The organism is Nostoc sp. (genome assembly GCF_036917575.1).
Taxonomy (GTDB): domain Bacteria; phylum Cyanobacteriota; class Cyanobacteriia; order Cyanobacteriales; family Nostocaceae; genus Nostoc.
The window spans coordinates 173,014-403,699 of the sequence record NZ_JBALDC010000050.1 but is presented as its reverse complement, the minus strand read 5'-3'; the positions used below and the strand labels follow the sequence as shown (position 1 = coordinate 403,699).

Below are 230,686 nucleotides of genomic sequence, written 5' to 3'. Positions count from 1 at the left end.
AAGTTATTCATAAAGAGACACCCGCCTGGATTTTCTTACTCCTGCTGCAAAAGGAACTATTCGATTTGATTCAGTGGTATCGCAAACAAGGTTATCAAGCCGATGTCCAGTATTTACGAGAACAGGAATTTCCTGGACTTTTGACCACATTTAGGGAATTTCTGGCGGAAACCAACTGGGCAAACGCAGAACTCACCTACGAGAGTCTACGATTGGACTAGTACACTGTGGCGAAAGTTTGCCTTAAGAGTGAAGCTTGGAGTTCACAAAAGGAAGTTTCAAACTTTTTTCTTGGATGTTGTAACTAAGTAGGTGAAAAAAACACAACTATGTTAAGAATCAATGAGGCTAAAACCCTTTTGCCTCCTGCCTCCTGCCTCCTGCCTCCTGCCTCATCCCAACTACAAATATTTACACGGTTCTACTTAGTATTAATAGAAAATCCTCGACGCGTAGGTTTAATATTAGCTAACTCCACCTGAAAACTTACTTTGTCGCTCATTTCCCCGCTTCTCGCTTCCAAAGTCCACTTACCAGGACGTAAATTCCAAAATAAAGAATTAGCTGAGTTTGTATCTAACTTCTCGCCATTTAACCACCACTCCACTGGTGCAGATTTATTTCCCGCTAGCTTAAATTCGAGTTTTTGCTTTGCTTCTTCACCAGGATAAAGTAAAAATAAATCGCCATGATGCGGAGATAAAATTCTCAAATTGGTAGAAGTAAAATTTGACTGCTGTTGTTTTGCCAACCATTCATCATACTCTGGTGGCAAATTGAATTGATTCTCACGTTCGTAATTACTTTTATCTTCAGGATAGAAATATTCCTGCACCACTGAGGTACAATCTGGTGTGGGTCGTAATCCAGAAATTGCACAGACAGGTAATTGCACTAAACCTTCTGGAGATGGAAAACCTGCTGGTTCTTGATGTTCGTGCAGATGTAACATAATTCGATTCCATAAGGGTGCTGCGCCTGTCACACCTGAAACCTGTCGCATCGGTTCGCCAGTGAAATTGCCTACCCAAGTAGCGACGGTGTAATCTGTAGTGAAGCCAACTGTCCAAGTATCCCGAAAATTGGAAGAAGTGCCAGTTTTAACAGCAACAGGAAAGGGTAAATTTAACACCGAGTTTACACCAAATGCTGTTGCACGAGCATAACTGTCACTGAGTATATTGGTGATTAATTGCCATATTGTCAGATTTTGAATTTGAGGTTTGGGATTTGGGATTGGGGAATCGGAAAATGTGCTTACTAAAGGGGTAGCATTTCCTTGTCGTGCTATGGTTAAGTATGCACGGGCTAATTCCCAGAGGCTGACTTCGCCACTACCTAGAGTCAAACCCAAACCATAATATTCTGGAGTTTGATTGAGGTGTTCAAATCCCAGTTGATGCAGTCGTTCTAAAAAAGTTTCTACACCTACTTTTTCTAACACGCGCACTGCGGGTACATTTAAAGAATTTGCTAAAGCGATTCGCACCCGTACAGGGCCAAGAAACCTTTCGGTGTAATCTATAGGGCTGTAAAGTTTTGCGCCGGGAATTGCATAATGAGCGGGTACATCTGCCAAAATGGTATTTGGACGAATGACACTTTTTTCTAAAGCTAGTTCATAAACGAAAGGCTTAAGGGTAGAACCTGGTTGACGTAGTGCTTGCACTCCATCATTGCGTCCCAGTTTGGCTTGATTAAAGTAATCAGGTGAACCGACATAAGCTAAAACTTCACCAGTGTGGTTATCAATCACCAACGCAGCTGCATCATGGACATTATTAGCGGCTAAGGAAGAAATTACCTGCTGTACCTGTGCTTCGACAAACTGCTGCAAAGGGCGATTTATAGTCGTGAGAATAGGGGAATTTTGTTCTACTTGCGTCTTATCAAACTGATTGGCTAACCAAAATAAAAAGTGTGGTGCAGCGATAATTCCCCCTTGGCGAGACTGAAGCACAACCTTTTCGGTGTGTGTTCGGGCTGCGATCGCTCCACTAATATACTTTTCCTGTACCATCCGATTAAGGACGTATTTTTGTCGCTGCTTCAGCCGTTCCCAATGCTCATAAGGATTAAAATATGTGGGATTATTGGGAATAGCAGCTAATAAACTAGCTTGGGCAAGATTCAATTCACTAGCTGGGATGGAAAAATAAGTCCGCGCGGCGGCTTCCACACCATATATATTGCCTCCCATTGGTAGGCGATTGATATATGCAGAGAGAATTTCATCTTTGTTCATCCCTGCTGCTAACCGCCAAGATAGCCAAATCTCACTCAGTTTACCAGAGAAGCTGCGGGGCACAGGATCTAACATCCGCGCCAACTGCATAGTAATTGTGGAAGCACCGGAAACAATTCTTTTGGCGTGGATGGCTTCTTTGCTAGCGCGGATAACAGCTTTCACATCCAACGCCCCATGATGGTAAAAGCTGCCATCTTCAGCGGCTAAAATAGCATGAGTAAAATGAGGCGAAACCTGATTGAGTGGTACTACTGATGTATGCTCTTGGTCACGGGTGAGCAATGTTCCTAATGGTAAACCATTGCGATCGCTAAATTGCATTGCCAAGTGATTTTGGGCAATATCTGCGGCACGAATGGGCGCAAAATAAGGGAGTAAGCGTACCACCAGACAGATTAGCAGCACAGCCAGGATAACTTTACTAGTGTGCTTAACTTGAGTTAGCGATCGTAAAATTAGTTTCATCAGGGAATCCCCTGTCCAAGAAAACCTACCTTAATCTTGACGCAGCGATTACATATACATCAGTAAATATTTCAAATCCTTAATAATTAATTTTTACTAACTCAGCAGATGTAAATTAGTGTTTGCAAAATTTAAATACTTGTTTATAGTTAAAAATTGTAGTCATTTTTGGAACAATAACACTAGATTAGTTATCTATGTAAATAAACATACGTTATGTTTAACTTTAAGTATAAATAACTAGTCATATTGCGTCCTTTATTAGTCTTGGCATTGCCCATTCTATGAGAGAATGCAAATTTTTATTCGCTATAGTTCATAAACTTTTTATTTTTAATTACTAGAAAGATGATTATCAGAGTTTTACTGCGCTTCCAGCAGAAAATAATCTATCGCGTTCTTATGGTTATTAGTAGTTACTTAAAAAAAATTAGGCGTTCTTCAAGCCGAAGGAGAACAATACAGTTTCTTCTTATATTTACATTTCTATTAGGAATGGCAGGGTGTAATTTCTTTGGTATCAATTCAAGTAAAGAACAACTTCCAACAGTATCCCCACTCACACCACCAAAATTACCAGACTGGATTGAACAAATTAGTCCCATTGGAGATGCAAAACCCCTCAACCAAATCCGCATCCGTTTTAAAGAAGCTTTAATTCCAGTTGAAAATCTTGATAGTCCAGAACAGCAAAAAATATTACAAAAATTTGCTCTTTGGCCGCCTTTACCCGGTGAATTTCGCTTTTTAACACCGCGTATGGTGGGATTTCAAGCTGAGAAAGCATTACCAATAGCAACACGATTTCAAGTCACTCTCAAAGCAGGTTTAGCCGATTTAAAAAATCATCGCCTAGACAAAGATTTACCTTGGACTTTCAACACCGAATCTATTAAATTAACTAATCTACCTGGTGTTAATCCCATTGAAAAAGCTGATATTGAACCAATTGATTTACAACAAAAATTACAGTTTACTTCTAATGTCGAATTGGATTTGGCTTCTGTACAAGAACATTTACAGTTAATTCCCGCAGGTAAAAAAAAGGGTACGGGTTTTAAAGTTGAGTTAAACAAAGAAGAAAAACCATCAAAGAATGAAGAAGACCCTTTAGAAAAATTTGATCCTTCAGCCCGCAATTGGATTTATAATCTCATCCCACAGCAAAATCTCGAAAAAGCAACCAGTTATCGCCTGGTATTTTCTCCAGGAATACGTCCTGCTTATGGCAATCTTCTTACAGAGAAAGAGTTTGCAACGAAGTTAGCAACTTATTCGCCTTTGGCATTTCAGAAAATTAACTTTTACGGACAGCCAGATGCAGGGGGAACTTTTGGAAGATTTATTAAAGGTAGTCCACAGCTAGAATTTAATAACGTTTTATTGTCAGATTCAGCTAAAGAAAATATTACCATTAATCCAGCACCAAAAGAAATTTCGAGAATTTTGCAAGTTAATGATGAAGATAAAATTGTCGGCATCAATCCTTATGCGTTAGAACCTGACAAGACTTATACAATTACTATCGGCGGAAATCTCAAAGATAAATTTGAGCAGACTTTGGGTAAACCCGTCACACTTAAATATGATACTGGAGATTTAGCTGGAGATATCTGGGTACCATCAGATTTGAATATTTTTCCTACAAGTAAAGATTTACAGCTAAATATTAGTACGGGAAATCTGCCAGAATCTAAATATAAAGCCGCTTATCGAGTAGTTCAACCGACAGATTTAGTTTATTTTAATAATAGTAGTGATTTATTACCACAACCTACTGAATGGCAAAGCTTTAAGGTATCAGGTAAGAAAAATAAATCAGTTGATATTGCTGTTCCTCTCCGAGAAAAAATAAGTGTTGCTACGGGAATGTTAGCTTATGGAGTCCAAGCCCGCACTAATAAATATCAGGAGAATGGAAAGGAACTGTGGCGCGAACCTACGACTTATGGCTTAGTTGAATTGACAAATTTGGGCGTATTTACTCAGTGGTTTCCTGAGTCAGGGTTAATTCGTGTCAATCATCTTACAGATGGTTCGCCAGTTAAAAATAGCGCTATCGAAATTTATCAATCAAAATTACAAGCAAAATCTCGCCCCGAACCTTTACCTTGTACAACAGGTAAAACTGATGAAAATGGAATTTTTAGAATTGTTCGTGAAGGATTACAGCAATGTTATTCTGGGAATGAAAGTTCTAGCAAATCACCACAACTATTAGTAATTGCCCGTGAAACTCAAGATTGGGCATTCGCTAGAACTGAAGAATATAGCGGTGTTTATGGCTATGGCATTGATGCGGGTTGGCAAGATAGTAAGCCAGAATCACGCGGGGTAATTTTCTCAGATAGACAGTTATATCAACCAGGTGAAAAGGCTTGGTTAACTGGTTTTGCAGACTTTTTGCAAAATGGTGTAATTCAGCAAGATAAAAATGCTGCTTACCAATTAACTTTGGTAAACCCCGATGGACAAAAAACCAGCTTAGGTACGCAAACCACAAATGAATTTGGCAGTTTTTCTCTGGAACTGCCAATCAAAACTACTCAGCGCTTGGGCTACTATACAATCCAGGCGAAAGGTAAAAACGGGCAAGAAATTTCTGGAGAATTTCGAGTAGCTGAGTTTAAGCCACCCAATTTTAAAGTCGAACTCAACTTAGATAAAGAATTTGCATACATTGATGAGAAAGTGAATATTAATGCTACAAGCAATTATTTGTTTGGTGCGCCTGTGGAAGGTGGAGAAGCAAAATATTTTATCACTCGTCAGCAGGCTGATTTTGTTCCTAAAGGTTGGGAAGGATTTACTTTTGGTAGGCAATGGTTATGGCCAGAGGAAACGCCTACTATATCTAGTGATGTATTGCAAACTAATGCCCAACTAGATGCTAATGGTAAAAGTAGTCAAACTGTGAATGTGGCTAATGATTTACCATATCCGATGACTTACCAAGTGGATGTGCAAGTTGCAGATGTTTCTAATCTGTCTGTAGCGAATTCCAAAACTTTTACAGCTTTACCGAGTAATCGCCTCATTGGGTTAAAAAGTAATTTTATCGCTGATGCTGGTAAACCTTTTCCCATTGAAGTGATTGTTACTGATCCTACAGGAAAACCAATTACAGGTCAACGGGTGCGTCTGGAATTACAACAGATTAAATACAGCAGCGTCACGCAGTTGGTGGAAGGTAGCCGAACACCAAAAAATCAAGTTGAATATAAAACAGTAGGACAAGCAGAAATTACATCTGCGAGTAATCCGCAATCGGTAAATTTAACAGCGCCGGAATCTGCTTCATATCGGATTAGAGTTAATTTTAGCGATGCTAAAGGTGAATTAAGTGCTACAGATTTACAAATTTGGGCAACTGGAGAAAATCCAGTATTTTGGGGTTCTAGAGAAGAAGATATTTTAGAAGTTAAATTAGATAAAAAAGAATTCAAACCTGGTGAAACTGCTACTGCCCTAATTCAATCTCCTTATGCAGATGCAGAATTGTACTTTGCAGTGATTAAAGATAAACCCCTTTATCAGCAGATTATTAAAGTTCAGGGAGGTGCACCACAAATTCAGTTTCAAGTTACGCCAGAAATGCTGCCAAATGCAGCCATTGAAGCTGTCTTAGTAAGACAAGGTAAACCTATAAATCAAGTGGAAGCGGGAAGTTTAGAAAACTTGGTGAAGATTGGTTTTACACCTTTTAAAGTTAATTTAGAAGATAAGTATTTAAAACTGCAAGTTAAACCAGCGCAAGCATCATTAGAACCGGGTGTAGAGGAAACAGTACAACTAGAACTGAAAGACAATCAAGGAAACCCCACCAAAGGACAGTTTACAGTCATGGTGGTAAACGAAGCGGTGTTACAACTTTCTGGTTATCGTCCGCCAGATTTGGTAGATACAGTTTATGCAGAACAGCCAATATCTACCCGCTTTAGCGATAATCGCCCAGATGTCATATTACAAGCACAAGATGTAGCTAAACCGAAAGGTTGGGGTTATGGCGGTGGTTTCTCAACTGGTGCAGCCAATACTCGCACTCGCACCGATTTTCAAGCCTTAGCTTACTACAACGGTTCTGTCCTTACCGATGCAAATGGTAATGCACAGATAACCTTTAAACTCCCGGATGACTTAACTACATGGCGGGTGATGGCTGTCGCCACCGATGGAAATCTGCGTTTTGGGAATGGGGACGCGACGTTTATCAGCACCAAGCCACTGCTAACTAATGCCATCTTGCCACAATTTGCCCGTCCAGGCGATCGCATCCTCGCCGGTTTATCTGTAACTAACAACACTGGGAATACAGGAAATCTCTCAATTAATGGCGAACTTAGCGGTACGGTGAAGTTTGCTGATAAAAACCCCACAGCAAATTCTTTGCAAACTAAAGCTGAATCTGCAACTCATGCTTATCGCTTTCCCATGCTGGCAGATAGTGTGGGAGTTGGTAAAGTTCGCTTTACCACTCAGCTAAATGGTACAGCCGCAGATGCTTTTGAAGTACCTTTGGAAATTAAGCCAATTGAAATTACAGAACAAGTCGTTGAATCTGGTGTCACTGAAAAACAGGTGAAGATTCCCCTGAATGTTGATAAAAATACCTTCCCTGATGCGGGAGGTTTAGATATTCAGTTGGCGAGTACTTTGATTCCAGAAATTAAAGCACCAGCAAAACAAGTTTTAGAAGATGATGATTTACCATTTACAGAACCGGCGGCGAGTCAGTTAATAATCGCGGCAAATCTGCAAACTATTGCCCAAAAATATGGTCAGACATTTGCAGAATTTAATCCTAGCCAACAAGCTAATCAAGCAATTGAAAAATTACAAAAACTCCAAATAGCCGATGGTGGTTTTGCTGCTTTCCCCGGACAAGAAAAATCCGACCCTTGGGTTTCTTCATATACGGGAGAATCTTTAGCTAAAGCCAGTCAGGTATTCCCTAGTTTAGTCGATTCTGGAATGCTGTCTCGCCTGAAAGCTTATCTGCAAAAAGTTCTGGCTAATCCTGGAGAATATGAGTTTTGCAAACAACTACTCTGTAAAAGGCAACTGCAACTTAATGCTTTAATCGCTTTAGCAGAATTGGGAGATAAACGCAATACTTTCCTTACAGATATTTATGAACAGCGCAATAACTTTGATGTAGCAACTCAAATTAAACTAACACGATACTTATCTCAATTCCCAGAATGGCAAGATGAATCTCAACAATTAGTGAACAAGCTGCAACAGAATATTTATGAAACTGGCCGCACAGCAGTTGTAAGTTTACCAACTAGTTGGGGATGGATGAGTTCATCTACCACGACGCAAGCGCAAGCTTTACGTTTATTTATTGCCAAACAAAGCAAACCCGAAGTTATAGATAAGTTATTCCAAAGTCTTCTGGCATTACGACGCGATGGTACATGGCAAACTAACTATAATAATGCCCAAGCTTTAACAGCTTTGGTAGATTATAGTCAACTGCAACCCACACCACCTAATTTTGTTGCCACAGTGGAATTAGCTAGTAATAAGTTAGGAGAAAATCGGTTTAATGGCTACCAAAATCCTAGCTTACAGCTAAATGTGCCGATGAATAAATTACCTCGTGGGCGTAATGATTTAACGTTGCAAAAATCAGGTAATGGCACTTTGCACTATCTGGTTGCTTATAATTATCGCTTGCAAGGTAATCAAGCAGGCAGGTTTAACGGACTACGCATAACACGAGATATTAGTCAAGTAAATGAAGAGAAAGTTTTGCAAAAAACAGGTCTTTACGCTTTTGATAAACCCTTGACTTTAGCCTCTGGACAGGTGTTTGATATTGGTTTAGAAATCATCGCCGATCATTCTGTAGATCATCTGGTGATAAAAGATCCGTTACCATCAGGTTTTGAAGCGGTGGATGCGAGTTTTCAAACTGCTACAGCTGCATTACAAGCAAAAGCCGATAGCTGGGAACTTGGTTTTAAGAATGTGTACCGCGATCGCATTATCGCCTATGCCGACCACTTAGAACCAGGAGTTTATAGCCTCCATTATTTAGTCCGTTCTGTTACTCCTGGTACATTTTCTTGGCCTGGTGCCCAAGTTCACTTGCAATATGCGCCAGAAGAATTTGGGCGTACTGCTGAGTCTACATTAATAGTGGAGGATGGGAAGTAATTATTTATGTCATCTGAGATAAGAGAAAGCGATCGCATTATCGCCTATGCCGACCACCTAGAACCAGAAGTTTATAACCTCCATTACTTAGTCCACTGTGTTAGTCCTAGTACATTTTCGTGATCTGATTCCCAAGTACATTTGCAATATGCACCAGAAGAATTTGGGTGTACTGCTGAGTCCACAGTGGCACTGGAGTATGGAAAGTCATTATTGATACTGTATCTAGCTATAACAAATATAAAAATCTTTCCAAGTATATACGAGCCTGCTTTCAAATCTTAGCTAGGGTAGAACGCTTAACTGGCCAATTTGGTTTTTCTGGGCAAAGGAAACGCTTATATAAAACTATTTATTAACAAGCGTACTTACGTAAAAGCTGCGTATATTACATAGAGATTACACAGAGATGTTGAAGTTCAAATCAAAATCAATAACAGTAAATTAGCTGGTTACAATTTAGCATTAGCCTCAATACGATATAACACAACACATCTAAAATCCCGATGTAGATGCGAGATTTCTCGTGTCTCCAAAGACTAATTATCTACATACTCTTAACCAAACCCTATTTAAATATAACAAACTAGACATTATTTGCTATTAAAATAGTGGGTTTTGAGCTAATGACTATCAAAAAAACTCTGGGAATTGAACAACTAAAGTTTGGGCAGTAACAAAGTCGGAAAGTTACTTATGCTTCAATATTAAACATTGAAAATCGGCACAATTAAAAATGCAACAAATACTAGCATTGATTGAACAAAGAAAACAAGATTTTGCTCAATTGCCCTTGTTTAATTATATGCAAAATCAAAGTATACATCCCAGACAAAGGTTAGCTTGGGCACCATGTGCTGCTCATTTTATTATGAATTTTGGAGAACTGAATAAGTATTTTTTGCGAGTAGAACCAACAACAGATCCAATTCAGAGATTAATTAACAATCATACTTATGAAGATGACCATCACTGGCTATGGTTTTTGGAAGATTTGAAAAATCTAGAACTTGACAAATCTTTGCAATTTAGTGATGCATTAAAATTTCTTTGGAGTGAAGAAACTAAGAATGCTCGCTGGTTGAACTATCAACTCTATCGATATACTTCACAAGCTACTCCTATTCAAAAAATAATAGTCATTGAAGTTACTGAAGCAACGGGTAACATAATGTTTTCCATAGCAGCAGAGATTGGCAAAGAAATTAAAGCAATTACCCAAAAACCATGCCGATATTTTGCAGATTTCCATTTGGATGTTGAAACTGGTCACACGACAGGTTCATCTGGAATAGATCAATTGCTACAAGATATTCAACTATCAGAAGCAACCCGACAAGAAGCTTTTGAACTGATTGAGAACTTATTTACAGTTTTTACCCAATTTACAAATAGTCTTTTGGTATATGCCAAAACCCATCAAATTGAGCAACCATTGAAAGCTGTATAAGTTAAGGAACCAGCTTCTTAAAATTGACAATTAACACCTACTTAAAGCCATAAGGATGAATTTTACTATGTCACAGCAGTATGTACAAAATATTGTAATTGTTGGTGGTGGTTCAGCAGGTTGGATGACAGCAGCTTATTTGAGTAAAGCCTTGAAAAAAAATGTTCAGATTACTCTGGTAGAGTCTTCTAATATTACAAAAATTGGAGTTGGTGAAGCAACTTTTAGTAGCATCAAGTCATTTTTTGATTTTCTGGAATTAAAAGAGTATGAATGGATGCCAAAATGCAATGCTACTTATAAGATGGGGATTAAATTTGTTGATTGGAATTCAGATAGAAGACACTTTTACCACCCTTTTGAAAGATTTGATTTTATTGATGGATTCAGTATCTCTGAATGGTGGTTGAAACTTAAGAGTGCCAATGAGCCATTTGATTACTCTTGCTTCATGGCACCGACGCTGTGCGATCATCAAAGGTCTCCTAGATATCTGAACGGCAAAATCTTTGATCAAAGAGTTGAACATTTATTTTCAGAGAAACATTTTTCTGAAAAAAATCTCATAACACTTGCTGATGCTGAAGGGCAGTATCCTTACGCTTACCATTTTGATGCGAATCTAATTGCTAGGTTTTTGAAAGACTATTCAAAAAAAAGGGGCGTGAAACAAATTGTTGATGATGTGTTAGATGTAAATTTAACTGAGGATGGAAGCATAGATAGTCTCAAAACTAACGAGCATGGTATTATTAGTGGAGACCTTTTCATTGACTGTACTGGTTTCCGTGGTCTTTTAATTAACAAAGCTCTTGGTGAGCCATTCATTTCTTATTCAGAGTCGTTACTGTGCGATCGCGCGATCGCTATGCAGATACCAGCTGATATTCAGAAAAATGGCATCAACCCTTACACAACTGCAACTGCTCTTTCATCAGGTTGGGTCTGGAATATACCATTGTATGGCAGAAATGGTACAGGGTATGTTTATTCCAGCGCCTTCATCTCTGCGGATGAAGCAGAACAAGAATTTCGTCAGCATCTAGGAAATATCGCTGATAATTGCAAAGCCTCTCATATCCAGATGAGGATTGGACGTAACAGAAACTCATGGGTGAAAAACTGTGTAGCAATAGGGCTTTCCAGTGGATTTGTTGAACCATTAGAATCTACTGGGATATTTTTTATTCAGCATGGAATAGAAGAATTAGTCAATCACTTTCCGAAGAAGTCGTTCAATGAAGAATTGATCCGCAACTATAATAGAGCGATCGCTAACTGTCTAGATGGTGTTCGGGACTTTTTGGTACTCCATTACTTTGCTAGCGATCGAGCAGATACAAAGTTTTGGCAAGCAACTAAGCAAGAAATTAAAGTTCCTACGCAACTGCAAGAAAAGTTAAAGTTGTGGAGAAGCAGATTACCAAATAAAAAGAATATCAATCCATATTTTCATGGCTTCGAGACATACTCTTATTCGGTAATGTTACTTGGACTCAATCATAAGCCTGAAGGCAGTTTACCTCTGTTAGAGCATCTTGACGACGAGAAGGCCCTAGCTAAATTTAAGGCAATTAAGGAAAAAGCTAATTACCTAAGCAAAAATCTGCCCTCTCAATATGAATACTTAACTTATATAATCAAGTCTCAAGAACATTCAGAATACCTCAGCGACAATCATTTCCTGACTTCATCAGTTAGCGATAGTACATATCAAATTCCTGTACCAATTTAATATAGGACTTACGCAAACAATAATCAAAGCTTTGATTTTCAGGTAGAGGCAATTGATGAATTGCCCCTACTCTGTGTACTTTTCTGTGACTCTGGTAATAATTTAGGAGCATCCAAGATGACAGCAAAACAAATATGCGTGATTGGGACAGGAGTAAGCGGATTAGTCTCAGCCAAGACATTTCTTGAAGAAGGTTACGAAGTTACATTGTTCGAGAAGCGGCAGGGAATTGGTGGTGTGTGGGAAAGGTCGAGAAATTACCCAGGACTGTCGAGCCAAAATCCCAGAGACACCTATGCTTTCTCAGACTATCCTATGCCTGCTTCTTATCCAGAATGGCCTTCAGGAGAGCAAATATGCGCTTACCTTGAATCCTATGCCCAACACTTTGGTATCACAGAAAAAATTCAGTTCGGTGCAAAAGTAACTGAAGTAGAGCGCAAATCAAGAAATACTCCTGGATGGATTGTTAGTGTTAGCTTTCAAAAAGATGGTAAGGAAATCAAAAAACAAAATTACGAGTTCGACTTTGTAATTGTGTGTAATGGTCTTTGTGATATTCCTTACATTCCTAACTTGCCGGGAATGGAAGAGTTCATTGCCGCCGGAGGTGAGGTAATACATACTAACAACTTTAATGACGGCTCTGTAATTGAGAGCAAGCGAGTGGTTGTTGTCGGTTTTGGCAAATCAGCCACTGATTTAGCGAATTTTGCAGCTAGCAAGGCCAAGGAATGTACCCTTGTGTTCCGTCAAGCGCTGTGGAAAGTTCCTAACTTCTTTCTTGGTCTGCTGAACATCAAGTATATTTTCCTGACCCGGTTTGCAGAAACTTGGATACCCTATCATAAACTTCAAGGATGGGAAAAGTGGCTGCATAGTTTTGGCAAGCCACTAGTGTGGGCATTCTGGCGATTAAATGAGATTATCCTGCGCTTACAGTTTCCCCTTGATGCTTGTGGGATGGTACCTAAACAACCGATGAACAAATTGATCGGCTGTAGTATCGGCTTGGCACCTAAAGGCTTTTTTGAGCATGTACGTGCAGGTAAAATCCGTGCTGTGAAGACAAAGATCAACAAGTTTTTTGCTAGTGGTGTTGAGTTGGATAACGGTGAACAAATACAGGCAGATGTTGTTGTCTTTGGCACAGGTTTTCTTCAGGATATCCCCTTTTTAGAAGATAAATACCGCAGACATGTATTTGATGAAGAAGGCACTATCCATCTTTACCGCCATCTCATTCACCCTCATGTTCCACAGATGGGTTTTGTTGGTTATAACTATACTTTTTGTGCTCAGTTATCAGCAGAAATTGGTGCTAGATGGTTATTAGAGTATGTCAAAGAAAATATATCTTTACCATCTTCGCAACAGATGCTAGATGATGTCACAGCAGAGTTGGAATGGAGGAAGAAAGATAGACCTTATGCTTTCCTCAGTGGAGCATGTTTAATTCCTTTTACATTCCATTACATTGATGAGTTACTTCAGGATATGGGTTTGAGTAGCCGCCGTCAACCAGACAACTTGGTTGGAGAGTTTCTGATGCCAATAAATCCATCTGTTTACAAGCATCTGGGCAAGGAATTACAAGCAAAACAAAAACAACATCCATCTCTCAATGATGTTGCGATCGCCGCCTCCGGTAGGGCGTAGCCCATCGCAGCAAGTGTAGAAGTCAGAAAGCGTTCGTTGATATCTCGCTAATACGAGTCATTACAAAGAATATCTACCTCTAAATCTCAAAATTTACGAGCACTAACTTTTTCTCGATCCATACCTCCGTATCGTTTCTTTCATGGAGCTTTCCAAGTTGAAGGACGTTGGGGGTGTGATTTATTTTGAGGATATAAAAATTGGCTTACTTGCAGTGTCGGTGAATTATCCTCCTAACGATGCGGTTAAATATTCACGTTTTTCTGAAATGATTCAACTGTCAGCACCTAATCGCAACGATGTATACGAAGGGCTACGCCTACGCAATTGAGATTCACTCTTTAATGTATAGTCAAAGGAATTCCGTTATCTTTTGGTTTTAACTTGAGAATAAATGGCACAGCTTTCAATACCCAATCGGACACGGGTGTATAATTAGCAGCTTCTTCTCCAAAGCTAATAGAGAGCATATCTGTATGAATAATCCCTGGATTGAGAGGTATAGCTGCCATCCCACTCGGCAATTCTTGTGCCAAAGAACGAGTTAATCCTTCTATTGCCCACTTGGAAGCACAATATGGTGCAACTTGGGCTGAAGTAGAACGTCCCCAGCCAGAACTAAAGTTAACAATAATACCCCGTTTGTTTTTTACCATTGCTGGTACGAAATGGCGAATTATATTCACTACTCCTTTAATATTGACATCTATTAAATTAGAAAATTCTTCAGATGGTATTTCCCACAAAGGTGCTGGGTAATTAGTAATTGCTGCATTGTTAATCACTATATCTGGCGGTTCGTATTTTTGAAGTACGTCTCGGGCCCATTTTTTTACAACCTGTTCACTTGCCACATCTACAGATGTGAAATCGTTAGGTGCGCTAAACTTCTGGCGTATTTTATCGATAGCATCTGATGAACGAGCGCAACCAATAACAGTATGTCCCTCTTTAATAAAACCTTCGGTCATCGCATAACCTAGACCTTTGCTGATACCTGTAATTAAGATGAGCTTAGTCATATTTTTCTGCTATTCCTGCTTTCTTAGAAATAATTCGTGGAAAAAAATAACCACTACCTCTTGCTGTGACGATCAACTGTGGCATCTCAAGACGTGTCTGCAAAATCTGGCAGATGCTAGCTTCATCGTCTACTACCAGGATCTTTTCTTTATGTCCTGACAAGTTTCTCAATCCTCCTCGACTGCGAGAACTCTTAAACCTTCATTATCTGCTTATTAAGGCTCAAAAACGCAAAATAATCTTTACTTTTAGAGAATGATTGAGAAGCGATCGCTGTAAGCCATCTATTTAGTAGAATGTTCTAGTTCCGCAATGATTCATACCGTCATTATGCAACGCGAAGTTTTTCAGTAACGGTAGCTTGTCTCACTGCTGCATTGGAATCTCAATCACAAACTCAGTTCCTTCTCCCGGAGTTGATTTGCAGCTTAACTGACCTTTGTGCTTGTCTATTACCACTTGATAGCTAATTGACAACCCCAACCCCGTACCACTTCCTACTGCCTTTGTGGTAAAAAATGGATCGAATATTTTCTGCTGCACCTGTGCAGTCATACCATAACCGTTATCAGCAATCTGAATCTTCAACGTGTTTACTTCTCCTAGTTCAGTATGAATGCGAATCTGAGGATTTTTGCTGGGAGAATTTTCTCCATTGTTGTAGTCCTCTAAAGCATCGATCGCATTACTTAAAATATTCATAAACACTTGGTTGAGTTGACCAGCATAGCAAAGAATATCCGGCAGTTGTGCGTATTCTTTAAAGACCTTGATTTCTGGGCGATCGCTTTTTTCTTTGAGGCGGTGCTGCAAAATCATTAAGGTACTGTCGATGCCTTCATGAATATTTACAGGCTTCATTTCCGATTCATCTAGACGAGAGAAATTACGTAAGCTCAGAATAATATTTCGGATACGGGAACTTCCCACCTTCATGGATTCGAGCACCTTTGGAAGGTCTTCTGTCAGGAATTCTATATCCATTTCCTCAATTTTTTGCTCCACTATTGCTGAGGGCTGAGGATATTGTTGCTGATAGATATTAATCAAATCTAGCAATTTTTGAACATAATCACTGGCATGATTAATATTACCATGAATAAAATTGATCGGGTTATTAATTTCATGCGCAATTCCCGCCACCATTTGCCCTAAAGAAGACATTTTCTCACTTTGGATTAATTGACTTTGGGTACTTTGTAATTCATCTAGGGCTTCTTGCAGATGCTGATTTTTTTCGTTAAGTTCTGCTGTTCTTACTACCACCCTTTCCTCTAGTATATGACTGTATTCCTCCAATTGCTCATTCGCTCCAGCCAAATTATTGTAGAGAATGGCATTTTCTAAAGAGATTGCAGCTTGGATAGTTAAGAGTTTGAGAACTTCTAAGCGATCGCGTGTAAATGCTCCTGTAGTTAAATTATTTTCTAGATAAATCAGTCCCAGCAATTTACCTTGATTAAGCATTGGAATACATAATACGCTTTTTGGTTCCTCACGGGTAATATAATTATCTACCGCAAAATAAGCTTTATCTTTAATGTCATCAATTACTAATATTTCTTGGGTTCGTTTAACATAATTAATCAAAGAGATAGGAATAAGATCGCTGGACTCGAAAGGAATAGATAAAAACTCTGTATGAGTATCTCTAAAAGTAGAACCAGAACTAATTGCAGCAATAGTTAAGTCTAAGTTATTAGCTTCACTCAAGATCAGCACACATTTGGAAGCTCCTGCATTCTCCATCACAACTTCCATTAAAGTAGAAAGAAGTGCCTCTAATTCAATCTCTCCAGACACTGCTTGAGAAGCTTTAATAACAGTTTGCAAATCTAGCATATCGGAAATACTAGTATGAGAACCAATCACAGTTTCATTCGTTACCAGAGTAGATTTATTGCTAAGTGTAGATAGGTGTAAGCTCAGTTCGGGTAAATTATTTTCACTGTAAGAATAGCTAAGTTCTTCTTGCTGAGTTATGGAAATAAGTAATTGAGGATAGCGTTTTTGCAAGTCATAAACTTTGGCTAATGCTCCCCAGCGAACATAGCAATAGTAGGCATCAGTGAGGTATAGTTGGGCGATTCTTTGTTTGCCCCATTCCAGATAAAATTTAGCAGCTAATTCACAGGCAAGAGCTTCTTCGTTAATGTACTCATTTTCTTTGCTAAGGGAAATAGCACGTTCATAATTATCTATCGCTTCAAGGTATTCACCAAGAACTCGATGCCGTTCTGCTTCAACTAAATAAAATTTATGTAAATAATTCATTGGAGCATGATGTGCCCAATATGCTATTTTTTCCTGATTAACTATAACTTTTTGGATAGTTCTTTGTTGTCTATCTTCATCAACATCAGGGTACAAAGCAAGCTGTACTAATGAATCATAAAAATAGAATTGAGCACTGATTATCATTCCTAGACCAGCATATAAATACTGTTCTGCTTTCAGAGAATTTTCAAGTGCTTGGGAATAATCTCTAAATAGATAACATAATTGCAGCTTACAAATAAATAAGTAAATAATTGCAACTCCATCATTAGCCGCTATATGAATCGGCAACATTGTTTTCTCATTATATGCCTCACCAATTAAACAGCAAGATTTTTCTGAAGAACCTAACAAGTTCAATACCATCTGTCGATATATTTCATTCCAATGAAAAACTCGCTCTTGCTTTATTTTTTTTATAGCATTGCTATGCGTTGCCATTTCCTGCTCAAGAGAAATCAACTCTTTACCAATAAAATATGCATAATATGAGTATGTATAAAGACAATAAGCCCCAAATTCTAAATCTCCTGTTTCCAAATTATTAGAATAAACTTCTATTAAAGGTTTTAATGTATTTCTAACATGTTCTTTCCAGGGTTTTATGAGTTGATTAAATGTTTGAATTACCTTCAGCATAACTTCTTGAGTTTGGAATTTGAGCAACATACTTTCAGCCAGTTTGCCAAATCGATAGCCAGACTCAATATCTCCCACTACACTACACAATATAATCCCATAAGCAACATACACGAATGCAGATAAAGATGCATTGCCATATTTAATCGATAAGTTGATCTGATTCAGAACTATTAATGGAAACAATCTAGGAACAGATGTGTAGGCAAAAGCAGTTATATTAGATAATATACGTATCACTACTAATGACCAAGAGTCCGTCATTTGGGGTAAGTTAATTAAGTCTTCAATACTCCTGCCGCTTAAATGCGATGCTGTGTTTGCTAATGCTATTTGAACATCAGACTGTTGAGGATTAGAGGGAAAGTCTACTCCTAGTAATTTTAAAAATGCTAGTGCAAGATTAACAGCTTCTAGTGCTTGACCCTGTGCGCCATAAGCCTGAATTTTTACTTCATAGACTTTCACTTTTTCTAAGAGTGTTTTAGCTTTTACTAATACCACCTTTGCTAATTTCTCCATCTGCTCAAAGTCGCCAGCCAAGTATGCTGCTTCTGTTGCTATTTCATACAAAGCTAGAGTTAGCTCATATTTTATCTCCCAACTATCATCTGCTAGTAGCTCAATTCCAGTAGTTAAATATTTAAGTGCTGATGAGTAAGCTGTTGATACTAAAGCTTTACGTCCAGCAATTAGACTCATTTCAGCTAACTCATTACGTTTAGCTTGATGGGTGATAAATTCAGCTGCAATATTGAAATGATTGACAAGCTCAAAAATATTTTCTTCCCGTTCTATAACTGGGGTATTTTTCAAGAGAAGCAGCCCAATTTTTAAGTGCATCTGCTTGATTTCGTCTTTAGGAATTAGAGAATAAGCTGCTTGCTGAACTCTATCATGTACGAATTTATATCTAGGTATTTGGGAATTATTTGCTGAAAAATTTTCTGATTCTCTAGTTGAAAAACTTAATAGTTGTCTATTATTCTCTGGAGCAAAATTATAACCCTCTTTTTGAGGAATAATTAATCCTTCAAGTAATGCTTGCCATAAATCAAATGCAGTATCTATTACAGATTTTTCATTGATTAGTGACAATGTTTTTAAGTCAAACTCGTTACCAATACAAGCAGATATTTTTAATACATTTTGGGCATTTTGGGGCAACTTTTCTATTTGTATGCCCATAAACTTTACAACATCATCAGTAAGAGATAAAGTTTTAATTTTGGTAATATCATACTTCCAATAACCAGCATCAAAATCTAATTCAATTAATCCGTCATCATATAGTAGTTTGATAAATTGAGATGTAAAGAAAGGGTTCCCTTTTGTTTTGAAAAACACCATTTGAGTCAGAGGTACAGCAATGACTTCTGGACAACGCAGCGTATCAGCAATTAGATGATTTAAATCAATCTGATTTAAAGGCAAGAGTTTAATTGTATTAATTACTCCTCCTGTAGTGATAATTTGTTGTAGTGTTAAATGTAGCGGATGTAGATTTGAAACTTCATTATCCCTATAGGCACCAATTAGTAGTAAACTACCTTTGTTTTCAGATAGATTCTCTGTATCTTTAGCAAAGCCAGAAGAAGTTCCATCCATTAATAATTGAATAAACTTCAAGGAAGCCGTATCAGCCCATTGCAAATCATCTAGAAAGATGACCAGAGGATGACCTTTAGTAGAGAATACTTGGATAAATCTCTGGAACAATAAATTGAAGCGATTTTGAGCAGCGCTACCTGTAAGTTCAGCAGATGCAGGCTGTTTGCCAATAATTATTTCAAGTTCAGGGATTACATTAATGATTACCTGAGATTGGGTACTCAATGCCGATAAGATTTTAGTTTTCCACTGTTGAATTTGGGTATCTGTTTCGGAGAGTATTTGCTCAATTAAATCCCGCAAAGCTTGCACCAATCCTGACAAGGGGATATCACGTTGGAATTGGTCAAATTTTCCTTTAATGAAGTAACTACGCTGTTTTGCAATGGGTTTGTGGACTTCATTTACCACAGCAGTTTTACCAATCCCTGAGTAACCAGAGACTAAAATCATTTCTGTACTTCCCTTTGTCACTCGGTCAAAAGTAGCGAGGAGAATTTCAATCTCTCTTTGACGACCATAAAGTTTTTCAGGAATGGCAAAATGATTTGAGATATCTCGACTTCCTAATTCAATGGCTGTAATATTTCCTTTCTCTTGCCATTGGTTTTGACATTTCTCCAAATCATACCTGAGTCCATGAGCACTCTGATATCGGTCTTCGGCATTTTTTGCCATCAGCTTGCCGATTATATCAGATAAAATTGTGGGAATATTAGAGTTAATATAGCTGGCTTTTGGCGGTTCTTTGGCAATGTGAGAGTAGACTAACTCCATTGGCTCAGTGGTACTAAAGGGTAACTGCCCTGTCAAGAGTTGAAAGAAGGTGACACCTAAGGAATAAAAGTCAGTACGGTAGTCTATACCTCGATTCATCCGTCCTGTTTGTTCAGGGGAAATATAAGCTAGAGTTCCTTCTAAGACGTTGGGATTTGTGATAAATTGAATTTCTTTTGGTAATAGAGTAGCAATACTAAAATCGATGATTTTGGTTTTACCTGTTATCGGATGAATCAAAATATTAGCAGGTTTAATATCTTTGTGAATGATGCGATGCTGATGTAGCTGTTCTAAAGTTGCACTAATTTCAATGGCAATATCAAAAAACTCACTCAATGAAACAGAAGTTTTTCCTTGATTCTGCTCTTTTTGCTGCCAGATATTAAGGGCAATACTTCCAAAATCTTCCATTACTATAATATATCTGTTCTCATATTTTTCTAAGCTTGTTGGTTTGACTATGCCTGAAATTTCCAGATTTTTAGTAATGGTGTATTGATTATGAAACTGATTAATTTCAGCAAAATTAGGATTTTCATTCCGCATCAGTTTTAAAATAACTGATTGGCTGTCTTTTTGTCTTATAGCTTGATAAACTAAAGTTTTTTTACCTGAATACAATTGCTTAATAATGCGATAGCCAAGTATTAGAAATAGTTCGTTTGATTCTATTGACATTGCATCTAGTTATGATAATGTTCTTTCTCTTGTTTAGTATACCCAAGACATAGTTACTACTATCAGTGAACAGGGCGATTTTATAATATACTAAAGATTAAGTTTATTAATCACCAATTTATAGCAAATTATAGGTATAGCAAATATAGGAATCTGGTTTTATTCCTGAATTTACTTGCGTGGAGAAGGAACAGAGAACAGGGTACAGAGTACAGAAAAAAAGGGATAGATACGTACTTAATCTTGTTCAAAAATAAAATAGGAATCCTATATTCATTTTGCTGTGTGTATAGGTAGAGAACATACTTGTAATGCTTTCTGGTCTTGGCAAAATACATTAGACCTCTTGCATAAGTCGAATAGACCCCCCTTAATCCCACGCCACTTGCTACAACGGAGGGAACCTCCGCAACGCAGTGGCTCCCCGATATATTGGGGGGAAACTTAAAATCTTGCCCCCTCTCCAACACATCGGGGAGCCAGTGCGCCCTTGCGGTTTCCCGACTTGAAGCAAGTGGCGTGAGGGTTGGGGAAGGGTGATTCAAGGATTTTTGCAAGAGGTCTATTTTACAAACTAGATCATGTATAACAAGCAAGAATTTACGTAAGTTATAACCAAATTACAAAAACGATGTCTGCGACAAGACGAAGCATCTACGCACCCATACATTAACCATGCAATTTTTCAGACTTTGCTACTACCCATTGTGTTACAGCCGCCATTGCTCGCCAACCTAAAAATTTACCAATAGGTTCCGCCCGTTGGATGGCAATACGAGTTAAGTCGCCACCGACTCGTTCATGCCATTGAAATAAAGTCTGCTCACCTTCTACCGTGACAACATTCGCTACTAAACGCCCACCCGGCCGCAATGCTTGCCAACAAACATCAAAAAGTCCCATTGCTGTCACCCCACCACCAATAAAAATGGCGTTTGGTGTTGGTAAATCTTTCAGGGCATGGGGCGCTTTACCTGCAATGATTTGCAGATTTGGAGTTCCGAGAGTGGTGGCATTATCGGCAATGTACAGCAGTCTAGAAGAGTTTTGTTCGATCGCGATCGCCCGACATCGAGGATCGCTCCGCATCCATTCAATTGAAATTGAGCCGCAACCCGCACCTACATCCCACAATAATTCTCCCGGTGTAGGTGCTAAAGCTGCAAGCGTGATTGCCCTAACTTCACGCTTCGTTAATTGGCCATCGTGGTGGTAGGCTTTATCTGGTAATCCCGGTAATCTTGGTAATGGCATAACCCCAGCATCAGCAATACAATCCACTGCGATCGCATTCAACACTGCAACTTCAGTTTCACTCCAAGATGCAGCCATACCTTCCACAATTCTTTCATCAGCGCCGCCCATACGCTCCAATACGGTAATTTTACTGCCACCATAGCCGCGATTTGTCAAAATTTGAGCAACGAGCGCTGGTGTGTCTTTCCCCTGGCTCAAAATCAACAGCCGCGCTCCCGGATAAATGTAAGACTGGATTAGGGAAGATGGACGACCATTCAAACTCAAAGTTTCTACCTCAGTTAAAGACCATCCCACCCTGGCACAGGCGAGGCTGAAGGCTGAAGGTGCGGGGATAATCGTCATTTCAGAGACGGGAATTCGCCGGATTAAGGTGACACCAATGCCGTAACACATCGGATCGCCGCTTGCGAGTACGCAGATTGACTCACCCCGACGTTGGATGATTTCTTCTACTGAATCACTAATGGGAGATGTCCAGACTAGTTTTTCACGTCGATCGTCTGTAGGGAGCATTGCTAAATGGCGATCGCCTCCCACAATTACTTTGGCTTGATCGAGTAAAGAAAGAGCGATCGCACTTAACCCCTGTAATCCATCTTCCCCAATACCAACAATAGAAAGCCATTTCATGATTAATTAAGTAGGTTGGTGTGAATATTTATCGTTGGGATGAGGCAGAAGGCAGGAGGCAGGAGGGAAGAGGGTTTGAGTCTATTTAATTTTTATTAACATAGTTTGGTTTTTCCACATCCTTCTACTTACTTCATAAAATTGTTGGCAGAAACTTTTAACTGACAATTCCGAGATTGTTGTAGATTTCGATGAGATTACCATCAGGATCGCGCAAATGAGCTGTGCGGATTCCCCAGCTTGGGCGATCTTGTGGTGGAGTCACAACGACTGCATTTTGAGCCTTTACTTGCTCGTAGACTTCATCCACATTATCGACTGCGAAAATCAACATAATTTTATCTCGATTGGCAACGTATGAAGGCTGTTCAATTCTTGGGACTACTTCAGCCATTAATTCTTTTTTGAACAAACCCAGCTTGAGATATCCAGCATTAAATTCAGCATATCCGCTATCTTCATCGCCCCAATCAACATCAAATTTCAGCAGATCCCGGTAGAACAGAAAAGAATCTTTGTAGTTGGAGACAAGCAGTCTCAGGTGTGTTAGCTGAAGCTTCATATCTGTTGCGTTAGTCTACTAACTGTGAATTCTAGGTTCTGGGTGCAAAGTTGCCAGCAACTCGCTTTCGACAATTGCTAATTCATCAAGCCGTTGCATGACAATTTCTTTGTCGAAATAAGTAGCAGCTAAAACCCAATATATACCGTAGTGACGCGCTTCGGATGCCATTAGCCCACGATAAAATTTTGCTAACTCTGGCTCTGGACAGTGAGCAGCTAATAGTCCTAAGCGTTCGTGAGAGCGAGCTTCAATTAAACCAGTAACTAGTAAAGAATCCAGAAATCGCTGAGGTTCTTTGGGGCGGACAGCAGCTTTTAAAAGAGCGCCGTAAGGAGGTGGTGGTAAGGGGGCTAGGGGAATATGCCGACGTTCTAACCATTGGTTAACTAACTCAAAGTGTTCTAATTCTTCACGGGCGATCGCAGTTAACTCCCGAACCATTTTAGTATTGGAAGGGTAGCGAAACATCATATTCAAAGCCACGCCTGCTGCTTTGCGTTCACAGTGGGAGTGGTCGAGTAAGATAATGTCTAAATTAGCGATCGCTTGTTCAACCCAAGCAGAACTAGTAGGCTGTTTCAGGGCGTTGATAATCGGTAACTGAATAAGCACAGAGTCACAAAACTCCAGAATTTAAATTTGGCTGAGTATTATAGCAAATTGATTTTAACGGAATATTTTGCAAATAAAGTTAAATAACTGCTTTGCACTAAAAAACCTTGGATAAGCTAATGCGCCTGTATATAGCCGTAGTCACATAGGTTAGGACATAATGACAAGCGTCAATGCTAGTAATCTGCCAACCCAAAGATGCGCTTTTTCGGGCTGGGGAAAGGGGAAAGGGAAAAGGGTAAGGGATTTAAAACCTTTCCCCCTGCCCCTTATCCCCAAAGGGGGCCCCACCTTCCCCCTTACCCTTTACCCCGCCAAGTCACGAAAGCGAACTACTAGGAATAGTAATAGTTCTACCTCCAGCCTCCTGCCCCCTGCCCCCTGCCCCCTTCATTCCTGCTGCTGCCGTTTCTCGATTTCTTGAGTAGAAATCATACTGCTGGCTTTCTCTACATCTACCATCATCAAAACTGCTCCTTGCATTTCCATGCCAAGCAGCGGAGTAATTGTCACATAACATTCTATTTGCCTACCCCGACGATTGGTAGCATTGAGGATCATTTCTTGAAACTGCTTTTTCCCGGATAGGCATTCCCGAATCGGCGATCGCAATTGCTCGACGGGTAGCCCAATATCTAAGCTGAAGATAGATTTGCCGGTCACTTCATCAGTTCGCAAGCCCCATAAATCTTCTAATATGTAATTCCAAATAGAAATATTAAAGTTGTTGTCAATTACCACTATTCCCGTTTGCAGACTTTTGAGAATAGAGGTGAGGAAAATATTTGTGCGATTGAGTTCTGTGGTGCGTTTGTTCAGTTCGTGATTAATTGTTTGTAATTCTTCATTAGTAGATTGGAGTTCTTCATTCATCGTCTCCAATTCTTCATTGGTAGATTGGAGTTCTTCGTTGGTAGTTTCTAATTCTTCATTAGTAGATTGTAATTCTTCGTTGGTAGTTTCTAATTCTTCATTGGTAGATTGGAGTTCTTCGTTAGCAGTTTCTAATTCTTCTTGGGAACGTTGCAGGGCATCTTGGAGTTTAATATAACGAGTGACATCATGAAAGGAGATACTGACTCCTAAAAAGCTAGTGTCTGTTTCTTGTAAAGGCGTAATTTGTACATTTAGATATTGGATTTCTGTGTTAGACAAATAGCGCTCTACATTTGTTACGCTCACAGGGCGGCGTTCGGTATAAGCCCGTTCAATTAGCGATCGCAATTCAACAGGCCGATAGGAAAGTTCTAGATCGTGGAAGGGACGAGTTAAATCTTTGGGTAAAAGGGAGAACAAAATCCGCGCTTGCTCGTTCACCATTACCAGAGTGCCATTGATATCAATGACTATTTGGGCGATTGGGGCTGTGTCAAAACCTATATCTCGCAATCGCAGATTTGGATCTATACGACTGCTTGATTCGTCATCTGCGGAATTTGTCATAACTAAAAGGCGATCGCGTAAATTAGCCGTCGATATTTTAGTAAATATCCGGTTTTTCAAGTTCAACGGTGTAAACAAACTAGAATGCATCAATAGCATCTCTGCTTTTCCCAATAACAGATAGCCATTATTATTAAGTGCAAAATGAAACCGGGTCAGAATTCGCCCTTGAGTCTCAGAATTAAAATACATTAATGTATTGCGGCTGACTAATAAATCTAAGCGTGAAATGGGCGCATCCTGAAGCAAATCGTGGCGACCAAAAATCACTGAGCGGCGCAAGTCTTGGCGGAAAACATAGCGGTTTCTGACAATTTCAAAATATTTCTGCCGCAGTTCTTCTGGCACAGATTCGACATCTTTTGCTGAATAAACGGCTTGCCTAGCTTGGTTGAGAGCATCTTCATCTACATCTGTGGCGTAGATTTTCACTCGTCGGCGAAATTCCTCTGCTCCCAATACTTGGGCCATCAATATTGCCAAAGTATAAGCTTCTTCCCCAGAAGCACAGCCAGCGCTCCAGATGCGGATTTGCTCTCCTTCTTTTTTATTCTTAATCAGATTAGGCAGTATTTGCTCTGCTATCTCTTCCCAAGCTAATGAATCTCGAAAAAAAGCAGTGACGTTAATTAAAATGGTATTGAAAAGATGATTGAATTCTTCTGGATAAACTTCTAGATAGTCTTGATAGTCTTCAAAATTTTCTATGGTTAATGACTGCATCCGCTTGAGTACCCGACGTATCAAAGTCGAGCGCTTATAGCCTGTAAAATCAAATCCCCGGCTTTGTCTGAGATAAACCAGTAGATTTTCAAATTTAGGATCTTTTTCTGCGGAAGTCATAGTTTAGGAGAGCAGGGGGAGCAGGGGAGGCAGGGGGAGCAGGGGGAGCAGGGGGAGCAGGGGGAGCAGGGGAAGCAGGGGAGGCAGGGGAGCAGGGGGCAGGGAGCAGGGAGCAGGGGGAGCAGGGGAGGCAGGGGCTAGTAAGTCAAAAGCTAAAAGTAAAAAGTGAGCTACTGCTCGACTAGGGTTCACCGGCAGAAAGGAGCTAGCCGCACAGCAAGGGTCTCCCGACTTGAGTGGACTGGCGTCAAGTGGCGTTAGCGACGTAGGAGTGTCACCTGTAAGGGTAAAAAGAAAATAATTAAGAGTTCATTAGCTCTTTTTTGCCCTTTAACTCTTGACTTTTAACTTCATCTTGGGCGCAGTGAGCAAAGGAGTGGAGTTCTGATTTGCGTCCACAAGTATCAAAGACTCATTCACGAGTATCAAAGCCTCATTAATGGAGTTCTGAGCTTCATTAACGGAGTTCTGAGCTTCATTAATGGAGTTCAAAGCCTCATTAACGGAGTTCTGAGCTTCATTAATGGAGTTCAAAGCCTCATTAAATTATATTGACACTAAGTTGGTTGCACTCTGATACATACAGCAGCTTACAAGTTAATAAAGTATAAAAATACCCCACCCTAACCCTCCCCTTAGAAAGGGGAGGGAACTAGATTATAAATTTCCCCCAAATAGCCGTAGTCACATAGGTTAGGACATAAGGATGGGGTAAATGCTAGAGTTAGCAATGGTTTTACCTCCTGCCTCCTGCCCTCTGCCTCCTGCCTCCTGCTATACATCGGAGGATTAAGGGGGGTAAGAATGTACTTCATTTAGATGCAAAATGCTGTATCTCCTCTGCTTTTTTGTCCCTATGCCTCTCAGTTTAGTTAAATTTTCCTAAGACTAAACTTACCAAAGTGGTAGAAATTTCATCAATAGGAAGAATAAAATCTACATTGCCAGTTTGAATTGCGGCGGAGGGCATTCCAGGAAACTCGGCGGTTTTTACGTCTTGGACAATCACAGTACCGCCCACTTTTTTAATTGCTTTTACTCCCATTGCGCCGTCGCTACCCGTTCCAGTTAGCACAAGAGCGATGACTCTGTCTTTGTAACTAGCTGCAACTGATTCAAATAATAAATCAGCCGAAGGACGTAAAAAATGTACTAATTCCGACTGTGATAAGGAAACTGTACCGTCACGGTTAACCAGCAAATGACGATTGGGTGGAGCAACGTAAGCCGTTCCTGGAGTAAGGGAATCTCCTTCTTTTGCTTGTTTGACGATAATATCTGTATGGCGATTAATAATTTCTGCCATGAATGACGGATGTTTGGGAGCCAGGTGTTGCACAATAACGATCGCGGCTGGAAATTCTGCTTTTAGAGTTGATAGCACTTTGACTATAGCAGTCAGTCCGCCTGCTGAGGCTGCGATCGCCACTATATCAAAGGCAACATTCTTAAAGTGAGGTGGATGATTTTTGGCATTTTCTGCCATCTCAATCATGATTTTGTGCCTATGACTGTCTGTGTAACTTCTTTAATTACAATAATATTAATAAAGTTAAAATTTTTTCTTTTTATTTATACTTTACATTGTACTCTAAACTACTTCAGCATTTTTTTGCCTTTACCAATCAAATTCACAAGTTAATCTTCCTGCTCTAGAATACGTTTCGCCTCCAGAAGTTGCTGCTTATGTTCCTCACTAACTGTTGGGTATTGCAGATTAAGTTCTTCTAATTTTGTGCAGATGATATTGGCAACACTCAGGCGGGTAAACCATTTGCGATCGGCAGGAATAATATACCACGGCGCCCATTTAGTACTAGTATTATTAAAAACATCTTCATAAGCATTCATATAATCATCCCAAAAAGCTCGTTCTCGGACATCGTTATCTGAAAACTTCCAATTTTTTTCAGGAGAGTTAATCCGTTCTAAAAAGCGCTTTTTCTGCTCTGACTTAGAGACATTTAGAAAAAACTTCAGAATGATTACACCATTATCAACCAAATATTTTTCAAAGTTATTGATTTCTTCAAAACGCTGTTTCCATATCTTTTTTCCATCAGGGAAGTGAGGAAGTTGTTGTTTTTGCAACATTTCTGGATGGACGCGAACCACTAGCACTTCTTCATAGTATGAACGGTTGAATATGCCAATTCTTCCTCTTTCTGGCAGAGCTTTCATTGAGCGCCACAAGTAATCATGGTCTAATTCTTCCGCACTGGGGCCCTTAAAACTAAACACCTGAAATCCCTGCGGATTAACGCCAGAAGTCACGTGTTTAATAGTACTGTCTTTCCCAGCAGCATCCAATGCCTGAAAAATAATCAATAGAGCATAGGTATTTTGAGCATAGAGAATATTTTGGTAATTAGCTAATCGTTCAATATCTACCTGTAATTTAGTGGCAGCATCAGTTTTTTTATGAAAATCAGTCTTATAAGCTGGGTCATAGTTTTTTTTCAGATAAATCTTTGAACCTGGCGGAACAATGAAAGCATCATGATTCATGTATAAAATCTCCTAGCAGCTAATTAATACACAAGCATATTTTGCAGCATTAATTCTTGAAAGTTATAATTTATTAATAATAATACCGATTTGAAAAAAAATGAGACAAACACACCATTTGTAGAGACGCGATGAATCGCGTCTTTACTCAAAAATGTGTTGCAATCATTAATTGAATTGGTATAAGAATTCAGTACCCAAGATTCAAGAGTCAGAATTGAGCGATGATTTAGAATAATCGGAAAAACCAGGATAAGTAGGTCAGCAGAATAAAACCAAACTATATTAACAAAAATGAATGAGGCTAAAATCCTCTTCCCTCCTGCCTTCTGCCTTATCCCAACGATAAATATTTACGCCCACCTACTTATACATAGCCTAGCGAATCAAAAGACAAATGCGTGAAAATAATTCGTAATTTGTAATTAATTGATTTATAGGAAAAAATATATTCTTTACTCAAAGTAAGCGAATTTTGGCGTTGAATAATTATAAATTACTCGTCCATCTCTTTTAATGTAGCTAATGCCGATGGAGATAACCGACTGAGATAGCGGAATATCCAGTATTTAAAGATAGTGTTTAAAATTACCGGAAATGTCGCAATAAAGAAAAAGATTACATTTCTATCGTCTGGTAAACCTAAATGATCTGCGAATCCTGAAAGAAGGACTTCCCAGCCATCTGGCGAGTGAAATCCGACAAATATATCTGTAAACAGAATAATTAAAAAAGCCTTAGCACTATCGCTGAGACCATAGACAATATTATCCATAAAAGACTTAAGAATCAATATTTCTCTTTTGTTCATAGCGATAACAATACCAAAAGAAAATAGTGATATTAAATCAGCAAAAACATTACCAAGATTACCATTACTTTTTCTCTGAAATTCTTCAGATATTTCAACTGCTTTGCTTTTGATTTTATCTTGTACTATCTCTGAAGAAAGGGATGGTGCATGATCGAGCAAATATTCAAATCTCAGTGCTTCTTGAAAATTATGTAATTCATGGAGCGCTTCTTTCTCCATATCAGAATTAAGGAAAATTTTAGTGATGTTATCTCCTCTAACTCTTTCTAATATTGGAGATACTATAAATTCTTTAGATAAAAATTGAGTTAAAAGCGGTACAGTAATTAGAAGTACCAAAAGTTTCAAAGCAATTATTGTTCTATTTTTGGAAATACGATAATTTTTGATAAACTCTTCTTCTGTTTGCGGTGTTAAATCAGTTTGGATTTTATTAATATTTCTGCCAATAGAGCTTGGAATTTTCCCAGTTTTTTCAATTTGAGGTTTAACTTTAATTTCATCTATATTAGGTATTTTTAACCTTTTTTTAACTTCTTTTTCATTGATGTTTAAAGGCTGATAATTTGAAGATAATGGAAGCTCGTTAATTGTTTCATATTTCATGGCGTATTTTTCTATTACTTCATCAATCACCTTCAATTTTTCTAACAAGACAGGATTAGAGATATTAATAATTCCACGACTAAGTTGGAATTCTGCAAGCCTGAATTTAATAATAGTTAGGTTTTTATTCAGATATACTTGCCAATAAGACATTACATTTTCAGTATAATTGACTGATTGTAAAGATATTTTTTTGTTATCAAAATGTTCGCTCTCAATATTTTTAATTCTCTGAGCTGCTTGATAAGCTTCTAAAAGTGCCCTTTCTGGTGTATCTGACAGCCATCGACTAAGCGATCGCAAATATTTTTGGAGATTTTTGCGGAGTAATTTTGCTGTTCTGCTAAGTGAGTTTTTCATTACATATATGACTATTTAGATAATGTGTATTATAGTTATATAATCAAAAAAAATGGGTAATAACAGCTAAACAGTTAGTCCAAACAAGATTCAGGTAATACTTCTTGATGCGATATCTAAGGGCGGGCTACGCTTACGCTAGCAATTTTATATTACCTGTAAACTCAGATGGATTAGCATAAATTGACACTGGTTATTTATATTGATAGTTTATCGATTACAATGTCATCATTAATACCATTTGTCAGTGTTTCTGCCTCACATAAAAGCCTTGATTGTAACATTTCACAATTGAGGCAAATCTTCTACTATGCAGAGTTTATCACTCTCAAAGAAAATAAAAAGTAGAGATATTGCTTTCTCATCTCCCTTATCCCCCTCATTTCCCTGATCCCCACTCCCAATTTTTAAATTATGAGTTTGAGTCTATGCATGATTGTGAAAAACGAAGCAGCAACACTGCCTAAATGTCTGAGCAGTGTGAGAAAGGTAGTGGATGAAATGATAGTCTTGGATACAGGCTCAATCGATCGCACTCCCAATATTGCCCAACAACTCGGTGCAAAAGTCCATCATTTTAAATGGTGTAATGACTTCAGTGCTGCCCGCAATGCAGCTCTCAAATATGTCACTAGTGATTGGATTTTGGTATTAGATGCTGATGAAACTCTGACTCCAGCAATTGTACCGCAGTTACGAGAGGCGATCGCTACAGATGAATATTTGCTCATCAACCTCGTGCGTCAGGAAGTTGGTGCAGAACAATCTCCCTATTCTATGGTTTCCAGGCTATTCCGCAATCATCCAGATATTCATTTTGACCGTCCTTACCATGCCTTGGTAGATGATAGTGTCTCAAAAATTTTAACCAGAGAACCCCATTGGCAAATAGGTTATTTACCTGGCGTTGCCCTTGTACACACAGGATATCAAAAAAGTGCGATCGCTCAAAATAACAAATATGCCAAAGCCGCGACAGCGATGGAAGGGTTTTTTGCAACTCATCCCCACGATCCCTATGTTTGCAGTAAATTAGGAGCGTTGTATGTGCAAACCGGGAAAATTTCTCAAGGTATGGATTTGCTCAGACATGGAATCACCGTTGCTGAAGACAACTATGATATTTTATATGAACTCCACTATCATTTAGGAATAGCTTACAGTCGGTTACAAAAATCCCCACAGGCGATTTCTCACTATCAAGCTGCGATCAAATTGCCAATTTATCCGATGCTCAAACTAGGAGCATACAACAACTTGGGTAACTTACTCAAAGCAGCAGGAGATTTCAACGGTGCGAAAACTGCTTATATCACAGCTTTAAAAATCGATCCCACTTTTGTTTTTGGACATTATAATTTGGCGATGACATTTAAAGCTTTGGGTTTATTTGCAGATGCGATCGTATATTATCAACACGCAATCACCTTAAATCCTAACTATGCCGAAGCATATCAAAATTTAGGGGTAGTGTTGCTGAAAATTGGTAATCATCAAGATAGTTTAACAGCTTTTCAAAAAGCGATCGCCCTTCACGAAAAGTATAATCCCGAAGAGGCGAAAAGGCTACGCCAGGGATTGCAGGAGATGAAATTGATGTAGAGGTGAAGGGGCATGAAGGAGAATAACAAATGACAAATGACATTAAGATATTATTATCAATATTTCAGAGGTTTCAATGAGCCAAACCATTGATGAACGGATACGTTGGACAAGTGCAGACTTAGAGTTATTGCCAGATAACGGTAATCGCTACGAAATTATCGATGGAGAATTATTTGTGACTAGGGCACCGCATTGGGGACATCAAAAAGCTATTGGTAATATTTATGCAGAATTAAGAACTTGGTCACTCTCAACAGGTCTTGGTGAAGCTGTTCCTAATCCAGGAATTATTTTTACTGATGCAGATAATGTTATTCCTGATGTAGTTTGGATAAGTAAAGAACGCCTCGTTATTTTACTTGATAATGAAGGACATTTAACAGGAGCGCCAGAACTGGTTGTAGAAGTACTTTCCCCTGGAGTCCAAAACGAGCGACGCGATCGCGAAATCAAGCTAAAATTATATGCTTCTAGAGGAGTTCAAGAATATTGGATTTTGAACTGGCAATTACAACAAGTTGAAGTCTATCGCCGAGAAAAAGCAGTCCTGAAATTAGTGGCAACATTATTCGCAACAGATGACCTCTCTTCACCTCTTTTACCAAATTTTGTTTGCACTGTGGGGCAATTGTTTGTATAGAATGTGCAGAACTTCAACCTTGAAAATCAACTCCACCTATTCTGAGTCGAAAAGGTGGAGTTAAAAAGTTGGAGAGTTGATAAATTCTCCTTACAAATGACAAATGACAACTAACTAAATACGCGACTTGACAAATTTCTCTAATCTATCCATTCCCTTTTCAATCGTCGCCATATCTGTGGCGTAGGAAAGGCGAATGTTGTCATCAGCGCCAAAAGCAATTCCGGGAATAACTGCAACTTGATGTTTTTCCAACAAAGCGTCACAAAATTCTAAGGATTTTAAACCAGTTTTGCTGATATCAGGAAACAGATAAAAAGCGCCAGATGGTGAGGCGGTACTCAATCCGGGAATGGCGTTGAGTCTTTCTAACATTACCTGTCGGCGTTTGGCGAAGGCTTGGCGCATTTCTTCGACACAATCTTGAGGACTTTGTAGCGCTGCGATCGCACCATATTGGGCAAAGGTACACACGTTAGATGTACTATGCCCTTGGATGGTACTGGCTGCTTTAATAATTTCCACAGGCCCCGCTAAATAACCAAGTCTCCACCCAGTCATGGAATAAGCCTTCGCAAACCCATTACTAATCAAAGCGCGGTCAAAAATTTCCTTCCCCAAAGAACCGATGCTGATATGTTCTGCACCGTCGTAGAGAATCTTTTCGTAAATCTCATCAGAGACAACAAAGATATCTGCATCAACTACTACCTGCGCCAGTGCTTTGATTTCATCTGGTGTGTAAACCATCCCTGTAGGATTAGATGGGGAGTTGAGGATAAATAACTTTGTCTTTGGCGTGATTGCTTTACGGAGTTGTTCGGGAGTAATTTTATAACCTGTCGTTGCATCTGTAGGGACAATTACTGAAATCCCACCAACCAAAGTCACCATTTCAGGATAACTTAGCCAGTAGGGAGCAGGGATAATTACTTCATCACCTGGATCGATTAATGCCACTATTAAATTGTACAGAGAATGCTTACCGCCATTGGTGACGATGACATTCTCTGACTTGTAATCAAGACCGTTATCAATTTTAAGCTTGTGGGCGATCGCTTCCCTTAACTTTGGTTCTCCGGCGGCGGCACCGTACTTGGTTTTGCCTTCATCCAAAGCTTTGACTGCTGCGGCTTTAATATGCGCCGGGGTATCAAAATCTGGTTCTCCAGCGCTAAAACTACAAACATCTATTCCCTCTACCTTCAATGCCTTAGCCTTGGCTGCGATCGCTAAGGTTAATGAAGGTGTTACCTGACTTACTCTTGCTGCCAGCTTCATTCTTACTATTTTTGGCAAATCTTTCACTTATTTAAGGATATCCTAGAATCCCTACCAAGATTTGCTTTTTCTGAATTCATTGATAATCGAAGATTGGGGAGATGAAGAAGTAAGGGAGCAAATGACTAATGACAAATGATTAATGACTCCGCAAAACAGTTTGATTATTGACTCTTGATAATGTATCGTATATAACTTGAATTTTAGTGGAAACTAACTGTTTTTATGCAGATTAAGAAACTTTTGATTGCATCTTCTCTGCTAATTACTGGTCTTTTTATACCTAATGCTGCCATTGCTCAAAATCGCGGTACTCCAGGTAAATTTGATTTTTATGTCCTGACACTCTCTTGGTCGCCGGATTATTGTGTGACAAATGGTAATCGTGACCAGCAGCAGTGCGGTTCTGGAAGGAAACTTGGTTTTGTATTACATGGTTTGTGGCCGCAATATCAAACTGGTTATCCTGCTAATTGTTCCACGCAAAAACTACCGCCGGAAGTAAAGCGGCGGTTTCCCAATTTGTATCCTAGTAATAAACTTTACGATCATGAGTGGGAAAAACATGGTACTTGTTCGGGGAAAACTCCTGCGGAATATTTGGGATTGAGTAAACAATTAAAAGATGCGATCGCTATTCCCGCAACTTATAATCGTCTTAATAAACCCGTGCGTACCACAATTGCAAATTTTAAAAATTCATTTGTGAGTGCGAATAATCAAATTACTGCTGATGGTGTAGCACCTTTTTGTTCAGGTTCGGGAAGATTTTTGCAAGAAGTCTTCTTTTGTTATTCCAAAAACGGTGAACCTGGTATTTGTAGCGCCGAGATTTTGAAGCGATCGCAAAAAAGTTGTGGTCAGCCAGATTTCTTACTGAGAAACGTTAGATAACAATAGGGCATTGGGCATTGGGCATTAAGGAAATAATTGTTGTAACTCCCCAGTCCCCAGTCCCCAATCCCCAATCCCTAATCCCCAATCCCTAAGCTATCGTCACATCTGGCGACAAGTAAACATCCTGAATCGTATGAAACAGTTTTACACCTTCCTCAAAGGGGCGTTGGAAAGTTTTTCGCCCAGAAATTAATCCTGAACCACCAGCGCGTTTGTTGATTACGGCGGTGCGTATTGCTTCGGCGAAATCATTTTTACCAGTCGCGCCACCAGAATTAATCAACCCCACACGCCCAGAGTAACAATTTAGTACTTGGTAACGAGTTAAATCAATTGGGTGATCGGTTGTCAGTTCTGTGTAAACGCGCTCATCAGTTTTGCCGTAACTTTTGCCAGTGGCTTTGGCAACAGCACCGTAACCATTGTTATTTTCGGGTAACTTTTGTTTAATGATATCGGCTTCAATCGTCACACCCAAATGATTCGCCTGTCCGGTGAGGTCAGCCGCAAGGTGGTAATCTTTATCTTGTTTAAAAGCGTTATTCCGCAGATAACACCAGAGTATAGTCACTAAACCGAGTTCATGGGCGCGTTTAAAAGCTCGGCTAATTTCTTGAATTTGCCTGGTAGACTGCTCTGAACCAAAGTAAATTGTCGCACCGACGGCGGTGGCCCCTAAATTCCAAGCTTGTTCCACATCAGCAAACAATACCTGGTCAAATTGGTTGGGGAAAGTCAGTAATTCGTTGTGATTGATTTTGGCAATAAAGGGAATTTTGTGGGCATACTTGCGCGAAACTATACCTAATGTCCCCAAGGTGGTAGCAACCGCATTGCAACCTGCGGCGATCGCTAATTTGACAATATTTTCTGGATCGAAGTAAATCGGATTGGGTGCAAAAGATGCGCCAGCCGAGTGTTCAATCCCTTGGTCTACCGGTAGAATCGAGAGATAACCTGTGTTTGCCAGACGACCAGTAGAATAAAGTAACTGGAGATTACGCAATACTTGAGGATTGCGATCGCTGTTAAGCCAGATTCGATCTACAAAATCTGGGCCCGGCAAATGTATTAAATCACGAGAAACTTTTGCTTTATGGGTAAGCAGGTCTTCAGCCTCTTTACCTAGCAATGACTCAATAGAATTAGCCTCTTTGAGCGTTGTAGTCATAGTATTATCTTCAATAACTGAGCAAATGACCTTGCTTTTAAGATAGCATTTCTAATATTGCTAACTTGGTTGTACGGAGATTAGTAATATGTCTTCTTTCTGAAGATATAGCAATTTTATTGTAGAAGTGAAAATTAAAAGGCTCCAATTACTCACTTACTTTTAAGAAGTTGGGAATCTTGTTGTGAATAATTAGGTAGAGCTATACTACCGTAAGTATAAGTTGTTGATTAACATTGAATCGTGATTTTTCTAACATTCTTCGCGTCAGTTTATGGTCTTTCATATAATCACAAGCCTGACGATGATTACCATTAAAAAATATCGCCGCAACCAGTACCGTAGTGAAAAGTTCCTGCATCACTCATCTTTCGATGAATATCTTCACAGTATTCAATAGCTTTCAGTAGGGTTATCGATGATAGCATAGATTGCAATTGTTTCATTTAATATATGCCCCTCCGAATTTACTGACTGGAGGGGATTTTATTGCTTGAGTGGTCACGTGTGTTAGCAAAGCTTACCGTAGGTATCGCACTCCCGCACAACTAGCAACTTGGATTAGTAATAGTTAAGTACAGTTTTGCGTAAAAGCGTAGCGTTTTTAATGCAGGGGAACGCATTAACAATGCAAGCCGACGCATTGGCATTGGAGGGTATTGCCTTCTTTAATTCGCAGAGTTCTTTTGCCACGCTAACGCTTTATCTCACTACCTCTCGATCGCTACATTAGGCAAGCGACTCCATTCATTCCAAGAACCATCATAATTCCGAACATTCGGATAGCCCAATAAATATTTCAAGACAAACCAGGTATATCCAGAACGTCCACCGATGGCACAGTAGGGAAATACTTCTTTATCAGGTGTAATGCCCTTACTATCATAAAGACTTTTTAATTCGTTGAATGATTTAAAAGTTCCATCCTCGTTGAGAGTTAAGATATGCTCCAGATGCACTGCACCGGGAATATGTCCAGTACGTTCGCCTGCTTTTGGTGGCTGATCGAAAAACCACTCACCGCAGTATTCTTGCAGTGTTCGGACATCCAACAACACGCAATTGCTTTTACCTATCGATGCCTGAACTTCATTGTGTAATACTCGCAGATGAGCATCAGTACCTCTGGCATGGTAATCAGTAGAAGCAAACGTAGATAATTCAGTTGCTAGTGGACGACCTTCTGATTTCCATTTCTGGTAGCCGCCATTGAGAACTCGTATATTCTCATGACCAAAGACTTTAAACAACCAAAAAATCCAGGCTCCTGTTCCCGGATAACTGCCATAAGCAATCACTGTGGTATCATTTGTGATGCCTGAACGTGCCATCAGCTTTTCAAAAGCGATCGCATCCAAATTCATCTTCAAATCGGGCAATAGTAAGTCTGTAAAGATGTTCCAAAAGACAGCACCAGGTATGTGAGCATTTTTGTACGGTTCTGGACTCATATCCACTTCAATAATGCGGATATTTGGATCGTTGAGATGATTTGCAAGCCACTGGGTATCAACGATAACAGATGGATTGGCGTATTGAGACACTTGTATTTCTCCTGTAATAGCGTGAAAAGAATTGAAAGTTGTGTTTCCTCAACGATTTAGTTGTGGTTGGTAAATACGATGTGTGATGTCCGATGCACTAAAGTTGTGGAAATAGAGAATAAAGAAAAGCCAATCAGTGGGTGGAATACTGCTAAAGGCAAAAAATGCAAGTGAATTGTGAGAAATTGCAGTCCCAGCAGCACAGGCAAACTTGCTGTCAGGTTTCGGACTCTTCGAGGAAACGGAATTAAAAACACCCATATCAACAAAATTAATGAGAGTCCGCCATATCCTCGCACGATCCAAATATGAAGATTCCACCAATCAGAGTTGTAAAAGTAAGCCAGTCCAACACTGAGTACTTGGGTTATTAAACAGAGATTGAAAAGCACTGCTGCGATCAAAAAACTGATTTGAATCCAGCGTCCGGATATTTGTGTATCATCAATGCCAGAATTTACAGTCATCTGAAGTAATTCCAAAAACCAAACAAATTAGTCATTGGTCATTAGTCATTAATAAAGAGTTTTTTGGTACATACCTCACAACAAAGTGGGCAAAAAAACTAAAAACTAAAGACTAATAACTAATGACTCCGCGAAGCGGTTTGATGTGACTAAAGCTAAGATAGGTTTAGTTGCGATACTGCGCCTAGACCTCGAACGAGTACACTTTGCAAATCATGGTTGCCTTACAAGCTCTAATTCATGGAATTGCTCAAGCTGAAGATGAACAGACTTTGCGATCGCACATATCCGCTCAAATGAGTGAGTATTTTTCAGCTACACGATGTGGACTGTTTTTCTTTGCCCAAATTTCTTTAGTTGACAGTAAGATTCAAAAAGCACTGCAAATGGCCTTATCACCTCAACACAATCCAGTTACACGCTACTTGCTAGAACGCCATGCCCCTGTTCATGAAGCTTTGGTAGTAGAACCGAAAACATGGAAGTTGATTTGTCCTCGTGCTGATCACTGGCACGTTATGGCAGGGCCAATTGTCAACAATGGTGAATTAGTGGGTGTGGTAGGTTTGACGCGTCAGCAAGGAATGCCTGCATTTGATTCACAAAATCTTACAGATTTGAGTGCGCTTTGTCTACACATTTCTACTTGGGTAGCAATGGCGCAATTGCAACAACCACTATTACAGAGAAAGCGTTTAACACCTCGTGAAATGCAAATTGCTGACTTGGTGGCTCAAGGACAAACCAATGCCGAAATTAGCGCTGAACTTTGGATTACTGAAAACTCTGTCAAGCAAGCCTTAAAAAGGATGTTTCGCAAGCTTGAGGTTTCATCTCGTGCTCACATGGTTGCAAAACTTTCCACAGTTTCAAAATAAATGACCTTTTATTAGCTTCATTAATCTTGGATTTCTCTACTCATGTCATTGAAAAAAGGCAGGAGCCAAAATTGTCTGAGAGTACCTAAATTTATTTATTAAAAACAAAAAATATGTATTTTATTAAGTAATACCAATTTGAAAAAAGAATGCGACAAATAGATCATTTGTAGAGACGCGATGAATCGCGTCTTTATCTAAAGATGTGTTGTAATCATTAATTGAATTGGTATAAGTGCAAGAAATACAGCATCCTTGTTAAATCTCTGTTCGCCTGACGCTCACGGCGAAAGCCTAAATTTATTTATGGCAATTTCTTCAGTATAGCTGCCCCCTGATAACCATTTCTAGCAAATATTCAAGTGAAACGTTATCAGGGGTGTATTTTCTGATTGAGGCATCCACTTATGCTGCAATTGTCTCCATCTGCTGAGAGGTTTTCTGCAACATCGGGGTAATTAGATCGGTGGGCACAGGACAACTGAAGTAATAACCCTGACCTTCATCACATCCCTGCATTTTCAGGTAGTCAAGCTGTTCTTGGGTTTCCACACCCTCTGCTGTGATGTTCAATCGGAGATTTTTTGCCAGGGCAATAATCGCATTTGTGACGGCAGCACTATCAGGATTCGACGTGACATCCTGTACAAATGACCGATCAATCTTGAGCATATTCACAGGAAAGCGCTTCAAGTAATTGAGGGAGGAATAACCAGTACCGAAGTCATCTAGAGCCAACAATATACCCAGTTCTCGTAATTGTTTTAAGGTTTTAACCGATCGCTCCATATCAGCCATCAAGAAGCTTTCTGTCACTTCCAATTCTAGGTAAGATACATCAAGTCCAGTTTCCTTAAGAATTTGACTGACGACCTCAACCAGATTCGGTAGTTCAAACTGTCGAGCTGACAGATTTACAGATATCCGAATTGGATTAAATCCAGCAAGCTGCCAAGCATGATTTTGGGCACAAGCAGTTCGTAAGACCCATTCACCAATTGGTAGGATTAAACCATTGGCTTCTGCAATGGGAATAAACTTTGTTGGAGAAATTAAACCTAATGTAGGATGCTGCCAGCGAATCAACGCTTCCACAGCTATAATTTGTCCACTGTGTAAATCAATCAGAGGTTGATAATAAACCACCAGTTCATTGCGCTCAAGCGCTCTACGTAATTCGTTTTCTAAAGTTATTCGCTCCTGCAACTGAGCATTAATTTCCGGTGAATAGAATTCGTATTTGCTACGCCCTTGCAGCTTCGCCTGGTACAGTGCGATATGAGCATGCTGCAAAAGTTGATCGATGTTATTACGCTCATTTATTCCATTAATGGTGATACCGATGCTGGCGGTGATATGAATCAAGTTACCCTCTATAGAAAAGGGTTTACTCAGGGTGCTTAATAGCATCTGAGATAGCTTAATCACACTTTCAAAAGAAGCAATGTTTATGCGGGCAATGGCAAATTCATCTCCACTCAAATGGGCAAGAATATCTGTTTGTGCCATGCAGAGTGATAACCTCTGAGCAACTGCTCTTAACAACAAATTTATTGTTTGATGCTTCAACCCATGACTCATCGCAGTGAAATCATCAATACTTAGTAAAAACACGGCTACAAAGCGCTGGTTGTTTTCAGATTGAGATAAAATCTGATAGAGGCGATCGCACAAGAAATCACGATTGGGCAATCCAGTTAGATCGTCATAATTACTGATGTAGTGAATTAATTCATCTAATTTGTGAAGAGTTTGTGAGGTATCCGCCATCAATGTACCGGCTTCGTCAGCAAATTCTGTGGGCAATTCAGGTAAGGTTTTGGTATTTAGATAATTTTGCAATGCCGCAGAAGTCAAAATCACCGGTTTGAGGAGGTGGTGTAGCGCGTAGAGGGTGGCTGCTGTACCCGCTAAGGTAGCCAACAGAGCAACAAGCATAACTCGAATCGCCATCTCTAAGGAATAGGAGTTTGAGATGACGAAACTTAAGAGTAAGCTAAGAAGCGGTATGTGAGTACCCAAAAATGCCACGAACAAAATTTTAGCGGTGTAACTTTTTTTGAGTAGTGGAAAACGAGCTAAAAATGAGTATAAATAGAGCTTGTGACTGAGCTTCATAAATTCTATTCGATAGTTGGTAAATTAGTTCCGAGCTATTCTGGTAAAAAAGTATTTATGATTTGCAATCCAGTGCAATTAGCTCTTATGGAACCCAACCCTGATCAGGTCATATATTATGCTTCCCAATATTGGTTTATGTTTTATATGTCTAATGATAAAGTTTCTGTAAAACTTCTTTCTAAGCAATTTCGTAATAAATACTTAAATTATGTTGATTGTTATTAGTTTGTTTTCAAGTGATATAAAAGCAGAAATTATCTAATACTCTTATTTAATTGGCGACAAATAATTTCTTCTAACTAATGGTAGAGACGCAACAGATTATTTATTGTTTTGTACTGAAAAGAGTAGATTTGTAACTTGCTCTAATACCTTTAATGCTGTTAATGAACCTCGAATCAAGCGAGTAGCAGCAAGTGGTTGTCGAAGCATGGCGATCGCTAATCGCAAAGGGTTTAGAGAACCATCAGAGTTAATTGCTGGTGTCAAATCGGGGATATTATGCTGACAATCGTCGCTGACTACTCGCAGCATTGCCACAGACACCCCAACCGCATTGAAAAATTCTAAAGCGGTAAATCCTTCCATATCAACAACATCAGCCGCCAAAGTCTCACCTAAACGGCGTTTTTCGGGCGCAGACCAAATTACGCGATCGCTCGTTAGTGACTTGACTAAAGATACTTTATCTGATATTAAAGAGTGCAATTGTGCGATAAAAGTGCGATCGCATTCTTGCTGTTTCCCCTGATAAACACAATCTTGATACAGCACAATATCACCAACTGTATAGCGATCGCTCAAGCTGCCACATATACCCATAATCAGCACTCTGGATTTTGGAGTTAGAAATTCTCCTTGTTGCAGGTATTTGAGTAAAGGCTTCATCCCAACAGGTATAGCTACTACCGTTGGGATGGAAGTAGTAACGCCGCTTAATCCGCGACACACAGCTTTATATTCTGCTCCCTGAGGCACCAAAATTGTGTTGATGGGTAAAAAATTAGACACTAGCTCTCTCAATAGTTTCAAATTTTAACAGTTAAATTAATATCGGGAGTATACGGGCGTGGTGCGATTTTTCTTTATCTTAGAGAGCGATTACCACGAGCTACGTCTACGCAGTTTGTCAAATAGGATTGCTCGCTATTGCTGCGTAGCCACTAAAGAAAGCTTTGGCTTGTCGCTCTGTATCCAAAGCTTTCTCCTAAAAGGATGATACTGGATAGGAAACTCAAGGCTGTATGTCCAAATCTGTTTATGGAAGATTTTCAAGCTTTTATTCCTTGTAGCTTTCCATAAAGCTCTGGCAAAATAATCTAGTTTGCTCTTTGAAGTTTCCTTTTGCATTCAAGATTGGGTAATATCTGAGTCACAATAAGTAATATTGCCGTTTGGTATAGCAGGAGGCAGGAGGCAGAGGGCAGGAGGCAGGAGGTAAAACTATTGCTAACTCTCTTCTTTCACCCCATCCTTATGTCCTAAAGAGTGTGACTAAGGCTATAGTAACCAAAATTCGCAAACCGAAGATGATTGCTGTAGCATGACTAAATAATTGTGTCACCCACACGATAATTTTCCAAGATGGTAAAGCTTCATAACTCAAAATCCGCACGAGAACTCTTCAATATTTCTAAATTGGCGATTCAATTTTCGTGGCTGACGGTGAGTTTTTGGATTGCTGTAACGGTAGCTGGTGTGCTGGCTTTCAGTTCCCTTAAATATGCCTTGTTTCCAGATATTACTTTTCCAGTGGTGGTTGTAAATGCTACAGTTCCCCTGACAACTGCCCTGGATACAGAAGCCAGGCTCACCAAACCCCTAGAAGAACGCCTCCGTTCCCTTCAAGGACTGGAGGTTATCCGCTCATCCACCTATCCTAGTCAAACAGCCGTTAGCCTCTCTTTTGCCGTTGGGACGAATTTAGAAACATCGACCAAAAAGGTTGAAACTGCCCTGAAGCAGCTAACTTTGCCTCAAGGAGCGACTTCTAAAATTATTCCCCTGAATCTAAACGAGTCAGCCGCCATTAGCTATGCCATAGAGAGTTCCACGCGGAATCTCAAAGATTTGACGAAATTAGCACAAGATGAGATTGTTAGTGCGATCGCTAAATTACCAGGAGTATTAAAAGTCTCACTGCTAGGTGCTGCTACCGCAACTCCTCCGGTAAATCCAGGGAATGCAAGTGCAACGGTTCCCCAAGGTGGGGCGACATTAGTCAGATTTAACGGTGAAGATGCACTTGCATTTCAGGTAATCAAACGCGGTAGTGCTAATACTTTGGAAGTAGTAAGTCGAGTTGAGAAAGAAGTTCAAAGGCTACGCTCTACCCTCAAGGATGTTAACCTCACTTTAGCTGCGACCCAAGCAGAATATATCCGCCAAGCCACCCAGTCAACAATCGATGCTTTGCTGGAAGCAGTCTTGTTGTCAATAGTAGTAATTTTTCCTTTTTTGTGGAATTGGCGGGCAACTCTGATTTCTGCCTTGGCGATTCCTACGTCTTTGTTGGCGACATTTATCGTTATGGCGATTTTCGGCTTCAACCTGGAAACAATCACCCTGCTGGCTTTAGCTTTGGTGATTGGTAGCATTGTCGATGATGCGATCGTCGATGTGGAAAACATCATGCGACACGTTGAAGATGGGGAAACTCCTCGCCAAGCAGCGCTTTTAGCTACAAATGAGATTGGGTTGACAGTTACCGCCGCCACTTTAACAGCAGTAGCAGTTTTTCTACCCATAGGTTTGATGGGTGGGGTAATTGGTCAGTTCTTCAAGCCTTTCGGTATTACTGTATCAGCCGCGATGCTTGCTTCTATGCTAGTTGCTCGGACTTTATCTCCAGTTCTGGCTATCTACTGGTTGAAACCTAAATCATCCCTCTCCCCGCGTCGGGAAGCAAAAATCTGGGTAGCGTTTACCCAATCTTACAGAAACTTGCTGAGTTGGTCTTTAAATCACCGCAAGATAGTTATCGGGTTAGCTGCACTCAGTTTCATTGCAGGAATAGCACTGATTCCACTAATTCCTAAAGGGTTTATTCCCAAACTTGATCGCGGCGAATTTAATATTGTTTATACGGCTCCTTTGCCGAGTATTCCTAGTGGAGCAGAAGGGCAAGGGGGCAGAGGAGCAGGGCAACAAGGGATAAATCTCAGTCCCCAGTCCCCAATCCCTAATTCCCAATCCCCAATTCCCAACCCTTTAAATGATTCTCTTGAGGTTGCGAAGAAATTAGAAAATGTAGTTAGAAAATCACCGCCAGTTGAAACGGTATTTACAACTGTAGGCTCTCGTGAAGGTGAACCAAATAAAGGGACACTATATGTAAAGTTAAAGAAAAACCGCACAATCACAACTGCGGAATTACAAGACCAATTACGCTCCTCATTGCCTACTCTTTCTGGGGTAACTACCAGTGTTGAAGATATTCAATTTGTTGATTCCGGCGGTCAAAAACCCCTACAAATAGCATTACAAGGTGATAACCTTCAAGCTTTGAGCAAAGCAGTCAAAGCAATTAAAGAAAGGATTCAAAGGCTACCGGGATTCGCTGATGTTACAGTTACAGGTGAAACAAATCCACAGGGCACAGTTTTTCAGATTGAGCGTCTGAATAATCAGCGCGTAGCCTACATCAGTGCTAATCTTGGCAAGGATCTGTCTTTGGGTAATGCCACCGACAAAGTGGTAGCTGAAGCAAATGCGGTGTTACCATCTAATGTTTCTTTAAATTTAGGGGGAGACTCTGCTAACCAAAGTAAGGTTTTTAGCAGTTTCGGCAGTACTTTAGCTCTATCTGCCCTATGTATTGTTGTGGTACTAATTTTACTATTCAAAAGCTGGGTAGACCCTCTAGTTATTGGTGTCTCTTTGCCTTTAGCACTAGTGGGGGCAATGTTGGCGCTACTAATTACCAAGAGCGACTTTGGCATGATCTCATTGATCGGTTTCGTCTTTTTGCTAGGGCTGGCAAATAAAAATGCAATTTTGCTTGTAGATTACATCAATCAGTTACGCAACGCTGGCTTAGAGCGCACCGAGGCGATTCTTAAGACCGGACTAGTGCGCCTCAGACCAATTATGATGACCACAGCTTCCACTATTTTAGGGATGCTACCGATCGCTTTAGGTTTGGGTGCTGGTTCCGAATTGCGATCGCCGATGGCTGTAGCGATCGCAGGTGGACTAGTAACTTCAACTATCCTCAGTTTGATTGTTGTGCCAGTAGTCTACACTATTTTGGATGATTGGTTTCCCCGTTTTGAAAACAGAGGGAGCAGAGAAGCAGGGGAGCAGGGGGGAAGTTGATGCAGGTTTTTGTCACGGGGGGTACGGGTTTTATTGGTGCTCATTTAGTACGGTTGTTGCTGCAACAGAGATATGCAGTCAAAGTGCTGGTACGCTCAAGCAGCAATTTGGAGAATTTACGCGGTTTAGAGGTAGAAATTGTCAAAGGCGATTTGAACGATCCAAATCTCTGGCAACAGATGGTAGGTTGTCAATATCTATTTCATGTCGCAGCCCATTATTCCCTCTGGCAGACAGACCGGGAGTTACTGCATCGTTACAATGTCCTGGGTACACGCAATGTGTTGGCAGCAGCTCGCAAAGCTAACATTGAGCGCACCGTCTACACAAGTTCAGTGGCAGCGATTGGGGTAGGATCGTCAGGGGAAGTTGTAGATGAAACACATCAGAGTCCCTTAGAAAAGTTGGTAGGTAACTACAAAAAGTCTAAATTTTTGGCTGAACAAGAAGCTATACAAGCTGCTGCTAAAGGTCAAGAAGTAATTATAGTCAATCCCACCAGCCCCATTGGCTCGTTGGATATCAAACCTACCCCGACAGGTGATATAATACTGCGGTTTTTACGACGGCAAATGCCTTTTTACTTGGATACTGGTCTAAATTTTATCGATGTGCAAGATGTGGCGTGGGGGCATTTACTGGCTTTGCAGCGAGGTAAATCAGGCGATCGCTATATCTTAGGTCATCAAAATCTCAGTCTCAAAGAACTACTCGAACAACTTGCCGATATCACCGGGTTGAGCGCACCTCAACAAAAAGTACCCGCTTGGCTACCCCTAAGTGTTGCCTGGGTTGATGAAAAGATTCTCGCACCATTAGGGAAATCGCCCTCAGTGCCATTGGATGGCGTTCGGATGGCGAAACAACCGATGTATTACAATGCTGCCAAGGCTGTACGAGAATTGGGTCTACCCCAATCTTCGCTAAACGCCGCACTCAAAGATGCTGTGGATTGGTTTGTTGCTCAGGGATATGTTAACCCCTTTGGGGAATTCCAAATTCAAAATTCACGCATTCAAAATTGAAGACCTCATAGATAAATCTAGGGGTTGAGAAAGAGGTGTATTTATCTTTAAAAGAGGAGCGATCGCAACAATGGCAGTTAATCTACAACAAGCTATAGATATTGGGAAGTATCTTGTTACTCAGCGTTTGAAAGGACGTAAACGCTTTCCCTTAGTATTAATGTTGGAACCTCTTTTTCGGTGTAATCTCGCTTGTAATGGTTGTGGTAAAATCCAACATCCAAAGGAAATATTAAAGCAAAATCTCACCCCAGAACAGTGTTTTACCGCAGTGGAAGAGTGCGGCGCACCAGTTGTCTCAATTCCTGGAGGAGAACCTCTGCTGCATCCGCAGATTGATCAGATTGTTCAGGGATTAATTGAGCGCAAGAAATATATTTACTTGTGTACCAATGGTTTGTTGTTAGAAAAGAGCCTGCATAAGTTTCACCCTTCCCCTTACCTGACTTTCAGTGTGCATTTAGATGGAATGCGGGAATTACACGATCGCTGCGTCGATCGCCAAGGTGTTTTTGATATTGCTGTCAAAGCTATTCGTGCCGCTAAAGCTAAAGGCTTTCGTGTCACCACTAACACCACTATCTTTGAAGGTACTAAACCTAAAGATATGCAAGAGTTCTTCAACTTTCTGGAAACACTAAATACTGACGGGATGATGATTTCTCCCGGTTACAGTTACGAGTGGGCGCCAGATCAAGATCATTTTCTCCACCGCGAACAAACCCGCGCCCTCTTCCGAGAAATTCTGGCTCCATACAAAAGTGGTGCAAAAAACTGGAACTTCAATCATAATCCGTTGTTTCTAGATTTTCTCACTGGTGAGAAGGACTACGAATGTACGCCTTGGGGTAGCCCTAGTTATAGCGTTCTCGGTTGGCAAAAACCTTGCTATCTGCTGAACGAAGGTTATTACTCCACCTTTAAGGAATTACTTGCACAAACTGACTGGAGTCAATACGGCCAGAAGAGTGGTAATCCCAAGTGTGCCGATTGTATGGTTCACTGCGGCTACGAACCTACCGCCGCAATGGATGCAATGCAGCCGCAAAATATGGCACGTGCCCTTAGCAGTGTGTTTGGTAAAAATTAGAAAGTAGTAAATACTACATAATAAGGGTGCGATGCTTACGCACCCTTTAAGGATTCTGATTGCACTGGAATATGCCTAATAACATACGATATTCAAAAGAGAATGCTTATATGAACTACCCCTGGCTAACTTCGTTTGAGCCAGGGGTTTCTACATCCCCTGGCATAGCCTGAGATTTTTGACGCTTCGCACGATCGATTTGCTTCATACTTCCGGCAGTTTTACGGGTGTGTGAAGTAGAGATACAGCCATCCACATCTGAGAAGCTAGTTCCTAGCTCCTGTAGATTATTCGAGTACCAAGCAAGCATAACTTCAGCAGCAGCAATGTCGCGCTGCTGAGTATATCCGCAGTTTAAGCAAAGATGAACTCTTTGGTCTAAAGTCTTCTTTTCTTGATGTCCACATTTAGGGCAAGTTTGAGATGGTTTTACCTTACGTGTCGGTACTTCAAAATACTTCCCGCCAACATCATCTAACTTAGCTTTTAGGACATCTTTTATCATGCCCATACCGACATCAAGTATCGATTTATTCAGCCCAGATTTTTGCTTTTTGTATTTGCCAATATAAGCTTTAGCACTCATATTTTTAACTTCTAGTTTCTCTGTGACTACCGTGCTGTTACCGCTAATTATCCGTGTAGTCTCATGATGCACCCAATTTTGGCGCTGATTGGCAACTTTTCTATTCAGTCTACTAACCTGCTTTTGGGCTTTTTTCCATCGTCTAGAAGCCTTAATCTTTTTCTTGAAATTAGGTGAACGTTTCCGATGTTTAGCCTTACTCAAGCGTTTGTTTTCAGCGTCTACTTTCCTCAAAAATCGAGGTGCTGGGACTAATCCATTTTCCACGCCATTAGTCCAAGCAATAGCATCGTTACATCCTAGATCAATAGCGATTATTCCTGTATCAGTTTCGCGGCTATTTTTCAACAAGTCTTGATCAATCTCTAGAACAATGCTTGCATACCACTTACCATTACGGTAAAGAATATCCATTGCTTTAGGGTGTCCCCAAAGTCTAGCTTTGCCCCGCATCTGTATCTGACCAATCTTCGCTAATTCTAAATAGCCATTATCGCCAGTACTGTGTGCTTTCCATCCCGTAAATGATGGGTAACTCCACCCTGAATAATGCCTAATTGATTTGAATCTTGGATACTTGTTTAATCCTTTGAAGAAACGTTGAAACGCAAAATCAACACGCTTTAGAGTCGCCTGTAGTGTTTGAGAATTACACTCTTTATATTCTACCCAGACTTCTTTGAAATCTGGTAAACAGTTCTGTTGCTCAAAGTATGAAACAGATTTACCAAATCTTTTATAAGAGTTGATTCTATTGTGCAATGCAGCGTTGTAGATTTCCTTGTGCAACTTTCGATGATAATGCAATATTGCATTCACCTCATTGGTTGGATATAGCCTAAAAGTTGCTCTACGTAACGCCACCTTGAATTACCTCCTGTTGGGTTTATTGACTTATGATATAATTTCATAGTCTTATTCAGTTGTCAAGATGGAAACTCAATTCAGAAAAGCTGCTCATGCTGTTTTTAACATTCAGTTTTACATAGTATTTGTCACCAAATATCGTAAAAGTGTTATCAATGAAGCGATTTTCTCTAAACTGCAAGAAGTGTTTAATCGAGTGTGCGAAAAAAGAAAGTGTGAATTGATAGAGTTCAATGGTGAAGATGATCATGTACATTTATTGGTAGATGCACATCCAGACAATAATATTTCGCAGTTAGTTAGTTCCCTGAAGTCTGCATCAAGTCGTATTATTAGGAAAGAGTTTGAAATTTATCTAAAACAGTTTTATTGGAAAAAGGAAGATCCTAGTTTTTGGACAGATGCTTACTGCGTTGTTTCGACTGGTGGCGCACCACTAGAAGTAGTCATTGAATATATCAAAGCACAGCAAAAACCTAAAATGTAGTAATTGTCAAAAACTCAACTGCCCCATCACTTCTTTTACCTGCGGTAAAATTCAGCAATAGGGCGTTTCATTTTTGACTCGCTTACATCCCCTCCCTGCCTTTGGCGCTAGGTTGGGGAATTACGTGATACAGTTAAAGATATTGCGATCGCTCCCTCAGCCAAATTCGCCGAAAATAATCAGGGAAAACACTCATGCCATTTGTATCTGTTCGTGACCTGCAAATGTATTATGAGATTCGGGGCACAGATCAACGCTTGCTCAGTATTAGTGGTACTGGAGGTGACTTGCGCCGCTTACCCACTATTTTTGACTCACCGCTTGGTCAACACTTTGAAATCCTAGCTTACGATCAGCGTGGTCTTGGCCAAACCTCGAAACCCGATATTCCCTATACCGTAGCAGATTACGCCGCTGATGCTGACTCTTTGCTGAATGCAGTAGGGTGGGAGAACTGCGATGTCATAGGGATTTCCTTTGGAGGTATGGTAGCCCAAGAGTTGACACTACGCTATCCGCACCGCGTTAAACGTCTTGTTTTGGCGTGTAGTAGCAGTGGCGGTGCTGGTGGGTTGTCATATCCATTGCATGAACTTGTGAACCTCCCTGGTGAAGAACTGGCTCGTCGGCAGATAACAGTTGCTGATACCCGTTGGCAAGACCAGGCTTGGCTTTCTAGCCGAACTACACAATTTGAGGAACTAGTGAAGCTGACACTAGCGGCTTCTCAAGAGGGTGCAGACGAACTAAGTCGTCAAGTTGGGCGTCTTCGGCAGCTTGAGGCTCGTGCTGCTCACGATACCTATAATCGACTTTCTCAGCTGGATATTCCTGTTTATATCTGCGGCGGTCTTTATGATGGCATATCTCCTCCTGCCAATCTTGAGGCAATGCACAAACAGATACCAGGTGCTTATTTAGAGTTTTTCAAAGGTGGTCATCGCTTCCTTTACCAAGACCCCCAAGCATTCAAGCGGATCATAGCGTTTCTGCAAGATAAATTCGTAAGAATTCAGCACCCAGTAGTCAGAAGTCAGAATTTCTAAGGAGTTTAGTATAACTAGGAGATTCATTTACCAAATATGACTCTGATTCTTTAACTATTCTGACGAATGTATTCTGACTCCTGAATTCTTACATAAATTCGATTAGGGAATTGCATTAACAATGCAAAAAATTACATTTAGCTTATGCCTCTTCAAACTATTTTTGGCTAATTGTTGGAGGAGTAATTGCCGCATATTGTTCAGGTGTTAGTACAGCTTCCTGAATATTGACTTGTTTAGGAATCACACCATATTTATAGAAGTAATCTGCAACTCGTTGTTGTTCCTTGATTAACTCTGGAGAAATAGCTCTCAATCCATAGGGGCGGCGGTTAACTACCGTTTGCATAATGTCGGGAGGTAGTTTTTGGTATGGTGCGATTAGCTTTGCTGTTTCTTGGGGATGTACCTCAGCCCAGCGCTGGATTTTATCAATCTCCTCAATCACTATCCGCAATACTCCAGGATTGTCAACCGCAAATTGCCTCCTACCAATATAGTATCCACCAGGGGTGTCAAGTCCTTGGGCAGTCTTGATCACTCGGATCTTACCTGCTTTTTCAGCCAGAGCCAAATAAGGATCGCCAGCCACCCAAACGGGAATTTTTCCTTCTAGAAAAGCACTACTAGCTTCTACGGTGGGTATACTCAAAATTTGAAGATCACTAGGTTTCAAACCTGCATCTTCCAAAGCTCTGAAGACGAAATAGTGAGATGCAGAAGCTTTTTGAAAGACTATTTTTTGTCCTTTGAGATCCTTGACGGTCTTAATGGGAGAATTCGGTGGGACAGCGATTACACTTGATATGCCCGTTTTTTCAGTGCGTCGGGAACCAACAACATAAACGATTTGAGCGCCAGCAGCTTGGGCGAAGATGGGCGGTGTTTCCCCAACGGAACCCAAATCGATTTTACCGACATTCATCGCTTCCATCAGTTGTGGCCCTTGGACAAATTGTGCCCACTCCACCTTTACTCCTAGAGGTTCCAGACGCTTTTCTAATACTTTAGTTGTTCTAATCAAATCGCCTGCTGATTGATACCCCATGCGAAGTACTTTGGTCTTGATTCCAGATGAATTGGTTTCAGATACATTTGTAGCAGAAGACGGGGTTTGAGCTTTTTGCCCTTCGGCTGTGCAACTAACTAATGTTAACGAAGTTGCCAAGGTTAACAACCCAGGTGCTAAAAGCAGCGTGAAACGGCGAAAGATGTTTATATACTGAGGTTTAACTGTAGCGGTCATAAGCTTTTTGTCACAAAAGTTTTAGAGGCATTATTTACCTGGCTTTACTTGGAACACCGGTAAACGCGAACAACTGTTGCTCTTTGGGTGCAGCCAAACTTTCACCCAAGTAACGATGAATACCTACTCCCATGTCTCCTGTCGCAGTAAGTTTGAAGTTCACTTCTTCAAATCCATATTCACGGAAAAATTTACGAACAGTCTCAGAGTGGGCAATACCCTTAGAGTGTCCACGAGTCCAAATCACAAAAGCACCTTGTTTGCTCAGAAAACTCAGGTTTGCCAGCAAGCGATTGAGTTCAGCTTCGTCTGCAAGATTGCCGAATACACCGCATACAATCACAATGTCTGCTGGTACTGCTCCTACATAGTTAGAGGAAATAGTTGCATCACCATTAATGAACTCAATTTGTTTTGTCAAACCCAACGATTCTATTGTTTCTTGTCCACGTTCAACTAGTTGGGGATTTAGCTCCACCAGTCGGGCATAAACATCTTTTGCCCGTTGGTGATTTGATAGCGTTCCTAGCAAATCTCGTCCATCCCCCGCGCAAACACTAACCACACGGATTAACCCTGGTTGGGACAAATTCAAGCTGTAGGAAATGTATTCCTGCACAATTTGCAGGCGTTGTTGCAATTTCGGTTCGTTTTTGTAGAGGTCGTGCCATTCAAACCAGTCTTTTACCATAAGAGGTGATTTCCATTAACTATGAGGAAAGCAAAGTGATCAACACACCGTGCAATCTTAATCTACGGCAAACATATCGATTAACCGTATATTTAGGTTAAACGCAGACTAGCATGGAAATTAATTTAAAATCAAGTCTTTTTTCTTTGGTTTGTGAATCCTGCAATTTAACAATTGAAAGCTCTTTTAACAGCTTTATATTCCAATCTCGGAAAACTCCTAGAAATACCGGACTGGAGTTGATGCGACAAAATCAACATTGAACTAAGTCAAGTCGGCAAGAAAAATTCAATTTATATGAATAAATATAAATTGTCCGTAGGGTATGTTATGCCGTTGGCTAACGCAGCTTGAATCCTTGATAGTTAGGTTGTGCCGCGCGACAATACAACGCCAGTCTTTTAATATGAAGAGATGTCAATACAGTTAGGTTAGCTTGTAGAGCACTAGAATATACCTGTATCAATATATATTTAGTTGTATAAAATACAAGTAAATTGCCTATCTCATCAGCTTTTTAGCTGTTTTTTACTAGATAGTTATCTCCGTGCCGATCTGCTAACCTCTGATAACTAAAGACATAATAATATTAAGTTATGTAACAGAAATTAACAAACATAACAATAATTTGTAATAAATAATGGTACGGCAGCATTGTATAAAGAGAACTTGGAAGTAAAAAACAACATCTTAATCAGGTTTTCCAGTCATTCATAGAAGTTTGAAGTTTTTTAACAAAAGTTTTAATATGAGAGCCTGGAGATCGTAAACTTATTTCTGGTGATGTCTGTTTTAAACCTTTCGTAACTCGTCAGGCAGTGCTGACATCAAAAATCAACTGAACCATTCAGTTTGAGTCTGATTATTCTTAACTAAGCAAATTAGGAGATTTCACGCAATGGTTTTAGATGCATTTGCCAAAGTAGTTTCCCAAGCTGATACACGCGGCGAATATCTATCCGATGCACAATTGGATGCATTGAGCGAACTAGTCAAAGAAGGTAACAAGCGTACAGATGCAGTTAACCGCATTACCAGCAATGCATCTGCTCTTGTTGCTGCTGCGGCTCGTGATTTGTGGGCAGAACAACCCCAATTGATCACTCCTGGTGGTAATGCTTACACCAGCCGCCGTGCAGCTGCTTGCATCAGAGACTTAGACATCATTCTTCGCTATATCACCTACGCTATCTTTGCTGGCGATTCCAGTGTACTAGATGACCGTGCCCTCAATGGTTTGCGGGAAACCTATTTAGCATTGGGAACTCCAGGAGCATCAGTTGCCGTTGGTATTCAGAAGCTGAAACAAGCTTCGCTGGCCATTGTCAACGATCCAAATAACATCACCAGAGGAGATTGCAGCGCTTTATCATCTGAAATAGCTAGCTATTTCGATCGTGCTGCTGCTGCTGTGGCTTAAGCCAAGCATTGCTGATGTTGACTAAATAATTGTCTGTCTATAGGACAAAACAAAACAAAATTTCAATCAAATAGTTTCTGAAAGGGAAATAGCAAAATGTCAAAAACACCTCTAACTGAAGCAATTGCATCGGCTGATTCTCAAGGTCGCTATCTCAGCAGCACTGAAATTCAAGTAGCTTTTGGTCGGTTCCGCCAAGCGCCGGCTAGCTTACAAGCAGCAAAAGCATTGAGCGGCAATGCTCAACGCTTGACCGAAGGTGCAGCTCAAGCGGTGTATAACAAATACCCTTACACCACTCAACAGCAAGGCCCTAACTTCGCAGCTGATTCACGCGGCAAAGCCAAATGTGTACGTGATATCGGTTACTACTTGCGGATTATCACATACGCTTTAGTTGTTGGTGGTACAGGCCCCTTGGATGATTTCTTGATTTCTGGCTTGGCTGAAATCAACCGCACTTTTGAACTGTCTCCTAGCTGGTACATTGAAGCTCTCAAGTACATCAAAGCTAACCACGGTTTAAGCGGCGATCCAGGTGTTGAAGCAAATTCCTACATCGACTATGTAATCAATACTCTAAGCTAGAGTGTTTCTTTAGCCCGGAGAGGAAATCAGCTCTTATGACAAGTAAGTTCTATGAGTTGTTTACCTCTCCGGGCAGTTTTTTGAGAAAAGCTAGCTGAAAACCCTGGAGAAAGAGGAACGTAGTTCTGTATTTTTTGCTTTAGAACAGGGATGGAAGCTACCGACGTAGCACGGTACTTGCTACAACTTTAAGAAAGTTCGCAATTCAGTGCCCCTTTTTAAGCCACCGTCAATCGGCACAATATTTTTATCAGTACAAGATTTAAAAACCTACCCTCGGACTGGGGGAAAGTATACGCCCGAAATAACGTAAGGAGATATCACTACCCTCTGTGGTAAATGTGGTAGAAGCAGCGATCGCAATCTTCTTCCTTGACGCTAGCGCAAGTTAGCGAGTTCGCGTCCACTACAGGGAAGGAAGCTACGCGCAGTGTCTGGCAGAAAAAGTTTGGAGGTTTATTTCTACCCCATGAGTAACTGCCAAACCCGTAGGGTGAGCCTGGGAACCTGTGGAAACAGAATATTAAGGCAGCAATGTCTTAAAGATCGCCTTACTTTCGGTAAGGTGAGTGTCAATTTAAAAAAAACTGTTAAAAAACTAGAAAAATTTTTTCAAAAAAGTTTTCAGTTTTGCAGTTAAAACTGAGGAGGTTAAAGATGGCAGCTTTAGGACAAGCAGCAAGGTTAGGGATTGGAGCATTTGAAAATTCAGCACCAGTAGAACTACGTCCAGATAGAACAGAAGCGGATGTTGCGGTGGTAATCCGGGCGGCTTACCGTCAGGTTTTGGGTAATGCATATCTACTAGAAGGAGAGCGTCTAGAGAGTGCAGAATCACTGTTGCAGCAAGGTGAAATCACCGTTAGGGGATTTGTACAAGCCATTGCTCAATCGGAACTGTATCGGGATAAGTTTTTCCACTCCAACTCCCAAAATCGGTTTATCGAGTTGAATTATAAGCATTTATTGGGGCGTGCCCCGGAAGATGAGTCAGAGATTTCGTTCCATGTTGAGCTTTACAACTCAGAAGGTTACGAAGCTGAAATTAATTCCTACATTGACTCATTAGAATATCAAGATAGTTTTGGTGAAAATATTGTGCCCTACTATCGAGGCTTTAAAAGTCAAGTAGGACAAAAAAACGTTGGCTATAGCCGACTGTTCCAACTGTATCGGGGTTATGCCAATAGCGATCGCGCTCAAGGACAAAAACAAGGACGGCTAACCTGGGAAGTGGCTAAAAATCTAGCTTCACCCATTTACCCAGTCTCTGCTGGAGCTTTAACAGGTCTCTCTACAGGTGGTCGCGGCGAAACATACCGCATCAGAGTGCTACAAGCAGCTTCCCCATACTCTGCTGTAGTACGGCGCAGTACTGCGGAATTAATTGTACCCTACGAACAACTTTCTAGCAAATTGCAGCAGTTGAATCGTAAGGGCAGTAAGGTTATTAGCATTACAGCCGTATAAATAAGGACTGGGGACTGGGGACTGGGGACTGGGGACTAGGGACTAGGAGTTGGGGACTGAGCAAAGAAAGGGGATAATCAATACCCAATACTCAGTACCCAATCCCCGATTCCTAATCCCCAGTCCCCAATTATTAATTACAAAAGGAAAATTACCAATGGCCGTTACAACAGCAGCTTCCCGTCTGGGAACAGAACCGTTTACCGATCAATCCCCTGTGGAATTGCGTCCGAATGCAACCAAAGAAGACATAGAAAGAGTAATTGCTGCCGTCTATCGTCAAGTCTTGGGCAACAACTACATATTGGCATCTGACCGCTTGATCAGTGCTGAATCTATCCTGCGTGATGGCAAAAGTACAGTGCAAGAGTTTGTGCGTCAAGTAGCTAAATCAGAACTATACAAATCCAAATTTTTCTACGACAACTTCCAAACTCGTGTCATCGAACTGAACTACAAACATTTGTTGGGTCGTGCCCCTTATGATGAGTCTGATGTCGTTTTTCACTTAGACTTGTATCAAACCAAGGGATATGAAGCCGACATTGATTCTTATATCGATTCTCCAGAGTATCAATCTAACTTTGGTGAAAATATAGTGCCTTACTATCGCGGCTTTGAAACCCAAACAGGACAAAAAACTGTCGGATTTACCCGGATATTTCAACTTTATCGCGGCTATGCCAGTAGCGATACCTCCCAACTCAAAGGCAAAGACTCCCGGCTTGCTAGCGAACTAGGTCGCAATAGTGCATCCGTCATTGTTCCTCCCTCTGGTGCTTCCTCAGGCTTTTCATACGTTGCTTCTGAAAAAGGCGTTACCCCCAGCAGTACTTTTGGTGGTGCGGGAACCTTTGGTAAAGAAGGCAGACTTTACCGCATTGAAGTAGCAGGTGTTTTTGGATCTGGATATCCTAGCACACGCCGCGTCAATCAAGCGGTGGTTATACCTTATGAAGAACTATCTAGTTACTTCCAGAGAGTGTTAAAACAAGGTGGTAAAATAGCTAGTGTGAAACCTCTTTAGTGTCAATAGTCATTAGTCAATAGTCATTAATTAAAGGCAAATGACTAATGACGATCTAGAATTAGGAATTAATTTTATGATTGGAGCAATTAGTAGTACATCAACGAGTAATCGCTACTTTCGGTATGAAGTAGTGGGTCTACGCCAAGTTGAAGAAAATGAAAAAACCAACTATCCGATTCGTTCTAGTGCTACTGTGTTTTTCACAGTACCTGAGAACCGGATGAATCAAGAAATGCAGCGAATTAGTCGTTTGGGTGGCAAAATAGTCAGCATTCAGCCATTGAACGCTGTACCTCAAACAAACAGCGAAGAAAGCGCTCCTTCTTGATAAATGAATTCTAGTTCGCAGAAATTTGAAGATTTATCACCGACAGGTAACTCTGGCGATGGTGAATCTTTAACAGTAGAGCAAGCGATCGCTAATCTTGAGAGTGCAGATTTAGGTCTGCGCTTTTATGCTGCCTGGTGGTTAGGTAGGTTTCGGATATGTGAAGCAGGTGCGGTTATAGGATTGATTAAAGCGTTAGAGGATGAAGCTGACAGAACACCAGAAGGCGGATATCCTCTACGACGGAACGCAGCTAGAGCTTTAGGGAAACTAGGCGATCGCCAGGCAGTCTCACCTTTAATTGCGTGTTTAGACTGCTCAGATTTTTATGTCCGGGAAGCAGCGGTACAATCTTTAGAAATGCTGGGCGATTGTATTTGTATTCCCGCCCTGAGCAAGCTATTACAAGTAGGTTTGCAGGGAGAGCAGCTAATATCAAAACAGCCTGATTTATCTCAACCCTATGAAGCCATTTTAGAAGCCTTGGGAGCCTTGAGAGCGACTGAGTGCATCCCTTTGGTAAAACCATTTTTAGAGCATCCAATTGAATTGGTGCAATATGCAGCTGCACGAGCGATGTATCAATTAACCCAAGAACCAATTTATGGAGAACGGTTAGTAAAAGCTCTCGCAGGAGAGAAATTGCAATTGCGTCGAGCAGTGTTAGCAGACTTGGGAGCGATTGGCTATTTAGCCGCAGCAGATGCGATCGCTGAAACTCTTGCTGAAAACAGCTTGAAGTTAATTTCTCTGAAAGGATTACTAGAACATCAAGTTAATCACACAGCAACAAACACTTTGTCAGCAGGTGCAATTAAAGTTATAAATTTGATGGACTCACTGTTATAGTCATAATTTTTTAGAAATTAGTTGTTATTAATACGTTTAAATCAAATGTTTACTACAGATAAACCCCCAAGCTAACTGTAAAATCAGGGCTAGGGGGTTTATGTATGATGTCAAATACGGAGAACTTAAGCTACAATTGGCAGATCCTTAATGACTCATGAAAAATTATTATGAACAACAGTGACCTTGCCCAAATATTAATCCGTGCTGTGGAAGAAGCAGACTCCTCGGATCGCTTATTAGACGCAGTTCAGGAGTTAGCGGCAGCTGGTATCGAGGAATCTGTTCCCACTTTGATTGCAGCTTTGGGATACAACAATCCAGGGGCGGCAGTGGCGGCAGTAGATGGACTAATTGCGATCGGGGAAGCCGCAGTGCCATCACTATTGGAACTAATTGATGATTACAACTATAGTGCTAGAGCCTGGGCGATTCGTGCCTTAGCGGGAATTGGCGATGTTAGGGCACTGGATACCTTATTAGAGGCAGCAAAAAACGATTTTTCCTTAAGTGTGCGGCGGGCAGCTGCCAGAGGATTAGGCACTTTGCGCTGGCATCAACTACCTGCTGAAAAAGTGGAATCTGTTCAGACTCAGGTATTAGAGGCGTTATTACTAATTTCTCAAGATCCAGAATGGATAGTGCGCTATGCAGCAGTGACGAGTTTAGAAACATTAGCGATCGCTATAGCACTCACTTTACCCGATCAAGCGTCGCGGATTACAAATCAACTTCAGCAAATGCTTGATACCGATGCTGATGTGGGAGTTCACACCCGTGTAAAGTTTGCCCTGCAAAAAATTCAGCCGCAACAACATCAAGAAGTATTTGCACCGAAAAGAAAGCTAGAAGATACTGAAGTGTCTGAAATACCTCATCGTGGTGCTGGCAGACAGTAAATTACTATACACCAACCGTGCTTGCGGTATGGTGTTAGGTATTCTAATTTATCAGGGATAGCCTTCAGAACTCCGTAGGTTTCCAAATCTTTCTCGTGCGACGTGTACCTTTTACCTTGGTTTTTGTAAAACTAATTAGGCGATAAAGATTGAATTTCTGCTTGGATATTGCCACGAGCAGATGGTTCAGCGAACTCTGACATTAAAGGCGTAAAATAGATATGCGATCGCTGTAAAAATCTTTCTAAAATCTGTTGACGACCTGTGATATAATCTGTCTCTGCTACCCACCCATATTCCTGACGAATGGCATAGGCGTATTCTTGATAATCAACTGAGTTAGTAGCCAAAATCGCTAAATCTGCGTCAAGTAGGACTTGGCTATCATAGTCATTTACCGCCGCTTGGTGGTCTTTAGTGTTCAGAATCAGACGCATGACATTAGTTATCGTACTTTCTGGAATACCCAAGTTACTCAGCAACTCAAAAGCATAGTCTGCACTTCGTTCTTCGTTATCTTTAGCTTCAGTGTCATACACTACATCATGAAACCAGGCAGCTAGTTGAACAGTAGCTAGGTTATTCGTGTAGCCTTGCAAAATCTGAATTGTGCTGAGGACGCGATCGATGTGTTTCAGTGTATGGTAATAACGACCAGGGGTAGAATAAGCTTCAACCAAGAGATTGAAGACTTTCTCAGCCGCTACTTGGTCAACGCCAAAGGGTTTGAGTGTGTGTTGCCAGTTATAAAATAAAATATCCATAAAGTTTTCTGTAGGCATAGAGGCAGTATACCCATTCTGAGTATTAGAAAAAATAAGTACATACTGAGAAAACAGCAGTAAAAGACTTTAACTTTGCTATGAGAATTGGAATTTAAATGCACCTTATGCACACCTCTCCTTCCTCAATCATGGTTTTATAGCAGGAGGCAGGAGGCAGCTATGCTGGAGGCAGATCGCTTTTAGCGTCTCCCCTTGGGAGAAGGCAGGAGGTAAAACTATTGCTATTCCTAGCTTTCACTCTTTTAAAATGTCCTAACCTATGTGACTACGGCTATATCTGGGGTTGTGGGTGTTTTCTTTGCCATCAAGATATGTAATTAGTATTCAACCCAATCTAATCTCAGAGACTTTGCGGAATATAACTTAATTATGAGTATTATATAATACAAAAATGTTAATTCTTAGACATTAATTTTTTATTGTTCAGATGCTAGCTAAAATCATCCTTACCGTTATCCAAGGACAATTATTAAGACAGTAATATTATTTTGACTGCCGTACTATCTACATCATCGGTAAAAGATGGAATATTTTTTAATTGCCAGTCCCTAGAAAGCACGGCGTAAGTACATGATTCAAAATCAATGGAATCCTTGCGCTATGTAAATTACGAATTCTGAATAATGGTGACAGCTAAATGAAAGCGTCAAAATAGAAGACACAGGCTTTGTAGAAAAAGCCTTGCCTTAATTAACGGAGTTTATTATCAGTGGTATTACAAGTACAGACAAGCACCTACGAAGTTAAAACCCAAGAAATTGCTAAACAACTTCTATCCGCAACGCAGGAAAATCGTTCGTTTTTTTCTTCCCTGCGGGATCAAATGCGTTGGGATGATAAATTACTAGCTTGGGCGATGAGTAATCCTGGCTTGCGGGTGCAACTATTTCGCTTTATAGATACGCTACCTGCTTTGCACAGTAAATCAGAAATTGCCTCACATTTACAAGAATATTTAGGTGATGAGTCGGTAGAATTACCGTCAGCTTTGAAGGGAATGCTAAACTTTGCTAACTCCGACTCAATGCCTGGACAAGTTGCTGCTACAACTGTTGGGACAGCAGTTGAGACTCTTGCCCATAAATATATTTCTGGGGAAAATATTAAACAAGTCATCAAAACAGTTGAACGACTGCGAAAAGAGAAAATGGCTTTCACTATCGATTTACTTGGTGAAGCCGTAATTACCGAAGCGGAAGCGCAGTCTTATCTAGAACGCTATCTAGAATTAATCCAACAATTGGTAGAAGCATCAAAGAATTGGGCAGTTATCCCGGCGATTGATGAGGCTGATGGCGAAGCAATCCCAAAAGTTCAGGTTTCTGTGAAGTTAACGGCGTTTTATTCGCAATTTGACCCATTAGATGCTAAAGGTAGTGAGGATAAAGTTAGCGATCGCATTCGTATTCTCTTGCGTCGTGCTAAAGAATTAGGTGCAGCTGTGCATTTTGATATGGAACAGTATGCCTATAAAGACATAACTCTCAGCATCTTGAAAAAACTATTATTAGAAGAAGAATTTCGGCAACGCACAGATATTGGCATAACAATTCAAGCATATCTGCGTGATAGCGAACAAGATACTGTAGACTTAATTTCATGGTTGAAAGGACGTGGTTATCCTCTGACAATTCGTTTGGTAAAAGGCGCATATTGGGATCAAGAAACCATCAAAGCAGCGCAGAAGCATTGGAAACAGCCAGTTTACAACGACAAAGCCGCAACTGATGCTAACTTTGAAACTATCACTCAGTTGTTGTTAGAAAATCATCAATATGTTTATTCTGCCATTGGTAGCCATAATGTGCGATCGCACTCTCGCGCTATTGCCATAGCTGAAAGTTTAAATGTCCCTCGCCGTCGTTTTGAATTACAAGTCCTCTACGGTATGGGTGATAAAGTTGCCAAGGCGTTGGTTGATAAAGGTTATCGGGTAAGAGTTTACTGTCCCTACGGTGAATTATTGCCTGGGATGGCGTATTTAATTCGGCGGTTGTTGGAAAATACAGCTAATAGTTCTTTTTTACGGCAAAATCTCGAAAATCGTCCGATTGAGGAATTATTAGCGCCGCCGATTATCAAAGAGGAGAAGAAGTCTTTAACTCCTCACTCTCATTTCCTCGGTGCTGCTGATACCGATTATGCGGTGGATGAGGTGAGAAGGAAAGGTGTGCAAGCTTTCCAAAGCGTTCGTCAACAATTGGGTAAAACTTATCTACCGCTAATTAATGGCGAGTATGTTAATCCACCAGAATTTGTTGATTCTCTCAATCCTTCTAAGTTCAGTGAGGTAATTGGTAAAGTTGGGTTGATTAGCGTTGAACAAGCAGAACAGGCGATGCAAGCTGCCAAAGCAGCCTTTCCTGGGTGGAAGAAAACACCAGCTAAACAACGCGCTGATATTTTGCGCAAAGCGGGTGATTTGATGGAAGAACGCCGCGCTGAACTTTCTGTTTGGATAGTTTTGGAAGTTGGGAAACCAGTTAAGGAAGCTGATGGAGAGGTTTCGGAAGCGATAGATTTCTGTCGGTACTACGCTGACGAGATTGAGCGGTTAGATAAAGGTGTGAATTATGACATACCTGGTGAAACAAATCATTATATTTACCAGCCACGGGGTATTGCTGTAGTAATTTCCCCCTGGAATTTTCCGCTAGCGATCGCTTGTGGAATGACTGTTGCAGCTTTGGTTTCCGGCAATTGCACTCTCCTTAAACCTGCGGAAACATCTTCTGTGATTGCCGCAAAACTCACAGAAATCTTAGTAGATGCTGGGTTTCCCAAAGGTGTATTTCAATACGTACCTGGCAAGGGTTCGCAAGTCGGCGCTCATTTGGTAAATCATCCAGATACTCATGTAATTGCTTTTACGGGTTCCCAGGAAGTAGGTTGTAAAATTTATGCAGAAGCGGCAATTTTGAAACCCGGACAAAAGCACATGAAACGGGTGATTGCGGAAATGGGTGGTAAGAATGCCATTATTGTCGATGAAAGTGCTGATTTAGACCAAGCTGTTGTGGGAGTAGTACAGTCAGCATTTGGTTATAGCGGCCAAAAATGTTCTGCTGCTTCCAGAGTAATTGTGCTGCAACCGATTTACGATGCCTTTGTGCAACGGTTGGTAGAAGCAACAAAATCTTTGAACATTGGGGAAGCAGAGTTACCGAGTACACAAGTTGGGCCAGTAATTGATGCTAATGCCCGCGATCGCATCCGCGAGTATATTGAGAAGGGTAAGGCAGAAGCAGAAGTGGCGTTGGAATTACCAGCACCCGAACAAGGATATTTTATCGGCCCAGTTATTTTTAGTGAAGTATCGCCAAATGCGGTAATTTCACAGGAAGAAATTTTTGGCCCTGTGCTGGCGATAATTCGGGTGAAAGATTTTCAAGAAGCGTTGGCAGTCGCCAACGGTACAAACTACGCCTTAACTGGCGGACTTTATTCTCGAACGCCTTCGCACATTCAGCAGGCGCAGACAGAGTTTGAAGTCGGGAATTTGTACATTAATCGCAATATTACCGGAGCGATCGTTGGACGGCAACCCTTTGGTGGATTCAAACTTTCGGGAGTAGGTTCTAAAGCTGGCGGGCCTGATTACTTGCTGCAATTTTTAGAACCACGCGCAGTGACAGAAAATATTCAACGTCAAGGTTTTGCACCAATTGAAGGAGCAGATTAAACTAATGTGAATTCCACGGCTCATATAGTGTCTGTCTAATTAGCCAAATTAAAACACCTCTCCCTGATTTTACTATGTAAAACCCTCTTTCTTTGACTTACAGAGGGTTAAAGTAGGGAGAGGTGCATTAAACTCCAATACGCTTGGGTTAAGGCTAAAACTCTTTATCAAAGTCAACTTTTTTTAATGAACCGCAGAGGCGCAGAGGAAACAGAGAGAAGAGAGAAAATGCTTAACCCAAGCGGATTGTATAAAACTCACTTTAAACTACAATAGGTAATAACATCATAGAGAGTTTAATGAGTAATTTAGTTATAAAAGTTGCTGAATTACCTGAAGATTTTCCGGTAATTAAAGCAATTAGAAAATCAGTTTTTCAAGAAGAACAAGGGGTAGATCCTGCTTTAGAATTTGATGGAAAAGATGAAATATCCGATCATCTAATTGCTTATTTAAATCTGGAAGCTGTGGGTACAGCCAGAATTAGATATTTAGATGATAAAACTGCCAAAATAGAAAGGTTAGCTGTTTTAGCAAAAGTTAGAGGACAGGGTATTGGTAAGAAAATTATGGAAAATGCCTTACAGGTGATAGCTAACCAAAATATTCCAGAAGTCGTGATTCATGCTCAAGAATATGTAAAGAATTTATACAAAAAACTTGATTTTTTAGAAGAAGGAGAAATATTTGAAGAAGCTAGTATTCCTCATGTTAAAATGAGAAAAAGTTTACATAGTAAAAGTAAAAATGTATAGTAATTTTTTTCACTAATTGTTCCTAAAAAAATGCATTTTTAGGAGCAATTAACTCAAATATTTCATCAGGATTGACTCTAGCTGGACTATCCGAACTGGCTTAACGAGGTATTCATTAAAACTACCTGGTAGCATGGCAATTTCCTCCTCTAAAGGTTCGCTAGAGGTCATCATTACAATCGGTAAATGTTTCCGATAAGGCTCTTGTCTAAGGATATTCAGCAAATTCCAGATATGAACATCCTTTGCTAACTGTAAATCAAAAAAAACTAAATTCGGTTGGAAGCTTTCTACCTGTTTTAAAAAGTCGTTACCATTATCTATCCACTTAACTTGGTAGCCAATTGTGTGGAGATAATCTTGCAACACTGTTGCTATATTTTCCTCTTCTTCTACAAGCAAAATAGTTTTATTTGTGGGGATGACTCGAGAAGAAGAGAATAAAGAGGAGGAGGTAAAATTTGCTTCCTCTTCTGTATCATCTATCTCATTTGTATCATTTCCCGGATGCTCTGGATTTGGTAGAAACAGAGTGAACTGACTGCCTTTTCCTAAAGTTGATGTAAAAGTCACATCTCCACCATGTAAACGCGCTAATTTACGCGTCAAGGCTAAACCCAAACCAGTACCTTCATACTGCCGATTTAATTGGCTGTCAAGCTGTTTAAACGGTTCAAAAAGAAATTCAAACTGACTTGAGTCTATACCAATGCCAGTATCTGAAACTGTAAATGTTATCCCTTGTGGTACTTTTTTAATTACCAGCGATACTTCACCTGCTGGAGTGAATTTAATCGCATTGGTTAGCAGGTTGAGTAGCATTTGCTTGATGCGCCGCTCATCAGCAACGCAAATATCAGCTTTTCGGTCAATTTTATGTGTAAGTTGCAATCCCTTTTCTGAGGCGCGATCGCGCACTGTCCAGATGGCATAATTACATATATCTGCCACTGATAAAGATGATAGTAACAATTCTTCTTTACCTGCTTCTACCTTAGATAAGTCAAGGATATCGTTAATCACTGCCAGCAGGTGTTCGCCACTACTATATATACAACTTATATATTCGTTCTGCTTTTCATTCAGAGAACCAACTATTTCTTGTTGTAGTAATTGTGACAAACCCATAATCGTATTCAGAGGCGTCCGCAACTCATGGCTCATGGTTGCTAAAAATTCACTTTTTGCACGATTGGCAGCTTCTGCTGCTTCTTGAGAAGCACGTAGTTTCAATTCTGTTTGCTTACGTTCAGTAATATCCTCAATCATCGCTAGAAAAAACTCAGGTTTACCATTGCTGCCTGGTATAACAGAAACAGAGATATGAGTCCAAACTAAGTTACCATTTTTATGTAGGCAGCGTCTTTCTATCTCAATTCGATGTCTTTCGGCAAGTTGTTCCTGATGTTTAGAAGGTTGTAAAGCGTCTCTGGAAGTTCTTTTTAAGTCCGTGCGAATTCCTGACATCAATTGTTTGTAAAGTTTTAAATCCTCTTTTTTTATAGAAATGTAATCTGTAAAGCACTTGCCGTATAACTCTTCTCGGCTGTATCCTAAAATATCGCACAGTGCCAGATTAGTATCGACTATCTGCGCTTTCATATCTATAAGTCCAATGCCGATAGAGGAACGCTCAAAAATCGCCCGAAATTGTGCCTCACTTTGTCGCAGTGCTTCCTGTACGACGTTTCGCTCCTTCGCTTCTATTGCCAGCGTCACAAAATCTGCAATTGAGCCAGCAAAACTCTCTTCTTCTAAAGTCCATTGGCGACCTTCGCCGATGTGTTCGTGACACACTACGCCTACCAAATGACCCTCTAGCCAAATTGGTGCATCTAGTAGAGATGTGATACCCGAAACTGAAAGATAAGACTCTGATAATTCTTGGGTTCTGATGTCGTTTCTGGCATCATCTGCGGCAATGGTACGTTCCTCTTCTAAAGCCTGAAAATAAGCAGGAAAATTTGTTTTTAAAAGCGAGTTACCAAAGGTATGCTCCTTAGTCTTCACATTATATAAATTGATACATTCAATTTTTGAACGTTCTTCATTATATAACCATACTCCCACTCGCTCTACTAACAGTGTCTGAGCAGCAGTTTCTGTGATTTCCCTCAACACCGCATCGAGATTACCTTGCTGAAATGTCTTGCTTCTTGCCAGTTGCACCAGTGTCTGGCTTTGTTTTCGCCGACTATTTTCTCTAGTTCGTAAAGCCTCTTGGGCCTGGTTGTGCTTTGTAATATCTATAGCTGACACCACCTGCATTACTTGCCCTCAAGAAGAAATAATTTGGACTTGCAGTTCTACTGAAAAAGTAGAACTATCTTTGTATAACTACAATTACTTGATATGGTTTTTCATAACCGGAATGTATAACTTTTTTAATCAAATTTTATGATTCTGGCTAATAAGTTCTAAACTAGATTTTGCTCATTAGTTCTATTACTTCATACCAGCGATTTTTGCCAGGGGATAATTAGCATTTAAAGTAATTCTACTATCAAGTAATTTTACTATCAAGTAATATAAGTAGTATATTACTTTTAGCTTAGGAGTGAGGAGTGGTAAAGACTCTTTCCAATATCCAATCTCCAGTTCAATTTCTTGCTTAGTACTGACTAGCAAAATACCCTTGATTCTCCTATAGAAAGATATATAATGTCTCAAATTCTGCCAAAATTAAGGCAACGGCAGCTATTGCAAAGGTGGAGTGATGACAGATACTGATATAAGAATTGTTTCTCTGATTCCCGGTGGAACAGAGATTTTAGCGACACTAGGGTTGGTTGATGCGATTGTGGGGCGATCGCACGAATGCGATTACCCTCCAGAAATCCTCAATCGCCCCATTTGTACCCAAGCGCGTTTAGACAGTGATACCTCCAGCAGCCAAATTCACGACGACGTGAACAGTTTATTGCAATCTGCTCTTAGCATTTATGAAATCAAAACAGATGTTTTAGAGCAATTGCAGCCTACCCACATTATCACTCAAGACCAGTGCGACGTTTGTGCTGTCAGCTTAGACGATGTTGAAAAGGCAGTTGCTACACTCATTGAGAGTAAACCTCAGATTATTTCTTTACAACCCAATAGTCTCCAGGATGTTTGGGCTGATATTGAGCGAATCGGCAACACCTTTGGCGTAGACTCAGTAAAAGTCTTAGAAAATTTAGAAGCTCGCGTCAAAATTTGTCAGCAAAAAACCCAAGGACTTTCTTCAGATGAATTACTTACTGTCGCCTGTATTGAGTGGCCCGATCCTTTGATGATCGCCGCTAATTGGATTCCGGAATTAGTTAACTTAGCCGGAGGACACTCTCTATTTTGCACTACAGGTCAGCCTTCTGTGACCTTGCCGTGGGAAACACTATTAACAACGAATCCAGATGTAATTGTTTTTATGCCTTGTGGCTTTGATTTAAATCGCACTCGCCAAGAAGCTAAGTTATTAACTCAACGCCCAGAGTGGGAAAAACTACACGCTAGCGAAACTGGTAGAGTCTACATTACCGATGGCAATTCTTACTTCAATCGTCCAGGGCCGCGACTAGTAGATTCTCTAGAAATTTTGGCAGAAATTTTGCATCCAGAAATTTTTCAATACGGCTATAAAGGAACTGCTTGGGAACATTTGTAAAGAAGAATTTAGAACTCAGGAGTCAGAATTCAGTATGAATTCAAGTCCGGTTAAGTGAGATTGGTTTAAAACCTTGCTGCGTTCCAATCCCCCACAAAGACTAATTCTGATTCCTGGATTCTGGATTCTAAATTCTTTTCTAAGGTGTTTGCTCAGAATCTGCTGATGGTTCATTGTTAAATAACAGCAGGCGTGCAGCAAGAATGGCAAATCCGACAGCCGCGATCGCTTTTAACACGCGTGTAGGTAATAATTCGGCTACTGCGCCCCCTGCTAAAGATCCCAGCAGGCTTGTCAACAGCAATGCGCCTGCTGCACCAAAAAATACTGCACGCGGAGAATTAGAACGTCCTGAAAGTGCGATCGCTGCTAGCTGACTTTTGTCACCCAATTCTGATAAAAAAACCGTAATAAAGCTCAGTCCTAATAGATGCCAATCCATATAATTAAGGGGAAGTGGGGAATTTTACCAACGACCTTGTACAGACAAGGGTTAATCGCGTCTCTAATGAATAATAAATACATCCCAAAACAGCATTAGAGAAATTATTAACAACATCACGCCTGCTGATTTTTCTACAGTTTTCGGGCTGAGTCGGTTGGCTATCCAACTACCTAAAAGTACGCCTAATAAGCTGGTGGTTATCAGCGCCGCCGCAGATCCGATAAATACCACCCACGGCGAATGAGATTGTGCGCTCATTAACAGAGTGGATAGCTGAGTCTTATCTCCAATTTCTGCTAGAAAAATGGTTACAAAAGTCGTACCAAAAACTACTAGCGCTGATTGCTGCTTTTGAGGACTATCGGCAATTACAGGCTCAACTGATGGAGCGATCGCAGGAGTTAAGTTAAAATCATTGCTGTCTTCTCGTTTTAGCTCGATCTCAGTATGAGATATGCCAGAAATCTCCAAAGGTGCAGAATCAAGTTTCACAAGCAGTAGTTTTGGTTGCTAGGGTATTTTCATATTTATATGATTTTCTCATATTTTTATCATAAATTGCAACCTTACACAAAAAAAGGAGGGTTGGGTGTCAAAGGCCAATAGCTTTGTCAAAGCGTAGTATTTCTAAACTGCGATCACCATAAACTCCTTCTATTTGCTGGCGACAGCAGTCAATAGCAAAATCGTTGACTTCTTCGGGTTCAACCCCATACATATCTTGAAACACTTCTGATTCCACACGACAGAAGCGCGGACGATTGGGATAAATGCGACATTCTCGCGTGGTATGGTCGAAATTAACGCACCATCCCCCTTCGCCTACCATGCTGAGGTAGAGTTCTAATTCTGGTGGAGAGAGATACTCTTCCAAGTCTGGACGATCTGCTGGGTCGAGATTACAGCAGGCTCCACATTGCTTTAGACATTGCCAAGTTGACATTTTGAATTGGGGAATGGTGGGGACTGGGGATTAGGGATTAGGTATTAGAGATTGAGGATTGGGTATTGAGAAAGATTTTCTCAGTCCCCAGTCCCTAATACGCTTGGCTTTGTGGAAATTTATCTGTTAAGGCAAGCATGGTAAGCAGGGATTGCCTTGCTGCATCTAAATTTCTCAATTACGAATGGGCGAAAAAGCGAATTGCGAATTGGTACAATTCCCAAGCTGTGCAGCAAGCTTGGGTGTTGACTACGGATTTTGCCGAAGCCCCAACAAATTTCCGTCAATATCCTTGAAGACAGACAATTGAACTCCGTGACCAACATCTGTAATTGGCTCAACTTCAACTCCTTTTTCAATAAGGCTTTGACGAGCAGCAGCTATATTGCTTACAACAAAGGTACTAACAGTACTACCTGCAACAACAGAATTACTTAAGTTCAATCCAATTGCAAAATTCCCAATATCAGGGATACTTAACTGTCTCCAGCTAGGCGTGTCATATTTGTCTTCAGGAACTAAACCGAGTTTGTCCTTGTACCACTTGACACTAGCTTCTAGATTGGTAACGTCTACTTTAGTGACAAAACTATATTCACCAAAAGTGTTTTTCAATGTCATAATCTACTGTCTTAATCCAAAACTTTTACAGTATAGATATTATCAACTTTTTTAAAGGTTAAAACAACTGTAAATCAATCGGAAAATAGTAGTTTGTTATTTAGACGCAGATCGTGGAAATTTATCTTAAATCAAATCTTCTGCTTTAGTTCAGTAGTTATCCTTTTGAATGTTGCCTCTGTTATAATCCCGCATTTCTCACAAGCTTGAGGGAAAGAAGCGGCAGAGGGGAAAGAACTTGTACATGAACTCTCTCCTGCTCCTCTGCCCCAATACGCTTGGGTTAAGCGTGCTTTTTTCTCCCCCTACTTCCCCTGCGTCCCCTGCTTTAAAAGATAAATTTCCTTAATCTAAGCGTATTGCCCCAGTCCCCAGTACCGAGTCCCCAATCTCCAGTCACCAGTTCCTAATCCCTTTATTTTACGTTTTTATATCTTTTGTTATAATTTTGTTAAGTAAATTAAATCTAACAGCCCGTAGCCAGATATGATCGATTGCGGGTTTTGTAATTTAAGTTATTGAATTTTTTAAGACAATTGAGAGGAGAAAAGGAAAAATGTTTGACGCTGTGTTTAACGCTTTTACCAGTATCAATTGGGAAGTTATTTTCCAATTGCTGTCCGTGGCGCTAATTGTAATTGCTGGGCCAGTGGTAATCTTTTTGCTGGCATTTCGCAACGGCAACCTATAAGGGTGCTGAGTGCTGATTAAGGGTTAAAAGTGAAGAGTTAGGAGTGAGGAATTAAATTTTATTCTCAACTCATAACTTATAGCTCATAAATCAGCACTCACAGTGTCAAAGTCACAAGTAAAAAGTTAATTAAGAACTGCTAACTGATAACTGATAACGCCAGAAGAGCAGCTTGGATGATATTGTCATACTGTGGTTGAGAGATATCAACTTCTTTGGCATTTTGACGATTAGTGCCCAGCAAACCAATTGTATGTCCGGGCTGCATGGCTAATACTTTCCCTTCAGAATTTTTAATTCTTAATTCTGCTTCAATACCGTTTTTATAGAAACCACAAGTATATTGTCGCTGGTTGTACTCAAATATGGTGCTTGACTGGATAGGTGGCGAAACCAAAAATTGTTGAAGCCGAATTGGTAATCTGACACCAATTAACTCTAGCTCGATACTGGTGTTACCGTTAAAGTAATTTTCTCGCAGTTTGTAAGCGATATCCACTGGCGATGGTAGTTGGAAATAGTCGCCCCAACGCCAAGCGATCGCTTTGATTTTATACTCCTGATTATCTATAGTTTGGGCAACTGTCAGTTTAATATGACCCTTGCCAACGATTTTTTGTTCAACCACTTGGACATTAGATGTCCAGAAAACTGGATCTGGGTTGTCCATACCGCAGGGGTGTAGAGCATTAAGCTGTTGATAAAGCTGCTGATTGATGTGATTGAGATTGATTTCGGCATCAATTTTGAGCAGAGGTTTGAGATGCTGGGGTTCAAGACACTGGTTAGCAAATTTAATCAAACGCGATCGCAACACTTGTAAATTCTCTGCTGGTAGAGAGAATCCCCCGGCTGCTTTGTGTCCGCCAAATTTGCCTAGTAAATCCTGACAATATTCCAAAGCTTCAAACACATGAAACTCTGGAATTGAGCGTGCAGAACCGCGTATATGTCCTTCATCTTCATAAGTCCCGATAAACACGGGAACACCATACCGTTCCACCAAACGAGAGGCGACTATGCCAATAACACCGTGATGCCAATTGGGTTGAACAACAATTAATACACGGTCTTTTTGTAGAGACGTAACAAATTCTGTTTCTACATAAGCGATCGCTTCTTGTTCAATTTGCTGACACATTTCCTGACGAGAGGCGTTGATTTGTTCGCACTGCATTGCTCTTTCCAGCGCCACCCCCATATCATCTGTAGTCAGCAATTCAATCACAGTTTGGGGATTACCAATTCGACCAATAGCATTAATTCTTGGCCCCAGGCGAAAACCGATATCTTCAGGCTTGAGGGATTTGGGACTGGGGACTGGGAACTGGGGATTAGGGACTGGGGATAGGAGCTTTTCTCCTGCTCTCTCATCTCCCCTCGCCTGTACGCCGCCTACCTGAATTAACGCCTGTACCCCAGGTAAATTGGATTTGGGTAAATGCTGTAAACCACGTTTTACCCAACGGCGATTCACGCCAGTTAAGGGGGCTAAATCTGCGATCGTTCCCAGTGTAAATAGGGCTAGCATCGGCTGAATTAAGCCCTTAGTTTCTCCTAGCTGTTGTGCTAAAGAAACTGCCAAGATGTAGGCAACACCAACACCAGCAACACCCCGATAAGGTGAAGATTCAGCTATTAGTTTGGGGTTGAGGATAGCGTTAGCTGGCGGTAATTTTTGGGGAATATCATGATGATCGGTGATAATCACTGCAAGACCAAGTTCTCTAGCTCTAGCAACTGGTTCAAACGCAGAGATGCCATTATCTACAGTCAGAATTAGCCCCACACCTTCGCTATGAAATTCTTCAACTATGCGTTTATTAATACCATAGCCTTCGTGCATCCGGCTGGGGATAGCATAATCTACTTGTGCGCCTAAAGTGCGGAGACTACGTAAAAGTAGAGCAGTGCTGGTCATTCCATCAGCATCGTAGTCACCACAAATAGCAATTTTTGTTTGAGAAGCGATCGCATTTTGCAACAATTCCAAACTAATCGCTAAATCTGGGAAATCTTCCAACGGCGAAGGTAAGACTAAAGACTCTGGAGCTAAAAATGCTTGTATCTGTTCTGGTGTTTCCATACCCCGATTAATCAACAACTGGCTGACAATTGGGGAAATATTTGTCAAAACCGCCAGATTTTGGGCAAATTCTGGTTTTTGTGGATAAATCTGCCAGCGCTGATTGGGTAAGCGCCTGTGAGGCTTTGATACTTCAGATACAGCTTGGTCTAGCACAATAAAAGTTAGGAATTCTCAGTTATGAGTGTTGAATTGAAAGTTATTTCTTAACTCATAACTAATAACATTAATTTGCGATCTAAAACACGTTTATCCTACCATCATCCATAATATATAACGAGCGATCGCCTGGAGAGTGCAAAGTCGGACGCAGTTCCAGCCGCAATGTGCCAAAGTTAGGTTTGGAGACAATTGCTTGTAATGATAGACCTATTTCACTCCAAAATATCAGAGATGTATTTGGCTCTGTACCTTCTATTTCTTCTAAATTTAATTTCTGTCCTGGACTCAAGGAAATTGCATCAGTCCCGGAGGGTTTTTGAATTTTAATCAGGTTAGGTGTGCTATTTATAACTTCAACTCGGATGTGTTGCCCAGGTGTAAACTGAATTGGGTGCGACCCACACTTAGATGCACAAGTTCGAGCTAAAGTGGCACTGGGATTATTAATTAATGCAACTATAACGGTAGCTGTAACTAAAGCAAATGACAAAGGCTTAAACATAATACACAGTATAAGTACTAAACTGAAATATTACTTCGATTTAGTACTGTCAAGCCTCAGCATATTTTCCAGAATTAGAACTGTGATGTGTTTTTAACCGAAGCGTCCACTGATATAATCTTCAGCTTCTTTGGTTTGAGGAGAACTGAACATTTGGACTGTAGGATTAAACTCAACTAATTTGCCGCGACGTTTGCCATGCTCGTCAATTTCTGTATTGAAGAAAGCCGTGAAGTCTGCAACTCTGGAAGCTTGCTGCATATTGTGTGTCACCATAATGATGGTGTATTGTTCTTTTAGTTCTAAGCAGAGTTCTTCTACTTGGCGGCTAGAAATTGGGTCGAGAGCAGAACATGGTTCATCCATCAATAATACATCTGGCTTCATCGCGATCGCTCTTGCTATGCAAAGTCGTTGTTGTTGTCCGCCAGATAATGCAGTTCCCTTCTCTTTGAGTTTATCTTTGACTTCATTCCAGATAGCAGCACGTCTGAGGGAATCTTCTACCAATTCATCAATGTTACCTTTATAACCGTTAGCACGCGGGCCAAAGGAAATATTTTCGTAGATTGACTTGGGGAAGGGATTCGGTCTTTGAAAAACCATGCCGACTTGGCGGCGTAATTTTACAGAATTTACCTTCGGATCGTAAATGTTGCGATCGCGATAATTCAGTCTACCCTCAACCTTAGCACCAGGAATTAAATCATTCATCCGGTTGAAGCAACGCAGTAAGGTACTTTTACCGCATCCTGAAGGCCCAATAAAAGCAATAATTTGTTTTTCAGGAATCTTTAGATACACATCTAAAAGCGCCAGGAATCCTCCATAAAACACCTTTACACCTTCAACATTGAATACGCTATTACCTTGGTCTATTGTGGCACTATCTGATTGACTTCTACTATTGCTATAAATCATGAAAGTGTATCTCCTAATCTCTGTGAATATATCCAATTAGATATTTAATTACCTAATTTATTGAGAAGCGTTGTCTAATATAAATTGCTACACCATTTAAAACTAAAATCAAGAGTAACAACGCAATAATTGTGGCTGCTGCTGCACTAGCAAAACCCGGTTCAGGACGAGTTATGTAACTGTAAATTTGAATGGGTAATGCCATAAATCTCTGGAACAAACCAGGGTTAAAGGTGAGAAAACCCACAGCACCTACAACAATCAGAGATGCGGCATCACCAATAGCGCGGGATATAGAGATAATCACCCCCGTCAGAATACCGGGAATAGCATAGGGTATGACATGATTGCTGATAGTTCGCCATTTTGTGACACCTAATCCGTAAGAAGCATTTCTTAAAGAATCCGGTACAGCGCGAATTGCTTCTCTAGCTGTCACAATAATTACTGGTAAAGACAGCAAAGATAAAGTCAATGCACCAGAAATCAAAGCGGGGCCAAAGCCAAGCAAATAATTGAAAACTCCTAAACCCAGCAATCCATAGACAATAGAAGGCACACCCGCCAGATTACTGATATTAATCTCAATAATTACTGTCCACCAAGCTTTAGGTGCATACTCTTCTAAATATAAAGCTGCTCCTACACCAATTGGAACAGTCACTAAAATCACAACACATCCTAAAAGAACGCTGCTGATAATCGCCGGACGAATACCACCTTGGTCAGGAAAACGAGAAGGAGTTTCTGTAAGAAAGCCGGGTGATAAAAATCTGCCTAATCCGTCTCGCAAAATATCAAAAAGTAGCAATGCTAAGACAAATAAACCAATTAGCAATCCTAACAAAAAGAGTACTTCAAATACTTTACCTAGTGTCTCTCTATTTTCAACATTATCGGTAAATTCTGCCGCAGAATCTAAAGAATTATCTCGTTGATAACTTGTAGCCATATCTATTTAGTCGTATTTTTCTTTAAAGCGATTAGCAACCCAATAACTAACAATATTCAAAGCTAGCGTGAGTAGAAATAAAACAGCGCCTACAGCATATAATGTCTTGAAATTGAGACTACCACGCGGACTATCTCCACCAGAAATTTGCGCCATGTAAGCTGTCATGGTTTCTACTGATTCCATGAAGTTAACAGTTAATCTTGGTTGTTGTCCGGCGGCGATGAGGACAGTCATTGTTTCACCCACAGCGCGAGAAATACCCAAAATAATCGAGGCGATGATTCCAGAAAGCGCGGCTGGTAGAACTACTTTAAAAATTGTTTCCAGTTTAGTGATACCTAAAGCATAAGCTCCTTCTCGCAAAGAACGTGGAACTGCTCGGATAGCATCTAAGCTGATAGAACCAACAGTAGGAGTAATCATTACCCCCATCATTAACCCCGCACTCAAAGCATTGAATATTTCCAGAGGGATAAGATTCCGCAGCAATGGTGTAAGGAACAACAGCGCGAAGTAACCATAAACTACTGTGGGTATTCCTGCTAAAAGTTCTACTGCTGGACGTAAAATTGCAGCCACTTTGGGTTCAGCATATTCACTCAAATAAATAGCAGAAGATAAACCTAAAGGAATCGCAACTGCCATAGCAATAGCTGTAGTCAATAAAGTGCCATTAATCAATGGCCAAACGCCAAAATGCTTATCTGCAAATAAAGGTGTCCATTTTGTATCAAAAAAGAATTGGGCAAAGGAAACTTCTTGGAAAAAGCCGAATGTCTCTTGAAAAATAATTATGACAATCCCAAAGGTAGTCAGAACCGAGACTAAAGCACAAGCAAATAAAATCGCCGCAATAATCTTTTCGGAAATATCTTCAGATGCATTTTTATCCAGTGACTCTCTGGATTTTAAATTAGGAGCGTCTTGATAATTTGTATTTTGCATAGACAACTAACTTATCACTAAAATTCAACTACAATGACTGAGACTTTATTTAAATAAAGTTTGTGATTGGTTCACCTGGTTTTGCTTTTTTAAACTTTGTCCCAGTTTCGCCAGTAGCAAATTTTTGTTTGACTTTGAGGTAAGCTTCATCAGGTAATGCTACATAACCAACGCTATCTACCCACTTCCAAGAATTTTCTAGATAAAAATCTACAAATTCTTTGACTGCTGGTTTAGTATCTAAGGATTTTTTACTAACATAGATGAAGAGAGGACGAGACAAAGGTGTATAGATATTTTTAATTACGTTATCTACCGGAACTGGTTTTTCACACTTTCCTGTAGGGCTTTCCACAGCAACTAGATTCAGTTTGTCTTGATTTTGAATATAGTAAGATATGCCTACATAACCCAAAGCTGTTACATCACCTGACACTCCTTGTACGAGAAGATTTTGATTTTGAGTAGCAGTGTAGTCTGTACGGCCATTTTTGGCTTTGCCAGTCACAGCTTGAGTCATATAATCGAATGTTCCCGTATCAGAAGATGGAGCATACAGCTTCAGCTTTTCGTTAGGAAACTTAGAATTAACTTGATTCCATTTCAATATTTTGCCATCTGATTTGCCGCCCCAAATCTTACCTAGTTCCTTAATAGTAAGACATTTAGCAAAGTTATTTTGACGGTTGGCAATCACGGCAATACCATCTAAAGCTACAGGCAACTCGACAAATTTAATATTCTTACTTTGACATTTTTTGATTTCTTCATCTCTAATGGTGCGAGAAGCACCAGCAATATCAATATCGCCATTACAAAATTTACTGAAACCGCCACCAGTACCACTTGAGGCAACGCTGACTTTAGCTTCAGGTTTGACTTTACCGTATTCTTCTGCAACTGCTAAAGAAATAGGAAAACCTACAGCTGCACCATCAAGACTTACCTGATTTTTCTTTTCCTCACTGCTGCTACAGGCATTGATAGTCGTGGCAATAATCATTAAAAACGTCAGCATCAAGCTATTTTTAAATCTGCTATGAAAGCTCATAAATTATTAATTGAGGTAAAGTGATTGAGATTTATTTATGTTTGCTTGGCTATCTACTAGAAAAATATACAATATCATGATTTGCTGGCAGCATAAATTTTGTCAAAAATTGCCCCATTTCCAAAAAATTTGCTTTGAATAATATCCCAACCACCTAAATCTTGAGATGTGAATAAAGTTTTAATTGGTGGATGTTGTGATGCTACTTCTTGATTAACAGAAGGGTTAACAGGACGATATTGTAGTTTGGCAAATTCCCGTTGAGCTTCTGTGGAGTAAAGAAAATCAACAAATGCTTGTGCAACTTCTCTGGTACTGTGTTTATCAACGTTTTTATCAACTACTGCTACAGGATTGTCAATAGAAATATTGACTTGGGGTACAACATAAGGTAGTTTATTCCCATTTTTTCCTGCTAAAATTACCTCATTCTCGTAGTTGATTAAGACATCACCTTGATTTTGTTGGAAAAATACATTGCTAGCTTCACGAGCATCTTTCGTCAGAATAGGAGTGTTTTTATAAACTTTGGTGACGTAATCTAACGCTGTCGCTTCATCACCTCCAGTTAGACTCACGGAACCCCAAAAAGCCAAGAATTCCCAGATAGCAATACCAGAAGTTTTTGGGTTAGCGGCAATCACTTTCACGCCATCTTTTGCCAAATCTGCCCAAGTATTAATACCTTTGGGATTTCCTTCGCGGGTGACGATCGCAGCAACAGATCTACTAACAATACCACTTCTCGGAGCTTTGGTTTCCCAACCTGATTTAATCAAACCTGCAAGAGCAATTTTGCTGACATCTAGGGGAAGCGCCAAATGTACTATATCTGCTTCTTGGGAACCGTCAATTACAGCAGCCGCTTGAGCGCCAGAACCACCATAACTTTGCTCAAATGTAACGTTTTGGTTGTGTTCTTGCTTCCACTTTTCGATAAATTTAGGAATTATCTGGTCATGAGCGGCTTTGGTGACAGAGAAAGATACGAGTTTTAATTTAACATCATTTTTGCTAGCTGAACTGCTTCCCGAACAAGAGGCAACTGCTATACTGAAAAAAATACTTATTAAAAACAGGCTCACAAAGCTTTGGATACTGCGTCCATCCAACCAACTTCTAATTGCGTGTTGATACGATAGTTGCATAGTCCGCAAGGCTTTCATGGCATAAGCCTGTATTCCCTCACTTAGGAATTTATTTAATTTTGTTGGTTGTTGCGACTTGCTCATTGGAATCACCCCTAAATCTACGGTATTTCTACATGGATACCGTGATTATGAGAATTATAGGGTATATAGAATAATATTTATCATCTGGATTATTTTTTTTTACTAAGTGAACGTCTGATGTGAATTAGAAACGCCGCTTATTCTACAAGGGTTTCTAGATTCACTCAAAATCATAGTTTTGGGATTACCTATGAAATGACAAGGGTTTCAAAGCTTAATTCACATTAAACGGAAGTGAGCAATTTATCATCAAAATCTGATTTACCAAGGCATTTCAAAAAATGGGTTTTTCTGCTGGAGAGCGAAACAATCCAGATGCATACATACTATTTGATAAAAAATATGTTGCGAGTAATACAAAACAGTAGTAGAAACTCGATTTTTTTAGCCGTCAAACTGTTTGTAAAATAAAGTAGCCGCATTAAAGCATCTTGAATATGATAATTTAAGTATTCACTAACTGAGTCAGGCGTTTCAGGATACGTAGCACGTCATATAACTCATTTCTAGGGTTTCACATCAAAAAACCCTTTGACCTTTGCTTGGATTGTTTGCGTCATAACTTTTGGGCACTGGAGTAGAGTAAATTAATTGGCTTTATCTTACTCATTAGTTGCTGCTTCTAGCCAAACTTCCACTTCATCTGCTAGCAACTTTTGGGCTGCATCCATCATTGAGGTTGCGATGTCTTTCAGGTCTTCGCGATTGTTTAAGTAAGTTTTCAAAGCTTCCATTGGGTCAATGCTGCTACTTGCGCTCAATTCAGGAATTCGGGGTCTGGCTAATTGACTCACTAATTCTGCTTGAATGGTGTAGGTGTGAGCGGGACTTAAAGCAGTATGTAGAGAAGAACTGTCAATTACATCCATCTGTTCGGAGCGGAGTTTGTAAATTAGCCGCACTACAGTATCTTGAATATCATACTTGGCGATCGCTTTCATTAACACTACTTGCGGCTCATCTGCTTTTGAGACATCCACTTCAATGGTGCGGAAAGTCCGAACTGTCAAAGGACAAAATTCCCACTCAGCCCTTCCCCGCTCTAGTTCCAGCATTACATAACCTTTGTCTTCTTTTTCTTCGCTGAAATCTACTCGCTCAATACTCCCTGGATAAATTACAGGCGGGTTGTTGGATTTATTCAAATTTTGGTGGCGGTGAACGTGTCCCAACGCTACATAATCAAAACAAGGTCGCGTCAGCAAAGATAGGGGTAGGGTAAAGCCTTTACCTACTGCCAAAAAGCGTTCTGCGCCCAAGCTAGCATTGTCAGCCATCAAGTGAGCCAAAAGGATAGTAGGTACATCTGGGTCAAGACGGCGAACTTCCCCTTCTAAAACAACTCGCAGACGTTCCGTTAATAGTTCGTTGACTTCTGCCAAAGACAAACCTTCAGTCTCTTGGCGAGTCATCAGAGTTGAACGGGTTAACCAAGGAAGAGTGATTACCTGCACTTTACCATTGCGGGTTTGAATACAGTGAGTAGTTAATGTGTCACCGACAACAAACCCTGGCACTCCCAAAGTGCGGTAAATATTTAAACTCGCCCCTCCCTGTCCTTGGGAATGTTGGTCGTGGTTGCCTACCAACAGCACTGTTGGAATATTGGCATCCATAAGACGGCGAAATTGGCTGGCAAAAGCTTGTTGTACATAAGGCGGTGGTGTCGCATCCGGGAAAGCATCGCCACCAAATATCACTATATCAACAGCATCTGTCAGCGCTCTGTCAATACATATAGACAAGGTGTTGACAAAATCCTCCAATCGTGTATTCAATCCAGTTGTGGGATTAATTCGTCCGTGGGAGAAGCCGCTTCCCATGTGGATGTCGGAGAGGTGGAGGATTTTAATCATATTTGTCCTTTGTTCTTTGTCTACATATTAATGACAAATAGCTATTGAGAACTGTTTAAATGTCTCAAACTTACCAATGACTCGTCAATATTCTACGTTTTTCCCTTGGGCTTATTGTATTTTTTACCACTTTAGTCTGATAAGAATTGTATAAAAATATGCGCCCTCTCCCAAAAATTACTTAAAAACCACATTCCACATCCCCAACTGTCAAAATCAGTTTTTTCAGATTTTTAACCCAGTTAAATGTTGTATTTAATACGAAAAACCTCAAATCAGGATTGCGATCGCGTATTGTCAGTTAATTGCGGTGTGAATGTGACAGTTCTATTGAGCGATCGCAAATCTTAGTTTTTGGTTGATAGCGATACCGCCACATGACAAAGCTAGTGATGAACAAAACCAACGGTGCAAGTCCGACAAAGACGTAGAAAATTCGGGATGGCAGTCCCCAGAAAGTACCATAGTGCAGAGGGACAAAGGAATTGATAATGCGATCGCCTAACGATATCTTCAAAGAACTATCCACTCGCAAAACTTTATCACTATATCGATCAAGATAAACATAGCTCTGACCATAGTCCTTATTTTCTTGGGGAAGCTTAAAGCGAACCATGAAGGCATCTTCTGGTTTAACTGGAAAGTAAATTCTCCAGAGCGCTCCATCCGATAAAGCAGCTTGAGCAGTTTTTAATTGTTCTGGAAGTCTGAGCGGGGATTTACCAGCAATGGGCTGGTCGAAGTTGCTAATTTCTGACTGGAAGACCAATAGACTACCAGTCAGACCAACGAGAATTGCAATTAGTCCCACTGCTAAACCAATGTAGCGGTGTAGTTTGAAAACTAGATGACGAAAGGATTTTTCTTGCATGGTAGATGCTCTACAACTAGTAGTCTGCCAACCCAAAGATGCGCTTTTTCGGGCTGGGCAAAGGGGAAAGGGAACTGGGTTTGGGATTTAAAACCTTTCCCCCTGCCCCTTATCCCCAGAGGGGACCCCACCTTCCCCCTTACCCAATAAAGAGCTTTCGTCACGAAAGCGAACTACTAGAGAAACAATTTGATTGTTAGTGCCAAATATTGTTGGCTTTTGGCACTAGCAATCAAAATTCTAAAGAAACTGTACCTTGCACAGTAAACGGATCGCCTAGTAGACCCGTAGACTCAAAATAGTACAAGTCAAACAAGTTTTTGAAATTTAGTGCAGCACGGAACCTATCTCGCTTGTAAAAAATCGCGGCATCAGTGGTGACATAGCTGGGTAATATATATCGCGAATCATTTGGGAGATTTGCTTCTCTGTCACCAACATAAAATACTCCGACTCCAAAGCTTAATCCTTGCAAACTACCAGATTGAATTTCGTATTTTGTCCATAAGCTAGCAGAATGTTTTGGTACGTTATCAAGCTCGTCACCAACTGGATAGTCGTTATCTTCTGTGATTATTGAATTTGTAAAAGCATAGTTAGCAACAATGTTCCATCCCGGCAAAATTTCACCGGTCACGTCAAATTCAATACCCCGGCTACGCTGTTCACCAACTTGAACAAAAAATCCTAATGCTCGACGGGCTAGATCAGGATCGCCAGTAAGGATATTGGAACGGGTCAAGTCATACAAAGACAAGGTTGTAGAAAGCTTGTCATTAAAATCTACTTTCACACCCACTTCATACTGTGTGCCACGTCCTGGTTGAAACAAGTTACCATTAAAATCTTGTCCACCCTGTGGGGTAAACGAGCGACTGTAGCTAGCGTAGAGCGAAATTGGCTCTACAGGTTGATAGACGATCCCAACTCTTGGGCTAAAGGCTTGCTGTTGTGGGGACTCGGTCAATTCCTCACCAATATTCCCTGCTTTTGAATTTGCAATATCGTAGCGTCCCCCCAAAACCAGTTTTAAATTTTCTGCCAGGGTCACTTGATCTTGGATATAAAAGCCGTATGAGTCTGATTTATATAAATTGGCAAATGTATATGTATCATTTACTCCGAGCTTGGCTCGTTGACCATATACAGGGTTGTACAGATCAAGCTGGTCAAAAGGTCCACCACCACCACCAACTTCTGACGATGTTCCCCATTGGTAATTAAAGCCAGTTATCAGTTGATGCCCAATGCTGCCTGTCTGAAATTTGCCAACTGTATAAGTGTCAAAATTATAGTTATCATCCGTGGCTAGATTGTATGAATAGTATCTATCCACAGTCCGGAAATCTGGCCCAAATTCACCAGCATCAACTAAAGCTCTATCAGTTACACTGTGAGAAAACAAGAAACTACTGTGTAGCTGCCAGTCTTCGCTGAAACGATGCTCAAGGTCGTAGCTAGCTTGATATGCACTTATTTCTGTTCTTTTAGGATCTGGCCAGGACGGATTAAGATTGCGAGGGAGTCTGCCATTCGGATTAGGTAATAGAGTACCCTGATATGGGAGACCAAAATTACCATTATCTTTGCTTCGATCTTTATATTCGCCTGCTAGGGTAAGTTTGGTGCGATCGCTGATTTGCCAGCTAATAGTAGGGGCGACAACGTATTGTTGCTCATCGTAGAAATCAACAAAACTCTCTGTAGTCTGAGCAGCAACGTTGAGACGGTACAGTACAGTTTTACTGTCATTCAGGGGGCCGGAAAAATCTATTGCACCGCTATAAGCATTGTAGCTGCCAGCAGAGGCTTCGATGAAATAGTAAGGTTCTGCTAAAGGTTTTTTGGTCACAAGATTCACAACACCACCCAGGGAACCTTGACCGTAGAGAACAGAGGCAGGTCCTTTTAGAACCTCAATCCGCTCGATATTAGCAAAATTAAAACCACCAGCTATATTGTTGGTGTTTTTCAATCCATTTGTAATGATATTGTCTTGCGAAAGAAAACCTCGAATCTGAGGGAGTGCATTATTCCCACGGGATGAAGAATTACCTGATTGCCTAGCACCGGGTACGTTTCTTAGTGCTTCACCCAAATTCGTTATCCGCTGATCCTCTATCAACTGCCGGGGAACTACCTGAATCGACTGGGGAATATCACGCAAGGGTGTATCAGTTTTGGTTCCCACTGAGGTATTTGACACGCGATAGCCATCTTGTTCCCCCGTGACTACCAACTCAATCGGCTGATCATTGCTTGGCGATGGTTGTTCTGGCTGTGTCTGGTTTGTTGGCTTTTGTTGAGCTTGTGGTGTTTGTGGTTGTTGCCCAGAAGCCGCACTTGCAACACCAAAAACTAAACCTTCCCTTGGACTATCATACAACTCCACAACTGGTAAACCCGCTTCACCCGTTACTGTCAGCCGGATAGTATTGGCATCTAAGTTAGTGGCAGTTATAGCAGTGATTCCCTGTGCTAGTTGCTGTTGGCTAAATTTGTTACCTGATGGCAGAAACAATTGAGCATTTTTAATATCAACAATAAAGTTATTACCTTGACTCTTGACAGCTATTTGTAATTTTTCCGATGCAGTTGTTTCTAAAATTACGTCAATTCCTTTATTTGTGGTGTTCACCTTCACTTGAGTGATTTTCACCACTAAATCATTCTCTATATTTTGAGATAACAAGTCTTTGGCATCGGTTGAGAGTGGTTGGGAATCAATGACTGTAGGTATTTCAGTAATTAGTTGACTCTGTTTTGACTCAGCCAAAGCTCCTTGAGTCAGTAATAGGGGGATAAAAATCCCAATCCCTAGATTAAAAATAAAAAATCGCCAAGGTTGTTGCAAGATATTGCTCCTCACACAAATTTAGTCCAAATTTTTATTAAAAATAATTTGCAACTATTTTAAGGAGCTTACGTATTTACAGGACAACAAATCTAGGCCATAGAGGACAAAAATTAGGCCATAAAGGACAAGTTTTAACTGCTCAAGGCGATAGTGTAGCATTAGTTTTTACCCCCCTTAATCCCCCCGTTTACAAGCGGTAAACAGAAATCTAGTTCCCTCTGCTGTATGAGGCTACGGTGTACACACAAGTCGTAAAATTCCACCTGACACTTGGTTTCGTCCTCTAGCAATAGGATTGTGCGATCGCTCTGGAAGCCTGTCATTGCGAGGAGGAACGACGAAGCAATCGTTTAAACCACGGGATTATGTGATTACTTAGCTCCGTTATCACTGCGCTCGTAATGACAATTTAAGGGGTCTATAACGCCTGAAACCCTTTCAGATAGTACTTGTGTGTACACCGTAGGCTGTATGAGGGGAGGGTTAGGGTGGGGTAAAACCTACCGTTCAATCCAGACATAGAAAACAAAATCATCATTCTACAACAATCTTTCCAGCTGGACAAGCACCAGGGGTAACACCAAACTTGTGCTTAAAAGCGATTGTAAGTAGAAGGTAAAAGCCTCAACAGTAGAGAGTTTGCGTTGTTGGCATTTTATACTTAATTATGTCCACTTACTTATTAACCTATCTCAGGTCTGTTAAAACTTCCGTTGAAGTAAAACCGCAACCAACCCAAGAATAATCTATCAAGAGCGATTTACATCAGCACAGATCAACGCATACAAATTATTTCAACAAGGGAGATCGTGAAATTGCTGGCTTTATAATCTAATTCTCTGCTTTCAACTCAGCCAGTTCTCTTGTCTGCGGGGAGCGATTTTTTTTGTAGCGATACCACCACATGACAAAGCTAGTGATGAACAAAACCAACGGTGCAAGTCCGACAAAGACGTAGAAAATTCGGGATGGCAGTCCCCAGAAAGTGCCGAAGTGTAGAGGCACAAAGGAGTTGACGATGCGATCGCCTAACGATATCTGCAAAGAACTATGGACTCGTAAAACTTTACCACTGTATTGGTCGAGATAAACATCATAGTCTACATCTTTTTGAGTCTGCTTAAAGTTGACCGTTAAGACTTCTTCTGGTTTACTTGGAAAAGAAATACTCCTGAGCGAGCCATTTGGTAAAGCAGCTTGAGCGATTTTTAATTGCTCTTTTAGTAGGAGTGGAGACTTCCCGGCAATAGGGACAGAAACCGGACTTGCTTGCTGCTGGTTAGAGAAGGTTAGAGTATAGATCATCGGGTTAACGAACTCACTGAAGCTCCAGCAAAATCCTGTGAAAAATGTGAAGATGAGGAATACTACTGTAATCACCCCAGCAACTTTGTGAACATCAAAGTTAACCCGCTTGGGATGAGCATTCCACTTGATTTTGAATCCAGATATCAATTTGCGCCAACCAGGCCAAAGGATAATCCCTGTAATGCTCATGAAAGACATCAGTAAACCAATGATGCCCAGAAACTTATAGCCCCAGTCACCTGCTAAAAGACTATAGTGGAGTGGGTAGACGATTTCAAAAAACTTTTGTACAAAGCTTGACTTTAAATTTAAATTATTACCGAAAATTGCTCCTGTGTAAGGGTTAACGTAATTTTCTGTCCAGTCATTTTCTTTGGTTTTCAGCACAACATTCATCGGCTCACTTGGCTTTGTGGGCAGGTAAACCGACTGGAGAGTTACATCTGGTTGATTGCTATATGTCTTTTTTACAGTATTTATTACAACTTCAATGGGCAGTGGTTGACCTTGAGGGGTAATTGTATAAATTGGGCGCTGTTGAGCAAAGTTTTCTATTTCGGTGTGGAAGACCAATAGACTACCAGTCAAGCCGACAATAATTGCAATCAGTCCCACAGCTAAACCAGTGTAGCGGTGTAGAATAAATACCAAGTTGTGGAGTTTTTTAGAGTTCATAGCTGATGTTCGTTGGTTTAGTTTTTGTTACTCTCCTAAAAAGACTTGTGTGTACACAGTAGCCTTTTTAGGGGGCTAGGTCAGCTTAAAACTCCCACGAAATTGTACCCTGTACGGTGAACGGCTCACCAGGGAAAACACGCAGCTGGTTAAGGGCAGTGTCAAAGTAGTCTACATCAAACAGATTTTTGAAATTGAGCTGTGTGCGTAACCGTCCTCGTTTGTAGAAGATGGCAGCATCGGTTGTGAAATAGCTGGGCAATTTAAAGCTATTTTCCAAATCGGCTTGCCTGTCGCCGACAAAGAAAAAGCCCAGACCAAACCCCAACCCTTGCAAGGAACCTTTTTGAATTTCATAGGTTGTCCACAGGTTAAAAGAATTTTCTGGCGTATTGCTCAATTTCTTACCAATAATACTAGAATCGGTATCATCTGTAATCTGAGCATCAGTATAGGCATAGCCACCATAGAATTTCCATCCCGGCAAGATTTCACCGGACAGGCCCAGTTCAATTCCCCGGCTGCGCTGTTCGCCAATTTGGATCTGAAAGTTAACATGAGTTGGATCTGGATCGGCCGTGAGAATATTGGACTTGGTCAGGTCGTAAAAGGCAAGGGTTGCCGATAGTTTGCTGCTAATATCTGCCTTGATGCCCACTTCATACTGAGTACCGCGTTCGGGTTCAAACAGATTGCCATAAAAATCTTGTCCAGTGTTTGGAGTAAAGGAGCGGCTGTAGCTGGCATACAGTGAAATCGGCTCTATGGGCTGATAGACGATGCCAAAACGAGGAGTGAAGGCATCACTCGATTTGCTGCTTTCTGTGTTGGCTAAGTCATCTCTATCTGTGGATCTGGAGGTATCAAACCGACCACCTAGCAGCAACTTCAGATTATTAGTCAAATTGACCTGATCCTGAACATAAACGCCCAGTGTATCACTCGAACTGGAATACTTATATTGAGAACTGACAACAGTACCTAACGGCTGACCATACACAGGATTGAACAGGTCAATGGATGGCGCAGTGGTATACTTACCGCTTGATTCAAGGGTGTCGGTTCGACTGAGATCGACTCCAAATAGTAATTGATGGCGAACGGAGCCAGTGGAGAATTTACCAATCACATCTGTTGTCAAGTTATAGGCATTGTAATACTCTTTATAGTCGGTAATACCAATACGATCCAGGGTTCGCTTGTCGTCCTCAAGATTGACAGGAAAGGCAAGTTTGTCAAAACTGTATCGAAAAAACGTTGCATTGAAAGCGTTTCGGAATGACCAATTGTCGCTCAACTGATGTTCCAGTTTGTATCCTACTCTACCCGTCTTCCCTTCTTGATTACTGTCAGTTTCACCAATGTAGCGATTAAGCGGTATTTTACCATTGGGGTTGGCAAGGACAGTGCCTTCGGCGGGTAAACCCCGCACGGCATTTTCAGTTTTTTGGTCAGTGTAATCTCCCTCTAGAGTCAAGTTGGTTTTCTCACTAATGTCCCAACGCAGGACAGGCGCAATGAAAAACACTCTGTTGTTGAAAAAATCAGTGGTTGCCTCTCTATCCAGGTAAGACGTATTCAGTCGATATAGTAATGTCTTTGAGTCATTCAGTGGTCCAGACAGATCCACAGCACCCCGGTAAAGATCATCACTGCCAACGGTTGCTTCAATGGCATAAAAAGGGTCGCGCAGAGGCTGTTTGGTAATCACATTCAGCGTCCCACCTGGACTGCCCTCACCAAACAGAACTGAAGCTGGACCTTTGAGCAATTCAATTCGCTCAATATTAGATACTTCAATCGAATTAGCCGCAAATCCAGTTGGCAACCCATTCCTGATCGCATTGCCCTCAAACCCTCGAGTCAGAAATCGGATACCTACATTACCAGTATTGGCACCACCGGCACCGGTCAGAGTCAAACCAGTGATGTTTTTGAGCGCCTCATAAGTACTGGTAGCTTGTTGATCGCGCAGAACCTCTTGAGGAATTACCTGAATCGATTGGGGAATGTCACGCAGGGGCGTATCGGTTCTGGTGGCGGCGGAAGCATTGGGTACGCGATACCCATCTTGCTCCCCTGTCACCACCAACTCAATCGGTTCATCACCAGAAGCTGATGGTTGCTGTGGCTGTGTCTGGTTTGGTGGCTGTTGAGGTTCCGGCTGTTGTGAAGGTGGTTGTTGCCCAAGTTGCCCAGAAGCAGCCGCACTCGCAACACCAAAAACCAAACCTTCCTTCGGGCTATCATACAACTCCACAACTGGTAAACCCGCTTCACCCGTTACTGTCAGCCGGATAGTATTGGCATCAAAGTTAGTGGCAGTTATAGCAGTGATTCCCTGTGCTGGTTGCTGTTGGCTAAATTTGTTACCTGATGGTAGAAACAATTGAGCATTTTTAATATCAACAATGAAGTTATTACCTTGACTCTTGACAGCTATTTGTAATTTCTCTGATGCAGTTGTTTCTAAAATTACGTCAATTCCTTTATTTGTGGTGTTCACCTTAATTTGAGTGATTTTCACCACTAAATCATTCTCTATATTTTGAGATAACAAGTCTTTGGCATCGGTTGAGAGCGGTTGGGAATCAATGACTGTAGGTATTTCAGTGATGACTTGACTCTGTTTTGACTCAGCCAATGCTCCTTGAGTCATTAATAGGGGGACAAAAATCCCAATCCCTAGATTAAAAATAAAAAATCGCCAAGGTTGTTGCAAGATATTGCTCCTCACACAAATTTAGTCCAAATTTTTATTAAAAATAATTTGCAACTATTTTAAGGAGCTTACGTATTTACAGGACAACAAATCTAGGCCATGGAGGACAAAAATTAGGCCATAAAGGACAAGTTTTAACTTGTCGCGGTGATGGTGTAGTATTAACTTTTACTATCTTATTCCCATATCTAATCTGGTAGGGTGCGTAAGAGAGTGGCATAACACACACTACAAAACTTATTCCCAATCCCAATCCTTATTATTCCATAGAATAAAAAATCATCATCCCATAACAATCTTTTTCCCGGCTCGACAAGCACCAGGGGTAATACCAAACTTATGCTTAAAAGCGTTTCTAAAATGACCTAGATGTGAGTAACCAACCACATTTACCACTTCTTCCACAGTCATTTTGCCCTCTTGTAAAAACTGCTTTGCTTGTTCCAAACGGTAATCCCGCAAACAAGCAAATGCAGTTGTCCCAAAAATCTCACGAAAGCCAAGTTTTAGCTTCATATGATGCAGCCCAACAAGTTGTGCTAAGTCCATAAGTGAAGGTGGCTCGATCTGATTTTGAATTAAAATTTCCTTAGCCTGGTAAATCCTTTCCACATCAACAGGCTTGAGACTAGTAACTGGATACTGTCCCTGTTCAATTTCGACAAACTGAGTCAATTGCCACGATAGAAGTTCGATAACTTTGCTTTCTAAATACATCCGCTTCATCATCCCCTGATGAGGAGAATGCAAAATTTGCTCTAAGGCTAAATGCATTTGGTGGGTGATTTGACCAACTTGACGATGGAATAGAGGCAGAGTATCAGACTCTAGCAATACTTGTAATGGTTCGGGTAGAACTTCTGAACCTGTAGCAAATGACCTGAAGAAATCAAAATTGAAGAGAATTAAAATTGTTAGTTCTGTACCTACTGCCACTTCGTCAATTTGTTTAATATCTGACAAATAAAATAAATAGTTTTTACCAGCTTGGTGTATATAATCAGCTTTGAAGGATTTATCTTGATTTCCAGAAATCAATATCCTACCACTTCCTGCCAGGGAAAACCTTGCTACAATCCATTGATGACTGTCAAACAAGGTTTCTACACTTAAGTCTTTAAGCCATGTGCCATCATACAGTAGCAGACGGACTCCGTGTCGCAGTTGAACTTCTCGATAACTGCCTGTAACATAGCGATCGCTATATTTGACAATGCGATCGTAACCTTCAGTGTTGTAGACAACCTCATAACCCTTGCGGCTTTCTATATGCTGTTGATGGTATTGTGCTGATGTAATTATCTTCATAGCCTTTGACTGCTCAACCACAAGTATTTTTAGTATCTTGCAGAATGGCGACTTTATTTTTAGTCGAAGCAGCTCGCTTAGTTGCTTTCATTACGATCTTGGCTGTTGCACTAAGTCCTTGACATGAGTTGCTGAATCTTGTTGTAATGCACGACGATTGCGATCGCAACACCCTCTACTACACTTAACTGAGCGATCGCCGCATCTAGGCTATACAGCGTCTTGAAAGTGGGTACACTAGAGGGGTTGCTAAAGGTGTCGCCCAACCACAGCATACAGGGATTTAGCTAAAAGTTTTCTTGGAAGAGCAATCGCAAGGAAGAGAATCATCAAACAAAACTGCTTCGTCTAAGGAAAGTTGGCGTAACAACTCCTAAGAAATCGTGCCTTGTGCTAGGAAATTCTACTTCGCCTAGTCGTGGAATCTCTCTAATCGTCCTGAAATCGCGTAGTACTTTTGCGAACGCAGATTCATTTTGTATCTGTTGAGAGCATACTTCAGTAGCCCTTGCAATAAGTGCAACACCGAACCAAATAGAGCCTGTAACCAGCAGAATTTTCAATATTTGCCTTAACACCATTTGTCACACTTACATTTACTCTCCATCTGCCATTAACTCTTAATAAACCAGCAAGTAGCTGCTATTTACTGATAATTTAATCATGCAATTAAGAATGAACTTATACGAAGTAGGTAAGCAATTACAAATAATTATCAGAATTTCTGAGAAAAGGCTAAATTAAAACCTTTTCCGTTTTCCCAAACTACACTCTTAGATGAAGAGTGCTTATCCGAACTGTATTGGGATCACACCCACCGTACCGTAACTGGTGAATTGCCTGGTGCAGCCCATCAGTAAGCATTACATACATCTGCGATCGTCAAGGGAGCAATGCCAGCTATCTACATCTATTACGAATAGCACGCTTGATAATCCCAAAACACTTATGATTTAAGCAGTTTGTAATTGCTTGCCTAAATTTGTTGTGTAACAGTATTATCTAACCGCAAAGGCTCAGAGTAAGCAGAGAAGGGGAGAGTTGGGGGAAATTCTTCTTTTATTCTATTCCCCACTCCCTACTTCCCCTTAAATATGAATTCCACATTCAGTTTTTTCACTTCCCCGCCAACGTCCGGCGCGTTCGTCTTCGCCTTGACCTACTTTGGTGGTAATGGGTTGGTCGCCTATGCTGGGATAACCTTGGTCGTGGAGGGGGTTGTAGATGACTCCGTGTTCAGCCACGTAAACCCAGCTGTCTTGGCGTGTCCATCTGGCTATGGGATTTACTTTCAGCCGACCTTTACCGTCTAATTCAAATATGGGCATATTTGCACGGGTTACTGCTTGGTCACGGCGGCGTCCGGTAATCCAAGCAACGCTGTTGAGTTCGTCTAGACCCCGTAATAATGGTTCAATTTTTGTAATATTGTGGAATTGGGCAATATCCTTATCCCAGAGTTTGTCACCGTATTTGGCTTCAAAAGCTTCGCGGGTGTCTACATCTGGAGTTTTGTAAGTTTGCAAATCCAGGTTATAGATTTGTATGGCTTTGGCTACTAATTCTAAGCTTTCAGGGAAGTGGTGCAAGGTATCGAGAAAGATCACAGGAACGGGATGCTTCAGTTCACTGTAAAGAATATGAGTAATTATCATGTCATCCACGTTAAAGGCGCTTGTTTGCACCAGTCCCGTTGGGATATTCTCTATAGACCATGCCAGTATTTCTTTGGGAGTGGCAGTTTCAAATTGCTCATTTAATTTTTCTAAGTCAAAAGCGATCGCTTGGTTTCTAGATGCTGTGGAGACTGTCATGATAATTTTCTTTTCAAATATTTCTACCTTGATTAATATCGATCTTACTCCATTAATACGCCTATTCCGCTCGGATATAAGGTAATTATTCTGTGCGGAAATTACTACATTTTGAGCATGGGGAATGAGACAATAAAAATAACTATTTATAGTTACTTAGTAAAAATTATACAAAAACTTAGATAAGAGGATTTATGAAGAAACTTTACGGTAATTTAAGTTTTACATGACTTTTATAGATATTTATACTGATTTTGATATGGTTAAGGAACTATTAATAAAAAGGATTTTACTTAAATGAACAATGCAAAATTCAGCAATCCATTAGGCCAATCTATAATTATGGGCGCTTTAATGATGTTAACTAGCGTTGGGATTATTACAATCATGAACTTTTTCTAAGATTAAGATTTCTCATTTTAGCAATAAGACTTCACATAGTCCCGCTCAAAACTGAGTGGGACTTTTATTTTTTTCATCCAAATCAATCAGTATGTATTAATTTTCTGTTGTAACTTTCGGCAGAGAATAATTCTGAAGCCGTGTTATTACGTAGTTTTGCAGTCAGAGAATTTAGAATAGGGATGCGATCGCTATTTCCTTTACCCTAGTAGTTCGCTTTCGTGACGAAAGCTCTTTATTGGGTAAGGGGGAAGGTGGGGCCCCCTCTGGGGATAAGGGGCAGGGGGAAAGGTTTTAAATCCCAAACCCAGTTCCCTTTCCCCTTTCCCCAGCCCGAAAAAGCGCATCTTTGGGTTGGCAGACTACTAGTGCCCGACTGGCGCTTTTGCTCCTGCACCGCCTTTACCCAGAAATAGCAACAGAGGTAATGAGCAAAGGAACCCTATACCTACCACTCGAAAGCAATCTGCATAAGACAAAACCGCAGCTTGAATATCTACTGTTTGACTTAATAAAGCTAGTGCTTGTTGTTGCGCTGTTGTCGCATCTATACCTTGACTTTGAAGTGCCCCATTGAGGAAGTCAAGGCGCTGACTGGTTTCTGGGTCATAAGGAGTAAGTTTTGTTAAGAGGATGGCTCGATGAAAAGCTTCTCGTCGGTCAAGCAAAGTGGTGAGTAGAGCAATGCCTATGCTACCACCCAGTTGTCGGGTGAGGTTGTAGAAACCAGAGCCGGCAGAAATATCCTGTTTGGGTAGCGGGCCTAAAACTGCCAAACTCAAAGGGAGAAACATCAACACAGTAAAAGCCCCACGCCATACCAATGGCCAAAATAAATCATCTATGCCAGTTTGTGGGGTAATTGCTGCTAGTTGAAACATGACTCCAGACGATCCGACAGCGCCCATTGCAATTAAAAATCGGGCATCAATTTTACTAGACAGTTTGCCTAATAAAACCATAACGATCGCAGACGCTAAAGCACCGGGTGCTAACAATAGTCCTGTCTGCGTTGCCGTAAAGTGCAGCACACTCTGAGCAAATATCGGCACAGCAAAGAGTGTACCATAAAGCCCCATACCCACCACTGCTGAGAGAACGCTTCCCGCAGCTAAAGAACGGTGGCGCAAAACTCTCAAATCCACAGCAGGGTGATCTGTTTTCAGTTCTCGCCAAATAAACAATCCCAAACCGATAATACTGGCGATCGCTAACGTCGTAATAAAATCGGAAGAAAACCAGTCGTCTTTCTCTCCTTCCTCTAACAAAGTTTGCATACAGCCAATAGCAATAACTAAAAACCCGATCCCGAACCAATCGACGGCTTGGCTTTGTTTCTCTCTCTTCTCTTTATCTTTGGGTAAAAATGCCAAGGACATCGCCACTGCAATGATCCCGAAGGGAATATTAACAAAGAAAATCCAGCGCCAGCCCAAACCATCTACCAAGAATCCCCCTAAAGTTGGGCCAATTGCTGGGCCAGAAATTACACCTACCCCAAAAACTGCCTGGGCCAAACCTTGTTCAGCAGGTGGAAAAGTCTCGAACAAAATTGCTTGGGCTTTAGCTAGCAACCCGCCACCACATAAACCTTGAAGAATTCGAGAAAAAACTAGCATTGGCAGATTAAATGCCAAACCGCATAAAACCGAGGCCAGGGTAAAGCCAATCAACGAGAAGATAAAGTAGGTTTTGCGTCCAAAGTAATCTCCTAGCCATGCCGATAAGGGAATTAAAACGACATTTGCGATCCCATATCCAGTTACCACCCAACCTACTTCACTGACAGTCGCACCCAAACTAGCCTGTATATCTGTCAGGGCAACGTTAACAATACTAGTATCAATTACTTCTAATATCGCACCAATAGAAGCCGTAAAGGCGATCGCCCACTTCAATGGGCCGTGGACATAACCAAATTCGTCAAAACTAGAACCTTTAATGTTGGTAGCCATTATTTAGCACAAAATAATATTTGGGAGATGTTAAGCAATGCCTTGGTTTTGCTACGCTGACGCCAAAGCTCAAATTAAGTATTGTATATATACGCTACGGTAGCGTATCATATAAAAATGGTCAAGAGAGTTTTTCCTCAAATGTGGCAGAAATACTTATGCTAAAGATGGATGGTCATTGTTGCTGTTTTAGTGCATGAGAATTGGGTTATAAGGCTTATTTGTTTCTCAGATAAAGCAAATGGCCAAGAAGATATTGCTTGGGGATGATATTTTTATGAGTAAGCAAATCAACATCACCTCTGGACGCCCACGCAGCATCCACGCCGATCAAGCGATTTTGCAAGCGACTTTGGATCTGCTTGCAGAGGTAGGATATGAAAGCATGAGTATAGAAGCGATCGCTTCTCGTGCTGGAGTTGGTAAAACAACCATCTATCGGCGTTACACTTCCAAAGAAGAATTAGTTGCAGACGCGATAGAAAGTCTCAGAGATGATTTAGCGATCCCCGATACTGGCAGCTTTTGGGGAGACATGGATATCCTGATTAAGAATGCCGCCAAAAAAATAGATAGTCCCCTTGGTCGTCAGACACTTGCCTTGATCGTTAGTACAGCGTCTAGAAATCCTCAGTTTGCTGAGGTCTATTGGACAAAATATACGAAACTCCGACGTGAAGCCTTTTCTAAAGTACTTGAGCGTGCCAAATCTAGAGGCGAAATTCATAAAAATGCAGACGTAGACTTAATTATCGACCTTGTAAGCGGTTCACTATATTATGCACTGATCTTCAAACCCACAACTGAGCCAGTAGAAGCATACATGCGCCGCACCATGAATCTTCTCCTCAAAGGGATTGGGAATGGGAAATAGAGAGACTTGGGGGACAAGGGGAATAACCAGTCCCCAGTCCCCAATCCCCAGTCCCCAGTCCCCAATCCCCAGTCCCCAATCCCCAGTCCCCAATCCCCAGTCCCCAGTCCCCAATCCCCAATCCCCAATCCCCAGTCTCAACTTGTTGCCAAAATAACTTTTCATCATCCGTCATAAATGAGATGATGGAGAAATTAGAGAAAAAGGTAAACAATTGTTATTTTTCTCCTTCCGCTTCTGGTTGCAGAATGGCATTACAGTATTGAATGAGAGTTGTCAAGCGATCGCTAATCGTTTGAAGTCTCGTTTGGGCAGTAGATGCTTGCCGCGCTCCTTGGAAAAACATCACATCTATTGCCAACAGGCGCAATTGCTTGCTCATCTCCGTTTGATAAGACTGCACTCGCCAGTTTTCATCAGCCAAAGGCACAATCTGTTGCCCGAAAAATTGCTGCAACGTGGCTGCACGCTGCCGCAGTTCTAGTGCAACGATTTGGGTAGTTGTGGCATCGGAGCGTAATTGCTCTAACAAAGTTACGAATGCCAGATATTTCTCACGATTTAAAGACATCCAGTGCTAGTTAAGATAGTATTAATGTCAAGTAATTTTTCTTTTACAATAAACTTTCTAAAAGACTTATTAGCACTAAAAGCCTCAAATCGTAATTTGGGGCTTTGTTTGCCATCAATGAATTTTCTTTCTTTCTTTAACGATTCTTGAAATTCAAACTGGATGACTACCACTGGCAATTGGAGAATCGTCCTTACACTGCTTTTTCCAACCCGTCTTTGGGCAACAGCATCTTTATCAGGGCGATGCTGCTAGTTTTATTTATCATTCACTTATCTACCGATCCTCTCTAAACCCAAATTGTATGAGCAGTATAGCGATAAATTCATCAGTTGACCTTGCCATTCCCGAATGGTTAAAAAAATGTTTGAAGGAGTCATCGACAAGTAGCGGCGCAGGAGAAGATGACCGAAGGCATAATGATGCCGTCTTAATTGGTCGAGCATTTGAATTTGCTTACCAATTGCATGAAGGTCAATATCGCAAATCAGGAGAACCATACATTGCTCATCCCATTGCTGTGGCTGAATTGCTGCGTGACTTGGGAGGTAGTGCTGCTATGATAGCAGCTGGATTTCTCCATGATGTCGTTGAAGATACAGAAGTTACAAGTCAAGAAATAGAAGAACGCTTTGGCCCAGAAGTGAGGCTATTGGTCGAAGGTGTCACCAAGCTTTCTAAAATCAATTTCACCAGCAAAACCGAAAGCCAAGCCGAAAACTTCCGGCGAATGTTTTTGGCAATGGCGCAAGATATTCGGGTAATTGTGGTGAAATTGGCAGATCGTTTGCATAATATGCGAACTTTACAATATATGTCAGAGGCCAGCCGCCGCCGCAGTGCCCAGGAAACACGAGATATATTTGCACCCTTAGCCAATCGCTTGGGGATTTGGCGAATTAAATGGGAACTGGAAGATTTGGCTTTTAAGTATTTGGAACCAGAAGCTTACCGCCAAATGCAAGAGCATGTTTCTGAAAAGCGGACGGCGCGAGAAGAGAAATTGGCTAGAGCTACGAATATGTTGCAAGAGCGTTTGCAGCAAGCCGAAATCCACTTTCAAGAGATTAGCGGTCGCCCCAAGCACCTTTATAGCATTTACCAAAAAATGCACCGCCAGCAAAAGGAATTTCATGAGATTTACGATTTGGCGGCACTGCGGATTATTGTTCAAACCAATCAGGATTGTTATCGAGCGTTGGCGGTGGTTCATGATGTTTTTCGTCCAATTCCTGGGAGATTTAAGGACTATATTGGACTGCCAAAGCCTAATCGTTACCAATCATTGCACACTGGGGTGATTGGATTAACAGGTCGTCCTTTGGAGGTGCAAATTCGGACAATCGAAATGCATCATATTGCCGAGTATGGGATTGCCGCCCATTGGAAGTATAAAGAGACAGGAGGTTCTAGCATTAGTCATTTGACAGACACAGATGACAAGTTTACTTGGCTGCGGCAACTGCTGGAATGGCAAACCGATCTCAAGGATGCACAAGAATACCTTGATAGCGTCAAAGATAATCTATTTGAAGATGATGTATATGTTTTTACCCCGAAAGGAGATGTTGTTCCTTTAAGTCCTGGTGCTACCACTATAGATTTTGCTTATCGCATTCATACAGAAGTGGGAAACCATTGTTCAGGGGCGCGGGTGAATGGGCGAATGGTACCGCTATCAACGCGGCTACAAAATGGCGATATTGTAGAAGTTCTCACCCAAAAGAACTGTCATCCGAGTTTGGATTGGTTGAACTTTGTCAGAACTTCAGCAGCGAAATATCGCATAAAACAATGGTACAAGCGATCGCGCCGCGAAGAAAATGTCGCGCGTGGACGAGAGTTGTTAGAAAAGGAACTTGGCAAAACTGGTTTTGATAGTCTCTTAAAGTCAGATGCGATGCAGATTGTCGCCGAAAAGTGTAATTACCACAGCGTAGAAGATTTACTTGCTGGTTTGGGTTACGGAGAGATTACCTTGAACCTAGTGCTAAATCGCTGGCGAGAAGTAGCCAAGGGACAACAACCAGTTTCCAATGTGTCGCTATTTATTCCCAAAGAACCAGCCACATCAAAAGCTTTGCGAGATGCACCTTTAACTACCTCACGTTCCACTGATTCGCCAATTTTTGGGGTGGAAGGTTTGGTGTATTATTTAGCTGGGTGTTGTACCCCGATTCCTGGCGAACCAATTATTGGTGTGGTGACGCGAGGTAGGGGGATTTCAATTCATCGCCAAGGCTGCCATAATCTGGAAACTGTGGAGTTTGAGCGCTTAGTACCAGTTAGGTGGAACCCAGCCGCCGAAAATAGTGGCCGTCCGCATACGTACCCAGTAGATGTTCAAATTGAAGCTCTTGACCGCGTTGGGGTGCTAAAGGATATTTTATCACGGTTAAGTGACCAAGGTATCAATGTCCGTCATGCCCAGGTGAAAACCTCTACTGGTCAACCAGCATTGATCGACTTAGGAATAGATATACGCGATCGCTCTCAACTAGAGCAAGTGTTCGTGCAAATTAAGAAAATGAGCGACATTTTGACTATCCGCCGCGTTGGTCAAACTGACGAGTAGATGTACCAATTTTAGGTGCGTTAACGCAGTGTAACGCACCAGTTTAAGTTGCAATTTTACTCTCAAGTTTTGATTTTAGGAAAGCAACAGTCATACCGGGACGATTGCTTCCAATGGGAAAATTACTGTAAATGTAGACCCCTTTCCTAGCTGTGAATCTACTTTAATTTCACCATCCATTAACTGAACCAATTGAGAAACTATTGCTAAACCTAATCCTGTACCATCAGAACTTTGCACTTGGGGAGAAGTTACTTCCCGAAAATAGGGATTGAAGATTTGTGCTTGAGCATCCAAAGAAATACCAATACCACTATCAGTAATAGAGATAGCCCATTGCTGTTGAGATATCGTCCAGCACTCTAGATGAATTGAACCAGATTCTGTGTAGCGAATTGCATTACTCAGCAGATTTGTCAGAATTTGTTGAAGCCGAAGAGGATCTGTGTTAACTTGACTTGGGGCGCGATCGCATTCAACAACCAAGGATAATTCTTTCGCACGCGCTAATGGTTCAATTATCTCTAAAACAAAGTTAATTAAACTACGCACATCGGTTAAAGTCGGCTGCAATTTCATCTGTCCGGCATTACAACGCGAAATTTCCAGAGTATCGTTAATTAACCGCACAAGAAGTCTACCACTTTTGAGAACTCGCTCGATACTTTCAAGATTTGTATAGGTGTCCTTGAATTCTGATTGTTGACGCTGCTGGCGCAGAAATAAGTCTGCGTAACCGATAATTGAAGTCAGGGGCGTTTTCAGTTCATGAGCCAAATGAGAGAGACTCTCTTTATTAGCGCGAACCAAACGAGTTAGCTCTTGGTTAGTTAACCGCAACTGACTTTGGAGTTGTTTAAGCTCTTGTAATCGTCCTTGAGTATAACTATTAAAGCATCGCGCGATCGCTTCATCAATTACTGTATCAATCAAGCGAACAGCCCTTAGCACTTCTTGTGCAGATCCTTGTAATAAATCTTCTTCTAAAAACGAAAAAATCACAAACCGGAGTAAACGATACTCTCGCGCAATTTCCTCTGGTTCAAATCCCTGTTGGGCGCGAAGTCTACCATGTTCTAAACTAGCATCTACTACTGTCTGCAAATCGCTGGCTTCAGATTCAGAAAGTACTGTTGCTAATGCTTTCAAAACGCGGGGTAAGCTATCCTTTACAGCTTTGAAAGTAAGTTCATTAGTAGCTTCAATTTGTTCATCTTGGTAAACCGCTTCTACCCATTGATCGAGAATGGCATCACTTTTTGCAATTAAAGTCTGACTAAAATCCATCTTTTGCCCAACCAAATACAGTCAGCGCGAAGCCCCTTGCGCTAGAGCTAGCTTAGTGCATTTGATGTCAATTTTGCAACTGATGGAAGATAGAGGTTAAGAATAAGACAGCTTATTGTTGAACTAATTAGTTTATGGAAATAAATTTTAGCTTGATGCAAAGAAAATAAATTTAAAAACCCTACAATTGTTAAAAAATTTCGATACATATTGCTTTGTAAGATAAAGATAAATAAATTATCTGTGGTTTTATCTCAAAAATATATATTTTTAGAGTCCATCCGACCGATGTAGTATATATCTTAATAAAAACAAATGGTTAATATTGATTAATATATATTATTAGTTACAATCCCCATGCAAAAGCTATTTCCTGGAGAGGTATTCGCCAACACTGCTGATTTTGACACTGGTATTCGCCAACTGTTACCGCGATACGATGAGATGCTGGAGGTAATTACCCGTTGTCTGCCTTCTACGAGTCGGCGTATTTTAGAATTAGGCTGTGGTACAGGCGAACTTAGTCTCAAGATACTTAACCGCTTTCCAGATGCCCAAGTAATTGCCCTAGATTACTCACCTCGAATGTTGCAATTTGCCCAAGATAAAATTACAGCATCTGGATATCAACAACGCTGGACTGGTATACAAGCAGATTTTGGCGACTGGGCAAATAATCCAGAGAAATTGGATATTGGTGGCGAATTTGATGCTTGTGTCTCATCTTTGGCAATTCACCATCTCCAAGATGAAATGAAATTGAAGTTATTTGAGCGAATTGCAGCTAGCCTCACTCAAGACGGCTGTTTTTGGAATGCAGACCCTACTTTACCAGAATCACCAGCTTTAGCAGAAATTTACAAGGTAGCACGAGAGGAATGGGCAGTTGAACAGGGAATTAATTTGACAGAGATCCGTGCTAAACGTGCTACCAGCACTACTCAAGGTTACTCTAGTCAAGACCAGCTAGCTAGCTTAGAGACTCATTTACAAATGTTGAGCAAAGCGGGATTTAAGATAGTTGCAGTACCTTGGAAATATTATGGTCTAGCAGTGTTTGGCGGCTGTTTATGAAAATTCTCGATTTTGGATGCCTAAATTTGAGATTAGCCTGTCTCCAATAGGCATTTATTGCATTAACAGCTTGATAGTAACAAAACAGTAATAAATAATATTATTTCTCGCGATCGGAACTAATATATAAACGCATTAGGTCTGTAAAGGAGGTCTTGCTAACTCACACAAGAGTTTTGGCTGAAACTTGCAGTAATTAAGCTAACTTTGTGTTTTTATACAATATTTCCACATCGTAAGTACCCATGAGAGTACGATCAATCCTTTACAGACCTATCCAAAAATACAGAGTAGAAAATTTTCTTCAGAAAAGAAACCAGGAATACACGATTTGGATTCGTTTTTCTGCTTTTTTCTCCAGTGGAGTTAAAGCCACTGTTTGCCATCACTTAGTTTCAAAAGGAGAATATCTTGGATGGCTCGAAATAAAAAGAAATCAGTCGGTTTCAAGCATGAGCAATCACCATACTCTAGATGCCCTATTTGTTGTATTATCCCACCCCATATACTAAAAAATGTTGTGGTGAATGGCAATCCCCAGCAACGTACTTGGGCATTTCATACATTAAATATTTCGGCACAATTTTTAGGACGGAGAAACGTCGTAGGTAATATCTCATTTGCGCCTTCTCCTGGTGAGAAGCGCCGCACCATCTACGATGCCAAAAATGGGCAGCAACTTCCTGGTACGCTGGTGCGTGCTGAAGGCGATCCTCCCAGCAGCGATCCAACAGTGAATGAAGCCTACGATGCTGCGGGTGCTACTTATGACTTGTTTCATGAGATGTTTGATCGCAATTCCATTGACGATAAAGGACTACGTTTAGACTCCACTGTGCATTATGGTGTCAAATATGACAATGCCTTTTGGAACGGCGACCAAATGGTTTATGGTGATGGCGACGGAGAACTATTTCAACGCTTCACGAAATCAATTGATGTGATTGGGCATGAGTTAACTCACGGTATAACCCAGTACGAAGCAGGCTTACAGTATTATGGCGAACCTGGGGCACTGAATGAGTCATTTTCTGATGTCTTTGGTTCTTTAGTGAAACAAAAGACTAAAAATCAGACTGCACAAGAAGCAGATTGGCTCATTGGTGAAGGCCTTTTGGTATCGACTGTCAAAGGTGTTGCCCTCCGCTCCATGAAAACACCTGGAACAGCTTATGATGACCCTGTAATGGGTAAAGATCCTCAACCAGCCCATGTGAAAGATAAATATACTGGTACTGAAGATAATGCTGGGGTGCATATCAACTCAGGAATCCCTAACTATGCCTTTTATCTAGCGGCTGTTGAGATTGGTGGCTATGCCTGGGAAAAAGCTGGTAAAATCTGGTATATAGCTTTACGCGATCGCCTACGTCCTAATGCAGATTTTAAAAAAGCTGCCAGTGTCACCATTCAAATTGCTGGCGAACTGTATGGTAATGACAGTAATGAGCAAAAAGCTGTACAAAACGCTTGGAAAAAAGTAGGAGTTATTTAGAGTTAGGAGTGAGGAGTTTTTTGACTCTCAACTTCTAACTTTTTTAGATGTATTGTTTGTTATTGCTAAACTGGGAGGTAAAAACTATCATCTCCCAGTCTTTGTATTTTCTCCTAACTAAGTAGCACAACGTAAAGCAAAAAAATGCGGATATCGTTTGAACGCACGGGCGGCTTTGCTGGGATTACCAAGAAAACCACCGTTGATACAGACACTCTCCCGCCAAATGAAGCCAGCACACTTCCCCGACTGGTGGAAGCAGCTGATTTATTTAGGCTACCAGAACTGATTACTTCGCCAACTCCCCAAAGCGATCGCTTTCAGTATAAGTTAACAGTAGAAGATAACGGTAAACAGCATACAGTGACTGTCAGTGAGTCAGCATTGCCAGGAACCTTAAGACCCCTGATTGAATGGCTACAGGCGATATCACAGAAAAGGTAAAAAGTAAAATAATTACTTATAGGTCTATGACCCTGTAGAATATCTCATTAATAATCGAAATTGTGGCGAAGTGTTAGTAACGTAATTCGTAATTATGAATTACTTAATTCATTTTTATTAATTACTTTCAGGGTTTAGTTCATTGATTTCTTTGCACTTAGCCTCTGCGGCTTGATATGCTGCCAGATAGTCTTGACCACCTAACATTACATCACCGTAATATTCATAAGGTGGATCGCTATAGATTGGCAATGGATCGTCTTCTGGATAATCTTCTTTTGATTCTTCAATGATCGCTTTCAGTTTTTTAACAGTCAGACTATGTGCTGCAAAATACCAGATTTCTTGGGGATTTTTATTCAGGTGAGGTAATGTGGGATCGATAATGCGGATATCGGAGGCGTTGCCTAGTTCAATCCAACTGTGTTCAATCGGTCTGTATGGCTTCCCAGCAAAAACTAAAAATCCCTGAATGTACCTTGCTCCCTCAGTAGATAATGCTGCTTTATAAGCATTATCAAATGGAGTGCTAGCTTTGCTGTTTATTTGTTCAGCAATTTTGATTGACAGCGTTTCATCCAATAGTTTGTTCATCAATAGCAAGGATCAGAGCAGCCATGAAAACATATTACCACTGCTACTTACCGTTTTGCTTGGGTATAGGGCATTGATTATTTACTAATGACAAATGACCAATTCTATTTTGTTTAAAGTATGGTAGTCGTTTAGGTTGGTTAATTGACCCAGGCGATCGTTCGGTTTTAGTTTATCCACCAAAGCAGCAACCAGAACTTTTACAATAATCACAATGAATATTACCAGTTCCCGATTTAATTAGTGGTTTTCAATTAACTGTAGGGCAAGTATTTGGATGGTTGAAGTTGTAAGCAATTGTATAAATTCATATCTAGCTTTGGGAATACTAAAGGTAGTAATTTACTCAAGTTATAGCTAGATAATGGATTTCGTGAATTTAATAAAAACGGGTAATAGTTGGAAATTTGCGACTGAAGCTGATTTAGAAGATTTTGTCTGGGCGAATTTAAAGGAACTTTTCGGATTAATTCCATTAAAGCGGCAATATTATGTTAAAGGTCAAATTTGCGATATTTTAGCCTTGAATGAGAAGAGACAGTTAGTAGTGCTGGAATTGAAAAACGGTGAAGACAGATATATTGTTCAGCAGCTAACTCGATATTATGACGCTTTGCAGGAGGTAAAACCTTTAGAAGACGAAATAGACTATCAACAACCTATTAACTTGATAGCAATTAAGCCTAATTTTCATAGAGATAATTTTATAGATAAGAAATATCATCATTTATCTATTGATTTTTTTGAATTTACAGTTGTATCAGATGATTTTAATTATTATTTACAGATAAAAAAATTAGATTTAGATAATGAAAAAGTTTCAAAAATAGAAATTCCTCATCAGGACAGAGAGAGAAATGAAGATATACCTCAACCTTCTAGAGGACTGATGAACCGTCTAGCTAAATGCTCTTCTGAACAACAAGAAGGAATATTGAAAATTCGTCAAAAGGTTCTTAGCTTTGATAAACGGATGGAAGAAATATCTTCTGGTGTTAGTTTTAAATATGGGAATGGTAATAGTAAAACAAGTAAGTTTTGTGCTGAATTTTACTTTGATAGTAAAGGAATCCCAATTATATTTTTATGGTTAGGTTTAAAAAATAATAGTAGTGACCGCATAAGTAGAGCAAGAATTTGGACAGATTGGCAAGGTAATGCTTTGTTAGAAGGATATGTACCAAGTGGAATTGGTGCAAAGATTAATTTATCCAAAAAAACATTTTCAACTAGAATAAAAATAATGAATGAAATAGTATCAAATAAAGGTTCTAGGGATCATAAAGAATATAAAATCATGATTCAACATTCTAAAGATAGAAACAGAATAGCTAGGAAACTTAATAACTCGGAACCTTTAATATATAAGGAAAGGCAATTACTAGAAATTGATATTAATGAATATACTCATGTTATTGGGGGTGGAACACTTAATACATATAAATTTGATTACTATGATTCTCTAAATGGATTAGTTGAGTTAGCTTTAGAAAAATGGCGAAAAAGGCTATAAGCAAAGTATCACTATTGTAATCTTAAACATTTCAGCAGATTACTATAGTCGATATTGCTTTAGAAACTTGGCTAAAAAGACTTTAAGAAAAGCTACATTGACAGCATTTATAACTTTTCCTAATTAGTAATATTATTAAATATTATTACGATTTTTGTCATATATTAATATTTGTAGCCCTCCTTGCAGATATTTATATATTTGTTTAGCGGCGAATTCTATTTACCAGAATAATAAAACCCATGAGTCAAATAATCTGGATCGCAAGACACGCTAACCGCCTCGATTTCGTAAACCCTGATTGGTTTCTTACCGCCGAACGACGCTACGATCCACCTTTGTCTGATGATGGTATGGTGCAGGCACAGCAGTTAGCTAAACGATTGAAAAAAGAAAAGATTGGACATATTTTCGCTTCTCCTTTCCTGCGAACTATACAAACGGCAAACGCAGTTGCAGAAATGCTCAACTTGCCAATTAAACTCGAAACAGGCTTGAGTGAATGGCTAAACCCAGTTTGGATGACGGAAGAACCCGAAAGACTCTCAACTCCAGTATTAGCAGAGTTATTCCCCAGAATTGACACCAGCTATACTTCGCGCATCGCCGCCAAATATCCTGAAACTCGCGAAAAAGTGCGAGAACGTTCTGGACAAACTGCTAGATGTTTAGCTACTGAGTTCCTCCCAGACAATATCCTACTATTAGCACATGGTGCATCTGTGTTGGGCGGAGCAATGGGGCTAGTGGGGGAAATTGCCAAAACAGAAGTTAAAGCTTCTTTATGTTCTCTAGTAAAAGTGGTACGCCAAGACCCAGAATGGTTATTAGAACTAACGGGAGATACTTCCCATTTAACCCACGTAGAAGAAGTTATTCGATTTGCTTAAACCTCTGATCGAGATTTGCGTTCATGGCTTCTGGTACGTTGGGTATATCCTACAAAAAAAGTAATTAATTCGCGAATAAATTTTATGACTTTATTGCTAGCAGGAGACATTGGCGGGACGAAAACTATTCTGCAATTAGTTGAAACATCAGATTCATCAGCTTTACATACTATTTTTCGAGAAAGTTACCACAGTGCTGATTTTCCCGATTTAGTACCGATAGTGCAGCAGTTTTTGCTCAAAGCTAATACACCCCTACCAGAAAAAGCTTGTTTTGCGATCGCAGGCCCTATTGTCAAAAATACTGCCCAACTAACCAATTTAGTCTGGTTCCTGGATACTGAACGTCTCCAAGAAGAATTGGGTATCCCGTACATTTCTTTGATTAACGACTTTGCAGCGATTGGTTATGGCATTTCAGGTTTAGAAAAACAAGACTTGCACGCGTTGCAAGTTGGCAATTATAAACCGGAAGCCCCGGTTGCAATTATTGGTGCTGGTACTGGTTTAGGGCAAGGATTTTTAATTAAACAAGGAAACGACTATCAAGTTTTTTCTTCAGAAGGTGGACACGCTGACTTTGCTCCTCGCAATGAGATCGAGTTTCAACTGTTAAAATACCTATTGGGTAAACATGATATCCAGCGCCTTTCTGTGGAACGCGTCGTTTCTGGAATGGGAATTGTGGCAATTTACCAATTTTTGCGCGATCGCAAATTTGCCACTGAATCACCAGATATTGCCGAAGTCGTCAGAACTTGGGAACAAGAAGCGGGAAAGGAAGAGAAAAGTGTTGATGCTGGTGCTGTCATTGGTGAAGCTGCATTGCAAGGTAGCGATCGCCTCTCAGAACAAACTTTGCAATTATTTATAGACGCTTATGGTGCAGAAGCCGGCAATCTCGCCTTGAAACTCCTACCTTACGGTGGCTTATACATCGCTGGTGGTATTGCGCCCAAAATCCTGCCTTTAATCCAAAGTAGCGGTTTTTTATTAAATTTCACCCAAAAAGGTAGGATGCGCCGCCTCCTAGAAGATATCCCTGTGTATGTTATCCTCAACCCGCAAGTTGGCCTAATAGGTGCTGCTTTATGTGCTGCTAAGTTATAACAGCTGGCATCATCAGTGAGATCAGTATCTCAAAAGGCAAAAAATATGACAGTTAAAAGTCTGTTGCCACTAATAGTCGCCACCATTGTCTATGGTGGCTCTGTTTTGGTGGAAGCGCGTCAACCCAAGCCTCCGGTAGCTGTTGTCAAACCAACCGTTTCTCAACCCGTGCAGCCACAATGGAAGTTATACACTGCTCCCGATGGACGCTTTACAATTTTGATGCCGGGAAATCCCAACAGAAATAGCGAATACCAAAAAACTTATATGGGGGAAATTACTTTAAAAATATTTGTTGCTCAACCACCAAAACAGCAAGTAGCATACATAGTTGCTTACAATGATTTTCCTTATAGTTACGGTCAAATGACTGATCCTGAAGCTGTACTTAATAATGCACGAGATATGGCTTTAAAGACTACAAAAAGTAATTTAATTAGTCAACGAAACATTCGGAGTTCCAATAATCATCCCGGCAAAGAAATTGAGTACATCAATTCTGGAGGGAAAATTACTATAAATAGAATGTATGTTGCTGAAGGAAGACTATATCAAGTAATGGCAATAACTACAAAGAAGCAGCAGAAGACATTAGCTAAAACTATTACTGGATATTTAAATTCCTTTCATGTAGTTTTAAAAAAGTGAAATAATTAAAAGCTTTACTATATTAGCCTTGTAATCGAATTGCAGGGTTAATAAATAGGTATGTTTTAACATACAGCAGTTTTCTTTTGCATGAAGTACAAAGGTAAGGATTTTGAGGTAGGAAGCAGGTAGCTAATACCTCACTTGCTGACGCTCAAGGTGAAAAACGACTTTTATACGAAGATTTAGGAGTAAAATAATACTGGATTTTAAATGTCCAGAATGTCCAAGTTATGGCTTTTGCTATTGAAAATCAGGGTAGTAGGCGGATTACAGAATCTCAGGTATTACCAGGATTAGCAATTTCTTTATTAAACGATGCATTACGCCAAACTCGTCAAATAAATCAAAGTCAAGTTGGTGCTTGGTTATTAACCCAATTTCAGCAATAATTACAAACTGCTTTGGGGTAGGAAATAGAGAATGGGGACAAAGAAAAGTATACAGAGCAACTAAAGCCCGATCGCACTAAGTAGGTGGGCGTAAATATTTATCGTTGGGATAAGGCAGGAGGCAGGAGGCAGAAGGCAGGAGGGAAGAGAATTTTAGCCTCGTTCATTTTTGTTAATATAGTTTGGTTTTATTCTGCTGACCTACTTATAGCAATCCTATCTGATTTGTGAGAATTGCCAGCCGTAGATTCTCAGTTTCTCAAAAAGTCAGGAATCTTGTTTCTCACGAATAGTTCAGGATTGCACTAATATGCTGTGGCTAAAGTCACCCTTTTAGGTGAAGACATACAGAAATACGAATGTCTAATATGAAGAAAGATTAAGCAACTGTAAAGCTTATTATGCGTCTGGTTGTTAATTAACTGATAAAAATTTAATCCCAAAGCTTTAAAAAGTCCGTACTTTCCACTTTTTATCTAACTAAAAAATACTTTTAAACAGCAAGATTTACAGGTTTCTCTAATATGGCTACGCACATAGAAATTCCAGTTATTGGCAAAGTTAAACATCCATTGCGCTGGCTAATTGGGCTGATGGCGGGAAGTGCCTTGGTTGTGGGTACTGTAATAACTTACACTTTGGTAAATCAAGGAGCAAATAAAGAAAATATTGCTCAATTAACTGTGCCAGTAGCAGCACAAAACGTGACGTTGCGGATTACAGCTAGTGGCAAAGTCGTGCCAGTTCAGAGTGTAAATATTAGTCCGAAGAATCCTGGAGTACTGTCGCAATTATACGTCGAACAAGGCGATCGCATTCAACAAGGGCAAATTCTCGCCCGGATGGATAGCGCCAGTATTGAAGCTCAAAGGAGCCAATACCGTGCTAACTTAGCCCAAAGTCAAGCACAGCTAGCCCAAGCTAAGGCTGGTAGTCGTCCTCAAGAAATCGCTCAAGCTAAGGCGCGATTAGCACAAGCTCAAGCCCAATTAGCCGCAGCTAAGGCTGGTAATCGTCCCCAAGAGATTGCTCAATCTCAATCCCAAGTGGATGCGGCTCAAGCAAAGGCGAATTATACCAGTGGACAGGTAAAGCGTTTTCAATACCTATACGAACAGGGAGCAGAGAATAAACAATTACTCGATCAAGCCATCAGCGATGACAAAAGTGCTAGAGCCAGTTTAGAAGAAATTAAAAAACGATTGTCGTTAGTCCAAAGTGGCACTCGCAGTGAGGAAATCGACCAACGCCAAGCTGCTGTTAACGAAGCACGGGCAGCATTGGTACTGTTAGAAGATGGAACCCGAACTGAAGAAATTGCCCAGCGTCAAGCTGCTGTTGCATCTGCTGAGGCTCAGTTAAAGGGTGTACAAGTGCAATTAGAAGATACTATTATTCGCGCTCCTCTGTCGGGAATTGTTACCCAAAAATATGCCGAACCAGGTGCGTTTGTCACACCCACAACTTCTGCTTCTACTAGTGCGTCGGCAACTTCTAGTTCAATTGTCGCTGTAGCACGCGGTTTAGAAATATTAGCTCAAGTTCCCGAAGCCGATCTTGGCAGAATGAAACAGGGACAGCAGGTGGAAATTGTCGCCGATGCCTATCCCGACCAAGTTTTTAAAGGTCATGTGCGCCTGATTGCTCCCGAAGCAGTGGTGGAACAAGGTGTGACATCTTTCCAGGTGCGGGTTGCTCTCGATACTGGCATAGATAAACTGCGTTCTGGCTTAAATGTGGATCTGACTTTTTTAGGCGATCGCGTTAATAATGCCTTGGTATTACCAACGGTGTCAATTGTCACCGAAAAAGGTAAAACTGGCGTACTCGTACCCGATGCAAAGAATAAACCCCAGTTCCGCGAAGTTACAGTTGGGGCACAAATTCAAGACCAAACTCAGATTTTAGAGGGAGTTAAAGCAGGCGATCGCATTTTTGTTAACCCACCCAAAGACTACAAAATCGAAAAGACTAAAGAACAAAATAATTCGTAATTCGTAATTCGTAATTCGTAATTATATTAAGATATGAATTTTATCGAAAGCATGAATATGGCGGGGAAAACCCTGCTGTCAAATAAACTGCGTAGCGCCCTGACAATGTTGGGTATAGTTATTGGCAACGCCTCAGTGATTGCCATGATTGGGATTGGCGAAGGTGGGCAAAAGTACGTGAATAAACAACTGGAGTCATTAGGGCCAAATGTGCTGTTTGTACTGCCAGGTAATCGCGAAACTCAGCGCATCTCCTTTGAAGTGCCAAAAACTTTAGTGTTACAAGATGCAGAAGCGATCGCCTCTCAAGTACCAACTGTAGTAGGAGTTGCACCCGAATTAAACGGAAGACAGGTAATTACTTACCGCAACAGAAACACCGATGTCAACATCATTGGTACAACTCCCTCCTTCCTATCAGTGCGGGATTTTGAAACTGCTAAAGGTAGGTTTTTCTCTGAGGTGGACATCAAGCGAAGTAACCAAGTGGTTGTGCTAGGTGGAGACTTGACAGAAAAATTATTTGGTAATAGTAACGCTATAGGTCAGCAATTGCGAATTGGAAATACCAGTTTTCAAGTGATTGGGACATTAATAACTAAAGGTTCCAGTGTGGGAGCAGATTATGATAATGCTGCCTTAATACCAATCACCACATCTGCAAACCGACTTGTAGGCAAGAATTCTCCCTATGGTATCGCCTTAGATTACCTCGTTGCTGCTGCTCGTGATTCCGAGAGTGTGGATGCAGCAGAATTTCAAATTACTAATTTGCTGCGTTTACGGCACAAAATTAATGGTGAAGATGACTTTACTCTTCGCTCTCAAAAGGATGCTTTGCAAACAGTTGGTCAAATCACAGGTGCATTGACAATTATGCTAGCTGCGATCGCCAGCATATCTTTGTTTGTCGGCGGCATTGGCATTATGAATATTATGCTAGTCTCCGTCACCGAACGCACCCAAGAAATCGGATTGCGAAAAGCGATTGGCGCAACTGAGCAAGATATTTTGCTACAGTTCATCATTGAGGCAGTAATAGTTTCCGCAGCTGGCGGCTTAGTCGGGACTGCGATTGGTATCAGTGGCATCTTATTAGTGGGAGCCTTGACTCCTTTAGAAGCGAGTCTTTCTCCTGTAGCAATTACTATGGCAGTTGGTGTCTCTGGAGGTATTGGTTTATTTTTTGGCGTTGTTCCTGCACGTCGCGCTGCTAAACTCGACCCCATTGTGGCTTTGAGAAGTGCCTAGTGATGGGAATGGGGAATTAAAAATGAATATAGGCTTTTTGAGTTATAAGGAGTTTGTTGAAAAATAAAATATAAGTCCTAATACGGTTCGATTAAGCGATAAATCATCACAAAGTTTTGTAGAGACGGCGATTCATCGCGTCTCTTGCCTTAACCGAACAGTATTGATATGAGTTCTACAGTTGAGCGATCAATAAAGGCTTCGATGTGCGATCGCAACAATCCATTGGAGTAATTTTGCTGAAAAACGGGAAGACTATGGTTACTCCCGAATGGGAAATTTCTATAAAAATCTTCAACAGCAAAATGCTCAAAAAATCTCTGTTTAACTGTTTAATTTTACCTTTTTCTCTAATACCCTGGCTCTGTGTCGGAACGCTTTTTGATTCCCAAGCCAATGCTTTACCAGGGCAAAGTACAGAAGAGGTAAGCACTTGGATTAAAGCACATCCGACACTCCGCCCCAGAAGCGGAGAGCGATTATTTGTGCAAAAGACTGATACGGCTGCTCAACGATTCACTTTTCAAGCGTCGGTATTGCCTCCTGGTAGAGTGGAGTTTTCTAAAGACCGGGGCACAATTCGGACTGAACGGATTACTATGTATGATGCTATTAACGGCATGACATTTGCACGTCTCCAAGAATCTTTGCGGGTAATTTATGGTTTGGAGATTTATCAAGATTACGATCGCGCTCAAGTCGTGTATGAATATCCCAACCAGAACGTAGTTAATTCCGCACGTCTGGCCAATACTCCGATTCGGGAAGCTTTAAAGGGAGAATTACGAGTAGGCGATCGCTATGTATATTGGGTGGAAGTTGCCCAACCCAAGACTGGCAAAGCTTTTACCGGTCAAATGACCGTTTTGCTCAAAACTGACCTAGACAAGCTAGAAAATGAACTGCAAATTCGCTAATAGGCATGGAGCAGCTATGCTGGAGGCAGAAGTTTTTGAATGCGTGAATTTTGAATTGATTTCTCCCTCATCTCTTCCCCAACTCCATCTGAGATAAGGTTTGCCATATACCCGAAAAGATACTTTCAGCTGCTAAGGAAATTCGTAGTAAATCTTCTTTGAGTAGTGGCGGCCAATCAACCCCAGCTTTACGCCCTGCGCCAAATAACTGTTGCGCCTTAATACTTAACTGATAAAGGGCCAAAGCCAGTTCTCGGTCTAGGCTTTTTGCATCTTTGAGGGCTTCAAACACCACTTTCAATGCCAACAAAATCGAAGTAATCTGACCAGGTATCGGCGGTTTGCCCTGTTTCATACGTGTTAACAGCGCATCTGGGTTTTCTTCGGTTGTAATTGTCTGATCTATGAGGAGTTTCCTAGCTGTTTCGTAATTCATGTAGTCAGTTTAGCGCACATTCTGCTTCAGCAGTAATACTTAATTAAAAAGTTATAAAACCGCTTTTTAGTTATTTATAGCAATCTCTGATGATTTGTGAAATGATAAGCATGGGGAAAATGAGCGGGAATTGACAATGGTCTAAATTAACCAGATCAACTGAATATAATATCTTTGAAAAATACACCTTACTAGGAATCAAAAGTAAAATGATCTCACCGAATTTACTAGAAATTGAGCGCTCTATCCTTGCCTTATCTGTAGAAGAACAACTTTGGCTGTTAGAAAGTATTGCTCGACAAATCAGAGAAAATGAGTATGTAAAGAATAAATTAGCTGATGCTAATAATTTAGATAAACAACTGCAAGTGACGGCTACTGAGCCAAAGATTGAAACAAAAAATGCTGCGATAAATGATGAGTTTGCAATTTCTGAAATACTCTGATATCTGTGAATAAATATTATGAAATTGCCAGACCTAAAAAGTTAAATATACGAGTTATCGGTGAGCGATCGCTTAAATTTGCTAACTGCGATCGCAGTCTCTAAATTAATCATTTACATAGCAAAAGTAGTTTTATTCAGTAATAGTATAAGTAATTTGAGTAATATATACTACTCAAATTATTATTTACACGGTTAAGTGGCGATCGCAAAATCAGATTATTAGCCAAAATCCCCATAATTAAAATGAGGAGATTTGCTTATTAACTTTTAATTTTGTTTCATCTATCTTTACGATTAACACTCATTATGGTATGTAACTGTGGTAAATACGCTCTGATGATGTTGCTGATTATCAGTTAATAGAGACAATCTCGCAAAAACAAATATCAAGGGTGCTTATTACATTGTTTAAAGTTATGTAGCCTTTTGATTACGGACTATCAACCACTGCGGTAGACTATGCGTTGATTATGATTCTTTCGCAGAGAAGAACACTCGAAAGGAGCCGTTTATTCAATGTCTCATTCTGTAAAAATCTACGATACCTGCATTGGCTGCACCCAATGCGTCCGCGCTTGCCCTACTGATGTACTTGAGATGGTTCCTTGGGATGGCTGTAAAGCTGCTCAAATTGCCTCTTCACCTCGTACAGAAGACTGCGTGGGCTGTAAGCGTTGCGAAACCGCTTGTCCCACCGACTTTTTGAGCATCCGGGTTTACCTGGGCGCTGAAACAACTCGCAGTATGGGTCTAGCTTACTAAAAAGCTGAGTCACCGAAGATTTGAGCGGCGGAAACCGCCGTTCAAACTTCTCGCTGAGTCACCGAAGATTTGATCGGTGGAAACCGCCGCTACAAACTTCTCACTGAATGCTGAGACAAAAGAAGTAAGTAAATTAGAAACACAATTTCTTGATTCTTCACTCAGCACTCGAAACTTGGCATTCAAGATTTTAAATGCTTACAATCGCAAGCACCTTTAGCAAGCATTTTTAGAGCGGATACAATCTCTCGGTATCTAAATCTTAGAAGCCGTATTTGTACCGTCAGGTCAAAAGCCGACCGTAAATCCGCTGTCAAAACCCAAAATCTATAACAATACCTAGTAGTTCGCTTTCGTGACGAAAGCTCTTTATTGGGTAAGGGGGAAGGGGGAAAGGTTTTAAATCCCTTACCCTTTTCCCTTTCCCCTTTCCCCAGCCCTCACAAGCGTATCTTTGGGTTGGCAGACTACTAGTAGTAGAGGGAGTAAATTACTCCCTTTTTTATTTGCAAAACGTCCACTTTATGCTACCGACTATACTGGATTAAATCATCCTGAAAAAAAGTGGTGTGAACAATGTGTGGAATTGTTGGATATATAGGCACTCAAGCGGCGACAGAGATTTTACTGGCTGGACTAGAAAAACTAGAGTACAGGGGCTATGATTCGGCTGGAATCGCCACTGTTTGGGAAGGTGAGGTAAATTGTGTGCGGGCAAAGGGTAAACTCCATAACCTGCGTTCTAAACTCGAACAAATAGAAACTCCTGCCCCAATTGGTATTGGTCATACACGCTGGGCAACTCATGGTAAACCAGAAGAGTACAATGCCCATCCCCATTTGGATACAGCAAAGCGAGTGGCTGTGGTGCAAAATGGCATTATCGAAAACTACCGCGAGTTACGCGAGGAACTCAAAGCAAAAGGACACGAATTTCGTTCTGAAACTGATACCGAAGTTATTCCTCATTTAATAGCCGAATTTTTAAAGAATTTTCCTCCTTCATCTTCCTCATCTCCCTTACTAGATGCAATTCGCCAAGCCGTTAATCACCTAAAAGGGGCGTTTGCGATCGCAGTTATTTCTGCTGACTACCCTGATGAATTGATTGTTGTTCGCCAACAAGCACCTTTGGTAATTGGTTTTGGGCAAGGGGAGTTGTTTTGTGCGTCTGATACCCCAGCGATCGTTGCCTACACCCGTGCAGTGCTACCTCTGGAAAATGGAGAAATTGCCCGCCTCACACCTTTAGGCGTTGAGATTTACAATTTTGCTGGCGACAGGTTGAAAAAACAACCCCGATTGCTCAACTTCAATCCTGCAATGGTAGAAAAGCAGGGCTTCAAACACTTCATGCTCAAAGAAATCCATGAGCAACCAGGGGTAGTAAGAGCTAGTTTAGACGCATACTTTAATCCAGCCAAATCTACCGAATCGCCAATCAATCTTGGTTTACCTGAAGATTTCTACAACGATTTAGAACAAATTCAGATTCTCGCTTGTGGTACAAGTTGGCACGCAGCATTAATCGGAAAATATTTACTCGAACAACTAGCAGGAATATCAACTCAAGTACATTATGCTTCTGAGTATCGCTATGCACCATCACCCGTGACAGCGAATACCTTGATTATTGGTGTTACTCAATCAGGTGAAACCGCCGATACCTTAGCAGCTTTGGCGATGGAAAAAGAACGTCGCCAGGGGAAAGACCTCAAATATCAAGCGCGACTACTAGGGATTACCAATCGCCCCGAAAGCAGCCTCGGTCATTTAGTGCCGCATATTATCAGCACCCTAGCGGGAATTGAAATTGGGGTAGCAGCGACGAAAACTTTTACCGCTCAACTGATGGCGTTTTATGCTTTGGCATTGGATTTAGCAGCTCGTCGCCAGACTGTTTCAAAAGATATATTAGATCAAATTATTAATGGGTTACGGCAGATTCCTAAAGAAATTGAGGCAACTTTAGAAAGTCAAGAACGTTTAACAGAACAGCTAGCACACGAATTCGCTGAAACCAAAGATTTCATTTTTGTGGGAAGAGGAATTAACTTTCCGATTGCTTTAGAAGGCGCGTTGAAATTAAAAGAAATCAGCTATATTCATGCCGAAGGGTATCCGGCTGGAGAGATGAAACATGGGCCCATCGCACTTTTAGATGCGAAAGTACCAGTAGTTGCGATCGCAATCCCTGGTAGTGTTTACGAAAAAGTTATTTCTAATGCCCAAGAAGCCAAAGCCAGAGATTCTCGGTTAATTGGCGTGACTCCCGTCAACGATGGCGAAGCTGCGGAAATCTTTAACGATCTTCTTCCCATCTCTCATGTAGAAGAATTACTTTCTCCGATTCTGACAGTAGTTCCTTTGCAACTATTGGCTTATCACATCGCCGCTCGTCGCGGTTTGGATGTCGATCAGCCCAGAAATTTGGCCAAGTCTGTAACGGTGGAATAGTCTATTAATAGAGGTAGTAGCGTTTAATCGCTACTACAAGCCAATGTGCAATTCCTCATAATTTTTTGAGGACTACCTCAAAAAAAACCTTTGTTGTAGTCATTGTAAAAATGAGCTAGTCTAGCTAATCGGGCTATATATGGCAAGAAGAGGAAGTAAATGGTTAACAGCATCTCTACAGTGGATCTGTTTTGTGGTGCTGGAGGACTAACTCATGGGTTTGAGCAAGCAGGTCTTCCAGTCAAAGCTGGATATGATATTGATCGAGCTTGTAAATTTCCATACGAGCACAATAATAAAGCAAAATTTATACTGCAAGATGTAGAATATCTTAACGGTTCTGATTTGGCAAAGCATTTTTATGGCAGCAGTATTAGAGTTTTAGCAGGATTTCGTTTTTTGAGATTTTGAAGGACTATTTTCTTAAGTTCAGGTCTAATTTGATCGTAGGAAACCTCTTTACTGCTAAGTTCATCAAATATTGTTTCAATAGCATTTCACCTTGTTGCTTCCGCCAGATTATAGAGCAATAAAAACCCACTTGCTTTCAAAGTTTTTATTAGCTCAGAATCAATTTATCTGATTTTTGGGTTTCCTTCTTTACCTTGCATACTTAATTTAGTAGTGGCCTCTTCTAATGTCTTTAAAAAAATAAAATATTTGCTTACTTCTTTAGAGCGTTCATTGAAATCCTGAAATAATGCACTGGTCATAATTTACCGAGAAGTTGATCGCGCACATACTCGATACGCCGAATTACTTTAAGTCTGGAGTTACTTACATCTGACGTGGTGTAATCCTTGAATTCTGGTGAGTCAAGCCAATTCATTGATTTAGGTTTAAGATTGCTTTTTTCTCTTAGAGCAAGTGCAACACCTACGGAAATTGCCTCAAATCTAATTCTTGGTGTTCTTACATGTCCTTCTTTTTTGCTAAATCCATTTGGCAAATATTGTTCAACAAAATCTAACATTGCGTGAAATTAATTTCGCATAGCTTCTCTGTCTATTCCACTATGGTTATGTTTCTCTAGATATTCATTCAAAAAAAGATTAACGCGTCTTTCAAATTTATTGTAGTTATCTAGGTACGCGAAGAAACGTAACACAAATTCCTCTGGTTCACGTTTATTAATAAGTGCTTCTAAGAAGGGACATAGCTTGCGAAATCGTTAACATCCATGTGTTGCGACTACCTAGTACAGCTCTTGATAACTTGCCAATACTCTACAGCGATTTGTCATAGCCTTACAGTATAACCCTAGATTTCAAAAACTCTTACAGCTTGCTTGTCTACTAGGGGGACGACACACTACACGAGCAGATAAAACAACTATTTAACTGCTGTTTAGCTGCTACATATAATGATTAATGGCTATCAATACATGAAGAAGACATGAAGAATATATAAAGAGAATTACTGACATTATACTGATCGGCAAATAATGTGAAGAGTATGCAAAGATATGTCTTTAAGTGTGGACATCTCAGTAAATCTTCAGATATGGTTATCAAAGTGTTATTTAGATGTTCCTTATTTTTAAGCTACACACCTGCGGGTAATAGCCCACAACAACTGCATAAAAATTCTTTCCCCTATCGAAAGTGAATTATTCTCTATATTTACGACAGTAGGGCTATGCTTTGATGAGAAATATGAAGTGTGAGTTTTAGGCATTCAAGCTTGATTTTTCCACTCTTTATCAGTGATGGCTGGGTTGATCGGCGGATCAAGAATGAGAGAAAAAGCGTGAAAACATCTGTTTTTATAAATACACGCTCATAAATATGTACAATGCTTAAGACTTAGATAGTCGTAAATAGCATTATTAACGGATACACAAATAACGAATGAAAAAGGAAATGGGGAATTAGGTAAAGAATTTAACTTTGAACCTTCTGCCTTTTTCAAGTCAGTTAGATAAGTCATACTTACAAGCTTATCAATAGGGTAAATCTTCGAGAAAATTGCTAGCCCTCAAGGGTGACATAAATGTATGTCGAAAGCATTAACTCTCGGTAATTTCTGTGTGTCCTTAAATAACATTAACAACAAGTTAATAGCTAAAGTTACTCAACAAATCGATTTAGGAAGATAAAAGTTATGGTAAATATCATTGGAACCAACGGTAAAGATACTCTACTGGGTAGTCAGGGTGCAGATACAATTAACGCTAAAGTGGGTGATGATATCATCGATGGCAAAAATGGCAACGACCTTTTAAGCGGTGATGCCGGAAATGATATTCTCTTTGGTGGTGCAGGGAATGATACTCTTCTTGGTGGTACAGATAACGACTCCCTGCATGGTGGTACTGGTAACGACTCCCTGCGTGGTGGTACTGGTAATAACCTGGTGCAAGGTGATGAGGGAAATGATACCCTTGATGCTGCCTATTCTTCTGGAAATAACATCCTCAGTGGAGATGCTGGGGATGACTACCTTGATATTAGCTATTCTGTTGGCAACAATACGGTTTTAGGCAAAGACGGCAATGATTCTTTTTACGCAGATGAAGTTCAGGGTAGAAACACTCTAAATGGAGGCGCTGGTAATGACACCTTCTATTTGTCCGCCTCAAAAACTGCCCCCTCTTCATTAACGACTCAAAGCGTAAATGGAGAAACTGGTGACGATTACTTGTCTGTATATTACACCAGTGCTACTACAGGAATCACTTCAAGTTTCGATGCTACTACTAACATTGGCTCGATTCGGGCTGGCACAAATCAGATTAACTACAACAATATCGAACAATTAGAAATTAGAGGTACAACCTACGCTGACTTTATTGTTGGGAGCAATGGCAACGATTTACTTTTCGGAGGCAGTAGTGGCAATGATTCAAATTATGGCAATGATACGATTTTTGGTGGTGAAGGTAACGATTGCTTAAATGTTGATTATTCAACAAGCGATAACATCCTTAACGGTGGTGCTGGTAACGATCAATTCAGTGCTACTTCTTCAACAGGTGATAACCTGTTCTCTGGGGATGATGGCAATGATAATCTCTCTGCCTCTAAGACAGATGGCAATAACACCCTTTACGGTGGTGCTGGTGACGATCAATTAGATGCTAACTATTCAACAGGCGATAACATCCTCAATGGAGGAGATGGCAATGATTCTCTTAGTGCCTCTCGCGACTACGACTATTCTGCCTCTTTTACCTCCGGTAATAACACTCTCAATGGTGGTGCTGGTGACGATCAATTGAGTATTAACTATTCAACGGGTAATAACATCCTTAATGGGGGGGATGGCAATGATTCTTTCTTTGCCTCTGGCTACTACGACGACGAAAAAGCCTATGGCACGTTTGGTAATAACATTTTCAATGGAGGGAATGGTAATGATTCCTTCTCTTTCGTCTTATATACTTCCCCACCTTCTTTAGCGACTCAAACAGTAGATGGGGAAACAGGTAACGATTTGTTGAGCGTTTCGTATATCTATCCTAATGGGGGAATCACTTCAACATTCGATGCTGCTACTAACACTGGCTCGATTAGTGCGGGCACGGATTTGATTAACTACAAGAATATAGAAGGATTACATATCTCAGGTACAGTTTACAATGACTTGATTGTGGGCAGTAATGGCAACGATACCATCTCGCTCTACGGAAGTAGTAGTGGCAATGATACTATCGATGGGGGAAAAGGTGATGATTTATTGGAAGCCTATTATTACAGTAATTCTAGCGGGGGTAAGGGAATCACTTCAACTTTCAATGCCGTTACTAACACTGGCTCCATTACATCAGGCACGAATCAGGTTAGCTACAAGAATATTGAACGATTAAATATTTCAGGTACAGCCTACGATGACTTGATTGTGGGGGGCAATGGCAACGATACACTCACCGGATGCGATCGCGGCAAAGATACCATAGATGGAGGCAGTGGTAACGATTTGTTGTCCTTCTATAACTATTCTATCAGTCAAGGAATCACTTCAACTTTCAATGCTGCTACTAACACTGGTTCGATTACAGCAGGCCCGAATCAGGTTAGCTACAAGAATATCGAACAATTAAATATCTCAGGTACAAACTACGATGATTTGATTGTAGGGAGCAATGGCAACGATACCCTTGCTGCGGGACGCGGAAATAACACGATTCTCGGCGGTGCAGGTAAGGATTACTTGACTGCTGACTATTCAAATGGTAATAATTTGCTCTCCGGTGGTGATGATAATGATTCTCTTAACGTCTCTGGCTCCTACGACGACTACCGAGGCGATTTTGATCTCGATGCTATCTCTGGTAAAAACACCCTCGAAGGTGGCGCTGGTGACGATAACTTAGTTACTAATTATTCATCAGGCAATAACCTACTCTCTGGGGGCGATGGCAATGATACTTTGACAGCCGCTGGTTCAGCCTCCTTATATTCCTCATACGGAGCTTATACTGTCTCTGGGAATAACACGCTCAGTGGTGGTGCTAATGACGATCGCTTGATTGTTGACTATTCATCAGGCAATAATCTATTAGATGGAGGTGATGGTAATGATACTCTTACAGCCTCTGGCGCTTCTGGTAAAAACACCTTCAAAGGTGGTAAAGGTAATGATAGTTTGTATGGAGGAGCTGGTACAGATACCTTTGTTTTCAATAGTTTCAATGAAGGCGTTGATAGCATTTTTAACTTCAACGCGACTAATGAACTGATTCAGGTATCGGCTGCTGGTTTTGGTGGGGCGTTATCATCAGGTTTACTTTTGGCTAGCTCTTTTACCCTTGGAGCATCTGCAACAACGAGCAATCAGCGATTTATCTATGACAATACCACAGGCGCACTATATTTTGACCAAGATGGCAGTGCGGCTGGATTTACTCAGGTAAAATTTGCACAACTATCTGGTGGAGTGTCACTAAGTCAAAACAACCTTCTAGTTGTTTAATCCTTTACGCTACAGTCAAATAGAAATCTTCAGAATGCGAGGTGCTTAATATAGCACCTCGTATTCGCTTCATTAATGGTATTAAACCACGCAGTAGAATAATTATTTCAATCAGTGCAAATAGCGAGACGATGTAATGTGCTTCGTTCGCCGCCAAGAGCAAGCAATTGCCCATCTATTTTAAGAGCGATCGCTGATAAATTATTGAGAGATCTACAAAAAGCCTTAAATTGAGTATATCGATTCAGTTTAAATAGCTCTAGAAGTGTGGTGTCCATAAAAAAAGCCAGTCAGATTACTCAAGTCTTAAAAAATCAGCACAGAGCTAAGGAAGCTTTTAGCGTAGTACCAAGATTAACCAACCGTCGCTACGCACTCATAGCATTAATCCTCTGCTTGATAATTGTTGCTTGCACTAACACATATTAATCCTCCCCTTTCCCATTTAATAAGTTATCCAGTGAAACTACAGATTTAAGGATTTGGTGGGATAAAGGTTTTACTCAGGAAGAGGATGAAGCTCTCAAGCAACTAGTTAGCGAGTGGGAAAAACAAACTGGCAACAAAATCAAGCTTTCTTTATATTCCACAGATGAGCTAACACGGAAAATTAAAAGAGAAATTCAGGCTGGCAACCTACCTGATATTGTTACCAGTTATACTGCCGATCGATAAATTATTCCTCGTTTAAGTTGGGAAGGCAAACTAGCAGATGTATCAGATGTAATTGAGCCACTTAAAAGTTTTTATCCAGAAAAAATCATCAAAACTGTTCAGTTTCATAACAATGTTACTCAAAAGTGAAGCTACTATGCTCTGCCAATGAGCCAAGCAACTATTCACATTTTCTACTGGCGAGATTTGCTAAAGCAAATAGGTCGTCAAGAAAGTGATATACCAAAAGATTGGGATAGTTTTTGGGAGTTTTGGAAACAAATACAGGATGATTTGCGGACAAAACAAATACCAAATAAAAAACAGAATATTTATGGGTTAGGATTTACCTTCGGCATGAGTCATGCTGATACATACTACTTGTTTGAGCATATTTTAGAAGCATACGATGTGCAAATTCTCGACTCCAAGGGTAAACTCCTGATCGATGACCCAAAGGTGAGACAAAAAATTGTCCTATCCTTGATGACTGTAGGTATAGTAGGAGGATTTGCTTTTCTCAGTGCAAAGGAAGCTCTGAAGCAAGCTGCTTTTGAACGACTCAGTGCTGCTCTGAATTCCTTGTAAAATTTGCGCTGATACAGTCCCAGCAAACCTCCAGCACGCTGCTCATCTATCAGCAGGCGATCGCGGATTGTTTTCAAATGCTCTGGATCGTCCTTTGCTTCCCATTTTTATAATCCTTTAGAATTAAAGTCAGGATTCGTATGTGCAGACGGGCTTGGTGTAGGTTGGTATGATCAAGCGGGTAAACCATTTATTTATCGCAATACTGTCCCATTTTGGAACGATCCGAATTTGAAAGAGCTAAGTCAATATATACAATCTAATTGTACTGTAGGTTATACTCGACTAGCTGGAATAGGTGAACCGCTTGATATCAGCAATTGTCAACCATTTCGTAATGGAAAGCTGTTGTTTGTCCATAATGGCGGTATATCTAACTTTCAACAAATACTCTATAGACCGATACGCGATCGCCTTAGTGATTCTACATATCATTTAATTAAAGGTCTAACAGACTCGGAACACATTTTCGCTCTGTTTGTAGAAATGTGGCAGTCTTCTTTTGATAGCACTCTGTTGTCAGCCCTTTCGAGTACACTACAAACATTGACTGACTTGGCTCAAAAATTCGACACCAGTTTTAGTACCAATATAATTGTCAGCGATGGTCAAGCACTTGCAGCAGTTCGCTACGCTTATGGCACAGAAGCGCCTACTCTTTATTGGTCTTATGATGATGTAATTCACCCAACGCAAGTGATTGTTGCGTCTGAACCTTTATCTAACCAAAATTGGACAGCCTTTCCTGAGCAAAGTACTCTATTTGTGCAATCGAAGTCATTGATACCAACAATTAGTCTTTTGGAGAGATCCGCTTAATTTTCTAGGGGTGGGTTGATTTTTGGGCGTTGCATAAATGCAGGATGAATAAGCCGTAACTTTTGTTTGATTTAGGGAGTTGAACGCTCCAAGAGTTTGTGCTTAGATAAATTTATTTGCTCATTATCTTTCTAAAGATTTACTATGCTTGATTGCCGTTTTACCTGTAGATAGAAGAGATTCATGCTTGAGAAGGGTAAGATTTGATTGCGTAGCTAAAGGGCTGGTTTAGATTTAATCCAACCCAATTGCAACTATCTTTTGAATCAATTTAGGAAGCAGGAATTATGCGTTGGCAATTGGGTCGTAGGAGTACAAATGTTGAAGATCAGCGTGGGACGAGAGTTTCTGCTCCTGTTGTAGGTGGAGGTATTGGAGCAGTACTCATATCGGTAGTCGTTTTGCTTTTGGGTGGCGATCCGAGTGTGATTTGGGAACAAGATCGGACATCGAATGATAATCCTGTGGCTGAGTCACCGCAATCAACAGGCTCTAAAGCTCAAGACCAGATGGCAGATTTTGTATCTGTAGTACTGGCTGATACAGAAGATACATGGAGCGAGCTGTTTCGGCAAAACGGACAAACTTATGTACAACCTAAGTTAGTTCTTTACTCAGATGCAGTGCAGTCTGCTTGTGGATTTACACGTTCAGTAGTTGGGCCATTTTATTGTCCGCGCGATCGCAAAGTATATATCGATTTAAGTTTTTATCGCGATTTGAAAACTCAATACCAAGCACCGGGAGATTTTGCTCAAGCATACGTGATTGCTCATGAAGTTGGGCATCATGTCCAGAATCTACTAGGAATTTCAGAGAAAGTTGGATTATTGCAGAATAAAGCAAGTCAGACCCAAGCAAATCAGCTTTCTGTACGATTAGAATTACAAGCAGACTGTTTTGCAGGGGTTTGGGCACATCATGCACAGCGCTCACGGCAAATTCTGGAGAGAGGCGATATTGAAGAAGCATTAAATGCTGCTAGCAGTATTGGAGATGACCGCTTACAAGAACAAGCTAGAGGGTATGCGGTTCCAGAATCTTTTACACATGGTAGTTCAAGCCAAAGAGTTCGCTGGTTTAAGCAAGGTATTCAGACTGGTGATACTCAACAATGTAATACCTTTGGTAAGACAAATATTTAAAAGAGAACGCAAAGAAGGACTTTTACAAAAGCGCAAAATTGCAGAGATATAATCCCTTTCTGTTCGTGCTGCTTTGTCAACACCCGCCGTAGTGTATCTCTGCGTAACGGGATATTAAACCGAAGGCAGGAGACAGAAGGCAGATCGCTTTTAGCGTCTCCCCTTGGGAGAAGGCAGAAGGCAGAAGAGAAGAAAATGGTTAGGGATTCAGACCCCCACCAAATAAATACCACTTCTTCAGAGATTTCAGTGTTCTTGACTCAGACCCTTGCTCCCTGCGCTCGCAGCAAAGGACAGAAGACAGTATTCCAACTGAGCCTCATGCCTCCTGCCCTCTGCCTTTTTTGTTAAAGTATTGACTCAACACCTGGAAGCAAGCTACTCTGCCTTAAGCCGCTTTGTGCGGCAGTTGCTACCTTAGAGACGCTGCACGAACGGGAACGCTAAGAGCGAACAAGTCGGGGAACCACAAGGGCGCACTGCCTTGTCTATGCGGTTCTTTCAATCGCAATCAATCAAAACAATGGCGTATTTTATAACACCAAATTTTTGGCAAGCCTCTTCAATAAAATTTAAGATTTAACATTAGATAAAAAGAGTTTTTACCTGCTGCTTCCTGCCTCAAAACCTATAACTTTGTACTTTATGCAAAAGAAAACTGCTATAAATATAAAAATTGCTGTATTTTTACTGCTAGTTTATTCATTGTTTTTTAAATATTCAATTGCTGCCTCTAATCTTGAGGGGTAACTTTCAGCAAACTTTTCAAACCAAAGTCCTTCTGAAGAAAGTGGATCTACTTTAGCTAACCATTGTTTTGCCTGCACTTTCAAAGTCTCTAGTTGTTTAGCTTTAAGTTGTTCTTGTCGAATTCGTTCTTGTTCTAGTTCTTGCTGTTTTTTTAATTCAATCGCAGCATCCTCTTCGATAAAATCAGCCTTAACATCTGCCAAAAGCTTATCTATAAAAGATGCCGACTTTGGCGATGATGGGATAAAAGATTTGGCTGTGGCTGATTTTGACTGTTGCTGTGGTTGTACTTCTTTGTATTCAGTTTGGAGTTCAGCTAATAGCTTATCAATGGAATCCATTTTGGCAATTCCTAAATATGTATAGCTAGTCATTAATGGCATTGAGCAGCACTTCTGATAAACTCAAATCTTCCATATCTTCCATAGTAATTGTGTCACAGATATCAAACTTGGCACCAGCGCTTTGAAGTTCATCATCTAAGACTTTGAGAAAGCGGGTAGCTTGTTGATCTGTGCCAACTTGAATAAAAGAAATAGCTAATTCTTCATCTCGGTCGATACGACGAGAAGCTTCAATAATCACCCTCATAACTGCTTTGCGATCATCCGGCTCACCATCAGTAACTACTAAAATTGTTTCACCATTTGGCTTGGTTTGACCGGCTGCTTTGCGTTGAAGGTAATCATCAGTTGCATGTTTTAATACACTTGCCAAGTCAGTTGTACCAGAGGGATCGTTTTCTCGAAAAATTTGTGATACTTTACTGGATGTGACATTTTCGTATCGCTTGAATTTGCCAGAAAACACGTAGATAGTTATGCCATCTGGGTCAAATTGTTCACACTTACTAGCTAAAGCTAAAGTTGATTCTTGGGCCGCAACCCATCTAGTTCTACCACCCTTTTGATCTTGGGTTGCCATACTACCGCTTTTGTCAATAATCAAGGTATAGTCACGATTTTCTAGCATATATTCAATTCTCCAATTAAGAATTAACAGTTACTAAACTACAGGCGAGCGATAAATACATTAGTCAGTTATTGCGTTTGTCAATACATCTACAAGGCTCATGTCTTCTAATTCGTCTAAAGTGACGGTATCACAAATATCAAATTTAGCGCCGACACCTTGTAACTGGTCATCCAAAGCTTTGAGGAACTTAGTTGCTTGGGCATCTGAACCCACTTGAATGATTGAAATTCCTAATTCTTCATCACGTTCCATCTGGCGAGTAGCATGAATGATGACTTCAAACACAGCCTTGCGATCGTCTGGTTCACCATCGGTAATAACTAAAATTGTCTCTCCATTTGGCTTGGTTTTACCAGCTGCTTTGCGTTGAAAGTAGTTATTGAGGGCATCCTGGAGTACACCTGCTAAGTTTGTTGTGCCAGAAGGGTCATTTTCAAGAAATATCTGGGCAACTTTGGCTGAGGTTACATCATCGTAGCGTTTAAATCTCCCAGAAAACACGTAAACGGTGATGCCATCGGGGTCAAACTGTTCAGCCTTTCTGGCCAAAGCCAGAGTAGACTCTTGGGCGATTTCCCATCTACTTCTACCACCTACTTGGTCGGGTGTAGACATACTACCGCTTTTGTCAATGATTAAGGTATAGTCGCGATCGCTCATCATAATCTTCCTCTGATTGTTACCCTGATGGTTATAGTCTAATCTACGAATTTGACGATACCGCAAGCATTTTAAGGTTTTGTATCAATTATGCTACTCAAAAAGACCGCGCCACAGTTGATGAATGCAATCGCCTAACCAAACCTAATCTTTTTATTTCCCTAGAGAACAAAATCTTCCCAGCCCCTAATCCCCTGTTGCATCAATATTTAGTCTGGGAATAATAAATTATACTCACGCTGACACACACAGGAGCTAAACAGCTTTTGTTTAGCTCAATTTTAGAGATAAATTCGGGTATGAACCATCCTAGATTTTTAAATAAACCCGCGTCAAAACAAAACACACAGCAGCAAAACTTTTCTTTGGCATTTTTGTATCAGACAATCAACGGTATATCTGACCCAATTTTTGTCAAAGACCGTCAATATCGCTGGGTATTACTTAACGATACCTACTGTGATTTCGTCGGTCATAGCCGAGAAGAATTAATTGGCAAGTCAGACTATGATTTTTTTTTGCAAGCAGAAGCTGATGTGTTTCGGGAAAAAGATGAATTGGTTTTCACCACAAATATTACTGATGAGAACCAGAATATTTTTACTGATGCTCAGGGTATAACCCATCTCATCTCTACAAAAAGGTCTTGCTTTGAGGATGAGACTGGTAATAAATTTCTGGTGGGTAGTATTCGTGACATCATTTTACACAATGAAGCCGAGATTGCGGTTGTGACTGGCAGAGGTAATGATATTACCAATCTGATGGAAACCTTAGAAGAACTCCAGGTAGTTGAAGAAGAACTGCGTCAACAAAATGAAGAATTAGCGATCGCTCCTGAAACGGCTCAATTAGAGCATCACTTACACCGCATGAATGCTGTACTCCAAGCTCAACAAGAAGCTTCCATCGACGGAATTTTAATTATTGATGAAAATCGTACAGTTACATCATCCAATCAGAAATTCTCTCAGTTATGGCAAATTCCTGCTGCACTCCTCGAAACACGCGACGATCGCCAACTTCTAGGATGGGTACTAAACAAACTAGTAAATCCAGAAGAATTTCTGGCTAAGGTGGAGTATCTTTACCAGCATTCAGAGGAAAGCAGCCGTGATGAAATTTTCCTCAAGTCTGGAAAGATTTTTGAGCGCTATTCTGCACCCGTGCGTAAACAGCAAGAAGCTTGTAGTGAGACATCACCTTTAGAAGACTATTACGGTAGGATTTGGTATTTTCGCGACATTACCGAATACAAGCAAGCAGAGGCACAACTTAGGGCTTCACAGCAAAGACTGGCATTGCTAATTGAACAAACACCCTTAGCCATTATTGAATGGAATACCAACTTTCAAGTTCAGACATGGAATCGGGCAGCAGAAAGAATCTTTGGCTATACCACAGAGGAAATGCTGGGAAATCATTTTGAGATCATAGTACCTGAAAACGCTAGAAAGCACGTAAAAGAGATTCTCATTGCCCTGTTAACACAACAAGGAGGGAGTTTTAGTGTTAATGAGAACGTCACTAAAGATGGTAAGACGATAATCGGTGAGTGGTATAACAACCCGTTAGTGGCTGCTGATGGTCGGGTGCTTGGTGTTGCCTCAATGGTGTTAGACATCACAGAACGCAAACGATCTGAAGAGGAACAGCAAAAATTTGTCGCCTTGATTGAAAACAGCAACGACTTTATTGGTATTGCTTCAATGGAAGGACAAATTCTCTATGTGAACCCTGCCGGACTCAAGATGGTGGGACTTAATAGCCTGGAAGCAGCCAAAACCAAATCCTTGATTGATTTTTATTCCCCAGAAGCTTTTGCAGAGTTCATACAGCGAATTACTCCTTTAATATTTCAACATGGTTCCTGGCAAGGCGAGTTTCGCTTTAGGCATTTTCAAACAGGTATAGAAATTCCCACTGATTGCAGCCTGTTTATAGTTAAACATCCTGAAACAGGAGAGCCTTTTTGTCGGGTAGCTATTATTAGGGATATCACAGAACGTAAACAAGCCAAGGAAGCCTTGCTAAAGTCGGAAGCGCAACTACGACAACAAGCCCAAAAACTTAAAGTTGCACTCCGCAAACTTCAACACACCCAGACTCACTTAATTCAAACTGAAAAGATGTCCAGTTTGGGTCAACTAGTGGCAGGAGTGGCACACGAAATCAACAACCCAGTAAATTTTATTTATGGCAACCTCAGCCCTGCCAAGGAATACACCCAAGATTTACTTTCACTTTTGCAACTTTACCAAAGTCATTATCCTGAACCTGTGCTAGAAATTCAGGATTTTGCAGACCAAATCGAACTAGACTTTTTAAAATCAGATTTGCCACAAATAATCAATTCAATGAAAGTTGGGGCAGACCGTATTCGCGAGATTGTACTTTCTCTGCGAACGTTTTCGCGCTTGGATGAAGCCGAAATGAAAGTTGTTGATATCCATGAGGGAATCGACAGTACCTTGATGATTTTGCAAAACCGCCTCAAAGGTAATGACCAACGTCCGACAATCGAAATAATCAAAAAATACGGCAAGCTACCTTTAGTTGAATGTTACGCAGGGCAGCTAAATCAAGTATTTATGAATATTTTGTCAAATGCGATCGATGCCTTGGAAGAGTCATTGATCATTTGTCCTATGCCTTGGGAAAATGCCCTAAACATAGAAGAGCAAAGAACTTCCCCACAAATTTGCATTCGTACCCAACTACAACAGCCAAATCAGGTAATAATTAGGATTACCGACAATGGATTAGGAATACCAGAAGATGTTAAAAAACAACTATTTGACCCCTTCTTTACCACCAAACCCATCGGTCAAGGTACAGGAATGGGTCTTGCCATTAGCTACCAAATCATTACAGAAAGACATGGCGGTTTTTTAGAATGTTTTTCGCAGCTAGGACAAGGCGCTGAGTTTGTGATTAAGATTCCCCTGATCCAGGATACATCAACATAATTCCTAATTGATAATACTCGCCTCTAGCGATAAGCAAGCTACGTTATACCAATTCAAAAATCAAAATTCATCCATTAAGAAAGCTAGACAGAACATAAAAAATGTCCCTATGTATCTGTCGCATTCTTTTTTCAAATTGGTATAATTCGTAATTTTAAAAGCTTGATCCCGTGAGTAAAAAAATAATTTCTGCTGCCAACAGCTACTTTCTTTCAAAAAGTAGTAATTACGAATTACGAATTACGAATTAGTAATTATCTAAATGCCTCCACTTCTTCAGGAACCTTCATTTGGTCGAGAATTCCCCAAATTTCTTGTAACATCGGCTCTAAACCGGTGCGAGTCACCGCAGAAATCACAAAAACCGGGGCGTAGGAGAGATGATTGAGTTGGGTGGCTAACGCCTCCAAATCCACAGTTTCCCGATCGACTGCATCAATTTTATTCAGCGCCAAAATTTGCGGACGTTCTGCTAAACCCCGTCCATAAGCTTGTAATTCTTCCTTAATTGTGTAGTAGTCTCTAACCACATCATCACTAGTAGCATCAATCAAGTGAAGTAGCACCCGCGTGCGCTCGATGTGGCGCAAGAAATCATGTCCTAGCCCTGCGCCATGAGCTGCTCCTTCAATTAGTCCGGGAATGTCAGCGAAAACAGTACCATCACCAGTAGGTTTCCGCACTACACCCAAATTTGGGATGAGAGTAGTAAAAGGGTAATCTGCGATTTTTGGACGTGCTGCTGATAAAGATGAAATTAAAGTGGATTTACCAGCATTTGGTAAGCCAATAATCCCCACTTCTGCCAAAAGTTTTAACTCTAGGCGCAGCTGCTTTATTTCCCCTGGTAATCCTGGGAGGGCATATTCTGGGGCGCGGTTACGGTTACTCAAGAAATGCTGATTTCCCAGTCCACCTTTACCACCTTGGGCAATCAGCAAAGTCTGCTGAGGCTCAATTAAATCCCCCAGCAGTTCGCCAGTTTCAGCATCATAAATGGTTGTACCGCAGGGAACTTCGATAATTAAATCCTTTCCTGCTGCTCCAGTGCAGTTATTTGGCCCGCCACGAGTACCCTTTTCTCCTTGGAAGCGATGGTTGTATCTGAAGTCCAACAAAGTTTGGAGGTTTTCTTCAGCAACGAAAAATATCGAACCACCTCGTCCTCCATTACCACCAGAAGGGCCGCCAGTCGGCACGTATTTCTCTCGCCGGAAAGCGACAATACCATCGCCGCCCTTACCAGCTTCAACTTCAATTTTTGCTTGATCGATAAATTGCATCTTTCTAGAGTCCTGTTAGCGGATAGCTGGCGTTGAGCCAGTGCTGAATTATAGGCGAGTTATAAATTATAAGTTTTAAAATCTTATTCCTCACTATTTACTTGTAACTTAGACTCTTTACTCCCCTGCCCCTTTTGCTCAAGATGTGGGAATATATAAAGAAAGTTGTAGCTAACCGTCTACGTAGAGGTTTAAAGTGGATACCATTGCAATTCCTGCTCTGAATCGGCCAGTGGATGCCACGGTAGAGATTCCCGGCTCTAAAAGTCTTACCAATCGAGCGTTGCTTGTCGCGGCATTAGCACAAGGTGATTCCATTTTAGAAAATGCCTTATTTAGTGAAGACAGCGAGTATTTTGCCAAATGCGTAGAGCAGTTGGGCATTCCCATTACTTTGAATCCTCAACTGGCACAAATTAAAGTGGGCGGCAGGGGAGGGCAGATTCCGGCTAAACAGGCAGATTTATTTGTGGGTTTGGCAGGTACAGCAGCACGGTTTATTTCGGCGCTGGTGGCACTGGGGAATGGCGAATATCGCCTAGATGGGGTTCCCCGGATGCGAGAACGACCGATGGGTGACATGCTAACGGTGCTGCAAACGGGTGGAGCAACTGTTAACTTTGAGGGAAACTCCGGGTTTATGCCCTACACCCTCTATAGTCAGGGATTCGCTGGCGGAAATTTTCGGTTGAAAGCCAACCAAACAAGTCAGCAACTTTCGGCATTGCTAATGATTGCGCCTTATGCTCAACAAGACACAATTATTGAGGTTGAAGGTACGTTGGTTTCTCAGTCTTACGTCAAAATGACTTGTCGTCTGATGGCAGATTTTGGCGTGGAGGTGATTGAAATCGGCGATAATCAATTTCAGATTAAAGCAGGTCAACGTTACCAAGCTCGACATTACACAGTAGAACCCGATGCGTCAAATGCTTCTTACTTTTTTGCCGCCGCCGCCGTCACGGGTGGACGGGTGCGGGTAAAACATTTGACCAAACAATCTTGTCAAGGTGATATTCTGTGGCTGAATGTTTTAGAACAGATGGGTTGCCAAATTAAGGATTCGGATGATTATACCGAAGTGACGGGGCCGAAGCAATTGCAAGGCATCGACATTGATATGAATGATATATCGGATCTAGTGCAAACATTAGGAGCGATCGCCCCCTTTGCCAGTTCTCCAATTACCATTCGTAACGTGGAACATATTCGATATAAAGAAACTGACCGAATTAAAGCTGTGGTTACAGAGTTGCGGCGGTTAGGTGTTGAGGTTGAAGAATTTGCAGATAGACTAAAAATTCAGCCTGGGCCCATTACCCCGGCGGCTATTGAAACCTATCACGATCATCGAATGGCGATGGCTTTTGCTGTCACTGGCTTGAAAGTTCCAGGGATTGTAATTAAAGATCCTGGTTGCACAGCGAAGACTTTTCCAGATTACTTTACCCGATTCTTCCAAATGTTAGAACAATAAGAGCTATTTTTGCTAAACTTACTTTTTCAGTGCCAAAGTTAAGCCATCTGCGATCGCTACTAAACTAAGACTTACTCGCTGGTCTTGATGTAGCTTTTGATTAAAGGCACGAATTCTTTTAGTTCTATTATCTTGCACCTGGGGATCGGCAACTCTACCTGACCAGAGAACATTATCAATCGCAATCAATCCCCCCGGACGCACTAATTGCAGCGATCGCTCATAATAGCCATCATAGTTGCTCTTATCTGCATCGATGAAGGCAAAATCAAAAGTTTCTGCTTCTGTTGCCAGTAGCCGATCCAATGTCTGCAAAGCTGGGGCAATGTGCAGTTGAATTTTATCCGCCACTCCTGCTTGCTGCCAATAGCGCCGAGCGATCGTTGTAAATTCTTCACTGTTCTCACAGGCTACCACCTTACCGTCTCTCGGTAACGCCAACGCCACCACCAGGGAACTATAACCTGTAAATACTCCAATTTCCAAAGTTTTCTTAGCTGCCAACAACTGCACCAGTAACGCCAAAAACTGCCCTTGTTCGGGAGCAATTTGCATTCTCCCTATTGGATACTGGGCTGTTTCCTGTCTTAGTTGGGTTAAAATTTCTGGTTCTCGGAGAGAGATTGACAGTAAATAATCGTAGAGGTTTTGTTCGAGTCCTAATGTTTTAATTGTCATGGGCATTGGGCTAATGGCACTAAGAAAAGGGAAAATCGTTGAGGCAGCAGGGGTGCTCTTGTGCAAAGGAGCAGGGGAGAAAGAAGTTTTAAGCAATTGCGTTCGGATATTTAGAAATTCCCCTCTGCGCCCCTGCCAAGAACTGCTCCTGGAGCATCCTTACGCTGCATACCCTTCAGCTTAACAAGCGTGCCATTCGGCATTGGGCATGGAGAATAGGGGATGAGTCTTTTATCTCCCGGTTCGCCCATTTTTTCGGGAGTTAGCAGAAAGGCTACTCAGGGGTAAAAGAACGTGAGTTCGACGGTTATAAAAAACCAAAAAGCTTGCGAGATATAAAGCGCGAGAAACTGGGTATTAAAGAGCGATGCCTGCGGTATTTGCTAGCCTATGCTAAGATTGATTGAGAATGGAGAAAAAAGTTACAAAAAAACGTTGAGACTAAATAATATCAAATAAAAATCACGTCTCGGCTGTCTTGAAAAGTTCTGAACGCAGGAAGCCTCTGTTAAGACTTTCCGCTATGTCTACCATTGTATCTCGCCCGGAGGCAGAGCGTCTCCGGCTTTGCTCGACATCACAGAAATTTTCTGGGACGTAGATGATTTATTGCAACCAGTGGGAGAACTTGTAGCAACAAGTACCACAGTTACCATTCACACTCATGATAGCGTCGTAGTCGCTCAAGGATGCATTTTCATTCGTGATCACAATAGTATAGCGAAAGCCTTGATGGTTAGGACATCAACACATGATAAAACTTAGCCACCAAAAGACTTTTCACCCAGTCCCCAGTCCCTAGTAGTTCGCTTTCGTGACGAAAGCTCTTTATTGGGTAAGGGGGAAGGTGGGGCCCCCTCTGGGGATAAGGGGCAGGGGGAAAGGTTTTAAATCCCTTACCCTTTTCCCTTTCCCCTTTCCCCAGCCCGAAAAAGCGCATCTTTGGGTTGGCAGACTACTAGTCCCCAGTCCCTTGCTATAATTGCGTTTCATGGTAGTGGTTATAAGACTTTTAAAGAGTTTTACACGTTGCACGTGCTACAAAGCTGGCGTGAGGCGTTTCCCAACAGTTATTTTTTCTCCTTCGTAAGCTAGGGCTTGATCGCCTGCTTGGGCAAATGCTTGGGCGAGTTCAAGCAGCTTTTGTCGCTCTTGCTCGTTAACGATACCAGCTGGAGGCGGCATTCGTTTTTCTTTAATTTGGCGCACCGTTTCGTGTCGTAAGGAGAGCGCTTGATTTGGATAACTCAGCATTAATAAAGGATTCTGTTTAGCTGCGTTATCTGGACTATGGCAAACAGTACAAGCGTGTTGACGTAAATTAACCTCAAATGCACGATAAGCAGCATCAACTTCAGCAACGTGTGGGTTCGATGGAGAAAATAAACGGGTATATAGTGTTACATAAGGTTGCTTTTTGCCATGAGCATCATTCCAAACCCATTTACCATCCCATACATGATTTACTACTGGTCTTTGTGAGTCAACCACAGCTGAACGTAGCGCCCCTTTGAGCTTTTTCTGTTCTAGAAACAAAAGTAATTCAGTACTTTGCTGGTAAGAATTCCACTTTTTTGATGAGTGCCAAAAAGGATAAGGATAAGCACCAATATCAAGCTGATTGCGGAACTGAATGGGAAGGTGAATCACAATTAAATTGTTTACCTGCTCAACTTTTGGTTCACCTTTGAACATAAAAGTAGCTAGGTATATGCGACGCCAAACAAATGGATCAAATTCAGTTGTTTGATTATCTTTGAGATTGTAATTACCGACTTTGCTTTGAGCGCCCCACAAGAAGGGTGCATTCATGGTTTCGCGGAGAGTTGTTAGCTTAACGAGTTTGTCAGCGCATGAGTTAAAAGCAGCTAAATTTTTAGTATCAGAGACAACGGGACAAGCAGCAATAATTTCTTTACCGATTTTCTTAGCTAGTTCTATGTCCGGCGATGCTTCTTGTGCTGATACTATATTTTTGGGATTGAGTGCTTGTGTTGTAAATATCAAGAGCGCGATCGCTACCGCTATGCTCGATAACATAGATCGCATAGATGCAGCCCGCCGCAGGCATCGAGAGTAAAATCTCCGAAGATCAGACATTGTAGAACTCTGAAACTAAATAGGATTTAAACCAATTCGCAATTACGTTATGTGACGGGGATTTAGATTTAGGCATCAAAACGTTTTGCCGTCATTAGGTAGGGGACTTAAACCCCCAAACTTAGTTAAGTAAATATAGAGACGCGAAATATCGTGTCTCTATATTTTCTAAACAGTCAAAGCTTTAAACTGTGATTCTTGTACCATCAAACTTGGTGAAGGTGAAACCTGAAAATTTTTCGCGGAATGTTAGCTTCTCATCTCTGAGAATACTAATTGCGATCGCTTCGCCAAGCGCTAAGGAAGCTGCTGCATCCGTGCGCCAGTGAATGCCAGCACTATCACGACCCAAGCCAATATTCGCTGCCAGTTTGTTCAATTCGCCGCCCACGGTCAGCAGTGGGCCTTGATAGGGAATCAACTTGGTGGGATCTTTGGGATCGGGTACCACCGGATTCGGAATCACATAACTCTCATCAAATAGTGCTTTCAAAATCGTGACACTGGCACCTGCCGCTACCGAAGCGCCCCCTGGATAAGAAGAGTGGAATGGTGCCCCTTCCGGAAAAGCTTGCGGTAGCAGATAGGATTTGTTTTTGCTGAAGAAGCGATCGAGTGCTTCTGACTTGAAAACATCGGGGTGAATCGGATAGTTTGTTTTATTCACCTTGTTGTTGTGAACCAACCCACCATAAGCCTCTGCTCGCAGACGACGGTGAACATAGTACTTCTGCCAATAAGCCGCTCTGATTGCATGTGGACTAACCCAAGCGATGAGAGATTGTGAATACCCTGGACCAAATGTCGCAGAACCACCCACTTGGGTATTCGAGTTGTTATAAGGATTACCGGGATTGTAAGGTGAGCCAACGCCACCTGCTAGGATGTCATTAATGACTGGCTTGGCGAGTAGAATTAGAGCAGCATTTGCATAGACGGGTGGTGGTGTGTGGGCAATCTCTGACTGGTCGCGCCCGTTGATAAAGTAACGACGCGTTGAGTCAAACTTAATCGTTCGACCAGGATCGCCACCATTTTGCACCAGCAACCACTCATTATAGTTGGTTTGAAAAGTGTTTTCGGGAATAGCCAGGGGAACACGGTTAAGCTGAACATAACTCTGTGTTCCTGCGGGCACAGGACGCAGTAAAAACTGGGAGACATAAGGCCCTACATCTACCCCTGGTAACGTGTGGTAAGTCGTTCCACCAGAGGCATCAACATAAATCGCGGTACCTCTAAATAGAAGTTCGGGTGTAACCTGTCCGTTCTGTTTAGGCCCTTTGAATGCTGACAACCGATTCAGATCCTGAACTGCTGCCACAATCAGCGGGTTAGTTGTATTATTGCGGAACTCGCTAAAGGGTACATCCTGCAACAGTTGTTGCCAAGCAATTTCGAGGAATTCAGCCGCCTGCTCTGCACTATCAAGAGTAGGTGGCACTGGAATTGTCAATTGGCTCGGATTCAGCCCACTCAAGCTAACCGCTAATGGACCGAGCGGTTGTACCAGCTTCCGTTTGCCACCCAGGATGATATTTTCATACTCATTGGGATCATCGGAGTTCAACGCATTAATAAAAGATTGATAAGCCTTCAGATCCACTTCGCCCAGGTTGTTATGGGGTAATCCTCGTGTATCCGTCGCAATTTTGTTAGCATACTTCGCCTCATCTCCATTGGTGGGATGAGGAGGAATAGGAATTTCCCAATTAACCTTAGCTGCTCTTGTACGTACTTGAAAAGCTCTATTACGAAAGTTACTATAGTTAAACGTTGCAGCAGGTTTTTGGGCCTGGACAACATTTCCTCCTTTCTTCAAGGAAAAGGATGAGCTGAAAACCCCTGTCACAACACTAGCTACACTAAACAAACCGGCGCGACCAAGAAATAAACGTCTGCTACCGCGACCGAGAAATAATCTTCTACTACCTGCGCTAGTTTGAGGTTGCTTAGTTTTTGTTATTTCACTATGAGCCTGAGCATTTTTTTCAGAATCTTGATGAGAATTGGGATCTGCTTGCATCTAAGTTGTTCTCCACTAGTAAAAAACTACATAAAAATCAATTCAGAGGGAATGGACAATCCTACGCGCTAATAGTGGTATTGGAATAAAAACCAGAGGTTGAGCCGCTCTGGCTTTGCGCTTTATGCCTCGTTAAAAGCAATTTCGGCATAATTCTTTTTTTAAACTGGGCTTTATATCGTGTCTTGTTAAAGACTTATCATTAAGACTGCAAAGAGACTGCAAGTTCACAGGGGAGGGGTTTTAGGCTTGACCCATAGAACCAGCAATTATAATTAATTAGCCGGACTTGATATCAAACCCACACCTGAAGTTTTTTACCTGTTCCCTGTTCCCTGCCCCGTACCTCTGTGGTACGGAGCAGGAGAAGGATAGGGGTCTGTAAAGATAACCTGGCCTGCAAGTTACCACTCCTAATACTCATATATGCATTGACTACTGCTATTCAATGCTTAATTCCCAATTCCTATACGGTTGTGTGAGCAATTCAACAGGAAAATCAGAGGTTAAAATATCGGGCGTTGCTGCGATCGCCTTTGATGGAGCATAGCCCAAACAATTGCTGTCTGCACAACTAAAATTTACCGCTTATTTCCCGTCAAAATATAAAATACGATAAATCTATTGAGTTACCGTATTTTATAATCACTAAGTTAGACTTTCTCACAAACAATCATGAAAATCAAGTAGTTTTTACAACAATTTGTTATGATTACAACTCAATCGGCAGCAAAGGCTGAAGCGACCACTTCCAGATAGTGTTGAGTTTGCACTACATAATTTTGAGCGAATTTGGATAGCTGATGGCTCTACGCTAGAAGCTTTATTTTCCCAAACATCAATAGCACCAAAGAATAACTCCCGGTTCGCCCATTTTATCGGGAGTTAGAAGAAAGCCTACTCAGGGGTAAAAGATTGCCCACCAAGTTGGGTGTAAATGTAGTCGGAAACTCAAGGAAAACAAAAATACGTTGCTGTAACGGAGATAAGCAAAGCGATCGCTGAGGATATTTTGAATCATGCCAAATCTTAAAGAAGATGATAACGCCTTGCGTCAGGTATTGACCCAAGCCAAAACCATCGCTGTTGTAGGTCACTCTGATAAACGCGATCGCACTAGTTATCAAATCGCCCAATTCTTGCGGCAAAAAGGCTATATAGTCTATGCCGTCAATCCCCTAATTAAAAAAATTGACGGTCAACCCAGTTATCCTGCACTCTCGGAATTACCCGAACCCGTAGATATTGTTAACGTGTTTCGCCGTTCTGAGTACTTGCCAGAAATTATAAATGAAGCAATTTCTATCAATGCGAAAACTGTATGGACACAACTGGATATCTGGCATCAACCATCAGCACAAAAAGCTATAGATGCAGGACTAAATGTGGTTATGGATGCTTGTATTAAAATTGAATATCTGCGGTTGAGAGTAGGTTCAACAGGAGATGTTTAAGTAGAACGATGTAAAGAAACTAAGCTATTTTAAGAAAAATTAAATAGACTCAAACCCTCTTCCCTCCTGCCTCATCCCAACGATAAATATTCACACTAACGGGACTTAGTTTTGCATCCAGAATTCTGTGTACAAATAACTCTAACAATCATGCAGATTGTAATTATTATGCAAAAAGCACTCGCACAAATATTTTATGTGTAGAGATATTGCATACTAAGTGTTTATTTGAGTTACTTGCTTAAACCCTTCTAGAATAAAAACATATTGTAGGTAATTTTATTACTAAAGTTATTTTTATTGTCGGAGGTTATGATGAGCCGTCCAATAATTCTTGGTATTGTCGGCGACAGCGCGGCTGGTAAAACAACACTAACGCGAGGAATTGCTCAGGTACTCGGCCCAGAAAATGTCACAATTATCTGTACAGATGATTATCACCGTTACGATCGCCAACAACGTGCAGAAATTGGCATCACTGCCCTTCACGCCGACTGCAATCACTTAGATATTATGCAGCAACATCTGTCGCTGCTACGCACAGGACAACCAATTCTTAAGCCAGTTTACAGCCATAAAACTGGCAAATTCGAGCCACCGCACTATATCAAGCCGAATAAATTCGTGATTATTGAAGGATTACTCGGTTATTCTACCCGTGCTGCTCGTGATTCCTACGACGTGAAAGTTTACCTTGCACCCCCTGAAGAACTACGCACTAAGTGGAAAATCAAACGAGATACGCAAAAGCGCGGCTATACTGTCCAACAGGTAATAGCGGAATTAGAAAAGCGCGAACCAGATTCAGCAGAGTTTATCCGTCCGCAGCGACAATGGTCTGATATAGTGATTAGTTTTTATCCACCCACTGGGGAAGATGATGAAACCAATGGACACCTGAATGTTCGTCTGGTACTTCGTCCGACAATTCCTCACCCAGATTTTACTCAGATTATCAACTCTGGCTATGGTAATTCTGACTCTGCGATTCGTCTAGGGCTAGACAGGGATATGAGTAAACCTGTAGATGTCTTAGAAGTTGATGGTCATGCCACTTTAGAACAGGTAAATAAGCTAGAGCATATTATTTGTTCTGATATGCCTCATTTACGAAGTATTTGCGATCGCGAAAGTAATCCAGAACTGGGTAAAATTGCTGGTACAACCGGAGAAGCACTCCAAAGTTATCCTCTGGCTCTGACTCAGTTGATCATTACCTACCACATGCTGAAAGCAACACAAATTCATCAGTAATTAGGGAAAATTAAAGAGTTAAAAGAATTTGCGATCGCCTATAGTGTTGGTCTGCTGAATTATGCGATGCTTACTGCGGTAAACTACGCACTTTGTTTACTTAAACTTCAGATGCACAAATACGCCCTTCAATCGGCTCATACTCATCTTCTAGCAACCAGAGTTGAGCCTCTTCGTAACTTGAACAAGTAAATATGACTTTATAGCCTTCGGCGGGATCGTATACACAACACTTTCCCTCCCGATCAACAAGAAGTAACAACACATAGGGAGGCGACAGCATTGCATCAATCCAGACTTCGGCAAACTCCCAATTATTCTTCACCGGGTCGGGTGCGGGGAATGACGTGGTATCGATTTTCTGCATCAATTTTCACCTCTGCATAAAAGCGATCGCGCTATGAAGGCGAGATGTGTCGAAAGCATAAAACTGCTAAAGATTAAAGATTTTCTCAAATAAAGATGATTTTAAGAGCAAACAGGGGATAAATAAGGATAGTTTGATGTCTGGTGACGATTTTCTTAGTTTCCTATGACCTATTGCCTCAGAATTGCTGACCTACCTACAAATGAGCGTCCGCGTGAGCGATTAATGACGCATGGTGCAAAAATTTTAGCCACAGCAGAGTTAATCGCAATTCTTTTAGGCACTGGTCAAGGGCCAGGAAAACTATCTGCTGTGGGTTTGGGACAATATATCTTGAGCGAATTAGGCAAACACCAACGCGATCCTTTGGTGGTTCTGCGAGAAGTTAGTCCTGCTGAGTTAATGCAAATTTCTGGTGTTGGCCCAGCGAAGGCGACAAGTATTTTAGCAGCAATAGAATTGGGTAAACGCGCTTTTCAATCTCGTCCCAACGATGGCACATTAATTGATAGCCCACTTGCTGCTGCTGCTACCCTCAGTCAAGATTTGATGTGGCAAACACAAGAACGTTTTGCAGTGGTGCTATTAGATGTCAAGAATCGCTTATTGGGTACGCAAGTAATTACCATTGGTACTGCAACCGAAACCCTAGCCTCTCCCCGTGATATTTTTCGAGAAGTTATTCGTCAAGGCGCAACGCGGGTAATAGTAGCCCACAACCATCCATCTGGGAACCTTGAACCCAGCCAGGAAGACATAGAATTGACGCGCCAGTTGTTAGCAGGGGCGCAGCTTTTGGCCATTCCGGTACTAGATCATCTGATTTTGGGCAATGGCAATCATCAAAGTTTACGGGAATTGACAACCTTGTGGGATGAGCATCCACAGGGGGATTAGTGAAAAAGCAGGGGGAGAAATCAATTCAAAATTCAAAATTCAAAATTAAAGAACTTTGTCTCCTGCCTCCTGCACCCTGCCTTAATTATTTACGCCGACCTACTACTTGCTTTCCTGCATATTTCTAACTAGTTTAGTCACTAGCTTTCTGGGAGTAAATCTTACAGATTCAGCGAGTAGCTTATTTTTAATTCCAGGAATGACAACAGGTTTATTTTCAAATAGACCATGATAGCCGATTTGGGCTACTGTTTCCGCAGTCATAATTTTTTGACCGCTTACCAACTTTGAGTCTTCCATTGCAGCTCTTTGTTGAAAACCAGATTCTGTAGGCCCTGGACAAAGTGCTGTTACAGAAACGCCTGTGCCTTCTAATTCATTAGCGATCGCTTCTGAGAACGATAAGACATAGGCTTTACTGGCATAGTATACTGCCATTAGCGGCCCTGGTTGAAAAGCAGCAGTAGAGGCCAAGTTTAATATTTTTCCAGACCCCCGCTTAACCATACCTTTGAGAAATAACTTGGTTAAATGTGTCAGACATAAAATATTGACCTGTAACAATTGCATTTCAGCATTCAGGTCAATTTCGTTAAATAATCCGTATGTAGCAAACCCCGCATTGTTCACCAGCACATCAATATTAATCGATGCTTGTTCTAGCTCCGTGAAAATTTCTTCTGGGGCTGACGGGTTAGATAAATCTTTGGAAATAACTTTGACATTAATGCCAAATCTATTTTTCAATTCATCGGCGATTTTATTCAGCTTGTCCACACTTCTAGCTATCAATACAAGATTGTAACCATCTTGGGCAAATAATTTCACAAATTCATAACCAATGCCGCTAGATGCACCAGTAATAAGAGCCGTTTGTTTGCGATTACTCTGCATAATTTTCCTCTGTTAACAGCTTGAAATAAATAGATATCTGGTATAAATAACTATGTGTTAATCCAGAATCTTTATAGAGACGAAGGCTGCATCTCTCCATTCTTTTTAACTCATGTCTTTTAATAATCATTATTTATTAGTCATTATTAACCAAGCTCTTTAACCTTAATTATTCTCTTTAGAAAATAATTAAGAAGTGCTGAGTAAACAAAACTAATCACTGATTACACAACAACAAGCACTTATTTATTGCCATTGGGAAATTTCCAAACGAACTGCCGCATTTGTTCCAAAAACCTTTTGCCCGCGTTCAGGTAAGGAAACATACGCAACAAATACACCTGAACTGGATTCTGAAGTCGGATTTAACTTTGTTACTGGCTCTTTTTGATCGGAATTCCAACAGTATTGAGCCTCATAAGTGCTATTTAATTCGGCAATATCAGTAATTAGATAGTCAGACCATAGAGGTACTTGGTCGAGATGATGGTCCTGTAACCAATTTTTCTCTTGTTTTGTGAAGGAATGTAGTGCCAAACGCAGGGCATATCTACAGGTATTATCGTCATTGGCTGAGTTTCTTGGGATTAAGAAAGCTGTAAATAAAGGAACAGGTTTATCTGTTCGGGTTAACTCTTGTGTAATTGGGCAATAATGAGCGATCGCTTGCTCATATATAGGAATAGGAAGACCACGCAAAGCCACCCTAGTTTCCAGTTGATAAAAATTATTGTCCAGGTCTGTTAACTCAACATTGCTTAGAGACAGTTTTACCTGAATATCACCAAACAAAAAGCGTTGCAGGTTTTGATAACCTTCTTCCGAGTTCACCATGCCATAACGTCCACCATGAGAACGGTGAATATAAGCACGATTAGCACCCGTGATGTAAGCTTTATCAATCTGAACTAGACCATCACTTTTGACTCCGACAGTTTTGCGTGAAAGACCAAAACCTTCTTCATAATCATGAGCATTAGTACCGATAATACAAAAAACGCGATTTGGCAAAAATGCGTCCCCGATATTTTGTAGTGTTTCTGACTTAAAGTCTTTGGGTAACTGATCAGTTGGCTGGGCATTAGGTGTTAAATACTGATACATTCTCTGAGGGCCAAAGTCATCAGAATTATTTAATCTGAGGGTGTCTCTCAGATTTTCGATTAAGCCGTCTCCAATATCAAAAACAATGCCACCATGAGGTGTACCGTAAGTAAAGAATTTGTCAATGTGATTGATAGCTGCGTCTTTTGTTTCTGGATAAATCTTTTGAATCAAACTGCGACAAACAAGACCTCCCATTGAGTGGGCAACCAGATAAATTTTATTCGCACCAGTCGTTTCCTTAACATTTTGAATTAGGTCTCTTAAACCCTTTGCTATCTCCTCCATTTCTTGTCTGACTACACTTGAGGAGCCAAAACTAGGTGTAGATATATCATAAAATCGATAAATCCAAATAGTTTTATAAAGTTGGTCGGACAATCTTTTAATCTGATTGCTGACATTCTGATTGTCAACAATCGGTTGATAACCATGATCGGTCATTAGCCGCAGTAATGGACTCTCGAAAAAAAACTTTCGAGGATTTTCATTCTCATCTACTCGAATATGAGTTGAACCACTATTGAATCCATAAAAAGGATCGTCAACTGTTTGCTCAACGTCTTTTGGTGTACCTGCATATCCACGAACAAAAATGATTGGTAAATATTGCATATATATCCTTCCTATTTAATAAATATTCTTTCTCGTTCCTAGATTTAACCTGGAAACGAGAAAAAATATCCAGACAAGTTATCTTAGTACAACGTTTTATTAATTCGTAGCGAATTCTCTGCCACCCTAGAGCGTTCAAAACACTACGATTTTACATAAAACTGTACTAAGTACAACATTTCATTAATTCGTACCGAATTCTTTGCGTACCTTTGCGCTTACCTCTGCGCTCCTTTGCGTTTAAATTTCAACCCTCAATTCGCCACGATTTCACATAAAGCTGTACTCAGAACGTTTTCACAAACTCAATTAGCGCTTTTTTATCTTCATCTGGCAGATTTGAGCCAAAATAATGACCCTCATCTTCCACAAAGTCAGGAGATTTGTTGGCTCTTAAAAGCACGCGTGCCAACTTACCCTTAATTCCACCGCCCGGTTTCAAATCTTGGAAAAGACTACCGAGATTAAGAGATGTAATTGCCTCTCTCATATTGATGCTTGCCAGCAAATTCACAGGCGTACCTTTAGGAACAGGAAGCCTAAATCTCGGATTTGGATCTCCTGGAGGAAGCTCTAATTTCGTATTTCGGTCTGTCCTGCTGATAATTCCCTCACGCTTTTCAGGCCAGAGCAGCTTTTCCATAGCATCAGTATAAGCTTCTACACGTCCTTTCACTGAAGGATCTTCGTTGTAAAGTCCTAGCGTATTGTTGTGAAGAAGTGGTGCTGTTGCCCAAATGCTCACTAGTGAAGGTGTACGGTAATATCCCAAACCGCCGTCAGGTATCTTAAATTCGATGGGTTTTTTCTGATCGAAGGGGTTATACAGCGTCAAAGTACCTGGTGAAGACAGTTCTTTGTAAGTCTTCGACGAGAACTGATCCCAAATATGCCCTTTAGTGGCATTTGTCCCTAGCGATCGCGCCGCATTGGTTCCAATTAAAGTAACTGGATAACGCTGGTCATCAGACAAGAAGTTGTGGTCGAGAAAATTACTACTGAGTACAGACTCTTCATACCATTTTTGAGCCTGTTCGGGGTCAGCAGCAATTTCAGCCGATGGCTTTTTGCTGGAATGGCAACTAGCACAAGTGCTGGCAAAAACCTGCTTGCCACGTTTGAGAACTTCCTCATCTTGAGTCAAGAACCGTTCACCACCTGCTGCATCTTTCAAGTGCATCGGCTGGATAGTTTTTAAGAATGCTTCGGCATCAGCCATACGTGTTTCTGTCTGTCTCCAGCCTTCGCACTCCTTGCGTGCCTTTTCGATGTCAAAAGGTTTTTGGGGAGTTCTGCCTAATAAAGGCTCATGGAGACTTGTCCAGTAATCGCCGCACATCCCAATGTTGACGTAGACGCGTAATGAGGCAATTGGCACTCCTGTAGAGTCTGCACCATCCTTGAGAATATGATTAACATCCTTGGTTGAACCATCGTTCATCACCTCTGGATATTTGGGGCGATCGCCTAAATTAAAAATGGCATTGATCGCATTCGGATTGTTGATGTGATCGGTGGCAATCCGAGAAGTATCAGAGGTTCCCGGTTTTTGAGAGTCAAGTACTTGCTTAACAAAACTATTGTCCGCAACGCTGGATGCAAATAATTTGTTTTCCTTGATGTACTGATTACCCAATGCTGGTACGAGGTTTTCCCATTTCGGGTGTTCTTTATCTTTGGGTGGATTGAGCGGATTTAATCCTACGTGACAAATGGCACAAGACTGCCCAATCACATAGGGAGGCTCCATTTGTGAGGTTTTGACATATTCAACAGGGTTCCATTTTCCTGAGTCGAAGTTGGGGTTTTGGAATTTACGTAACCCAATAACACCAGTTGAAAGTGGGTCTTTACACTTATCTAGCCACAAACCATATTCATCTGGCGCTGTTGCTTTTTCACATCCAGGATCGTTAATTGCGCCATAACGTTGCAATCGCTCGTCATGCGCACGCGAGTCAATCAGCTTTAGCAGGTCTACACCACCAAGCGTTCGCTTTGCTAAATCGCGATAGTACTTGGCGTTACCGCCAGTCCATAAGTACCAAGTACAACGACCCCGCTTTTCGGCATCTGTCAAATTCTCCTTCGTATAATCTGGGAGATAACCGATACCTTCACAGTTATCAGGATATTCAGATACACCCGTATCCGAATACTCAGTACTTATGGACATAGGTGTTTCACTATACTCATCAGCTAGAGCTGTAGGCGTTCCATAAAAGCCGCAGACTATAAACATAGTCACGAACAGGAGGAGCAGACAGCCCTTAAAAATTAGACTTGTCTTTTTCATAAAACTCTCTGGTTGTAACACCTAAACCTTTTCCACTGGACCTCACTTTTACAGAGGTACACTAATGCTTCATCACTAATTTCCCATTTTCCAGATTTAGTCTTAGGAGATTTTGATGATTTATGTACCTTACTGAGGTTCGTTATATATGAAGTTACTACACAAATTTGCAAAACGTCATCAATAAACTTTTATACATTTATAAATCAAAAATTTAAAAAATTGTAAATTTACAATGGTGTTCAAGAACCAATTTGCTATGGTGATATCGATTTCCTACCTACTTGGTTAGGTTTGTAACAAATTGTGAGCAGCTACTTTTAAGGTTGCCTTAACCTTTTAAGAGAAATAAAAGACAGAAATTTTCACTTTTTTTAAGAATTGCTCGGTGAATTCCATCGCTTTACAAACTGCAAAAGTCTTTATATAACTGTAAAAACCAATAAGGATAAATATCGATGCTGAAGTTGGTAGGTAAATTTAAGTAACAAAAACTTAATATTTAGTATTGGCGCAGCGATCGCATCCGAAATTCTCCACTGGAGATTTGTAGAGATAAAAAACTACCCTCTTAGAGACACTAGAAATAATAGTTCTCTAGCGAGACTGTTAGTGCTGCGAAGAATTCACCAAGCCGAATCCTATTGCCGAAACAAGAGAAGACAGAGGAACACATGGAAAACGATATTATCTTTGAGCCATTGAGATTTCGTAATCTCACAGTAAAAAATCGCATATTTCGCTCAAGCATTTCTGGAAGATGGGATAACTATGATGGTTCAGGTACTCAAGCCCGAATCAACTGGGAAGAAAAGTTTGCTCGTGGTGGTGTAGGAGCTATTATTACTTCCTTTGTCCCAGTCGCCATCCGGGGACGAATTATGCCCAATTACGCCACCATTGACTGCGATGAGCGCATTCCTTTTTGGCGAAAAGTAGGTGAAAAAGTCCACGAATCTGACTGTAAATTGATCTTGCAATTAAGTCATTCTGGGCGACAGCAAGATATTAGTGGTGTAGAAAACTCCGGAAAAAAAGCGTTAAGTTCCACCAGCCAAACTGAGCCGTTTCACGGCTTTCTGTGTCAAGCGATGACGCTAGCAGAGATAAAAGAAACAATCCAATACTTTGCTAATGGTGCTAGACGCGCCCGTGAAGCAGGTTTGGATGGAGTGGAATTGCACAGTGCTAATGGATATCTTTTTAACCAATTTCTCAGTTCTGGAATTAACGACCGTCAAGATGAATATGGTGGTTCATTAGAGAATCGAGCGCGGTTTTTGCTAGATGTAATTAGAGCAATCCGCAAAGAAGTAGGCGACGATTTTCACCTGCAATTCAAAATTAGTGCCGTTGACTATAACAACGCCGTCACCTTTTGGGAAAAACCAGGTAATACCATAGAAGATTCTATCCAAGTTTGTAAATGGGCAGAAGAAGCTGGGGCTGATGGGGTTCATGTGTCAACTGGTAGCTTGTTTCCTCACCCACTCAATCCCATTGGTGATTTTAATTTCGATATCATTACTAAAACCTATGATTCCATGTTGTCAAGTGGTATAAAGACTACACGCAACTACATTTTATTTCGCAAAGCATTTTTGCATCCACTTTTCAATCTTTTATGGAACCGTGTGAAAAAGCAATTGCCTCCTCAAGCATTTAGTGGTGATGATGTAAAAGACCCCAAAATCAAGCAGCTACTGATAGAGAACCAAGGCAAAAACTTACTAGATTCCAGAGAAATTAAAAAGCACGTTAATATTCCCGTATTATGTACAGGTGGTTTACAACAGGCTTCTTATATTCGTCAGGCAATTGACGAGCATTATTGCGATGGCGTTACAATGGCTCGTACTTTAATTGCTAACAACGATTTAGTTAAATCTTTTAAAGCAGGTAAAGATTTGGCAGATAAACCCTGTACCTATTGCAATAAATGCCTGTTGAATGTAATTGAAAATCCCTTGGGTTGTTACGAGCAGGATCGCTTCAATAGTTATGAAGAGATGATGGAAGAAGTCATGTCAGTTTTTCATCAGACTCAGCTTGTCAATTCATCTAGATAAAAAAGCGATGCGTACCACATCGACAATTTCGCTTATAAATAATCTCGACAATATAGGGAGTGTTTCATGACTGAACAAACAAACCCTACCTTACTCCCGACCTTAATCAAGGGAGTCTTCCAGAGGATTTGGGTTGTGATTGTAGGTATTGTAGCAGTAGCAGTATTTTTCCTTTGGCCTGTTTTGTCTAACTCCCCAGTGGATTATGCCGATATTGAAAACCACTTTAAATATGGTTCAATCGGCAGCGAACCAGTCAATGGCATCCCTTACTGGATTTGGAAAGTTTTACCAGAATTATTTTCAGATAAATTATCTGGAAAAGGTTATACTTCTCTAGGATTTATCAAAGAACCTGATAAAGATTTGCCTATAGGTTTTTCGCAACGACGAGTCTTTATCGATAGAGTTGGGTTAAATTGTGCTGTATGTCATACAGGAACGCTGCGAAATACCCCTAATAGCGAACATCAAATCATCACGACAATGCCTGCTAATGTGGTTAATTTGCAGGGATATATCAAATTCTTATCAACAGTTGGTGCAGATGAGCGCTTTACCGCTAACCGGATGTTACCAGAAATAGAAAAAATCAGTGGTGGTCTTAATCCCATTGAAAAATTACTTTATCGCTTCATTGCAATTCCTCAAACTAGAGATGCACTAATTAATCAGGCATCTCGACTTAAGTTTGTTGAAAAACAACCAGATTGGGGCCCAGGAAGAGTAGATACTTTTAATCCTTATAAAGCAATTCAATTCCATTTTCCAATGGATAAATTGCGTGAGGACGAACTAATTGGTACTTCAGATTTCCCTTCTGTTTGGAATCAAAAACCCCGTGAAGGATTGCAGTTACATTGGGATGGTAATAACACTTCCGTTGATGAACGAAATAAGAGTGCGGCTTTAGGCGCTGGAGTCACACCCACAACGATTGATTTGCCTCGAATTCAAAGAGTTGCCGATTGGCTTTGGGAACTACCACCACCAAAATATCCCTACGAAGTTAACGAAACTATAGCAGCCAAAGGAGAACAGCTTTTTGAAAGTAATTGTGCTAGTTGTCATGCTTTTGGTGGTGCTTATACAGGCAAAGTTGTACCAATCCAAGAAATTGGGACAGATCCCCATCGTCTTGACTCATATACCTACAAAACGATGTCTAACCAAAATACTCTGTATACAGGCTATCCGTGGCGCTTTAATCATTTCCGCAAAACGAATGGCTATGCAAATATGCCTCTTGATGGTGTTTGGTTACGCAGCCCTTATCTACACAATGGCTCAGTCCCTACCTTACGAGATTTGTTAGAAACACCAGAAAATAGACCAAAAGAATTTTATCGTGGCTACGATGTGATTGACAGAGCAAAAGTTGGTTTTGTATCTGATGTCGGTGTAGAAGACGGTAAGAAATACTTTAAGTTCAATACAACAAAAGTTGGAAATAGTAATAGTGGCCACTTATACGGCACTGATCTTCCTACAGAAGATAAAAATGCACTAGTTGAGTACATGAAAAAGCTTTAAAAGGAGAGAAAAATGAATAATTACGCTAAATGGTTTAGTCGCGTTACTTGGCTTGGCATTATTGCTAATATGTTTTTTGTCATTCCCTCTTGCTTCTTTCCAGAATTAATGCTGACGTTTCTTCAGATGCATATACCAGTGCCAATTATCTGGGTTCGCGCTGCGGGAATGCTGTTATTTATTATTAGTGCATTTTATATTCCTGGAGCACTTGATCCGTACCGATATCAGGCAACCGCCTGGATATCAATATTTCCTTCAAGAGCTTTTGGCTCGACATTTTTCATTTTTGCGGTACTTTTCTTTGGTCAAGATAAGGGATTTTTATCTATTGCCTTTGTAGACCTATTTTTTGGATTAACGGAAGTAATTCTTCTCACACTAGCAATGCGCGATCAAAATGCGATCGCTACAACTCCAGTGAAGCAATTCTCCTAATTTTATCCCTAGTTTAGTGTGGGTATCTTGCCTACACTACAAACAGATTCTTCTGCAAAGGAGCAAAAGAGTGCCATGACAATACTCAAAAATAAAATGGGTAGGGTAATCGCAAGCATTGTTTTAATTGCGATCCTTTTAGCTGGTGTAGTTGGGTATGTGGGATGGTACAACCTTTTTCGAGAGGTTCCCACATATTATGAATCGCCTGAAGAACACTTTAAATATGGTTCTATTGGTACAGAAGAAGCGCAAGGTGTTCCCTATTGGATTTGGCTGGTACTACCACGAATATTCCCTGATAAATTACCAGGGGCAGGTGGTTATACTTCCTTGGGAATCACATGGGAAGAGGGTAAAGAAATGCCAGTTGGGTTTACGAAAAAAACCATTGGCTTTCCTCGTGTTGGTATAACTTGCGCTGTTTGTCATACTGCTACTTATAGAAAAACAGAGAAAGATAAACCCACAATTGTGGCCGCGGCTCCTGCTAATAAGTTTGATTCACAAGGCTATTTACGATTTTTGAGTGCAACTGCTGGCGATCCTAGATTTACAGCAGATTACATCCTTGACGAAATCAAATATAACTATGAGCTTTCGTGGTTAGAAAATTTACTTTATCGCTATGTGTTAATTCCTCAAACTAAGAAAGCGCTGCTGCAACAAAAAGAAGACTATAGTTGGACAGATTCTCGTCCTAACTGGGGCCCTGGTCGGATTGATCCTTTTAATCCGGTTAAATTCAATACTTTGAAATTGCCCAAAGATAGCACTATCGGCAACTCTGATATGATGCCTCTTTGGAATCAAAAGATACACAAAGGGTTTGCACTTCATTGGGATGGGTTAGAAACTTCACTAACGGAAACTGTTCAAACTGGAGCAATTGGTGATGGTGCTACTAAAAAATCACTTCCTGTAGCTGATTTACAACGAGTAGAAGATTTTATTCAAGAACTACCACCTCCCAAATATCCATTTACAGTTGATGAGCAAGTGGCTGCAAAAGGAAATCAAATTTTTGCTAATACTTGTGCATCTTGTCACGCTTTTGGTGGGGAAAGAACAGGTACTGTTATCCCTGTAGAAGAAGTGGGAACTGACCGCCATCGATTAGATATGTGGACACAAGAAGGAGCAGACACTTACAATCGTTTTGGTGATGGCTATCCTTGGGACTTTAAAAATTTACGCAAAACCAATGGGTATGTATCTGTTTCCCTAGATGGATTATGGTTAAGAGCGCCATATTTACATAATGGTTCAGTTCCATCTCTACAAGATTTGTTAGAAAAACCAGAGAATCGTCCTCAAGTTTTCTATCGGGGATATGATGTCTACGATCTGAAAAAAGTGGGTTTTATTACTGAGGGAGATGAAGCCAAGGCTATAGGTTTTAAATACGATACGACTGTAACTGCTAATTCCAATCAGGGGCATATTTATGGCACTGATTTATCTGATGAGAATAAAAAAGCTTTGATTGAGTATCTGAAAACTCTGTAATTCAATTTGTTGCTACATTCTGATGTGATTCATCAACTTTCTGACGTTAATCATTTACGAGCAAGCGTTAAAAAACTGAATTGGAGATAATCGTGAAACCATATTTACCACACAAAGATCCTGATGTTAATGTCCGAATCAATTTGCTAGATAAAAATCGACAAGAATACAAATTTAATTATAATCATCTAGCTCCTCTACCAGTCATTGATAAAGTTCCTCATAAAGAAAACTTCTCGGCGGAATATACTGCTAAACGTTTGGCAAGTATGGCAACTCTTGTACCAAATATGCTAGCTGCCAAAGCTAGAAATTTCTTAGATCCATTAGATGAATTGGAAGAATATGAAGAACTGTTGTCACTACTCCCAAAACCCGATGTTATAAAAAATTACAAAACTGACTCTTGTTTTGCAGAACAACGACTCTCTGGAGCAAACCCATTAGCTATCCAAAGAATAGATGTATTACCTGATAATTTGGCTGTTACAGATTCCCATTTACAAAAGGTTGCAGGTACAGAATTGACGTTGGAAAAGGCACTCAAGGAAGGCAAGCTATATTTCTTAGATTACCCTTTGTTATCTGATATTAAAGGTGGTGTCTACGAGAATGTTAAAAAGTACCTTCCCAAGCCACAAGCTCTATTTTACTGGCAAAGTAATCATAGTTCTAATGGCGGTTCTCTAGTGCCTGTTGCCATCCAGATTAATCATGACTCTGGTGCAAAAAGTGTGATTTATACACCAGATGATCCCCATTTAGATTGGTTTTTGGCAAAAACCTGCGTTCAAATTGCTGATGGCAATCATCAAGAATTGGGTAGTCATTTTTCCTATACCCATGCAGTTATGGCTCCGTTTGCAATTGTAACTGCGCGGCAACTAGCAGAAAATCATCCCATCGCTTTACTGTTAAAACCCCACTTCCGTTTTATGCTATTTGATAACGATTTGGGGCGCACTCAATTTTTACAACCTGGAGGCCCAGTTGATGAGTTTATGGCAGGTTCATTAGCGGAGTCTCTTGGATTTGTGGCGAAAGTTTATGAAGAATGGAGTGTTGAAAAGTTTACCTTTCCTCGGTTAATAAAAAGTCGCAAAACGGATGATCCAGAAATTTTACCGCACTTTCCTTTCCGAGACGATGGCATATTAATTTGGAATGCCGTCGAAAAGTTTGTGGCTGAATACTTGCAACTCTATTACAAAACCTCACAGGATATTAGTGATGACTATGAGTTGCAAAATTGGGCTAGAGAATTAGTGGCTCAAGATGGTGGTAGAGTCAAGGGAATGCCAGCCAAGATTGAGACTCTAGAACAACTGATTGAAATCATCAGTGTGGTAGTATTCACTTGCGCTCCTCTACACTCCGCTTTGAATTTTTCTCAGTACGAATATATGGCTTTTGTACCGAATATGCCTTATGCAGCCTACCACCCAATTCCAGAAACTAAAGGTGTGGACTTGGAAACTATTATGAAGATACTTCCTCCCTTTAAACAAGCTGCTGACCAGGTGATGTGGACTGAGATTTTAACATCGTACCACTATGACAAATTGGGTTTTTATGATGAGGAGTTTGCCGATCCATTGGCACAGGAAATTGTGGTGCAATTTCAACAAAATTTGCATGAAATAGAACGGCAAATAGATATTAGAAATCAAACTCGTCCCATACCTTACAATTACTTCAAGCCTTCGGAAATTATTAACAGTATCAATACTTGAACTGAGGATTGGGGACACTTAGACCCCGAATTTTTCTTCGCTGAAATTGAAGAATTTTGAAGGACGCCCATTGAACTAATCTCAAAAAAAGAGGAATAACAATGTCAAATCAGCAAGTAACTGTCACCGCTCGATTAAAAGTAAAGCCAGGTTTGGAGGAGGGATTCAAACAGGAATTTCAATCTGTAATAGCTGTTACCCTTACAGAAGAAGGTTGTATTAATTACGATTTACATCAATCTGTTGAAGATCCATCTTTATTTCTGTTACATGAAAACTGGGTCAGCCAGGAAATTTTGGCTCAACACCTAGAGATGCCGTATATTAAAGCTTTGAGCGAAAAATCAGGACAATTTTTGGTTGAGCCGCCGGAAGTTCGGTTATGGCAGCAGATTGCAAACAATCCCTAGTTGGTGATAATAATGACATCAAGGGTGTTACTGTATGGTGCAACTGGCTATGCTGGAAAACTCATTGCTGAATCTGCTAAAAATAACGGGCTGGAATTAATTTTAGCTGGACGCAATCAAAGTTCACTAGCAGCAGTAGCCAATGAATTAAGTTTGGACTTTCGGGTTTTTGGCTTAGACAATCCGCAAGCGATCGCTCGCTCTCTTAAGGATATAATTGCTGTCATCAACTGCTCTGGGCCTTTCTCCAAAACCTCAAAGCCACTTGTCGATGCTTGTCTCCAAACTAAAACTCATTATTTGGACATAGCTGGCGAAGTACCTGAATTTCAGGCGCTACTAGCACGAGATACTGAAGCTAAAAGTGCAGGGATAATGCTTCTCCCTGGTGTGGGATTTGGGGTTGTCCCTACTGATTGTGTAGCTGCTTACCTCAAACATAAGTTAGCGAGCGCAACACGGCTGATTTTAATCTATGAAACAGTGGGCGGTGTATCTCAAGGAACCGCAAATACAGTACTGCCAACTTTACATCATATTGGGGTAATGCGAGAAGCAGGTAAGCTCATTGCATCTCGTCCAGCATTGAAAAAACGTAAAGTTGATTTTGGTTATGGCCCGGTGACAGCAGTAACAAATCCTTGGCGTGCTGATATTATCACTGCGTTCCAAACTACGGGTATTCCCAATATCGAGGTTTATACTGTATTTCCTAATCCTGTGCGCTTCCTAATGGAGTCGAGCCAGTATTTGGGATGGTTATTTAACTCGTCTTTATTCCAAAGTGCTTTAGCAAGTCTAATTAAAACTTTACCTACTGGCCCAACGGTAGCAGAACGTGCCAAGGGTCAAGCTAGAGTAATTGGTATTGTTGAGGATGAAACTGGTCAACAAGTAAGTGCAAAGCTCTTAGGGCCGGAAGCATACGATTTTACGGTATTAACGGCTATAGCAGTTATCAAACGGGTAATTAAAGGCGAAGTTAAGGTTGGATTCCAGACTCCTGCATCCGTATATGGGGCAGATTTTGTTCTTGAGATTCCCGGAGTTATCGGTTTCAATTAAGAGGTTGTTTGAAAAGTCGAGAATGTTGTAAAAAAGCTTTGTCAGTAGAAGCTGTGAATAGAGAGTGGTATGAGTAAAGCTTACCCTAGCATTATCTGCCTATTGTCTACTATTAATGTAAACCCCCTATCGGAGGTAATCTAAAGTTAAAAAATAGGTATTTGATAATTTTGAATTTTTGAAAACAATTTTCAAAAATGAGGCTACAGATTCAAGAGATGGAAACTTATACCAATTCAATTAATGATTGCAATACATCCTTGGGTAAAGACACGATGAATCGCGTTTCTACAAATGGTCTATTTGTCGCATTCTTTTTTTAAATTGGTATTAACTTGAATCTGATACCTTTTAATTACGAATTGCTATTAATCTCTATCGCAAATTCGCTGGCACTTGTTCAGGAACTACCCAATAATAAATAGTTTTGCCTTCTACATTCAGCGTTTGCTGTGGTTTCCAATCACCCATATCAAAGGCGTGTGAGACAATGCGAGTCCCAGGTTTGAGTTCTTTTAATAACTTGGGACGGAGTTTGACGTTGATTTCTGGCAGTAAATAAAGTGTAACTACTGTTGCTTCACTAAAATTAGTGTTGAACAAATCTTGTTGGACAAACTTCACGCGATCCGTTACTCCTGCCTTCTTAGCATTCTCATTAGCTTCTTGGATGCGTTCAGGATTAATATCTATGCCGACACCGCGCGTCCCAAACTTTTGTGCCGCAGTATTGACAATTCTTCCATCGCCACTACCAAGATCGAAAAGCAGATCATTTTTACCCACTTTTGCCACTTTCAACATTGCATCTACCACTGGCTGTGGTGTAGGTACATAGGGAACATCTCCAGGGCGTTCTTGTGGTTGAGTTGTGGGAGTTGTCGCAGATGGTGTTTCAGTTTGAGTCTCACCCGTTAAAGTAGAAGGTTGTTGTGTCTCGGACTCCAAATCTTGTTGTGGTGGCGTACACCCAGCAATTCCCAAGCTGGTAACACTAACGCCTGTAACCAGTAAAAACAGAGTTTTTTTTAAGTTCATGAATTTTCTCCTTTTTCAATAGTTATTGGGTATTGGGCATTGGGTATTGATTATTCTCTTCCATCTTCACGTCCTACCTTGGCGGTAGTTGTTCCAGAACAACAGGGGAATACCTGTTGCCACCACCAAAACACCTGCGATCGCTCCCACACCTGTATAAACCAAGCTGGAGTACAGCAAGTAAACGCAGATGGCACAAAAGAGTAATGGAGTGAAAGGATAAAATGGCACACGGAAAGGGCGAACTATGTGAGGTTCGCGGATGCGCAATACCAGCAGTGATATACCGGAAAGTAGGAAGAAGAACCAAAATATCGGGGCAGTGTAATCCACCATTGTTTCAAAGCCTTTGCGGGTGAGCGTGCCTAAAAAAACCAATGCTAAGGCGATCGCTGCTTGCAAGAATAAAGCATAGGTAGGACTGCTAGGACGTTGCTGCCAGCGTCCCATAAAACCAAATAGCGAAAAATCCTGTCCCAATGCGTAATTGGTGCGCGCTCCAGTAAAGATTGTGGCGTTGGTTGCTCCCAAAGTAGCGATCGCAATCAGCACGCTAATAAACAAAGCTCCCGATTCACCCCAAACAGAACGCATTAAATCTGCGGCTACTGCTTCTGATTGTGCCATGTTTGCTAATCCCAGTCCCCGCAGGTAAGCCAGATTGATTAGTAGATAAATGGCAGTGATAATACCAATACTCCACATGAGCGATCGCACAATATTACGTCGTCCATCTTGAATTTCTGCGGAGATATAAGCCGCCTCATTCCAACCACCATAAGATAGCAACACAAATACCATCGCCAGTCCCCAGGTTCCTGATGATGCAGATTCTACAGGGGTGACAGAATTAGGAATGGCAGTAAGCCCAACAATTACTACCAGTAACAAACCTAGAACTTTCGCAACACTCAGTAAGTTTTGTGTCCACTTACCCTGTTGCAAACCGATGATGTTCAAAGCAGTTAAAAATGCGATCGCAATGGCTGCATATATAGAAGACGAAAACGTGCCTAGTCGCCATATCTGAGAAACATAATCGCCAAAAACAAATGCCAAAAGAGCAATGGAACCAGTTTGAATCACTGTCATCCGCGCCCAGGCAAATAAAAAGGCGACTCCCCGCCCGAATGCACGTTTCAAATAATAGTAGACACCACCAACATCGGGATATACAGTGGCTAACTCTGCATAGCACAGTCCTCCGACCAGAGATACTATACCACCCATTAGCCAAAAAAGCAGTACAGCAATATTGCTACCGGCTTGACTGGCTACTAGAGCCGGAGTTTCAAAAATTCCCGCTCCGATGACAACACCGACAATTAGAGCCACTGCGTCTGGTAATGTCAGGGATGGTTTAGGTGTTGCTACTTCAGTTGATGTTGTTTGAGCGAGCAAATTGTAGTTTTTACGTCTACTCACATTACTTCCTTATTAGTGTTGAGTTGAGACTTTTGGCTTTGTTTTATAGTCTTTGTTCAACAGAGGAATCACCTATGTAGTCCAGATTTAGGAACTCACAATTCAATAAGATTTTAAATCACTGTTTTAGCTGTACTTTTATGGTTGACAATAAATGTGATCAGAAAGTGACAGTCATCAGTGATACAGGATATTTCAAGTTGGTAGGGTACACAAGCTAAGTCTGTTACCCAGGTATAAAGCGTGTTTTACTCCTGAATTTTTAATTATGCTGTATGTCTTCAAACTGTAATATGCATCTGCTCAGATTAAGATTAACCTCCCTGCGTAGCTTGCCGCATAGGCATCACTCTAAATTCTTTTGCTAGACAACATCATTCTGCAAATATGGTAGAAAATCTGAATTGGTAAAACGTCTTTCACTAGTGAGATTTATAGTCATTTGAAGAATGATATGATCATGAAGGGTAATCGTGCCTTATTTGATTAAAAAGCTGGTACTGCTATGTGTAATTTTTATAGCGCAAACGTTTCATTGATTTAAAATGGATGCTTTCTTTACACCCTGCTGTACTACAGACAGCGATCGCTCCATATCGATTAAGTAGGAATGCACATCTGTGCGCTGTTAATTAATAAATAATATATCAATTTTATATCCCTAATTCTTTAGTATCTGCGACTGGGAAAAAATAAAATATCTATTACTTCACCTACTACCGATTTATTTATCTCTATCTTGAAGTAGCTTTCTCATTTCCATTTGTTCTTGTTGTTGGCGTAACTCCTCTAGCTGTTCCATCCTGGATTGTTGTACCTGCTGATTAGTAATAGCTGGTAGATGTGGGTTAGTTTTACCCGCGAAAATAGCTACATCTTGGTAGTATTTGTTAAATATTTATACCTTGTGTCCACACCATTCACTAACTATCTTTTCATCAATCTCTAAGTTGTAAACAGCATGGGTAATAAACGTGTGCCTTATGTTGTAGGGCGGTAAATACTTTGTGAGTTTATCTTGTTGAATCAATATCGGAACAATGTCGGTAAATGGATTTTTTTACTCTTCATTCCAGGCGACGCAAAAAGTAACTTCAATTAATGCTAAAAGTGTGAGATTAAGTTTTATACTAAATGATATACAAATATATAGGGTAAACCGTACTTTTCACTACATAAATATATATATTATTATTTAAACAGTTACAAATTAGGTCTAATTAATCAGAACTAAGACTTACGCAAGATTATGAAAAAATGAACCGCATACTCATAGGGATAAGCAAGCTACGCGTTAGCGTCTTGCAGGTAAGGCAAGAGGGTTTCAAAGAGTTATTGCGTAAGTCATAAGAATTTTGAAGAAGAATTCAGGAGTCAAAATAAATCAGTGGGTGATTCAAACCCGCCACTGATTGTAGACTACAAAATCGTAAGTTTTGTGGGGGTCTTAAACCCATTTATTCATTTGCCAGTTGCACAGAATTAAATTTCTTATTCTAGCTTCTAAATTCTGACTTTTGTTCTGAGAAATTATTCTAAAAACTATCAACAACGAGGTAAGTTTATGTCTCAAAATACAGTTACCCACTTAATTCACGATCGCAATGCCCGTGGTCACGTTAAAATGGGCTGGCTAGATACTTATCACACATTTTCTTTTGGTAGTTTTTACGATCCCAACCGCATGGGATTTCGCTCTCTGCGGGTAATTAACGACGATCGCATCACCCCTGGTGTTGGATTCCCTACCCACGGTCATCGTGACATGGAAATCCTCACTTATGTCCTAGAAGGTGCAGTAGAGCATAAAGATAGCTTGGGTACAGGTTCGGTGATTCGCCCTGGTGATGTACAGATCATGAGTGCTGGTACTGGAATCAGCCACAGCGAATCTAATCCCTCACCAACTGAACCACTTCATTTACTACAAATCTGGATTCTTCCCGATCAACAAGGATTGACACCAAGATATGAACAAAAAGCTTTTCCTTTAGAAGAAAAGCGTGGCAAATTACGCTTAATTGCTGCTAAAGATGGGCGCGATGGTGCTGTAACAATTCACCAAGATGTTGATTTATACACATCTGTTTTAGAAGATGGTGATGTTGTTAATTATCAAGTCAAACCCGGTCGCTATGCCTGGTTACAAATAGCCCAAGGTATAGTCAACTTAAATGGTGAAGAACTCAGAGCCGGTGATGGTGTGCAAATCAACGGCGAAGAACAGCTAGAAATTAGCACTAACATCGGCGGCGAAATCTTGCTTTTCGATTTAGGCTAATATTGCAGCCAAAAGGGCGGTTAGAAACCGCGTCTAAACAAACAAAACCTGCTTTTGCAGGTTATAACAAGGGGCTTAAGCCCCTTGTTTTGTCTTATATCATATCCGCATAATTATACCAATTTGAAAAAAGAATGCGACAATACTAGAACTTACGCATTGTCAAAAAACTAGTCTAACTAAACGAGTTTCTAAATTTGAGTGGCGAGACGCTTGTCTTATTCTTAAATAATTTATTAAACGACTGCGGATGTTCAAAACCGAGCCGATACGCGATTTCGCTGACTGAAAGCGATGTTGTAGATAACGATTCTTTGGCTTTTTCGATTAATTTATTGTGGATATGCTGTTGGGCGTTTTGTCCCGTCAGCGTTCTTAACATATCGCTTAAATAATTCGGCGATACATTTAATTTATCGGCAATATATTTGACGGTTGGAATTCCCGATTGTAATTCATTATGTCTGTCAAAATACTCGTTTAATAAATCTTCCAGTTTCACCAGCAAATCACTACTCGCTTTTTTGCGGGTGATAAATTGCCGATGATAAAATCTGTTTGAATAATTAAGCAGTAATTCAAGTTGTGAAACAATCACATCCTGACTAAAGTTATCAATATTGGAACGATATTCCTGCTCCATATTTTCGATAATATCGTTTATGATTGCTTCTTCTTTTTGAGAGAGGTGCAAAGCTTCATTGACCGAATAGTTGAAATACTCGTATCGCTTGATCGTTTTGGCTAGCGATGTATTCCATAAAAAGTCGGGATGGATTAGTAGTGACCATCCCCTACGCTTTGATGCTGCATCTTTATCAATCTCCACTCCGAAAACCTGACCGGGCGACATAAAAAACATTACGCCTTCATCAAAATCATACTCCTGCTGACCGTATTTATATTTAGTGTTCGGTGTTCTTTTGAGCGCGATTGTGTAGAAATCAAAGACAAAATTTATTAATTCTTGGGGAGGCACATATTTAATGGATTTTAAATTAATCACGCTGATTAAAAAATGCTCAGGTTTAGGAAGCTCCAGCATCCGATGATATTCGGCGATCGTTTTAAATCTACGCGGTTGTGTGTTTGTCATATCGAAATGTAATTATTGCTGGTTGTAAGCAACCGCGAAATCTTTCGCAAAATCTTTCAGCTTTACTTTACCCAATATTGGTCTATGGCGGAAATAGTCTTCATACAATCTGCCTCCACGCCTAGCGGCATTCATTCCCACAAAACCCTGTGCAGTTTGCGGGTTCATTCCTGATTCCAATAGACCATTTAAAAATTGTTCGTCAGAAATTTCCAGCCATTTGAGATCGGAATTTCCGATGGCTTCGCCCAGAATTTCGGCGATTTCGTTTGGCGAAACTTCATCGCTTGCAATATAACGAATTTCTTTACCATTAAAAGGTTTTTCAATTTCTTCGGCAATCACAGCAGCAATATCTAAAGGGGAGACCCACGGTTCTTTTTCATCGTCGCGATAGTTGCCGAAAATCGCGCCTTGTGATTTTATGGTTTGGATAAAGGTATACATGTAAGTGTAAAAACCGACTGGGCGCACGAATTTAATAAAGACCTCTTTTGGCAGCTCTCTTAAAATATTTTCGACATTGTAATGAAACCGGAGCAAGCCAACTCCTTTGTCAGCACCGATGCTGCTCAGATGCACGACACGTTTTACGCCCGATTGTTCAATGGCTTGTTTGTAGTTTTTGCCAATCTCGGTGATAGCCGCGATCACATCAACATTCGGGTCGAAGAAAGCATCGGGGGCAAGCGATTCCATCACATAAACGACATCTGCGCCTTTAAAAGTCGCTGATAGAAAGCCAGCGTCTTCCATTGTGCCAATGGCAGCTTTTGCGCCTAGAGCTTCAATATCTTTGTGCCTTTCGGCTTTGCTGCTGATAACCGTCACGTGATGCCCTTTTTTCACTAACTCTTGTGTCAGTGGTTTACTAATATTTCCTAAAGAACCTGTCACTATAACTTTCATAAATATTTACTCACAAACTATTTCTAAATTGAAATTTGAATTTCTCTATTTATGGTAAATAATTTTTTATCTTTAAACTTAGCCGAATTATCGGTAATTGTATCCAAAATGTGGAATTTTCTGACGTGACAAAACTAAATAGTTGCAATCATGGCGATGCCTGCGGTGGTCACGTAGCTCTGTCGTACCACTTAATAGCGGGACGCTACGCGAACGTGGAAGCAAGCTAGCAAGAGCATCTTGTAGAGAAGTGCGGGCTATGTCAACACATTTGCTGATTTAGCGATCGCATTTGTTGATTTGGCGATCGCATTTGTTGATTTGACGAACGCATTTGTTGATTTAACGAACGCATTTGTTGATTTGGCGAACGCATTTGTTGATTTAACGAACGCATTTGTTGATTTGGCGATCGCATTTGTTGATTCGGCGAACGCATTTGTTGATTCGGCGATCGCATTTGTTGATTCGGCGATCGCATTTGTTGATTTAGCGATCGCATTTGTTGATTTAGCGATCGCATTTGTTGATTTGGCGTGGACATAATGCACCCTACTGGCGTGTCATTACTCAAATGTTGCAATAAATTTTCTTGTGGGATGGGTGTCCTCACCCGTCTGGGCGGGCAAGATGCCCACCCCACAAGAGCTAAATTTTATGCACCATTTTAGCCAATACGCGCTGCTACGAAATTACTATTGAAACCTATGCTGGTCATACTTGTGTGTACACTGTAGGCTTGCGGGGAACTTGGGGCAGACAGACAAAGCGTAGCTTTGGCTCTTTGGGGTTCTTCGGGTTTGATAAGTAATCAACCAGACATGATATTAGTCCGCGCAGACGGACTTTACCTGTGTAAAATGAGACTGTTGGAAAACAATATCCAAATCACGGTTATACTTTCTCATAAAACCACCAAAATACTTGGGGGCAATGGCCAAAAAGTTCTTCGTTTGGGAAAGATGTATCAGACTTTAATAACTATTAGAGGTGGCTGTAATGCCGACGATTCATTTTGTGGATGGTGAAAAAGGCGGGGTAGGAAAGTCTCTCTTTGCCAGGACAATGATTCAGTATTGTCTGGATAAGAGAATCCCATTTGTACCAGTAGAGACAGATAGATCGAATCCAGATGTAGCAGGGGTATATAAGGAGATATGTAAATATGCTGTGTTTAGTGAGAATGAACGACAGGCAAATAAGGCAGATAGGATATTTGAGTGGGCGATAGAGAAGCCAGTAATTGTGAATTTAGCCGCACAATCGCATAGAGCAGTACAAGGGTGGATTGAATCTAATCAATTAATTGAATTAGGAAGTTCGCAGGGAGTGATGTTTTGCAAATGGTTTGTATCGACAGGAGGATACGACAGCATTAACCTATTTACTCAGTCAGTGAATACTTACGGTGAGAAAATCCCTCATATTCTAGTGAGGAATTTAGGGCTGTGTGATGATTGGGAACATTTAGACTTAGACTCCAACTATCAAAACATAGTCAATAAATATCAGATAAAAGTTATAGATTTTCCGAAGTTAGCATATAGAGAAAGAAACATAATTGACCAAAATCGCCTGACATTTGCAGAAGCTAGAGAGTATAAAGAATTTGGGATAATTGGAAAACAGAGAATAGTGAATTTTCTGAAGCTTGCTTATGGTGCTTTTGAGAAAGTAGGTATCTGGTATGAAAAAGTTGAATAGCAGTCATTAGTACCAATGATTTCAGACAAACCTTAGCAGAAGATTGGATGGGGTGCGATGGCGTACCCGCCTGCCGTGAGCGATCGCTTTACAAATTTGACTACAATCCTTAAAAAGAGTAGCAAAAATCTAAATGTCTAAAAAGCCCGATTCGCAGTTCCAAAATCTCTTTAGTTCACCCAAATCAACAAACTGGGACGAAAGATTAGCTCAAATAGCTTATCGCTTTAACCGAGAATATCAACGTGAAACCTTTGAACTTCCAGCAGAAGTACAGGCGATGCCGATATACGGCGAATGGATTGCTGGAAGTTTCTCAGGGAGAATTGCTTCCCCTTTTTGGGAAATTGTTAAACCTCAAAAAAACCAACACTGCATAGATATTGGCTGTGGGATCAGCTTTTTAATCTATCCTTGGCGGGATTGGCAAGCATTTTTTCATGGGCAAGAAATCAGTAATGTGGCACGCGATACCCTGAATTCTCGCGGCCCACAGTTGAATTCTAAACTGTTCAAAGGTGTTGAATTGGGAGCAGCTCATCAGTTAAACTACCCATCAGAGCAGTTTGATCTAGCGATCTCCACAGGATTTAGCTGCTATTTTCCCCTCGAATATTGGGATGCTGTACTAAGAGAAGTCAAGCGGGTGTTAAAACCAGGTGGACATTTTGTATTTGACGTTCTCAATCCAGAACAGCCTTTAGCGGAAGATTGGGCAGTTCTGGAAACCTATTTAGGGGCTGAGGTGTTTTTAGAACCTTTGGCTAAGTGGGAAAAAATGATTAAGACCACTGGTGCTAAAGTCGTAACCCATAAAACAGGGGAATTATTCGAGTTGTATAAGGTGCGATTTTAAAAATCTTATTACTCAGGCATAAGTGGACTTGATGGATCTAAAGAAGTTGTAAAAACAAAATAGATTACCCCAGTGCCGAGAATCATCACGGCGAGACTGAACAGTAACACCCATCGGTCTGTTGGTTCGTAAGTATCTTCTTCAATATCACGACGGACAGCAAAATAATGTCCTGTTGAGAGCCACACCGTAATTAAACCCACCAGTGAGAAGACTAAACCTAACTTCCAGCCGTTACCAGGACGAGGTACCAAAGGTACTTGGAAGGCACGCAAACGCACGATGACGACACCAAAACCTAAAAGAGCGATCCCTGTCCGCATCCAAGCGAGGTAGGTACGCTCATTTGCCAAGTGATCTCGAATTCTGGACGGATTCAGTCGTCCTGGCTTTTTTTTATCTTTATCTTCTTCTGAGGGTTTCAATTTTAACTGCATCAATAACACCCTTATCCCCAAAGCAGCTTTTATCAAAAAAATGCGCAGGTAGTAGGAAATCTCTTTCCAGATAACTTGCACCCAGCGCAATAGTTGCGCTATTGAAATATGCTTGTTGTGATTATACATTTTTCCAAAACTTATTTTAATGCAGATATCGAAATAAAACAAGCTTGAGCGGATAATTCGGAACTGATAATTAATCTTATAGAGCAACTATAAGTAATAAGATTCATAAAGAAAACAGCCAATATCAGAGAGATTTTTCACCAGCTTGTGTCCTGTTTTCTCTGAAATTGGCTGTTACCCTGTTGATATTTAGAACAATTTATAAACAGTTATAAGTCTAAATTATTACCATACACTTAGTAACTGTTTAACGTTCAATGATTTAAGACTTCATGGTAGGCGCATTGGGAACCCGTGTATCTATTATAGCCTGTGATACATTCGGAATAAACCAGTTAACTTCGTTAGCTTTGACAATTTGAGCATTAGGAATATTGATTTCAATTGCAGCAGTATCTAGATTAGTTTTAATTGCTAACTTACTGCCATCAGGTATCTTAATAGCTACTGCCTCTGTAAATTCTTGAGCTTGTCCGTCTGCGGTTAAACCTGTAATTGTGGCATCATTTGGCAGATAGAAGCCATCACAATCCCAGTTATTTTTAGTGGACTGACCATCAGCTAGAAAATATAGACCGTTCTCGTACATGGCATCATCATCCTCTTCCTCATTTGGTCTTTTGCCATATACTGCTATAGTATTACCTGTTTTGTTTTCGCATTGACCCCAATTGATTCCCGTCTCTAAAGCATATTTTTGGAATGTTAACTCATCGATTTTCTGCTGAATTTTCTCTGGTGTGACACCTTCTACTTGAGTTTGGGCTTCTTTTGCTTGAGTCAGTTTATCAAGCGTTTTCGTGACTTCGATATAATCAGGGTTTTTGCTAAATTTTGGTTTATCAGCAAAAGAAGGTTGAGCAAAAACGAAATTAGCGACAATCATTAAGATAATTAGCAGAGATTTCCAGATTTTCATGTTTTGATTCCTATTGATGGGTAAGATATTTTGCTGTTGGGAATTCATAATGCACTTCTTTTTAAACAATTAGTTTTTCTTGTTCTTCACTTGACGGTTGAGTATTAAAACTTAAAATTAATGAGAATATATAACTAGAGATTACAGATAAAAGAGTCCAAGTAACATTTTCTGAAACAATAAATACGCCCAAACCAATCAAAATACAAGGTACAAAAGTGTTGCCATTTTCAGTTAAAAAGTTCGCGATCGCAGGCAAGTAGGTTAATTTGTAAGCGGTATAACACCATACACCAACTAAGGTAAAAAATACACTTAGTATTACCAGCAAACTATCTAATTCTGAGTTGGCAAACAGAGGTACATAGATACTGATATTATCACTACCATTGGCAAAGGCGATCGCAGCTACATTGCAAGTTTGTGGAGAGAGAAAACTGCTAACTATAGAGGGAGAAGACGGCTCAGTTTCTTCTTCGGCTTCCTCTGGTGAATCCTCTTCGCGTTTTAGTAAACTGCTCATCCCAATGATTATTGGCATAAAACCAAGTAGTCTAATCCAGTCCTGCGGTATAATTAGTCCACCTAAGAAACCAGGAAGGCTAGCAACGATCAATGCTGCAAAACCAAGATACTGACCAGCAAGGATATGACGACTACGAAACGTTGTACTTATTTGTGAAAAAAACAACGTCAGAATCACAATATCATCAATGTTGGTGGCAGTGAATGCGGTAATCCCTGTGGTAATTGCAGTTACTAAATCGTTCATTTGTGGATGTCCTTATTTTCATGCTTGGGAATTGGTTAAACAGGGCATTGGTTATTTCCCTCTGCTCCTTCTGCTTTCCCTGCTCTCTAGTTGTCCGTTTGATTCTGTGCCGAAGCTTTGATTTATACTTTAGTAAAACTAACTGATAGAATCAAATGCTTTTATTTGTCAAAATGATAAATGAAAGTGATTAATATTTTGTTTTGATACTAAGTCTTAGGGACACGATAAATGGCAGGAATGACGCTTGAGCAGCTAAAAATCTTTCTGGCTGTGGCGCAAAACTTACACTTTACTCGCGCAGCAGAGGAGCTTTATATTACACAACCTGCTGTCAGTGCAGCAATCCACAACCTAGAGCAAGAATACGGAGTGAAACTATTCCATCGGATTGGTCGCCATATTGAGATTGCTGAGGCGGGTAAATTACTGCAAGTGGAAGCGCAGAAAATTCTCGATCAAGTTTCCTTGACAGAAAGGGGATTGCGAGAATTGAACAATCTGCAACGAGGTGAATTAAAATTAGGGTCGAGTCTGACAATTGGCAACTACTGGCTACCAAGTAAGATTAGTGAGTTTAAGAGCCAATATCCTGGTATCCAGATTGACTGTACCCTTGCCAATGCAGAAACGATTTGTGTCGGTACAGCGATGGGACAGTTTGATTTAGGTTTGGTAGAAGGAGATGTGAAGCCAGCGCTTCAGAATACTTTGGAGTATGAAATAGTGGGGAGCGATCGCTTGCAAATTGTGGTTGGTGAAAAACACCCTTGGTTCGAGTGGGGAGAAATTGATTTAAGCCAACTAACTCAAACTCCTTGGGTGATGCGGGTGCGGGAATCTGGTACACAGCAAAGGTTTGAGGAAGCGTTGCAAAATTGGGGGATCAACCTCAGCGAACTGAATGTAATTTTAGTATTCACCAGTGGTGAGATGGCAAAAGCCGCGATTGAAAATGGTGTAGGTGCAACTGGAATTTCTGAGTTGATGGTAAAAAAAGAAATCCAGTTGGGGACTTTGCGGGCAATTCGAGTTATTGATAATAGAGAAGGTAAAGGTGCGATGCCTACGGCAAGCTACGCCTACGCAGAAATAGTTCGACCTTTTTTCAAAATCAAGCATCGTCAGCGTTTTCAAACTGCTCTTTCCAAAGTCTTTGAACAAATGTTGATATCGTCTATGTTGGATGGTTCACATCATTTATCAGTTATTTAAAGGAGACTGGAGACTGGAGACTGGGTACTGGGTACTGGGGATGGATACCAAATTGAAAAATGATGGTGGCTGCTGTTACCCACCACCAATTTTAAAAAACTTTTTCCTAGTTCCCAGTCCTCAGTCCCCAATCCTCAGTCCCCAACCCCCTTCACATCTTTTGCATATTTTGACTGATGGGGTCAAAACCTTTAGAAAACCGCGTACTTTCATCGTAGTAAGCGCCAGTCAGATTCGCTCCATATAACTTGGCATAATTGAGTTTTGCTCCCCGGAGATTTGCTTCATTCAGATTGACACCGCTCAAATTAGCTCTGGTCAAATTCGCTTTAGCTAAATTAGTTCTACTCAAATCGGCTCCCCACAGTTTAGCTTTAGCTAAGTTAGCTCCACTTAAGTCAGATCCCCATAAATTAATTCCAGGCAAATCGACTCCAATCAGCTTATTTCTACTCAAGTTGACGGCTGGAAAATATCTTTCCCCTGCGGCAAAACGCCTTTTTAATTCTTCAGCATTCATGCGTCACGTTGACCTTCTTTAGCAATACAGAAGTTATTTGTTCCCACTCTTGGCTTAGTTCTCCTGAAAATTCTGGCTGACCACTGCGTTGATACCAGTAATGGGCATTGTAAGAATCGCCTTCTTTGCGGTGCAGGTAAGCATGAACCCAAGCACTGTCAGCATCACTGGCATCTGTAACTATTTCATGAGCCTTGTTGTAATCACCTTTGTTGTCATACCACATTGCTTGCAGCCCTTTTGGTAATGTCTGAAGACATGGGGGCTGCTTTTCGATCAATCGCAAGAACTCTTCTGTATTCACGATCGCCACCTAATAAGAATCAAACTTCTATCTCTAAGATACTCCTCAGCTTAAGGTTAAGGGGAGCAGGGGGGCAAAGACTAGAGCTTTTTTTAACTTTTCAAACATTCTCTAAACAAACGCCAACGAATTTGACTGTAGACAGCTTCTATTTTAACCGCCATAGTAGAGGTTGTTTATTTAATATCTGCAATTACTCCAAATTTACACAGAGCTAATAGAGAGAAATTTATTTCTTTTAATATTCGGGCGGACGAGCATTTTTTTATCGCAATTATTAGATTTTTATTATTAACTATTACAGATAATTTTTGATGAAATAAGCGATTAGCTAAGTTCTAGTACTATTCCAATTGGTGAAGAAACTATTTTTAGTTCGCTTTAACTGTAAAATAACCTCAACATGAGATTATATTTAATTATTTCCTTACAGAAAGAGTCATGGTCTTTAAAACAGCAACCGAACACCTGATCGCTCTAAAAAGTGTCAGCAAATCTTATCAACAGCCCAACGGTCAACAGATTGTCATCCTGGAAAATATTAATCTTGAGTTGCGTCCAGGGGAGATAATCGCGTTGCTAGGACCTTCAGGTTCAGGGAAATCTACTTTAATGCGAATAGTTGCTGGGTTAATTCCTCCTAGTCAAGGTGAAGTTATATATCATAACCGTCCCCTAGTTGGTTTAAATCCAGGCGTAGCAATTGTTTTCCAAAGTTTTGCCCTTTATCCTTGGTTAACTGTACTAGAAAATGTGGAACTAGGTTTAAAAGCAAAAGGAGAAGCGCCAGATTCTCGACAACAAAAGGCGTTACGAATGATTGATATTATTGGTTTGGATGGGTTTGAAAATGCTTATCCCAAAGAGCTTTCTGGGGGAATGCGTCAACGAGTTGGATTTGCTAGGGCTTTGGCCGTAGAACCAGAACTATTATGTATGGATGAGCCGTTTTCGGCATTGGATGTGCTAACAGCAGAAAACTTGCGGTTTGAGTTATTAGATTTGTGGTTAGAACGTCGCATACCTACCCAAGCCATTCTGATTGTTACCCACGGGATTGAGGAAGCGGTAATTATGGCGGATCGGATTATTGTTCTAGGACGCAATCCGGGAAGAGTTCGGGCTGATTTACCTGTGACTTTACCCCATTACCGCGATCGCAAACACCCAAGTTTTCAAGCCCTGGTAGATCAGGTTTATACAATCATTACGAACCCAGAATTAGAAAAAATTCAGTCTCCAGCTACTACCTCTGTACAACCTGCAACACCACCAGCAAAATATCAGTCTTTGCCATCTGTGCGAATTGGTTCCATTGCCGGTCTTTTGGAACTTTTAGAAGATCGTCAGGAAAAAGACTTATATCGGCTTGCTCAAGAATTGCAACTAGAAGTAGATGAGATTTTACCAATTGTGGAAGCTGCAAAATTAATGGATTTTGTAGAACTTGCAGAAGGTGATATTAACCTGAAGCCAGTCGGGCAACAATTTATCAATGGTGGTATTGATGATCGTAAACAAATCATGCGATCGCAACTCTTAAATAATATTCGCTTGGTACAGCAAATTTACCGTCTTCTGGAAGCGAAAAATAATCAACGTATTCCAGAAGAACTGGTTTTAGATATCCTAGAAAGTCACTTTAGTCCACAAGAAGCCGAACGACAATTAAAAACTGTCATTGATTGGGGTCGTTACGCCGAGATATACAGCTACGATGAACCATCGGGACAAATATTTTTAGAGCAAGTTATTAATGATAATTCCTAATTATTAATTCATAGTTCTCACCCCACCACTAAAATCAATTGTTATTAAATAGTGATGATACCTGCTTTGATGACTCCATTAATTAATAAAGTTGCTTTGACCATAATTATGAATTAGGAATTATGAATTATTAGTCAGTTTTCATTAATAACTCTTCCTATTCTCTCATCTACCTACTATTATGACCCGACCCCTCACTCCTGCTAATAAAACTCTGGGACGCAGCAATTGGACTTGGCAAGATGGATTGCTGATTCTGGTGACTTTATCTTTTATTGTGGCAATCATTAGAACTGCTTCCCAATTTAGCGGTACTTTTGAACCTGAACTTACAATTTCTACAAACATCAATGCTTTACCAGGATATACAGCCCAAACTCTGGTTCGCATGGGGGTGGCTTACTTTTTATCCCTAATTTTTACCCTATTGTATGCCTATACTGCTTATCGCTCTCGCATTGCAGAGCGGATTTTAATTCCAATGTTGGATGTTCTGCAATCGATTCCAGTATTGTCTTTTTTACCAGGTGTAGTACTAGCTTTGATCGGGCTATTTCCGGGTCAGAGAATTGGTGTAGAACTAGCAGCTATTTTGCTAATTTTCACTGGTATGACCTGGAATATGACTTTTAGTTTTTATCAATCTCTTCAAAGTATTCCGCAAGAATTACTAGAAGCAACGCGGGTTTATCGGCTTAATTCATGGCAACGCTTTTGGACATTAGAGTTACCATCTGGTGTAATTGGTTTGGTATGGAATAGTGTAATGTCGGTGGCTGGAGGTTGGTTTTTTTTAATTGCTATTGAGTCATTTACTTTGGGGAATAAAGATTTTCGTTTACCAGGATTAGGCTCTTTTTTAGGCACAGCAGCCAACAAAGGGGACTTTAAAGCGATATTTTGGGGCTTGACGTTGCTGATTGGGATCATTGTGGCAACTGATTTTTTTGTGTGGCAACCCTTGATTGCTTGGGCTGAAAGATTTAAGTTGGAGATGATTGAAACTGAAAATGCCCCCCAATCGTGGATATTGGATATTATCAGGCGATCGCCTACTTTACGTGCAATTGGCGATCGCGTTTTTCAGCCATTACACATAGTCCTAGACGACACCTTAATTCGGTCGTTTCCCGTGCGTTCTGTACCTGTAAATGCCAAAGGCGACCTCAACTTGCCAAGTTTTTTAAATTGGGTATTTGTTAGCGGCTTCACCTTAATTGTCTTGTGGGGTACTTGGGAAGCCGTGCTACTATTACGGACTTTAGGCTGGGCTGATTGGCAACAGGTAATAAAGGGCGCTATATTAACGGCGTTGCGGGTGATAATTGCTTTGATATTATCACTGTTGTGGACTGTACCTGTGGGAGTAGCAATCGGTCGCAATCGACGCCTAGCTCAAGTGTTGCAACCATTAGTACAAATCGTAGCTTCTGTACCTGCAACAGCCTTATTTCCGGTGCTGCTGCTGGGTTTAACCCGGATCGCTGGCGGTTTGCAGATTGGTGCGATCGCTCTGATGATGTTAGGGACAATGTGGTATATTCTGTTTAATGTCATTGCTGGGGCACAGTCAATTCCCTCAGACCTCATCGAAGCTGCTTCGGTGTATAAATTATCCCCTTTGCAACGCTGGCGAACCTTAATTTTACCTGCAATCTTTCCATACCTAATTACAGGAATTATTACCGCCGTTGGCGGTGCTTGGAATGCCAGTATCGTCAGTGAGTATGTCACATTTCAAGGGCGAATAATTAGTACTTCTGGATTGGGAGCAACGATTTCTCATGCCACAGCCACAGGCAATTTCTCCCTGTTATTAGCTTCGACAGCGATCATGTCTCTATTAGTAGTGTTGACTAATCGTTTGATTTGGCGACCTCTTTACAATCTAGCTCAAGAGAAATATCAATTATTAATTTAATAATTTATTTGCGAGACTGCGCCAAATTTTCTGATCTTTTCTTGTCTCTATGTTCTCTGCGCCTCTATAGTAGGTAAAAAAAGAGTTTTGCTTATGTAATAAGGCTTGATCCTCCCTAACCATCCTTTTTAAGGAGGGAATTAGATCAAGCCTCTTATTTCACACCTACTTAACTGGAATAACTTCAAACTGGAAAGTACCGATTAAACGGTCATTAATATATACTTCTATTCTATGCTTACCAACTGGATCGCCAGGGGCGATTGTCCAAAAATTCTCAATTACACCTTCTGGAGCCGACTGTGTACGCCGTGTTACAGATGTCTTGCCGTCTGCTGATATTGAGAAATCTTCACCATTATCTGTACCCCAAGTTTCTGGAGGTTTTGGTAAATGCAAGACTTCACGCCATTTCACTTCACCTTGGTAGTTTTTGAGTTTAATCCGCCATCCATAGGTGTTTCCTTCCTGAAGTGGCACTCTTGTTGTCTGGAAAATGGTAACGTTTCCTTTTGAGTCAACTCTCTTGAGACCAAACTCGGTGTTACTGACAGTAATCTGTTGTGCATTAATTGGCGCTGGAGATGATATGGCATTTTCTACCAAAATAGAAGTAGCGTTGATCGGCTTAGAACTGATGCTCCCAGATATTAGCCAAAAAGCAGCTAACACAGCAGTAGTAGTCCAAATTCTCATTAGTATGGTTTTCCTGTCAGACTTTTGGTACTTATTCAAGTAATCTGCCATGTTTTCCGGGTCAAGGTTGGCGATGGTTATACAAAGACGAAATTGCTTTCATAAATTTGGCGGATTTAATCAACTCACTGACTTTGATCAACATCCAATCTAAAATAACGCGGTGTGCAACTTAATTTTGTTAAACCTTGATTTCATTGTGGGGTAGGCATCTTGCCTGCCCAGAAAGGACGGACAAGATGTCCATCCCACAATAATAAAAAAGTCGCACATCGCGTTAAAATTAGTAAATCATAGTCTTTGCCAAAGGCAAACCATTGCGCCGTCCGTTGTTTATCTGCGATCGCTCTCTCAAATGGAGTAATATTCATTTTGAGGTGCTTTTCTCGCTAATTCCATATCTTTTGCCCCATGCCCAATTAATTCAACGGCTCCATAATCACTCTTAAACCTTGACTAGAGAGTGTTTTGAGCATTTCTTTAGCGTTATATTCACTACTAAATACTCCTGCTTGCATAACTCTTTGACCTTGCCAAACGGTGGGAAATGCATCAGGAGCAAGAAATTTTACCAAATCTCGATCCTTATCACTTGCAAGTGGCACTATTATGCGATAACGTACACCAAATTGTCTTGCAGAGTTACCACTATCGGGAATACTTGCAGAACTTGTTTGCAGATTGCCAGTATTAACAATGGGGATATTGCGATCGGGAAGTGGTAAAAGTTCTGAAGCACTTGGGGCAGCAGTTTCTAGTGTTGGTAATGGCTGCTGTGTTTGCTCCCTCATACTTGGAACTGGTGGCTGTGCAACTGAATTGGATGGGGACTCAGGGGCAGTAAACTCAATGGTATTAGGATCGATCCGCAGATAATTTAACTGTGGTGTATCAGGTGGCTGTGCTGGACTAGAAGTTGCAACTCTTGAAGTGTTAGTTGATACTTGTCCACTTGACAAGCTGCTAGGAGTAGGAAATCCGGCGACTTTAGAAGTGGGTGGTTGTTGATTGGATATAGGCAGAGAAAGCGGTACATTATTGGCTGGCATTAATGGCAGCAATTGACTATTTAATTGCCCAGAAACAGGATTATTTGCTGAAATGCTGTTGCTGGTTTGCTCATTAGTAGTTTCAGAGATTTCGGGAGACGAGAAGGTGATTTCTCCATTTGGTGGTATTTGTCGTAATACGTTGTTGGGAGCGGGTTGAGAATTTTCGGTTACTAGTGCTGTTGTACCGTTAATATCTACCTTACCAGTGATGCGATCGCTCACAAGATTGTTACCAGCAGCAGGAATCACCTGTTTAGCAGCACTGGCGTTAATGTCGTAGCGGGCATTATTTTGAAATGTATTACCCCCAGGTTCCGATGCACTACCCAAATCTGGCATTGCTTGAGCGATCGCAACTAAACCATCTTCTTTATTATCTTGAATAGAATTATTCCGCAAAATCGGGCGGGCATTTGCTTGTACGATAATTCCCGATCTATTGTTCTGAATTTGATTACCTATAAGTATAGGAGCAGCGTTTTGGGCAATATTAATGCCAAAACCTGTTTGGTGAAAGATATTTTCCTTCACCTGGGGACTGGAGTTACCAGCAATTGTGATCCCATTGGCTCCATTGCGATCAAAGTAATTCTTACTAATGGTGGGTGCAGCATTACCATTGACAGAAATCCCATCTTGAGTATTGCCACTAAAAGTATTTTCCGCAACTACTGGATTGCTAGATTCAATCCATAAACCGTAACCACGGCGATTAGAGTTCGTCACCGTTACCCCAGTCAGGAAGACTTGGTTGGCTCCCACAATTGTGACATTTTGACCGCCAAAGCTCCGACTCAAGTAATCACCGCCTCCTTGAATGATAATGTCTTTACCTTGATTACTGGGGTTGCCTTGAATTGAAATACCCGGTTTCAGTATTAAGGGAAATTCCTCTCCTGTCTCGGCGCTATAAGTGCCAGTGGAAAGCATAATTACAGTATTGGCCTTAGCTAATCGCAAGGCTTGGGTAATCGTCTTTACAGGAGCGGATTCGCTGCCACTGCCTGCTTTGTCATCTCCAACACCAGGATTGACAAATAGCACATTAGCCTGAGAAGGTGTTTTCTGATTCAGAGGCGCTGAATTTGGTATCGATGGAATTTGAGCGATCGCACTATCCAGACTTGTACCGAGGAACGCTATACTTACCGTTTCCATACATACAGTAAAAGATAATACTGAAAAACTAAAAAAGAAAAGCCTTGCTGATTTCAAAAACTTTAGCTTTGCAAGCAGAGCATCTACTCTACGGTACTCATGAAATACACGAGGGAGAATCATATTTAACACGACTCCTTAGAGGTAACAATAAATTCTTATACTCTCTAATGAGTATTATGTCGATAATATTACTCATATATTGATCGATTGACGATATTTAATACATAGTAATAAATGATATTAGACATCTCCAGAAATTAATTGTGCGTTGCCTAAAATCCTTGGTAGGCATAATTCATGAATTGTGCCTACGTCAATTTCACTTTCATATCTAAATAGATATAAGAGCTAAATTAAATATGCGTTATCTAAAACCCTTGTAGAGACTAGCAGTGTTAAGTCTCTACATACTTTTTCACTAATATATCTATTGTAGATTTTCTGGTGTATTTCTTTTTGCCAGTCCTTGTCAGCTTATCGTCTACCATAAAATACTTGACTAAGCTCAGTGCGAAACTGTAGCCTCAAACTACCCTTATCACTGTCTATAGGAACATGGGATAATTTACCGTAACCCTCACTACTACATCGTTTTACGTAAATTCCGCAAAAATTAGTAAAAAAAGCAAATTAATTAACTTATGGTTACTAGGACTCATGATAATTCACACTTCGATGAAAGTACTAATGGGGTTGTTGTGATGGTCGAGCCATACAGCCAAAAAGAGCAAATACAGCAAGTTGTTTACCGCATTTTAGATGCCAATTTAGACCGTGCTCGTGAGGGCTTGCGAATTATTGAGGAATGGTGTCGATTTGGGTTGAATAATGCCCAATTAACTCTTGAATGCAAGCGGCTGCGACAAGAAGTAGCCAAGTGGCATACCCCAGAATTACGGGCGGCGCGAGATACACCAGGCGATCCTGGGACTGAATTGACTCATCCTCAAGAAGAACAACGAGCTAGTATAAAATCGGTCTTGCAAGCTAACTTTTGCCGGATAGAAGAAGCATTACGGGTGTTGGAAGAATACAGCAAGCTAACCCTGCCAAATATGGCTAAAGCTTGTAAGCAGATGCGCTATCAGGTTTATACCTTAGAAAGTAGTTTAATGGGTCATCAGCGCCATCAATTGTTGTGGCGATCGCGTTTGTATCTTGTGACTTCCCCTAGTGAAAATTTGTTGAGCACTGTCGAAGCTGCACTCAAAGGGGGATTAACGCTATTACAATACCGCGACAAAACCGCCGATGATTCTTTGCGGCTGGAACAAGCGAAAAAATTACGACAGTTATGCCACATCTACGGTGCTTTGTTCATCGTTAACGATCGCGTGGATGTAGCTTTAGCTGTCGATGCCGATGGGGTGCATCTGGGACAACAAGATATGCCTATTGCTGTTGCTCGGCAATTACTGGGTTCGCAACGTCTGCTAGGGCTTTCAACCACAAATAAAGAAGAAATGCAAGCAGCAATTGCTGAAGGTGTAGATTATATTGGCGTCGGGCCAGTTTATGAAACTCCCACAAAAGTAGGTAAGGCAGCAACAGGGCTAGAATACGTCGGCTATGCAGCTAAAAATTGCTCAATTCCCTGGTTTGCGATTGGGGGAATAGATGCCAATAATATCAATGATGTGATTGATGCTGGAGCAAAACGTGTAGCGGTGGTGCGATCGCTCATACAAGCCGAACAGCCTACCCTAGTAACGCAATATTTGCTCTCTCAACTCAATCGCATTAAACCAGAACTCTAAAAGAGTCGTTTGTCATTTCTCATTCATCCAAAATAAGTAAAGTAACCAATACCTAATACCCCATTCCCCACATTTATGTCTAACGAGATTACGATTCAGGTAAATGGGGAAACCCATAGCTGTTCGTTTCAAACTTCTTTACCCGACTTACTTCAACAGTTGGGTTTTAACCCCCGCTTGGTGGCTGTAGAATATAATGGCGAAATTTTACACCGCCAGTTTTGGACGGAAACAAAAGTGCAACCAGGCGATCGCTTAGAAGTGGTAACTATCGTTGGTGGTGGTTAGTTAAATTGAAACAGTCTTAGTCTGTTTCAACCTCAAGGTTTTCAGCATATTTCTGATCAACCTATTTGGGGTTGCAAAATTATCGTTAGATTCTAAAAGTCGCATCATCTTGGAACTTCAAGTAATAAAAAACCTTTTACAATCACTGTAAGGCTTTTGAGTTTCGCACCGCGGACTAGTCTAAACTATTTGACAACTTATAGTTACAAATAATTAATAAATTAATACAAATACTTTTCAATATTTGACATTGCTGATAATCTTTTATTTTAAAAGGTTTTAGACGGGTTGCTACGTATATCTTTTAATTATCAAGAAGTTATGAAAAAACTAAGTCTTACTATAAACAAAATAATATCAATTTTTTTAGTAATTATTTTATCTATAGTTAGTGTTGGTTGTGATGATAAAACATTGATTGCAAACAACTATGATCTGAGTCAATTGATTGCAAAAAACTATGATCTGAGTCAAGAAAAAAGTTACTTACAAGAAGAACTTACTTATACAGAAAAACAGTTAAAATTGCTGAGAGAAAGTCAAGTGAAAAGGCTTTTTGAATTAGCGGAATTACATAATAGTATTAAAGCCTATGAAATTTTTTTACTAGATAGTGCTAATTTTGATGATTTGAGAAATAAAGCTATTCATCATATTTATCAATTGACAGAAAAGGCTGACTTAATTGTTGGTTATCAGTATTTTTTGCAACATTATTCTCAAAACTATGAAGCAAAACAAGCAAATTATAGACTTTATGAAATAGCTTATCAAATAGCAGAAAAAGTAAATACAATTCCTGAATATATTGCTTTTCTTTCTAACTTTGAAGCAGCGCCGAAAGACCTAAGAGAAAAAGCTTTAGATAAGGGTGTAGCTTTAGAGTGTCAGTCTTTACTTACAGAATTTCAAAAAACAATAGAGTCAAAAGGAATAGATGAAATTTATCGTGATTTTATAGTGGATAGGATTGGCAAACGTTTATATGAACAGGCTCTTGATGCCAATGATAAAGGCGATAAAGTTGGATTTCTGCAAAAATATAATACTATCCTTAAATGTAATTTATTTAAAGTGTCAAATACAAGATTTGCTTTATTGAGAGATGCTGAAATAAAAAAGATGCTACAAAATATAGAATATGAACTTATAACGATAAGAGAAGATATAAATAAGTCAAATAATTTAATTTTGCAAAAACTTACTAATATTCAAGATGTTGGAAATCAGCAAAGTGCCTATATTAAAGAAATAGTTAATATTATCAACTGTCAAAGTAAAGTGTTAGACAAAATACAAAATCCTTTGATGTGGGATGACAATGAAACTGTCTGGCAAAATTTTATGAGGATAGGGGAACCAGCTTTACAGATTGCCTTAACAAGTGCAGAGGCTCTTAAGTATGTGAAAACTTTAAGACAGATGGTAAACTTCTAGCTACAGCCAGTGAAGACAAGACGGTAATTGTGTGGAATATCCAGGGATTAGATGAACTGCTGCATGAAGGATGCGATCGCCTTAAAGATTACTTTGTCACCGATCCCGATCAAAAGAAAAAACTTAATGTCTGTCGTTGAATATAATAAAAACCTCACAAATCTGATTTGTAAAGCGATCGATGAAGAGTTCTACGTTTAGCTAATTCTTTACCTTTGCGACCAAGCTGCTCGCGTAGTTGCTGCTCTTTGCACAACCGATTGAAAGCTTGAAACACTTCATAACCAGAATTGGGATTAACCAGTATCCCATTCTCCTCATGCTGAACTGTATCTAAAATACCGCCTAAGCGAGGGGCAATTACTGGCTTACCGAAATAACTTGCTTCTAAATAAACCATATCAAAACCTTCCATGCTATTAGCTTTAGTATCCAATAAAGTCAGCATGGCAAATATGTCGCAAGCAGCATAATAACCTGCTAATTCTCGCTCAGGCACATATCCGACAAAGTGGACGCGCTTATTTACCCGCAAACGATGCGCTAAAGATTTCAGTTCCGATTCACTTGACCCTTGACCGCAGATTATATAGTGGACATCGACCCCAAAAGTTAGCAATAGTGGAATGTTATCAATTATTCGGTCGAAACCTTTATCTTTTACTAGCCTGCCGATGGAGAGAATAACTATTGCTGATTCGGGAATGTTGTACGCCTGACGCACGCAAACACGTAAATCGTCAAGGCTACTGGGACTCGCTACATTATTACCAAATTTCTCTGTTCTGATTTCTGGATTAATAACGTGTGTAGGAGTATTTAATCGGAAAGCAGTTCTGAGGTAATCTCTTGTATAAGAACTGTTACAAACAATGCCTTCGGCACGTTTGAGTGTTAATTTAAATAGCGATCGCAGCACGGGATTGTGTAAAGTACAAAGAAGATCGTTGCCGTGCAGATAGATAAAAAAGCGAATAGGTAACAAATAGCTCAACAGCAACAGTGAAGGAAAATCATAGCCGTGGCCCCACTCTATGTAACGATAGTGATAGCGAAAATAGAGTTTAATTGCTAGGACAAATGAGCAGACGATATTGACCAAAGGCTTCAGGATATTTCCCACATAGCCACAAAGCCAATATTTAGGATCGTACCAGCGATACACAGGAAACTGTTGATTTTGATCAAATACTCGATCTCCTGAGCAACTAGCTGCCAGCACAATGATTCGTTCTGGATCTTGCAGACAACGATTGTAGATATATTCCCCAATTACAGCTTCTTTCGGGAGAAAGATCCGGGATATGACTAGGATATCTGGGTATGCAGCTTTGTCTCTGATTTCGGCTGTGAGTTGAGAAATATGTTCCATAATAAAGTTGATGACTATATTTTCAGATAGTTTTTAATCTTTACAATTAGAATTACTTTCAAAGCCATCATTGTTATTTTATTTGTTTTAAAACGAATTTGGTAGATGAGATATGAAAAAGAGAGATTTTTGAAATTCTGTGAAAAATCAGCCTCACTCGCTATTTGGTTGTTTGCCTCAGTCCTATTTTTTACTCAACACTGTTTCAGTAAATAATTAAAAAAATTAGTTAAAATAATTACTAAAAATTAAAATCATCTGTATAATTCAAAACTGTAGTCTGAAACTGCTAGTCCGAGGCATAGCAAACAATTGCCCGTAGGCATAGCCTGCACTTCTCTACGAGACGCTCTTGCTAGCTTGCTTTTACGAAATGGTACGACAAAACTTAGTGACCATTGTAGAGATCGCAAATTTCTGTGAAGATAAACATGTCTTCAGGTACGGTTCCCCAGTCGAGAAATCCCCCCTGCGATCGCTACTTACCAAAGATAAGACGCGGTAAATTAAATATGTAGCTTCTAAAAGCGAATGCTACATAAATGCTACAAACTTGCTTGTTACCGGCTAGTTAGCGACATCCTGCAACACTGCTCCCAAGACAGGCAGAAATCATAAATAATAATTTTGTTTTTCAAGCGATAGTCTTATGCGTAAAAAACTACAACAAACCATCAAACCGCTGTTAAAAACCTTCTTAGCCCTAAGCTTGGTGTTAGCTTTGGCTCTTGGTCATGCTGACGGCGCATTAGCAGCCCGCAGTGGGGGTCGCATCGGTGGTGGCTCCTTTAGAATGCCTTCCAGCCGCACCTATACACCGCGCACTTATGCACCTCCTGGCGGGGGCGGATACTATCCTGGTGGTGGTTTTGGCTTTCCCTTCCTACTTCCCTTTTGGGGTATTGGAGGAGGATTTGGTGGTATATTTACCATCTTAATTTTCTTGGCGATCGCTAATTTCTTATTGCAAACTTTCCGCCGCGTCTCTAGTGGTGAAACTGGAGAAGCCGATTACAGCAGTAACTCTTCTGTTTCTGTAACTCGTTTGCAAGTAGGTTTGTTAGCTCAAGCTCGGGAATTGCAAAATGAACTTAACCACATTGCTGAGACTGCTGATACTAACACCCCAGAAGGCAGAGCAGAAATTCTCCAAGAAGCCAGCCTCGCTTTACTCCGCCATCCCGAATACTTTGTATATGCAGGTGGTGGCACTCAACAAGCCAGTTTGAATTCAGCTGAAAGTCAGTTTAATCGGCTGTCACTGGCAGAACGCAGCAAGTTTAGCGAAGAAACTCTTTCTAACGTCAACAACCAGCTAAAAGCAGCCCATGCCGAAGATGCTTTACCTGCGGCTGGTGAACTCGACAACCCCACCCGCCTAATTACCGAAGGCCCTGGTGAATACATTATCGTCACTTTGTTGGCGGCGACACTAGGTAAGTTTCAAATCCCCACAGCTATTAATAGTGCTGATGATTTGCGTCAAGCTTTGCGGCAAATTGGTAGTATCTCTAGCGACAAGCTTCTGGCAATTGAAGTTCTTTGGACTCCGCAAGCTGAAAATGATACCCTCACATCTGATGATGTGTTAGCAAATTATCCTGATTTGAGACTTGTTTAATCTGTGAAATTTTGTGCTTGAGCGCTAAGAAAAACTTGACATCTTAGTACAACGAATAAGTTTCCCTTAAGAACAATAACTAGAAAACCGTTTGTCATTGACAAGCGGTTTTTTGTAGAGTTTATCAAAACAGAATTCAGGAGTCAGGAGTCATAATTCAGCATGAATTCTGTACGACTGGCGGATGAATAAACGGCGTTTTTGTACCCCCGCTAAATCTTCTCTACGAGATGCTGCGCGAACGATTTAGCAGTCTTCAATTAGTGGCGGGTCGAATCCCCCACTTTCTTGTTCTGACTCCTGGATTCTGACTTCTGAATTCTTCTTCAAATCATTTCCAGATAATTAGTTATGATTGCCACAGTCGTTTCACCCCACCCTGCCCTAAGAGTTTCCAAAGAGAAGATTAAGGGGTGGGGTTTTGAGAGGTGAATAAGTAATTAAGTGGACAGAATAGATATATTTAACTATGATTTTAGAAACATTTTGGTAGTATTATCAAAATGCATTATACGCAAAGTGTTATCTTATGCCTAGTGTTGAAGCTGACGAAAACCGAGAGCATCGCATTAAAACAGAGATTATTGTAGATGCTGAAGACAAAGAAGACCGGGCTATGGGTTGGTACTACTACCTCGAAGAGGTTCTGAATTTTCCCTTTTTGGCTACATGGACTAAGAAGGGACGCAAATCAGGTGCTGTCGAGGAGAAAAAAGTTGAAGTACTGGGAATGGCCCCAGATGATGAGTGCTTAAAAGATATGTTTGTCGAAGTAGCTTATATTAATGGTAAGGATGATGATGTATATTCTGCAAAATTATCTGAAATAGCAGCCATTGATGTTGACAGTGAAACTCAAGAAGCGATCGCAGACTGGCTCTATTGGATTGCTAGAGGTTATAAATTTTAAATTCTAGGATAAATACCGAATGACGCGGCAGGGATTGCCAGCAGCGACAACATTCTCAGGTATATCTTTGACAACTACACTACCAGCACCAATGGTTGTGTTATCACCAATAGTTACACCTGGACAAATAATTGCATTGCCACCAATCCAGACATTATTACCAATGTTAACAGGGGCAGCTAATTCTCTACCAGAAAGACGAATTTCTGGCTCTGTTGGGTGATAAGCAGTATAAATTTGTACATAAGGAGCGCACAAAACATTTTCACCAATGTGAACTGTATTACAGTCTAAAATTACACAGCCATAGTTCATATAGAATTTGTCGCCAGCGAAAATATTACTGCCATAGTCACAGTGAAAGGGTGGCACAATTAATATTTTGTCACCGATTTTTCCAAATAATTCTTGCAAAATTTGCTGTCGCTGCTCTTGCTGTTCTTCAGTTGTAGAATTATACCTTCGCAACAGACGATTGGCTCGCTTATTTTCCACAGCCAATTCTGGATCTTCAGCAAGATATAATTCGCCTGCGAGCATTTTCTGTTTTTCGGTTTTTTCCATAACAGATTTATCGGGCTTCTCGGTTGTGTATGATAACCTTATTAGCGGCTAAAGTATCATTTGCATTCTTAACTAAATATGGCATAAGTAGCTTTTCCCTGCCGTTTAGCTTGGTACATTGCAATATCAGCATCCCGCAGCAGAGTTGCAGGCTCCTCATAATTACTAAAATTCCAAGTAATACCAATGCTAGCTGTAGTAGATAATTGATATCCATTTAGGTTAACTGGCAATCTTAAGGAATCTTGAATACGTTTGGCAACATTGGTAGCGTCGGTAATGCCTTTAATATCCTCTAAAAGAACAGTAAACTCATCACCACCAAATCGTGCTAAAGTATCGCCACCACGTAAGCACGACTCTAAACGTCTAGCAATTGCTACTAAAAAATCATCCCCTATTCCATGCCCAAAGCGATCGTTAATCTCTTTGAATCCATCTAAATCCAAAAATAAAACTGCAAAATAATAATCACTTCTGCGTTTGCTACGTTCAATAGTTTGTCCGAGCCGATCTAAAAATAAAACACGATTCGGTAATTCTGTTAGCCCATCATAAAATGCATTGCGGATCAGTTGCACCTCTGTCTGCTTACGTTTAGTGATGTCTTGAAAAACTAAAACTGCGCCAGTAATATTGCCATCTCGATCGCGGATAGGTGCAACATTATCTCCAATCACTATTTCTTTGCCGTCTTTGGTAATCAATGTGCAGTTTTCTGGTAAGTTGAAAACTTCACCTGCTTCGATTACATAAGTGGCCAAATTTTCAATTTTTTCTCCTACATCTTTATTAACTAAGTTAACGACTTCTATTAAATCTTTCCCAAATGCTTCACTTTGTTTCCAACCAGTGATTAGTTCTGCTATGGGATTCATCATTTCAATACAACCATTTGCATAGGTCACAATCACTGCATAACCCATACTATTAATAATTGCCATCATCCTCTGTTTTTCTTCGTATAATATTTTTTTGTTCTCATGTTTGTACGGGGTCATTTTAATCACAAAATGTAAATTACTTTCGATAAATGATTTGACTATGTAACTAAAAGGCTCACTTAACTGATTTTTATGTAATATTTTATATTCCAAACACTTTGTTAGATATACTACAGGCACATGGAAATGATTCTGGATAATATCTGCTACGTGGAAACCGTCTATTTATCTAACTATGCAGATATCAATTAATACTAAATATGGATGAGTTTCTGCTACCTTTTTTATTGCCTCCTCACCAGATTCAGTTATTTTTGATACTAAATAACCTAATTTTTGTAAACTTTTTCTGATATTTGAGGCTATATTTTTTTCATCCTCAACAACTAGGATTTTGCGGACGAACATGTTAAAATAACCTGTTTGCTAAGGTTCAGACTTTCGTTGTCAGTGTCAACTCAAGTTAAAAGTGCTTATCCGATCATAAACAATCTCTAACTATTCTGTATTCCTGCTTGATATTAATACTGACTAATGAGTAAATAACATTATGTTACTAATCTCCGGCAATTTATATGCTTATCAAAGCTAATTTTGATGAATTTATGTAGCTAATATGATGCTAATAACATCAAATTTAAATTAGATTGATACATTTTTAATGCACTATTTTAACTTTGCCACGACACTACGCGTATTTTATAAATCTAATACTAGCCCTACAGATTGTGGCTAATACTTAATCACAATTTCTATTCTCTGAAAATATACAAGTTAAATGCTCATCAGCAGATCGTAGTATTTTTAGCTTTTTGATCATCATCAGCCGCCGAGGGCAATAATGGCAGGAAATATCTGATTGTGAGACATTCCCCAGTTCCATCTAAACCCCCTGTTCTTTGCTAGCTAATAGATATTGAAAAAAAACACATTTTATGAATTAAATATCGGACTTGATTTTAGTCAGTTCAATGCTAATTTTGCCACCAAAGTCTGGAATAGGTGCAGCAGGTTTGCTGAGAGTGACTTGGACTTTTGTTACACGATTGCACTCTTGGAGGATAGAATCTGCGATCGTCGCTACCAATTTCTCCAGCAAAGCAAACTTAGACGTTTTGATCAGATGTTGTATCAAGCTAATGACGCTGCGATAATCTAAGGTATCTTCAATCGCGTCAGTCTTGGCTGCTGTGGAGATATCCAACCATAACCTCACATCTACCTCAAACCATTGTCCTAGCACCTGTTCTTCTGGTAGATACCCAGTGTAGCCATAGCCGCGAATTCCTGTTAAATGAATGCAGTCCATAAAAGTTTGAGAGCAAATTGTGCATTTTGTAGAAAGTGGAGCAAGTTTGCTGGAGATTTATCTTTCTCAGAAACTCGCGTGGCGGTATTGGATTCTATTACCGCATTGATGGATTTTAAATTGAATTTCCTTAGACAAAATCTAAAATTTAAGATTGTTTTATAACTATGTTTGATTTAATACCGATCGCTTATAGGAATGTTAATCAACTTTGGGCTTATATTTTAACAGAGACGCTAAAGCGGTTGGGATTGACTTGTGCGATCATTTGTCCTGGATCGCGCTCAACACCTTTAGCGATCGCTTTTGCTCAACAAGCACCTAAGATTGAAGCAATTTCCATTCTTGATGAACGTTCCGCCGCCTTTTTTGCTTTGGGACAAGCTAAAGCAACCGGACGATCGGTGGTACTAGTTTGCACCTCTGGTACAGCAGGAGCAAATTTTTATTCAGTAGTCATTGAAGCCTCATATAGTCGCGTACCACTGTTGATATTAACCACCGATAGACCTCCAGAATTGCGAGATTGTCACTCTGGGCAAACTATAGATCAATTGAGATTATATGGAAACTATCCAAATTGGCAAACAGAGTTAGCTTTACCCTCTGCGGATCTGGGAATGCTGGCTTATCTGCGACAAACGGTAATTCATAGCTGGGAAAGAGCGCAAACTCCTACAAAGGGGCCAGTACACTTGAATATTCCCTTTCGCGATCCTTTAGCACCTGTTCCTGATGGAACTGATTTGAGCTATTTGCAGTCCCAGTTTCACCCAGAAGACTTTTTCGCAGCAATAACAAACCCATGCCCCATGCTCGATGCCCCATGCTCCATCCCCAAAGAATGGAAAGAATGCGATCGCGGCATTATTATCGCAGGTGTTGCCCAATTGTCGCAACCACGGGAATATTGTAGAGCGATCGCGCGCCTTTCCCAAACTCTCAAATGGCCCGTGCTAGCTGAGGGACTTTCCCCAGTGAGAAATTATGCCGAACTCAACCCTTATTTGATTTCTACTTATGACCTGATCTTGCGGAATCAGCAACTAGCAAAGCAGTTAACGCCTGAAATGGTAATTCAAATAGGTGAAATGCCTACGAGTAAAGAACTGCGTACCTGGATAGATGCAACCCAGCCGCGACGCTGGATAATTGACAAGAGTGACCAAAACCTCGACCCATTGCACGGGAGGACGGCGCATTTACGGATATCTGTAGAAGATATAAAGGCAGAGGAGATAAATTTATCTTTCTCCTCAGACTATTTGCAGCAATGGTGTGATGCGGAAGCTAAAGTCAGGTTAGTTGTTGACCAGACGATGGGGAAAATAGATGAAGTCATTGAGAGTAAAGCAGCTTGGTTAATTTCTCAGATTTTACCGCCTGGAACGCCACTGTTTATTGCCAATAGTATGCCTGTGCGGGATGTGGAATATTTTTGGAAACCGAATAATTTAGGAGTGCGATCGCATTTTAACCGGGGTGCAAACGGCATTGATGGCACATTATCCACAGCATTAGGAATAGCCCATCGCCACCAAAGTAGTGTGATGTTAACGGGGGATTTAGCGCTGTTGCATGACACTAATGGTTTTTTAATCCGTAATAAGTTTGTCGGACATCTGACGATTGTATTAATTAACAACAATGGCGGTGGTATTTTTGAAATGTTACCCATTGCCAAATTTGATCCACCATTTGAAGAGTTTTTTGGCACTCCCCAGGATATTGATTTTGCTCAGTTATGCGCCACCTATAATGTTGAGCATGAATTAATTATTTCTTGGGAACAGTTGCAGCAAAAATTAAACCCACTTCCAACTACAGGAATTCGGGTTTTAGAGTTGCAGACAAATCGTAAAGCAGATGCGAAATGGCGACAGGATCATTTGAGTAGGTTTGCCGCAGATATTGCAATTTAACTATTGTGTTAGGTGCTTTGGAATCGCAGGATTGAATCTGCTGATTAAATAGAATGCTTGTGGAATTAAAGTTAATAATTATTTACCAAAAGTATTTTAATTGCTAATAACGATAAGCAATCTGGCTCAGTTATAGCTTCAAAAAATGCCTTAGCTTAAATTTGCTGAATATTTTTTATTACTCTATGTAGTACATTGCAATAGTGCGCGTTCACAAGATTGTTTAAAATATGACAAATGAACTTCATCTTTATTTTGATGACTCTGGTAGCCGTAATCCAGATTCAGAAGCAATACCGCGCCGTGATGGTATTGATTGCTTTGCTTTAGGTGGAATTTTAGTGGAGGAAGAGAATATAGAAAATATTATAATAACGCATCGAGAATTCTGTAATAAATGGAATGTTACTGAACCATTGCATTCTACTAAAATCCGTTCTCGACAGAAAGCTTTTGCTTGGTTAGGTAAGGAAGAGAATAAAGATAAATCTCAGGATTTTTTGAGCGACTTAGAAATGCTGATGCTCGATTTACCGTTTACTATCATTGCATGTGCTATCCACCGACCAGGTTACAATGCTCGTTATAAAAAGAAATACAATAACGATATTTGGATGATGTGTAAAACTGCCTTCACTATTTTAGCTGAACGTTCAGTAAAATATGCGATTTACAAAGAACGCAAGCTACGCATTTTTTTTGAGGAAAGTGGGAAAGATGCGGATAGAGCAATTCTAGAATATGCGAAAGAACTTAAAACTCAAGGAATGTATTTTGACTCACATATTTTTATTCCTCAACACCCAGACAATTACCAGATTGTAAAGGCTTGAGATACCAATTTTAGCGTAGGCGTAGCCCACCACAGGTATCACTTGTCCCTGCGTCCGCGATAAAATTCTCGAAGCAACAGCGCACTCCATACCAATGCAAATTAACTGGCAAACTGCCAAAACCTACGAAGACATCCTGTATCAAAAAACTGATGGTATTGCGAAAATCACCATCAACCGTCCCCATAAACGCAATGCTTTCCGTCCTGAAACCGTCTTTGAACTGTACGACGCTTTCTGTAATGCTCGTGAAGATACTACTATTGGTGTTGTCCTATTTACTGGTTATGGTCCACACACTGATGGCAAATATGCCTTCTGTTCTGGTGGCGATCAAAGTGTGCGGGGACATGCAGGTTATGTGGATGATACTGGCATCCCTCGCTTGAATGTGCTGGACTTACAACGCCTGATTCGTTCCATGCCGAAAGTGGTGATTGCCCTAGTAGCTGGATATGCGATCGGTGGTGGACACGTCCTACACTTAATTTGCGACCTTACCATCGCTGCCGATAACGCCATTTTTGGACAGACTGGCCCGAAAGTCGGCAGTTTCGATGGTGGTTTTGGAGCCAGCTATCTCGCCCGGATCGTGGGACAAAAAAAGGCTAGAGAAATTTGGTTTCTCTGCCGCCAATATGATGCACAACAAGCTTTAGAAATGGGCTTAATTAATTGCGTTGTCCCAGTGGAACAACTAGAAGCAGAAGGTATTCAATGGGCGCAGGAGATTTTAGAAAAAAGTCCGATCGCAATTCGGTGTCTTAAAGCCGCCTTCAACGCTGATTGTGACGGACAAGCTGGTTTACAAGAACTTGCTGGCAACGCCACCCTACTTTATTACATGACAGAAGAAGGATCTGAAGGAAAACAAGCCTTTCTTGAAAAGCGTCCACCAGATTTTCGTTCTTTTCCTTGGCTACCTTAGAATTACAAAAATCGCACCTCACTAAAGGGTGCGATTTTTATATATATAAACTTTTACAGCACTAAAAATCTTAAAAACAAATCTTATTTTAAGTAGACTACAAACTTAGTCCAGTAATAATGGATGACTAAATAACCACTACTTTAGTCTTTACCTGTTCAGGTATCGAAGCAGTTATTTCCTCTAAAGGAGCAAGAGCAGTATTGTCTAAATCTGAGGCTAGAGATTGGCAAGATGTTAAAACTGGGGCTATATCTGGCAAACCCCAAGCATCCTCCAAGGTTTCCCAAGAAGGTGCAAAAGGTGGGAGTGCCAAAGAGCAAGCCTTCCAAGCTGCTTGAACTGGTGCGCCCAACTGCTGGCACGTTCCACCACGGCGACCTTCTGGCTGGTAATGACGGCAATATTTACAGGCAGATGCTAAAAATTTAATAGGTTTCATTTGGATTCATCTTTAGTGCCGTTTCTGGCTGAAGTTCATCTTTATATTTTGCTTCTATATATAAAGACGGAGAAAAGCCAAAAAGTCATTATTTTATATAGGTTTCAGCGATCCCAAGGAAAAAATAAACTTTAGGATATTTTTATAATCTTGTTATATATTTAAATAATCATTAAAACCGTTAGGTATAGATATCGTCTAAAACTTATGAGGGATCAAGACGAAAACCAAAAGTTTTTATTTATCCAGCCTTTTAACTTCCTCCTTAAGGAGGGCTTAAAGCATAAAATACCAGAGAAATAGTCTGCTTTGTATACCAATTAGGCATTCTTAGCAGTACAATATGTTTTTTCTCAATAATTAAAATTATTTGATGTGATATAGCAAGTTTGTCAGGATAAATTCTGCCTAAGGAATAATCGCTCAACTATTTTGCTTAGAAAACTGTTTAGCAGCACAGACAGAACAGACTTGCCAGCGCTGGAGTTCACCGTGTGGGGTGGGAGATTGACACTGGGGACAAAGGGGTAGTCCATGCGATCGCGATCGCACAATCTTCGTCCAATGTCCAAAAGCCGCATTTACATCTTTAGTAGGTGTAGCATCAGGGCGGTTAATCTCATCACCAAGGTAACTGGGATGCTCATGAGCCGAAACGGATTGTTGCTGTTTTATCTCCACCGACGGATTCTGCCAGCCAGCAGTAGAGAAGCGAATATCAACCAAAGGCGTTGGCAGCTTTTTATTCAACTTTAAAAGTAGAGATGTGCGACCAAAAGTCAGGTTTTGCGCCCAAGCAGCACTAGAAGTTGCTACCGATAAAACATCGCGTTGAATCGACAATGGTCGAGTATTTGCAGCAACCACTGGGCCAACAACTTCTGCCCAACACTTGAGCAGGCGTTGAAATGGTTGCTCCTGCCATTTAGCCTGCTTTTCCAGAATCCTTAAGACATCATTAATTGATTTCAACGACATTATTTAATGTGGGAATTGGGGAAGGTGGGGCCCCCTCTGGGGATAAGGGGTAATGGGGACTGGGGACTGAGGGAGTGGAAAGCAGGAGACAAGGGGACAAGGGGGAATTATTGAACAAGTCTCTCCCTTGTCTTTCTCCTCTTCTTCGTCTACCTTGTCTCTTCTCTATGCCCCATGCCCAATGCCCACTCTATCTATTTAAATAATTTCCGCTACTATTGTCACAAAATATATCTAAAAGTTGATTCTAGTAATCTACAGTTTGAGGCACAAAAGCAATGACTCAAAAACCCCTGAATGACTCTAGTTCTCATCAATCGTCTAAAACACCTGGGTTGAAACCAGTTCTAGCAGCAGCACTAGCAAGTTTAGAAGTGCCGCTAGATCAAGAGTTAGCTCGATACCGACGTACGCGAACTGGTTTGGTGTCATCGAACCAATCTCGTGTTGCAAGTTACATGAGCGGACAACCCCAACCGTTAACTGCCATTTTGACAACATTGGGCACAACTCAGTCATCAGCAACGGAAATTAAAACCAACGTACCGCCTGCATCTGTACCCGTAAATTCTGAGATGAACCCAGCACCAACCACGGCAAAAATTGATGTACCACCTGCATCTGTAGCTGTGAATCCTGAGATGAACCCAGCACCAGCTACGGCAAAAATTGAGGAACTGAATAATCTTAATGTGTCCTCCACATCTAATGCAGCTAAAACACAAACTCAACTTCCACCACCCCCACCCAACTTTAGTAGCAGCATCGTGCCAGCAATCGTTAACAATACTAAAAGCGAAAATGACTTGCAGCCAGATGATAGCCCCAAGCACCCAGATGACTATTTAGAATCTAGTGAAGCACTGCTGCGAAGTCTGACAGAAGAACAACCAGAAACCAAAAAACCAAGCAATTCTAGCGACAGTCTGCTATCACCTTTGGGTATTGGCTCCATGTTGCTGCTATTAGTGGCGAGTCTTACCTTGGGTTATGTAGTCTTCAATCCCAAAAGCTTGCCCCAATGGAATTTAGGCAATTTATTTAACGGCAACTCCTCTCCCACACCAGAAAATACTGAGGAAGTTGGGAGTAATGTCCAGCCTCAAATCCAGCCACCAAGTACATCTATACCTAAATATCCCAATCTAGCTACTGACGAGTTTCCTGAGGTGAGAGATCCTAATGATGTAGTTGGCTTAAAACCCAAAATCCAACCAACCCCCGCAGTAGTGCCTAATTCAGTCGTTCCTCAAAACCGCGCAAATCCTCAAGCGCCATTGCCTAACCCCAATACAGCCCTAAAACCGACCAATCCGATCGCCTTAGCACCAGTACCGACTCTACAATCCTTGCCTCCCTTAAATTCACCTTCCACTTCACCGACAAAAACCTCGCCCAAGGCAATTGCAACCTCACAAAAACCAGATGCAGAAATCAAACCAGGAACAGATGGGTTTTATCATGTCGTGATAGATAATGGAGGCGCAGCTTTTGCCTCAGCACGGCAAGTAATTCCTGATGCTTATTTATCGCCCAGTAAAGAATTGATTTATCTGGGTGCTTTTAAAACTAAAGAGCAAGTAAAACAACAGATGAAACTGTTAGAAGCGAAGGGAATCAAGGCACGAGTTCAGCAGCCATAAATGGCAAAAATCTACGATACCATGAGATAACAGTCCTGAGTCAATGAGTGCTAACAGCACTTATTCACTTAGGACTCAGCACTCAGCACTCAGAACTGGATTTCATGAATGGAGAGCCGACATGGAATTAATCAAGCGTATCCTGCGGGTGATTCGCGCTAATCTCAATAGTTTAGTCGGTGATACAGAAGATCCAGAAAAAATTTTGGAGCAAGCTGTCCTGGAAATGCAAGAAAATCTGGTGCAGTTACGGCAGGGAGTAGCACAAGCGATCGCTACCCAGAAACGCACTGAACGACAAGCAGCGGCAGCTCAGTCTCAAACGGAAGAATGGTATCGCCGCGCTCAATTGGCCCTGCAACAAGGCAACGAACCTCTAGCACGTGAAGCTTTGACTAAGCGCCAAGCCTATAAAGAAACCACTACAGCCCTCTTTTCGCAGATAGAGCAGCAAAATGAGATAGTTGCTAGGCTAAAAAAGGATATGCGATCGCTAGAGTTAAAAATTTCCGAGGCGAAAACTAAAAAAGATATGTATATTGCCCGCGCCCGTTCTGCTGAAGCTTCTTATCGCCTCCAGGAAATGCTCGGCGGAGTTTCTACCACCAGCAGTCTGAGTGCCTTTGAGCGCATGGAAGAAAAAGTTTTGCAGATAGAAGCTCAATCAGAAGCCATAGCTCAACTTAGCAGCGACGACTTGGAAACACAATTTACTTCTTTGGAATCTAATGATCTAGATACCGAATTGGCAGCGATGAAGGTGCAGGTTTTCAAGCAATCAGAAAACACACAGCATAATAGTCTCCTAACTGAAGACCAAAAGACAGGACAGCCCCCCCAACAGCAGTTACCCAAAACTCAGGATTCTTGAAGTTCCACTAATTAGCCCAGTTTGGGGATATCTTAACAATTAAGAGTTGTTAGGAGGTACTGATTCAAACTAGAAAGATTACATTGAAATAGGTAGCTATAAAAAAGTAAAAAAGCTAACTGTCCAAGAAAAAGCGTAAATCACACAAGGAAAAACAAAGTTATGGGATTATTCGATCGCATTAAGCGAGTAGTTAGTTCTAATCTCAACGACCTGGTTAACAAAGCCGAAGACCCGGAAAAAATGCTAGAGCAAGCCATCCTGGAAATGCAGGAAGACTTGGTACAGCTGCGTCAGGGAGTAGCCCAGACGATCGCTGCCCAAAAACGCAGTGAGAAACAGTACAATGATGCCCAAAATGAAATCAATAAGTGGCAACGCAATGCCCAACTAGCGCTACAAAAAGGTGATGAAAACTTAGCACGACAAGCTCTAGAGCGCAAGAAAACTTATACGGATACCAGCACAGCCCTGAAAGCTAGTTTAGATACACAAAGTACCCAAGTTGAAACTCTTAAGCGTAACTTAATCCAGCTGGAAAGCAAAATTTCTGAGGCTAAGACCAAGAAAGAAATGCTCAGAGCTAGAATTACCACTGCCAAAGCCCAAGAGCAACTCCAAGGTATGGTGCGTGGAATGAATACCAGCAGTGCAATGTCTGCCTTCGAGCGGATGGAAGAAAAGGTCTTGATGCAAGAAGCCAGGGCCCAAGCACAAGGAGAGTTAGCAGGTGCAGATTTAGAAAGCCAATTTGCCCAGTTGGAAGGTAGTAGCGATGTTGATGATGAATTAGCAGCCTTGAAAGCGCAAATGCTACCATCTGCCACTCCCCAAAATCAACCCCAACTGCCACCGCAACAACAAACCACAACTCCTAAATCTAATGAGGTGGTTGATGCCGAATTAGATTCCCTACGCAAGCAATTGGATCAACTGTAATAATTGACAGAAAAATTATTTAAGCTAGTCCCACACCTGTTGGCTGTGGGATTTTACGTCATAAGTCAATAGTTAACAATCCTAATAATTATGAATTATTGATTATGGACTATTGACGACTTTGGGATAAAGTATTGTGTGTGCCAACTTTGATCGCCACCTGATGGAGACTGCAATGAGTAAGGCTGTAATCACCATAACCGATGCTGAGTTTGAAACCGAAGTGTTAAAAGCCGAGCAGCCTGTATTAGTTTATTTTTGGGCTTCTTGGTGTGGGCCTTGTCAATTAATGTCGCCCCTGATTAACTCAGCTGCCACCAAATATAGCGATCGCCTCAAAGTCGTTAAGATGGAAATCGATCCCAACCCACTCACTGTTAAGCAGTACCAAGTGGAAGGTGTACCTGCCCTCAGACTATTTCAAGGCCAGGAAGTTTTGATATCTACTGAGGGAGTCATTGGTAAAGATAAATTACTTGCTCTTTTAGATACACACTTAAATAGTAATTAGTCGATAGTTCATAGCAAATGACCAATGACCAATGACTAATGACTAACATACACTTTGCAAAACGTTTACAACCCCTAAAATCTAATGTATTTGCTGATATGGACAGAGCCAAGGCAATCGCTTTGGCGGCTGGCCGAAAGGTAATTGATTTATCGTTGGGGTCCTCTGATTTACCAGCCGAGGCACACGTTATTGAGGCGATCGCCCAATCTCTTAGCGATTGCAGTACCCACGGCTATCTGTTATTTAACGGTACTCGAGGATTTCGTGAAGCTGCGGCCAACTGGTACGAACAAAAATTTGGTATCAAAGTCGATCCTCAAACTGAAGTACTACCTCTGATTGGTTCTCAGGAAGGCACAGCCCATTTACCCCTAGCAATACTCAATCCAGGAGATTTTGCCCTGTTGCTCGATCCAGGTTATCCTTCCCATGCTGGAGGAGTCTACCTAGCCAGTGGTCAAATCCACCCAATGCCATTACTGGCAGAAAATGGTTTTTTACCAGTGTTTGCTGATATTCCTGCCCCAGTCTTGGCTCAGTCGCGGATGATGGTCTTAAGTTATCCTCATAATCCCACTGCTGCGATCGCACCTTTATCTTTCTTCCAAGAAGCTGTCGCCTTCTGTCAAAAACACAATCTCGTGCTGGTTCACGATTTCCCTTATGTAGATTTGGTATTTGGGGAAACTGAGGACTGGGGATTAGGAAATAGAAAAAATCTTTCCCAATCCCCAATCCCTAATACCCGATCCCTAGTCCCTTCAATTTTGCAAGCCGATCTAGAGAAAAGCGTCTCGATTGAATTTTTCACCCTTTCCAAGTCTTATAATATGGGCGGTTTCCGCATTGGCTATGCTATCGGTAATGCCCAGTTAATTAATGCCTTACGCCAGGTAAAAGCTGCGGTTGATTTTAATCAGTATCAGGGGATTTTGAATGGTGCGATCGCTGCCTTAACTGGCCCTCAAGCTGGCGTTGAATCTGCTGTCGCTACCTTTCAGGCGCGGCGTGATGCTTTCATAAGTGCTTTACACCGCATTGGCTGGAATGTTCCCACTCCCCAAGCCACAATGTACATCTGGGCAAAATTGCCTTCACCTTGGAGTGAAAACTCTGTAGAATTTTGTACCCAGCTAGTCAAACAAACTGGTGTAGCAGTTTCTCCAGGTGCTGGCTTTGGCAAATCTGGAGAGGGGTATGTCCGTTTTGCCTTGGTGCATGAGCCACCTTTGTTAGAAATTGCTGTAGAAAGAATAGCTGAGTTTCTTCATTAAATTTCTTCTCAAGCTGAACGCCAAGGATTTTTGGCGGCAAAGTTTACCAATAGAACACGTGGTAGGGGAGTACATTTGTGCATCCCTACCAATTACTACATTGTACAGAAATCAAAAATATTTTATATTACTTTTATAACTGCAAACTTTTGCATAAAATCAGTAATTAAACGTATAAAACTATCAAAATATTCTTCATCTTTTCATTGATAATCAGCAGTAACTTTACCCAATCAAGTCTTCCCGTTTCTTAAACTAGGTTTGTAGGCTCAGATACCAAATACGGCTAACAATATAGGTCTTTTAAGCAGCTGTATTGCCAAAAAGCCTGTATTCAAGACAGCCCAACCCTAAAAACGGCAGTAGTTTAAAACTTAACTTTCAAACTGACAGAGACTTGAAAACAATGAAAATGACTTTTCAGAAACTTGTAATTGGTGCTTCTATGGCCGTTGGTGTGAGCGCTCTTGTCACTGCTCCAGCACACGCTACATCTTTTAGTTTTGATAATAATAAAGAAATTAACACTTATACTGGTGGCTCAAATGGTACTTTCATTAAAGGAAATGCACAAAATGGTACTAAAGCTGCCATCAAAGCTTTAACAGATAACGACCCCAGCTCTAATGTCGAGCTTTGGTATAGTAGTGAAACCCCAGATTCTAACGTTGGCTTCACCGCTACAAAAGGAACCTACAAAGCCACCGTTAGCAGTGTCACTACTAATGACTGGAATAGTTTTGGTTCGCAATGGCTAGGCGATTTATTGAGTAGCTACACACCATTTCAACCAGTTTGGAGCGGGTTTTCAGATGAGAGCAAATCATTAGTAACTAGTTATTTTCCTTCTCTGGGAATGGGAGATCCTAACATTGGTGGTTTCCAATTCGGTCAGAATGGCGGTGTGGAACTGAAGTTAGTTGGTCACTTGGATGTAAAGACTAAACTTGCAACAACTATTTCTACTAAGGTTGATGAAAAGTGGAATGCAATTAAATCACAGTTTCCTCAACAAACAACTTCACCAACCCTTTCACAAGTTGAAAGTTTAATTCCACAGCTACAAACACAACTGAATGCAATTCCTGGACAAATTGCACCACTGCAAACAAAACTGGATGGAATTCCCGGACAAATTGTACCACTGCAAACAAAACTGGATGGAATTCCCGGACAAATTGCACCACTGCAAACACAACTGAACACAATTCCCGGACAGATTACCACACTGCAAACACAACTGAACGCAATTCCCGGACAAATTGCACCACTGCAAACACAACTAGACACAACTCTTGGACAAATTGCACCATTACAAAAACAACTAGATGCAATTCCCGGACAAATTGCACCATTGCAAAAACAACTGGATGCAACTCCTAACACTCAAGCCAATGCAACAAAAAGGCAAACACTGACGAATCAAATCACTCAACTAAATACCACCAAAACTCAACTGACGAATCAAATCACTCCACTAAATACCAGCAAAACTCAACTGACGAATCAAATCACTCAATTAAATACCAGCAAAACTCAAGTTACTGGTCAAATCTCTCAACTAAATACCAGTAAAACTCAACTGACGAGTCAAATCTCTCAATTGAATACTACTAAAACTCAACTGACTGGTCAAATTACTGACTTGAATACTTTCAAAAACGTGACACTACCAGGTCAAATCTCTCAACTGAATACTCTTAAAAATCAACTACCAAGTCAAATTTCTCAACTCACATCATTTAAAGATGTACTGACGCTGCAAGCTGCATTAAACGCCTACCAAGGTGAAATCGCAGCTAGTGAAATTGCCAAGGTAGTTACTGGTGGTCAAACTTACTATGCCTATAGCTTTAACCCCACTGCATCCGGTATTACTGCTTCTGATGATGGTGTATCTTACAGTGCGATTTATACTTGGAGAACACCTAAGTATGTTCCTCACTCGGTACCAGAACCCTCAGTAGTATTTGGTATTTTAGGTGTTGCTGGTATCTTTGTTACACAACGCAAGTTAAAAAAAGTCTCTGGTTGAAACTCCGGTTTCCATTCTAAAAAATAACTAAAGGAGCAATTTTGCTCCTTTTTTTCTTACAAACTTTGTCTTATTAGACTTATTCGTAAAGGAGTATCAAAGCCTTACATAGCAAGGATAAAACCTAATTTTCACATCAGTCTATTGTAGTTATTACTGACCTTCACTTTTTTAATAAAGGCAATTCCCATAATATTAGTTTCAGTATTACTTAAGTAGTTTTACTTAGGAAATATAGACAATTAAATTTATAAAACAGATGTTAACTTAATAAACATTCAAAATTATAAAAATCTTGTAAAGAAGGCTTAATTTTTATTGAATTATAATTAAAAAAATATCATTAAAGTATTGGAATGCGGGGAAATTTAATTTATTCAAATATTTGATGAGATTACATAAGTACAATTTTTAGTTGTTTCACGGTTTAAATGCAGTACTATTTTAGTTTATAGTGATAATTGTTGATTTTTCATCAAGATCATCAGATAATAGGTAGCAATGATAGTACAATTATTCAATATAAATCAGCCATTGCAGTCACACAAAGCTAGACGAATTTTACTAGTTGAAGACCATTACCTCAATAGGATGTTACTTAGTGACTATCTAAGTTATTGTGGGTATGAAGTACAAAGTTTATCAGAAGGCTCTACTTTTTTCTCAACCATAGAGAAATTCAAGCCAGATTTAATGTTATTGGACTTGAAGTTGCCAGATATTGACGGTTATTCACTCTTAAAACAAGTCCAGCAAAAACCCGATTTTTCAAAAATACCTATCATTGTGGTTTCAGCCTTTGCTTTTAAAGCAGATCAAGAACTAGCTCTGAGTTTGGGTGCATCCAGCTATTTTGTCAAACCTTTAAAACTTAAGGATCTCATCCTTGCAATTGAAGAACAATTTACTTGTCGCCACAGATAAACTTTTTTGCTGGGTGTATATTTATTCCGCTGCTTTTTGATCAGCAATAAACTCTTCAACGCACTCGCTAATAGTTTGTACAGAACCGCCAATTGTTAAAATTTTCTGTTGTACTTGCGCTAATAATAAAACTGCTGTTTGCAGTTCATTGAGAGTTTCAGCCATAGTCTCACGATACTGGATTTCAAAATCTTGTAAATTCATAATTTGGTTCTCGTTTAAAATGCTCATAATAAATATATTCTCAATCATAATCATAAATTTGACTGACTGAATCAGTTAAATTGCTTAATATGGCAAATTCAATAAATCAATACAAATAGTATTAATAAATGAAAGTTTAATACGATATTTATATAAGCAATATACAAGTACACTATTTATTAATCAAAATAGCAGTTGCTCAAAAAATATTATCATTTCCTATAAAATCTAAAGTTTCAAATAAAAAATATTACCAATTTAAAAATATTAATTATAAATTCAAAAAGCAAAGTTTTTATTTTGACAGTAGCAGCCAATGATTAAGGTCGCAGCTAGACAAACTCTTGTTAGATCCAAAGTTCTAATGCTTGAAGTAAGTTTTCTAGCCAGCCTCTAGTTTGAAAGCCGAATAAGTGACCACAGTGGACTTCTGTTTGTGCAGACTAAACCTACCTAAATTGATGCTGTTAGCAGATAGCTAGAGCTTGTCCTGTGCTGTTAGCTTTCTTCTTTACCGGAGGCTTCGACAACGGGGCGTTTAGCCCGTGCTGAGTTACAAGTTATTATTCTTCCCTAGTCCCCAGCTCCTCTTTCATCTGTTCTGGTAGATGCCACTCATGACTGCTACTTTATATTTACTTGATAAATAATTTGTTAAATCGGCACGAAAAAATAATTTTTCTTAAAATAGAGAAAGATTACCTAATTTTGGTTGTGACAATATCTACTCAAATATTACCACTGGTAAAAGAGCCAGAACGACTAGAAAACCGTCTAGCCGAAATCCCACCAGAACCGGGGGTTTATTTCATGCGGGACGGGAGCGATCGCATTATCTATATAGGTAAATCGCGTAAATTGCGATCGCGTGTCCGTTCCTATTTCCGGGATGGCTACAACAAAAGTGAACGTATCGCCACGATGGCCAAGTTAGTGACAGAAATTGAATTCATCGTCACTGATACTGAAGCCGAAGCTTTAGCGCTAGAAGCTAATTTGATCAAGCAGCACCAGCCATACTTTAACGTGCTGCTCAAAGATGATAAAAAATATCCCTATCTCTGCATTACTTGGTCAGAAGATTATCCGCGAATTTTTATAACTCGTAAGCGCCAATTCGGTAAAGAAAAGGATAAATTTTATGGGCCTTATACTGATGCTGGTTTGTTACGAGAAATTGTCCGCATCTGCAAGCGCATTTTTCCACAGCGACAACGACCTCAACCACTTTTTAAAGACCGTCCTTGCTTGAATTTTGATTTAGGGCGTTGTCCGGGTGTATGTCAAAAGCTGACTTCACCAGAAGAATATCGCAAAATTGTCCAAAAGATAGCGATGGTATTCCAAGGGCGAACTCAGGAACTGATTGATATTTTGACTCAACAGATGAATACAGCAGCAGAGGACTTGAATTTTGAGTCCGCCGCACGGATTCGCGATCAAATTTCTGGGTTAAAGTCACTGACAGCCGACCAAAAAGTTTCCTTACCAGATGATACAATTTCGCGGGATGCGATCGCACTGGCAGCCAACGAACAGCACGCCTGCATTCAACTATTCCAGATTCGCGCTGGGCAATTGGTAGGACGTTTAGCCTTTGTGGCTGATGCTCACGCCGAACCAGGAGCTATTTTACAACGAGCTTTAGAGGAACATTACCAAACTGCTGATTCTGTAGAAATACCCACAGAGATTTTGGTACAGCATGATTTACCAGATGTGGAAATATTAGCTGATGTCTTAACTCAACGTAAAGGCAAAAAAGTCACAATTTTGACTCCTTTGCGGCAAACTAAGGCAGAATTAATTGAGATGGTAGAGCGAAATGCTCAGTATGAATTACAAAGAATGCAGAAATTTGGCGATCGCAATCACCAAGCAATGCAAGATTTAGCCGCCATCCTCGATTTACCAGATGTACCTCACCGCATTGAAGGTTATGACATTTCCCATATTCAAGGGTCCAATGCTGTAGCTTCGCAAGTTGTGTTTATCGACGGATTACCAGCAAAACAGTATTATCGCCACTACAAAATTAAAAATCCCACGGTGACAGCAGGACATTCAGATGATTTTGCTAGTCTTGCTGAAGTCATCCAACGGCGGTTTCGTAAGTATGCGGAAAATCAGCAATTAACACGTTTGGGTAATCCTGACTGGCCTGATTTAATCATGATCGATGGTGGTAAAGGTCAGTTATCATCAGTTATCGCCGTTTTGCAAGAGATGAATTTATTAGAAGACTTGCGAGTTGTAAGTTTAGCAAAGCAGCGAGAAGAGATTTTTTTACCGGGAGAATCTAAACCCTTGACAACTGATGCAGAACAACCAGGGGTACAGTTGTTGCGGCGGCTACGGGATGAAGCGCATCGGTTTGCAGTGAGTTTCCATCGTCAGCAGCGCAGTGATAAATTGAAGCGATCGCGTTTAGATGAAATTCCTGGTTTAGGACATCATCGCCAAAAGCTGCTACTAGGGCATTTTCGCTCAGTTGATTATATTCGGCAAGCAACAACCATACAACTTGCTGAAGTAGCGGGAATTGGCCCACGTTTAGCTCAAGAAATTTACGATTATTTTCATCCTGCTTGAAGTGACAACTTCCATTCTCACCTTTAACTGGGGGTTGGAGACTAATACCGCCTTACGGTATTAAACATGAATACAGTGTAAGCGTTTCATTGATTTACAATCGATGGTTTATTTGGGCTGTGTTGTATTTGGGACTGAGTAATAGGAAGGTAATAATACCAATTCATAATTAAGAAAGCTGTACTATAGCCGTAGTCACACAGGTTAGGACATTTGGAAAGAGTGAAAGAAGAGAGTTAGCAATAGTTTTACCTCCTGCCCTCTGCCTCCTGCCTCCTGCTATATATGTGGCTTTGGGGGTTTAAATGTGTTGCCTCATTTTAGAGAATTGGTATAAGCCTTTATAACGGTTCTCGTTTACGTAAGGTATCACTCGTAAACGAGAATTACTTTAGTGCGTACTAAACGGATATATTCCTGTAAGTTGTCTCCAAGATGTCAAAAATAGACCAGCTATCAAAAGGACGCTAGATTTTGCTCTACTAAGATTCGGCTTTTAATTACTGCCATTGGAGAGAACTTTAAGCGGCTCCCGAAGTTTTGACCAAAAAAAGCCGCTTTCTATAAAGTTTGGTATTTTTATTGAAATTATCTCATTAGAATTTGTTCTGATAAATTTTGTCAGCAAATATTAACCAAATCTTAAGAGAGATATTTTGTTACTAAATATACAGTATTTTTTTTAGTTTAATTTATTAATATAATAACAGCTTTTTTGCATTCGTCTGAAATGACTATAAATAAGGCTATCTCAAGGCATTAGTTATAGGGATCAGTAAATATCTAAGCGGTATTCAATTTAAAAATAATTTATGTATCTAAAGTAGGAGGGTAAAATAACTGAAATTCTAGAATAATAGATAAAGATACGGGAAAGTTATCAAAACTGAAGTTTTCTTTAAAATAATCAGCAAATATTACAGCAGTTTGTTAATTTAGGTCGAACCAGATTTTTTCCTGGTTTAACTAGTAGCTTTACCAAATAAAAATAATTAAAAATAGGGGTTTTGAAATGCAGACAGTACAAAAAATTTACTGCCCAAATTGTGGTAGCCATGCAGAGCGATATTATATTTTTGATAGTCAATTAACTCGGACACAATGCCCAAGTTGTGACTATTTGATGATTAGTTGCACTCGCACTGGCAAAGTAATTGAAGCGTATGCTCCTGGTATTTATGCACATCGGTAGCTAATAAGAAAAAATTAAAAATTGGAGAAGATTTTCTCTAATTTTTAATAAAAAAGTTATTTATCCAATACCTTCGCCAAAAAAGAGTATGAAAAGAGAGGGCTGATGTAGTAAAGTTGTTGTCTTCCATAACCACAACTCTATTTCAATTATCGGTGGGCAAAATCAGCTTAACTTTTTTGGTACTCGATGGTTATTAGTAGTTTACATTTGGTAGGTGAGTCAATAGCTTGCTTTTTGCAAGATAGTTCCCCACTTTCTTATTCATATAGCCGTAGTCACACAGGTTAGGACATTTTTAAAAGGTGAAAGCTAGGAATAGTAATAGTTTTACCTCCTGCCTTCTCCCAAGGGGAGACGCTAAAAGCGATCTGCTTTCTGCCTCCTGCTATAATTCTAGATTCTAGATTCTAAACTTTTCTTCAACAGAAATTTTGAACACTTTACAGGTTTTCTTTCTGTTGTCTAAATTGTTGCTGTCGTCTCTGTTCTTGTAATCTAAATTGTTGCTGTTGTCTAATTTGTTGATCTTGTCTGAGTTGTTGATCTTGTATTCTTAGCTGTTGCTGTCGTGTAAATTCTTGCTGTTGTAGTATTGTTTGTTGCTGTTGTAGTCTAAATTGTTGCTGGCGTATCAGTTCTTCGCGTTGTCGTGTAAATTCTTGTTGTTGTATTTGTTGTTGTTGTTGTAGTTGTTGTGGGTGTTGAAAATTTTGCCGTAGCCATGTATCCTGCAATTGCTCTTGTGTTTGCTGAGTTCGCTGCTCTTGTTGTTGTCTCATTCTTTCTTGAAAAGACTCGGGTTGCTGAGGAATCGGTTGAATTATTTGTCCATAAGCAGGAGAATCCATCAGCAAAGCTTTTGCAAGAACAATCGCTAGTGGCCAAAGTTTAAGCGTTAATGATCGATTCAACATACAGTTATTTGTTATTGGTTGGGTTGAGCGATCGCTTAACCTTAATATAACAATTTCTACCGCCGCCCTGTTGCACCGATTGGGACTAACGCGCAGATATCTGTAAGATTAAAGTAATTAAATTTACTGACTGCAACAAATTTAATTCTTACTTGCTCTTAGTTGCCCGCAAGCAGCATCAGCTTCTAAACCACGGGAATAACGGACACTAACAGCAGTATTTTGCTGCTTGAGAACGTTCACAAATGCTTGAATGCGATCGCGGTTGGGGCGTTTGTAGTCTACTTCTTGGATGGGGTTGTAAGGAATCAAATTCACATGACTTTGGAATCCTCGCAGGCATTTGGAAAGTTCCAATGCATGTTCTGGTAAATCATTAACACCAGCCAGGAGAATATATTCAAAAGTAACGCGACGCCCAGTGATTTCTACATATTCTCGACACTCAGCCAGTAAATCTTCGAGAGGATAAGCGCGGGCGCTGGGGACGAGTTTTTCTCGTAGTGCTTGGTTGGGTGCGTGGAGACTTACAGCCAGAGTGATTTGCAAATTGTTTTGTGCGAACTGACGGATGCGATCGCGAATCCCCACTGTAGAAACTGTAAGCGATCGCTGCCCGATACCGACATCTTGATTGAGAGATTTCAGGGCTGCTAGGACATTTTCAGTATTCAACAACGGTTCACCCAGTCCCATAAACACTACATTGCTAACTCGTTGTTGAAAATCTTCTTGCACAGTCAACACCTGATCGATAATTTCGTGCCGTGCTAGGTTGCGTTTGTAGCCTCCCTTACCAGTAGCACAGAAATCACACGCCATTGGGCAACCCACTTGAGTAGAAACGCAAACTGTCAAACGAGATTTTGGCCCTTCTCCTCTTTCTGCGAAGGTGGGGATGCCAACAGTTTCAATAATCTGCCCGTCTGTTAATCGTAAAAGATATTTCACCGTACCATCGGGAGCCTCAGAGCGGTAATGTAGAATTGAGCGCCCAATGGGGATTTCTGCTACTTCTTTGCGCCATTGCTTGGAGAAGACAGAAATATCAGCTAGCGATCGCACCCCTTTGTCATAGATCCATTCATGCAGTTGCTTTCCTCTGTAAGCAGGTTGTCCTTGTTGCTGCATCCAAGTAGTTAACTCTGCTAAAGAAGCACCTAAAAGGGGAGGGATAAATTCTGATTTTTCTGAGTTGAAGTCAACCTGAGATACAAGAGGCGTAGCAGACATAAAAAAATCACGAATTGATGTTGGATCTCTATCCTACACCTGCTAGATCGAGTTAGTCTTGACCAAAGAAGATGAGGAATTAACCAAAAGTTGTGCCGTTCCAGCCCCACATTGCACCCTTTGCGTCTGCAAACTCAATGTAAATACGATTTTTCGGCACGCCTAGAGTTTGGTTAATCTGCTGGCAAAAGTCTTGACTCATTGCTGCGGTTTGATCTGGCTTCATCGTGCCAATGCTCTTAATTTCAATGTAGCAAACCGGGTCTGTATTTCCTGCAAAAGTCATCGGAATTCCCGCTTCAAAAGCAGTCATTACATAAGATTCTGGTTTTCCCAAATGTTTCGCTAACTTGGCTGATAGGTTTAAAAGCATTGACTCAATTTCAGCTTTTTCAGGAGCGGATGCAGAAGTTTGCACTTTGATTAAAGGCATAGTATTGGATTATAATTTTAGTTTTTATTTACATTGTTAAGTTTATCGTTACGTGAGGCAATGGGGAGATGAGGGAGACAAAGAGAATAACCAATGCCCCATACCCAATATTTAGTTATGAGATGAGCGAAATAGGTGATTATGTTCGGGATGATATAAACGCGATCGCCCTGTTGTTGTTGAGAGTGCTGGGCTGATTATATAAAGTGTAGTGCGAATTAGTTTTTCTTGATGAGTGCAGTCTGCCATTTGATTCAGGGGAACAACCCGGATTTTTTCATCGGGCCAGCCGATGCGAAAGCAAATCGCAATCGGGGTTTCGGCTGGATAATGTTCGAGTAGTTTTGCTTGAGCTTTTTCGACGTGACGCGCACTCAAATACAGGCAAAGGCTAGCCTGATGTGCTGCAAGAGTGGCTAATTCTTCAGTAGCGGGGACTTCTGTACGTCCGCTTATGCGCGTCAAAATAATAGTTTGAACTAAACCAGGAACAGTCAGTTCTATTTTGAGTTTGGCAGCAGCAGCTTGAAAGGCACTAATACCAGGTATGACTTCAAAAGGAATATTTGCCTCTGCGAGAAGATGCATTTGCTCGTGGATAGCGCTGTAGAGACTAGGATCGCCAGAATGGAGACGGACTAGAGATTTGTGCTGCGATCGCACTCTATCGATCATAATCGCCAAAATTTCTTCTAAAGTCTGATTCGCAGTTCTAATTATCTCGGCATCTTTTCGGCAAAGTTCTAAAATTTGTTCGGGTACTAAAGAATCAGCATATAAAATTACATCAGCAACAGCCAGTAATTTTTGCGCCTTCACCGTTAATAAATCAGGATCTCCAGGGCCGGCTCCGACAATATACACACATGGTTCTATAGTAGATAGTGTTTTTTTATAACTTAGACTTTCTGTATATTCACTTTTATCAGAACACACGGCAATCCCTCAAAAAAATTTTTTGGCAATCTTCAGTATCTTTCCGGATTCACCCTCTTTCCCTAGTAGAGAGTAATGGTAGATGCACCCTGGTTAAGCCCTAGAGAATACTCTGGGGCATTTTTTATTTTTGGGTATTGGGCATTGAATATTTAATTATGCTCTCTTTTCCACATCCCCTCATCCTTACTCCTTCATCCTTCCCTCTCTCCATTTACCTTAGGAGTAGGAACTACATCGGGTAAAGGGCGTTTGAGTAAATAAAGCCAAGCTAATCCAACTAATCCCAATAGAATTCCTAAACTACTGACTACTTGTGCCATCCGTAATGGCCCCAGCATCAAGCTATCAGTGCGAAAGCCTTCGATCCACAAGCGTCCTAAGCTGTAGGCTGGCCAGTAAATTAGAAACAGTGTACCTACCTTCAGACGTGGCTTACCAGATAAAGACCGGAAAAACAACGTTATTAGTAGCGTAAACACCATTAAATCCCATAGAGATTCGTAGAGGAAGGTGGGATGAAAGTAATCGAAACTAACATATTCTAAAGGACGATGGTCTGGTGGAATATAGAGCTTCCAGGGTAAATTAGTCGGAGCGCCAAAAGCTTCAGAATTAAAGAAATTGCCCCAACGTCCGATCGCCTGCCCTAAAATCAGCGAAGGCGCGACTAAATCTGCCAGTTGCCAAAAAGAAACCTGCTTGATTCTGGCAAAGATTAACGCAGCCACAACGCCACCAAGAATCGCTCCATGAATGGCAATACCTCCTTCCCAGATCGCAAAAATTTTTCCTGGAGTTGGGGCATATTTTGACCATTCAAAAAAAACGTAATATAGTCGTGCGCCAGGAATTGCCCCAATCAACAACCAAAAGAACAAATCGCCTAGCAACTCAGGATTAACGTTACGACGCTTTGCCAAATTCTGGGAAAGGATGACGCCAATTAACACTGCTGTGGCAATTAACAAGCCGTACCAACGAATACTTAGTGGCCCTATTTTCACCAGAATCGATCCTGGAGAAGTAAATTGAAACGCCAAGGGCAAAGTGGGAAAATCCAGTGCCATGAAAAATTACCTAGAAAAGTTCGTTAACTACCCGCGCACTTTGCTAAGTACGGAGTTTTTTAGGACTTGAATACTGTAATTACACTTAAATCTTCCACAACATTGTGGGGACGTAGGTAAAAATCCTGTATTCAAATTTAGGAGTTTAGTGCAGTGTGGTGGAAATAACTATGCAGTCAACAATAACGTAAAGGTTTATGCTATAAGCTTTCTTTCCTTCTGCCTCCAGCATAGCTGCCTTCTTGCACTAGTTCCTAACGCTTAGTTGAGCATAACTTGTACCACTAAAACAATTGAGTTTAGCATCCTTACCGAGAACGCAAGATGGTAGATTTGAGTAAGTTACACAAAATGATTTCAATATAATCACCTAAACAACTTTGATATATTTAAAATTGTGATTGCTATTTATCCTGGTAGCTTCGACCCCATTACCTTGGGACACCTCGATCTCATCGGGCGCGGTAGTCGGCTGTTTGAACGGGTGATTGTCGCCGTATTACGGAACCCTAACAAGATGCCACTTTTTAGTGTGGAGCAACGGCTAGATCAGATCCGTCTTTCTACAGAACATCTACCGAATGTAGAAGTAGACAGCTTTGATGGTCTTACCGTCAATTATGCTCAAATGCAACAAGCACAAGTTTTGATCCGGGGTTTACGGGCTGTGTCAGATTTTGAAGTGGAACTGCAAATGGCTCACACCAATAAAACTCTTTCTACCCAAATAGAAACAGTTTTTCTCGCAACCTCAAATGAGTATAGTTTTTTAAGTAGTAGTGTGGTAAAAGAGATTGCAAGGTTTGGTGGCTCTATCGATCATCTCGTTCCCCCACACATTGCCCTAGATATATACCAATGCTACAATCAGAAATCTCCAATGTTGAACCCAATCTCAACGGAAGCAATCCCTCCTCTCAAGAACATCTCGGTGGAGAGGGAAGCATAAATATTCAGCAGGAACTCAACCGTCTAGAAGAAATGGTTCTCTCTAGTCTCAGGATTCCGCTAACAGGACGTACACTCATAGATGAAGAAAAGCTACTGGATCAGCTTGATTACATCCGGCTGGCTTTACCATCGCTTTTTCAAGAAGCAGCAGCAGTTCTCGACCAAAAGGATGAAATTCTGCTGGAAGCGGAAGAGTATGGACAGCAGGTTGTTGAAGCTGCACAAGCAAAAAGAGCGCAAATTTTAGCTGAAAGCGATATTATTCGCCAAGCACAACAAGAAGCTGAACAACTGCGGCGACAAGTACAACAAGAGTGTGAGGGAATAATGCAAGAAACCCTCGCTGAGATTGACCGCAAGCGGTATGCTTGTCAACAAGAGTTAGAGCTGATGCGACAAACTGCGATCGCTCAGGCTCAAGAAATTGAAGATGGTGCTGATGCTTATGCCGATGGCATTTTGGGAAATATCGAGCAGGATCTTAAACAGATGTTGCAAGTTATCACCAATGGACGGCAACAATTGCAAATTGATAACCTTACCCAGCGTAATTCACCTCCTGGTAAAAAAAGATAGAGGTTCTAACGAGAGATGAGGAAAAATTGTCAGTTGGGTTTCGCTATTGCTTAACCTTACATTATTTGAAATGGTAGCAACATCCAGCCCCGTAACTCTTTATCAGGCATAGCTTGGTAGTTAGAATCTTTTATAAAAATATTACAGTGTAAAAATTTGTAAATAATTAGCGTAGTTTCTGAAAGCAAAACTGAATGCTAAATAGGTACGTGGTTTTACCACGCCTAATATGATTGATTAAAGGAGCATTATAATGAGTACTTTCGGTCCGATATTTGTTGCTCAGGACAATAATTTTACTGTGGTTGATGGCGGATGGACTAGCTTTGACCAATATCCACGTCAGCTTGGTGATATCAACGGCGATGGTCGCGATGATATTGTCGGTTTTGGAAATAGTGATGTCTACGCCGCTCTAGGTCAAAGCAATGGCACTTTCGGTCCGATATTTGTCGCTCAGAACAATAATTTTACTGTGGTTGATGGCGGATGGACTAGCTTTGACCAATATCCACGTCAGCTTGGTGATGTCAACGGCGACGGTCGCGATGATATTGTCGGTTTTGGAAATAGTGATGTCTACGTCTCTCTAGGTAGAAGCAATGGTACTTTCGGTCCGATATTTGTCGCTCAGAACAATAATTTTACTGTGGTTGATGGCGGATGGACTAGCTTTAACCAATATCCACGTCAGCTTGGTGATGTCAATGGCGATGGTCGCGATGATATTGTCGGTTTTGGAAATAGTGATGTCTACGTCGCTCTAGGTCAAAGTGATGGCACTTTCGGTTCGATATTTGTCGCTCAGAACAATAATTTTACTGTCGTTGATGGCGGATGGACTAGCTTTAACCAATATCCACGTCAGCTTGGTGATGTCAATGGCGATGGTCGCGATGATATTGTCGGTTTTGGAAATAGTGATGTCTACGTCGCTCTAGGTCAAAGTGATGGCACTTTCGGTTCGATATTTGTCGCTCAGAACAATAATTTTACTGTCGTTGATGGCGGATGGACTAGCTTTAACCAATATCCACGTCAGCTTGGTGATGTCAATGGCGATGGTCGCGATGATATTGTCGGTTTTGGAAATAGTGATGTCTACGTCTCTTTAGGTCAAAGTGATGGCACTTTCGGTTCGATATTTGTCGCTCAGGACAATAATTTTACTGTTGTTGATGGCGGATGGAGTAGCTTTAACCAATATCCACGCCAGCTTGCTGATATCAACGGCGACGGTCTCGATGATATTGTCGGTTTTGGAAATAATGATGTCTACGCCGCTCTAGGTCAAACCAATGGTACTTTCGGTGCGATATTTGTCGCTCAAAGCGATAATTTTTCTGTGGTTGATGGCGGATGGACTAGTTTTAACCAATATCCGCGTCAACTTGGCGATATCAACGGCGATGGTCGCAATGATATTGTTGGTTTTGGAAATGCTGATGTCTATGTCGCTCTAGCTTAATAGGATGACACTTCTCATAAGTAATAGTTTGTTTGTCATTGGCTCCGATATCACTTCCCCGTTAGGGTAGATTTCTAGGTTCTATCGCGCTCTTTATGCTCAAGTGACTTACACTATTATTAAATACCAAGCTGGAAAACTGTAAAACCCTTTTTGCATGAGGATAACAGGTTTAAAAAAGCATGGATTTAATATTAGGAACCATAAAGGGAGCGATAGAGCCTATTTCTATCTGTTGGCTTTTGATTTCCTCTCAGCACATAATTACAAAGTATATGTAAAATCTTTCACCAGCATACCGGGAACTAAACTACCTCCTAACTGGCGACTTTCATAAGTACCTACTTCGGGAATGAATTCTTGAAAATCAGTCAAATCTACTAGGTTTTCTCCCCAGAAACGATAGAGACTTTCATCAAAACGTAAGTTTTCAATTGGGGCAATAATCTCTCCGTTTTCTACCCAAAAACAAGCATAACGAGTCATACCTGTGATTCTACCAGTATGGCGATCGCTCCAATTCAAGTAATGCAAATTAGATACATATAATCCTGTATCTAAACTGGGAAAAATCTGCTCAAATATTAAATTTCCCGGACTCACTTCTGGCGCTCGTAAAGTCTCTGAACCATTAGCACCGTTGGCAATTTTTTGATATTCTTTGGCAGTGCGAGAATTCACCAGAGTATTTAGCAAATATCCTTTTTCTATTACAGGTAACTCCGGTGCTGCCATTTCTCCTAATTCATTAAATCGCGGCACTAATCCTCGCTGAAAATTTTCTTTCAAACTAAATCTTAGAGAAAGTTGTTTTTCTTGACGCGATAAAGCAGCTAAAGCACTGTTTCCTTGTTGGATATCAGCTTCGCTTACCGCTCCCCAAGAAAGCATTACTAATAAATCTGCAACAGCAGCAGGTGCAAAATAAGTTTTGTATTGTCCCCGTGGCAATTCTTTCGCTGGGTGAGAAAGCAATTCGAGTTGCTTTTTAGCTTCGTTAATTTTGGCTATATATGCAGATTTATCCCAATCGCTCCCGGCAAACGTCCCTTTAACTGCTTGTCCAGATGGGGAAAAGAGAGAATAATCTAAGGTAAAAGAATCAGTAGCAAACCAGTGTTTTTGACCGCTAGAATCACCATAAGCTTTAATTACCATTCCCCCTGCATATATTCCTGTAAAATCCAATTCGGCAACTAGTTCTAGCACAGTTGAGACTACTGCCTCAGCCGCCAATAAATTTCCAGAATGAATTTCTCTACTGATATTATTTCCTGATGGTAAAACTAAATATGGATCGATGGGTAGTAGAATAAGTTCGTCACGTAGTTCTTGCAAAGCACTATATGCTAACTGCCAGTCTACCTCCCAATTTCCAGTAAAGGGAAACTGCCGAACACTGTTGCGCTGATCTTGCATTAAAGTCAGTTCTATCCAACCATCAGCAACACAACCAGTTTGTCGCACTTTCGCATGATTGAAACGAGTAAATTGACTTATTTCACTGCTGAGTCTCACAGTGAATTGCTCATTTTCTGCTTTTTTGTTCAGAAGAGTTTCAATCAGTTGATTAAAGCTGACTTCTAACGCAGATAATTCCTCAATTTTCATCGATAGTAAATATAAATAGGGAATAAAAAGGGGGGAAAGTTAGGAGTTAAGAGTTGAAGAATCTCAGTAATTAAAAACTCATAACCCCTGTATTTACACTTTTTCAAGTTCCTCCACCAAAAACTTCGACATTAGCAAATACACAAACAGATGAACCGTGTCCTACCCAAATGGCCTGATTTGGTTCTCCTTTACCACAATAAGGAGTACCATACATTTGCCAGTTTGTGGCATCTCCGACTTTAATTAAACTATGCCAAAACTCTGGTGTTGTGGCGCGATAGTTAGGATTACGAAGGGTTTTTGTAAGTTTGCCATTTTCAATTAATTTAGCGTACTCACAACCAAATTGGAATTTGTAGCGGCGATCGTCAATTGACCAAGAACGGTTAGATTCCATGTAAACGCCGTGTTGTATCTCGCCAAGAATGTCTTCAAAAGTGCCGTTTAAAGGCTCTAAATTCAAGTTCCCCATGCGATCGATCGCGGGTCGATTCCATGAGGAAGCACGGGCACAAGCAACTCCTGCTACACCAGCTCTTGCTTGACTCTCTAAACTGCCTAAACCCCGTTGGAGTAAACCTTCTTTAACCAAATATTCCTTTGTTGCTACAGCACCCGTATCATCAAAGCCATAGCTAGCAAATTCACCAGGCACAGTAGGATCAAAGCTAATGTTCATCAGTGGCGAACCATATACTAGGTTGCCAAAATCACTTTTATTAACGAAGCTGCCCCCAGCATAGTTACGCTCATCTCCTAAAATTCGGTCAATTTCTAGGGGATGCCCGACACTTTCATGGATTTGCAGCATCATCTGGTCTGGGGCTAAAACTAAATTGGTACGGGTGGTTGGGCATTCTTCTGCTGTCAAGAGTTCTATTGCTTGTTCGCCTATTAGCCGCACCCGATGCCATAAGTTTTCTTGTTTTAAGAGTTCGAGTCCGCCTTGGTAACAGTTTGCTTGCAAACCGTTGCTGCTGCGCTGCTGTACAACCGCTCCATCTTGGGCAGTGGCTTTGTAATTAGTGCTTATAGATAGTATTTTTTGATAAACTTCTGAGCCATTGCTGCTGACAAACCAAGATTCTCTCTCAGTGGTGCTGGCACTGGCTATGGTTTGCACAATTTTGTCGTCAACTTTCAGCGTTTGGCAAATACGAATCAGTAAATCGTTGATTTCTCCCGGACTCAGAGCATCCAATGGCTCAAGAAATGGAGATTTATATTCACCAACAACTTTAGGGCGCTCAGTTTCACGGAAGGGATGTATCCACCATTCACTGGCTGCTAGTGCCTGTTTATAGGCTGTTTGAGCAGCAGCTTGTAGGGAAGACAATTCTAGAGAGTTAGTAGCTGCATAACCCAGACAGCCATTGACTAAAACTTCCAGCATGGCTCCGATAGTGAAGGATTTGCCGTTTAGTTGGGGTAAGGCGTCACGGACTAAACGGGTAGTAGAAGTTTCCTTTACGGCTCTAATACCAATCCAATCAGCGGAAATATCGAAACTAGCGATCGCTTTTTTGAGTTCAGACCACATAACTTAATTCAAAATTCAAAATTAATGAAGTTAATTCCGATGCCAGCGCGTGCCATCACGGCTATCAATTAGCGTAATACCTTCTGCTTGGAGTTCGTCACGAATGCGATCGCTTTCAGCAAAATTCTTGCCTTTACGTGCTTCTTGCCTTTGCTGAATTCGCGTTTCAATTTCTGCATCACTTAAACCATCACTAGTGTGAGTTTCTGTTTCTATCTTGGCTTCCAAACCCAAAACTCCAGCCAATGTGACAAGAGTTTGCCATTGACGCTTTAATTCATCTGGTGAAGTTTCAGTTTTCCCTTCATGCACAAGAATATTTCCCTGACGGCGCAGTTCTTTGGCTAATTCAAACAGCACTGTTAACCCACCAGGAAAATTAAAGTCGTTATTTACAACTTCTTGGAAGCGTTCAATATAAAGATCGGTTACTGGGTATTGGGTACTGGGTATTGAAATATTCTCAGTCCCTAGCCCCCAGTCCCCAGTCCCGAAATCCCAGCCTAGTTTTTTGCCGTATTGGTAGCCGAAGAGTAAACCTTCTTTAATGGTGTGCCAACCGTTGGTTGCTGCGGCGATCGCTTCATCGGTAAAATCTATAGGTGTACGATATTGAGCAGTCAACACGAATAACCGCACTGCCATCGGGTCAACTCCTCGATCCAGCAATTCTCGAATAGTGATAAAGTTGCCCAAAGATTTGGACATTTTTTCACCATCTACCTTTACCATGCCGTTATGCAGCCAGTAATGCGCCAGGGGTTTTCCTGTCACAGCCTCAGATTGGGCAATTTCGTTTTCATGGTGGGGAAAAATTAAGTCAGCACCACCAGCATGAATATCTATGGTATCACCCAAGCGATCGCGCACCATTGCCGAGCATTCTATATGCCATCCTGGACGACCTGCGCCCCAAGGTGATTCCCAAGCAGGTTCTCCTGGTCTTGCTGCTTTCCACAAAGCAAAATCAAAGGGGTCTTTCTTTTTCTGATATTCTGGATCTTCTACGTTGACGCGATCGCTCGCTCCGGCTTGCATATCTTCTAACTTGCGTCCCGAAAGTTTGCCATATTCAGAAAACTTTCGTACTGGATAATACACATCACCATCAGCAGGGTAGGCAAAACCCTTATTTTCTAACTCATGAATTAACCGTTGAATGCCATTCATCGTGTGAGTAGCGCGGGGATACTCATCGGCTTCTTTAATCCCCAGTCGCGCCATATCCTCAAAATATGCTTTGATAAAGCGATCGGCTACAGCCTCCATTGATGAATGTTCAACACAGGCTCGATTAAGAATCTTGTCATCAATATCGGTAAAATTTTGGATATATCGCACTTCATAGCCGATAAACTGGAGGTATCGGCGTACTACGTCCCAAACGATGCAAGCTCTAGCATGACCCAAATGGCAGTAGTCATATACCGTCACACCGCAGTAATACATCTTAACCTTGCCTGCAACGAGAGTTTCAAACGGTTCTTGACGACGGGTGAGGGTATTGTAAAGGGTTAGGGTCATAACAGGAGTAATGCTGAAATAGAGAGATACGTGATAATAGAGTAAAGCAGCTGGGATGACAGTCCAGCATCCCTATGCTAGTGTTTTCTGGACTATCTGCGCTACATTACTATTTTTTGATTATTTGATAACAGCGCTATGCAATCAGCAGTTACACCCGATCAAGCAATGGATACGCCCAAACAAGGAATGCCAGTAACAATTATTACGGGTTTCCTCGGTAGTGGCAAAACGACTTTACTCAATCATATCCTCAACAACCAACAGGGTTTGAAAACCGCTGTTCTCGTAAATGAATTTGGCGAAATTGGCATCGACAACGAGCTAATTGTTTCCACTGGTGAGACTATGGTGGAACTAAATAATGGTTGTATATGCTGCACTATTAATAATGATTTAGTAGATGCAGTTTACAAAGTTTTAGAACGCCAAGAAAATTTAGATTATCTAGTAGTGGAAACAACTGGATTGGCAGATCCGCTACCAGTAGCTTTAACATTTCTGGGTACAGAATTGCGGGATTTAACCCGGTTAGATTCAATTATTACCGTGGTAGATGCGGCTAATTACAGCCTAGATTTATTTAACTCTGAAGCAGCATACAGCCAGATTGCCTATGGCGATGTCATTGTGCTGAATAAGGCAGATTTGGTTGATGAAGCCACTTTGAACGAGTTAGAAACAAAAATTAACGAAGTTAAGGAAGGATCAAGAATTATCCGCACTACGCGATCGCAAGTGCCACTTCCTTTAATTCTGAGTGTTGGTCTGTTTGAGTCTGATAAATATTTTGACACAGTGGTGGATGAACACGACCATCACGACCATCACGATCATCACGACCACGATCATGACCACTCAACATGTGGTCACGATCATCACGATCATGAACATGACCATCACGATCATCACCATCATTCTGACCATTTAGAAAATGATGGTTTTACTTCCATATCTTTCCAGAGTGACAAGCCTTTTTCTATTAGGAAGTTTCAGTATTTCTTAGATAACCAGCTACCCTCAAATATCTTCCGAGCGAAGGGGATTATGTGGTTTGATGAAAGTCCGAAGCGTCATATTTTCCACCTTTGTGGTAAACGCTTCACCCTGGATGATGATGAATGGAAAGGTCAATTTAAAAACCAACTAGTGCTAATTGGTCAAAATTTGGATCGTGAAGCTTTAATTAGTCAACTCGAAAAATGCATTTGTCTACCTTCAACCTCTCGCGGTAAAGGCTTTGGCAAATAAAAGTTAGGAGTAGAGAGGCGATTAATTACATCTGTATAGGAGTTAACTATTACGCCGTAAGTCCCCCACTGAATTTGGTACTCCGAATCAGTGGAGGGATATAAGGCGCGAAAGTGTCCCACCGGGGAGTATCCCCGGTGGGACACTTTCGCGGTTGATGCATTCCTAATGGCTCTGCGATCAATGCAAGGAACTTACAAACGTTATCAAACATTAAGAGATTTTATTAGGTGGTAGGTGTTCATTGTTTCTATATTTAATTTGCGGTTTAAAAATGCCACGCTCAATAGCTGGTAGTAGACATTACTTTAAAATTGAAACATTAATGAACATTTAGATAAAAATGCGCGTTGTTATCCAGCGAGTCAAATCATCTCAAGTTACAGTTAATGGTGAAATTGTCGGCAAAATTGGGCGGGGGCTAAATTTGCTCGTCGGTATAGCCAATACCGATACTGATGCTGAAATCGACTGGATGGTGCGTAAGTGCTTAGAGTTGCGGCTGTTTCCTGACGAAGCAGGAGACGATCGCTGGCAAAAATCTGTACAAGAAATTGGCGGCGATTTGTTAGTAGTCAGTCAGTTTACGCTTTACGGTGACTGCCTTTAAAGGTCGCCGTCCTTCTTTTGACCGTTCAGCTGCTCCCCAATCAGCAGCAGATTTGTATAATCGTTTTGTTACCAAATTAAAAGCTAGCGGTTTGTTGGTGGAAACAGGTCAATTTGGTGCAATGATGGATGTTACAATTGAAAATGAAGGGCCAGTAACTTTGTTACTTGAAAAAGAAGCAATTTAAGTATATACACTAAAAAGATGAATAACAGTAGCCTCTAGACCGTGGTGTTCTAATTGATGAGAGAATATTAAATTAACCATCACAAAAGTTTAAATTCATCGATCATGACGAAAATCCAGTTTTCTAGAGGTCTTGACGAAGAGGTAATTCCAGATGTGCGCTTGACGCGATCGCGCACTGGCGAGAGTGGTACAGCGACGTTTATTTTCACGAATCCGAAAATTTTAGATCAAGGTACTACCGAAGATATTACCGGGATGTACTTGATTGACGAAGAAGGCGAGATAATTACCCGTGAAGTTAAAGCAAAATTTATTAACGGGAAACCAGAAGCATTAGAAGCACTTTACGTGATGAAATCTCCCCAAGAATGGGATCGCTTTATGCGCTTCATGGAGCGGTATGCTGAAGAAAACGATCTGGGATTGAGCAAAAATGAGGCATAGGGGAGCCAGTGCGTTGCGGTGAATCCAGCGTTGTAGGCGGGTTTCCCGCCGTAGGCGACTGGTGAACCCGAAGGGAGGTTCCCGACGCTCGAGTACTCGCTAATGCTGCGCTATCCGTTGTTCGCGCAGCGTCTCCGGTAAGGAGAAGCAACTGGTGTCATAGGACATAGGGCATTGGTAATTGTCATGTTCAATAGACCTCTTGCAAAAGTTACTTTTGCAAGAGGTGGGAAAAGGGGAAAGGTTAAAGGGGAAAGATTTTTTATTCCTTTTCCCTTTCCCCCTTACCCTTTTCCCTAGTTCTGCAAGAAGTCCAATGAATACGCCATTTACCATGCCCAATTATCTATTATTAAAAGTTCACGAGTGACATATAATGCCACAACCCCATCCAGACTCGCCTGGAGTTTTAGTAACTTGTGCTGTAGTTACTGTCAGCGATACACGCACTTTTGAAACAGATAAAAGTGGCCAGCTAATTCAGCAGTTACTCCTTGGTGCTAACCATGCTGTAAAAGCCTATACAATTATTAAAGATGAACCAACACAAATTCAAAAGCAGATAGAAAATCTAGGTAAAAGCTCAAATTTGAATGCTGTAATTTGCAGTGGTGGTACAGGCATTGCACCAAGAGATACTACTTATGATGCCATTGAGAAGTTACTGGAGAAAACTTTGCCGGGATTTGGTGAGTTATTCCGTTTTTTAAGTTATCAAGAAATTGGTTCGCGGGCGATCGCTTCTCGCGCTGTTGCTGGTGTCTATCAAAATAAATTAATCTTCTCACTTCCTGGTTCTAGTAATGCTGTGCGCCTAGCAATGGAAAAATTGATTTTACCCGAACTCACTCACTTGGTAAGTCAGGTTTGTAAGGAAGTGAAATAATCAGCAGTTCAGACGGACGACGTACTAATATCATTCTAATATCATCCTTTGTACACATGGATATTGAAGCTACCAAGAGATAATTATAGTTAAACAAATAAGATGTTGATATCAAGTTAATGATAGAGTTTAGTTATTGGAATTGCATAATTGCTCACGGCATTACTGCATTTTCATACTTTAGTATCCCTACAGTAATAGGGGTTTTCTTTGCCAAAACTAAGGCAACTATCCCTTCTAAGTTTTGGTTAGCATTTTTCTTATCAGGTGGATTCGTACTATTTTGCGGATTTCATCACCTTCTGGCGGTCTTTGAGCCACATAAATCAGTGTCTGTGCTGCACTTAGGCGTACTCGATCTAACGGCATTTATTTCCTTGTCTGCCTTACTCTACTTGATACCAACCGCTTATCAAATTGTAGAGGCGATCGCCAGATATCAAGAAGATACCTGCGAACTTCAATGTAGGCAGCAGATACAATGGCTATTTTTAGATCAGGGCCCGTTTGGAGCTTATATCAAAGATGACCAATCTAGAGTGCTTTACTACAACCAGGAGCTACAGTCTAGATTTTCGTTAGATCCACAAGAATGGGTGGGGAAAAGAAATAGTGAATTCTTCCCGGATCCAGAAGAGGGGCGGCAGATAATGGAAAACGATCAAATCGTTTTGAAGACTCTACGCCCCTTGAAGCTGATTGAAGAGGTAAAGATGCCTGGTAACGATCAGCCGTGCTACTGGCTATCGTTTAAGTTTCCATTTAGCGATTATGCAACGGGCGCTTGGCGCATTGGTGGAATCAGTATCGATATTACAGAATCTATAAAAACACAGCGATCGCTCACTGACATAAATCGGCAGCTAGAAGAAAAAACACTGAAATTAGAGGTAAAAAAAGGGGAACTTATATATCTTTCAGATATGGCGGATATGCTTTATTCCTGCGAGTCTGAAGATGAGGTCTATCAAGTGGTTGCTTTAACCTGTTCCAAGCTTTTTCCTAATATGAGTGGTTGTATCAATATAATTGCTGATTCTAAAAATTATGTTCAGATGAAGAGTACTTGGGGACCCAAAATAAGCAGTAAAGAAGTATTTTCACTATCTGAATGTTGGGCATTGCGGAGAGGCAAATTAAACCTTTCATCATCTTGTAATGCAGGACTGATATGCAGTCATTTAATACCACCTGTTAGTGGCGTACATTTATGTGTTCCATTGTTTGGAAAAAGCGAAGTAACTGGCATTTTACACATCTATACCCTTGAAGAAATCAACTCAGAAGATCAGCAAATTGCTGAGATTATTGCTAGATATTTAGCCTTTACACTAAATAATCTGTCGATAAAACAACGTCTAACTTATGAGAACTTGCGGGATGGGATGACCCAACTATTTAATCAAAACTATATGCAAACCATAACGGAACAAAGGCTAGCGGAGGCTGAACGGTCGGGACAACCTCTTAGTGTTATTTTCATTGATATCGATGACTTCAAATCTTACAATTCGCACTATGGACATTTGACTGCCAACATTGTTCTCCAGGAATTAGCAAAATTGCTGTTAAAATCTATTCGCTCCTTTGACATTGCTTGCAGATGGGGTGGTGAAGAATTTGTAATTGTGATGCCTAATATGACGCTAGAAGCGCTTAGAAAGCGAGTAGAACAATTAAGGTTAGATGTTGAACAAATGCAATTGAAGGACGGCGATCAGATCCTCGAAAGTATCACTGCTTCTTTTGGAATAGCTGTATCAGAACCAGGGATTACGGTTAAGGATTTTCTTAATCGGGCAAATCAAGCGATGCTTGAGGCAAAGCGAACAGGAAAGAATCGAGTCAGGGAATATGTAAATACCTATAATTGAAGAATAAAGAATTCAGAACACTGCAAGCGGTTAAACAATTGCGCATCTGTTGGTATAGCAAGAGGCAGAAGGCAGGAGACAGGAGGCAGGAGGTAGAACTATTACTATTCCTAGCATTGACGCTTGTCATTATGTCCTAACCTATGTGACTACGGCTATATAAAAATCAAAAGCTTATAAATTTACCTATAAATAAACAACTCCCTGAAGATGTGGGAGCTGTTTTTTATATTCAAGCAGTTTTTAAAACATTTAGAATGGAGCGATGCCTGCGGCGGACTGCGCCTACGCTAAACAAATTGCAGCCAAAATCGCAGCGATTATATAAAATACTGCCACTACTTGCAATTCTGACCAGCCAGTAAGTTCTAAATGATGGTGTAAGGGTGCCATTTTGAAGAGACGTTTGCCTTTGCCATCGGGGCCCTTCGTGGCTTTGTAATAACTTACCTGTGCCATCACCGAAAGGGTTTCTATAAAGAAGATACCACTGAGAATAAACAGACTTACTAAGGTGTTTGTCAATAGTGCTACAGCAGCTAAAGCTCCTCCCAGTGCAAGGGAACCAGTATCTCCCATGAAAACGCGAGCTGGGTTACGATTATGGGCTAAGAAACCTAAGCACCCACCACTTAAAGCAGCACAAAAAACCATCAACCCTGGTGCTGTAGGTGCGACTAAAGCACCTAATGCCAAAAGTGCGATCGCAACTGTTCCTGCTGCCAAGCCATCAATACCATCTGTTAAATTAGTCGCATTACTTTCTGCAACTAGTACAAAACCTGCCAAAGGCCAAAATAGAAATCCTAAAGGTAATGTGAAGCTCACCCAAGGCAAAGCAATATTTGTAATATTAGAAGGTTGATTAAACATCAGCCATAGACAAAACATAGCCGCAAAACTCACCTGCAAAGCCAGTTTTGTTCCGGGAGATATACCTTTATTTGATTTACGGCGCAGAATTTGCCAATCGTCAAGCCAGCCAATCAATCCGTAGCTGATTGTCAAAGCCGAAACTGCAAGTACCTCTTTAGAAAAGTTAGACAATATACAAGCAAGCAGCACAGATACAGGTATAAAAAATATACCGCCCATTGTGGGAGTGCCTGCCTTTTTGAGATGAGCTTGAGGCCCATCTTCGCGAATTATTTGTCCAGTTTTGAGTGTTTGAAGTAAAGGTATTACCCAATAGCCTGCAACACCTGAACCAAGCGCACACAACAGTAGTGGCAGGGTTAACGACGTACTTTGCCAGGGTAGCCTGTTGGCCATCGAATCCAAGAAAAATGCTGTTGTACCTAACCCAATGGCTAATAAAGAGGCTAGCGCGATTCCAGAAATATTTAATCCTTGCTCAGGAGATAGTTTAGCGTCCACAGAAGTTTCCCTTCACTCCACACTTATAAAATTGAATATCAGTAGCTAGGGATACTACCAAGTCCCTAACCTTAAAAGGCTAATCCTCGGCGATTCCTATATCATCATCTTCATCATCATCGAGGTCGTAGCCAATTCCATCTTCTACACTCATTAAGGAGTCTATTCCTTCTTCGTCAGCTTGAAAATCCGGTTCGTGAACGTCACGCGCGATGATGCGACCGTTATTTTGTAACCAGTCCGACAAAGAGGACTCTGGCTTTAGGGGGATGACATTGGCTCGCTGGTTACGGGGTTCCTCACGTAATGGAGAGTTCAACATATCAAAGAAGACAAGAAAAGGTTTACGTAAGTTGACATTTAGAGTCTATCACTTGACACGGATTAATTTAGTTATCTTTTCAACCCTTTGGTTGATAAATCCGTATTCAGATAGAAATTTTTTATTTAGTAGGCATAAGGCTTAAGTCAAGCGATTCTTAGTAATTTTTATGGTTCTACACATAGGTTATGAATATCTTGTTTATGCTGATGGAAAGTGACTGATTTTAGAGGTGACAGGCGATGATGCCAAAAGCGGCTCTTATAAATGCGATCGCACTTACTAATCGCGGTCTAGTAGCGACCGAAGAACAGAAACAGACTATCTTAATCGCGATCGCCAACTTAGAAGACTTTAATCCTACACCCCGTCCGGTGGAAGCTAGTAATTTGCTAGATGGCAATTGGCGATTACTATACACCAATAGCAAGGCTCTTTTAAACTTAGATCGTTTACCTTTGTGCAAACTAGGTCAAATCTATCAGTGTATTCGGGTAGAGACAACCAGTGTTTACAACATAGCTGAGATTTATGGCTTACCTTATTTAGAAGGGTTAGTCAGCGTTGCTGCTAAATTTGAGCCAGTTTCGGGTCGGCGTGTTCAAGTGAAATTTGAGCGTTCTATTATTGGTTTACAACGTTTAATAGAATACAATTCTCCGGTAACTTTTATCCAACAAATTGAAGCAGGTAGAAAATTTCCCGGAATTGATGTTGCTATAAACAGTGACAAACAGCAAGGCTGGTTAGATATCACTTATATAGATAACGACCTGCGGATCGGCAGAGGTAATGAGGGAAGTGTGTTTGTCTTAACTAAAACATAAGCTGTTACAAAATAACTGTTTGCGAACGAAGGTACGCTATTATGTGTGCCTTGTCAAGTAGTATCTAATACAATTTTAAATTTGGGTTAGGGAGATAAGGAACAAAGAATAACTAATATTCAATCCTCTCCCCATTTCCCCAGTCCCCAGTCTCCATTTCCCCAGTCCCCAGTCCCCAGTCTCCATTTCCCCAGTCCCCAGTCCCCAGTCCCCAGTCTCCATTTCCCCAGTCTCCATTTCCCCAGTCTCCATTTCCCCAGTCTCCATTTCCCCAGTCTCCATTTCCCCAGTCTCCATTTCCCCAGTCCCCAGTCCCCAGTCCCCAGTCCCCAGTCCCCAATTCAGACAAATAACTTAACAAAGACTCTTGCTGCGACCTTGAGGTTGTAGAGTGAAATCAATTAGCCCTCTAGATTGGCGATTGATAACTAAAAGGGAAAATAATCATGGTTCAACGTGGTTCTAAAGTACGTATTCTCCGCCCTGAATCCTACTGGTTTCAGGATTTAGGAACTGTGGCTTCCATCGACCAAAGCGGCATCAAATACCCAGTAATTGTCCGCTTTGAGAAGGTAAATTACTCTGGTATCAATACCAACAACTTTGCCCAGGATGAATTAGTCGAGGTTGAAGCACCAAAGGCTAAAGCACCGAAAAAATAGCAGCAAAGCTACAAGGGGGTTGTTTGATGCGATGATGAAGGGAAGTCTTAAAGTCTGAAGTATGAAGTCTGAAAATTTCAGTTCATTCATTCTTTGTTTAAGCCTACCCTAATCTATGAAAAGCCGCCCTGCGGGTATTTACGGTTTATTTTGGGTAGTAATACACTCATTTAAGGGTATATAAATTACTACCCCATCTTTTCTTCCTCGATTCCTCAAATAAATCACAATTGCCTGCTTAACTCAGCTTGAATGCCTGAACTGCCTGAAGTTGAAACAGTCCGAAAAGGTCTAAATCAATTGACCCTCAACCAAGAAATCATCGGCGGAGATGTGTTGCTAGATCGCACCATCGCTTATCCGTTTTCTATTGGTGAATTTGTTGATGGAATTGAAAAAAATGCGATCGCTACTTGGCATCGTCGCGGTAAGTATCTCCTTGCCGAACTCTCCTCATCTTTCCCTTCATCAACCAGTTGGCTAGGAGTTCATCTGCGAATGACCGGTCAATTACTATGGCTGCATCGAGATGAACCATTACACAAGCACACGCGAGTTAGATTATTCTTTGGAGAACAGCAGGAATTACGCTTTGTCGATCAGCGAACCTTCGGTAAAATATGGTGGGTTCCTCCTGGTGTTGCTGTAGAAAGTATTATGACTGGTTTGGTAAAACTGGCAGCAGATCCATTTTCACCCGAATTCACTGTTGAATATCTAGCAAGCAAACTCCAAAACCGCCGCCGTCCAATTAAGACTGCGCTACTAGATCAATCGGTGGTGGCAGGATTAGGTAACATCTATGCCGATGAAGCATTGTTTAAGAGTGGAATTTTACCTGAAACTTTGTGTATAGATTTGCAGCTAAAGCAAATTGAGCGTTTGCGAACAGCCATCATTCAAGTTTTAGAAACTAGCATTGAGGCTGGTGGTACAACATTTAGTAATTTCTTAAATGTCAAAGGTACTAACGGCAATTATGGTGGTGTAGCCTGGGTTTATAACCGCGCTGGAGAACCCTGTCGAGTTTGTGGTACATCAATTCAACGGATTAGGTTAGCTGGGCGTTCGAGTCATTTTTGCTCCGAGTGTCAAACGTTACGAGGAGTTAGGAGACGCGATTAATCGCGTCTTTACAAGAGTTAGGAATTCTAACTCGAAACTCTTTTAAAATGCAGGTGAAAGACGTTACAAATTTGAGAGAGGAACTTATGGCAGTCAAAAAAGGAGATATGGTTCGCGCTGTGCGCGAAAAACTAGAAAACAGTCTGGAGGCTAAAGCCAGTGATCCTCGCTTTCCTTCTTATTTGTTTGAAAGCAAGGGCGAAATTGTAGATATCAAAGGTGATTACGCCCTGATAAAGTTTGGGAAAGTGCCAACACCTAATATTTGGTTACGTGTAGATCAACTCGAAGAGTTTAAATAAGTAAAAAGAATTCAGGAGTCAGAATTCAGAATTCAGCATTTATTCTGACTCCTGAATTTTTGTTGATAAAATCGCATTTTATCTGCAAAAATAAGGCAGTAGGATTAGAACCTACTGCCTTATTTTTTATTCTGAAATTTATCACCCTATAAATCAAATCTGTAAATCCCCCTGTAAACCTCTCCCCTTGAAGAGAAGAGGCTTTAAATTTTCTCCTTTTTTCGGTATAGAAGGAGGCTGGAGGGTTGGGTGTTGCGTTAACGGCGGGAATCCTGATCTGCGGGGTCGCCGTAGGGATCTTCACTGGCTGGGCGAACGTTACCAAACTCCCCTGTGTCTGCGGGGTCGCCGTAAGGGTCTTCGCTAGCTGGACGAACATTACCGTAAGACGAGATATCTCCGGGGTCGCCGTAGGGGTCTTCACTAGCTGGGCGAACATTGCCGTAAGATGCCGTATCTGCGGGGTCACCGTAGGGATCTTCGCTGGCTGGACGGACATTGCGATCGCGGAATTCGGCATCTTGATCGGCTTGATCGCTGTTCGACCCCAAAAGCAAATCTTTCGCCTTTCGGAAAAATTCATCTACCATAATCTGTCTCCTGATTTAAGTTCGTGTTTCCGACGTGCGCGATCGGCGTTATCCTCCGGGAAACCCGCTTTCTTATTTACACACGCTTCGCTGATTTAGAGTGCTGGTGCTGCGGATGAAGTTAGACCAGAGAGATCGCGACCTGTAGAGCTCCGGTTATAGCCTTGAAATTCCCGATACTTTTGTGCTTCAGATTCCGGCACTCGAATTCCTTCAGATGGTGCTGTTACCCAGTGAGCGCGATGTTCAGCATCACGGTAATATACACGCCCATTCTTGGATAGATAGTACTTACCTTGCGCTCCTTCTTGTGAAGCATTCTTATGTTGGTTGTAGAGGTAATAAAGTCCCGCAGCACCTGCCAAAAGTGCCACTTTTTGTCCTGTACCCAATCCCTTCTTCGCTTCGGTTTGGCGATCGCTCACTGTTCTACCGGCGGTATCATCAACAGGTGGTGGAACTGAAGCGTTTTTAGAACCGCCTCCGCAGCTACTCAGCAAGGGCACCATTAGCAATGCCGAAAGCAGCACTGCAAATAGACGCGAAACTATTTTACGTTCTTTATATATTGTGTTCATCGGATTCCTTCATCACCTGTATTTGCTAAAAGCCTTGCTGTTGCAAAAACCAAGTTGGAAATCCTGTTATTTCGCCTGGGATTGAAAAAACATATTCCACTTAATTTGTAACTGCACTAGCTACAGCGTTTAACTGTTATGGTCATCGATTTTTGCAAGTCTTGCATCCTGCCTTTGAGAGAAACTCCATTCATCCCAAGGAAATATATTGTTGATTTTTGATTAATCAATTTAGCCCAAATGCCGAAATATTCAGCAATTTCTCGGTTATTTTTTCTAGGTAAATAAATTAAAAAGATACAGTTACCATGATGCTCTTTGTCAAAAAATACACTCAATATGACATCAAAAAATACAGTCCAAATTAGTACACGTCTCCTTTTGGCTTTGTGGGATTTGGGAGGAACGCAGCAGGAAGTTAAGAAGGGTCAACTGACTAAGCGAATTGTATCCAAAAGCCAGAAGGTAGCAGATTATCAGGGTTTACTAGAGGAATTACAGAATCAGGGTGCGATCGCAATCTCCAAAAAAGGATATTCTCTGACATCTCCCAAAGGTTTAAAGGTATTGGGTGAGGGTTTGAGAAGTGGCGAGTTTAAATTTGAAGGGACGATTGTCGGTACTTGGGCGGCGAATGCGTTGTTGAAGTGGATTAGTCAGATTGATGTGGCGGTAACTGGTGCAGATGTACCAGTTAATGGAAAGGGTGCGATCGCATCTTACGACAATTTTAAATCAGTGACGTTGGAAGTTTACGACAAGTTGAACCAAAACTACAACTTAGACGATCTGGTGCCAATTTATCGGCTCAGAAGAGAAATAGGGGATCGGGTAAGTCGTGAAGATTTCAACGAGTGGCTACTAAAAATGCAAGAGAAAGACATTTTGCAACTTCAAGGCGGTAGCTTATCAGACAGCGACCCAGACAAATTGGAAGACTCCATAACTACCCCAGTAAGCGGGTTACGCTGCTATGCAAAGCGTTTAAACTCATAAATCTATTTTTAGGTTGCTCCTTGCACATAGTTAAACCCCAATTAGATGTCGTGCAGCTTACAAATACTGAGCAATTCAACATCTACCATCCAAAATTAACCTCACCCTAAATCCATGTCTAACGACAACGGCCTAATTAATGCCATTAAAAGTCACAACCCATTCGACAGACCTTTAGTAGTTAGAAGTCAAGATATTTGGGTAACAGGTTTTCCTGATGTTCCCTCCTTAAATGCCCATGCCTCAGATGCTGTTTTTGATGCCATTGAGAGAGTTCGCGCCAAACAACAATCCGTCATAGGCATTACCATCAAGGCTGAAAGAGGACTAGGCAAAAGCCATCTTATCAGTCGAATTCGCCGCCAACTTCAGACTGATGGTAGTGCTTTATTTGTCTATACGAGCGAGATTAACGATTTAAATCGAATTAAAGCTGAATTTTTACGAAATTTAGCAAATAGCCTCAAACACATTGGTAGCCAGGGGATGAGCCAGTGGAGGGAATTAGCAACTGCTATTTTCAATGAAGCTTACAACAAAGCTTTTACACCTGATGAGATGGTTCATCATTTTTCCGAAGTCTTAAAAGTAAATTCTAAGGTAGTTGAGCATTGGACAGATAGAGTACTGGGAATTAAGCATGACATTGAAAACCCTGACATTATCGCTGCAATTTTATGGACACTCTCCTCTAATCCATCTGAGGAGCGTTACGCTATAAACTGGCTTGCTGGTCAAGAATTACCACAGTCAAGAGCTGATGCATTAGGTCTAGCAAACACCAGCCCCCAGGATAGAGAAGCGCAAGCCTTCAGCACAGTTCGTCAAATTCTGGACTTAATTAGTGATTACAAACCAATAGTCATTTGTTTTGACGAATTAGAAAGTATCCTAATGTGTAATGATGCAGGATACACGGCATCACAAGTTACTGCTATTTTAGCCAAAGACTTATACGACAAGATTAAACGGGGTGTTTTTATAACGGCTATGTTTCCTCAGACTTGGACTAAGCAAATAAGAGGCTTAGAAGAGGCTGAATCAGTTACAGATCGGATTGCTCAAAAGAGTATTGAGTTAACTTATCTCAAATCGGAAGATGTTATCACCTTAGTTTCCCAGTGGTTGAGAGATTTTTATGACCAACAGGGAGTAACATCTCCTAATTCAGTTTATCCTTTTGACGAAGGTAAGCTGAAAGAACTGGGAAAAGAAAGACCAATGGTAAGAAAAGTGTTGCAGTGGTGTAAGGAAAACTGGAGTGAACCTACTGAATTCACACCACTATCACACCCAGTAGAATCTGCTTACAAGAAAGAACTGGCAGCCATTGAAAGTAAGATACAAGATGACATTGAGGATAAAACTAAAGTTGCTAATGCTCTGCGATTCAGCTTTTCTACCTTAGTTGGACAAGTTTTAGAAAAAGTCCAAATTACAGAAATCGCAGATGTTAAAGCTCGTAGTGTAGATCAAGGATATATCAATTTTAAAATTGTTGGTCAGGAAAACGGAAATATTGTAAAAATTGGAGTAGCTATTCTTCAAGGAGTTAGTGGTAGGTTCCTACAGGCTGGATTGAAACGCTTAATCGAATACAAAGAGTTTGATTTAACTCGTGGCTGCTTAATTTGTTCTAAAAAGATTAGTGGTGGCACTAAAGCAAAACAGTATTTAGATATACTTTTGTCACCTCAATTAGGTGGAGAATGGGTATTATTAAAAATTGAAGAACTTAAGCCGATTTTAGCAATTAATTCTGTTATAAAAGCACAAAATGATTATGAATTAACTGAAGCAGAAATCATTGATTTTGCCCGACAAAATAGGATAATACTCGACAATAATCTCATCCATGAAATTCTTAGCAATCCATCTGGTGAAATTCCTAAAGATGCTATTGATGAAGATAATTAAAATGGGTGTATATATATTTTAGTAATAAATTTTCATCAAGCTAGAAGCTTCGGGCTAAACAAACGAAGCCTGCACAGGTTGAATTGGTTTATTTAGCCATAATATCTGGATTTTTCAACAATAATGAATAATTCTGTTGTAATTAATACTGCTATTTGCTTGCCTGCACCAGATATTGAGGCATTAATCCAAGGACGATCAATTGTGGCGATGTCCAAAAATTATATCGTTCCAGAGCGTCAATTTGTCCTTTGTCCAACGGATGCTTCAATTAATGTGCTGCCAGTTGAGCAATACTATCACTCAAATTTTTTGGCTACCGCCGAAATTGCTCTTGCACAAGTAAGTGCTGAAACTATATCACTGAATGCCTGGGTAACGTGTGAAAAGTGTGAACCTCTTCATAATACTGAATCACTGTCTGCTTTATCACCCCTAACAATTTGGACTACAGAAGCGTTACAAGAAATACTAAGGCAACGACATAATATTTTTTTGTTATACTTACGCGTTTATCAGTTGCCTGAACTAATCACACTCTCTATCAAGGCAAATAGCCAGTTTATTTACTTAAAGGAGCCTTCAACTATTTATGAAGCCAAACCTGTATTAAACGATCGCACCTTCGCCCAACGCAAGCATCAACTAGAAAATCGACAGCCATCACTGCATCCTGAATTGGAAGAATTGCAGAATGCGATCGCCTCCCTAACCATTAGCCAACCAGCCGCGAAACAATTAGACGAAGATATCAAAGTATTTTTAGGTTGGAGTAGTGACAAGCTAATTAAGCAAGCCGATCCGAATTTAGCTTGGATAAATGATATTGCAAAATTGGGCGATCGCAGCATCGAACAAGATGAGGGTAAAAGCAACTATCAAGCTGGTACAGATTTTGAAATCATCGCACGCCGTAGCCTTGATTTTTTAGGATTCAAAGTTGAAGAAAACTACAAAGGCGGTGCAGGTGGCTTGGACTTATTTTGCTCACAACCTTATCCTCTTGTTTGCGAATGTAAAGCAGGAAAAAGCATTCCTGATCGTGCAGTAGAAGAATTAGATAGGATTGGTAGAAGGCATCTAAAAGAAAATTATCTTCAAGCTGTAAGGTTAATTATTGGCCCAGGTAAACCGACTAAAAATTTGAAAGAATCTGCTGAGATATCTAAAATTAGTATTATAAATGTAATGACTCTACAAAAGCTAGTTGAATTCAAAGCAAAATATCCAGGTGCTATTAACTTAGTAGAATTACAGCAATATCTACAACCTGGGCAAATTGACTATAAAATTGATGAATATATTGATAAAGCTGAGAAAGAGATTAAATTGCGATCGCAGATAATCACAGCAGTCAAAGAACTCTCTGAACAAGACAACGAAACTTCAAAAGCTACACATCCGAGTTTCACCGTTACAGAAATTCGTGTTCATTATAATGTTACTCATAATCCCAGACTAAATGATGAAGTAGTTCATCATTTAATGATTGAACTTTCCTCGCCCTTAACAGGCTATTTAGGGCGAATTAAAGGTAGTGATTGGAATAGCGATCGCTTTTACTTTCTCCACGATTTACTTATTAATTAAAGATAGTACAATATATCTCTTTTCTTCCCTCTGGGTTATCTGCGTCTTCTCTACGAGACGCTCTTGCTAGCTTGCTTCTCCGTAGGAGTAGGTGGTTCACTTAAAAATAACTGAAGTGCGATCGCGATTCCATTTATTTCAAAGTTAATATGCACAGTCTGATAATTCAATAATTCCATTTTTTAATGCTGCCTTAACTCTATTTACAGGCATATAAAGGCGATCGCTTAAGTATTCTAAGTAATTACACTATATTAAAAGTATTAAAAACTTTTTAAACTTTGACCTTTGTATTTTTTAAAAAATATTAGACAGAGCTTATTTACGTGTAAATACGTAGGTAAAGTTAAAATAACTAAAGTACAAATTACTTTACAGTCTTGCTTCATGAATAATTAATACTATCTATTGACTTAATTTTATTTTATAAGAATCAATATAAATCTTCGTTACAGTCCACTCCAAGGCATTGCAATCTTTCATCTTTTCCTTAGTAGCTACTATTTATGGTTACAAAAATCACAAAAAATTGCATTTTGTTACTGTGTAATATAATTTACACAAATTAAAAAGTTTAGCACTGTCGAAAAAATACATTACACTTACTACACTAGTGTTAATTAGTTATAAACTTCTACCAAGTTTTAAATTTGGCAAGATGACCTATGTATTATCAA

General features: G+C 40.6%; 193 protein-coding genes and 6 pseudogenes (2 of these 199 running past the window's edge). 102 read left to right on the top strand and 97 right to left on the bottom strand.

Going from position 1 to position 230,686, the window contains the following annotated elements; all coding sequences use genetic code 11:
- Positions 1–221: the 3' portion of an NmrA family NAD(P)-binding protein gene (locus V7K79_RS15140; protein ID WP_335048816.1), read on the top strand. Its footprint begins 718 nt before the window's first position; only the last 221 of its 939 coding nucleotides appear in the window; its start codon lies off the left edge, out of view; the stop codon is at positions 219–221.
- Positions 222–421: 200 nt separating this feature from the next.
- Here the strand turns inward: V7K79_RS15140 and pbpC are convergent, their stop codons facing one another.
- Positions 422–2,713, bottom strand: a complete 2,292-nt coding sequence (gene pbpC / locus V7K79_RS15135; RefSeq protein WP_335048815.1) for a penicillin-binding protein 1C — start codon at positions 2,711–2,713, stop codon at positions 422–424.
- Between the two features lie 495 nt (positions 2,714–3,208).
- Between pbpC and V7K79_RS15130 the strand changes: the two genes are divergently transcribed.
- The 5 genes from V7K79_RS15130 to V7K79_RS15110 all read left to right on the top strand — a co-directional run bounded on the left by V7K79_RS15130 (position 3,209) and on the right by V7K79_RS15110 (position 14,053).
- On the top strand, positions 3,209–8,878 hold the full coding sequence (locus V7K79_RS15130; RefSeq protein WP_335048814.1) for an alpha-2-macroglobulin family protein: 5,670 nt from the start codon (positions 3,209–3,211) through the stop codon (positions 8,876–8,878).
- Positions 8,879–9,614: 736 nt separating this feature from the next.
- Complete coding sequence (locus tag V7K79_RS15125; protein ID WP_335048813.1) at positions 9,615–10,328, top strand: hypothetical protein; 714 nt, start codon at positions 9,615–9,617, stop codon at positions 10,326–10,328.
- Positions 10,329–10,395: 67 nt separating this feature from the next.
- Positions 10,396–12,063 (top strand): tryptophan halogenase family protein, encoded by a 1,668-nt coding sequence (locus V7K79_RS15120; RefSeq protein WP_335048812.1) that lies wholly within the window; start codon positions 10,396–10,398, stop codon positions 12,061–12,063.
- Between the two features lie 117 nt (positions 12,064–12,180).
- Entirely contained in the window at positions 12,181–13,722 is a 1,542-nt protein-coding gene (locus V7K79_RS15115; protein ID WP_335048811.1) for a flavin-containing monooxygenase, read from the top strand.
- Between the two features lie 157 nt (positions 13,723–13,879).
- A complete protein-coding gene (locus tag V7K79_RS15110; protein ID WP_335048810.1) occupies positions 13,880–14,053 on the top strand; it encodes a hypothetical protein in 174 nt (57 codons plus the stop codon).
- Positions 14,054–14,063: 10 nt separating this feature from the next.
- On the opposite strand, the gene V7K79_RS15105 is transcribed toward V7K79_RS15110, so the two are convergent.
- From V7K79_RS15105 to V7K79_RS15060, 10 genes and pseudogenes are all read right to left on the bottom strand, one after another.
- Positions 14,064–14,744 carry an SDR family oxidoreductase gene (locus tag V7K79_RS15105; RefSeq protein ID WP_335048809.1) on the bottom strand — a complete coding sequence of 227 codons (681 nt, stop codon included), beginning with the start codon at positions 14,742–14,744 and terminating at the stop codon, positions 14,064–14,066.
- A 49-nt stretch (positions 14,745–14,793) separates the two neighbouring features.
- Positions 14,794–14,907, bottom strand: a pseudogene (locus V7K79_RS15100) (DNA-binding response regulator); the annotation flags it as partial.
- Positions 14,908–15,111: 204 nt separating this feature from the next.
- The gene (locus V7K79_RS15095; RefSeq protein ID WP_335048808.1) at positions 15,112–20,730 is read right to left on the bottom strand and encodes an ATP-binding sensor histidine kinase; all 5,619 of its coding nucleotides are present in this window, start codon (positions 20,728–20,730) and stop codon (positions 15,112–15,114) included.
- A gap of 669 nt (positions 20,731–21,399) precedes the next feature.
- On the bottom strand, positions 21,400–22,620 hold the full coding sequence (gene cbiE, locus V7K79_RS15090; RefSeq protein ID WP_335048807.1) for a precorrin-6y C5,15-methyltransferase (decarboxylating) subunit CbiE: 1,221 nt from the start codon (positions 22,618–22,620) through the stop codon (positions 21,400–21,402).
- A gap of 157 nt (positions 22,621–22,777) precedes the next feature.
- Positions 22,778–23,182, bottom strand: coding sequence for a VOC family protein (locus V7K79_RS15085; protein ID WP_335048806.1), 405 nt, complete (start codon positions 23,180–23,182; stop codon positions 22,778–22,780).
- Positions 23,183–23,200: 18 nt separating this feature from the next.
- Positions 23,201–23,797 carry a tRNA-(ms[2]io[6]A)-hydroxylase gene (locus tag V7K79_RS15080; protein ID WP_335048805.1) on the bottom strand — a complete coding sequence of 199 codons (597 nt, stop codon included), beginning with the start codon at positions 23,795–23,797 and terminating at the stop codon, positions 23,201–23,203.
- 390 nt (positions 23,798–24,187) lie between these two features.
- On the bottom strand, positions 24,188–26,083 hold the full coding sequence (locus V7K79_RS15075) for a CheR family methyltransferase (protein ID WP_335048804.1): 1,896 nt from the start codon (positions 26,081–26,083) through the stop codon (positions 24,188–24,190).
- 868 nt (positions 26,084–26,951) lie between these two features.
- A complete protein-coding gene (locus V7K79_RS15070; protein WP_335048803.1) occupies positions 26,952–27,578 on the bottom strand; it encodes a chemotaxis protein CheB in 627 nt (208 codons plus the stop codon).
- 143 nt (positions 27,579–27,721) lie between these two features.
- On the bottom strand, positions 27,722–28,591 hold the full coding sequence (locus V7K79_RS15065) for a polyphosphate kinase 2 family protein (protein WP_335048802.1): 870 nt from the start codon (positions 28,589–28,591) through the stop codon (positions 27,722–27,724).
- Between the two features lie 496 nt (positions 28,592–29,087).
- Positions 29,088–30,371: a proton extrusion protein PcxA gene (locus tag V7K79_RS15060; protein WP_335048801.1), complete on the bottom strand. Its 1,284-nt coding sequence runs from the start codon at positions 30,369–30,371 to the stop codon at positions 29,088–29,090.
- Between the two features lie 414 nt (positions 30,372–30,785).
- Between V7K79_RS15060 and V7K79_RS15055 the strand changes: the two genes are divergently transcribed.
- Both V7K79_RS15055 and V7K79_RS15050 read left to right on the top strand, forming a co-directional pair.
- Entirely contained in the window at positions 30,786–31,973 is a 1,188-nt protein-coding gene (locus tag V7K79_RS15055) for a tetratricopeptide repeat protein (protein ID WP_335048800.1), read from the top strand.
- A 76-nt stretch (positions 31,974–32,049) separates the two neighbouring features.
- Positions 32,050–32,616 (top strand): Uma2 family endonuclease, encoded by a 567-nt coding sequence (locus V7K79_RS15050; protein ID WP_335048799.1) that lies wholly within the window; start codon positions 32,050–32,052, stop codon positions 32,614–32,616.
- A 114-nt stretch (positions 32,617–32,730) separates the two neighbouring features.
- On the opposite strand, the gene V7K79_RS15045 is transcribed toward V7K79_RS15050, so the two are convergent.
- Positions 32,731–33,897 carry a pyridoxal phosphate-dependent aminotransferase gene (locus V7K79_RS15045; RefSeq protein WP_335048798.1) on the bottom strand — a complete coding sequence of 389 codons (1,167 nt, stop codon included), beginning with the start codon at positions 33,895–33,897 and terminating at the stop codon, positions 32,731–32,733.
- A 225-nt stretch (positions 33,898–34,122) separates the two neighbouring features.
- Here V7K79_RS15045 and V7K79_RS15040 point away from each other — a divergent pair, with 225 nt between their 5' ends.
- Positions 34,123–34,791, top strand: coding sequence for a ribonuclease T2 family protein (locus tag V7K79_RS15040; RefSeq protein WP_335048797.1), 669 nt, complete (start codon positions 34,123–34,125; stop codon positions 34,789–34,791).
- Positions 34,792–34,882: 91 nt separating this feature from the next.
- On the opposite strand, the gene V7K79_RS15035 is transcribed toward V7K79_RS15040, so the two are convergent.
- The 4 genes and pseudogenes from V7K79_RS15035 to V7K79_RS15025 form a co-directional block, all read right to left on the bottom strand.
- Positions 34,883–35,965 (bottom strand): class I fructose-bisphosphate aldolase, encoded by a 1,083-nt coding sequence (locus tag V7K79_RS15035; RefSeq protein ID WP_335048796.1) that lies wholly within the window; start codon positions 35,963–35,965, stop codon positions 34,883–34,885.
- Between the two features lie 232 nt (positions 35,966–36,197).
- Positions 36,198–36,418: pseudogene (locus V7K79_RS30015) on the bottom strand (IS982 family transposase); the annotation flags it as partial.
- Positions 36,419–36,675: 257 nt separating this feature from the next.
- Complete coding sequence (locus V7K79_RS15030) at positions 36,676–37,509, bottom strand: sulfurtransferase (protein WP_335048795.1); 834 nt, start codon at positions 37,507–37,509, stop codon at positions 36,676–36,678.
- Between the two features lie 56 nt (positions 37,510–37,565).
- Positions 37,566–37,976 carry a DUF6220 domain-containing protein gene (locus tag V7K79_RS15025; RefSeq protein WP_335048794.1) on the bottom strand — a complete coding sequence of 137 codons (411 nt, stop codon included), beginning with the start codon at positions 37,974–37,976 and terminating at the stop codon, positions 37,566–37,568.
- Positions 37,977–38,191: 215 nt separating this feature from the next.
- Between V7K79_RS15025 and V7K79_RS15020 the strand changes: the two genes are divergently transcribed.
- Positions 38,192–38,854: a LuxR C-terminal-related transcriptional regulator gene (locus V7K79_RS15020; RefSeq protein ID WP_335048793.1), complete on the top strand. Its 663-nt coding sequence runs from the start codon at positions 38,192–38,194 to the stop codon at positions 38,852–38,854.
- A gap of 405 nt (positions 38,855–39,259) precedes the next feature.
- On the opposite strand, the gene V7K79_RS15015 is transcribed toward V7K79_RS15020, so the two are convergent.
- Both V7K79_RS15015 and V7K79_RS15010 read right to left on the bottom strand, forming a co-directional pair.
- Entirely contained in the window at positions 39,260–40,972 is a 1,713-nt protein-coding gene (locus tag V7K79_RS15015; protein WP_335048792.1) for a putative bifunctional diguanylate cyclase/phosphodiesterase, read from the bottom strand.
- 324 nt (positions 40,973–41,296) lie between these two features.
- Positions 41,297–41,986 (bottom strand): 5'-methylthioadenosine/S-adenosylhomocysteine nucleosidase family protein, encoded by a 690-nt coding sequence (locus V7K79_RS15010; protein ID WP_335048791.1) that lies wholly within the window; start codon positions 41,984–41,986, stop codon positions 41,297–41,299.
- Positions 41,987–42,559: 573 nt separating this feature from the next.
- Between V7K79_RS15010 and V7K79_RS15005 the strand changes: the two genes are divergently transcribed.
- The 3 genes from V7K79_RS15005 (at position 42,560) to hpnH (ending at position 47,407) form a co-directional block, all read left to right on the top strand.
- Entirely contained in the window at positions 42,560–45,292 is a 2,733-nt protein-coding gene (locus V7K79_RS15005; protein WP_335048790.1) for an efflux RND transporter permease subunit, read from the top strand.
- Complete coding sequence (hpnA, locus tag V7K79_RS15000; RefSeq protein WP_335048789.1) at positions 45,292–46,317, top strand: hopanoid-associated sugar epimerase; 1,026 nt, start codon at positions 45,292–45,294, stop codon at positions 46,315–46,317. Before V7K79_RS15005 ends, hpnA begins: the two co-directional genes overlap by 1 nt.
- Positions 46,318–46,387: 70 nt before the next feature.
- Positions 46,388–47,407: an adenosyl-hopene transferase HpnH gene (gene hpnH / locus V7K79_RS14995; protein WP_335048788.1), complete on the top strand. Its 1,020-nt coding sequence runs from the start codon at positions 46,388–46,390 to the stop codon at positions 47,405–47,407.
- Between the two features lie 115 nt (positions 47,408–47,522).
- On the opposite strand, the gene V7K79_RS14990 is transcribed toward hpnH, so the two are convergent.
- Positions 47,523–48,857, bottom strand: a complete 1,335-nt coding sequence (locus V7K79_RS14990; RefSeq protein ID WP_335048787.1) for an RNA-guided endonuclease InsQ/TnpB family protein — start codon at positions 48,855–48,857, stop codon at positions 47,523–47,525.
- Positions 48,858–48,924: 67 nt separating this feature from the next.
- Here V7K79_RS14990 and tnpA point away from each other — a divergent pair, with 67 nt between their 5' ends.
- Positions 48,925–49,347: an IS200/IS605 family transposase gene (gene tnpA, locus V7K79_RS14985; protein WP_335048786.1), complete on the top strand. Its 423-nt coding sequence runs from the start codon at positions 48,925–48,927 to the stop codon at positions 49,345–49,347.
- Between the two features lie 194 nt (positions 49,348–49,541).
- Positions 49,542–50,393, top strand: a complete 852-nt coding sequence (locus tag V7K79_RS14980; protein ID WP_335048785.1) for an alpha/beta fold hydrolase — start codon at positions 49,542–49,544, stop codon at positions 50,391–50,393.
- Positions 50,394–50,550: 157 nt separating this feature from the next.
- Here V7K79_RS14980 and V7K79_RS14975 read toward each other — a convergent pair whose 3' ends face one another.
- Both V7K79_RS14975 and V7K79_RS14970 read right to left on the bottom strand, forming a co-directional pair.
- Positions 50,551–51,639 (bottom strand): aliphatic sulfonate ABC transporter substrate-binding protein, encoded by a 1,089-nt coding sequence (locus V7K79_RS14975; RefSeq protein WP_335048784.1) that lies wholly within the window; start codon positions 51,637–51,639, stop codon positions 50,551–50,553.
- Positions 51,640–51,673: 34 nt separating this feature from the next.
- A complete protein-coding gene (locus tag V7K79_RS14970) occupies positions 51,674–52,330 on the bottom strand; it encodes a class I SAM-dependent methyltransferase family protein (protein ID WP_335048783.1) in 657 nt (218 codons plus the stop codon).
- An 898-nt stretch (positions 52,331–53,228) separates the two neighbouring features.
- On the opposite strand from V7K79_RS14970, the gene V7K79_RS14965 reads away from it, so the two are divergent.
- The 7 genes from V7K79_RS14965 to V7K79_RS14935 all read left to right on the top strand — a co-directional run bounded on the left by V7K79_RS14965 (position 53,229) and on the right by V7K79_RS14935 (position 58,914).
- Positions 53,229–53,750: a phycocyanin subunit beta gene (locus tag V7K79_RS14965; protein ID WP_335048782.1), complete on the top strand. Its 522-nt coding sequence runs from the start codon at positions 53,229–53,231 to the stop codon at positions 53,748–53,750.
- Between the two features lie 96 nt (positions 53,751–53,846).
- Entirely contained in the window at positions 53,847–54,338 is a 492-nt protein-coding gene (cpcA, locus tag V7K79_RS14960; protein ID WP_335048781.1) for a phycocyanin subunit alpha, read from the top strand.
- Between the two features lie 657 nt (positions 54,339–54,995).
- Positions 54,996–55,808, top strand: a complete 813-nt coding sequence (locus V7K79_RS14955; protein ID WP_335048780.1) for a phycobilisome linker polypeptide — start codon at positions 54,996–54,998, stop codon at positions 55,806–55,808.
- A 157-nt stretch (positions 55,809–55,965) separates the two neighbouring features.
- On the top strand, positions 55,966–56,835 hold the full coding sequence (locus V7K79_RS14950; protein ID WP_335048779.1) for a phycobilisome linker polypeptide: 870 nt from the start codon (positions 55,966–55,968) through the stop codon (positions 56,833–56,835).
- 40 nt (positions 56,836–56,875) lie between these two features.
- Positions 56,876–57,166: a phycobilisome linker polypeptide gene (locus tag V7K79_RS14945; RefSeq protein WP_335048778.1), complete on the top strand. Its 291-nt coding sequence runs from the start codon at positions 56,876–56,878 to the stop codon at positions 57,164–57,166.
- 3 nt (positions 57,167–57,169) lie between these two features.
- Complete coding sequence (locus tag V7K79_RS14940; protein WP_335048777.1) at positions 57,170–58,015, top strand: HEAT repeat domain-containing protein; 846 nt, start codon at positions 57,170–57,172, stop codon at positions 58,013–58,015.
- A 170-nt stretch (positions 58,016–58,185) separates the two neighbouring features.
- Positions 58,186–58,914, top strand: coding sequence for a HEAT repeat domain-containing protein (locus V7K79_RS14935; protein WP_335048776.1), 729 nt, complete (start codon positions 58,186–58,188; stop codon positions 58,912–58,914).
- Positions 58,915–59,045: 131 nt separating this feature from the next.
- Here the strand turns inward: V7K79_RS14935 and V7K79_RS14930 are convergent, their stop codons facing one another.
- The gene (locus V7K79_RS14930) at positions 59,046–59,696 is read right to left on the bottom strand and encodes an HD domain-containing protein (protein ID WP_335048775.1); all 651 of its coding nucleotides are present in this window, start codon (positions 59,694–59,696) and stop codon (positions 59,046–59,048) included.
- A gap of 712 nt (positions 59,697–60,408) precedes the next feature.
- Here V7K79_RS14930 and pruA point away from each other — a divergent pair.
- Both pruA and V7K79_RS14920 read left to right on the top strand, forming a co-directional pair.
- Positions 60,409–63,381 (top strand): L-glutamate gamma-semialdehyde dehydrogenase, encoded by a 2,973-nt coding sequence (gene pruA, locus V7K79_RS14925; protein WP_335048774.1) that lies wholly within the window; start codon positions 60,409–60,411, stop codon positions 63,379–63,381.
- A gap of 299 nt (positions 63,382–63,680) precedes the next feature.
- The gene (locus V7K79_RS14920; RefSeq protein WP_335048773.1) at positions 63,681–64,136 is read left to right on the top strand and encodes a GNAT family N-acetyltransferase; all 456 of its coding nucleotides are present in this window, start codon (positions 63,681–63,683) and stop codon (positions 64,134–64,136) included.
- A gap of 48 nt (positions 64,137–64,184) precedes the next feature.
- Here V7K79_RS14920 and V7K79_RS14915 read toward each other — a convergent pair whose 3' ends face one another.
- Positions 64,185–66,404 carry a hybrid sensor histidine kinase/response regulator gene (locus V7K79_RS14915; protein ID WP_335048772.1) on the bottom strand — a complete coding sequence of 740 codons (2,220 nt, stop codon included), beginning with the start codon at positions 66,402–66,404 and terminating at the stop codon, positions 64,185–64,187.
- 448 nt (positions 66,405–66,852) lie between these two features.
- Here V7K79_RS14915 and V7K79_RS14910 point away from each other — a divergent pair, with 448 nt between their 5' ends.
- Positions 66,853–67,779: a cobalamin-binding protein gene (locus V7K79_RS14910; protein ID WP_335048771.1), complete on the top strand. Its 927-nt coding sequence runs from the start codon at positions 66,853–66,855 to the stop codon at positions 67,777–67,779.
- Positions 67,780–67,918: 139 nt separating this feature from the next.
- Here the strand turns inward: V7K79_RS14910 and V7K79_RS14905 are convergent, their stop codons facing one another.
- The 4 genes from V7K79_RS14905 to V7K79_RS14890 form a co-directional block, all read right to left on the bottom strand.
- On the bottom strand, positions 67,919–68,221 hold the full coding sequence (locus V7K79_RS14905; RefSeq protein WP_099100177.1) for a TMEM165/GDT1 family protein: 303 nt from the start codon (positions 68,219–68,221) through the stop codon (positions 67,919–67,921).
- 63 nt (positions 68,222–68,284) lie between these two features.
- The gene (locus V7K79_RS14900) at positions 68,285–68,716 is read right to left on the bottom strand and encodes a TMEM165/GDT1 family protein (protein WP_335048770.1); all 432 of its coding nucleotides are present in this window, start codon (positions 68,714–68,716) and stop codon (positions 68,285–68,287) included.
- A gap of 100 nt (positions 68,717–68,816) precedes the next feature.
- Entirely contained in the window at positions 68,817–69,167 is a 351-nt protein-coding gene (locus V7K79_RS14895; RefSeq protein ID WP_335048769.1) for a YkgJ family cysteine cluster protein, read from the bottom strand.
- 249 nt (positions 69,168–69,416) lie between these two features.
- Positions 69,417–69,788: a VOC family protein gene (locus tag V7K79_RS14890; protein WP_335048768.1), complete on the bottom strand. Its 372-nt coding sequence runs from the start codon at positions 69,786–69,788 to the stop codon at positions 69,417–69,419.
- A gap of 556 nt (positions 69,789–70,344) precedes the next feature.
- On the opposite strand from V7K79_RS14890, the gene psb30 reads away from it, so the two are divergent.
- Positions 70,345–70,479, top strand: coding sequence for a photosystem II reaction center protein Ycf12/Psb30 (gene psb30 / locus V7K79_RS14885; RefSeq protein ID WP_335048767.1), 135 nt, complete (start codon positions 70,345–70,347; stop codon positions 70,477–70,479).
- A gap of 139 nt (positions 70,480–70,618) precedes the next feature.
- On the opposite strand, the gene V7K79_RS14880 is transcribed toward psb30, so the two are convergent.
- The 16 genes from V7K79_RS14880 to V7K79_RS14805 all read right to left on the bottom strand — a co-directional run bounded on the left by V7K79_RS14880 (position 70,619) and on the right by V7K79_RS14805 (position 94,101).
- Complete coding sequence (locus tag V7K79_RS14880; protein ID WP_335048766.1) at positions 70,619–72,721, bottom strand: single-stranded-DNA-specific exonuclease RecJ; 2,103 nt, start codon at positions 72,719–72,721, stop codon at positions 70,619–70,621.
- An 82-nt stretch (positions 72,722–72,803) separates the two neighbouring features.
- The gene (locus V7K79_RS14875) at positions 72,804–73,229 is read right to left on the bottom strand and encodes a hypothetical protein (RefSeq protein WP_335048765.1); all 426 of its coding nucleotides are present in this window, start codon (positions 73,227–73,229) and stop codon (positions 72,804–72,806) included.
- Between the two features lie 93 nt (positions 73,230–73,322).
- Positions 73,323–74,150, bottom strand: a complete 828-nt coding sequence (gene pstB, locus V7K79_RS14870; RefSeq protein ID WP_335048764.1) for a phosphate ABC transporter ATP-binding protein PstB — start codon at positions 74,148–74,150, stop codon at positions 73,323–73,325.
- Between the two features lie 52 nt (positions 74,151–74,202).
- The gene (gene pstA, locus V7K79_RS14865) at positions 74,203–75,102 is read right to left on the bottom strand and encodes a phosphate ABC transporter permease PstA (protein ID WP_335048763.1); all 900 of its coding nucleotides are present in this window, start codon (positions 75,100–75,102) and stop codon (positions 74,203–74,205) included.
- A 6-nt stretch (positions 75,103–75,108) separates the two neighbouring features.
- Entirely contained in the window at positions 75,109–76,050 is a 942-nt protein-coding gene (gene pstC, locus V7K79_RS14860) for a phosphate ABC transporter permease subunit PstC (RefSeq protein WP_335048762.1), read from the bottom strand.
- A gap of 49 nt (positions 76,051–76,099) precedes the next feature.
- Positions 76,100–77,101: a PstS family phosphate ABC transporter substrate-binding protein gene (locus tag V7K79_RS14855; RefSeq protein WP_335048761.1), complete on the bottom strand. Its 1,002-nt coding sequence runs from the start codon at positions 77,099–77,101 to the stop codon at positions 76,100–76,102.
- A gap of 74 nt (positions 77,102–77,175) precedes the next feature.
- The gene (locus V7K79_RS14850; protein WP_335048760.1) at positions 77,176–78,333 is read right to left on the bottom strand and encodes a sulfate ABC transporter substrate-binding protein; all 1,158 of its coding nucleotides are present in this window, start codon (positions 78,331–78,333) and stop codon (positions 77,176–77,178) included.
- Between the two features lie 602 nt (positions 78,334–78,935).
- The gene (locus tag V7K79_RS14845; RefSeq protein ID WP_335048759.1) at positions 78,936–80,189 is read right to left on the bottom strand and encodes an exonuclease SbcCD subunit D; all 1,254 of its coding nucleotides are present in this window, start codon (positions 80,187–80,189) and stop codon (positions 78,936–78,938) included.
- A gap of 301 nt (positions 80,190–80,490) precedes the next feature.
- Positions 80,491–81,060, bottom strand: coding sequence for a PepSY-associated TM helix domain-containing protein (locus V7K79_RS14840; RefSeq protein ID WP_335048758.1), 570 nt, complete (start codon positions 81,058–81,060; stop codon positions 80,491–80,493).
- Between the two features lie 232 nt (positions 81,061–81,292).
- A complete protein-coding gene (locus tag V7K79_RS14835; RefSeq protein ID WP_335048757.1) occupies positions 81,293–83,929 on the bottom strand; it encodes a TonB-dependent siderophore receptor in 2,637 nt (878 codons plus the stop codon).
- A gap of 819 nt (positions 83,930–84,748) precedes the next feature.
- Complete coding sequence (locus tag V7K79_RS14830) at positions 84,749–85,900, bottom strand: PepSY-associated TM helix domain-containing protein (RefSeq protein ID WP_335048756.1); 1,152 nt, start codon at positions 85,898–85,900, stop codon at positions 84,749–84,751.
- An 85-nt stretch (positions 85,901–85,985) separates the two neighbouring features.
- Positions 85,986–88,637 carry a TonB-dependent siderophore receptor gene (locus tag V7K79_RS14825; protein ID WP_335048754.1) on the bottom strand — a complete coding sequence of 884 codons (2,652 nt, stop codon included), beginning with the start codon at positions 88,635–88,637 and terminating at the stop codon, positions 85,986–85,988.
- A gap of 267 nt (positions 88,638–88,904) precedes the next feature.
- Positions 88,905–89,930, bottom strand: a complete 1,026-nt coding sequence (locus V7K79_RS14820; RefSeq protein WP_335048752.1) for a helix-turn-helix transcriptional regulator — start codon at positions 89,928–89,930, stop codon at positions 88,905–88,907.
- A gap of 110 nt (positions 89,931–90,040) precedes the next feature.
- Positions 90,041–90,205 (bottom strand): hypothetical protein, encoded by a 165-nt coding sequence (locus V7K79_RS14815; RefSeq protein ID WP_335048751.1) that lies wholly within the window; start codon positions 90,203–90,205, stop codon positions 90,041–90,043.
- Between the two features lie 813 nt (positions 90,206–91,018).
- Positions 91,019–91,744, bottom strand: a complete 726-nt coding sequence (gene cysH, locus V7K79_RS14810) for a phosphoadenosine phosphosulfate reductase (protein ID WP_335048749.1) — start codon at positions 91,742–91,744, stop codon at positions 91,019–91,021.
- A 767-nt stretch (positions 91,745–92,511) separates the two neighbouring features.
- Positions 92,512–94,101 (bottom strand): DHA2 family efflux MFS transporter permease subunit, encoded by a 1,590-nt coding sequence (locus V7K79_RS14805; protein WP_335048747.1) that lies wholly within the window; start codon positions 94,099–94,101, stop codon positions 92,512–92,514.
- A gap of 277 nt (positions 94,102–94,378) precedes the next feature.
- Between V7K79_RS14805 and V7K79_RS14800 the strand changes: the two genes are divergently transcribed.
- Positions 94,379–94,975 carry a TetR/AcrR family transcriptional regulator gene (locus V7K79_RS14800; protein ID WP_335048745.1) on the top strand — a complete coding sequence of 199 codons (597 nt, stop codon included), beginning with the start codon at positions 94,379–94,381 and terminating at the stop codon, positions 94,973–94,975.
- Here the strand turns inward: V7K79_RS14800 and V7K79_RS14795 are convergent.
- Together V7K79_RS14795 and patD are read right to left on the bottom strand one after the other, a co-directional pair.
- The gene (locus tag V7K79_RS14795; protein WP_335048744.1) at positions 94,950–95,150 is read right to left on the bottom strand and encodes a hypothetical protein; all 201 of its coding nucleotides are present in this window, start codon (positions 95,148–95,150) and stop codon (positions 94,950–94,952) included. The genes V7K79_RS14800 and V7K79_RS14795 overlap by 26 nt on opposite strands.
- A gap of 42 nt (positions 95,151–95,192) precedes the next feature.
- Positions 95,193–95,546, bottom strand: a complete 354-nt coding sequence (gene patD / locus V7K79_RS14790; protein WP_335048743.1) for a heterocyst frequency control protein PatD — start codon at positions 95,544–95,546, stop codon at positions 95,193–95,195.
- A 146-nt stretch (positions 95,547–95,692) separates the two neighbouring features.
- Here patD and V7K79_RS14785 point away from each other — a divergent pair, with 146 nt between their 5' ends.
- Positions 95,693–95,839, top strand: coding sequence for a hypothetical protein (locus tag V7K79_RS14785; RefSeq protein WP_335048742.1), 147 nt, complete (start codon positions 95,693–95,695; stop codon positions 95,837–95,839).
- 11 nt (positions 95,840–95,850) lie between these two features.
- The gene (locus V7K79_RS14780; RefSeq protein WP_335048740.1) at positions 95,851–98,121 is read left to right on the top strand and encodes a RelA/SpoT family protein; all 2,271 of its coding nucleotides are present in this window, start codon (positions 95,851–95,853) and stop codon (positions 98,119–98,121) included.
- A 90-nt stretch (positions 98,122–98,211) separates the two neighbouring features.
- Here V7K79_RS14780 and V7K79_RS14775 read toward each other — a convergent pair whose 3' ends face one another.
- Complete coding sequence (locus V7K79_RS14775; protein WP_335048738.1) at positions 98,212–99,408, bottom strand: HAMP domain-containing sensor histidine kinase; 1,197 nt, start codon at positions 99,406–99,408, stop codon at positions 98,212–98,214.
- A gap of 357 nt (positions 99,409–99,765) precedes the next feature.
- Between V7K79_RS14775 and V7K79_RS14770 the strand changes: the two genes are divergently transcribed.
- The 3 genes from V7K79_RS14770 (at position 99,766) to V7K79_RS14760 (ending at position 102,421) form a co-directional block, all read left to right on the top strand.
- The gene (locus V7K79_RS14770) at positions 99,766–100,482 is read left to right on the top strand and encodes a class I SAM-dependent methyltransferase (RefSeq protein WP_335048736.1); all 717 of its coding nucleotides are present in this window, start codon (positions 99,766–99,768) and stop codon (positions 100,480–100,482) included.
- 415 nt (positions 100,483–100,897) lie between these two features.
- Positions 100,898–101,977 (top strand): M4 family metallopeptidase, encoded by a 1,080-nt coding sequence (locus tag V7K79_RS14765; protein ID WP_335048735.1) that lies wholly within the window; start codon positions 100,898–100,900, stop codon positions 101,975–101,977.
- A 144-nt stretch (positions 101,978–102,121) separates the two neighbouring features.
- Positions 102,122–102,421 carry a protealysin inhibitor emfourin gene (locus V7K79_RS14760; RefSeq protein ID WP_335048733.1) on the top strand — a complete coding sequence of 100 codons (300 nt, stop codon included), beginning with the start codon at positions 102,122–102,124 and terminating at the stop codon, positions 102,419–102,421.
- A gap of 117 nt (positions 102,422–102,538) precedes the next feature.
- On the opposite strand, the gene V7K79_RS14755 is transcribed toward V7K79_RS14760, so the two are convergent.
- A complete protein-coding gene (locus V7K79_RS14755; protein ID WP_335048731.1) occupies positions 102,539–103,015 on the bottom strand; it encodes a hypothetical protein in 477 nt (158 codons plus the stop codon).
- A gap of 101 nt (positions 103,016–103,116) precedes the next feature.
- Between V7K79_RS14755 and V7K79_RS14750 the strand changes: the two are divergent.
- From V7K79_RS14750 to V7K79_RS14710, 9 genes and pseudogenes are all read left to right on the top strand, one after another.
- A pseudogene (locus V7K79_RS14750) lies at positions 103,117–103,308 on the top strand (Uma2 family endonuclease); the annotation flags it as partial.
- A gap of 80 nt (positions 103,309–103,388) precedes the next feature.
- Positions 103,389–104,528, top strand: a complete 1,140-nt coding sequence (locus V7K79_RS14745) for an endonuclease NucS domain-containing protein (protein ID WP_335048729.1) — start codon at positions 103,389–103,391, stop codon at positions 104,526–104,528.
- A gap of 242 nt (positions 104,529–104,770) precedes the next feature.
- Entirely contained in the window at positions 104,771–105,418 is a 648-nt protein-coding gene (locus tag V7K79_RS14740; RefSeq protein ID WP_335048727.1) for a histidine phosphatase family protein, read from the top strand.
- Between the two features lie 84 nt (positions 105,419–105,502).
- On the top strand, positions 105,503–106,528 hold the full coding sequence (locus tag V7K79_RS14735) for a glucokinase (protein WP_335048725.1): 1,026 nt from the start codon (positions 105,503–105,505) through the stop codon (positions 106,526–106,528).
- A 45-nt stretch (positions 106,529–106,573) separates the two neighbouring features.
- The gene (locus V7K79_RS14730) at positions 106,574–107,176 is read left to right on the top strand and encodes a hypothetical protein (protein ID WP_335048723.1); all 603 of its coding nucleotides are present in this window, start codon (positions 106,574–106,576) and stop codon (positions 107,174–107,176) included.
- A gap of 233 nt (positions 107,177–107,409) precedes the next feature.
- Positions 107,410–107,568: a hypothetical protein gene (locus tag V7K79_RS14725; RefSeq protein WP_335048721.1), complete on the top strand. Its 159-nt coding sequence runs from the start codon at positions 107,410–107,412 to the stop codon at positions 107,566–107,568.
- A 524-nt stretch (positions 107,569–108,092) separates the two neighbouring features.
- Positions 108,093–109,562 carry an efflux RND transporter periplasmic adaptor subunit gene (locus tag V7K79_RS14720; protein WP_335048719.1) on the top strand — a complete coding sequence of 490 codons (1,470 nt, stop codon included), beginning with the start codon at positions 108,093–108,095 and terminating at the stop codon, positions 109,560–109,562.
- A 33-nt stretch (positions 109,563–109,595) separates the two neighbouring features.
- A complete protein-coding gene (locus tag V7K79_RS14715) occupies positions 109,596–110,813 on the top strand; it encodes an ABC transporter permease (RefSeq protein ID WP_335048717.1) in 1,218 nt (405 codons plus the stop codon).
- 305 nt (positions 110,814–111,118) lie between these two features.
- The gene (locus V7K79_RS14710) at positions 111,119–111,730 is read left to right on the top strand and encodes a hypothetical protein (protein ID WP_335048905.1); all 612 of its coding nucleotides are present in this window, start codon (positions 111,119–111,121) and stop codon (positions 111,728–111,730) included.
- 67 nt (positions 111,731–111,797) lie between these two features.
- On the opposite strand, the gene V7K79_RS14705 is transcribed toward V7K79_RS14710, so the two are convergent.
- Positions 111,798–112,166, bottom strand: coding sequence for a Dethiobiotin synthetase (locus V7K79_RS14705; RefSeq protein ID WP_335048715.1), 369 nt, complete (start codon positions 112,164–112,166; stop codon positions 111,798–111,800).
- 209 nt (positions 112,167–112,375) lie between these two features.
- Here V7K79_RS14705 and V7K79_RS14700 point away from each other — a divergent pair, with 209 nt between their 5' ends.
- Positions 112,376–112,612, top strand: a complete 237-nt coding sequence (locus V7K79_RS14700; RefSeq protein ID WP_335048713.1) for a hypothetical protein — start codon at positions 112,376–112,378, stop codon at positions 112,610–112,612.
- Positions 112,613–113,130: 518 nt separating this feature from the next.
- Positions 113,131–113,376 (top strand): photosystem I iron-sulfur center protein PsaC, encoded by a 246-nt coding sequence (gene psaC, locus V7K79_RS14695; RefSeq protein ID WP_015175986.1) that lies wholly within the window; start codon positions 113,131–113,133, stop codon positions 113,374–113,376.
- 9 nt (positions 113,377–113,385) lie between these two features.
- Here the strand turns inward: psaC and V7K79_RS14690 are convergent, their stop codons facing one another.
- Entirely contained in the window at positions 113,386–113,562 is a 177-nt protein-coding gene (locus V7K79_RS14690; RefSeq protein ID WP_335048711.1) for a hypothetical protein, read from the bottom strand.
- Positions 113,563–113,952: 390 nt separating this feature from the next.
- Between V7K79_RS14690 and glmS the strand changes: the two genes are divergently transcribed.
- Positions 113,953–115,833, top strand: coding sequence for a glutamine--fructose-6-phosphate transaminase (isomerizing) (gene glmS / locus V7K79_RS14685; protein WP_335048709.1), 1,881 nt, complete (start codon positions 113,953–113,955; stop codon positions 115,831–115,833).
- Positions 115,834–115,992: 159 nt separating this feature from the next.
- Positions 115,993–116,244, top strand: coding sequence for a DNA cytosine methyltransferase (locus V7K79_RS14680; RefSeq protein WP_335048707.1), 252 nt, complete (start codon positions 115,993–115,995; stop codon positions 116,242–116,244).
- Here the strand turns inward: V7K79_RS14680 and V7K79_RS30010 are convergent.
- Positions 116,193–116,546: pseudogene (locus V7K79_RS30010) on the bottom strand (MAE_28990/MAE_18760 family HEPN-like nuclease). The gene V7K79_RS14680 and the pseudogene V7K79_RS30010 sit on opposite strands and share 52 nt — an antisense overlap.
- On the bottom strand, positions 116,543–116,806 hold the full coding sequence (locus V7K79_RS14670; RefSeq protein WP_335048703.1) for a hypothetical protein: 264 nt from the start codon (positions 116,804–116,806) through the stop codon (positions 116,543–116,545). Before V7K79_RS14670 ends, V7K79_RS30010 begins: the two are co-directional and overlap by 4 nt.
- 1,130 nt (positions 116,807–117,936) lie before the next feature.
- Between V7K79_RS14670 and V7K79_RS14665 the strand changes: the two genes are divergently transcribed.
- The 5 genes from V7K79_RS14665 to ypfJ all read left to right on the top strand — a co-directional run bounded on the left by V7K79_RS14665 (position 117,937) and on the right by ypfJ (position 123,953).
- Positions 117,937–120,747 (top strand): beta strand repeat-containing protein, encoded by a 2,811-nt coding sequence (locus tag V7K79_RS14665; protein WP_335048701.1) that lies wholly within the window; start codon positions 117,937–117,939, stop codon positions 120,745–120,747.
- 480 nt (positions 120,748–121,227) lie between these two features.
- Positions 121,228–121,422 (top strand): extracellular solute-binding protein, encoded by a 195-nt coding sequence (locus V7K79_RS14660; RefSeq protein ID WP_335048904.1) that lies wholly within the window; start codon positions 121,228–121,230, stop codon positions 121,420–121,422.
- A 147-nt stretch (positions 121,423–121,569) separates the two neighbouring features.
- Entirely contained in the window at positions 121,570–121,989 is a 420-nt protein-coding gene (locus V7K79_RS14655) for a hypothetical protein (protein ID WP_335048699.1), read from the top strand.
- Positions 121,990–122,037: 48 nt separating this feature from the next.
- On the top strand, positions 122,038–122,808 hold the full coding sequence (gene egtC / locus V7K79_RS14650; protein WP_335048903.1) for an ergothioneine biosynthesis protein EgtC: 771 nt from the start codon (positions 122,038–122,040) through the stop codon (positions 122,806–122,808).
- A gap of 287 nt (positions 122,809–123,095) precedes the next feature.
- Positions 123,096–123,953, top strand: coding sequence for a KPN_02809 family neutral zinc metallopeptidase (gene ypfJ / locus V7K79_RS14645; protein WP_335048698.1), 858 nt, complete (start codon positions 123,096–123,098; stop codon positions 123,951–123,953).
- 698 nt (positions 123,954–124,651) lie between these two features.
- Here ypfJ and V7K79_RS14640 read toward each other — a convergent pair.
- The 3 genes from V7K79_RS14640 to V7K79_RS14630 are packed head-to-tail and all read right to left on the bottom strand — an operon-like array spanning position 124,652 to position 126,341.
- On the bottom strand, positions 124,652–125,044 hold the full coding sequence (locus tag V7K79_RS14640; protein ID WP_335048696.1) for a salt stress protein, Slr1339 family: 393 nt from the start codon (positions 125,042–125,044) through the stop codon (positions 124,652–124,654).
- A gap of 25 nt (positions 125,045–125,069) precedes the next feature.
- Positions 125,070–125,675, bottom strand: a complete 606-nt coding sequence (locus V7K79_RS14635; RefSeq protein WP_292869171.1) for a vWA domain-containing protein — start codon at positions 125,673–125,675, stop codon at positions 125,070–125,072.
- Between the two features lie 60 nt (positions 125,676–125,735).
- A complete protein-coding gene (locus tag V7K79_RS14630; protein WP_335048694.1) occupies positions 125,736–126,341 on the bottom strand; it encodes a vWA domain-containing protein in 606 nt (201 codons plus the stop codon).
- Positions 126,342–126,637: 296 nt separating this feature from the next.
- Between V7K79_RS14630 and V7K79_RS14625 the strand changes: the two genes are divergently transcribed.
- On the top strand, positions 126,638–129,307 hold the full coding sequence (locus V7K79_RS14625) for a PAS domain S-box protein (protein WP_335048692.1): 2,670 nt from the start codon (positions 126,638–126,640) through the stop codon (positions 129,305–129,307).
- 254 nt (positions 129,308–129,561) lie between these two features.
- Here the strand turns inward: V7K79_RS14625 and obgE are convergent, their stop codons facing one another.
- Entirely contained in the window at positions 129,562–130,590 is a 1,029-nt protein-coding gene (obgE, locus tag V7K79_RS14620; protein WP_335048690.1) for a GTPase ObgE, read from the bottom strand.
- Positions 130,591–130,786: 196 nt separating this feature from the next.
- Here obgE and aroA point away from each other — a divergent pair, with 196 nt between their 5' ends.
- On the top strand, positions 130,787–132,067 hold the full coding sequence (gene aroA, locus V7K79_RS14615; RefSeq protein ID WP_335048689.1) for a 3-phosphoshikimate 1-carboxyvinyltransferase: 1,281 nt from the start codon (positions 130,787–130,789) through the stop codon (positions 132,065–132,067).
- 18 nt (positions 132,068–132,085) lie between these two features.
- Here the strand turns inward: aroA and V7K79_RS14610 are convergent, their stop codons facing one another.
- A complete protein-coding gene (locus V7K79_RS14610) occupies positions 132,086–132,745 on the bottom strand; it encodes a class I SAM-dependent methyltransferase (RefSeq protein ID WP_335048687.1) in 660 nt (219 codons plus the stop codon).
- A 567-nt stretch (positions 132,746–133,312) separates the two neighbouring features.
- Between V7K79_RS14610 and V7K79_RS14605 the strand changes: the two genes are divergently transcribed.
- Positions 133,313–133,510, top strand: coding sequence for a hypothetical protein (locus V7K79_RS14605; protein ID WP_335048685.1), 198 nt, complete (start codon positions 133,313–133,315; stop codon positions 133,508–133,510).
- Between the two features lie 273 nt (positions 133,511–133,783).
- On the opposite strand, the gene V7K79_RS14600 is transcribed toward V7K79_RS14605, so the two are convergent.
- A complete protein-coding gene (locus V7K79_RS14600) occupies positions 133,784–134,845 on the bottom strand; it encodes a hypothetical protein (protein WP_335048684.1) in 1,062 nt (353 codons plus the stop codon).
- Positions 134,846–135,029: 184 nt separating this feature from the next.
- Entirely contained in the window at positions 135,030–136,871 is a 1,842-nt protein-coding gene (locus V7K79_RS14595; protein WP_335048682.1) for a vanadium-dependent haloperoxidase, read from the bottom strand.
- 1,019 nt (positions 136,872–137,890) lie between these two features.
- On the opposite strand from V7K79_RS14595, the gene V7K79_RS14590 reads away from it, so the two are divergent.
- Positions 137,891–138,325, top strand: coding sequence for a CoA-binding protein (locus V7K79_RS14590; protein WP_335048680.1), 435 nt, complete (start codon positions 137,891–137,893; stop codon positions 138,323–138,325).
- A gap of 315 nt (positions 138,326–138,640) precedes the next feature.
- Positions 138,641–139,579: a phosphoribulokinase gene (locus V7K79_RS14585; protein ID WP_335048902.1), complete on the top strand. Its 939-nt coding sequence runs from the start codon at positions 138,641–138,643 to the stop codon at positions 139,577–139,579.
- 100 nt (positions 139,580–139,679) lie between these two features.
- Here V7K79_RS14585 and V7K79_RS14580 read toward each other — a convergent pair whose 3' ends face one another.
- Together V7K79_RS14580 and V7K79_RS30005 are read right to left on the bottom strand one after the other, a co-directional pair.
- A complete protein-coding gene (locus V7K79_RS14580) occupies positions 139,680–139,904 on the bottom strand; it encodes a hypothetical protein (protein ID WP_442938933.1) in 225 nt (74 codons plus the stop codon).
- Complete coding sequence (locus V7K79_RS30005; RefSeq protein WP_442938942.1) at positions 139,894–139,956, bottom strand: hypothetical protein; 63 nt, start codon at positions 139,954–139,956, stop codon at positions 139,894–139,896. Before V7K79_RS30005 ends, V7K79_RS14580 begins: the two co-directional genes overlap by 11 nt.
- A 155-nt stretch (positions 139,957–140,111) precedes the next feature.
- Between V7K79_RS30005 and radC the strand changes: the two genes are divergently transcribed.
- Positions 140,112–140,843: a RadC family protein gene (gene radC / locus V7K79_RS14575; protein WP_335048676.1), complete on the top strand. Its 732-nt coding sequence runs from the start codon at positions 140,112–140,114 to the stop codon at positions 140,841–140,843.
- Positions 140,844–140,945: 102 nt separating this feature from the next.
- Here radC and V7K79_RS14570 read toward each other — a convergent pair whose 3' ends face one another.
- From V7K79_RS14570 to V7K79_RS14560, 3 genes are all read right to left on the bottom strand, one after another.
- A complete protein-coding gene (locus V7K79_RS14570; protein WP_335048674.1) occupies positions 140,946–141,737 on the bottom strand; it encodes an SDR family NAD(P)-dependent oxidoreductase in 792 nt (263 codons plus the stop codon).
- Positions 141,738–141,983: 246 nt separating this feature from the next.
- Positions 141,984–143,456, bottom strand: a complete 1,473-nt coding sequence (locus V7K79_RS14565; protein WP_335048672.1) for an esterase/lipase family protein — start codon at positions 143,454–143,456, stop codon at positions 141,984–141,986.
- 286 nt (positions 143,457–143,742) lie between these two features.
- A complete protein-coding gene (locus V7K79_RS14560) occupies positions 143,743–145,752 on the bottom strand; it encodes a hypothetical protein (RefSeq protein ID WP_335048670.1) in 2,010 nt (669 codons plus the stop codon).
- A 674-nt stretch (positions 145,753–146,426) separates the two neighbouring features.
- On the opposite strand from V7K79_RS14560, the gene V7K79_RS14555 reads away from it, so the two are divergent.
- The 7 genes from V7K79_RS14555 (at position 146,427) to V7K79_RS14525 (ending at position 154,509) form a co-directional block, all read left to right on the top strand.
- Positions 146,427–147,821, top strand: coding sequence for an NADH:flavin oxidoreductase (locus tag V7K79_RS14555; protein ID WP_335048668.1), 1,395 nt, complete (start codon positions 146,427–146,429; stop codon positions 147,819–147,821).
- 66 nt (positions 147,822–147,887) lie between these two features.
- Positions 147,888–149,354 (top strand): c-type cytochrome, encoded by a 1,467-nt coding sequence (locus tag V7K79_RS14550; RefSeq protein ID WP_335048666.1) that lies wholly within the window; start codon positions 147,888–147,890, stop codon positions 149,352–149,354.
- 12 nt (positions 149,355–149,366) lie between these two features.
- Positions 149,367–149,792: a hypothetical protein gene (locus V7K79_RS14545; protein WP_335048665.1), complete on the top strand. Its 426-nt coding sequence runs from the start codon at positions 149,367–149,369 to the stop codon at positions 149,790–149,792.
- Positions 149,793–149,867: 75 nt separating this feature from the next.
- Positions 149,868–151,301, top strand: a complete 1,434-nt coding sequence (locus V7K79_RS14540) for a c-type cytochrome (RefSeq protein WP_335048663.1) — start codon at positions 149,868–149,870, stop codon at positions 151,299–151,301.
- 92 nt (positions 151,302–151,393) lie between these two features.
- Positions 151,394–153,034 (top strand): lipoxygenase family protein, encoded by a 1,641-nt coding sequence (locus V7K79_RS14535; RefSeq protein WP_335048661.1) that lies wholly within the window; start codon positions 151,394–151,396, stop codon positions 153,032–153,034.
- A gap of 101 nt (positions 153,035–153,135) precedes the next feature.
- Positions 153,136–153,444, top strand: a complete 309-nt coding sequence (locus tag V7K79_RS14530) for a putative quinol monooxygenase (protein ID WP_335048659.1) — start codon at positions 153,136–153,138, stop codon at positions 153,442–153,444.
- A 12-nt stretch (positions 153,445–153,456) separates the two neighbouring features.
- A complete protein-coding gene (locus tag V7K79_RS14525; protein WP_335048657.1) occupies positions 153,457–154,509 on the top strand; it encodes a saccharopine dehydrogenase family protein in 1,053 nt (350 codons plus the stop codon).
- Between the two features lie 375 nt (positions 154,510–154,884).
- On the opposite strand, the gene V7K79_RS14520 is transcribed toward V7K79_RS14525, so the two are convergent.
- Positions 154,885–155,547, bottom strand: a complete 663-nt coding sequence (locus V7K79_RS14520) for a class I SAM-dependent methyltransferase (protein WP_335048655.1) — start codon at positions 155,545–155,547, stop codon at positions 154,885–154,887.
- Between the two features lie 66 nt (positions 155,548–155,613).
- On the bottom strand, positions 155,614–156,972 hold the full coding sequence (locus V7K79_RS14515) for an APC family permease (RefSeq protein ID WP_335048653.1): 1,359 nt from the start codon (positions 156,970–156,972) through the stop codon (positions 155,614–155,616).
- Positions 156,973–158,536: 1,564 nt separating this feature from the next.
- Between V7K79_RS14515 and V7K79_RS14510 the strand changes: the two genes are divergently transcribed.
- On the top strand, positions 158,537–159,253 hold the full coding sequence (locus V7K79_RS14510; protein ID WP_335048651.1) for a pirin family protein: 717 nt from the start codon (positions 158,537–158,539) through the stop codon (positions 159,251–159,253).
- A gap of 175 nt (positions 159,254–159,428) precedes the next feature.
- On the opposite strand, the gene V7K79_RS14505 is transcribed toward V7K79_RS14510, so the two are convergent.
- From V7K79_RS14505 to V7K79_RS14495, 3 genes are all read right to left on the bottom strand, one after another.
- The gene (locus tag V7K79_RS14505) at positions 159,429–160,349 is read right to left on the bottom strand and encodes a helix-turn-helix domain-containing protein (protein WP_335048649.1); all 921 of its coding nucleotides are present in this window, start codon (positions 160,347–160,349) and stop codon (positions 159,429–159,431) included.
- Between the two features lie 12 nt (positions 160,350–160,361).
- On the bottom strand, positions 160,362–161,258 hold the full coding sequence (locus V7K79_RS14500) for an NmrA family NAD(P)-binding protein (RefSeq protein ID WP_335048647.1): 897 nt from the start codon (positions 161,256–161,258) through the stop codon (positions 160,362–160,364).
- A 262-nt stretch (positions 161,259–161,520) separates the two neighbouring features.
- Positions 161,521–161,802, bottom strand: a complete 282-nt coding sequence (locus V7K79_RS14495; RefSeq protein ID WP_335048645.1) for a hypothetical protein — start codon at positions 161,800–161,802, stop codon at positions 161,521–161,523.
- Positions 161,803–162,257: 455 nt separating this feature from the next.
- On the opposite strand from V7K79_RS14495, the gene V7K79_RS14490 reads away from it, so the two are divergent.
- On the top strand, positions 162,258–162,962 hold the full coding sequence (locus V7K79_RS14490; protein WP_335048643.1) for a mobilization protein: 705 nt from the start codon (positions 162,258–162,260) through the stop codon (positions 162,960–162,962).
- A 133-nt stretch (positions 162,963–163,095) separates the two neighbouring features.
- Positions 163,096–163,818, top strand: coding sequence for a class I SAM-dependent methyltransferase (locus tag V7K79_RS14485; protein ID WP_335048641.1), 723 nt, complete (start codon positions 163,096–163,098; stop codon positions 163,816–163,818).
- A gap of 8 nt (positions 163,819–163,826) precedes the next feature.
- Here the strand turns inward: V7K79_RS14485 and V7K79_RS14480 are convergent, their stop codons facing one another.
- From V7K79_RS14480 to V7K79_RS14470, 3 genes are all read right to left on the bottom strand, one after another.
- Complete coding sequence (locus tag V7K79_RS14480) at positions 163,827–164,255, bottom strand: YidH family protein (RefSeq protein ID WP_335048639.1); 429 nt, start codon at positions 164,253–164,255, stop codon at positions 163,827–163,829.
- Between the two features lie 391 nt (positions 164,256–164,646).
- The gene (locus V7K79_RS14475) at positions 164,647–165,303 is read right to left on the bottom strand and encodes a hypothetical protein (RefSeq protein WP_335048637.1); all 657 of its coding nucleotides are present in this window, start codon (positions 165,301–165,303) and stop codon (positions 164,647–164,649) included.
- Positions 165,304–165,364: 61 nt separating this feature from the next.
- The gene (locus tag V7K79_RS14470) at positions 165,365–166,075 is read right to left on the bottom strand and encodes a cadmium resistance transporter (protein ID WP_335048635.1); all 711 of its coding nucleotides are present in this window, start codon (positions 166,073–166,075) and stop codon (positions 165,365–165,367) included.
- Positions 166,076–166,306: 231 nt separating this feature from the next.
- Here V7K79_RS14470 and V7K79_RS14465 point away from each other — a divergent pair, with 231 nt between their 5' ends.
- Positions 166,307–167,290 carry a LysR substrate-binding domain-containing protein gene (locus tag V7K79_RS14465; protein ID WP_335048633.1) on the top strand — a complete coding sequence of 328 codons (984 nt, stop codon included), beginning with the start codon at positions 166,307–166,309 and terminating at the stop codon, positions 167,288–167,290.
- A gap of 151 nt (positions 167,291–167,441) precedes the next feature.
- On the opposite strand, the gene V7K79_RS14460 is transcribed toward V7K79_RS14465, so the two are convergent.
- Both V7K79_RS14460 and V7K79_RS14455 read right to left on the bottom strand, forming a co-directional pair.
- Complete coding sequence (locus tag V7K79_RS14460) at positions 167,442–167,810, bottom strand: pentapeptide repeat-containing protein (RefSeq protein ID WP_335048630.1); 369 nt, start codon at positions 167,808–167,810, stop codon at positions 167,442–167,444.
- On the bottom strand, positions 167,800–168,114 hold the full coding sequence (locus V7K79_RS14455) for a hypothetical protein (protein WP_335048629.1): 315 nt from the start codon (positions 168,112–168,114) through the stop codon (positions 167,800–167,802). The genes V7K79_RS14460 and V7K79_RS14455 overlap by 11 nt, the downstream gene beginning before the upstream one ends.
- Before the next feature lie 441 nt (positions 168,115–168,555).
- On the opposite strand from V7K79_RS14455, the gene V7K79_RS14450 reads away from it, so the two are divergent.
- Positions 168,556–169,884, top strand: a complete 1,329-nt coding sequence (locus V7K79_RS14450) for an ABC transporter ATP-binding protein (RefSeq protein WP_335048627.1) — start codon at positions 168,556–168,558, stop codon at positions 169,882–169,884.
- A gap of 181 nt (positions 169,885–170,065) precedes the next feature.
- Complete coding sequence (locus V7K79_RS14445; protein ID WP_335048626.1) at positions 170,066–171,805, top strand: ABC transporter permease; 1,740 nt, start codon at positions 170,066–170,068, stop codon at positions 171,803–171,805.
- A gap of 165 nt (positions 171,806–171,970) precedes the next feature.
- On the opposite strand, the gene V7K79_RS14440 is transcribed toward V7K79_RS14445, so the two are convergent.
- From V7K79_RS14440 to V7K79_RS14430, 3 genes are all read right to left on the bottom strand, one after another.
- A complete protein-coding gene (locus V7K79_RS14440) occupies positions 171,971–172,501 on the bottom strand; it encodes a hypothetical protein (RefSeq protein WP_335048624.1) in 531 nt (176 codons plus the stop codon).
- A 194-nt stretch (positions 172,502–172,695) separates the two neighbouring features.
- Positions 172,696–172,872, bottom strand: coding sequence for a hypothetical protein (locus tag V7K79_RS14435; protein ID WP_335048623.1), 177 nt, complete (start codon positions 172,870–172,872; stop codon positions 172,696–172,698).
- A gap of 48 nt (positions 172,873–172,920) precedes the next feature.
- On the bottom strand, positions 172,921–174,834 hold the full coding sequence (locus tag V7K79_RS14430) for a DUF1565 domain-containing protein (RefSeq protein WP_335048621.1): 1,914 nt from the start codon (positions 174,832–174,834) through the stop codon (positions 172,921–172,923).
- 521 nt (positions 174,835–175,355) lie between these two features.
- On the opposite strand from V7K79_RS14430, the gene V7K79_RS14425 reads away from it, so the two are divergent.
- The 3 genes from V7K79_RS14425 (at position 175,356) to V7K79_RS14415 (ending at position 178,196) form a co-directional block, all read left to right on the top strand.
- Positions 175,356–176,471: a thiamine phosphate synthase gene (locus V7K79_RS14425; protein WP_335048619.1), complete on the top strand. Its 1,116-nt coding sequence runs from the start codon at positions 175,356–175,358 to the stop codon at positions 176,469–176,471.
- A gap of 75 nt (positions 176,472–176,546) precedes the next feature.
- Complete coding sequence (gene thiS / locus V7K79_RS14420; RefSeq protein ID WP_335048618.1) at positions 176,547–176,759, top strand: sulfur carrier protein ThiS; 213 nt, start codon at positions 176,547–176,549, stop codon at positions 176,757–176,759.
- A 321-nt stretch (positions 176,760–177,080) separates the two neighbouring features.
- A complete protein-coding gene (locus tag V7K79_RS14415; protein ID WP_335048616.1) occupies positions 177,081–178,196 on the top strand; it encodes a hypothetical protein in 1,116 nt (371 codons plus the stop codon).
- Between the two features lie 154 nt (positions 178,197–178,350).
- Here V7K79_RS14415 and V7K79_RS14410 read toward each other — a convergent pair whose 3' ends face one another.
- A complete protein-coding gene (locus V7K79_RS14410; protein WP_335048614.1) occupies positions 178,351–179,568 on the bottom strand; it encodes a glycosyltransferase family 4 protein in 1,218 nt (405 codons plus the stop codon).
- A 649-nt stretch (positions 179,569–180,217) separates the two neighbouring features.
- On the opposite strand from V7K79_RS14410, the gene V7K79_RS14405 reads away from it, so the two are divergent.
- Complete coding sequence (locus V7K79_RS14405) at positions 180,218–181,189, top strand: DUF1517 domain-containing protein (RefSeq protein ID WP_335048612.1); 972 nt, start codon at positions 180,218–180,220, stop codon at positions 181,187–181,189.
- Between the two features lie 529 nt (positions 181,190–181,718).
- Positions 181,719–182,099 (top strand): calcium-binding protein, encoded by a 381-nt coding sequence (locus tag V7K79_RS14400; protein WP_335048610.1) that lies wholly within the window; start codon positions 181,719–181,721, stop codon positions 182,097–182,099.
- 3 nt (positions 182,100–182,102) lie between these two features.
- Here V7K79_RS14400 and V7K79_RS14395 read toward each other — a convergent pair whose 3' ends face one another.
- The 3 genes and pseudogenes from V7K79_RS14395 to folB form a co-directional block, all read right to left on the bottom strand.
- On the bottom strand, positions 182,103–182,663 hold the full coding sequence (locus V7K79_RS14395) for a sugar O-acetyltransferase (RefSeq protein ID WP_335048608.1): 561 nt from the start codon (positions 182,661–182,663) through the stop codon (positions 182,103–182,105).
- Positions 182,664–182,731: 68 nt separating this feature from the next.
- A pseudogene (locus tag V7K79_RS14390) lies at positions 182,732–184,015 on the bottom strand (diguanylate cyclase domain-containing protein).
- Positions 184,016–184,547: 532 nt separating this feature from the next.
- Positions 184,548–184,916: a dihydroneopterin aldolase gene (folB, locus tag V7K79_RS14385; protein WP_335048606.1), complete on the bottom strand. Its 369-nt coding sequence runs from the start codon at positions 184,914–184,916 to the stop codon at positions 184,548–184,550.
- A gap of 167 nt (positions 184,917–185,083) precedes the next feature.
- Between folB and menD the strand changes: the two genes are divergently transcribed.
- From menD to menB, 3 genes are all read left to right on the top strand, one after another.
- Positions 185,084–186,838, top strand: a complete 1,755-nt coding sequence (gene menD, locus V7K79_RS14380) for a 2-succinyl-5-enolpyruvyl-6-hydroxy-3-cyclohexene-1-carboxylic-acid synthase (protein ID WP_335048604.1) — start codon at positions 185,084–185,086, stop codon at positions 186,836–186,838.
- A 230-nt stretch (positions 186,839–187,068) separates the two neighbouring features.
- Positions 187,069–187,671 carry a hypothetical protein gene (locus V7K79_RS14375; RefSeq protein WP_335048602.1) on the top strand — a complete coding sequence of 201 codons (603 nt, stop codon included), beginning with the start codon at positions 187,069–187,071 and terminating at the stop codon, positions 187,669–187,671.
- A gap of 94 nt (positions 187,672–187,765) precedes the next feature.
- Positions 187,766–188,599, top strand: a complete 834-nt coding sequence (gene menB / locus V7K79_RS14370) for a 1,4-dihydroxy-2-naphthoyl-CoA synthase (protein WP_163936219.1) — start codon at positions 187,766–187,768, stop codon at positions 188,597–188,599.
- Between the two features lie 127 nt (positions 188,600–188,726).
- Here menB and V7K79_RS14365 read toward each other — a convergent pair whose 3' ends face one another.
- Positions 188,727–189,041: a hypothetical protein gene (locus V7K79_RS14365; protein WP_335048600.1), complete on the bottom strand. Its 315-nt coding sequence runs from the start codon at positions 189,039–189,041 to the stop codon at positions 188,727–188,729.
- Between the two features lie 423 nt (positions 189,042–189,464).
- Entirely contained in the window at positions 189,465–190,019 is a 555-nt protein-coding gene (locus V7K79_RS14360; protein ID WP_335048598.1) for a DUF721 domain-containing protein, read from the bottom strand.
- Between the two features lie 278 nt (positions 190,020–190,297).
- Here V7K79_RS14360 and V7K79_RS14355 point away from each other — a divergent pair, with 278 nt between their 5' ends.
- From V7K79_RS14355 to V7K79_RS14325, 7 genes are all read left to right on the top strand, one after another.
- On the top strand, positions 190,298–191,662 hold the full coding sequence (locus V7K79_RS14355) for a hypothetical protein (RefSeq protein ID WP_335048596.1): 1,365 nt from the start codon (positions 190,298–190,300) through the stop codon (positions 191,660–191,662).
- A 121-nt stretch (positions 191,663–191,783) separates the two neighbouring features.
- Positions 191,784–192,533 (top strand): PspA/IM30 family protein, encoded by a 750-nt coding sequence (locus V7K79_RS14350; RefSeq protein ID WP_335048594.1) that lies wholly within the window; start codon positions 191,784–191,786, stop codon positions 192,531–192,533.
- Between the two features lie 162 nt (positions 192,534–192,695).
- The gene (locus V7K79_RS14345) at positions 192,696–193,472 is read left to right on the top strand and encodes a PspA/IM30 family protein (protein WP_335048593.1); all 777 of its coding nucleotides are present in this window, start codon (positions 192,696–192,698) and stop codon (positions 193,470–193,472) included.
- A gap of 175 nt (positions 193,473–193,647) precedes the next feature.
- A complete protein-coding gene (locus V7K79_RS14340; protein ID WP_335048901.1) occupies positions 193,648–193,983 on the top strand; it encodes a thioredoxin family protein in 336 nt (111 codons plus the stop codon).
- A 38-nt stretch (positions 193,984–194,021) separates the two neighbouring features.
- Positions 194,022–195,260: an LL-diaminopimelate aminotransferase gene (locus V7K79_RS14335; protein WP_335048592.1), complete on the top strand. Its 1,239-nt coding sequence runs from the start codon at positions 194,022–194,024 to the stop codon at positions 195,258–195,260.
- A 406-nt stretch (positions 195,261–195,666) separates the two neighbouring features.
- On the top strand, positions 195,667–197,295 hold the full coding sequence (locus V7K79_RS14330) for an NF038130 family PEP-CTERM protein (protein WP_335048590.1): 1,629 nt from the start codon (positions 195,667–195,669) through the stop codon (positions 197,293–197,295).
- A gap of 501 nt (positions 197,296–197,796) precedes the next feature.
- Positions 197,797–198,219: a response regulator gene (locus V7K79_RS14325; protein WP_335048588.1), complete on the top strand. Its 423-nt coding sequence runs from the start codon at positions 197,797–197,799 to the stop codon at positions 198,217–198,219.
- 21 nt (positions 198,220–198,240) lie between these two features.
- Here V7K79_RS14325 and V7K79_RS14320 read toward each other — a convergent pair whose 3' ends face one another.
- The gene (locus tag V7K79_RS14320; protein ID WP_335048586.1) at positions 198,241–198,423 is read right to left on the bottom strand and encodes a hypothetical protein; all 183 of its coding nucleotides are present in this window, start codon (positions 198,421–198,423) and stop codon (positions 198,241–198,243) included.
- Positions 198,424–199,137: 714 nt separating this feature from the next.
- On the opposite strand from V7K79_RS14320, the gene uvrC reads away from it, so the two are divergent.
- Together uvrC and V7K79_RS14310 are read left to right on the top strand one after the other, a co-directional pair.
- Complete coding sequence (uvrC, locus tag V7K79_RS14315; RefSeq protein WP_335048584.1) at positions 199,138–201,015, top strand: excinuclease ABC subunit UvrC; 1,878 nt, start codon at positions 199,138–199,140, stop codon at positions 201,013–201,015.
- A 1,012-nt stretch (positions 201,016–202,027) separates the two neighbouring features.
- Positions 202,028–202,207 (top strand): replication restart DNA helicase PriA, encoded by a 180-nt coding sequence (locus tag V7K79_RS14310; protein ID WP_334691117.1) that lies wholly within the window; start codon positions 202,028–202,030, stop codon positions 202,205–202,207.
- Between the two features lie 443 nt (positions 202,208–202,650).
- Here V7K79_RS14310 and V7K79_RS14305 read toward each other — a convergent pair whose 3' ends face one another.
- From V7K79_RS14305 to lgt, 5 genes are all read right to left on the bottom strand, one after another.
- Positions 202,651–203,124: a hypothetical protein gene (locus tag V7K79_RS14305; protein ID WP_335048582.1), complete on the bottom strand. Its 474-nt coding sequence runs from the start codon at positions 203,122–203,124 to the stop codon at positions 202,651–202,653.
- 141 nt (positions 203,125–203,265) lie between these two features.
- A complete protein-coding gene (rlmN, locus tag V7K79_RS14300; RefSeq protein ID WP_335048580.1) occupies positions 203,266–204,357 on the bottom strand; it encodes a 23S rRNA (adenine(2503)-C(2))-methyltransferase RlmN in 1,092 nt (363 codons plus the stop codon).
- Between the two features lie 79 nt (positions 204,358–204,436).
- Positions 204,437–204,790 carry a phenylpyruvate tautomerase MIF-related protein gene (locus tag V7K79_RS14295; protein ID WP_335048578.1) on the bottom strand — a complete coding sequence of 118 codons (354 nt, stop codon included), beginning with the start codon at positions 204,788–204,790 and terminating at the stop codon, positions 204,437–204,439.
- A gap of 111 nt (positions 204,791–204,901) precedes the next feature.
- Positions 204,902–205,726 (bottom strand): precorrin-4 C(11)-methyltransferase, encoded by an 825-nt coding sequence (cobM, locus tag V7K79_RS14290; RefSeq protein ID WP_335048576.1) that lies wholly within the window; start codon positions 205,724–205,726, stop codon positions 204,902–204,904.
- 194 nt (positions 205,727–205,920) lie between these two features.
- The gene (gene lgt, locus V7K79_RS14285; RefSeq protein WP_335048574.1) at positions 205,921–206,796 is read right to left on the bottom strand and encodes a prolipoprotein diacylglyceryl transferase; all 876 of its coding nucleotides are present in this window, start codon (positions 206,794–206,796) and stop codon (positions 205,921–205,923) included.
- A gap of 397 nt (positions 206,797–207,193) precedes the next feature.
- On the opposite strand from lgt, the gene coaD reads away from it, so the two are divergent.
- The 3 genes from coaD to V7K79_RS14270 all read left to right on the top strand — a co-directional run bounded on the left by coaD (position 207,194) and on the right by V7K79_RS14270 (position 209,791).
- Positions 207,194–207,745: a pantetheine-phosphate adenylyltransferase gene (gene coaD / locus V7K79_RS14280; protein WP_335048573.1), complete on the top strand. Its 552-nt coding sequence runs from the start codon at positions 207,194–207,196 to the stop codon at positions 207,743–207,745.
- Positions 207,655–208,323 (top strand): DivIVA domain-containing protein, encoded by a 669-nt coding sequence (locus tag V7K79_RS14275; protein ID WP_335048571.1) that lies wholly within the window; start codon positions 207,655–207,657, stop codon positions 208,321–208,323. Before coaD ends, V7K79_RS14275 begins: the two co-directional genes overlap by 91 nt.
- 253 nt (positions 208,324–208,576) lie before the next feature.
- Positions 208,577–209,791: an FG-GAP repeat domain-containing protein gene (locus V7K79_RS14270; protein ID WP_335048569.1), complete on the top strand. Its 1,215-nt coding sequence runs from the start codon at positions 208,577–208,579 to the stop codon at positions 209,789–209,791.
- Between the two features lie 264 nt (positions 209,792–210,055).
- Here the strand turns inward: V7K79_RS14270 and V7K79_RS14265 are convergent, their stop codons facing one another.
- The 3 genes from V7K79_RS14265 to cysS form a co-directional block, all read right to left on the bottom strand.
- Positions 210,056–211,402: a TldD/PmbA family protein gene (locus tag V7K79_RS14265; protein ID WP_335048568.1), complete on the bottom strand. Its 1,347-nt coding sequence runs from the start codon at positions 211,400–211,402 to the stop codon at positions 210,056–210,058.
- A 103-nt stretch (positions 211,403–211,505) separates the two neighbouring features.
- On the bottom strand, positions 211,506–212,945 hold the full coding sequence (locus tag V7K79_RS14260; RefSeq protein ID WP_335048566.1) for a TldD/PmbA family protein: 1,440 nt from the start codon (positions 212,943–212,945) through the stop codon (positions 211,506–211,508).
- 30 nt (positions 212,946–212,975) lie between these two features.
- Entirely contained in the window at positions 212,976–214,469 is a 1,494-nt protein-coding gene (gene cysS / locus V7K79_RS14255) for a cysteine--tRNA ligase (RefSeq protein ID WP_335048564.1), read from the bottom strand.
- A gap of 138 nt (positions 214,470–214,607) precedes the next feature.
- Here cysS and V7K79_RS14250 point away from each other — a divergent pair, with 138 nt between their 5' ends.
- The 5 genes and pseudogenes from V7K79_RS14250 (at position 214,608) to V7K79_RS14230 (ending at position 219,723) form a co-directional block, all read left to right on the top strand.
- On the top strand, positions 214,608–215,720 hold the full coding sequence (locus V7K79_RS14250; RefSeq protein ID WP_335048562.1) for a CobW family GTP-binding protein: 1,113 nt from the start codon (positions 214,608–214,610) through the stop codon (positions 215,718–215,720).
- Between the two features lie 343 nt (positions 215,721–216,063).
- Positions 216,064–216,517 (top strand): annotated as a pseudogene (dtd, locus tag V7K79_RS14245) (D-aminoacyl-tRNA deacylase).
- A 104-nt stretch (positions 216,518–216,621) separates the two neighbouring features.
- Positions 216,622–216,963: a photosystem II reaction center protein Psb28 gene (gene psb28, locus V7K79_RS14240; RefSeq protein ID WP_335048561.1), complete on the top strand. Its 342-nt coding sequence runs from the start codon at positions 216,622–216,624 to the stop codon at positions 216,961–216,963.
- 376 nt (positions 216,964–217,339) lie between these two features.
- Complete coding sequence (locus V7K79_RS14235; RefSeq protein WP_442938930.1) at positions 217,340–217,849, top strand: MogA/MoaB family molybdenum cofactor biosynthesis protein; 510 nt, start codon at positions 217,340–217,342, stop codon at positions 217,847–217,849.
- A gap of 119 nt (positions 217,850–217,968) precedes the next feature.
- Entirely contained in the window at positions 217,969–219,723 is a 1,755-nt protein-coding gene (locus V7K79_RS14230; protein ID WP_442938929.1) for a sensor domain-containing diguanylate cyclase, read from the top strand.
- 285 nt (positions 219,724–220,008) lie between these two features.
- Here V7K79_RS14230 and mraY read toward each other — a convergent pair whose 3' ends face one another.
- The gene (gene mraY, locus V7K79_RS14225) at positions 220,009–221,100 is read right to left on the bottom strand and encodes a phospho-N-acetylmuramoyl-pentapeptide-transferase (protein WP_335048557.1); all 1,092 of its coding nucleotides are present in this window, start codon (positions 221,098–221,100) and stop codon (positions 220,009–220,011) included.
- 79 nt (positions 221,101–221,179) lie between these two features.
- Positions 221,180–221,422 (bottom strand): DUF3134 domain-containing protein, encoded by a 243-nt coding sequence (locus V7K79_RS14220; protein ID WP_335048555.1) that lies wholly within the window; start codon positions 221,420–221,422, stop codon positions 221,180–221,182.
- A 242-nt stretch (positions 221,423–221,664) separates the two neighbouring features.
- On the opposite strand from V7K79_RS14220, the gene V7K79_RS14215 reads away from it, so the two are divergent.
- Complete coding sequence (locus V7K79_RS14215; RefSeq protein ID WP_335048553.1) at positions 221,665–222,249, top strand: PAP/fibrillin family protein; 585 nt, start codon at positions 221,665–221,667, stop codon at positions 222,247–222,249.
- A gap of 112 nt (positions 222,250–222,361) precedes the next feature.
- Here V7K79_RS14215 and V7K79_RS14210 read toward each other — a convergent pair whose 3' ends face one another.
- Positions 222,362–222,610, bottom strand: coding sequence for a hypothetical protein (locus V7K79_RS14210; protein ID WP_335048551.1), 249 nt, complete (start codon positions 222,608–222,610; stop codon positions 222,362–222,364).
- A gap of 85 nt (positions 222,611–222,695) precedes the next feature.
- Between V7K79_RS14210 and V7K79_RS14205 the strand changes: the two genes are divergently transcribed.
- From V7K79_RS14205 to V7K79_RS14195, 3 genes are all read left to right on the top strand, one after another.
- Positions 222,696–222,911 (top strand): photosystem I reaction center subunit IV, encoded by a 216-nt coding sequence (locus V7K79_RS14205; RefSeq protein ID WP_094349537.1) that lies wholly within the window; start codon positions 222,696–222,698, stop codon positions 222,909–222,911.
- Positions 222,912–223,163: 252 nt separating this feature from the next.
- On the top strand, positions 223,164–224,036 hold the full coding sequence (locus tag V7K79_RS14200) for a DNA-formamidopyrimidine glycosylase (RefSeq protein ID WP_335048549.1): 873 nt from the start codon (positions 223,164–223,166) through the stop codon (positions 224,034–224,036).
- An 86-nt stretch (positions 224,037–224,122) separates the two neighbouring features.
- Entirely contained in the window at positions 224,123–224,338 is a 216-nt protein-coding gene (locus V7K79_RS14195; protein WP_104907474.1) for an NAD(P)H-quinone oxidoreductase subunit O, read from the top strand.
- A 257-nt stretch (positions 224,339–224,595) separates the two neighbouring features.
- Here V7K79_RS14195 and V7K79_RS14190 read toward each other — a convergent pair whose 3' ends face one another.
- Positions 224,596–224,928, bottom strand: coding sequence for a translation initiation factor (locus V7K79_RS14190; protein WP_335048547.1), 333 nt, complete (start codon positions 224,926–224,928; stop codon positions 224,596–224,598).
- Between the two features lie 95 nt (positions 224,929–225,023).
- Positions 225,024–225,506, bottom strand: coding sequence for a hypothetical protein (locus V7K79_RS14185; protein ID WP_335048545.1), 483 nt, complete (start codon positions 225,504–225,506; stop codon positions 225,024–225,026).
- 339 nt (positions 225,507–225,845) lie between these two features.
- On the opposite strand from V7K79_RS14185, the gene V7K79_RS14180 reads away from it, so the two are divergent.
- The 3 genes from V7K79_RS14180 to V7K79_RS14170 all read left to right on the top strand — a co-directional run bounded on the left by V7K79_RS14180 (position 225,846) and on the right by V7K79_RS14170 (position 230,009).
- Entirely contained in the window at positions 225,846–226,502 is a 657-nt protein-coding gene (locus V7K79_RS14180; RefSeq protein WP_335048544.1) for a hypothetical protein, read from the top strand.
- Positions 226,503–226,616: 114 nt separating this feature from the next.
- Positions 226,617–228,419 (top strand): P-loop NTPase fold protein, encoded by a 1,803-nt coding sequence (locus tag V7K79_RS14175; RefSeq protein WP_335048542.1) that lies wholly within the window; start codon positions 226,617–226,619, stop codon positions 228,417–228,419.
- Positions 228,420–228,542: 123 nt separating this feature from the next.
- Positions 228,543–230,009, top strand: a complete 1,467-nt coding sequence (locus tag V7K79_RS14170) for a DUF1802 family protein (RefSeq protein ID WP_335048540.1) — start codon at positions 228,543–228,545, stop codon at positions 230,007–230,009.
- A gap of 50 nt (positions 230,010–230,059) precedes the next feature.
- On the opposite strand, the gene V7K79_RS14165 is transcribed toward V7K79_RS14170, so the two are convergent.
- Positions 230,060–230,188, bottom strand: coding sequence for a hypothetical protein (locus V7K79_RS14165; RefSeq protein WP_335048538.1), 129 nt, complete (start codon positions 230,186–230,188; stop codon positions 230,060–230,062).
- 486 nt (positions 230,189–230,674) lie between these two features.
- Between V7K79_RS14165 and V7K79_RS14160 the strand changes: the two genes are divergently transcribed.
- Positions 230,675–230,686 carry the 5' portion of a Nif11-like leader peptide family natural product precursor gene (locus V7K79_RS14160; RefSeq protein WP_335048536.1) on the top strand. The gene runs 648 nt beyond the window's last position, so only the first 12 of its 660 coding nucleotides appear in the window; the start codon lies at positions 230,675–230,677; its stop codon lies beyond the right edge, outside the window.

Bases quoted from the DNA above. Each gene is read 5' to 3' on its own strand.
- pbpC (WP_335048815.1), bottom strand. From the start codon at position 2,713: ATGAAACTAATTTTACGATCGCTAACTCAAGTTAAGCACACTAGTAAA.
- V7K79_RS15130 (WP_335048814.1), top strand. From the start codon at position 3,209: ATGGCAGGGTGTAATTTCTTTGGTATCAATTCAAGTAAAGAACAACTT.
- V7K79_RS15125 (WP_335048813.1), top strand. From the start codon at position 9,615: ATGCAACAAATACTAGCATTGATTGAACAAAGAAAACAAGATTTTGCT.
- V7K79_RS15120 (WP_335048812.1), top strand. From the start codon at position 10,396: ATGTCACAGCAGTATGTACAAAATATTGTAATTGTTGGTGGTGGTTCA.
- V7K79_RS15115 (WP_335048811.1), top strand. From the start codon at position 12,181: ATGACAGCAAAACAAATATGCGTGATTGGGACAGGAGTAAGCGGATTA.
- V7K79_RS15105 (WP_335048809.1), bottom strand. From the start codon at position 14,744: ATGACTAAGCTCATCTTAATTACAGGTATCAGCAAAGGTCTAGGTTAT.
- V7K79_RS15095 (WP_335048808.1), bottom strand. From the start codon at position 20,730: ATGTCAATAGAATCAAACGAACTATTTCTAATACTTGGCTATCGCATT.
- cbiE (WP_335048807.1), bottom strand. From the start codon at position 22,620: ATGAAATGGCTTTCTATTGTTGGTATTGGGGAAGATGGATTACAGGGG.
- V7K79_RS15085 (WP_335048806.1), bottom strand. From the start codon at position 23,182: ATGAAGCTTCAGCTAACACACCTGAGACTGCTTGTCTCCAACTACAAA.
- V7K79_RS15075 (WP_335048804.1), bottom strand. From the start codon at position 26,083: ATGACTTCCGCAGAAAAAGATCCTAAATTTGAAAATCTACTGGTTTAT.
- V7K79_RS15070 (WP_335048803.1), bottom strand. From the start codon at position 27,578: ATGATTGAGATGGCAGAAAATGCCAAAAATCATCCACCTCACTTTAAG.
- V7K79_RS15065 (WP_335048802.1), bottom strand. From the start codon at position 28,591: ATGAATCATGATGCTTTCATTGTTCCGCCAGGTTCAAAGATTTATCTG.
- V7K79_RS15060 (WP_335048801.1), bottom strand. From the start codon at position 30,371: ATGAAAAACTCACTTAGCAGAACAGCAAAATTACTCCGCAAAAATCTC.
- V7K79_RS15055 (WP_335048800.1), top strand. From the start codon at position 30,786: ATGAGTTTGAGTCTATGCATGATTGTGAAAAACGAAGCAGCAACACTG.
- V7K79_RS15050 (WP_335048799.1), top strand. From the start codon at position 32,050: ATGAGCCAAACCATTGATGAACGGATACGTTGGACAAGTGCAGACTTA.
- V7K79_RS15045 (WP_335048798.1), bottom strand. From the start codon at position 33,897: ATGAAGCTGGCAGCAAGAGTAAGTCAGGTAACACCTTCATTAACCTTA.
- V7K79_RS15040 (WP_335048797.1), top strand. From the start codon at position 34,123: ATGCAGATTAAGAAACTTTTGATTGCATCTTCTCTGCTAATTACTGGT.
- V7K79_RS15035 (WP_335048796.1), bottom strand. From the start codon at position 35,965: ATGACTACAACGCTCAAAGAGGCTAATTCTATTGAGTCATTGCTAGGT.
- V7K79_RS15025 (WP_335048794.1), bottom strand. From the start codon at position 37,976: ATGACTGTAAATTCTGGCATTGATGATACACAAATATCCGGACGCTGG.
- V7K79_RS15020 (WP_335048793.1), top strand. From the start codon at position 38,192: ATGGTTGCCTTACAAGCTCTAATTCATGGAATTGCTCAAGCTGAAGAT.
- V7K79_RS15015 (WP_335048792.1), bottom strand. From the start codon at position 40,972: ATGAAGCTCAGTCACAAGCTCTATTTATACTCATTTTTAGCTCGTTTT.
- V7K79_RS15005 (WP_335048790.1), top strand. From the start codon at position 42,560: ATGGTAAAGCTTCATAACTCAAAATCCGCACGAGAACTCTTCAATATT.
- hpnA (WP_335048789.1), top strand. From the start codon at position 45,292: ATGCAGGTTTTTGTCACGGGGGGTACGGGTTTTATTGGTGCTCATTTA.
- hpnH (WP_335048788.1), top strand. From the start codon at position 46,388: ATGGCAGTTAATCTACAACAAGCTATAGATATTGGGAAGTATCTTGTT.
- tnpA (WP_335048786.1), top strand. From the start codon at position 48,925: ATGGAAACTCAATTCAGAAAAGCTGCTCATGCTGTTTTTAACATTCAG.
- V7K79_RS14980 (WP_335048785.1), top strand. From the start codon at position 49,542: ATGCCATTTGTATCTGTTCGTGACCTGCAAATGTATTATGAGATTCGG.
- V7K79_RS14975 (WP_335048784.1), bottom strand. From the start codon at position 51,639: ATGACCGCTACAGTTAAACCTCAGTATATAAACATCTTTCGCCGTTTC.
- V7K79_RS14970 (WP_335048783.1), bottom strand. From the start codon at position 52,330: ATGGTAAAAGACTGGTTTGAATGGCACGACCTCTACAAAAACGAACCG.
- V7K79_RS14965 (WP_335048782.1), top strand. From the start codon at position 53,229: ATGGTTTTAGATGCATTTGCCAAAGTAGTTTCCCAAGCTGATACACGC.
- cpcA (WP_335048781.1), top strand. From the start codon at position 53,847: ATGTCAAAAACACCTCTAACTGAAGCAATTGCATCGGCTGATTCTCAA.
- V7K79_RS14955 (WP_335048780.1), top strand. From the start codon at position 54,996: ATGGCAGCTTTAGGACAAGCAGCAAGGTTAGGGATTGGAGCATTTGAA.
- V7K79_RS14950 (WP_335048779.1), top strand. From the start codon at position 55,966: ATGGCCGTTACAACAGCAGCTTCCCGTCTGGGAACAGAACCGTTTACC.
- V7K79_RS14945 (WP_335048778.1), top strand. From the start codon at position 56,876: ATGACTAATGACGATCTAGAATTAGGAATTAATTTTATGATTGGAGCA.
- V7K79_RS14940 (WP_335048777.1), top strand. From the start codon at position 57,170: ATGAATTCTAGTTCGCAGAAATTTGAAGATTTATCACCGACAGGTAAC.
- V7K79_RS14935 (WP_335048776.1), top strand. From the start codon at position 58,186: ATGAACAACAGTGACCTTGCCCAAATATTAATCCGTGCTGTGGAAGAA.
- V7K79_RS14930 (WP_335048775.1), bottom strand. From the start codon at position 59,696: ATGCCTACAGAAAACTTTATGGATATTTTATTTTATAACTGGCAACAC.
- V7K79_RS14920 (WP_335048773.1), top strand. From the start codon at position 63,681: ATGAGTAATTTAGTTATAAAAGTTGCTGAATTACCTGAAGATTTTCCG.
- V7K79_RS14915 (WP_335048772.1), bottom strand. From the start codon at position 66,404: ATGCAGGTGGTGTCAGCTATAGATATTACAAAGCACAACCAGGCCCAA.
- V7K79_RS14910 (WP_335048771.1), top strand. From the start codon at position 66,853: ATGACAGATACTGATATAAGAATTGTTTCTCTGATTCCCGGTGGAACA.
- V7K79_RS14905 (WP_099100177.1), bottom strand. From the start codon at position 68,221: ATGGATTGGCATCTATTAGGACTGAGCTTTATTACGGTTTTTTTATCA.
- V7K79_RS14895 (WP_335048769.1), bottom strand. From the start codon at position 69,167: ATGTCAACTTGGCAATGTCTAAAGCAATGTGGAGCCTGCTGTAATCTC.
- V7K79_RS14890 (WP_335048768.1), bottom strand. From the start codon at position 69,788: ATGACATTGAAAAACACTTTTGGTGAATATAGTTTTGTCACTAAAGTA.
- psb30 (WP_335048767.1), top strand. From the start codon at position 70,345: ATGTTTGACGCTGTGTTTAACGCTTTTACCAGTATCAATTGGGAAGTT.
- V7K79_RS14875 (WP_335048765.1), bottom strand. From the start codon at position 73,229: ATGTTTAAGCCTTTGTCATTTGCTTTAGTTACAGCTACCGTTATAGTT.
- pstB (WP_335048764.1), bottom strand. From the start codon at position 74,150: ATGATTTATAGCAATAGTAGAAGTCAATCAGATAGTGCCACAATAGAC.
- pstA (WP_335048763.1), bottom strand. From the start codon at position 75,102: ATGGCTACAAGTTATCAACGAGATAATTCTTTAGATTCTGCGGCAGAA.
- pstC (WP_335048762.1), bottom strand. From the start codon at position 76,050: ATGCAAAATACAAATTATCAAGACGCTCCTAATTTAAAATCCAGAGAG.
- V7K79_RS14855 (WP_335048761.1), bottom strand. From the start codon at position 77,101: ATGAGCTTTCATAGCAGATTTAAAAATAGCTTGATGCTGACGTTTTTA.
- V7K79_RS14850 (WP_335048760.1), bottom strand. From the start codon at position 78,333: ATGAGCAAGTCGCAACAACCAACAAAATTAAATAAATTCCTAAGTGAG.
- V7K79_RS14845 (WP_335048759.1), bottom strand. From the start codon at position 80,189: ATGATTAAAATCCTCCACCTCTCCGACATCCACATGGGAAGCGGCTTC.
- V7K79_RS14840 (WP_335048758.1), bottom strand. From the start codon at position 81,060: ATGCAAGAAAAATCCTTTCGTCATCTAGTTTTCAAACTACACCGCTAC.
- V7K79_RS14830 (WP_335048756.1), bottom strand. From the start codon at position 85,900: ATGAACTCTAAAAAACTCCACAACTTGGTATTTATTCTACACCGCTAC.
- V7K79_RS14820 (WP_335048752.1), bottom strand. From the start codon at position 89,930: ATGAAGATAATTACATCAGCACAATACCATCAACAGCATATAGAAAGC.
- V7K79_RS14815 (WP_335048751.1), bottom strand. From the start codon at position 90,205: ATGCTGTGGTTGGGCGACACCTTTAGCAACCCCTCTAGTGTACCCACT.
- cysH (WP_335048749.1), bottom strand. From the start codon at position 91,744: ATGACAGTCTCCACAGCATCTAGAAACCAAGCGATCGCTTTTGACTTA.
- V7K79_RS14805 (WP_335048747.1), bottom strand. From the start codon at position 94,101: ATGGCTACCAACATTAAAGGTTCTAGTTTTGACGAATTTGGTTATGTC.
- V7K79_RS14800 (WP_335048745.1), top strand. From the start codon at position 94,379: ATGAGTAAGCAAATCAACATCACCTCTGGACGCCCACGCAGCATCCAC.
- V7K79_RS14795 (WP_335048744.1), bottom strand. From the start codon at position 95,150: ATGACGGATGATGAAAAGTTATTTTGGCAACAAGTTGAGACTGGGGAT.
- patD (WP_335048743.1), bottom strand. From the start codon at position 95,546: ATGTCTTTAAATCGTGAGAAATATCTGGCATTCGTAACTTTGTTAGAG.
- V7K79_RS14780 (WP_335048740.1), top strand. From the start codon at position 95,851: ATGAGCAGTATAGCGATAAATTCATCAGTTGACCTTGCCATTCCCGAA.
- V7K79_RS14775 (WP_335048738.1), bottom strand. From the start codon at position 99,408: ATGGATTTTAGTCAGACTTTAATTGCAAAAAGTGATGCCATTCTCGAT.
- V7K79_RS14770 (WP_335048736.1), top strand. From the start codon at position 99,766: ATGCAAAAGCTATTTCCTGGAGAGGTATTCGCCAACACTGCTGATTTT.
- V7K79_RS14765 (WP_335048735.1), top strand. From the start codon at position 100,898: ATGGCTCGAAATAAAAAGAAATCAGTCGGTTTCAAGCATGAGCAATCA.
- V7K79_RS14760 (WP_335048733.1), top strand. From the start codon at position 102,122: ATGCGGATATCGTTTGAACGCACGGGCGGCTTTGCTGGGATTACCAAG.
- V7K79_RS14755 (WP_335048731.1), bottom strand. From the start codon at position 103,015: ATGAACAAACTATTGGATGAAACGCTGTCAATCAAAATTGCTGAACAA.
- V7K79_RS14740 (WP_335048727.1), top strand. From the start codon at position 104,771: ATGAGTCAAATAATCTGGATCGCAAGACACGCTAACCGCCTCGATTTC.
- V7K79_RS14735 (WP_335048725.1), top strand. From the start codon at position 105,503: ATGACTTTATTGCTAGCAGGAGACATTGGCGGGACGAAAACTATTCTG.
- V7K79_RS14730 (WP_335048723.1), top strand. From the start codon at position 106,574: ATGACAGTTAAAAGTCTGTTGCCACTAATAGTCGCCACCATTGTCTAT.
- V7K79_RS14725 (WP_335048721.1), top strand. From the start codon at position 107,410: ATGGCTTTTGCTATTGAAAATCAGGGTAGTAGGCGGATTACAGAATCT.
- V7K79_RS14720 (WP_335048719.1), top strand. From the start codon at position 108,093: ATGGCTACGCACATAGAAATTCCAGTTATTGGCAAAGTTAAACATCCA.
- V7K79_RS14715 (WP_335048717.1), top strand. From the start codon at position 109,596: ATGAATTTTATCGAAAGCATGAATATGGCGGGGAAAACCCTGCTGTCA.
- V7K79_RS14710 (WP_335048905.1), top strand. From the start codon at position 111,119: ATGCTCAAAAAATCTCTGTTTAACTGTTTAATTTTACCTTTTTCTCTA.
- V7K79_RS14705 (WP_335048715.1), bottom strand. From the start codon at position 112,166: ATGAATTACGAAACAGCTAGGAAACTCCTCATAGATCAGACAATTACA.
- V7K79_RS14700 (WP_335048713.1), top strand. From the start codon at position 112,376: ATGATCTCACCGAATTTACTAGAAATTGAGCGCTCTATCCTTGCCTTA.
- psaC (WP_015175986.1), top strand. From the start codon at position 113,131: ATGTCTCATTCTGTAAAAATCTACGATACCTGCATTGGCTGCACCCAA.
- glmS (WP_335048709.1), top strand. From the start codon at position 113,953: ATGTGTGGAATTGTTGGATATATAGGCACTCAAGCGGCGACAGAGATT.
- V7K79_RS14680 (WP_335048707.1), top strand. From the start codon at position 115,993: ATGGTTAACAGCATCTCTACAGTGGATCTGTTTTGTGGTGCTGGAGGA.
- V7K79_RS14670 (WP_335048703.1), bottom strand. From the start codon at position 116,806: ATGTTAGATTTTGTTGAACAATATTTGCCAAATGGATTTAGCAAAAAA.
- V7K79_RS14665 (WP_335048701.1), top strand. From the start codon at position 117,937: ATGGTAAATATCATTGGAACCAACGGTAAAGATACTCTACTGGGTAGT.
- V7K79_RS14655 (WP_335048699.1), top strand. From the start codon at position 121,570: ATGAGCCAAGCAACTATTCACATTTTCTACTGGCGAGATTTGCTAAAG.
- ypfJ (WP_335048698.1), top strand. From the start codon at position 123,096: ATGCGTTGGCAATTGGGTCGTAGGAGTACAAATGTTGAAGATCAGCGT.
- V7K79_RS14640 (WP_335048696.1), bottom strand. From the start codon at position 125,044: ATGGATTCCATTGATAAGCTATTAGCTGAACTCCAAACTGAATACAAA.
- V7K79_RS14635 (WP_292869171.1), bottom strand. From the start codon at position 125,675: ATGCTAGAAAATCGTGACTATACCTTGATTATTGACAAAAGCGGTAGT.
- V7K79_RS14630 (WP_335048694.1), bottom strand. From the start codon at position 126,341: ATGATGAGCGATCGCGACTATACCTTAATCATTGACAAAAGCGGTAGT.
- V7K79_RS14625 (WP_335048692.1), top strand. From the start codon at position 126,638: ATGAACCATCCTAGATTTTTAAATAAACCCGCGTCAAAACAAAACACA.
- obgE (WP_335048690.1), bottom strand. From the start codon at position 130,590: ATGCAATTTATCGATCAAGCAAAAATTGAAGTTGAAGCTGGTAAGGGC.
- V7K79_RS14610 (WP_335048687.1), bottom strand. From the start codon at position 132,745: ATGACAATTAAAACATTAGGACTCGAACAAAACCTCTACGATTATTTA.
- V7K79_RS14600 (WP_335048684.1), bottom strand. From the start codon at position 134,845: ATGTCTGATCTTCGGAGATTTTACTCTCGATGCCTGCGGCGGGCTGCA.
- V7K79_RS14595 (WP_335048682.1), bottom strand. From the start codon at position 136,871: ATGCAAGCAGATCCCAATTCTCATCAAGATTCTGAAAAAAATGCTCAG.
- V7K79_RS14590 (WP_335048680.1), top strand. From the start codon at position 137,891: ATGCCAAATCTTAAAGAAGATGATAACGCCTTGCGTCAGGTATTGACC.
- V7K79_RS14585 (WP_335048902.1), top strand. From the start codon at position 138,641: ATGAGCCGTCCAATAATTCTTGGTATTGTCGGCGACAGCGCGGCTGGT.
- radC (WP_335048676.1), top strand. From the start codon at position 140,112: ATGACCTATTGCCTCAGAATTGCTGACCTACCTACAAATGAGCGTCCG.
- V7K79_RS14570 (WP_335048674.1), bottom strand. From the start codon at position 141,737: ATGCAGAGTAATCGCAAACAAACGGCTCTTATTACTGGTGCATCTAGC.
- V7K79_RS14565 (WP_335048672.1), bottom strand. From the start codon at position 143,456: ATGCAATATTTACCAATCATTTTTGTTCGTGGATATGCAGGTACACCA.
- V7K79_RS14560 (WP_335048670.1), bottom strand. From the start codon at position 145,752: ATGAAAAAGACAAGTCTAATTTTTAAGGGCTGTCTGCTCCTCCTGTTC.
- V7K79_RS14555 (WP_335048668.1), top strand. From the start codon at position 146,427: ATGGAAAACGATATTATCTTTGAGCCATTGAGATTTCGTAATCTCACA.
- V7K79_RS14550 (WP_335048666.1), top strand. From the start codon at position 147,888: ATGACTGAACAAACAAACCCTACCTTACTCCCGACCTTAATCAAGGGA.
- V7K79_RS14545 (WP_335048665.1), top strand. From the start codon at position 149,367: ATGAATAATTACGCTAAATGGTTTAGTCGCGTTACTTGGCTTGGCATT.
- V7K79_RS14540 (WP_335048663.1), top strand. From the start codon at position 149,868: ATGACAATACTCAAAAATAAAATGGGTAGGGTAATCGCAAGCATTGTT.
- V7K79_RS14530 (WP_335048659.1), top strand. From the start codon at position 153,136: ATGTCAAATCAGCAAGTAACTGTCACCGCTCGATTAAAAGTAAAGCCA.
- V7K79_RS14525 (WP_335048657.1), top strand. From the start codon at position 153,457: ATGACATCAAGGGTGTTACTGTATGGTGCAACTGGCTATGCTGGAAAA.
- V7K79_RS14520 (WP_335048655.1), bottom strand. From the start codon at position 155,547: ATGAACTTAAAAAAAACTCTGTTTTTACTGGTTACAGGCGTTAGTGTT.
- V7K79_RS14510 (WP_335048651.1), top strand. From the start codon at position 158,537: ATGTCTCAAAATACAGTTACCCACTTAATTCACGATCGCAATGCCCGT.
- V7K79_RS14505 (WP_335048649.1), bottom strand. From the start codon at position 160,349: ATGACAAACACACAACCGCGTAGATTTAAAACGATCGCCGAATATCAT.
- V7K79_RS14500 (WP_335048647.1), bottom strand. From the start codon at position 161,258: ATGAAAGTTATAGTGACAGGTTCTTTAGGAAATATTAGTAAACCACTG.
- V7K79_RS14495 (WP_335048645.1), bottom strand. From the start codon at position 161,802: ATGTCCACGCCAAATCAACAAATGCGATCGCTAAATCAACAAATGCGA.
- V7K79_RS14490 (WP_335048643.1), top strand. From the start codon at position 162,258: ATGCCGACGATTCATTTTGTGGATGGTGAAAAAGGCGGGGTAGGAAAG.
- V7K79_RS14485 (WP_335048641.1), top strand. From the start codon at position 163,096: ATGTCTAAAAAGCCCGATTCGCAGTTCCAAAATCTCTTTAGTTCACCC.
- V7K79_RS14480 (WP_335048639.1), bottom strand. From the start codon at position 164,255: ATGCAGTTAAAATTGAAACCCTCAGAAGAAGATAAAGATAAAAAAAAG.
- V7K79_RS14475 (WP_335048637.1), bottom strand. From the start codon at position 165,303: ATGAAAATCTGGAAATCTCTGCTAATTATCTTAATGATTGTCGCTAAT.
- V7K79_RS14470 (WP_335048635.1), bottom strand. From the start codon at position 166,075: ATGAACGATTTAGTAACTGCAATTACCACAGGGATTACCGCATTCACT.
- V7K79_RS14465 (WP_335048633.1), top strand. From the start codon at position 166,307: ATGGCAGGAATGACGCTTGAGCAGCTAAAAATCTTTCTGGCTGTGGCG.
- V7K79_RS14460 (WP_335048630.1), bottom strand. From the start codon at position 167,810: ATGAATGCTGAAGAATTAAAAAGGCGTTTTGCCGCAGGGGAAAGATAT.
- V7K79_RS14450 (WP_335048627.1), top strand. From the start codon at position 168,556: ATGGTCTTTAAAACAGCAACCGAACACCTGATCGCTCTAAAAAGTGTC.
- V7K79_RS14445 (WP_335048626.1), top strand. From the start codon at position 170,066: ATGACCCGACCCCTCACTCCTGCTAATAAAACTCTGGGACGCAGCAAT.
- V7K79_RS14440 (WP_335048624.1), bottom strand. From the start codon at position 172,501: ATGAGAATTTGGACTACTACTGCTGTGTTAGCTGCTTTTTGGCTAATA.
- V7K79_RS14435 (WP_335048623.1), bottom strand. From the start codon at position 172,872: ATGAATATTACTCCATTTGAGAGAGCGATCGCAGATAAACAACGGACG.
- V7K79_RS14430 (WP_335048621.1), bottom strand. From the start codon at position 174,834: ATGATTCTCCCTCGTGTATTTCATGAGTACCGTAGAGTAGATGCTCTG.
- V7K79_RS14425 (WP_335048619.1), top strand. From the start codon at position 175,356: ATGGTTACTAGGACTCATGATAATTCACACTTCGATGAAAGTACTAAT.
- thiS (WP_335048618.1), top strand. From the start codon at position 176,547: ATGTCTAACGAGATTACGATTCAGGTAAATGGGGAAACCCATAGCTGT.
- V7K79_RS14415 (WP_335048616.1), top strand. From the start codon at position 177,081: ATGAAAAAACTAAGTCTTACTATAAACAAAATAATATCAATTTTTTTA.
- V7K79_RS14410 (WP_335048614.1), bottom strand. From the start codon at position 179,568: ATGGAACATATTTCTCAACTCACAGCCGAAATCAGAGACAAAGCTGCA.
- V7K79_RS14405 (WP_335048612.1), top strand. From the start codon at position 180,218: ATGCGTAAAAAACTACAACAAACCATCAAACCGCTGTTAAAAACCTTC.
- V7K79_RS14400 (WP_335048610.1), top strand. From the start codon at position 181,719: ATGCCTAGTGTTGAAGCTGACGAAAACCGAGAGCATCGCATTAAAACA.
- V7K79_RS14395 (WP_335048608.1), bottom strand. From the start codon at position 182,663: ATGGAAAAAACCGAAAAACAGAAAATGCTCGCAGGCGAATTATATCTT.
- folB (WP_335048606.1), bottom strand. From the start codon at position 184,916: ATGGACTGCATTCATTTAACAGGAATTCGCGGCTATGGCTACACTGGG.
- menD (WP_335048604.1), top strand. From the start codon at position 185,084: ATGTTTGATTTAATACCGATCGCTTATAGGAATGTTAATCAACTTTGG.
- V7K79_RS14375 (WP_335048602.1), top strand. From the start codon at position 187,069: ATGACAAATGAACTTCATCTTTATTTTGATGACTCTGGTAGCCGTAAT.
- menB (WP_163936219.1), top strand. From the start codon at position 187,766: ATGCAAATTAACTGGCAAACTGCCAAAACCTACGAAGACATCCTGTAT.
- V7K79_RS14365 (WP_335048600.1), bottom strand. From the start codon at position 189,041: ATGAAACCTATTAAATTTTTAGCATCTGCCTGTAAATATTGCCGTCAT.
- V7K79_RS14360 (WP_335048598.1), bottom strand. From the start codon at position 190,019: ATGTCGTTGAAATCAATTAATGATGTCTTAAGGATTCTGGAAAAGCAG.
- V7K79_RS14355 (WP_335048596.1), top strand. From the start codon at position 190,298: ATGACTCAAAAACCCCTGAATGACTCTAGTTCTCATCAATCGTCTAAA.
- V7K79_RS14350 (WP_335048594.1), top strand. From the start codon at position 191,784: ATGGAATTAATCAAGCGTATCCTGCGGGTGATTCGCGCTAATCTCAAT.
- V7K79_RS14345 (WP_335048593.1), top strand. From the start codon at position 192,696: ATGGGATTATTCGATCGCATTAAGCGAGTAGTTAGTTCTAATCTCAAC.
- V7K79_RS14340 (WP_335048901.1), top strand. From the start codon at position 193,648: ATGAGTAAGGCTGTAATCACCATAACCGATGCTGAGTTTGAAACCGAA.
- V7K79_RS14335 (WP_335048592.1), top strand. From the start codon at position 194,022: ATGACTAACATACACTTTGCAAAACGTTTACAACCCCTAAAATCTAAT.
- V7K79_RS14330 (WP_335048590.1), top strand. From the start codon at position 195,667: ATGAAAATGACTTTTCAGAAACTTGTAATTGGTGCTTCTATGGCCGTT.
- V7K79_RS14325 (WP_335048588.1), top strand. From the start codon at position 197,797: ATGATAGTACAATTATTCAATATAAATCAGCCATTGCAGTCACACAAA.
- V7K79_RS14320 (WP_335048586.1), bottom strand. From the start codon at position 198,423: ATGAATTTACAAGATTTTGAAATCCAGTATCGTGAGACTATGGCTGAA.
- V7K79_RS14310 (WP_334691117.1), top strand. From the start codon at position 202,028: ATGCAGACAGTACAAAAAATTTACTGCCCAAATTGTGGTAGCCATGCA.
- V7K79_RS14305 (WP_335048582.1), bottom strand. From the start codon at position 203,124: ATGTTGAATCGATCATTAACGCTTAAACTTTGGCCACTAGCGATTGTT.
- rlmN (WP_335048580.1), bottom strand. From the start codon at position 204,357: ATGTCTGCTACGCCTCTTGTATCTCAGGTTGACTTCAACTCAGAAAAA.
- V7K79_RS14295 (WP_335048578.1), bottom strand. From the start codon at position 204,790: ATGCCTTTAATCAAAGTGCAAACTTCTGCATCCGCTCCTGAAAAAGCT.
- lgt (WP_335048574.1), bottom strand. From the start codon at position 206,796: ATGGCACTGGATTTTCCCACTTTGCCCTTGGCGTTTCAATTTACTTCT.
- V7K79_RS14275 (WP_335048571.1), top strand. From the start codon at position 207,655: ATGCTACAATCAGAAATCTCCAATGTTGAACCCAATCTCAACGGAAGC.
- V7K79_RS14270 (WP_335048569.1), top strand. From the start codon at position 208,577: ATGAGTACTTTCGGTCCGATATTTGTTGCTCAGGACAATAATTTTACT.
- V7K79_RS14265 (WP_335048568.1), bottom strand. From the start codon at position 211,402: ATGAAAATTGAGGAATTATCTGCGTTAGAAGTCAGCTTTAATCAACTG.
- V7K79_RS14260 (WP_335048566.1), bottom strand. From the start codon at position 212,945: ATGTGGTCTGAACTCAAAAAAGCGATCGCTAGTTTCGATATTTCCGCT.
- cysS (WP_335048564.1), bottom strand. From the start codon at position 214,469: ATGACCCTAACCCTTTACAATACCCTCACCCGTCGTCAAGAACCGTTT.
- V7K79_RS14250 (WP_335048562.1), top strand. From the start codon at position 214,608: ATGCAATCAGCAGTTACACCCGATCAAGCAATGGATACGCCCAAACAA.
- psb28 (WP_335048561.1), top strand. From the start codon at position 216,622: ATGACGAAAATCCAGTTTTCTAGAGGTCTTGACGAAGAGGTAATTCCA.
- V7K79_RS14235 (WP_442938930.1), top strand. From the start codon at position 217,340: ATGCCACAACCCCATCCAGACTCGCCTGGAGTTTTAGTAACTTGTGCT.
- V7K79_RS14230 (WP_442938929.1), top strand. From the start codon at position 217,969: ATGATAGAGTTTAGTTATTGGAATTGCATAATTGCTCACGGCATTACT.
- V7K79_RS14220 (WP_335048555.1), bottom strand. From the start codon at position 221,422: ATGTTGAACTCTCCATTACGTGAGGAACCCCGTAACCAGCGAGCCAAT.
- V7K79_RS14215 (WP_335048553.1), top strand. From the start codon at position 221,665: ATGATGCCAAAAGCGGCTCTTATAAATGCGATCGCACTTACTAATCGC.
- V7K79_RS14205 (WP_094349537.1), top strand. From the start codon at position 222,696: ATGGTTCAACGTGGTTCTAAAGTACGTATTCTCCGCCCTGAATCCTAC.
- V7K79_RS14200 (WP_335048549.1), top strand. From the start codon at position 223,164: ATGCCTGAACTGCCTGAAGTTGAAACAGTCCGAAAAGGTCTAAATCAA.
- V7K79_RS14195 (WP_104907474.1), top strand. From the start codon at position 224,123: ATGGCAGTCAAAAAAGGAGATATGGTTCGCGCTGTGCGCGAAAAACTA.
- V7K79_RS14190 (WP_335048547.1), bottom strand. From the start codon at position 224,928: ATGGTAGATGAATTTTTCCGAAAGGCGAAAGATTTGCTTTTGGGGTCG.
- V7K79_RS14185 (WP_335048545.1), bottom strand. From the start codon at position 225,506: ATGAACACAATATATAAAGAACGTAAAATAGTTTCGCGTCTATTTGCA.
- V7K79_RS14180 (WP_335048544.1), top strand. From the start codon at position 225,846: ATGACATCAAAAAATACAGTCCAAATTAGTACACGTCTCCTTTTGGCT.
- V7K79_RS14175 (WP_335048542.1), top strand. From the start codon at position 226,617: ATGTCTAACGACAACGGCCTAATTAATGCCATTAAAAGTCACAACCCA.
- V7K79_RS14170 (WP_335048540.1), top strand. From the start codon at position 228,543: ATGAATAATTCTGTTGTAATTAATACTGCTATTTGCTTGCCTGCACCA.
- V7K79_RS14165 (WP_335048538.1), bottom strand. From the start codon at position 230,188: ATGGAATTATTGAATTATCAGACTGTGCATATTAACTTTGAAATAAAT.